The following is a 230,686-nucleotide window of genomic DNA, read 5'->3' on the forward strand; positions in this document are numbered from 1 at the left end:
CCATTATGTTTGAGGGACTCGAGCAATTGGATCTGGTTGCTATTGATGATGTGGATCATATCGCAGGTGATGCTGTTTGGGAGAGCGCGTTATTCGATCTCTACAATCGCGTCGGAGAGTTAGGCCAGGCTCGACTTTTGATGTCAGCCAAAGGAGCGCCCCGAACCTGTGGTTTTCAGCTGCCAGATCTCGGTTCCCGTTTAGACTGGGGCCTGGTAGCCAAACTTAGCTCTTTGGATGATGAGCAGAAAGTCGCCATGTTGATGCAGCGCGCGCAAAACCGTGGCATGAAGATGCCTGATGAAGTGGCTCGCTTTTTACTCAACCGAGTAGCTCGAGAGATGGGGGCGTTAACTGAGACATTGGATACGCTTGACCGTGCCTCGATGGTGGCGCAGCGAAAATTAACCGTGCCGTTTGTTAAGCAGGTATTATCACTCTAATTCTAGCTATCGTTCAGGAACCGTTTTTACTCTGCTAGGGGTAACGGTTTGCCATGATATCTTAAGCGTTCAATCCCTTGCTCTTTCTTATCTCTATTGGTTCTTAAATTTTTGTTTTCTTGAGGGCCAAGTAGCAGGTTGTCAGCCCATGAATCGCCCATACTCATCGGTATGGGGGTGATCAGACTCTCTACAACGCTATGCGGATCCAATTCAGACAGAATGTTCTCCAATACCCATGTCGCCCGTTCGGTAATCCAAGGTTCGGCGATGCGCCCGCGTTGTCCCCAATTGACGATGTAGTCACTGCTCGATGCTTCTTCATCGCTTGGATTATTGGTGATCGCCACATCCCGTTGTACTGATAAGCGATATTGCATCATCAACTCTTCAAATAGCATGGCCAGATCTTCCCGCTCAGAACTGTAATTATAAAAATCTACAGCGCCATCGGGTGGGAACATCAGGGCTACATCTTCGGGAAGTAATTCCTCTTGCTCAGGTGTTGGATCGATGCCCCTGAACGCCACTTGGGCAAGTTCGGTCATTGCGTTTGACTGCAGCGGTGATCGTTCTGTGAGTTGCTCTGATAACCAGTCCAGTTGATAGACAGCAGATAAGACGGAGTCTTGAGGAGCCAGTTGCCCGTGAGTTGCGGGCGGAAAGAAATCGTTAGCATGTGCCAACTCGTGATAGAGCAGGGCGCTAAAGCGGTTGGTGATATCGCTAAGCTCTCGTGTTGCTCTATTGTCTCGCGGCACTCTAGTGTAGGCGTATTCGTCGTTTTTGGTATAGCGCCACAGCATATCGAATTGCAGTGAACCGCCAAACCCGCTTCGGTAATCCGGTTGTTCGTTAATCAGATCTCGTTCTTGTGCTGTGCGCCAAAGGTTTTCTGGATCGAGATAGATAGCCCCTGTTGCCGCCCAATAGAAAGAGGGGCGGATATCATAACTAATGACGATGGCTGTCACGGCACTTAACAGATGATGAAAATCAGTATGAGGTTGTGCGCTTAGAAAATCCTCAAATGCCTTACCCATCCACTCATGGGAAACAACTACTCGCTGCATTATCTGATCGGTTGTTGGGTACGCTAAGCCGTTGGCTTGAGCCTCGGCAGCAAGAAGTGGCAAACGTGCCAATAAGCAACTCTGGGTTAAGCTGTTGTTGTACACACAGGTGCTCAGTGCATCACTATAACGACTGTCTAGATAGGGGAAGGTGTGTGCCAGTGGCTCATCAAAATAGGCATTACCTGAGGGGGCTACTGACGGTAATACTTGTACCCAAACTTCATCGGTATATGTTGCCCCGTTAGGGGCAGTGCCGTTGGCGACAAATGAAAGCAGGCTTGGCTCACTTACGATTGGTGCGGTCACAAATAGTAGCTCGTCTGCTGATTCCGTTAATGCTGTTGGACCGCTAGTTTGCAGCCAGGAGACTTCAGTGACGGTTTGACCACTCATTAAAGCCGCTCGCAGAGAGAATTCACTACCCGCAGCGACGTTTCTGTCCCGTCTGATCAGTAGTTGCTCTTCAGAGGTTTCGCTGCTGAGCTCGAGTTGTTGTTCTGTTAGTTCTCCATTTAGGTGATAACTTACTTGAAACCTATATGACGCAGGCGTGGTATCAAGTTCGACGCCAAGCAAACTCTGCCGTTCATCAAAAATAGGTACCCTTGGGCCATCTATTTGTTGCCAGTGAATATTGGTGATCCCTGTGCCGTTCAGGCTAAGAGCGATAGATGCTCCGCTGCCTAGGGGCAACGGCTGAAGAATCGTGACTTTAGCTTCTTCCGGTGAAGGAGAGACAAGCTCTACCGCTGCATCATTGCTTCCTCCGCCGCAGGCGACTAGCAGCAGGACACTTATTAAGGTGACAGAGAACTTTTTGGCGTCAGCGATCATTATTCATCTCACTTAGATCGTGCTTATTTGGGCTGCTTTAGCTTTTTTAAGCCAAGGCCTAACTCTCTTCCGCGGTGGCGTGCAAAGTAGACACAGCCAATAAAAGCACCCGTGCTGAGGATAATTTCAATCAGTGCCCACCAAGCCTCTCCAGGGTTGGAATAGATAGCCGTTAGACCATGGCCTAGGTAGCAAACGATGATGAAATTAGCCCAAGCGTACGTGTATGGCTTTCCGGTCAGTAACCCAGGTAAAGGCAGCAGCAGTGGTAAACAGCCAATAAAGAGAATGAACCCCACTGACATTTCAGGGTGAGGAGCTAGGACAAAATGCCAGAGCGGAACCCAGAGGACTAAGCCTAAATAGCAGGATAAGGCCAGTTGTTGAAAACGGCGGGTAGTTGTTTCAATTTTGCTCATGTATTTAGCTGCTCGGATTCACTTTAAAGGATAGAAAGGACATTTTCTGGCGGGCGTCCAAGGATCGCTTTGCCTTCGCTGACGACGATGGGTCGTTCGATTAACTTAGGATTTGCGACCATCGCTTCGAGCAATTGCTGTTCCTGTTCAACGTTGGCCAACGCTAATGTTGAATATATCTCTTCTTTGGTTCGCATCAAATCACGTGCCGATAAATCCAATTGAGCAAGTAGCTCCTGCAGTGCGGTCACCGAGGGCGGGTTTTTTAAATACAAGATGATGTTTGGAGATATCCCCTGCTGTTCGATCAATTTGAGCGTTTCGCGGGATTTTGAGCAGCGTGGATTGTGGTAAATAGTAACTGATTTCATAGTGACTCTTTTAACTAAATCAGCTGGCGGTTGGCCGCCAGCATACCTATTGATAAATGAAGTACGGTAGGTGTTAAAGGTTCTTCAACTGATTTTCTAATTCGCGGAATTGCCGGATCCGTTCTTCCACACGTGATTGTTCTATAACATTCCCTTCCAACAACGGGTGTGCCACATGCAGTTCTTTGATCGCTCTGGAAAATGCACCAACGAGAGCGAACTGTTCTGCTTTCGCTTGGTGCATCTGCGCTTGTTTACCTGCGCCTTGATAGGCTTGAATCATCATGCTGTAAACCAGCATGTTGTCCTTTGCTAAGGGCTGGAATTTCTCCAGTAAGCTCGCCGCGTCGGTAAATTTTTGTTGCTCTATATAGACAGATGCGAGATTAATATTGATGACATTACTGTCAGAGCGGAGCAAAAGTTGTTGCTGTAAGCGTTCCTCTGCGCCTTTGTAGTTTCGGGCTCTGACATCTAAATCTGTTAACGTGTCTATGTAGTAGAGGTTATTTGGGTCATTTTTATTGAGGCGTGTGAGCAGTTCTCTTGCTTTATCGGCATTTCCGGTGTCGGTGAGTGCCAGCGCATAGCCATACTCTGCTGCCTCCCTAATGTTGTAGGTTTGCTTTTGCAGTGCCCGCTGCATGGTGTTCAGTATGATTTGCGGTTTTTCTGGATTGAACCGCACTGTCACCCGCGCTTTCGCGAGTTCAAATTGCAAAGAGGCTTTCTTTGAAGCCTTGGGATATTGTTCTGCACGGTTTCTCGCATCGGATATCCGTGATTCAGGTAAAGGGTGAGTCAAGAGCATTTGTGGTGGCTTGCTGGAAAAACGATATTTTGCTGCCATCTTGCCAAAAAATTCCGGCATACCTCTAGGATCGAAACCGGAAGCCGCAAGATTTTTTATCCCTATGCGGTCAGCCTCTTCTTCGTTGGCGCGGGTGTAGTTGATGCTGGACTGCTGACTTGCTGCCATTGTCCCCGAGAGTCCTGCCATCCCTGCTTGCGGGTTCACTATGGCAAGCAGAATTGAGCCAGCTAACGCAGCCATGGTTGCAGGAGCGGCTTTAGCTTGAGCCTCCATCATTCTTGCAAGGTGACGTTGGGTGACGTGGGCAATTTCGTGGGCAAATACGGATGCTAATTCGCTCTCCTGGTCGGCGTATAGGAACAACCCGGTGTTAATGCCGATATGACCACCAAAGAAGGCAAATGCGTTAATCTCTGGATTGTTAACCAAGAAAAAGGTGTAGGGGAAATTGATTGAACTGGCGTTGGCGAGCAGACGATAGCCTAGTTGCTGTATATAGTCGGCAAGCAATGGATCGTTAACTAGTGGCTGTGTGCCACGCATTTGGCGCATATAAAAATCGCCAATAATAGCTTCTTTTTGCAGGGTTAAGGTGCCAACAGCAGCAGTGCCTATGTCGGGTAAATCATTGGCTCTGGCGGTTTGCCCTAGGCAAAAAATAGCTACCGCAACGGCCGAAGCCAATGCTATCTTGCGACGCAAAGGCGCAATTCCTTGCTTGAGTGTGTTGACGTATTTCAGAGTGACACCTATTAACACTTCTCGATATTATTGTAATTACAGTAACCTGTGAGTGGAAACAAGTCCATGCACAGGTAAAATTACCACTGTTTCTTCATCTAACTTGAGGCCAGACAGCTTTTTCGCTGAAATATCACTTTGCAACACGACTATTTTGAACTCGATCTGAAAGGACGGCGCTGTCCACAGACGCTAATTGCCAGTAAATTGGCCATGGGAAAGCTCAATATCGGTGATGTTTTGGTTATTCTGTTGGATGACTCCAGCTCTGCCAGTGACATTCTCGATTATGCCCACCGTAGGGGATTCTCTGTGAACACTATTGAACCTCAAAGGGGCTTGGCTTTGATGGCAATTGAAATAACTATTTCTCAGGAGAGCCGTTTTCATGTTTGAAATGCTCAACCGATGGTACCGTCGTAAGTTTTCTGATCCCGCCGCAGTGACATTGATGTTCATACTGCTTATGGGGTTTGCCATTATCTACTTTCTTGGCGGCCTACTGGCACCCATTTTAACAGCCATCGTTTTAGCTTACTTACTTGAATGGCCGGTTAGCCAGTTGACCAAAAGGAAATTACCTCGAGGGTTAGCTGCAACCATTGTGTTGTTGGCATTTTTGGGCCTCAGTTTATTGGCCATTCTTGTTGTTGTGCCAATTATCTGGCAACAAGCAAGCACACTTGTGACAGAGCTACCCACCATGATAGGAGAGGCGCAGGTTTATCTGTCTGGGTTACCTGAGCGCTACCCGGGTTTGATCCAAATGGAGCAGATCGATAATGTGGTAACAACACTCAGAACTCACCTTCTGGATATGGGGCAGGGCATTATCTCTATGTCTTTGAACTCACTCGTCTCATTAGTTGCGCTGTTGGTTTACGCCATTTTAGTGCCTCTATTGTTGTTCTTTTTCTTAAAAGATAAAGAGTTTCTGCTCAAAAGCATTGATCGTTTTTTACCTACCAATCGGGATCTGGCGTATAAAGTGGGTCATGAAATGAATGGCCAGATCATGAACTATATTCGCGGTAAGGTGATTGAGATATTGATTGTTGGTGGTGCCAGTTATATTACCTTCGTTGTCATGGGGCTTCGGTATCCTGCACTGTTGGGCTTACTAGTCGGATTGAGTGTGCTGATCCCATATATTGGTGCCACGGTGGTGACGATCCCAGTGGCGATGGTTGCACTTTTCCAGTGGGGCGTGAGCTCAGAGTTTTGGTATCTGATGTTGGCTTATTCGATTATTCAGATGCTTGATGGGAACGTACTGGTACCGGTTCTATTTTCTGAGGCGGTGAACTTACATCCTGTCGCTATTATCGTTGCGGTACTCTTTTTCGGTGGCATATGGGGGTTCTGGGGGGTGTTCTTTGCTATCCCGCTGGCGACCTTGGTCAAAGCTGTCGTCAATGTGTGGCCGAGCCATTATGTGGCTAAGGAACAGAAAGACGATTCGGCTGTATCCGCATAACGTGGTGCGCTTTAGGCGTGCTTGATGGGTTCTAAATCCATCAAGCAGCCATCATTAATTACTAACTGCAACTTAGCTTGCTGTCAGTGCAGCTAACACAACATCGTGATGTTCTTTGGTTTTAAACTTGTTGAACACTTGAGCAACGGTGCCATTCTCATCGATTAGAAAACTAATGCGATGAATACCATCATACTCTTTGCCCATAAATTTCTTTAGCCCCCAAACACCAAAGGCCTCTGCGACAGCGTGGTCTTCATCGCCAAGCAGTGTAAAGTTAAGCTCATCACGTTCAGTGAACTTCGCCAATCGTTTTGGCGCATCAGGGCTGATGCCTAGCACTACGGTATTGCGCGCTTCAAGCTCAGCCTTGCTATCGCGGAGGCCGCAGGCTTGAACTGTGCAACCTGGTGTCATCGCTTTTGGGTAGAAGTAGACCAGGACTTTGCTTTTGCCTTTGAACTGGCTTAGCGACACCATGTCGCCGTTTTGATCTGGTAACGTAAAATCCGGAGCCGTCTTGCCGACCTCTAATGTATTCACAGCTTTTCTCCCATTATTTCTCGATTATTTGAGGCAAATGTTCTGTACAGTCAAAACTTGTGTTTGGATCGCATCGCATCTGCTTGTCTTATCCCGCCTCGAAAAGTACCATAGTTCGCCTTGATTTCGAGGAGTTAACGCCGAATGTTTGCTGGAAGCATAGTCGCCTTAGTGACGCCAATGGATGCAGAGGGTGCGATAGATTATGTCGCACTGGAAAAGTTGGTTGAGTTCCACGTTGAATCGGGAACCAACGGTATCGTGGCTATGGGTACGACCGGAGAGAGTGCCACGCTTGGTTTTGAAGAGCACCTGCAAGTGGTTCGTAAAATTGTTGAGTTCGCGGCAGGAAGGATCCCTGTCATCGCTGGCACTGGAGCCAACGCTACAGCAGAAGCTATTTATTTGACCAGCCAGTTGGAAGATAGCGGTATTGCCGGTTGTTTAAGCGTCACACCTTATTACAACAAGCCGACTCAAGAAGGTTTATATCTCCACTTTAAGGCGATAGCCGAAAGTACCAAGCTTCCTCAGCTACTTTATAATGTGCCCGGTCGGACCGCTGTGGATCTGTTGCCGGAAACGGTGGCTCGGTTGTCAAAAATTGACAACATTGTTGGTATCAAAGAAGCAACAGGCGATCTGGACCGTTTTAAGCAGATTAAATCGTTAGTTGATGATGACTTTCTTTTGCTAAGCGGTGACGATGCTACTGGGCGCGAATTTCTGCTACTGGGCGGCGATGGTGTGATCTCTGTGACTAATAACGTTGCACCCAAGGCGATGGCCACTATGTGCCAACACGCCCGCGCAGGGGAAGCGGCCAAGGCGGCGGTATTAGACGAGCCGTTGTCATTGCTACATGACAAGTTATTTATCGAAGCAAATCCTATTCCTGTAAAGTGGGCTTTGTCTCGTATAGGACTCATACCTAATGCTTTTTTACGATTGCCTCTCACTGTTTTGAGTGAGCAAGCTCAACCCGAAGTTGAAAAAGCACTGCAAAAAGCAGGATTAATTTAATGAAGTTGAACGGTATGAAGTGGTTCCGTTTCTGTGTTGTCGCACTCTCATCGGTCTCAGTGCTCATCGGTTGCACATCAGCAGAAGATCGCCGTACCGCGAGTGGTAACTATGACTATCTTGATGTGATGCCATCTCGTGGTTTAGCGATACCTGAAGGTTTGAATGCGCCAGTTACTAATGAAGAGTATGCCATCGACGATTTAGAAAGTGCCAGCGCAGCCTATGGTCGTGAACTTGATATTCGGTCACCGGCTCAAGTTTTGCCCCTGGTAGAGGGGAGTAATGTAAAAAATAGTACTGGTAGTAAGATCTCTATCAATTTTTCTCTCGAAGAGAGCGGCGGCAACGTGCGGGATGAAGTTTGGCGTGTGCTTTGGGAGTATTTCTACGAGAAGGGTATACGTGCTCGGTTCTGGGACAAGCAAGGCGGTGTCCTAATTACCGACTGGTTTCATAGTGACATCAAACTAAGCGAAGACAATACGATAATAGATACCTTAACGTTCAGCGAAAAAGAGATACATATTCGCCAACGTTACCTGTTCTCGCTAGATGTTAATGAAAGGGAAGATAAGGGAACATTGACCGCATCGTTGTTGGGATACGAAGAGACATTGAACAACCGTAAGGTAGCTGACACCTTAAGTGATATTGATAAGCGTCGTTATACAGTGAACTTGCTAAATGGTGCTATCGGGCATTATGAGTTTAAGAAGCGGGTTGATGCTCATCAAAAGGAACAGCAAAAATTAAAACCGATAACCTTGTCTGTGGGTAAAGACGCTTCAGGTTTGCCGGCCTTCATTGCATCGGCGGGCTTTGAACGAACTTGGTCACGCTTGGCGTTAGTGATTACAGATCTTGGTTTTACGATTGAAGATCGTAATAAGTCGATCGGGACGTATTATGTTCGTTATCATGGATCTCAGAGTTTGTGGGAGTCCATTTGGGGAGACGGTATCGACATTGATATCCCCAAACAGCAATATCAGATATTATTAGGGGACTTGGGGAGCTCATCCTCAATCACTTTATTGTCTATAGAAAATAGACCTGTCGGTGAAGAGCGTCTGGCAGAAATATATGATGCACTGAAAGACGCGATGGAACGTGGCGTAATTAATCAATAGTTTTAAGCGGAGCAGAGATCCCGATGGAAAAGAAAGCAGAGTTGTACCGTGGTAAAGCGAAGTCTGTGTACACAACAGATGATGCAGATCGACTGATCTTGCAATTCCGCAACGATACATCCGCTTTTGATGGCGAGAAAATTGAACAGCTCGACCGTAAAGGCATGGTAAATAACAAATTTAACCATTTCATTATGACTAAGCTTGAAGAAGCTGGTATCGCTACGCAGATGGATCGTCTGATTGCGGATGATGAAGCGTTGGTTAAGAAGCTGGATATGATCCCGGTTGAGTGCGTTGTTCGTAACGTGGCTGCGGGTTCCATCTGTCGTCGTTTGGGAGTCAAGGAAGGAATGGATTTGTCACCACCAACCTTCGAATTTTTCCTTAAGAATGATCAGCTTCATGATCCAATGATCAACGAGTATCACATCCAAAGCTTTGGTTGGGCGACAGCCGAACAAGTGACTGCGATGAAGGAGCAAACCTTCAAAGTCAATGATGTATTGAAGAAGCTGTTTGACGATGCTGGCCTGATACTTGTTGATTACAAGCTTGAATTTGGCGTGTTCAATGGTGAAATCATTCTTGGTGACGAATTTACTCCTGATGGTTGCCGTTTATGGGATAAAGAAACCCGTGACAAGCTGGATAAAGATCGCTTCCGTCAAGGTTTAGGCGGTGTGGTTGAAGCTTATGAAGCCGTTGCTGCGCGCTTGGGTTTAAATCTCGACTAAAGTTAATACCGTTTCATATCCAAATAAAAAACCCGCTGTCAGCGGGTTTTTTATTATGTAGAAAGAGGGGATCATAGGCGTTTATGAGGTATCTCTTTTTCCCCTGGCTTAACGTCCTTCTTGATAACACCGATTTTCTTTCCATGTTTGAACTCATCAATACGCTTTTCCAGCTTAAATTTGGCGGTATGTTTTAACAGCATGATGTTACTGATAATGAAGCCTAAAATTGCCGCGATGAGTAGTATTAGTTTCCAAGTTTCCATATCAGTGTTCGTTCTTGGGCCAATGGGCTACGTTAGTGACATATTTTACCATTAACGCTTCGATCTGCGGCCCCAGGTGTGCTAATCCAATAACTTGGTTTCTCGTTAATGCATCCATCACTTTGGTGCTTGTTAATTGCGATAGGGCCTGTTCTGCTATCTCACCGTAGCTAATATGCCAAGGCTCTTCGGCGACACCGCCGCGATATTTATTGTAGGGCCAGAAAAAGCCAAACTTGCCAGCATGCTCTCGCAACCAAAGATAGGTCGAATGTTGCGGCCCACCAAGTGCGTACTCATCCGGCTCAAGCCGCAAAGGTTGTTCTCCCTGCTGCAGGCTACAAAAGATGTCTAGGTCTGTCCCCCAGTGATGGCGGCTTGTGCCAGGCAGTGCAGACCAATGAAGGATTGCAGCGATTTTTTCTGACTCACTCAAAGTGGTGATATCCAGAGGCTGGCTATCATGATTGAGCAACGGGCGAGTACCCAAGAACTTAGCTTGCCAGATAGCTTGCTGGCGTTCGAAACTGCGAAAACCGCTGGCGATCTGTAATGAAAAACCGTCATCAGCCGCCGCACTGAATAAGCTTTGTAGTGGTAGGCATACATCTTTATGAACCAGAGTCCCGCGCTGACCAAACAGGTGCAGGTGGGACTCAGATTCACCGGTTAGTTGCCGATCATGGAGTTCAGTCAACAAGTAGCTGCACCATGGTTTTATAATACATCTCAGTTAATAGCTCCAGATCAGCAACCTTGACGCATTCATTCACTTTATGGATCGTGGCGTTACAAGGACCTAATTCAATCACCTCAGCGCCAGTTGGGGCGATAAAGCGGCCATCTGATGTACCACCCGCTGTCGATAGCTCTGTTGGCGTATGCACTGTATCCAGAATCGCTTGCTGAACTGCGGTGACCAAATCCCCATGGTCGGTTAGAAATGGTTCGCCGTTATAGGTCCATTTAAGATCGTACTCAAGGCCATGGGCATCAAACAGCGCATGTACTCTTTCTGTTAATCCCTTGGATGTGTTTTCGGTACAGAAGCGAAAGTTAAATTGGACCTCTAGCTCACCAGGGATAACATTCGATGCGCCTGTTCCACCATTAATATTCGAAATTTGCAGACTGGTTGGGGGAAAGTAGTCGTTACCCTGATCCCAGCAGATCTGGCTAAGCTCGGTTAATGCCGGTGCGGCTTTATGAATGGGGTTATCAGCAAGGTGAGGGTAAGCCACGTGGCCTTGATGTCCATGCACTGTCAGATCGCCAGTCAGCGAGCCGCGGCGACCATTCTTCACAATATCACCGCATCGGTGGGTGCTTGACGGTTCGCCAACAATACACCAGTCGATCTTTTCGTTTCTGGCTTCCAGTGTGTCAATTACACGGGTTGTGCCATTAATAAAGGGGCCTTCCTCATCACTGGTAATCAGATAAGCGACAGATCCCTTATGGTTTGGATAAGCAGCAACAAAGCGCTCTGTCGCAATAACCATCGCCGCCAAGCTGCCTTTCATGTCGGCAGCGCCACGGCCATGAAGGTAGCCATCGATAACCGTGGGCTCAAATGGTGGTGTGTGCCACTTTTCTTCGGGGCCGCTGGGAACGACATCGGTATGTCCGGCAAAGCAGAAGAGTGGCGCTTGGGTACCACGGCGAGCCCATAAATTGGTGGTATCTTCAAATACCATGGTCTCAAGGGCAAAGCCAATATCGGCTAATCTCGCACCCATAAGTTCCTGGCAACCCGCGTCCTCAGGGGTAACAGAGCGACGGCTGATAAGTTCTTTTGCTAAATCCAGTACCTCTTCACTCATTACTAATCTACCTGCTGAAATAGTTGTTGATAGGCTGCGGGTTTGAAGCCTATCTGAATATGATCATTGAAGCTTAGCACCGGCCTTTTAATCAGGGTGGGGGTGGCTAACATTAGCGCGATAGCGTCTTCCGCATTATCGACCAACTTCTGCTGATCAGTTAGCTGGCGAAAGCTGGTGCTGCGTTTGTTCAGTAGTGATTCCCAACCTAGGTGATCGACCCATTTCTTCAAGGTCTTTTCATCTAAGCCGTCAGTGCGAAAGTCATGGAATTGGTATTCTTGCTGGTTTTGTTCAAGCCAACTGCGAGCCTTACGAACAGTATCGCAATTCTTAATGCCAAATAGGAGTGTCATAGATATGCCAAATAACGAGACGAAAAATGTTGCAGCAAGATTATCTAAGCTAGACAAAAAAGGCACTCATTGGAGTGCCTTTTTTTTGCTATTTGATGACGGTGATGATGACATCCTCGGCTTGAGTGACCTTACCGCTGTGTTTTGCTAACTGTTTTACTTCATCAACGTTGGATATGACGACGGGGGTGAGTGTTGACTTGGCTTTCTCTTCTAAAAAAGGTAGATCTAATTCGATTACCGGATCACCACATTTTACCTGTTGCCCCTCTTCCGCTACGCGACGGAAGCCTTCTCCCTTCAGCTCGACGGTGTCGATACCGAAATGGACAAAAAGCTCGATCCCTTCGGGCGATTCAATACTGAATGCATGATTGGTTTCAAATATCTTACCAATGACACCATCACACGGAGCCACTAATTTACTGCCGGTAGGTTTAACTGCAACGCCATCCCCGACAATTTTTTCCGCAAATACCACATCCGGCACTTCTTCTATATCGACAATTTCGCCCGTTATTGGGGCATAGATCTTCACCCCATCCAAAGGGTCGTTGTCATCGCTTACCAGCTTTTTTAACGTGCTGAATAAACCCATGTTTTATAGCTCCCGCATCAGGCTTGGTATCTAGTAGTAAACCGTCTTGAGTGTAACAGAGGGACTGACACTATATAAAGTGATCGTGACAATAATCAATCCCTAGTTGATCCAAATTATCACTCAATGGGTTTCAATTGCGAATATTCTTTCTGGACGTCGGCACCATCATAACTATAGTTAATTAAACCAAAGAGTTATCTGGTGTGTCATGTGAAACTCTATGCCAACAAAATATTAACCTTAATGTTACTTTGTTTACCCCTTAGTGCCTTTGCAAATGACATTGTCTACCCGAGGGCCGAGTCAACATTCGATGAAAGGGTCAACTATCCGTTAAGGTTACTGACGCTTGCGTTGCAGAAAAGTGGCTCTAGTCTGCAGCTGAAGCCCAGTGAGTTGCCTATGCAACAGGGCAGAGCGCTTAAGCAGCTTGCAAGAAATGATGAGTTGGATGTGGTGTGGTCGATGACTTCTGTTGAAAGGGAAGCCAGTTTGTTGCCGATACGAATTCCGATTTACAAAGGTTTGGTTGGTTGGCGATTACTTCTGATCCGTGAGCAAAAACAGCAACTGTTTTTTCATCTAACTGATAGTACTGTATTAAAAGAAGTGATTTTGGGGCAGGGCCATGATTGGCCTGATACGCAGATCCTTGCTGATAACGGGTTTAGGATCGTGCCATCGTCAACCTATGAAGGTCTATTTGAACAACTGTTGCGAGAGCGTATCGAAGCGTTTCCTCGGTCTGTCGCTGAAATATGGGCTGAACAGCAAACATACTCGGCTCAGGGGCTTGTCATCGAGCAGCGTTTTGCACTGCACTACCCGACTGCATTTTATTACTTTGTTAATCCCCATCGTACTGATTTGGCGGATATTATCACCAGAGGATTAGAAGCGGCGATTGCCGATGGCAGTTTTGATAAGCTGTTCAATCAAGAGCACGGCGATATCTTGCGAGCTGCCGATCTAAAGCGGCGCGATATATTAACCCTGACCAATACTATCTTACCGAAAGCAACACCGGTTAATCGCTCTGAGCTTTGGTACGCGCCACAGTAGTTATGGCGCAACACCACATTTTTCGCTCGTTGTCATTGCGACTCTTTAGGCTTCAGAGAAGCGTTTTCCAATAACTGTGCCGTGACATGCTCTGCAAAACCCGCCCCGGCTTCTTCGTACAGATTGAACACAGAGTTAACGCCAAGAGCTTTTAACTCCTCCGCTTCGTCCGGGAAGTGCACAATGGCGGCGACTTGACCGTTGAATTGCATGCGCTGGAACTGCTTTGCAGCAAATTGATTACCGTGGTGGCTTGGCATCGCCAAATACACTAACTCAATGCCCTCTGCAGATAGCTTCTCCCAGAAATCAGAGTCTGTGGCGTCGCCCTGAATGACATTGCGGCCGTGTGTGCGATGTTCTTCTACACGATCCATGTCTGTTTCAACGCCGAGTATAGAATTCCCGTAACAGTCGAGCATTTCGTCGTAAACACCGGTGCCAATACGGCCCATACCAAAAATAACGCAGCGTTCACCTGATAATTCGATGTTGCTGTCGTATTTCAGTAGCGCGCTTCGTTGATATTTATGTAGGTTGGCTCTATAGCGCCGATAGAGGCTCGCAGCGTGTAAATTGAGCGGCGAGGCGATAGCCATGCTGAGTGAGAGTGCGATGGCGATAATCACCAACCATTCGGGACTCAGCCAGCCATTGCTGACTCCGATTGCACCCACGATCAGGCCGAACTCGCTATAGTTAGCCAAGCTCAGCGAGCTCAGGGTGGCGGTACGGGCGCGCAGTCGGAACTTGGTTAACAGGCCAAAGTAGATGATAACTTTGACTATCAGTACCAGGCAAAGCAGCGCAGCGATGGCAACGCTTTCCCAGGTTGGGAGCGCTTGTAGGCCAATGTTAAGAAAGAAAGCCACCAGAAATAGCTCTTTGAAACTGAATAATGATTTAGCTAATTCGCCAGATTTGGGGTGGTTAGCAAGCAAAATACCAATAATCAATGCACCGAGATCAGGTTTCAATCCAACCAATTCAAACAGACCTGCGCCAAGCAGTAGCGCCATCATTAAGCCGTAAAGAATAAGCATTTCGCCATGGCCTGCGCGGTCGAGTAAGCGGTACATGAGAGGGCGAATGAAGGGTAAGCCCAGCAAGCATACCGCCCAAACACTGGGGATTTTTCCCGTGGAAAGGGTGAGGTAGACGACAGCGAAAATATCTTGCATTACCAAGATACCAATGGCCACACGGCCATACAGAGACTGCATCTCACCCTTATCTTCCAGTACTTTTACAGCAAATACGGTACTGGAAAAACTTAATGCAAATGAAAGTAGTATCGCTGATGACCAGTTGAGCGTTGCGAACAGGGAGATTTTTAGCGCTGCCAAAAGTATTAATGCAATGGTGAAGAAACCAATCGTAATGCCCATGTGGAGGGTGGCTGTGCCCCATACTTCGGGTTTCAACAAACTCTTGATATTAAGCTTGAGCCCAATAGTAAACAGCAAAAGGGTTACCCCAAGGTCGGCCACTTCTTGCATTGCAATTGAAGGTTCAAACCCTACTGCATGTAACAGAAAGCCACAGCCAAGGAACCCGATCATCGGCGGTAAGCCTATGCGGCTAACCAATAGGCCTAGGGTAAAAGCGGCGGCGATAACAATAGGATCCAAGGAGCCTCCTAATTTTTCTGAAAATAGTGGAGAGAATGCATAATGGGTTTAGAATACAGCACGTTGCAAACTTTACCTCAGTTACTTAGAGAAATATGCAGTTTCTTAATGTGCAATCACCCTGGTATCAGGCGGCGATCTATCAGGATTTAAGGCAGTTGTTGCCGATCTCAGCTTGGCAGACTTGGCCTGATACCGAGCAGATGACAGCGTTGTTGCCGAAACTGACCTGCAACAGTCACGGAAAATCGATACAGTTTGTTTGCCAGTCTACCTTGGATGCTTGCCCTGATGGTATCTACTACGAGCAGCGCATACTGGAGTCGGGCGCAGTACCTACTCGTCCCGCGCATTGGCACGATCTGTTTAATGCCTTGATATGGTGTCTGTTCCCAAAAGCAAAAAGTTTGATTAACCAACAACATTGCGATGACATCGCTAAATATGGACAAAAAAAACGCACGCCACGCCGTAACGCCTTAACCTTGTTTGATGAATGCGGTGTGATTATTGCTGTGGCTGATGATCACCTGAGCCAGGCTTTAAAACAACATGAATGGGATGCGTTGTTTTGGCAACAGCGAGATGCTTGGGGTAATACCATACGTCCTTTTGTTTTTGGTCACGCCAGCTATGAATCATACCTGCAGCCATTTATTGGCTTATGTGGCAAGGCGTTATGTTTGCCGGTCTCCGCGGACTTCTTTACGCTGCCGTTGCTAAAACAATATCAAGCGTTGGATCAGCAACTGTCATTGGCACTGAGCGCAGATCTGCTTGCTGACAACCAACCGTTGTCGCCTTTACCTCTGCTCGGGGTGCCGGGGTGGTGGCCGGCGAATGAATCGCGGGAGTTCTATCTCAATCAGGACTATTTTCGCCCTGCGCCTAAGAGAAGTTAGTGTAGTCATCGAGGTTTGCTGGCTATACTGACTGTCGAACTAACGCATCAGTTATGCAACTTGATGGCGTATTTATCGAAGTCGGTTGAGGGCAAATGATGTGTGAAGACTGGGGTTTTATTGTCATCTCTGCGCCGGAACACTTTCTAAGTAAATTGGATCCGGAGTCTGCTGATGGCTCGCCCTTGGTGGCTGAAATAGCTAGCCTAGCGGGCGTGACGCCTAATCTATTTAATGGCTTACACTTTCAATTTGAGCAATTAGGAAGAGCAAACGGTTTAGCTTGGTTTGTATTCGATTGCGCGCACTGGCCGGTGCTGCTTTCTAACTTGACTCTGCCCATCGCTGATATTCAGATTTATGCGCGGATCCAGGATGATGAAGGCCGTGAGCTTTTCTACGCGTTACCTGAAGAGGGTGAACGCTTGATTGTTATCTGGGATGGCGAGGAGATGTCGACTAATGCTTCAGTACAACCTGTTGCAGATGAAACATCTCTGTCTGCGTTGGCAAAATGGCAGTCACTAGTACCTGATAAGGTAAAATCTGCGGTGCCTGAATTTCTTGAGATTGAGTTATAGCCTCGATTTTTGTTCGATAGCTCTTCCATCACTTCCCATATTGCCGTTTTCCAAAAACAGCAGGAGCGCACCGTGGAAAATCTTGAAAAGATCCTCCGCTTTATTGTCGAAATAGAAAAGCTTAAAGATGTGCATCGAAAAACCCGCCCTGTTGGTTTGTCGCGCTATGAGAATTCAGCTGAACATAGCTGGCATGTTTGCTTGTCGGCTCTGATGCTTTATCAGCATGCTGATGAGCCGGTGGATATCAATCGCGTGATAAAAATGCTGTTGATCCATGATCTTGGTGAGATAGATGCGGGAGATACCATTATTTACGCCAGTGAGACACCAGAATTAAAAGCTGCTGAGGCAGAAGGAGTAAAGCGCGTATTAGGCTTGCTTCCTGAGGGGATGGATACAGAGTTCATTACGCTTTGGTATGAATTTGAGGCAGGCGAAACGGCCGATGCCAAGTTTGCAAAAGCCGTTGATCGGGTGCCGCCGTTATTGCATAACCTGCATGGCGATGGTCATAGTTGGCGCGCCCACGATGTCTCTAAGGCGCAGGTGTTCTCGATTAATGAGCGTATTGGTAAGGGCTGTTTGGCCTTGTGGGAATTGCTAAAAATCAAGCTTAATGTGGCGGTTACCAAAGGTTGGTTAAAGTAAGTTTGATTGGATTCCTCGATTAGAAGGTTTCACTTAGAGCGTCACTATTTTGGTACAGCATTCAGGATCGGGAGTGGTCTGATGATTAAATTAAGCAGGTTTGTCGGTAAAGTAAGTTGGTTACCTCTATTTTTGGTTGTTGCATGTTGCACCGGTTGTGCGCAGTTGGAACAGTGGACTAAACCGACGGTACAAGGGTTAGTAGTCGCACCAAGCTTTACCCCAGATCGCTTGGTCGTTGATGGCATTGATAGGGTGGTGGTTAAAAACCTTGCTAGTGATATAAAAGTTAACCCTGATGCATTAAGTCCAGAAGTGGTGGCGGTGTTGCGAGACAAGCGCAATGAGATAAAGATAAAACCGGGCAGCCGATATGTCGTGCATGTCACTCTACTATCTAATTCAGTGACCAAACGCACTGATGACCTCGACCCTGATATTTATAAATACGTCACGCGAACTGTTAAGGTTAACTACGTTATTACTGACAGCATGGATGCAGACGCTGAAGTTTGGAGCGGTATTATTGAAACGTCAGATGAAACGTCTGCCAGCTATAAGCGTGAGAAAAAACAGAAAAAATCAGACAAAGTGCTTGATGCTGTGATAGAGAGTATGACCAAGTCTGAAACTTATCCTTACCCTGAACCGCCCGTTTTTGACACCACTTTACGTTGGAACTTCGAAGGCTTTGCGCTGAATTTACCTTAGTGATGTGATTGTCGTTTTCTGGGGATGAACGCAGATAACGACAATACTAATTTTCTTCAAGTAATTGCTTTATCTGTATCTCTCTTGCCATCGGTGACCCGCTGAATCTGCCAAGCAGATGGTAAAGGCAGGGGATGATAAACAGTGTGATGACGGTTGCTAGGAGCATGCCACCGAAGATCACGACACCGATGGCAAAGCGGTTTTCCGAGCCAGCGCCGCTGGCAAATAACATAGGCAGAGCGCCGAGTAGCGTTGTCATTGCGGTCATGAGAATAGGCCGTAAGCGGTTCACTGCCGCCTGACAGGTCGCGGTGGTGATATCCAACCCTTTGTCGCGCAGTTGATTGGCAAATTCGACGATAAGAATGCCATTCTTTGTCGCCATCCCTATCAACATGAGTAAGCCGAGTTGGCTGTAGATATTGAAGCTCTCTCCGGCTAACAACAGTCCTACCAAGCCGCCAAGGATCCCTAACGGTACGGTAAGCATCACAACTGCCGGGCTAATAAAGCTTTCAAATTGAGCGGCGAGTACCAAATAGCAAACCAGCAAAGCGAGGCCAAACAACAGCGCGATCTCTCGCTGATTGTCGTAGTACTCTTTCGATTCGCCAGCGAAGTCAAAAGTATAGCCAGGTGGGAGCATGGGTTCGGCATGCTCAATAAGAAAGTCGAGGGCTTCACCTAAGGTGGCCTGTTCGGTCAGGTTAGCTTTGAGGTTGATAGATTTCTTCCGCTGATAATGAAACAGACCACGCGCTGAGGCCGTTTCTTGCGCTGAAACCAGGGTGTCTAAGGTGACCAATGCTCCGGCGTCACTGCGCAGGTAGACTTTGGCAAGATCCGCTGCTGATAGAAAGCGATCTTCATTGGCTTTGAGGTAGACGTCATATTCGTCACCGCGTTCTTCGAAGCGTGTTTGCGCTCGCCCGCCCAATAATACTTCCAAGGTGCTTGCAATATCGTCCACCGAGACGCCTAATTCTCGGGCTGCTGGGCGGTTAACCTGCAATACCAATTCTGGTGTGGTTGGGTTGTAGTCAAGCTGAGCGCCATGCATTAGCCCGCTTTCGTCGGCTAATTTCTCTAGTTGCTTGGCATAGCCGAGTAACTCGGTGTAGTCCTCGCCTTGCAGTACGAACTGCACTGGCTCCCCCATAGAGCCACCAAACCCGGGTTGATAGGGGTAAACTTTTACATCAGGGATGTCGTGTGTCGCCTCCCTGATCATTTCTACAACTTCAGCAGCAGACTCTGAACGCTCACTCCAGTCTTTTAACTGCAGGATAAAAAATCCCTGATGGTCCGCCCAAGTGCCGAAAGCTGGTGCTGAATAATTCAGTGAGCGAACCGGGCCATCGTCCCTTATCGGTATGAGTCGCTGCTCTATCGCTGCCATGCTGTCTAGCATGCGATCATAGCTGGTGGCTTCCATACCACCGACATAGATATTAACGACGCCACGATCCTCTTTCGGCGCGTAAGCTTTTTGTTGTAGTTGATAGCTGTAAACTAACAAGCCTAAGGCGATACCAATGACCAATAGTGCTGATTTTTGAAACGGCAAGATCTGCTCTAAGACTGCAGCATAGCTATGTTGCAGCTTATTCATCAAACTGTTCATAAACCGGTTTATAAAGCTTGGCGGAGGGGGCGGGCGGTTGAGTAGCTGGCCAGCCATCACAGGGGCAAGCGTCAGTGCGACGATGGAGGAAAATACCACCGCAGCAGAGAGTAATACGGCGAATTCACTAAATAGCCTTCCCATCTTGCCTTCCATAAACATGAGAGGCAGGAAAACCATCACCAGTACCAAAGTGGTCGCGATCACAGCAAAATTTAGCTCTTTGGTGCCTCTAAAAGCGGCGACTAGCGCTGGTACACCATTGGCGCGATGACGAGATATATTTTCCACCACCACAATGGCGTCATCGACAACCAAACCGATGGCAAGAACCAAGGCCATCAGGGTGATTAGATTGATACTGTAGCCGAGTAGATAAGCAACAGTGAACGCCGAAATCAGCGAGACGGGTACGGTGATCGCCGGGATCAATGTGGCGCCAATACGACCAATAAAAAGATATAACACCAGCAGCACGAGCACAGCGCAGATAACCAGGGTGGTATACACCTCGTTAATGGCATATCGAATAAATATGGTGCTATCGTAATCAACCGCTAAGCTCGCCCCTTGGGGCAGGAAGCGTTGTAAGTGCGGGAGTTGTTCTCGGATGGTTTGGGCAACGTCAAGGGGGTTGGCTTGCGACATTGGCACGATCCCTAAGCCAATACTGTCAATGCCATCGCTTTTGAACGTGGTGGTGTCTTTCTTCGCACCGATATAGATCTGGGCAATATCGCCCAAGTGTACGCTGTCGCCATCAATATTTAATAGCTGGATCTGTTTGAAGTCATCCGCTTGCTGATATTGTCGGGCAACGCGTACCACCATGTTGAGGCTGTCATTACGTATATAGCCAGCGGGCAGCTGAATATTTTCCTGATTGAGGGCGTTGATCACCTCTTTGGTTGTTAAACCACGGCCGGCCATCTCTAATGGATCCAGCTCAATGTACATCACGCGCTCGACCATGCCTGAGCTATTGACGGCGCTGACGCCGGGCATCAAGCTGAGCCTTTCTATCAGGATCCGTTCGGCAAAATCACTGAGCTCGACTCTGTCCTGCAACGTTCCGGTGAGATTCAACCACATGATAGGCGCATTGTTACCATCATCTTTGCGCACAACAGGTTCATCGACATCATCGGGCAGGCTATTTCTGGCACGGTTAACGGCGTCCCTGACATCACTCAGGGCCTCGAGCATATTGTGTCCCTGCTGGAAGGTGATCGTGATCCCCGACCAGCCATCCCATGATGATGACCAGATGTAGTCAACGCCGTCTATGCCACTGAGTTCATCTTCAATTGGGTTCGTGATCTGGGATTCTACGATGGAGGAAGCACTGCCACGATAGGCTGTGCCGATTGATATGACTGGGCTGTCAATGTCGGGCATCTCCCGCACGGCTAACAAGTTGAATGATACCGCCCCAAACAACATGAAGAGTAAGCTCAGTACGATGGCCGATACTGGCCGAAACATGGCGATATCAGAAAGCTTCATACACCCGCACGTGCTATGACGGTGACTTCCATTCCATCTCGGACTTTAACCAAACCTTGATGAACCACTTGCTCTCCAGCACTTAGGCCGCTAGTGACTTCAGCAAGATCGCCATCACGAATGCCGAGGGTAATCTCGACTTTTTCAACGTGGTCGTCAATCAGACGATAGGCATAACGCTTGTGGCCTTCGTAGGCGATTGATTGCACCGGCAGTACTACATTGGCTTGCTCCGTCAGCTTTAGCCTTCCGGTCACTAAGCTGCCAGGTGTTAATTTGCTGTCACGGTTGTCTATCGATAGTTGTAAATAGACATTAAGGCTTTCGCCACGAACGCGGCTATCGATGCTGGTGATCTCCGCTTCGACCAAGTCACTATTCAGGTGGGTTTGTTGTAGAGTCACTGTTTGTGCAGTAGATATTCGCCCCAAGTATTTTGAAGCGACAGGTACATTCAGACGCAGCACCGTGGCGTCATCTAACGTAGTGAGTCGTGTTTCTCTAGACACCAGCTGACCTGGGCTGAGGTCAACCAAGCCAACTTTGCCATTAAAGGGAGCGCGGATCGCTCGGTCTTCAAGTGCAGCCAGAGCGAGTTCTACTTCTGCCTGTTGTATCTGTACATCTGCATCTGTCTTATCAACGTCTGATTGAGTGACCGCGCCTTTCGGGAGGAGCCGATGAATGTTGCCCTGGTGGCGTATAGTGTCCTGCAGCTTGGCCTGCTCACGCTTGAGTACAGCCTGTTGATGTCGATCGTCTAGCTGTACCAGCAAGTCGCCCTGTTCGACTTGTTGTCCCGAACGAATTTTTATGTCGCTTATCCGGCCGTCTACCTCGGGAGTGATCTCCACCGCTTGTCTTGAAAAGACCGTGCCCTGCAGTGGCACGGTTTCAGCCAGTGCCTGCTCTGATAATGTGACTACCGTGATGGCGACAGGTTTGGTTTCGGCGACCGGTGGGTGAGCACTGGAGGTTCGCCAGCTCCAGCCGATAATTAGCACGATAACAACAGCTAACAATGACAACATCTTCATAAGCTAAGAAACTTCTCTGCAAAAAACTGAATGCTGACTAATTCTTGAGCAGCGACAATCGCGATTGTCGCAGGAATAGCTGTTACATGTCTTGAGACAAAAAGTTAAATCGTACGAGTTAATTGTTAATAAACTATGATTTTTAGTCTGTTACGCACAACGATTACTGGTATGGCCGTGCTAATTCATTGTCAGTTGATGGGATATGAAGATATAGAGGCATGATGACGGCGAACTGCCACCATTGATGTGGAACTTATTTTGTAGGCGTGATGTTGCAACGCCTTTGACTGCGATTAACTCTGTTGTTTTCAACCACAATAAGAGGTGTATTGCCAGATATACCACTATACTGGAAAGCAGGAAACAGCCTTGAATGACAAGACATTTTTGCGTTTTCATTAGCCTGTTGAATGACGGTGTTGCAGCCGGAGACTCCTTTGGCCCTTGGTGGCTGACCGATGATTTAAGGTGCTTGATGTAAATATGAAATTTCAAGGCAGATCAACATTCGCGCTGCACAATCGATATATCAGCACCATTGCTTTACTGCTGGTTATGGTTGTACTCGAATTTTGTGCGAGCAAGAGTGCAGCAGCTGCTGATATTGGATTAAGCAGCGACCCCACCGCGGAATTGGTTAATGGCGAGCTGCGCCCAGGCTCTCATGTGAAACTGTTTTTGCCGAATTTACCCTACCTTGCTATCTCTCACGCGGTGAATGCTGCGTTGCTGCGACCCGAAAATAATGAACGGGGATGGCAGTATGATCTCGCCATTAGCCATACCAATCATGATGATAAAGTATGGGATTTTGAGTTGCGCAAAGATGCTGTTTTTCATGATGGTCGAGCGTTTAACGCTGATTCAGTCATTGAGAACATGCGCTTTTTTAAGCAGGCGCCTTTTACCTTCTCAAAGTTGCATCTACTGTTTGAGCGGGCTGAGAAACTGGGCGAATATCGGGTCAGATTTCATCTCAAAGAGCCTTACGGCGCGTTTCTTCACGATGCAATCTGGCTACAGTTTTATACGCCTGAATACTTGGCGAAACATGGTTGGAACGGCAAGCCGACCTGTCCCAACTTAGCTGAGCCAGGACTTTTTGGTATGGGGCCTTATGTGCTGCACAAGGGCTATATCGAGGGAGACAGAAGCAGCCCTGAAGTGGTATTGAAAGCGAATCCTATTTACTGGGGAGAGGATAAAGCCAAGGTCGAAACCATCACTATTTATACCAACCTCACGTTAGCTCAAGCGCGGGAGCAGGTGTTGCAGGACGAAGCGGTTCTGGATCTGACCCCTGTCTCGTTTGCCGACCAGTTGGATACTGTGATGTCACCCTATGCAAAACTGGCGGTGTCGACATCGCTGAACAACTATGCCATGCATATCAATATGATCAATGGCGATCCAGCTCTGCTAGACCAACGGATCCGCTTTGCTATCAATCATGCCATTGATCAGGAGTATCTGCTGAATCTGTCGATGCTAGGGGAGGGCGTGATGTCGCCAACCATGGTGTCTCCAAACTTTTACAAAGTGGACGGTGCGATAGCATCTCTGGCCCCGTTTTTTGCCGAGTATCATCAACAAAATCAGACAGATATTGAGAGTTTAAAGCGGCTGGTCAGCGACTATCAGAAAGAGCAGGGGTTAGATCCCAATCAGCCTCTGCAATTGACGGTGGTGGCGCAAGAAAGCTTTCAGTTTTTGATTGGCGATATTCAGTATTTTCTCAGTCAGATCAATATTGCGCTGCAAGTTGAAGTGGTGTTTGCTGAAAAGATCGTTTTTGGACGCTTGTTCGATACATGGCAAGGCAAGAATAAGCCATGGGATCTGTTGTTGTGGGGAAACTATGATTGGTTTAAACACCCTTGGTCTGCATTTTTTGTTTATCGCCCCTTTAATGATTGGTCGACACTTCCACCTAACCCTTATTTAGATGCTTTGAGTGATCAGCTGCTGAAGTTTAATGTTGAATCCGATGAGTACCAGTCGTTGCTCGCAGAGGTGATCAGGCACGTTTACGAACAAAACTACATGGTCTTTTTACCCACACCTAACAACGTCTACGCGGTCAACAAAGAGGTTAAGTTCGACCCCGGTCGTTCGGCTTTTGTTTACCTTAGAGATCTTGAAGTGACAGATTGGCACTGGTCTATACGCGGCGACAAGCCTTATCCGAAACTGCGAATGGTGCCATTACAGATCAATCGGCAGAACTTTTAAACGAGTGCAAAATGGATGTGAATCAATCGGCGCAGCCGGAAGATAAAATTGCTAAAGAGCGCGTGTTACTTAGACGTGTCGTGCTTCTTTTGATTGCGGCGATGGCGATGCTTGTGATTGAAAGCGTTGTTAATTTGTCTAATCAGAGTCAGGTCGAACGCTCGATTGCAACGATGCAGGCAGCTGCCAACCGTATGGAACGATTGGCAAATCGATTGGCGATGCCACTTGCCGACCTCCGCATATTATCAATGCAGATGGTCACGGCACCCAATGCGCAGGCTATTGCTGACAATGGGCGCTTGATTGATGAAAAGGTGCAGGATCTAGATCAGCGCCTTGAAAAAGCGCGTTCCTATTTTGAAGGCAAGAACGCAGACGAGATAGATCAGGCTTTGTTGGAACAGCTTATTTATGGCTGGGATGCTTACAAGCAGGCATTGGCCGTTACTCGCAGCTATACCGAACAAGGTGTCAGGGTGGCGGCGTTTATTAGCGTGACGCAGCAGGAGCGTGAACATTACGCTGCTTTGCAATGGGCCTTAAAAGAGTTCACCCAAAGCCAATTGCGATTGAGCCAAGTGGTGTATCAATCTACCCAAGATAAATCGGCGCTCAGCTATTACACCATGTTGGGCTCTGCAGTACTCAAAGTGTTGGTTTTTGTCGCAATCCTGTTTTTTGTTTATCGCATGTTCCAGTCTTATATGCAGTCAGTGAAAAGCCACGAACAGGAACAGGTGGCATTGATTGCCAAGGCGGAGTCTGCCAATCAGGCGAAAAGCGATTTTCTTGCCAACATGTCCCACGAGATCCGTACGCCTATGAATGCCATCATCGGTATGAGTCACTTGGCACTGCAGACCGAATTGGATCCAAAACAGCGTAATTACATCGAGAAAGTAAATCGTAGCTCGGTGGCACTATTGGGGATCATCAACGACATACTCGATTTTTCTAAGATAGAGGCAGGCAAGTTAGATCTGGAAGTGATTGAGTTTTCGTTGGATAAAGTGATGGATGATCTGGCTGGCATCTTGTCAGTGAAGACTCAGGAAAAGGGACTGGAGCTGCATTACGATGTTGCTCCTGATGTGCCTGTAGAGTTAAAAGGTGACCCACTTCGTATCGGCCAGGTGCTGCTTAATATTGGTAATAACGCCGTTAAATTTTCTGATGCTGGCGGTGAAGTGGTCGTTTCTGTGCGGGTCGTTTCTGAGACCGATACGCGAGTGACGTTGCGTTTCAGTATTCGCGATGCGGGTATTGGTATGTCGCCAAGTCAGCAGGCGAAACTGTTTGAGTCGTTCAGCCAAGCAGATTCGTCCACGACTCGCACCTATGGCGGCACTGGTCTTGGGCTCGCCATCAGTAAACGTCTCACAGAGATGATGGGCGGGGAGATCTGGGCTGAAAGCGAAGAGGGACTAGGTAGTGAGTTCTTCTTTACCGTCGATGTCGAGAAAGTCGCTAACGCGGCGGCGCGTTTAAATTTACTGCAAGCGGTTGAGCGGCAAAAGACCCTAGTCGTGGACGACAACGCGACGTCAAGACAGATACTGACCAGTATTTTGCAAAGTTTAAAGTTTGAGGTGACCAGCTGTAGTTCGGGCTTTGAGGCGCTGGAGATCCTTGAACGCATCAGCGCGTCTAATCAGCAGCCGTATCAACTGGTACTCGTGGATTGGCTAATGGATGGCATGGACGGTGTAGATACTGTGCGCATGATCCTGAGCAATCAAAGTATTGTACCAACTCCTGCCATATTAATGATGACAGCCCATGGTCGGGAAGAGCTATTAGCCGCCAGTGCTGAGCTGCAAATTCAAGGAACGTTGTTCAAGCCGATCACCTCATCCACTTTGCTGGAAACCATCCAAAATGCCAGTGGTGGGGCGATTGTAACGCCGAGGCGTCAATCTGGTCACTGCGCGTCTGATCACCAACAAAATGTAGAAAAACTCAAAGGTGCTCAGCTACTGTTGGTTGAAGACAATGTTATTAATCAAGAGCTGGCTATCGAAATTCTAGAGACCCATGGTATTAACGTGACGCTGGCAGAAGATGGCAAGCAGGCGTTGCAAAAACTACGCAAACAGACATTTGATGGTGTGCTGATGGACTGTCAGATGCCTGTCATGGACGGATACACCGCAACAAAGAAAATTAGGCTGCAGCCGGAGTATCAAGATCTGCCCGTGATCGCGATGACAGCTAATGCGATGGCTGGAGATAAGGAAAAAGTACTGGATGCGGGGATGAATGATCATGTCGCCAAGCCGGTGGATATCGATGAACTGTTTAGCACGATGGCGAAATGGATCACTCCTCAGGTGCGTCCTCAGTATGACGGTTCAACTATGATGGGAGACAAAGAAGAAGGGCAAGAGGGCTACCTACAAGATTCCGATCAGCAACAGAGCGATGTGCAGTCTGAAGATGCAGCTGATGACGTGGAAAGTAATAGGCAGCTGGATCCTCAGCAGGGTCTGCGTTACGCGATGGGCAAGCCGTCTATGTACGTCAAGCTGCTAGGGCGTTTTATTGAGCTGTATGGTGATGACTTTACTGCGCAATATCGCGAATGCCTAGACTTGGAGCCGGAACGCGCGGCCGCGATAAGGTTAGCGCATTCATTGAAAGGTAATGCTGGCAACATTGGCGCTAGTCAATTGCGCATGTTGGCTGAAAAATTGGAGCATGAGACGACTGCTGGTGAGGCTACAGAGCAAAGCCTGGCTCAGGCGCAACAGGTGTTGTCGGTTGTGTTGACGGAGATAGAGCAATACCTTTTAGAGCATAAGCAAAGCGGTCTGCAAGGCGAACAGCCTGAAAACTGCGAACAAATACTCGAGCTGTTGCGCAAGGTGGAAGCAAAGGCGGAAGATTTTGATATTGAGGCCGGAGAGTATCTGCCTGAACTTGCACCTTTGCTCAAGTCGGCTGGTATGGACGCGCAGTTGAACCAATTGCGTAAAGGCATAGAAGAGTATGATTTTGATGTTGTCGCTGACGTGATTAGTGAGCTTCGTGGCCAGTTAGTAGGTGGCTGATGGGAAACTAGAGCATCATTGGCCTATTGGATTCTGCGTGCCATTAGCTGCGTTTGTCCTGTCATCTAACTAACCTACTATTTTGCCACGGCACATGATTATTAATTGCTGAGTTAAGTCACAGCGTTGCTTTGAACGGTTGGCTTCGTTGCGCTCGTTTCACATATAGTAAAACTATTCTCTATGTTCCCAGAAGGGATGGGTGGCTTGCTAATCAAGAAATGTTATGCGGTCTTGCTTTATCTGTTTTGTTTTGGCTGTTTTGCCGACGCGTTAACTTTGTCCGCTGACATGAAGCAAACTAGCTTGGTCGGTTATGCCGAGATCTTGGTTGAACCTCAACATGAGATCTTATTTGAGCAGATCATCACGTCCGACTTTGCATCCCGATTTCGACCATTTTCTCAAGCGGAAGTGAACCGAGGTATTACCCATCAAGCGGTATGGCTAAAATTTAGCATTCACAATCCCAGTTCTCGTGCGATCGAGTGGGTGCTGACGCCAGAAACTAGCTACATCGATAATATAGATATCTACTTTACCGCGGGATCTAGTTCGCAACAGGCAACCCCTAACTTTTCCTCACGTAATACCCGAGCTGGAGCTAGCTCCGATAGTTGGCAGCATAGGAGGCTTTCTGATTACTTAGCATTTTCTAGTCGAGATATCGCATATCGATTGCTCAATGCTAAGTTTGTCGCGCAACCAGGAGAATCCAGTAGCTTCTACGTGCGATTGAGCTCTAATACGTTAGAAACGATGAATGTGCAGCTGTTTGTTGAAGAAAAGGGCGCATTTAAAGACCGGACACTAACGGAATACTTTCTGTTCGGGATCTACTTTGGTCTGTTTACCGCTTTGGCATTGCTGACGGTCATTTTGTGGTCTTATACGCGCTCCTACTCCTATAAGTACTATATCTATTTTCTTAGCTATCTGGTGTTTAACATCGTTATGTGGACATCCTTAAATGGCTTTAGCTTTCAGTATTTTTGGCCAGATAGTCCGCAAGTTTTTAATCAGAGCTTCCATATTCTTTATCTCTGTGTCGCGATTTTTTCGTTTCTGTTTGGTCGCCAATTACTAAACACCAGATTGTTGCTACCGAGAGTAGATAAACTGCTTTTGGGACTGATTGCACTGTATGTGTTAGCCGTCATTTTGCGCCTGTTTGGTGTTTACGAACTGGTGCTATACATATCGTTCTTTAGCTTGTTATCGATGGCCTTTCAACCTGTGTTGGGCTGGCTTTGCTATCGCAAGGGGAACACCTATGTGTTGCTCTATATTGTCGCCTGGGTGCCGTATGGAATAAGTCTGATTTTGAGTTTGATCTCTGCGTCCAGTCAGTGGTCAGCTTTTGGTATGGGTTTGATCCATCTGACTCAAGCGGCCGTGTTATTTGAGTGTTTGATGTTGATTTTGGCGACGCTGGATAAGATGCGTTCAACATCAAGTAAGTTACAGCGTCAAGCTCAACTGTCCAAACTTGATCCGTTAACTAACTTGGGAAACCGTCGCCACCTCTCTGACCATATTGCTTACCTTGCTGATTTGGAGGAGAGAGAAGGTGAGTATTGGTTGCTACTTATCGACATTGATCACTTTAAGCAGGTTAATGATCGCTACGGTCACGCTACAGGTGACAAGGTACTGGTTGAGTTAGCCCAGATCCTGAAAAACGAGTGTCGATCGGTGGATGTTGCTATCCGCTGGGGCGGAGAGGAGTTTATTGTGCTGATTAATGTGGCGAGCCAAAAGATGGCTTATAACATTGCTGAACGTATCCGCCAGACGTTTATGAATAGTGTGAGCGAGTCAGGTAATCAGACCTTTCGCCATACGTTAAGTATCGGTATGGATGAATTGATATTTGATAGTCCTGACGCATTTTCGGTCGGCTTAGAGGGGGCTGATAAAGCGCTCTATCAGGCAAAAAATGCTGGCCGCAATCGCGTTGTGTCATTTGCCGATGGCGTTGCCAAGTAGCCTGTTCGTGCTTCGCTAGTCGGCTGTTCGCGACCGCTATTTGATGTATGGGATGACATTAAGCCCTGCGCCAGAAATTAACAAATTCAGGTTTTTCTGGCTAATACTCCGATCTATGGTTTAATCAAATAGGGATGAAAAAACACCTGTAGAGTGTTCGTCCTGCAAGAAATCACACTTGGATATTCTGTAAGACTGTTTGGCTGCGTTAAGGCCCTGTTGCGACCCTCGTGATTATATTATCGGCGAGGGCATTGCTGTGGCCAACAAAACATAGCCAGGGAGTAGAGCAGATGACAGTGCTGGATTGGTGGGTAATCGCCGGATACCTCACATTGATGATGTTGGGAGCGGTTTATTTAGGCTGGCGGCAAAAATCCCGAGCAGATTATTACTTGGGTGGCTATAACCTCCCTAGTTGGACGTTAGCGACCTCGATTATCGCAACTCAATGCTCCACCAATAGTCTGTTGGGAGCGCCCGCATTTGTTGGTTTCGTCGCCGGTGGCGGCCTGCTATGGCTGCAATATGAATTGGCCGTTCCTGTTGCTATGCTGATTCTTTGTTTTGCGTTTTTACCCCTGCGCCATGCTGGCGTGATCTCTATCTATCAGTTCCTTGAGCAACGTTTAGGACTCTCCAGTCGATTATTGGCTAGTGGCTGTTTTCTCGTTTTCCGAGGCGTTGCCACGGGAGTCACAGTTTATGGTGTCGCCTCTGTGATAGCGCTTATTTCGGGGATCTCTTTTGACCTTTCGGTCGTCATTCTTATGGGGATCACTATTGCCTATGATTTGATGGGCGGTATGCGCGCGGTTGTTCTCAGCGACGTCGTACAAATGTTCTTATTGCTTGGCGCTGTGGTATTAGCCTTGGTATTCCTTGCTGATCCGCTGATAGATCATTTTCAGTTGATCAGTGAGAGAACACCGGCCCTGATGAATGATTGGGGGCTCGCATCAGGTAATAATTATGGCTTTTGGCCGATGTTCTTTGGGGGGCTGTTTTTGTATATGGCTTATTATGGTTGTGATCAGAGTCAAGCACAGCGACTACTCTCCGCTGCTGATAGCCATCAAACGCAACGGGTGCTGGTGATGAACGGCTTGCTCCGCTTTCCCCTAGTACTTGCTTATTGCACTGTGGGTTTAGGTTTGGCCGCTTATGCCATTGAGCATGTTGATTTCGTTTCCTCTTTGCCAAAAACAAGTGATGGTTCACCTAATTTCAATATGGTGTTTCCCGCTTTTGTCTCCAGAGAATTTGCTCCAGGATTGGCGGGATTGGCCATTGTGGGCCTGTTTGCCGCCGCTATGTCCTCAATTGACTCGGCACTCAATAGTTTATCTGCCAGTACTGTAGAAGACTTTATCGCGCGTTTTAGAACGTGCAGTGAACGGCAGCTGTTTATCTATTCCAAGTTGTCTACGTTGGGTTGGGGGGTATTTGCTATCGCTTTCTCGTATCAAGTTGAGCGTATCGCGCCGACTATTCTGGAAGCGATAAATAAAGTTGGTTCAATGGCCAATGGCCCGTTGTTGGCGCTGTTTTCAATGGCGGTGTTTATGCCCTCCGTTGGACAACGTGCGGCCATTACGGGTTTTATCATGGGGCTGCTCACCAATGCAGTGGTCTGGAAGTTTTTGCCTGAGGTGTCATGGCTATGGTGGAATGTTGTGGGGTTCTTTGCGGCTTGGTTGACCGCTATGTTAGTTGTTTTCCTGAGCCGAACCCCGCTTACGTCAAACTCTCAAGGCTTGTCTGTACCTAAACGTATGGTTTATCAATTAGTCGCGATGGCGGCAGTGATTCTACTTTTTTGTGCTTTGGTGACATACTTGGCGGATACGTAAACAGAAAAAGGATGTTTCGATGAAACTGGTTGGTATGTTGGACTCACCATTCGTGCGGCGCGTTGCGATCTCGATGCAATGTCTGCAACTACCCTTTGAGCACCAAGCGCTGTCGGTATTTCGTGATATAGATGAATTTAAAAAACTGAGTCCAGTCGTTAAAGCACCTTCATTGCTGTGTGATGACGGCACCGTGCTACTTGATTCCAATCTCATACTCGATTACCTGGAAACCTTAGCCAGTCAAAATAACGCAGAAAACAGGTTATTGCTGCCGACGGATGTTGCGCAGCGGAGTCAGGCGTTGCACTGCATTGGATTAGCCATGATTGCTTGTGAGAAGAGCGTACAGATTTATTATGAGTGGAAGTTAAGGCCTGTGGAAAGCCAGTTCCAAGCATGGCTGGAGCGAATATCCGAGCAGCTTGAAACCGCTTATCGAGAGTTGGAGCTTTCATTGAGCCAATGGCCTGCTGCGACTAAACCAAGTGAATTAGATCAGGTGTTGATCAGCGCTGCTGTCGCATGGCGTTTTACCTGTGAGTATTTGCCCGAGCTGGTTCCGCAGTGGCAGTTGCCGATCTTGTCCGAGCTATCGCAGTGGGCAGAAAGCCGACCTGAATTTCAGCGAGCAGGCTTTGGTGAGGAGCCCTATCCAGTCATGCCAACGGGGGCTATTTAGTCAATGAATACACACGAAAAGATCAATTACTTAGAGTTTCCGGCGACAGATCTTAATGTAGTCAAAACCTTCTTTCATACGGTGTTTGGCTGGCAATTCATTGATTACGGACCTGATTACACCGCATTCAGTGGCGCTGGAATCGATGGTGGATTTTATCGTGCCGATATTTCTGCCAGATCGTCTAACGGTAGCGTGCTAGTGGTATTTTATAGTGAAAATCTGCACCACACGCAGGAAAAGATAACCACCGCGGGAGGTCAGTTGGTGAAGGATATATTCGAGTTCCCCGGCGGCCGTAGATTCCATTTTGCTGATCCTACGGGTAACGAGTATGCGGTTTGGTCTGACAAGTAAGTTGTTAGCGCGGCGGCAGGTGACCAGATTTCCAGTATAGCTTTGTTAACTCAGTGGTCAGGATCTCATCTCGTTCATGACTCGCAAAACGTAACCAGCTATGCACCGGTAGCTTGCGATCTCGGTGCTCAATGCTGCCGCTGATTAGGAGGAGTTCATGGCCGCCTTTCTCTGGGCAGATCGGGAGTTTTGTGCCCGCTTGGATCTCCAGCAATTGTACGCGCTCTTCACCGTGGTGATGGAGTAACAGGCTAACTATATTGTCATCGACTGCTTGCCAATGAGCCGTGCGGGTGTTGATCTGTGTTTGTATTTGATCTGCAGGCTGGAATTGACGCAGCTTTACTAGCAATAAGCAACCATCAATGCTGAATGGTACATGTGTCGTACCGTTCGGATTACGCAGATAGGTTCCTGCGCGATAATGACCATGTTCGTCATTAAAATCACCTTCCAGCACCATAATTTCTTCGCCGGCAGGATGTTGGTGGCGATTAAATTTACTGGCCGGAGCATAACGAACCAGACTGGTAGCTCGCGCCTGTTCGTCGCCGATCCTGTCGAGCATGGCACGATGCACGCCAGCCATAGGACTTTTACTCCACACCATATCATCGGCAGAGATGAAGACAGAGGTTTGAAAGTCGGCATTTATCTGCATGTTGGCATTGCCTCTACCGTCCGATGTTTGGTGGTGTACCAATAGCAGCATAGCAAATATCTCATCTGCTGAAGTGCTGTTGAGCTACAGCCAAGTTGTAGGCAGATATAAAAAAAGCTGCCGAAGCAGCTTTCTTTGTCAGTTCTACCGCAGTGATTTAGATAACGGCGGCAATGGCGCTACAGAGTGCGTCCATGTTGTTGCGGGTCATACCAGCGACACTGATGCGGCCTGAGCCAACGATATAGAGGCCGTGCTCATCTTTTAGTGTCGCGACCTGTTCTTTAGTCAAGCCAGAGAAGGAGAACATACCGTTCTGACGAGCGATAAAGCTGAAGTCGCGATCGACGCCTTTCTCTTTTAACGTAGCAACAAATAGATCTCGCATCTGCTGAATGCGGTCACGCATCTCCGCAACTTCTTTATCCCACTCGGCGTAGAGAGCGGCGTCGTTTAAGATAGTGGTAACGACGGCTGCACCGTGTGCGGGTGGATTTGAGTAGTTGGCGCGGATTAATGATTTTGCCTGACTGAACGCTGTTTCAGCGGTGTCGCTGCACTTCGCAACGAGGGTGAAAGCACCCACTCGTTCATTATAAAGGCCAAAGTTTTTTGAGAATGAGCTGGCAACCAGTAGCTCTTGGTTTGCTTCGGTGAAGATACGTAGACCTTTCGCATCTTCTTCAACGCCGCTACCAAAGCCCTGGTAGGCGAAATCAAACAGAGGTAACCAGCCTTTTTCTGCACTCAGTGCGGCCAGTTGTTGCCATTGCGCTTCTGTTGGATCAATCCCTGTTGGGTTATGGCAACAGCCGTGAAAGAGAACCAAATCCCCTGCAGCAGCGCCTTCCAGTGAGCTAAGCATGGCATCGAAGTCCATATCTTTGGCATCGGCGTTGTAGTAGTTGTACTGCACAATTTCTAAACCTGCAGCAGCAAAAACATTGTTATGGTTTGCCCAGGTCGGGTTGCTGACCCAAACTTTTTTGTTTTCAAATTGTGAAGCGTAGAACTCTGCTGCGATACGGAGCGCACCAGTACCGCCGGGCGCTTGTGCAGTACGCGCACGTTTATTGCTAACAATATTGGAAGCTTTACCAAACAGCAGCGCCTGCACTGCAGCGCCATAAGCCGCATTACCTTCAATGCTCAGATACGACTTGGTTTTCTCACTCTCTAGCAGAATAGCTTCGGCTTTTTTTACGGTCGCTAAAATAGGGGTTTGGCCCGCTTCATCTTTGTAGATGCCAACACCGAGGTTGATTTTGGTATCACGCGGATCAGCTTTGAATGCTTCTGTGAGGCCAAGAATGGGGTCAGCTGGAGCGGCTGAGATCTGCTCGAACATAAGTGGGTCCCTATACAATTTGTGATTAAAAAAATGGCGCAGCCGAAGCGCAATGGCGCTAAGCGTATATGATGCGTGAATAACAGACAAGCGCTGCGGCAGTTGAAGTTGCTAAGGGATTGATCTGGTTAAAAGGAAGAGCCTGGCAGGGTGAGAAATTCCAGTTCCTCTTGGCTGCTGTTTCGGCCTAAAGTCGCATTGCGGTGAGGGTAGCGTCCAAAACGCTCAATGATAGCTTTATGTTGCAGCTCTGAGTGTAAGTTGCGTTCTAAACCAGGCTGAGAAAACAGAACGACCGCTTTTTCATGCGCCGATATCGATTCACTGTGCATAAAGGGCATATAGATAAATGCCCGTTGATTGATCGGCAAGGTTTTATCTGCCCCGCAGTGAACAGCCTGTTCTGCGAGGGCAAGTGCTTGTGGATCCTGGGCAAAGGCTTGTGCCGTATTGCGCCAGATATTTCGCGAGAATTGATCTAACAAAATGATTTCCGCCAAGCGACCTTGTGGGTCGCTACGCCAATGATCAAGTTGCTTTTCGATCGCTAACTCGAGTAACGGCAAAAAACGTTGCTCAACGATGCGATCAAACGATTCGGACTTTTGCCACCATTGTATTGGTTCGCATTCGTTAAACCAAAAATCGGTGACAGCATTGAACTCATCGCGGGCCATAGGTTAGATCCCGTCAGGGCGTTCGTAACAGTATTTCACTGCGTCAGCGAGCAGTTGCAATGCGGTTTGTTCACAAGGAGCGAGTTGCGCATCTGTTTGCTTTAAAGGTGTGACTCGCTGACCCCAGCGGATCAGGGCTGATGCCCAGGTCAATCCGGCGCCAAATGCGGCTGTTAGTATTTTATCACCCGGTTTAATTCGTCCTTGCTCCAGCGCTTCGCAGAGAGCAATGGGCACTGTTGCAGCGGAGGTATTGCCGTAATTCTCTATGTTCACGAAAGCTTTTTCCTGCGGCACATCCATCTGCTGACACAGTGCTTCAATTATTCGTTTATTGGCTTGATGAGGGATGACAATATCAATATCGTCTTGGTTCCAACCTTCTCGTGCCATCACGGTTTGTGCCGCACCACACATCCCCTTAACTGCACGTTTAAATATCTCTCGACCAACGAAGTTGAAGTCAAAGTAGCCGTTATTTTGATCGAATCTATCCATGGCTGAGCCAAAGTTTGGGATTGCTAATATATCTCTGCCTTCGGCATCACAACCTAATTGAGATTGTTGTAATCCTAATGGTTCATCCGTCTCCCTAAGAACCACAGCACCTGCGCCGTCGCCAAATAACACTGCAGTGTCTCGTTGGCTCCAATCTAACAAGAATGACAGCCGTTCGGCACCGATGACCAGAGCGTGTTTGTAAGCACCGCCTTGGATCATGCGAGTCGCTACTTCTAAGCAGTAAACGAAACCGGTACAGGCAGCATTCACATCCATTGACGCAGCGTTAATCGCACCTAACTGGCGTTGTACCTTGGAGGCGATATTGGGCACTAAGGTATCAGGGCTGGCGGTCGCTATGATGATGAGGTCGATCTGATCCGCGGATATGTCGGCGGCAGCAATGGCTTGTCGTGCAGCTTGTTCGGCAAGATCGGAAGTGTGCACATGACTGATACGCCGGGCAGCAATGCCTGTTCTGCTTCGGATCCACTCATCAGAGGTTTCCATAAAGCTACTCAGATCATCATTAGTCAATTCCGCCGGAGGTAAGCACTTACCCCATCCAACAATTTCTGCGTATGTCATAGCATCTCGTTTGTCTGATCACATCTCACTCTATTCTTGCACATCCAGCAGGAACAATGCACGAGGGTGCGGTGATGCTCTGTGATCAACACCTCGTACCAGTTGTTGTTAGTGATAGCAAAGCGTCTATTTGTTGACTACTTTTAGAAGGAGTAAATTGTCTCTTGAGTGAGGGAAAGGCGATGGATTTAACAAATTGTCATGCATTTGATCCTAATATCTTGTTGGGTATTGTGAATGAGAAGCTCCGCTTAGAGTGCACTGATGTCGGGGACCTTAGCAGCTGTTATGACATGAACGCAGAGTCGGTGAGCAACCGATTGGCGGAAATAGGTTATCAGTATGACCCATTGACGAATCAGTTTAAGGCTCGTTAACTGATGACGGCCGATTTCTTCCATTAAAAAAAGGCGCTTCAAGCGCCTTTTTTGTTTTTCAATTGCGACTTAACAATTGAAGTTATGATAGACCGGCGTATAGATTTCGTAATCTACTTTGACACGCTTTAAACCGTATTTTTTGGCATGTTTGCTGGAGCCAATCTTCTCTACTTTGTCACTGCCGGTCCACTCCATGATGGGATCTCCGGCAGATTTTGCGTAAACGTAAAATGCTTTTTCTTTTGTGCTTGCGACGTAAGCGCTTTCGCCACCGTCTAATTGCCGCCATCCGCTTGTCACCCATTCCCCGTTTAGGTTTTTGTAGTTGATCGCAGCATAAACAGGAAAGCGGCACTCGTTCACGAGATGGACATTATGATACTTCTCATGTTGGAAGCTATGAACCATGGTTTGATCGTCTTCAATACCGTTTTTCCAGCCTATCAGACGTTCGCGCAGGTTATTGTCGAATGGGGTGGCAAAGTTATGACTCATGGTACCAACAGAAAACAGCCCCACAGCGTAGTACTTGTCATCGAAATCTTTGACGTAGGCAACGGCGCCACTCATGCCGGGGCTGGTATCACATTTATGTACTAGGGTATCGCCCATCGGGGAGTGGTCTTCATCCCATGAGCTTTGGCAGTGGGTTGTCCACTGTGTGTGTAGTGTTTTGTCGGAAGGGTAGCCGGTTAAATGGATGTAGGGGGCTAGGCTCTTTTGATCAACCGTTTTTAGCTCCATAAAACCAATACGCTTGGCGACTGGGCGGTCCAATTCCGCAATCGCGATGTCGAGATCTAATGCATCGGTGAGGAAAGAGTGAAATTCAGCATTAGATTGCGCGTTGTACTTAGCGAGTGCGACAGGCTTAAGCTTCTTGGCTTGGCGTATATAGCGCTTATCAACGTAGGCACGCTTAATCTGGTAGACACCAAAGGGGCCATGGGCACTACCATTTTTACCTGGAATAAAGTACGGGTTGCGCTTCCATTGCTTGTTTTCCTGCACATCAAAGAGACAGTGAGCAGCCGTGACTACATGGGTCTTGTCAATCAGTGTTGCAGTGCAGGTAGCTTTATCGGCCTGTATTAGGCCTATTGCGCGGTAAGGGTACACGTGGGTGCTGACAACGTGTGAACGTTCATCGCTCCCTATCACTTCAGCACCTAGTTGGGCGCTTGTCACTACTGTCAGCGCCAAAAGCGCACTGGTGAGTAACTTTTTCAACGTGTATACAACCTCTTGAAATGTTCCATAAATAGTAGCATCTGCTTAACCGGATACAACATCTTGTGTCCCAAGCTGTGATCTAGTCGAAGATTTGCTCATTTCGTTGGTATCTTAGCATGTTTAGGCGGAGCTTTTTTCCTGTTTTTTCTCGTGTAGAACTTTTTTAACGGCGCCTTTCGCTTGTCGAAAATCGTTTGCGTGGGTACAGCAACATCATTCAATGAATATAGGGCCAAGGTTATCAGGTTTTTTCAAATATGTCTGAATGAGCATAGCTTGTTAGTTATTTTTATTTATTATGTTTTTTATTAATTAATTGATTATAAATTGAACTTCTTTGTCATGCTGTGATTTATAGGTTTAAGTTAACTGTTTAATTTGTTTTTGTTGTAAATGTAAAATACTTTGTGATTGTTTCTTTTAAATATATATATACATTGTTCCGCTGCTCCTATTTTATTTGACCTTCTTCTCATAATTATTCTCTTCCTGTTTTTAAATGAACTTTCTATTTTAATGTTCACCACGAGCTATGAAGTGTTAGCCAGATTGGCTATTAATAAAACGAAAGGAAGTAATAATGAATAAAATAAATAGTAAGCTCGTGCCTTTAGCTTCAGCTGTTGCTATGGCAATTTTTTCTTCTCAAGTGGCTGCGGTTGAGTTCCATGGTTATGGTCGTGCAGGTCTTTCAACAACCACAAATGGTGGAGAGCAGGCCTGTTTTGGCAGTGGTGGCGGTGGCCACTGGGTAGGGCGTTTGGGGGATGAGTGCGACACTTATATGGAGATTGGCTTAGGGCAAGAGTTATATAATAGAGATGGTGTCACTTTTAAAATGGAAAGCATGATTTCCTATCGTCAATTTAATCAGGGCAATGATTATCAAAGTGTTGCTGGTGAAAAAGCAGGCGATTCTAATCCATGGAGTGGTGGTGATACTGCACTGCGTCAATTAAATGTACAAGCGAAAGGACTATTTGATTTTGCTCCTGAATCTACTTTGTGGGTCGGTAAAAGATTTTATCAGCGTAAAGATGTTCATATCATGGACCTCTATTATGTCAATAATTCTGGTTATGGTGTGGGCCTTGAGGGGATTGGACTTGGACCAGGTAAATTGTCAGTAGCTTTAACTCAAATGGATACAGAAGATGCCAGTCTTATTCTTGATGGTATTGAGATTGACGAGCCAACTAATGACCGTGCCAATGTTCAGCACAATAAATTAGATGTGCGTTATGCGGGTATTCCTCTCTGGCAAGGCGCTTCACTTGAGTTAATTGGTATCTATGGTTGGACAGACTTCACTGACGACCAGGAAGACGCTAATGATTATTTAGATAAGCAAGATGATGACGGCATGTTCTTCACGGCTGAAGTGAGTCATGCATTGATGGGCGGATTCAATAAGGTTGTATTCCAGTACTCCACGGATGCATTGGCTGAGTCAGGTTGGGGCAACCATGGTGGTGGTAACGTCTGGCATGATGGTTGGACCGAAGCATCTGAAAAAACATTCCGTATTCTGGATTGGGGTGTGGTGAAACTGCATCAAGATGTGGATTTAGGCTATGCCTTCCTCTACCAAAAAGCCGATCAGAATGGTATGTCAGCCAATGGGCGGGATGAAAAAGAGCGCGTCAGTGCGGTTCTTCGTCCGAGCTATAAGTGGAATAACTATACCAAGACAACCCTTGAACTGGGTTATGATCGCGTGAAACAGGGGCATTGGGCTGATGATGAACGTGGGCGTGATTTAGATGACGGTGTCGATCTGTACAAGGTCGTTGTTGCTCAGGAATTCACTGCGGGTCGTGGTTTCTTCGCGCGCCCAGCACTGCGTTTGTACGCAGGTTCGTTTTGGGGTGACCAAGCGAAAAATAACTATTTCTTAGATCGTGAACCAGATGATGGTCATACCGGTACGACTGACTATCAGGGAATTGATGGGGAAGTTCGTTTCGGTGCGCAGGTCGAAGCCTGGTGGTAAGCGAAACCTTCGTTGAGAAAACCCACACTCTGAGTGCCAATTAGAGTGTTTTGATTTTAGTCATATATATTATTTGCCAAGTGTTTTGGTGGCCCGGTGACTTTCACCGGGCTTTTTTATTGCTGAAATCGGTATCAAGCCCTGTTCTAGGGGCGCTGCGTTGAACTAATCTTACCACTGGCTTATCCAACTCTTTACTGAGGTATGACTCTGAACATGATTGGAGGCAGCTTGGCATTTGGGCATTTAACTCAATATTTTATGGCATTCATTGTCAGCTTGAGTCTGTTGCTTAGCAGTGCGGATCTGTTTGCTGCGGCAAAGGCGCGTCCGCCGATAACATCCTCTAAATATCCGGTTAAGCTGAAGCCTTTCTGGGCCAAGCCAATGTCACAGCGTATTTTACCCAGCACCAAGCCAGACTATAAGCCTTATGATCCTTATGCCTATGGCTCTAACGAGAGTAAACAAAGGGAGCCTTTGCTTGTGCCGCGGGGCGATGGCGCCAGAATAGGACAAGATTTAGATTTGAATCTGTTACGGCCAATAGAGATTCAGCCGAGAGTGTATCCCTGTGCGGATGGCTATGAATACAACCCCGCTTCGTTGCGCTGTCAGCCGACCCCATGATCTGATTACTGTTGAACGTGTAGCGGCATAAAAAAACCACCTTGTGGTGGTTTTTTTGGCTCGGATTGGTTATTCGGAGCTATTTATGGCGTTCCTGCAGTTTTGCCGATACATCAGCCAGGCATAACTCTTCCTGTTGCAGTAGCACTAACAGGTGATAAATCAGATCGGCGCTTTCGCTAATCAGCTCTTCTTTATCATGGACGGTGGCCGCTAAAGCTGTTTCTACACCTTCTTCGCCAACCTTCTGTGCGATACGTTTAGTGCCTTTAGCATACAGGCTGGCAGTGTAACTGGAGCCGGGATCGGCACCTTTGCGAGAAGCAATCACTTTTTCCAACTGGCCGATAAAGCTTAATGTCGGTTGCTGCTTTGGTGTCCAACAGGTTTCAGTACCTAGGTGACAGGTAGGGCCGTTCGGGCGTGCTAAGACGAGCAGAGTGTCATTGTCACAATCGGCAGAGATCTCTACCAGATCGAGAAAGTTGCCTGAGCTTTCACCCTTGGTCCACAAGCGCTGTTTGCTTCGCGAGAAGAATGTGACTTGCTGGCTATCGACAGTTTTCTGCAAGGCATCTTTATTCATGTAGCCAAGCATCAGAACTTTACCCGTGTCGATATCTTGAACCACGGCGGGCATTAAGCCATCTACTTTTTCCCAGGCCAGGGCATCAAACTGTTGTTGATCCAACATGGTTATTCCTTAATTTATATATCTTCGTTGCCTGACTACTCAGGGACGGATGACGATACCTTGATCTCGTAAATAGCCTTTTAGATCCTGAATATCAATGACCGCTTTGTGGAACACGCTGGCCGCGAGAGCACCATCAACGTCTGCTTGTTGAAAAACGTCGCTGAAGTGCTCGATAGCGCCGGCACCGCCGGAGGCAATTAACGGCACATCACAGGCCGCACGCACTTTGGCTAACTGAGCGATATCATAGCCCTGGCGTACACCATCTTGGTTCATGCAGTTAAGTACGATTTCACCTGCGCCGCGCTTCTGTACTTCTTGTACCCAATCGACGGTTTGCCAGCTGGTTTTCTGAGTACGGCTTTCGTCGCCTGTGAACTGATAGACCTCGTATTGACCACTCTCTTTGTTGAAGTAGCTATCAATACCAACCACAACGCACTGTTTACCGAAAGCGGCTTCCAGATCGCTGATCAGCGTTGGATCTGCCAGTGCCGGTGAGTTGACTGAGATTTTGTCTGCGCCGTTCAGTAAGATACGGCGTGCATCATCCACACTCTTGATGCCGCCGGCGACGCAAAACGGAATATCGATCACTTCGGCAACGCGTGTCACCCAGCTTTTATCAACGACCCGAGCGTCAGATGATGCGGTGATATCGTAAAATACCAGCTCGTCAGCGCCTGCTTCAGCATAACGCTGTGCTAAGGGCACAATATCACCGATGATTTCGTGGTTACGGAACTGAACGCCTTTGACTACTTTACCGTCACGAACATCTAGGCAGGGGATTATGCGTCTTGCCAGCATTGGAATGCCTCCTCTGCGGTGAATTTGCCTTCAAGCAGCGCACGGCCAACGATCACGCCGGCAACACCCGTGGGGCCAAGATCAGCAATATCACTCAATCCGCCGATGCCGCCAGAGCTCTGCCAGGCAATATCAGGGTATTTGGCTGTCATCTCTGTGTAGAGCGCGACATTTGAACCTTGCAAAGTGCCGTCACGGCTGATGTCTGTACAAAGTACATGCTTGAGCCCTGCGGCTTGATAGTGCTCAATCAGTTGTTCCAGAGTCATGGCTGAGCTTTCTTGCCAGCCTGAAATGGCGACATGTTTATTGCCTGCGTCATCGATGTTGATATCCAGTGCTAACACGATGTGTTCAGGGCCATACTTGCGCATCCATTCGGCGACTAGCGCTGGCTGTTTAACCGCCAGTGAGCCGATGACGACTCGCTGAGCGCCGATATCCAACAGTTGCTTGACGTCTTCTTCGGAACGGATCCCACCGCCTACCTGGATCTTGGCGTCCGTTTTTTCAATCAGTTCGGCAATCGTAGTGAGCTGACGAGCACTGGTGTCTTTGGCGCCATCAAGATCAACAAGATGTAACCACTCTGCGCCAGCGGCCTGATAAAGCTGAAACTGTTCTACAGGATTAAAACTGTAAGTGGTCTTTTGTGCGTAGTCGCCTTGATATAAGCGTACAACTTCGCCGTTGATGAGGTCTAATGCTGGGATGATCATCCGTTACATCTCCAAAAAGTTTTTGATCAATTGCGCGCCGGCTTTAGCTGAGCGTTCCGGGTGGAACTGCACGCCAAAGAAGTTATTGCGGCTAATCGAAGCTGAAAACGGCTGGCCATATTCGCTGCTCGCGGCGGTGTAGTCACCGACGGGAACGGCAAAGCTATGTACAAAGTAGAAATAGGTGCCGTTCGGAATATCTTTAAAAAGAGGGTGCCCCTTATTTGGCGTTATCGCATTCCAACCCATATGCGGCAGACGTAAGCCGTTACCGCCCTCTAGTGCCGCCACTTCGGTCGGTACTAAATCAAGGCAAGCCACATCCCCTTCCGCTGAGTGAGATGCCATTAATTGCATGCCTAAGCATATTCCAAGGACCGGCTGAGTAAGTTGCTGTACGAGCGCAACTAAGTCCCGTTGCTGGATATTTTTCATCGCTTCCGAAGCGCTTCCAACACCGGGCAGAAACACTTTGTCTGCATTTTTTATGGTGTCGTGATCTGCTGAAACTTCGACGGCATAGCCTAAACGCTGCACGGCAAATTTTACTGATGCGATATTGGCGCAGCCAGTATCAATAATAACGACTTTTTGCGCGGTATTAACTGTGGTCATTAAAGCACCCCTTTGCTGCTCGGTAACGCATCACCGCTGACAGTGATCGCCTGCCTGAGGGTGCGACCAAAGGCTTTGAATAACCCTTCGACTTGGTGGTGACAGTTACCGTCTCCCACTTTTAGGTGCAGTGTTGCCAACATGGTATCGCTGAGCGAACGGAAGAAGTGAGGCACCATCTCGGTCGCTAACTCTCCCACTTGCTCACGGCTGAAGTCGCCTTCAAAAACAAAGTAGGGACGACCTGAAAGATCCATGGTGCAGCTGGCTTCCAGCTCATCCATCGGCAGTACAAAACCAAAGCGGCCAATGCCACGTTTATCTCCCAGCGCTTGCTTTAGTGCTGCACCAAGCGCCAACGCACAATCTTCAACGCTGTGGTGGTCGTCAATATGCAGGTCACCATCACAACTGAGCTTCATCTGAAACCCGCCGTGCGTGGCTATCTGTTCCAACATATGGTCAAAGAAGCCAACGCCAGTGCCAAATTCATTGTCACCTTGCTTGTCGAGGTTCACTTCGACGCGGATATTGGTTTCGCGAGTTTTGCGTTCGACACACGCGGTGCGTGACTGGTTCAGTAACTGATCCACAATATGGGTCCAGTTCAATGTCTCTGGATGATAGCGTAGGCCATCAAGCCCCATGTTCTCTGCCAGCGCCATGTCGGTTTCTCGGTCGCCGATCACGTAACTGTTGGTGAAGTCTACGCGACCTTCTTTCAGATATGGTTTGACCAAGCCCAGTTTAGGTTTGCGGCAGCTGCAGTTGTCTTCATCGAAGTGAGGACAGATAAGTACGTCATCCCACTTTACGCCTTGGCTTTCGAACAGCTCCATCATCTTATTATGGGGCAGGTCGAAATCTGCTTGCGGATAGCTGTCAGTGCCTAAACCATCCTGATTAGTGACCATCACCAGCTTGTAGCCAGCGGCTTGCAGCTTTAATAGTGATGGGATCACCAGTGGTTCGAAAACCAGCTTTTCCAATGTGTCGACCTGGAAATCTGTTGGGGGTTCGACGATAAGGGTACCGTCGCGGTCAATAAACAGGATCTTTTCGGCGCTCATGCTGCCTCCTTCAAAAACACCCGTAACGCAGCAAGGGTACGTTCCATCTCTTGCTGACTGCCGATAGTGACACGGACACAGCCGTCGAGTTTCATCTGTTTGCTTTGATCGCGCAGGATTATTCCCGCATCCATCGCTGCTTTCATGCAGGCGCTCGGATCCTGAGTCTTAATCATCACAAAGTTACCCGCAGACGGCCAAGCATCAGCACCTAACGCCTTAAGGGCTTCAACAAAATGCTGTTTATAGCCATTTAGCTCTGCAACCTGCGATGCCATCCGTTCTAACCCTGCCGTAGAGAGTGCTTGTGCGGCCACTTGGGCAACGGGCTCTGGCACAGGGTAGGGGGCAATCACTTTACTGATTTGCTGAATGATATCTGCTGAAGCCAAGGTGAAACCGCAGCGCAACCCCGCTAAACCAAACGCTTTTGACAGGGTTCTTAAGATAACCAGATGAGGGTAATCGTTGAGCAGGTCCTGCATTGAGGTATCCGCAGCGAACTCGATATACGCTTCGTCGACCACCACCAAGGCTTTGTCTGCGAACAGATCCAGCAGGGCTAGCAAGCGGTCTCTTTCAAGCAAGTGACCGGTTGGGTTATTGGGTGAGCAAAGAAACACCAGTTTGACCCCATCCGCTTGTGCCTTGATGGCATCAACATCAGGCTGGAATACCTCATCGACGACCACTTTGACCACTTCAACTGCATTGGTTTCGGCGCTAATGGCGTACATGCCATAGGTTGGCGGACAGATAAGGACTTTGTCTTTGCCTGGATCGCAAAAGGTACGGATCAGTAATTCGATCCCTTCATCTGCGCCGCGAGTGCAGAGCACTTGGTCAGCGTTTAAGCCGGTATATTCAGCATAGCCATCTATTACTGCCGTGGGCTGGAACTCTGGATAGCGATTAAAGCGACTACAATCCAAATTGAATTCGCTGCTGTAAGGGTTTTCATTGGCATTGAGCCAAACATCGCCATTGCCACCAATGCGGCGAGCGCTTTCGTAAGGTACCAAGTCTTTTAAACTTGGGCGGATAAGCTTTTCACCCAGGCTCATGATAGGCCCTCCAAAAATTCAGTGCGGATGGTCACTGCGCGTTTGTGTGCATCTAACCCTTCAGCATCGGCAATTCGGGTGACACACGGAGCCAACTGACTCAGGCCATCGGCGGTGAGTTCTTGTACAGTAAAGCGCTTCGAGAAGTCGCTGAGGCTTAAGCTGGAGTAGGTGCGTACATAGCCGTACGTGGGTAATACGTGATTAGTACCACTGGCATAGTCACCGACAGACTCAGGGGACCAATCACCCAAGAACACGGAACCCGCGTGTTGAATATCATTGAGCAGCGCTCTCGGTTCACGGGTCTGGATAATCAGATGCTCAGGGCCGTATTGATTACTGATCGCCACCGCTTGGGTAAGATCGTGACAGATGATAATGACAGAGTTAGCGATGGCCTTCGCTGCTGTATCTTCACGACTGAGTTCGGCAAGTTGCTGCTGTACCGCTGCAGAAACCGCCGCGGCCATGGCGTCACACGGCGTGACTAGAACCACTTGGCTATCGGCACCATGTTCGGCTTGCGATAGCAGATCGGCTGCGACAAAGTCAGGGTTCGCTTCTTCGTCTGCGATCACCAACACTTCTGATGGACCCGCTGGCATGTCGATGGCTGCACCATCGTGGCTCTGACTCACCTGGCGTTTCGCTTCGGTGACATAGCTGTTGCCTGGACCAAAAATCTTATCAACCTTGGCGATGGATTCAGTGCCATAGGCAAGTGCTGCGATCGCTTGTGCACCACCCAAAGAGTAGACCTCGTCTACACCACAAAGCTTTGCTGCATAGAGTATTTCTGGCGCAATCGAAGGGGGTGAGACTAGAACTGTACGACGACAACCCGCGATTTTGGCGGGAATGGCCAACATCATTACCGTAGACACCAATGGTGCCGTGCCGCCGGGGATGTATAAGCCGACAGACTCTATTGGACGGGAGACCATTTCGCAGCGCACACCAGGTTGGGTTTCAACATCAAGGGCGGTTGGACGTTGCGCTTCGTGAAATGCATGAATATTGTCACAGGCCTGTTGGATCGCTTGTTTCAGCGATTCATCGACTTGCTCTGCCGCTGCGTTGATCTCTGCTGCACTGACTTTGATTGAATCCAGCTTTACGCCATCAAAATTTTCAGTCAGCTGTTTCAGCGCTTGGTCACCATGACGACGTACCTTGCTTAATACCTGTTCCACGGCATCGTGGATCTGGTCGCCAGCATTTATCGCTGGGCGCGATAATGCTTCGGTTTGATCTCTTGCTGATAGTTGATCCCAATACACTGTACGCATCAGGCTTACTCCATCATTTTCTCAATCGGGAGCACGAGGATTGAGCTACAACCCAAGGCTTTTAACTGTTCCATAGTTTCCCAGAACAGGTTTTCAGTACTGACAACGTGGATAGCAACGTTTTCGTCATCGTGAGCCAGCGGCATCACTGTTGGATGTTCTGCCGGCAGCAGTTCGGTAATGGTATCCAGCTTATCTTTTGGCGCGTGCAGCATGATGTACTTTGTCTCTTTGGCCTGCATGACGCCCTGCATACGGGTCAGGAGCTTATCCAGTAGCGCTTGCTTGTCATCACCAAAATCACCGCCGCGGCGTATTAGGCGAGCCTGTGAACGATAGATGACATCAGTTTCTACCAAGCCATTAGCTTCTAACGTGGCGCCTGTAGAGACTAAATCACAGATCGCATCTGCCAGTCCCGCGCGAGGAGCAACTTCGACCGAGCCGCTTAACAAGCAGACATCAAAATTGATCCCTTTCTCGTCAAAGTAACGACGTAGCAGTTCAGGGTAGGTGGTAGCGATGCGCAAGCCCGCGAGTGACTCCGGCCCTTGGTAATCGAACTCTTTGTCGACAGCAAGAGAGAGCCGACAGCCGCCGAAGGCCATTTTTTGCAGTGGTACATAATCACATTTTTCATTGGCGCGCTGTCGCATCAGCAACTCTTCTTCCAACACGTTCTCGCCAACGATGCCAAGATCACAGACGCCATCCATGATCAGTCCCGGAATGTCATCATCACGTACGCGTAACAAATCAATCGGTGCATTTTCAACATGAGCGATTAGGCTTTCCCCTTTCATGTTGATTTTCAGGCCGCAGGCCTTCAGCAGAGCTTTTGATTCGTCGCTTAGGCGACCCTTTTTTTGAATCGCGATGCGTAAGCGCGTGTTGTCAGTCATCTGTTTTTCCTTGTCCAAAATTAAAAAACCCTCGGTGCGATGCATTCCGAGGGTTGTATGTCTGGTGTGACCGCCGGAGGGCATCTATATAGCCTCCAGCGAACAATCTTCCTGAAAGGCTAGTGTTCGTGATGATGGTGATGATGGATCACTGCTTTCAGAAATAAAGTCATGGAAATATCCGTGTCTGTCATGATTGGTTAAAACCGCGCCTAAGCAGGCACTAATTTGATGTGCTCAAGCTAACCAAGGCTGCGTTGGATTTCAAGTGTTTTTTGTGATTAAAAGCAGAATAAAGTGCATAAAGATGCATTTTTAATGATTTTCAATGCGAAATTGATTCGGTGGAACGATTTCCTGGCTCGTAGTTTACAGCGATAGATCAAGAGTAACGCTATAAAAACTTAAGTTTTTCTCAAAATTGACGATAATTTAATCAATGAAGGCGTAGTGGAGGCGCTTGTAATGAGTCAGGATCTATTGATTCCTTTCATTCCCAATATTAACTACACACAACCGATGACCAAGAGTGGGTTGACGGTCAGTCGCGTTAGCAAGCGGCCAATATCGAATAGGGATGAAGAGTCGCGCACTGAATCTGAGCAGATGGAAAATCTTACCTATCTTGATGCTCTGAAAGAGAAGATGCGCGACGCCCACCAGAATAGAACGATTGCATATGAGTTTGGCGATATGGAAGAGGGTGAAGAGGTTGAGCCTAGCAAAAGCATGCTAGCTGAAGCTATCGAAAGGGTGTTAAGTGGTCAAATAGAACCGAAGGTAGCGCCTGCCAAAAGTAAAAAAATTCATTCAACATCCACACCTGAAATATCGCCGCGCAAGCATTTAGATGTTTTTGCCTGAATCTATGTAACCTACTGTAGTTATTGCTAATGATTGTGTAAAGTTTATCCGTAGACAAAGAATTACCAACCAATCTCATACTTTTACTGATTCAGTCTTTACAACTTTTTAACAACCAATAGGGTGTCAGGCATCATAACCTCAGTGATTGGACTTGAGTGATGCGCCTCTTTGTTTTCATTATCTTGATCCTCCCCTTTTTCAGTGTGCAAGCGGGCCTTGAAGATCTAAAACAGAGTATTTCCATATTTCATGAAGCCCGTGACAATTTTGAATATGTTACAGACCAAGAGAACGAAGTTCGTATTTACACCGATATTGAGAGTGGCTTCTCTGGCGATTGTGAAGATTTTGCTTACTCGTTAGCGATGAAAATTGGTGGCACCGTTTGGTTTACCTTCAATGAGAAGAAACAAGCTCATGCGGTGGTACTCTCCGAAAGCGGCTTCGTTTTTGATAATGAGAAAGAGTGGCCAATGCGACAAGACGTGTATCCAAATAAGCTGTTGTTCAAACTTAGATTTAGCCACTTTGATACGGTTCTTTTAGATGGCGAGTTGATTAAGTCTCAGAGCTGATTTGGCGATAAATCCACTTGGGGCGGCGGCCTATCTCACGTAGAATATCTCTATCTCCTCTTTAGAGTTCAGAACTTGCATCCTATTACCCGCTTTTTCCAGTCTGACAGCCCCCTTTCTAAGGCTATTGATGGTTTTTCACCGCGTGAGTCGCAACGTAAAATGGCCGAAGCGATCGGCAAAACCATTGATGCTAAAGGGCAGTTGATTATTGAAGCTGGGACTGGCACAGGTAAAACGTTTGCGTATTTGGTGCCTGCGATTGAATCGGAAAAGAAGGTGATTTTATCGACGGGTACCAAGGCGTTACAGGAGCAGCTGTTCCATCGTGATCTGCCTCTGATCCGTGATGCACTGGCAAAGCCCTTGGACATTGCGCTGCTAAAGGGACGCGCTAACTATTTGTGCAGTTATCGCTTGGAGCAGCACCTTTTTCAGCAGTCAGAAATTCGCGATCCAGTGCTTATTGATGAGTTGGTAAGGGTCAAACGCTGGAGTAACGAGACGGAAAATGGTGATATCGGTGAACTGGCTGACATTGCAGAAGACAGCCGAGCGCTACCTTATGTCACTAGCACCGTAGATAATTGCCTCGGCAAAGACTGTCCAGACTTTCAAAAGTGTTATCTCACTAAAGCGCGTAAAAAAGCCAAGGATGCGGATTTGGTGGTGGTTAATCATCATCTGTTCCTCGCTGATATGGTGCTTAAAGACGTTGGCTTTGGTGAACTGATCCCCGATGCCCAGCTTGTTGTTTTTGATGAAGCGCACCAGCTTCCTGACATCGCGGCCAGTTATTTCGGTGAAACCGTTTCTAGTCGCCAGATTGTTGAACTAGCTAAGGATCTACGGCGTGTCTATCTGACCGAATTAAAAGATATGAAGCAGTTAGGCAAGGCGGCTGACATGATGGAGAAAGCAGCTGCTGACCTCAGGCTGCAATTCGGTGTAGACCCAGAACGAGGCAATTGGCGCGTGAAGAGTCAAGATGCTGGCGTGGAGATGGGGGTTGAGCGGTTAATTGATGCTATCGGTTTTGGTTATGATGTGATGAAACTGGCAGTGGGTCGCAGTAAAGAACTGGATGTACTGTTTGAGCGAGGAGCCAGTTATAAGTCGGCACTGGCTAAGATCTGCAATGTGAATGAGCTGGGTTATAGCTATTGGTATGAAACCACCAAGCGTCATGTCTCCCTGCATATTACGCCGCTGAATGTGGCAGAGCGTTTCAGCCAACACATGGGTGCACTAAAAGCCAGTTGGGTATTTACTTCGGCAACGCTGCAGGTCGGAGATAGTTTTGAACATTTCAGCGAACAGTTAGGGCTTAAAGATGCCAGAACCTTGTTTTTGCCTAGTCCGTTTGATTATCCAACCCAATCCCTCCTTTATGTGCCGCGTAAGCTTGCTGAGCCTGGCCCTAAGCTACAGGCGAAGGATCTTTTGCTAGCAGCTTTACCGCAAATTCAAGCCAGTGGAGGCCGCTGTTTTTTTCTGTTCACCAGTTATCGCATGATGAACCAAATTGCTGATCTATTACCCGAACTGGTTGATTTTCCGGTGTTGGTGCAGGGGACAGCGCCTAAGCGTTTGTTGCTGGAAGAATTTGTCGCTGCTGGAAATGCCGTGTTGTTGGCAACAGCAAGTTTTTGGGAAGGGGTTGATGTCCGTGGCGACGCATTAAGCTGCGTCATTATTGATAAATTGCCGTTTGCCGCCCCTGATGAGCCTTTGCTGCAAGCACGTATAGAAGACTGCCGCCTCAGAGGTGGAGATCCTTTTATGGAAGTTCAACTTCCCCAGGCCGTGTTAACCTTGAAACAGGGCGCAGGTAGATTAATCCGTGATATTCATGATAAAGGGGTGCTGATGATCTGTGATGGTCGTTTGGTATCTCGACGTTACGGTCAGGTTTTCCTGGCGAGTTTACCACCGATGCCCCGCACTAGGTGCGAGGACAAAGCAAGCCAGTTTTTGCGTCAATTAGGCACCGAGGAAGGCGAGACTGAGAGTGAGTTGCAGGCATAGCTGTTACTCAACGCCTCTAGTTATGTGCATTAGTTAATACAAGTTTTAATTGTTTGGAAAAAGTATTCGTGAGTATGACAAGCCGTAAGATCCTAGCTTTAGATGCATGCACAGAAGTTTGCTCGGCAGCCATTTTGGATGGCGACCAGGTTATTGAACGTGAGTGCTTTGCGCCCCGTGAACATAGTCAACGTTTGTTGCCCATGGTGGATGAGCTATTAGCCGAGGCTGGTTACGGTATCCGTGACATGGATGCCATTGCATTTGGCCGTGGTCCAGGCAGCTTTACTGGCGTGCGTATCTGCGTTGGGTTTGCCCAAGGTTTAGCTTTGGGGGCTGACTTGCCAATGATTAGCGTGTCCACGTTAGAAGCGATGGCGTTACAGGCCAATCAGCAGCACCAAGTGAGCAAGGTGATTGCGGCGATTGATGCCCGTATGTCGGAAATTTATGTGGCAGCTTATGAGGTTGAACAGGGGAGCTGTCGGCCGGTATGGTCCGAAAAAGTGATTAAACCAGAGGTGTTGCTTCAACAAGACCCGCTGCATGGCCATTGGTGTGGTGTCGGTTCAGGGTGGCAAACTTATGGCTCATCTCTGGTTGAATTAGCTGAACAGGTTGATATCAGTGAACGGGTGTTGTTTCCAAACGCAGCCAGCATGGCGCGTTTGGCGCTGCCAAGGTTAGTTAACGGTGAGCTGCAGGATTGTGCAGAGGTTGAACCTATCTACCTTCGCAATGAAGTGACCTGGCAGAAACTGCCAGGGCGCTAGCAACTTCACGAGAGAAGCTTGAAACGTGCCCGAAAAGCTGTTTTATTTAGCCTGTGACCGTTAATTCAGTTGTGGAACGTGCAGATATCATCAATTAATCCATTTTTCGCTTATTCGGGACCGGCGGTACCGAAAACGGCGAGTGGAAATGAAACCAAGGCATCGGTGTCGTCTGCCGCTGCCGACGTAGCCCCTGTGGGCAGCACGCAAGGTGCTTCTGTCGCCGATCAACAACAGCTCGCGCTAAGCTTACTGCAGGCGCAGGCGACCAGTTATGACCAACCCAGTTCAAAAAATCTACGAGCAGTAGATGTGTACCAAGATATTGATTCAGCGCCTCAACGAGAGCAGTTGAGTAGTATGCTTGGTATCGACCTATACGCCTAATCAGGCAATAAAAAATAATAAATACAATACTCCGAGGGAAGCTTCATGATCACCAGATTCAATCGAGTTACAGTTGCGGCGTTGTTAACCTCAGTTAGTCTTGGCTTTTCGGCCAATGTTCTGGCTGATGAAACCACCCCCGCTGGCTATGAAAAGCTGCAAGAGATTGCCGATGACAGTCGTCGCAGTGAGAAAAACCGAGCTAGAAATCAATATCGTCACCCAGTAGAAACGCTCGCTTTTTTCGGTTTAAAGCCTGATATGACTGTCGTCGAACTATGGCCTGGCGGCGGCTGGTATACAGAAATACTGGCGCCGTACTTGAAAGACAAAGGTCAGTTAATTGCAGCAAGTTTTCAGATTGATGGTATTGATGAAGATAACCGTCGCCAAGCCTATCGCGCCAAAGTTGGAAAGGCATATAGAGAAAAGCTGGACACCAATGCTGAGTGGTGGGGAGGCGTGAAAGAAACGACTTTGGCACCACCGGCAACGCTAAGCATTGCGCCTGCGAACTCTGCTGACATGGTATTGACCTTCCGTAATCTCCACAATTGGGAGATGAATGGTGAGTTAGAGATGGTATTCAAAGCTGCATTTGACGCGCTAAAGCCGGGTGGCGTGTTTGGTGTGGTGGAGCATCGTTCTGCACCAGCGGAAGATGATAAAGCGCGAGCAAAATCTGGTTATGTCAGTCAGGAGCGAACCATTGCGGCGGCGCAGAAAGCCGGCTTTGTATTGGTTGATCAATCGGAAGTGAACGCTAACCCTGCAGATATCAAAGATTATCCAAAGGGAGTGTGGACGTTACCACCATCACTGGCCATGGGTGACGAAGACCGCGCCAAGTATGAGGCGATCGGTGAAAGTGATCGTATGACGCTGAAATTCGTCAAACAGCCATAAGGTGTCGTTGTTTGATTTATGAACATCAACTGAATGTAGAGGGTCGCCTTATCGCGGCCCTTTCTACATCTGCGTCGGTGCCGGACAATCCACTGCTTTGTCTACACGGTTGGTTAGACAACGCAGCGAGCTTTATTCCAATGATGCAGGCGGCCCCTTCATTGCCTTGGTTAGCAATAGATTGGCCCGGACATGGTGGTTCCGCACACCGTGAAGGACATTACCATTTAGTTGATTACGTCGATGATCTGTATGGGGTGCAGCGTCTGTTTGACAGCAAACTTTCGATAGTTGGCCATAGCTTAGGTGGTCTGGTGGCCTCTATTTATGCTGGCAGTTTTCCCGAAAAAGTGAGGCGCTTGGTGTCTATTGAAGCGGTTGGTCCTATGGCATGGCCTGCCGAGAGTGCCCCGCAGATCTTGCGTAAAGCGATGATTAGTCGGCGTAAACAAGCGGTAACGAAGCGTTGTTACCATTCGATTGTTGATGCTGTAGCGGCGCGGATGGCGGCGCAAGCCTGTTTGCCTAGAGAAGCCGCAGAGTTATTGGTTGAGCGAAATTTGATAAAGGACGGCGGGCGTTGGTATTGGCGCTCTGATCCCAAGCTTAGAACGCTATCACCATTGCGTATAACCTCCGAACAGGCGGAAGCATGGGTAAGAGCGATCCGCTGCCCTACATTGATCATTGAGGGGCAAAGTGGCTTTCAAGAGGTAAAATTGGCCATCCATGAGCGTTTAGGTTGGTTTGCCGATGCCCGGCATAAGCAACTTGTTGGAGGGCATCACCTACATATGGAAAGGGGAGGTGATACGGTAGAGCTAATCCGTGATTTTGTTTAAGCAGATGCCTTAAATTTGTACTAAAATGTGCCCTGGAGCAAATACTTTAAACGCGCGTTTTATATTCTGACTCGTTCGATGCATACTTGCTTGGATAAGGTGTTAGCCAGCGACCCTGCCTGTTTGTGCTAATACAGCTAAAATCATAATTAATGGTGTCTTAAACACCTGTAGAGAAGGAGAAGCCTGTGGAGAAGGTTTGGCTGAAACGTTACCCGAAAGGGGTTTCTGAATTTATCGATCCTGACCACTACTCATCCCTACTTGATATTTTTGAAGAGGCGTTTGGCTCGTTTGCTGATCAGCCTGCTTTTATCAATATGGGTGAAACGATGACTTATCGTCATCTCGAGGAACAATCGCGGGCTTTTGCCGCCTACCTGCAACAAGACTTGGGGCTGAAGAAAGGTGACCGTGTTGCGGTTATGATGCCCAACCTGTTGCAATACCCAATTGCTTTGTGTGGCATTCTTCGCGCTGGTTTAGTTGTCGTTAACGTTAATCCTCTCTACACGCCGCGCGAGCTTAAACATCAGCTGACCGATTCCGGTACCAAGGTCATCATTATTCTGTCTAACTTTGCGCATACATTAGAGCAGATTGTGGCTGAAACGCCGGTAGAGCATGTGATCCTTACCAAACTTGGTGATCAGCTCAGTGCACCCAAACGTACTTTAGTTAACTTTGTTGTTCGCTACGTAAAACGTATGGTGCCGAAATACAATTTGCCCGGTGCTTTGTCTTTGCGTCATGCGCTCGCGCGTGGCAAGTACATGCAGTACATCAAGCCTGAGCTGACTGGGGATGACCTAGCCTTTTTGCAATATACCGGTGGTACCACCGGGGTAGCAAAGGGCGCCATGCTGACCCACCGCAATATGGTGGCGAATTTAGAACAAGTGTCTGAGGTGATAGGTCCCTTGCTGGAGAAAGGCAAAGAATTTGTCGTGACGGCGTTGCCGCTTTACCACATCTTTGCGCTGACAGCGAACATGCTGACCTTTATGAAGCTGGGCGCGAAAAACCTGTTGATTACTAATCCCCGTGATATGCCTAACTTTGTTAAAGAGCTGGGAAAATATCCATTTACAGTGATCACCGGGGTAAATACTTTATTTAACGGCCTGCTGAATACCGAAGGTTTTTCCGACTTAGACTTCTCAAAAATGCGCCTCTCTTTGGGCGGTGGTATGGCAGTGCAACGTGCAGTCGCAGATAAATGGCAGCAAGAGACAGGTAAGCCACTGCTTGAAGGATATGGGCTGACCGAGTGCGCGCCTTTAGTTACGGTCTCGCCGTATGATTGCACCGGGTTTAGTGGCACGATTGGTTTGCCCGCACCTTCAACAGAAGTGCGAGTTGTTGATGACGAGGGTAAAGAGCAACCGATTGGTGCACCTGGAGAGCTACAGGTTAAAGGCCCGCAGGTGATGAAAGGCTACTGGCAGCGGCCTGAGGCTACCGCTGAAGTGATGCACGATGGCTGGTTTTGTACTGGGGATATAGCAACGGCTGATGATGAAGGTTTTTTCCGGATTGTTGATCGGAAGAAAGATATGATTCTGGTGAGTGGCTTTAACGTATTTCCAAATGAAATTGAAGATGTGGTGGCGCTGCATACGGATGTATTGGAGTGCGCCGCTATTGGTATTCCCCACGAGGTGAGTGGGGAGATAGTAAAACTGTTTATTGTGCGAAAAAATGAAGCATTGCGGCAGGAAGAGATACTTAAGCATTGCCGGAAGAATTTGACCGCCTACAAGATCCCAAAAATCATCGAATTTCGGGATGAACTGCCAAAGAGTAATGTGGGTAAGATTTTACGCAGAGAATTGCGTGACGAAGAGGTTAAATCCGCTTAATCGCTTTATCCCAAGGCGTTGCCCCGTTAACATTGGGGCATCGCCTATCTAATTAAGACCTTCCTTTGAATAACAATTTTGCTGCGACGGAATATGTCGAAACCGATGCCAGGCTGATAGAACTCTGTCGTAACTGGCAGAGATGCGACATGCTGGCGATTGATACCGAATTTGTTCGGGAGCGTACCCTATATCCGCGACTGGGGCTGATCCAAGTGTGTGATGGTGTGGGGGTGTACTTGATCGATCCTTTGCTGATTCGTGACCTCTCACCGTTTGCTGCATTGCTTGCAGACCAGAGCATAGTGAAAGTTCTGCATGCCTGTGGTGAAGATCTTGAAGTCTTTCGGTGCCATCTTGATGTCGTTCCTGCACCATTGTTTGATACTCAGATCGCGGCAACATTTACAGGCCTAGCCATTAACCCTGGCTACGGTAAGCTAGTTGAACTGCTACTGGGCAAAGTGCTGGCCAAAGAGCACGCGCGGACTAACTGGCTGCAGCGTCCATTGACCGATGCCCAGCAGGAATATGCTGCGCTGGATGTTGATTACCTCTACAAAATATACCCTTTGCTAGTTGATAAACTGTCGGAGCAGGGGTGGCAAGAAGCGTGCACAGAAGAGTGTGCTCGATTTGTCAGTGAGCGGTTAAAGGTGACTCCAGCAGCACTGCAATATCGTGATATCAAGAATAGCTGGCTATTGAATTCGGAAGAGCTGGCGATCCTGCAAGAGTTGGCTAATTGGCGAAACAGTGAAGCTGCGCGCAGGGATCTGCCACTTGGTTTCGTTTGTAAAGACGAAATGTTGATCTTGTTGGCTCAGCGTCAACCGCAATCGATGCATGACTTACGACAGCTCAGTGGTTTACCGCCGGCATTGGTGAAGCGGTATGCCGCAAAATTGCTTGAATTAGTTGAGCATGGTAAGTCTTGGCCCCAAACAAGCCGACCGGCGAAGCTTAAACGTCTCGTGGATTATGCTGGTTATAAGCCGGCGTTGAAGCAATTGAAAGATGTGGCGTTAGCTGCTGCAGAAAAGAGCCAGCTGCCGGTCGAATTAGTCGCGTCAAAGCGCCTTCTAAATGATTTTCTTAGTTATATATGGAAATGGGATGCTGAAGAGCGTGCAGCAAGAGGTGAGCCAGCAATCACTATCGGTTGGCGTCAGCCTCTATTTGCAGCTGTGTGTCAGGCGCTAATTGACAAAGTCTCAACCAGCGAATGATTTGTTATCAGTAAAAATAAAAAAACCACCACGATATAGCGGTGGTTTTTTATTATTCATATTTGTTTATGACTGACGCTTATCGTCCGGCAGCATCACATTGAGTTCCAATACCGATAGATCTGAGCCTTTTTGATCTAAGGAAACACTCACCTGATCGGGAGTGATTTCAACGTAACGTTTTATCACTTCAAGAATATCCCGCTCTAACTGAGGTAGGTAAGAGGGGCTATTTCGACGGCTGCGCTCATGGGCAACAATAATCTGTAGGCGCTCTTTAGCTAAAGAGGCCGTGTTCTTCTTGGTAGAACGAAAGTAGTCCAACAAAGACATGTCCGGTTATCCTCCGAATATACGTTTGAAAATTCCCTTTTTCTGCTCAGTAAGGAAGCGGTAGTCCACTTCATTGCCAAGCAATCTATCGACGGCGTCTTGATATGCCAGTCCTGCGTCACTCTCTTCATCGAGGATCACAGGCGCGCCTGAGTTTGATGCTTTTAGGACGGCTTGTGACTCAGGGATAACGCCTAACAGTGGCACTGCCAGAATGTCCTGAACGTCTTCTACGCTGAGCATATCGCCGCGCTCAACACGGGCGGGCGAGTAACGAGTTAGCAGCAAGTGCTCTTTAACCGGCTCATCACCAGACTCAGCACGGCGAGATTTGCTTGCTAAAATCCCCAGGATGCGGTCTGAATCGCGTACAGATGAGACTTCAGGATTGGTAACGACAACTGCTTCATCGGCGAAGTAGAGTGCCATTTGTGCGCCCATCTCAATACCTGCAGGGGAGTCACAGATGATGTAATCAAAGGTCTCTGCTAGTTCTTCAAGTACTTTACCAACACCTTCTTTGGTGAGGGCGTCTTTATCCCGAGTCTGGGATGCAGGCAGGATATAGAGGTTATCTACGCGTTTGTCTTTTATCAGTGACTGATTCAGATTCGATTCGTTATTGATCACATTAACGAAGTCATAGACGACGCGGCGTTCACAACCCATGATCAGATCTAAGTTTCGTAAACCTACATCGAAGTCGATAACGACAGTCTTACTGCCTTTTAGCGCCAAACCGGTTGCGATGGCCGCGCTGGTGGTGGTTTTACCCACACCACCTTTACCCGAAGTGACAACGATTATCCGTGCCATAATTTATGTTCCTGTCTGAATTCGTTATTAATTCAATGTGTCGATAGTCAATTTTTCATCTTGCAGATAGATAGCCGTGGCTTGCTGCCAGTGGCTTTCCTGCAAAGCATCGCTAAGCCAGTAATGCCCACAGATCGAAACCAGTTCGGCCTGCAAGTTCTGGCAAAATATTCTTGCATCGAGATCGCCTTTCGCACCTGCGATGGCACGCCCTCGTAGGGTGCCATAGACATGAATGTTGCCGTCGGCAATGACTTCCGCGCCGTTACTCACTTGTCCCATGACGATTAAATCGCAGTCTTTGGCATAAATCTGTTGCCCAGACCGCACCGGCTGTCTTACCACCATGGTCTCTTGGCGACCAGGCTCTGCTACCTTTTCAGTGGTTGGTGCTGCCGCTGTCGGTTTGGTTTCCTGCTTTGTTTGGCTTTTGGGGCGGGTTAATGAAGCGAACCCTGCCGCTTTGGCCGCCAGCTTTTGGCTGTCATCGGCGTTGGTGACGCCCACTGGCACCAGTCGAAGTTGCTCTAGGCATGATTTTAATGCCTCGAAGTCAATGCTCTGTTCAGCAAGCATTTCAAGATCAACAACGATAGGGGCTCGATCGAAAAAGTGAGGGACTTGAGCAATTTTTTGTTCAAGTTGCGCCGCGATGGCATCGATTTCGGTACTGCTAAGTTTCAGAACTGAAAGGGTAAATGCACTGCCTTTCAATTCGAGCGCGGTTTGCGACATAAGAAGACGATACCTGTCTTAGTAATATTTTGCTCGGTCTTAAATGACCCTGTACGGTCTGACGCCGCTAATCTACTGGGTTTTGTGTCCCAAGTTGGTGTGGTCATGGTATAGTCTGCGCCCCTTTTATGGCAAGTAAGTTTCAGCGAGATTTTTCAACTATGTGGTGTGCGATCTACAAGAGCAGCAAAAAAACAGGCAGTTACCTCTATATTGAACGTAAAGATGATTTCGAAAGAGTACCTGAAGCGCTCTTGGCACAGTTTTTAGCCCCTGAATTGGTGATGGTAATTAATTTAGATAAACGTGAACATTTGGGGTTTGCTGATATCAAACGTGTGAAAGCTGAATTGGTAGAGAATGGTTTTTACCTTCAATTACCACCTCCTGTGGATAATTTGTTGAAAGCGCACCGACTGGCTAAGGGCATAGAAGAATGATGAGTGTTTCTCGCAGCATTTCGCTGCTGTTTTTTGTTGTGATCTCATTGACCACGTTAAATGTGGCAGCTAACCAGGCTGCTCCTGAGGGGTTTGACGGTTTTATCGAACAGATGAAACAGCAGGCTGCCGATGAAGGGATCAAACCTGAGATCATCGCAGCGGCATTCGCCGATGTGACTTTTATGCGCCGAGCGGTCAAGCAAGATAAAGCACAGCCAGAATTTAAGAAGTCGACGCTCGATACTTATATGGCTAAGCGGGTGCCTGATTGGAAAGTAAAAAAGGCCCGTGAACTCTATAAAAAGCATCGCCGTGTGTTAGACAAAATTGGTTCTGAGTACGGCGTCCAACCCCGCTTTATTGTTGCTTTATGGGGTTCAGAATCAAATTTTGGCAGTTATCAGGGAAATTTCCCCGTTGTTTCAGCGCTCAGCACCATGGCGTTTGAAGGGCGTAGGGCAGAGTTCTTCCGAAAAGAGTTAATGAATGCGCTGATCATCCTCGATCAGGGGCATATCAGCATTGATAAGTTCAAAGGCTCATGGGCCGGAGCCATGGGGCAAACCCAGTTCATGCCGAGCTCTTTCCTTAGTTTCGCTGTGGATTACAATGGCGATGGCAAGAAAGATATTTGGGGCAGTGAGGAAGATGCATTTGCTTCTATCGCCAATTATTTGAGCCAAAGTGGTTGGGATGATTCGTTAACTTGGGGGCGTCAGGTCAAGGTGCCACAAACGATAGATACCGCAGTGGCGGGTATCAAAACCAAATATACGTTAGCGGAGTGGCAAGCTAAAGGTGTGAGACGTTATGACGGCAGCGACTTGCCGGTTAATCCAATTCAGGCGTCTTTGATCATTCCTGATGATACTGATGGTCGTGTATTTTTAGCGTATTCCAATTTTGATGTACTGATGCGCTGGAATCGCTCCTATTACTTTGCTTGTACCGTTGGCTATTTGTCTGATCGTATTCGTTATCCATCACTCTAAATAAGCCATCATTAGATACACTTATTATATGTTAAAACGCCTTGTTACTCGCTGGGTTGCCGCTGTCAGCGTCGTCTATCTTTCTATGGTTTGTGGAGTCGTATCCGCAGCTGAGCCGGTGAATGTTTGGGTCGATTTCGCTGTCAGTGATTTTGATGATACCGATGAAACACGCTGGCATTCGACAGAGTATGCGCTGTTGCGGATTTTGCTGCCGGAGTGGCGCAAGCAAACAGAGGTCGAGTTACTGCAAAGTAATACGGGCCGAGCAATAGCGCAGATTAGAGAGCAAAGGGCAGGCTGCGTTAGTAACCTTCTGTTAACCCCTAAACGTGCTGAAGAGCTCTATTTTAGTGAGCCGTTTTCGCTCTATTTTGGTCTGAAACTGTATTACTTGAGCAATAATGAAAAGGTTAAAGCTGAACTTGCTCATATTTCATCGAGCAGGGCTGTCAGCTTGGCTGATATATTAGGCGCAGACTCCGCTGGAAGGCTTGGCGTCGTGTCTGGCCGAGCTTATGGTGCAGAGATTGATGCGATCATTAAGCAGCCGGAGATGCGCTATAAACTCTATGTGCGAGGCGCTAATGATATGGCTGAAGGCTTGCTGGATATGTTGTCTCAAGGGCGGGTTGATTATGTGCTGGAGTATCCGGAAGTGGTCGATCACTACGTCGCGGAGCATGAGTTGGTGCTATCCAGTGTGAGTTTGAAAGAGAGCAATGAGATGACGACCGGGCACCTGGCCTGTGCTAAAACGGCGCAAGGGCAGAGAGCCATTGAGCAATTCAATCAGGTATTAGCTGATCTGGTCGTGCAACCTGCTTACTTAGATGCCCACCTGGCTGGATTACCTGAAAGTTTGCAGAAGGTATTTAGACAGCGTTTTAAGCAGACATTCCTGGAGTCATCAAATGGCCGTTAAGACACTATTTTGGCGTCACAAGACTCTAGCGCAGATGACAGAGCAAGAGTGGGAATCTCTTTGTGATGGTTGCGGAAAGTGTTGTTTGCATAAGGTGATTGACGATGACACGGATGAGCTCTATTTCACCGAGATAGCTTGTCGCCTTTTGGACAGTCACAGCTGTGCTTGCTCTAACTATGCCGATCGCTTCTCGCAAGTAGATGACTGTGTGAAAGTCACTTTGAATGATATTGAGTCTTTTCATTGGCTGCCTCCGACCTGTGCTTATCGTCGCTTGGCGGAAGGTCAAGATCTGCCTAGATGGCATCCATTGATTACCGGCACCTCTGAAACGATGCATCAATTAGGTCACTCGGTGCGAGGTAAAACGGTACTAGAAGAAGACGCCGGACCAACGCTAGCGGAGCATATTGTTTGGTGGCCGTTGGATGAAGAGGGTAACGGTAGCACCGTTGTGGAGGAAGATTAATCTAGGGTGGCTAAGCAGATAGCCACCCAGATTGATGCACGTGATTTCTATTACGCTTTCTTTAGCTTACTGATTCCCCAACAGGCGATCACAGCGAACAAAAGTCCAAGGTAGACAATAAAGCTGACCACAAGCCATTGTGGCATCGACCAGCCTAAGAATGACCAAGCTATTTCTCCGCAATCACCTGTCGCCTCAAAGAAGATTGGTAGCAATTTATGCAGTTGCAGCCACTCTGGAAAGTTCGGTTCAAAATCACAAGTATGGAAAGGGGACGGATAGAGCTGCAGTTGTACATGCTCCCATGCCAGTATTAATCCCCACCCGGCAGAGACTAACCAACCACAAAACCCGAGCAACCTAAGCCATAAGAGTTGTGGTGAGATAGCCGTGATAAGCCCAGTCAGCATGATCCCAAGCATAGCCACGCGTTCGTAAATACACATGATACACGGAGCTAAGTCCATGCCATATTGAAAGAACAGCGCACAGAGCTCAAGTGCTAATGCTGAGCCTCCTAGCAACAACCACGGCCAGCGTTGCGTTGGCCAATTGCCGATTTGTGTGATCACGTTGATTCCTTGATAACAGAGGTGAATGGAGCAAAGCGTCGATTTTACTCCGCTTACAGGCTTCGCCAAGTCATTGACATCAATATTTACAAAGAACTGGAGAAAACGCACAAAAAAGCCCAGCGGCGTTGCTGGGCTTTTAGCTTCTAGTATATGGCGCCAGCTAGTGAGCGGGTGCCGCAGCCGCAGCCGCTGGTTCTACGATATGATGGATCCAGCCTGTGTCATAAAGCAGTTGGGTGGCAGGCTCCAGTATAAAGAGCGTGGCTGCTAGGCTGACTGACAGCATGACGATGGTATAGGGGAGAGCCATCCATACCATACGACCATATGACAGGCGCAGTAAAGGTGCTAAAGCCGATGTTAATAAAAACAGGAATGCCGCCTGGCCATTTGGTGTGGCAACGCTTGGCAGGTTGGTGCCTGTATTGACGGCGACAGCGAGCAGATCGAATTGGTCGCGGCTGATGCTGCCATTATTCAACGCCGCATACATCTCTTCGATATAGACGGTGCCGACGAAGACGTTATCTGACACCATGGAAAGAATGCCGTTCGCCAAGAATACTCGCCATAATTGGCCGTGCCCCTCAAATGAAAGTACCCATTGGGTAACTGGCGCAAACAGGTCTTGCTCAATGATCACGGCAACAATCGCAAAGAATACCGATAGCAGCGCGGTAAATGGCAGCGCTTCTTCAAACGCCTTGCCCAACTGATGCTCTTCAATCACACCTGTGGCTGACGTTGCTAAAACGATCACGCTCAAACCAATCAGGCCAACGTCGGCGAGGTGTAATGCTAAGCCAACGATCAGCCAGAGAGCGATAATCCCTTGCACGATCAAGTTGGCAACGTCGCGCTTGGTGCGACGTTCGGTAGAGTACTTCTCAAAGTCGGACAAGATTGTGCGCACGGCGTCTGGCAATTTTGCGCCGTAGCCAAATACTTTGAATTTTTCTAATAGTAGGCAAGTCGCTAACCCAAACAGCAAGGTTGGAAATGAGATCGGTGCGACGCGGATGGCAAAGTTAACAAAATCCCAGCCCGCTCGGTCGCCGATAATCAGGTTTTGTGGTTCTCCGACCAAGGTACATACGCCTCCTAGTGCGGTACCAACCGCTGCATGCATCATCAAGCTGCGTAAGAAACTACGGAACTGCTCCAAGTCATCACGGGTCAGATCATGTAGATTCTCATCGGCAGTATGATCATGACTGTGGTGGAACTCTTTGCCTGAAGCCACCTTGTGATAAATGCTATAGAAACCCGTTGCGACGGCGATGACCACGGCGATTACGGTTAACGCATCAAGAAACGCTGATAAAAATGCAGCAGCAAAACAAAATGCCAGAGAGAGCATCGCTTTTGAGCGAATTTTAATGAGTAGTTTGGTGAAGAAAAAGAGCAGCAGCTCCTTCATAAAATAGATGCCAGCGACCATAAAGATCAGTAGCAAGAGCACTTCGATATTGGCTGAAATTTCGTGCATTACCATGTGCGGAGATGTCATGCCAAGGGCGACGGCTTCTAGCGCCAGCAATCCCCCCGGTTGCAGTGGGTAACATTTGAGAGCCATTGCCAGAGTAAAAATAAACTCGATAATGAGTAACCAGCCAGCAGTAAATGGGCTGATGTAAAAGACAATTGGATTGATAAGCAGAAACAGTAGAATGGTTATTTTAAACCAATCAGGGGCTTGACCCAGAAAGTTCCTTAAAAAGGCCTCTCCTAAAGTCTTGGTTTGTGGCATGGAGTGCTCCCAGGTACGCTAGATTTTTGTTGGCAAAAATGCCTTTATAAAATTTTCGGCTATTGTACCTATTTCTAACCGTTTTCCTACGCGGATATGCACCAAAACTGACACATTTCAGTGATTATTTATGTCGGTTAACGTGAATGTTTAGCAGCGAGTTTAGTCAAAGTGTGAGTAACTTTTCACTTTTATAGTGCTTATCTTGCTTGTTGCTGGAAAATAGCATCTGGTATGATGAGTTTCTTATACTGTTAACAGTTTTGCCCGCGACAGGACGCTAAATGATAATTAAAGCCCAGAGCCCAGCCGGATTTGCCGAAGAGTATATCGTCGATTCAATCTGGAACAATCGTTTCCCCCCCGGCTCGATACTGCCAGCGGAAAGAGAACTTTCTGAATTAATCGGCGTAACGAGAACGACGCTGCGTGAAGTATTGCAACGGCTGGCACGCGATGGTTGGTTAACTATTCAGCATGGCAAGCCGACTCGAGTGAATAACTTTTGGGAAACGTCGGGTCTGAATATCCTCGAAACCATTGCTCGATTGAATCAAGACGGGATCCCTGAGCTGGTTGATCATCTGTTATCAGCAAGAACTAACATCAGTAGTATCTATATTCGAGCTGCGCTGAAGAACAATTCGGATAAAGTGGTCGAAATAATCAAGGATGCGGGGAATATTCCCGATGATCCAGCCGCCTGCGCGGAGTTTGATTATCAGGTAAACCATGCGTTGGCGTTCGCCTCCAACAACCCTATCTATGTGTTGACCTTGAATGGTTTTAAAGGGCTTTATTCGCGGATCGGCGCTTACTACTTCTCATTGCCTGAATCACGCGAATTGCTAGCTAAGTTTTATGCTGAGATCCAAGGGTTAGCTGAGCAGGGCAAATATGATGAAGCGATCAGTTTAGTTCGTCGTTTTGGTTATGAAAGCGCGAAACTATGGCAGCGGCTGCGGGACGATGTTCCTAGTGATATCGTTGATATTGCGCGCTAATCACACTGAATAGCGGTCAAAAAGGGGCTAGTGATAGCCCTTTTTTGTTGGCTAAATGGCGTTGGCCGGATCGCTTTCTTCGCTAACCTGCTCCGGGCAGCGGCCAATGAGCTCAACGCTCTCATCAGCCTTTTCCATCTCTAGCTTTATCTCAAACCCCCACAGTCGGTGCAGATGTTTCAGTACTTCAGGGTAGCTTTTGTCTAAAGGGATTTGCTGGTGCGGCGTGTATCTCAACGTGAGTGAGCGGTCGCCTCTCAAATCAACGTCATAGACTTGAATGTTAGGCTCGCGTTGGCTGAGGTTATATTGTGCAGCGAGTAGCTCTCTGATCTGTTGGTAGCCGGCATCATTGTGTATCCAGCCAATCTCTAAGAAATTGTGCTTTTCGATATCAAGAAGCGAGAACAGCTTAAATTCCCTAATGAGACGAGGTGATAAAAACTGGGCAATGAAGCTTTCGTCTTTAAAGTTTTCCATGGCAAAGTGCACTGTTTTCAGCCAATCACTACCGGCAATGTCAGGAAACCAGCGACGGTCTTCTTCGTCTGGTGTTTCGCAGATACGGCGAAGATCGCGGAACATGGCAAAGCCCAATGCATATGGGTTAATGCCTGAGTAATAGGGGCTGTTGTAAGAGGGTTGCGCGACGACGTTGGTGTGGGAGTGTAAAAACTCGAACATAAATTTATCGGTTAGCTTGCCTTCGTCGTAAAGGTGATTAAGCAGGGTGTAATGCCAGAAACAAGCCCACCCTTCATTCATTACTTGGGTCTGTTTTTGTGGGTAAAAGTACTGCGATATTTTACGTACGATCCGGATCACTTCCCGCTGCCAGGATTCAAGTAACGGCGCATTCTTTTCGATAAAGTAGAGTAAATTTTCCTGCGGCTCAGATGGGAAGCGTTCCGGCTGTTCAATGACGTCGATAGCCTGCTTGGGCAGCGTTCGCCAAAGGTCGTTAACCTGTGATTGCAGATACTCTTCGCGCGCCTTTTGCCGTTTCTTCTCTTCTGCTAGAGAGGTTTCTGCCGGACGTTTGTAACGGTCAACGCCCTGATTCATTAAGGCATGGCAAGAGTCGATAATCGCTTCCACTTCGCTGGTGCCGTAGCGTTGCTCACAGTCGGCGATATAGTTTTTGGCGAAGACCAGATAGTCGATAATCGAGGAAGCATCAGTCCAGGTTTTGAACAGATAGTTATTTTTGAAAAAGCTGTTGTGGCCATAGCAGGCATGGGCCATCACTAGCGCCTGCATGGTCATGGTGTTCTCTTCCATTAGATAGGAAATACAAGGATTAGAATTGATCACAATCTCGTAAGCCAAGCCCATTTGGCCGCGTTTATATGTTTGTTCGGTCTGAATAAAGCGTTTGCCAAATGACCAGTGTGTGTAGCCGATTGGCATACCGACACTGGCATAAGCATCCATCATCTGTTCAGCAGTGATTACTTCGATCTGATTAGGGTAGGTATTTAATCCGTAGTGCTTTGCTACCCGATCAATTTCATCTTCATATTGTTGTAAGAGTTTAAACGTCCAATCAGGCCCATCACTGAGCGGCTTAGAGTGTTTTTTTCTTGGTGCCGCCATTGTCGCCTCCTATGCCGCTTGACGGCGAAATAGCTCTCTGAAAACAGGGTAGATATCTTCGACCGATTTGATACGTTGCATGGCGAAAGAGTCATAGGTCGCCACCAGTTTTTCATATTCGTGCCAAAGGGTTTGATGAGGTCGATGGGTGATCTCGATATAGGTGTAATAACGAAGTAAGGGTAAAAGGTTGTTACTCAAGATATCAGAGCATTGAGGGCTGTCGTCCGCCCAGTTGTCACCATCTGAGGCTTGCGCCGCATAGATGTTCCATTGATCAGGAGGATAACGATCCGCAATGATCTCCTGCATCAATTTGAGGGCACTGGAGACTATGGTGCCGCCGGTTTCCTGGCTATAGAAAAACTCATGTTCATCGACCTCTTTGGCTTGTGTGTGGTGACGGATATAGACGACGTCGATGTTTTCATAAGTTCGAGTAAGAAATAGGTAGAGCAAAATATAGAAACGCTTGGCCATCTCTTTGGTTGCTTGATCCATGGAACCACTGACGTCCATTAGACAAAACATCACCGCTTTAGACGTAGGCACAGGGCGTTTAACGAAATTATTAAATCGTAAGTCGAAGGTGTCGATGAAAGGCGTTGCAGCAATTTTCTTCTGTAGGCACTTTATCTGTTGCGCTACTTCTTTAAGTGCAGCTTTATCGACTGGCTCGCTGCCCTCTATGCGTTCAAGCTCTGCTTGTAGCGCCCGTAGTTCTCTCTTCTTGCCTGCATTCATCGCAATACGTCGGGCTAATGATTGGCGTAGTGAGCGAACTACATTGATATTGGTTGGTACACCGTCTGAGGTATAACCGGCGCGGTAGGTTTTGTATTCGGTTAACTTATCTAAAGTGTTCTTCTTTAAATTTGGCAGCTCCAAATCTTCAAATAGAAGGTCTAAGTATTCATCTTTGGAGATGCTGAAGACAAATTCGTCTTCACCTTCTCCACTATCGCTTGCTTCGCCTTCACCGCTGCCGCCACTGCCCCCTTGAGGGCGCTCTATTCGATCCCTCGGAACAAAGCGATCATTGCCCGGTAGGACTCTTTCTCTATTTCCCCCAGGGCCTTGGCCAAAAATGGGTTCGGATATATCTCGGGTCGGGATACTGACTTTTTCTCCCTTCTCGATATCTGTAACGCCACGTTTAGAAATAGCATCAGACATCGCTTTTTTGATCTGCTGTTTATAGCGTCGTAAAAAGCGCTGTCTGTTGACTGTACTCTTCTTCTTGCTGTTAAGCCGCCGGTCAATAAAATGCGCCATCGGTACCTCCGGGTAGCATTAAGACGACTTGCGTACCCTTAGGTACCATTCCGAAAGAAGATGGACCTGTTTCTGTGTATAGCCTTTCTCCATCATACGGGCGACAAAATCTTGGTGCTTTTTCTGGTCTTCCGCAGACGTTTTGGCATTAAACGAGATAACGGGTAACAGATCTTCAGTATTTGAGAACATTTTTTTCTCAATTACGGTGCGGAGCTTTTCGTAGCTAGTCCATGCCGGGTTTTTGCCGTTGTTATTGGCTTTTGCTCTCAGCACGAAGTTAACTATCTCGTTACGAAAGTCTTTCGGGTTACTTATCCCTGCCGGTTTTTCTATTTTTTCCAGCTCGGCGTTTAGCGCTGCGCGGTCAAATAGTTGTCCGGTTTCCGGATCTCGATAATCCTGATCTTGGATCCAAAAATCTGCGTAGGTGACGTAGCGGTCAAAAATGTTTTGGCCGTACTCGGAGTAGCTTTCCAGATAAGCGGTTTGGATCTCTTTGCCGATAAATTCGACATATTTCGGGATCAGGTAGCCCTTCAGGTGTTCAAGGTAAAGATCTGCCGATTCTTGAGGGAACTGTTCTCGTTCTATCTGCTGCTCTAAGACATAAAAAAGATGCACGGGATTAGCGGCAACCTCTCCGTGATCAAAATTAAATACCCGTGAGAGGATCTTGAAAGCAAACCGAGTCGACAGCCCGTTCATCCCTTCATCTACGCCAGCAAAATCGCGGTACTCCTGATATGACTTCGCTTTAGGATCTGTATCTTTGAGGCTTTCTCCATCGTATACGCGCATCTTTGAATAGATACTGGAGTTGTCAGGATCTTTGAGCCTTGAAAGTACGCTAAACCGCGACAGTATGTCGAGTGTACCTGGGGCACAGGGGGCGCCGCTCAGTTCTGAATGTTCAATCAGCTTGTTATAAATTTTAATCTCTTCGGAGACGCGCAGACAGTAAGGCACCTTGACGATATAAACTCGGTCAAGAAAAGCCTCGTTGTTCTTATTGTTGCGAAAACTTTGCCACTCAGATTCATTCGAGTGAGCGAGAATGATCCCTTTGAAGGGCAGGGCAGAGAGGCCCTCGGTTGGGTTGTAGTTGCCCTCTTGTGTCGCTGTGAGCAAGGGATGTAATACCTTGATCGGCGCCTTGAACATCTCGACAAATTCCATCAAGCCTTGGTTGGCACGGCAGAGTGCGCCGGAATAGCTGTAGGCGTCAGGGTCATTTTGTGAATAGTGCTCTAGTTGGCGAATGTCTACTTTGCCAACGAGGGAGCTGATATCTTGATTGTTTTCATCTCCGGGCTCTGTTTTGGCTACGGCGACTTGGTCTAGCACCGAGGGAAAACGCTTAATTACTTTAAATTGGCTGATGTCACCACCAAATTCTCTCAATCGTTTGGCGGCCCACGGAGACATAATGGTACCTAGGTAGCGGGCGGGTATTTTGTACTCTTTTTTAAGGATTGCAGCATCCTCTGCCGGATCAAACAGGCAAAATGGATGGTCGTTAACCGGGCTGCGTTCACCGTTGGCCGACAGTGAATAGATAGGGATTTTCTCCATTAGCTGCTTCAGTTTTTCTGCCAATGAAGATTTACCACCACCTACGGGGCCCAACAGGTATAGGATCTGCTTCTGCTCCTCCAGTCCTTGGGCGGCATGTTTGAGATAGGCAACAATCTGTTCTATTGCGTCTTCCATGCCGAAGAATTCAGCAAAAGCGGGGTAACGGGCGACCACACGGTTAGAAAACAGGCGAGACTCGACGGCGTGTTGTGATGTATCGATCATCTCGGGGGTGCCGATGGCCAGCAGCAGTCTTTCAGCGGCTGATGCGTAGGCGCTGCGATCTGATTTACACAGTTCAAGAAACTCTTGTATCGAGTACTCTTCTTCCTGAGCTGCCTCGTAGCGTTGCTGATAATGTTCGAAGATCCCCATCGGAAACTCCTCCATAGTAGGACGCGAGAAGACACGTGCAGTGTCAGGCTGTCACCTTATCTATATATACTAAGAGTAGTCGGTAGCGGATTTACTTGCGGTGAGAAGAAAAAAAGTTAGCTCTTTTTTTGTAAAGCAGATAACAAAACGCCCCGCTAAAGCGAGGCGTTTTGTGACTAAGCTAGAAAATGTGATTAAGCAAAGTTGCTTGTCACGAATTCCCAGTTTACCAGTGCCCAGAATGCTTTCATGTAGTCAGGGCGCAGGTTGCGGTAGTCGATGTAGTAAGCATGTTCCCACAGATCTACCGTCAGCAGAGGAGTTACACCCTCTTCAGTCAGCGGAGTTGCTGCATTAGAAGTGTTAACAATGTCCAGGCTGCCGTCAGCTTTCTTCACCAACCAAGTCCAGCTTGAACCAAAGTTGTTGATTGCGCTGTCAGTGAATTTTGCTTTGAAATCTTCGAAAGAACCGAACGCAGCAGTGATTGCTTCTGCTAATGCGCCAGTAGGTTCGCCGCCGCCATTTGGGCTCAGGCAGTGCCAGTAAAAAGTATGGTTCCAGATTTGCGCAGCGTTGTTAAAAACGCCGCCAGAAGAGGTTTTAACGACATCTTCTAGGCTCTTGCCTTCAAATTCAGTGCCTTCGACTAAACCGTTTAGTTTAACGACGTAGGTGTTGTGGTGTTTACCGTAATGATACTCAAGAGTCTCAGCTGAGATATGAGGTTCTAAAGCGTCTTTTGCGTACGGCAGGGCAGGAAGTTCAAATGCCATCTGTCCTTTTCTCCATGTCGACGAGCCTTTAATTAGGCTCTTAAGGGGTTGGGAATCTCCCAGCATTCTACTCGGTTATGGCAAAGTTTGAAGTAGCTAACGGAAAATTTATCTGAACGCAAAGAAAGGCCTTAGCAATTGTGGGCTGATATTTGCCTCGGTAAACCGTACAATAGGTCGATTAGCTTTGTTTATTGATAGAGAGTAACAATGGATACTGTAGAGCGTATTAAAAAGCAGATTTCTGAAAATCCGATCCTTCTTTACATGAAAGGTTCTCCGAAACTTCCTAGCTGTGGATTTTCATCGCAAGCTTCTCAGGTATTAATGAATTGTGGTGAGAAGTTCGCCTATGTTGATATTCTGCAAAACCCTGAGATCCGCGCGGAACTGCCTAAGTACGCCAACTGGCCAACGTTCCCCCAGCTATGGGTTGACGGTGAGCTTATTGGTGGCTGTGATATCGTCATTGAGATGTTTCAAAAGGGTGAGTTACAGCCGCTGATTAAAGAAACCGCGGATAAGTATCGCGAAGACGCGCCAGCTGCAGAGTAAATGCGCTTTTACTTGGAAAAAAACCGGCATGTTGCCGGTTTTTTTATACGGGTCTGTTGACCTTTCGTGTATGAATTTTGTTCGAATGAAACACGTTTTGAGCAAGAACTGAGCTAAGTAGCTTAGCTATCTAAGAAAGTAGTGAATGACGCAGTTCAGAACGTGTTTCAACGAACCTTTCGGGCAGCATTTGCTGGCGACTTATTGAGGGCTACTCAACTTCACCGCCTCTGCCTCGTCTAAATTGCTGCAAAAACACACAACAAAGGTCAACAGACTTTCGTGATTATTGGTTAACTTTTAAACCAATCCCATAAGCCAAGAGAGTGATTGGGAAGCAGATCTATCCCCAGTGCGGATTTTAAAAGGTAGAGCACCATAAATCCGAGTAATAACCCCCCCATCAGCAACACGGATAGCAGTCCGGCACTGAGCAGATTGTGAATATGCTGCTGCCCCGGACTAAGCTGCCTGCGGTTACGGCCAAACAGCATGACGTAGTAATAACGATGTTTCCAGCCGCGAAATGAACCGCGGATATCAACGGTGTGTTCACCCCAGCCTCGTGAGCCGACAGCCACTTTTAAGTGGATCAACTGCTCTTCAGTAAAACTGTCTTGTACTTTCTGCGGCACTCGCTCAAAAAGTCGCTGGATCACGGGGTCATTATGCAACGACCCTTGAAAAGCTTGTTTAGTCGTGCGTTGTTCGCTCATTAAAGCACCATGGCAGCTAACCAGCCGAAGCCAAGCAGTGGCAGGTTGTAGTGAATGAAAGTTGGAACGACGGTGTCCCAGATATGGTCATGTTGACCATCAACATTTAGGCCTGATGTGGGACCCAGGGTTGAGTCTGAAGCGGGAGAGCCTGCATCTCCGAGGGCGGCGGCAGTACCCACCAAGGCGATGGTTGCCGGTACTGAAAAGCCAAGTGAGATAGCTAGCGGCACATACAGTGTGGCTATGACAGGTATGGTTGAGAACGAGCTGCCAATACCCATGGTGATCAATAGGCCAATCACTAACATGGTGATGGCAGCTAAGGCCTTACTTTCACCCATCCAGCCGGAGACCACTGATACTAAGCTCTCAACATCGCCAGTGCCTTTCAAGACTGCGGCGTAGCCAGCGGCGCTGATCATAATGAAGCCTATCATCCCCATCATTTTCACTCCTTGGCTGAATAGCGCTTGAGTGTCGGTGAGTCTAATGCTTCGACCGATCCAAAGAATGATTAGCCCGGTGAGAGAGCCAATGACGATGGATTCAGTTAAGAGTTGTAATACCAAAGCGCCAGCGATTGCTGCTAACGGTACCCACACCTGGCGTGGTTGCTTGTCATGCTGCTCAGGTTCTACTGCTTTTATTGCCGCTTCATCATAGTGGCGCTTTTTCCGATAACTGAACATCGCTAGGCCTAGGCCGATAAACATGCCGCAGGCTGGGAGCAACATGGCTGGCGCAACGGCAGAAGCGTCAATCGCCAGGCCGTTAGTATTAAGGTTAGTCAGTAGGATCTCGTTAAGAAAGATACCGCCAAAGCCTACCGGCAGCAGCATGTATGGGGTGGTTAGACCGAAGGTGATAACGCACGCGACTAAGCGGCGGTCGAGCTTCAATTCGCTCATCAGGTGCAACAGGGGAGGAACAAGAATAGGAATAAAGGCGATATGCACAGGAATGATGTTCTGTGATGATACGGAAACCGCGAGTAGAGCAAACAAGAGTAGGTGCTTGGCCCATAGTTTCTGTTTTTCATGCTCACCACCACCGAGCTTGTTTATCACATGGTCAGCAAGGTAATCAGTAATGCCGCTATTGGAAAGCGCCGCTGCAAATGCCCCCAGCATGGCATAACTGAGTGCAATGCTAGCGCCATTGCCTAAGCCGCCATTAAATGCTGATAGGGTGTCAGACAATGATAAGCCGCCAATAAGTCCGCCTGCGAGGGCACTGACGATCAAGGCAATAACCACATTGACGCGAAACAGACTTAAGGTGAGGACAAGAAGCACTGACAGAACAACAGCATTCATTTTCTATTCCAGTAATTTACTCGATTGGCTATTCTCCTAAACAGCGCCATGGGATGCCAGTGGAATTTATTTTTCTTTTGGCTATGTTATGTTTCCAGCATGACCAGTTTTTAGGCAAACAGCAGTAATATCCGACTGAAATGCTTGGTTACTTTTCAGTGGAACCGTATAATCGAAAAACTGATCTGAACTGATTACAAAACCGTAGGTCGGATGACCTGACATCATATAAAAATGGAGAAGCGACATGAGTGTACTCGTAGGCCGCCCAGCCCCTGATTTTACCGCACCAGCAGTATTGGCAAATGGCGATATTGTTGACGCATTCAATTTGAAAGAGACGATTGCTGGTAAGCCAGCGGTTATTTTCTTTTATCCATTAGATTTTACCTTCGTTTGTCCTTCTGAGTTGTTGGCATTCGACCACCGTATGGCTGATTTCGAAAAGCGCGGTGTTGTAGTTATCGGTGTTTCTATCGATTCTCACTTCACTCATAACGCATGGCGTAACACGCCAGTAGATCAGGGCGGTATTGGCCCGGTTAAATATCCACTGGTTGCTGATATCACTCATTCAATCTGTCAGGCATATGACGTTGAGCACCCTGAAGCAGGTGTTGCTTTCCGTGGTTCATTCCTGATCGATAAGAATGGCGATGTTCGTCATCAGGTAGTTAACGATCTGCCGTTGGGCCGTAATGTTGATGAGATGCTGCGTATGATTGATGCACTGCAGTTCCATGAAGATCACGGTGAAGTTTGCCCTGCAGGTTGGACTGAAGGTGATAAAGGCATGGATGCAAGCCCTGAAGGTGTTGCAGCGTACCTATCTGAGAACGCAGATAAACTGTAAATCACTCCGGTGACAAAAAAGGCTGCCTTATGGCAGCCTTTTTTATTTAAGTTGTTACGCCTTAACGTCAATTACTCAGCGTCGCCCGTTTCTTCATCAACATCTACCACTGGCCACCCGCCCAGAGACTGCCAACGATTAATGATCGAGCAGAATAGTTCAGCTGTTCGTATCGTGTCATATTCGGCACTGTGTGCTTTGCTACTGTCAAAATCGATTTGCGCCGCTTTGCAGGCTTTTTGCAGCACGGTTTGACCATAAGCAATACCAGCCGCGGTTGCGGTATCAAAAGTGGCAAACGGGTGGAATGGGTTACGTTTGATATTACAACGTGCCACGGCCGCATTGAGAAAGGCGTTATCAAACGCTGCGTTGTGGGCAACCACGATTGAGCGGTGACATTCCGCCGCTTTTTGGCTTTTCCTAACTAGTTTGAAAATCTCTTTTAGCGCTTCACATTCCGCGACTGCATTGCGTTCAGGATCATTCGGATCGATGCCGGTAAAAGCTAAAGAGCTGGGATCCAGATTGGCACCAATAAATGGAGAAACATTAAAGTGGATCTTCTGGTCGGGTGTTAGAAAGCCGTCATCATCCATCTTTAGAGTGACGGCGGCTATCTCAAGCAAAGCGTCGGTTGCGGGGTTGAAGCCCCCAGTTTCGATATCGATAACGACGGGGAAGTAACCACGAAAACGTTGATGTAGCGAACGCTTAACTGTGTCTGACATACAGGCTGATAACCACTTTAGCTGAGAATGGAAAGCGCAACAGTATCGCAAACCCTGACGTTAACATCCAATCCAGATCTTGCTAAAGAAAGCGGCGTTGATGCCGATAACAGGTTAATATGGTGTTGTATACCAAGTTAATTGGGTGAGTTATGCGTTTAAACCTTAGCCTTATTGCGATAGCGCTAATAGTGAGTCAGCAGGCAAATGCTGGCGTGAGAACGTACGCCGCGGGCTTAGAAAATAGCCAATGGGCATTGGCGAGTGATTCGCGGCTTGAATGCCGTCTAGAGCACAAGGTGCCCCATTACGGTGAAGTGAGTTTTAGTAGTAAGGCGAATAAGCTCATCAATTTGAACTTCGATTTGGATATGCGCTTGCAACCGGCCAAGAAAACCCCTGTGGCTTTGCGTTCGGTACCGCCAAGTTGGAAACCTGGATTACCTACTGCGCGCATAGGCAAGACAACCCTTTATCGCCAGTTTGAAGGTCGAGTGGATCAACAAAGTGCTTGGGTTATGTTGCATGAGTTGGAGAAGGGGATGCAGCCCACGCTCTATTACAGCGATTGGAACCAACGCAACGATGAGGTTGCGGTTGGTCTCTCCGCTGTCAATTTCCGTCAGCAATACTATGACTTCCTTAGCTGTGTTGATAATTTGCTGCCATACAGCTTCGATGATATCTCCTATACGGTACTGAATTATCAGTCCAATAGTGACAAATTGAATAAAGAGTCGCAGCGTAAGCTGGAGATGATTGGTGAATACCTGAAGCTTGCACCAACGATCGAGTTAGTATTGGTTGATGCGTACAGCGATAGTTATGGTGGACGCTGGCACAATGAGCAGCTTTCTATTAAGCGGGCGCAATCGATCAAAGACTACCTTAAAGAGCAGGGGCTTGATGATAAGCGGATCCGTACAGAAGGGCATGGTGAGAAACGTCATATTGCAACCAACGAAACAACGATTGGTAGAAATACTAACCGACGGGTTGTGATCCGTATGAGTCGTTAAGACCGTTCATTTCCGCTCTACTACCGTAGATAAGCAAAAGCCCCGATATTTCGGGGCTTTTTCGTGTTGTATTGGGCGGACTATTACTGCTTGGTTTCCATTAGTGTGATGACTTTGCCATCACGCAGAATCGTTAGCACTAAGGGATCTTTTTTCTCCATGGCTTGCATCGTTTCACGCACGTTAAACAGTGACTCTTCGTCACGGATCTCAATGCCATTCACCGCCAGTAATACATCGCCCCCCAGCAGCAGGGTTCTGCCCATCACTTTGACTGGTAAGCGTCCTGGTCGCAGGCCGATCAGATCCGTTGGTGAGAAGGGCACGACCTGTTGCACTAAAGCGCCATAGCCCTGTGGAATATTCAGTACCCGCGCCAGTTCCGGAGTTAGCGGTAAAGCTGTTAGACCAGCATAGGGCAGGGTACCTTCGTCAATAATTGCCTGAACCGTTTGTGTAGCAACAGCAAAGCCTAAGCCTTCGAAGCCACCACTCTGACTCAAAATGCGGCTGACAATACCGATCACCTCACCTTGCATATTAAACATCGGGCCACCTGAGTTGCCTTTGTTTATTGCCGCGTCGGTCTGCAGGAATACCGGGGTGATATTACGAGATACCTTTTCTGGGCCTTCTCTTCTGCCGCTAACATAGCCGACAGATAGGCTGTGACTGACACCGTAAGGGGCACCGATCACCATGATCCGCTCACCGATCCTGAGGGTTTTTGAATCGCCTATTTTTACCGGTTTAATCCCCTCTGGTACTTTGTCGAGCTTGAGCATCGCGAGATCTGCTTTGTGTTCGATCCAAAGGATTTTGGCGAAACTTATATCACCATTCGTGAAAATGACTTTCACCTCTGTGGCTGTATCGACCACGTGGGCTGCTGTCAGCACCTTGCCTGAATCGGAAATCAGCACACCTGAGCCGAGACCGTTACTACTTGTTCTGTTGCCGGTCTTTTCCGTTTGAATGGCTTTCACATGCAGTTCAACCACACTGTCGTTGACCTTGGCGAAAATATTGGCGACATCGTCTTCACCAGCATTGCTGGCACAGGCGGTAAGTAACATCACAATCGCCATGATGAGCAGAGAGGGCAGCGTGGTGTTTTTTCGTTGTAAAGCGAGTTCCATTAGTTGCCCAACCCTTTTCCGGCGAACTTCTTGTTAATCAACTCGATCTTGTAACCATCGGGATCTTCAACAAATGCAATTTCGGTTGTTCCGCCTTTTACCGGACCTGGCTCTCGGGTGATATTTCCGCCAGCGGTACGGATCTTTTCACAGGCTCCATAAATATCATCCACTTCAATGGCGATATGGCCAAATGCTGAGCCTAAGTCATATTGGTCGGTGCCCCAGTTATAAGTTAGCTCTAAGACTGCACCGCTACGTTCATCACCGTAACCAACAAAGGCGAGGGTGTATTTGTACTCTTCATTGTCAGATTGTCTAATTAGATCCATCTCCAGTACGCCAGTATAGAAATCGATAGAGCGTTGAAGATCACCGACACGAAGCATGGTATGAAGAATGCGCATCTGAAACTCCTGATATCAGCCGTTTCCAAGACAATACAGTTTGGTAATGAAAACGAATTGTTAACTTTAGGTAGCTAAGGATACTCGATATTGTGTTATCTCCCTACCTGAGTCTCGTGTTTATTTCTTGGCTTAAAGTGTGCTGGAAATGCGGGGTGATGATACGGTTCCTAATTATGTGAAGTGAGATTTATCTATACCATTCATTTGGTTGAGGGAAAGTGGTCAGCTGACGAGTGGACTGGCGCTGGGTTATCGGTAATTTCGGGCGTGTAGAGTCATGTGCGTATGAGTTTAACTATCGGGTAGGCTGTAACATTTTGGCGGTGAATTACAAAATTTTAACGACTAATCTTCTCCAGAGGCAGTTGCTAGCAGGTGATTAGCCGTTAGCTCGGCACTTAGATCTCTGTTTTCTCCTTGTATTCACAGAGGTCTTCTATGATACAGCTGCCGCAGCGTGGTTTACGGGCGATACAGGTGTAACGGCCGTGGAGGATCAGCCAATGGTGAACATCAACCTTAAACTCTTTTGGTACGACCTTCAGCAGCTTATTTTCTACCTCAACAACATTTTTACCTTTGGCAAAACCGGTGCGGTTACTGACCCGGAAAATGTGAGTGTCTACGGCAATAGTGGGCCAACCAAATGCTGTGTTGAGGACAACGTTGGCAGTTTTTCGACCAACCCCCGGCAAGGCTTCCAGTGCATCGCGGTCTTCAGGTACCTCGCCATTATGCAGTGATAACAGCATCTGGCAGGCTTTAAAGACATTTTCCGCTTTAGAATTATATAAGCCGATGGTTTTGATATAGGCCTTCAGACCATCAACACCAAGATCCACAATAGCTTGTGGTGTATTGGCCACAGGAAACAGCTTGTCGGTGGCTTTATTGACACTGACATCTGTGGCTTGTGCTGATAGCGTGACGGCCACCAGTAACTCAAACGGTGTGGAGAAATTTAATTCTGTTGTCGGCTCCGGGTTATCGTCGCGGAGGCGCACTAAAATTTGCTGGCGTTTATCTTTATTCATGACTGTGTTTGATTCGCTGTGACTCTGGCGCGCTCAGCTTTCATCACCGGCGTTTTCTGTTTTAGGCGTTTTTCGACATGGGCGTCGATAAGGTTCTTCAACGCGATCAATAAGCCCATACCGAGAAATGCGCCAGGTGCCAGGATCGCGAGTAGAAAGTGGCTATCGACTTGGAACACTTCAATGCGCAACGCATGGGCCCAACTACCGAGCAGCATCTCCATGCCGTCAAATAGGGTACCTTGACCAAGGAGCTCCCTTAGACCACCGAGGACGACCAATACCAAGGTGAAACCCACGCCCATCATCAAACCATCCAGAGCTGCCATCGGTACACTGTTTTTTGAGGCGTAAGCCTCGGCTCGGCCAATGATCACGCAGTTGGTAACAATGAGCGGGATAAAGATACCAAGTGATTGGTAAAGTCCGTATGTGTAGGCATTCATTAGCAGTTGAATGCAGGTGACATAGGCGGCAATAATCATCACAAAAACTGGGATCCGTATTTCGCTCGGTACCCAGTTCCTGACGACGGCAACAGAGATATTGGAGCCAACTAACACCAGCAACGTAGCTAGACCTAAGCCCAATCCATTAGTAACAGAGGCGGTTACGGCGAGTAACGGACATAAACCAAGTAACTGCACTAAACCAGGGTTGTTCTTCCACAACCCTTGCCAGATAACCTCTTTGACTTCACTCATGATGGCTCTCCGCAACGGGTTGCTTGGGTAAACAGGCGTTCACGATTGAGCTGATAGTAGAGCAGTGTATTTCTCACTGCTTTGACTACAGCTCTTGGCGTGATGGTGGCGCCTGTAAACTGGTCGAACTCGCCGCCATCCTTCTTCACCTTCCAGGCTGGATCCGTTTCATCAACCAGTTTTTGTTGGTCAAAACTCATCACCCATTTACTTTTACGCAACTCGATCTTATCGCCAAGCCCCGGTGTCTCTTTATGGCTAAGCACCCTGACGCCGGCAACTGTACCGTCACTAAGAATACCCACAATGATATCGATAGCGCCGTTGTAGCCATCTGGCGCAGTCGTTTCGATAGCAATGCCGACGGGTTCTTCATTGAAGCGGGCAATAAATGCTCGTTGTGCTGTTTTTCGGCCGAGAAATTGGTGATTAGTGACTTCGATGCACTCTTTATACAGGTCGTTATTGTAGCTGCCTGCAGGAAACAGGTGTTCCAGAGTGGTTATTAGTTGTTGTTGTTCCTGACGTTCGATTTGAGGCGCCGTAAAATGATTGGTTGCGGCGACAAGCGCAGTGGTGACCAGCGCAAACAATGCCAAGATCAGTCCGTTCTTACCGATCGGTAGGAGGTTCATTGCTTGTTCTCCATGCCGTGGCCGTATGTACGTGGCTGGGTATAGTAGTCAATCAAAGGTACGCACATATTCGCTAATAATACGGCAAACGCGAAGCCATCTGGGTAGCCACCGTGTGTTCTGATCAGATAAACCAATACGCCAATTAGGCCGCCATATATCAGTCGCCCTTTGACTGTTGTGCTGGCCGATACAGGGTCGGTTGCTATAAAGAATGCACCGAGCATGGCTGCGCCACTGAACAGATGAAAAATGGGGCTGGCAGTGGTGTCTGGGCTGAGCAGAAAGCTGATAAATGCAGCGCTAAATAGGCCAGCGAGAACGCCTACGGGAATATGCCAACGGATAACGCTTTGCTTTAGTAATAGGCACCCGCCAGCTAAGTAGGCGAGGTTAACCCATTCCCAGCCAACTCCTGCAAGCATGCCTTGGGGCTGCCGAGCGAAGCTTTCGCTACTGGTAAATCCTTGTGTCAGGTCGGTTTTAAAACTGTCGAGGGGGGTTGCCGCGGTAACACCGTCGATGCCCGCTAGGATCTGAGCCAGACTATAACCTTCGCTACTGAAACCGGTAAAAATCAGCATCGCGGCATCAATGAAACCATAACCATGTTCGCCGAAACTGGTGACCGGATGCCAGGTCGTCATCTCTAATGGGAAAGAGATTAACAACATCACATAAGCGGCCATCGCCGGATTGAACAGGTTGTAGCCTAAGCCGCCATAAAGCTGCTTCACCATAATGATGGCAAAGGCCGTGCCGATAACAACGATCCACCAAGGCGCCAGTGGTGGAATGCTGATCCCGATCAGCAGCCCTGTGAGCATTGCGCTGTGATCTGTCAATGCCGGTGCGGCTGGTCGATGTCTGAGCTTTAGCACCAAGTATTCACTGACTAACGCTGTGCCTATGGCCAACAGCACTTGCCAGATCACCCCGGCGCCAAAAAACCAATACTGTGCAGCTATTCCCGGGATCGTCGCCAGCATGACCCACCGCATCAATGTTGCTGTACGCATCTGTATGCGTTGATGGGGAGAGGCTGCTATTTTGAATGACATGGCTTACTTGTCTCCCGGCGAATCATCGGTTGCTTGTTCACTGCTTGCTGCTTGCTGATTTTTTTGTGCCTCTTGGCGTGCCAGCGCCTTTGCTTTTGCTTTCGCTACAGCGGCGGCAATAGCTGCTTGTTTTGAATCAGGTTCATCTTGTTTTACATCGGAGTTGCTTGGCTCATCAGCTGTGTATTGTGCCTGTTTTTTTGCTTCAGCCTTGGCTTTCGCCCTAGCCACAGCAGCAGCGACGGCGGCTTTCTTTGCTGCTTTGGCGGCATCGCTATCTTCAATTGTTGCTGCGGTGGCCGTATTTTGTGTACTGTCGGCTTCAGCTATTTGCGCAGCATCGTTGCTTTTTTTAGCCTCCGCTTTTGCTTTTGCCCGCGCCACTGCGGCGGCTACTGCAGCTTTTTTAGCGTCCATAGCCTCGTTCGCGGTGCGAGCGTTGTCGACTACCTCATTATTGCTAGCTACTTCCTTGTTGTCTTGTGCCTCTTTTCTGGCTTCAGCTTTGGCTTTTGCTCTGGCGACAGCGGCTGCGACGGTGGTTTTGGTGTTATCCGCAGAATGGGCTGCATCTGTTGTTGCGCTGCTGTCTTTCTGACTACTCTGCGCTACCTTCTCGGCGCGACGTTGAGCCGCCTGCGCTTTTCGTTGCTCTCGGGCATCGATGGCTTGCTGATTATCAGGGACTAGATTGCCTTGTGCATCGACGCTTGCTTTGGCGTCTGCTACTTCCGTTGTTTGCTTTGACTTTACTCTGGCAAGTGCCGCGGCGACGGCGTCTTGTGCACCCTGACGTCCTGCGACGGCGGCTTGTCGTTTGGCGACCGCTTCTCGGTGTTTGGCTTCCCTTGCGAGTTTTTCCTGTTCCAGTCGTTCATTTCTTGCTTCGAAACGTATTCTGGCTTTCTCTGATTTCAGCGCATCCGCGTCATGTTGCCGTAGTTCTGACTTTGCCTTGCGATAATAGTGAACTAAAGGGATCTCGGAAGGGCAAACATAAGCGCAGGCACCACACTCAATGCAGTCAAATAGCTTATATTCCCGCGCTTTCTCCAATTCATGATGACTGCTGTACCAGAACAATTGTTGCGGTAGCAATGACGCTGGACATGCATCTGCGCATTGACCGCAGCGTATACATGGCATCTCCTTGCCAGCCAAGGGCAGCTCATTTTCACTGGGTGCCAGGATGCAGTTACTGATTTTTACTAAGGGGATGTTGGCATGGGGGAGCGTAAAGCCCATCATTGGGCCGCCCATGATTATCCGTCGTCCATGCTTTGATTGGTAATTGGCTTGCTCTAACAGGTGGCGTACCGGCGTACCGAAATGTGCCCAATAATTGCCCGGTTGGCCGACCGCGTCGCCAGTCACGGTGACGACGCGCTCAAGTAGTGGTTCACCATCATAAATGGCCCGTTTGATGGCAAACGTAGTGCCAACGTTGTGCATTACTACACCCGCGTCGTAAGGCAATCCATCCGATGGTACTTCTCTACCTGTAAGCAGTTGTACTAATTGTTTCTCACCACCAGAGGGATATTTGGTGGGGATAGCTCGCACTTCTACATTTAGCGTTGATGTCGCTTCTGTGATGGCGGTAATAGCTTGTTGCTTGTCATCTTCGATACCCACTAGTACCAGCTTGGGTCTGAGGATATGAACCAATAGCTCAATACCTAACGCGATCTCTCGTGCATGCTCTCTCATTAGCATGTCATCACAGCTGATGTAGGGCTCACATTCCGCGCCATTGATGATTAGAAACTCAATCTCTTCGGGTGCGCCGCTTAGCTTTCTTGCGGCGGGAAAGCCCGCGCCGCCTAAGCCTGCAATACCAGCATCCGCTATATGCTGTATTAGGCGCTTAGCCGGTTGTTGTAACGGGTTGTCGATAGGTGTCTTTGTTACCCATGCCTCATCCCCGTCGGGGCGCATGACCAATGTTGGCTCTGGCAAGGCGGAAGGGTGTGCACTGGGGTAATCGGTGATCGCCTCAACTTTTCCTGAGGTGGGTGCATGGATAGGCAATGCGCCTTGCTCACCCGTGGTGAGTTGCTGACCTTTTTTAACGCTATCGCCAACCGCAACCAAGAGGCGGCCGCCACGACCGATATGCTGCTTTAACGGCAGGTAAAGGTGATCTGGTAGGGGAAAACGCTTGATAGGATGAGCCGTCGATACCTCTTTGCGTATGGGGGGATGAATACCGCCGGGGAAGTCCCAGAGTTTGCCTTCTTTAACGAGCTCAAAGGTTGTCTCCATACTTACTCCACCACTCGTACAGGAATGGCTTTCAGATCCCATTTCCAATTAGTTGTTGTCTGTTTTATTGGTCGCATCTCAATGCAATCGACAGGGCAGGGTTCTACGCACAGATCGCAGCCTGTGCACTCATCGGCAATAATTGTGTGCATCTGTTTGGCTGCGCCGAGGATCGCGTCGACTGGACAGGCTTGAATACACTTAGTGCAGCCGATACATTCAGCTTCGCGAATGAAAGCAACTTTTTTAACCTCTTCTTCACCATGAGCAGCATCGAGGGGCTTTGCTTCCTTACCTGTCAGATCTGCCAGTTTTTGAATGGTGGCTTCACCGCCCGGTGGGCACTTATTAATATCATCACCGTTGGCGATCGCTTCAGCGTAAGGGCGACAGCCAGGGTAACCACATTGCCCGCACTGGGTTTGTGGCAATATGGCATCAATCTGCTCGACAATAGGGTCTTGTTCAACTTTGAAGCGCACTGCAGCGAGTCCGAGCAACGCACCAAATATCAAAGCGATAATCACTAAGGCGGTCACGGCTATTAGGATCCCAGTCATCGTCAGTCTCCTAAAACTTAACTAAGCCGCTGAAGCCCATAAAGGCTAACGCCATTAATCCTGCAGTGATCATGGCGATTGAAGCGCCCCGAAATGGCAGAGGAACATCGGCTGCTGCCAATCGTTCACGCATTGCAGCGAATAACACTAGCACCAGGGAAAAGCCTAATGCCGCCCCGAAGCCGTAAACAATGGATTCAATAAAGCCATGGTTTTCATTGATATTAAGTAATGCGACACCGAGCACTGCGCAGTTAGTGGTGATTAAAGGCAAAAAGATACCTAGTAATCGATACAGTAGCGGGCTGGTTTTACGTACAACCATTTCGGTGAACTGCACGACTACAGCGATCACCAGAATAAAGCTCATGGTGCGCAGATACTCTATAGACAACGGAACCAGTAAATACTGGTTGATGAGATAGCTGCAAGTTGATGCGAGGGTCAGAACGAAAGTCGTGGCCAATGACATGCCAATAGCGGTTTCAAGCTTATTGGAAACCCCCATAAAGGGACACAAGCCAAGAAATTTGACTAGGACGAAATTGTTGACCAGTACTGTGCCGACCAATAGCAGCAGGTATTCACTCATGCAGGCGGTGTTACCTTGGCATCTTAATGATTGAAAGTGGGCGTATTATCCGCTTTTGACACGCGCTTAACAACCGCCCCATCGTGGGGTTTTATATTGCTCGTTTTTCAACCTTTGGATGCTAATTTACGCTTTGCCTAAGGTGGCTTTTACTCTAGGATCCGCCAGTCAATTAAGTTTAGGCTATTTTCATGAATCACAGATTACCCTCGTTCGCGTTGATCCTGGCGATGCTGCTTTGGGGGAGCTCGTTTATTGCGTTGAAGTATGCCATTAATGAGATGCATCCTGTATGGGTGATCTTTGGCCGAATGCTGTTAGCAACGTTCTGTTTTGCTTTGGTATTTAAAGTTGTGATGAAGTTTCGTTATCAAGCCGGTGATTGGAAACGCCTCGCCATCATGTCGCTGTGTGAACCTTGCCTCTACTTTGTACTGGAGGGAGAAGCGATGCGCCATACCTCTGCCGGGCAAGCTGGCATGATCACCGCCTTATTACCGCTATTGGTGGCAGTGATGGCTTGGTTTAGTGTCGGTGAACGGGTTAATCGAAATATGATCATCGGCTTTGCTACTGCTATTGCCGGCGTGCTCTGGTTGACTCTGGCGGGAACAGCGGATGCCCATGCGCCCAATGCATTATGGGGCAACTTTCTTGAATTTCTGGCAATGATATGTGCTGCTATCTATAGCATTAACTTGAAGCACCTTAGCAGTCGCTATCCAGCGTTGACGTTAACGGCTTTTCAAGCCTTCTGTGGGGCGATATTTTTTGCGCCAATGCTATTTTGGGTGCCAATACCAGAGAGTGTAAGCGGTCAAGCGTTGTTGGCTATCGTATATTTAGGCGTGGTGGTGACTTTAGGTGCGTATTTGCTATACAACTACGCGATATCTAAAGTTAAAGTGACCGCCGCAGCAGGCTATGTCAACTTGATCCCCGTGTTTAGCTTGCTGTTTGCTTATTTGCTTTTAGGCGAACGTTTAAATGGCCAACAAATGGTCGCGGCAGGCGTTATTATTTTGGGTGTGGTGATCAGTCAATGGCGCATTAAGGAGAGCGCTGATGCCGTTGGAAAAATCATTGAAGATGAAAACAATACTGCGATTGTTGCTGTAAAAGGCTAAGCTAAATCAGAAAGATAGACTTGGTATACCTGACTGAGCGGTAATTACAAATATGAAAGTAGGCATCATAGGTACGTCTTGGGGTCGAGTGCATGTTGGCACCTTTAGAGAGGCTGGACATGAGATCGCTGCCATTATGGGCGTCAGCCCTGAAGGCACGGCACGTGTGGCCAGCGAAGAGGGGATCCCGGTTGCTGCCACTGATGTTAACCAGTTAGATCATTGTGACATTATCGTTGTTGCATCTCCTACCGCGACGCATTTGGGGTATCTCAAACACTTCTCTGACCGCCCCGTGTTGTGTGAAAAGCCGCTATCTGGTGCGCGGATTGAGCCTGGAGCGTTGGCTGGGCTAGGACGCTTTCCCACTTTTGTAAATTATCCTTTTAGTTTTCTACAGACGGCATCTGTGATCAATGAACAGCTCGCTGGTAACGGGCTTGGCCCGTTGTCTCGCGCCATATTATCGGTTGGCAGTCGCTTTCCTATGGAGAAAACCCCGGTGGGTTGGTTCCTCGATATCGTTGCTCATCCGCTCTCCTATTTGATCCATAGCCTTGGTCCATTCACGCTGCTTCACCATCATATTGGTGAGGGGATAAGCAATGTCAGCGTATTGTTGGAAAATGAAGGGTTGATGTTAGATGCCCAGCAATACCGATTGCCAGAGACTGGGATCCAGATACATCTCACTTTGGTGGGTGAGCAGAAGCGTTTAGAGTTAAGTGGTGGCTTTCGTCCGGGGGATAACTGGCGATTTAATCCGGTACTCGTCGATGGTCAAGCGGTAAATGATGGCGAATGGAATGAGAGAGATATCTGGTATAGCGCAAATTGTCGAGTGGTTGAGCAGTTTGTCGATGTGATCAGTGGTCGTTTGAAGCACGTTGACGCGTTAGCGAATGGCTTGTTTGATCTGCCGAAAGCGGCGCAATTGGAGCGTTCATTAGACGGATTACTGGCGCAAGAGTAGCTGAAACCTCGCTACTCTTGCTTTTATTATCTTGGTTGCTTTGTTCTATTCGGCGTTAGAGATCGGAACTGCGCGATGAATATATTGCCCCTGAATACCGTCTACAAACATCCCTTCAAGTACGTATTTCTGCTCTTGTGATTCAACGCCGCTTGCAATCACTTTGACACTAAGCCGATGGGCAATATCGATAATCAGGCGCAAGAAATACTGAATATTTCGATCATGTTCTATCTCGTCCATATAGCTCTTATCGATTTTTACATAGTCAGGTTTCAGATCTTTAAAGAACTTAAATGAGGTCATACCTAAGCCAAATTGTTTTACTGTGACCTTGGCACCCGTGCGGTGAATGACATCGATAAAACGGCGGCTTGATTTTAGATCTCTTTGCAGGCCTTGCTCAGTCACTTCAAAGGTTAACCTTTGTGCCAGCTTACCGTGTTTGCCCAACATCCTTTCAATCCAAACCAAAAACGAGGAGTCGTGAGCAGAGGTTACAGAGACATTGATACCGTAATATTCGTCACCACCACGCTTTTTGATCAACGCCAAGATGGCGGCAATAACGGCTTTATCTAGCTCGGTTGAAAGCTGTAATCGTTCTGCCATTGAGTATGCTGAGCGGTAGGGCAGTTCGTCGCCATTGGTATTGGTGAAACGCGGGGTAATCGCAGAGTATATTTTGCCTTGCTTCAACGGCTGAATAGCTTGCGAGATCAGGGTGAAATCGGTCTTCTTGGTTAGCTGCTCCAGATTCTCTCGCCAACCTTGCTCGCCTAAAACCTCAGTACCTACTAGGTCGCTTTGGAAATGCCAAGCGTTGGCTTCTTTACTTTGGGCTAGGCCGGTGGCGGTATCACAAAGTGCCAATAGGTCGCCTACTGACATACCTTGAGCAAAACCAGCCATGCCGATAAAAGCGGTGTTATCTAATTCGTATTGTCGTTGGATCTCATTTAACCGTCCTTGCAACTGTTTGCCTAACTCGTCGCACTCTTTATGGGAGAAGTGGTGAAGGACGATGGCAAAGTCAGAACTGTTGAGTCGGTAGATCTTTGAACCTCGAAAATGACTGGCAACAGATTTTACGGCGTCAACCAGAATACTGATGAACTGATCGCCTGCAGTATAGCCCTTGGCAGCGTTTATTTTTCCTAGCTCTGTTGTGCGCACTACGGCCATGACACCAAACTGTTTTCCGCTTTCGTCTGCCAGCATTTCAGGGATGTCGAGCATAAATTGGCTACGATTAGGTAAGCCGGTCAGGTGATCAACATAGGCCGTTTTCCGTACCTGTGTCAGTTCCTCTTCTGTTTGATGTAGTCGTTCTACAACCCCTTTTTGGATCGCTTGTAGTCCCTCTCCGATAGATCTGAACTCGCTTGCAATGCCGGAGCCCATCTGGAAATCTTTTTCTGCATGACTGAGTTTGTCGCACAGTTTCTGTAGCTCCTTGACCGAGCTGCGCAGTGGTTTGTGCAAACTGCCTCTAAGCCAAACAATACTGACCACTAACATAATTAGCCACGCCATGGTCTCAAAAGCGATATTGCGGATAAAGCTTAGCTGCAGGTGGCTGAAATCAGGCATGATCACGACCGCGTTGCTACCTGCATTGGCTTGCATTTTCGATGCACCTAAGCCTAGTGCTGAGGCGATACTTGCTAGCGGGAACTGAAAACTGGGTTGCTTCTCATAGGATGCAATGACATTGCCATTGACGTCGATAACCGACAGCGTCAAGTAGCCAGACAGTTGGCTCAGCTGGGTATTGCGCTTTGCTTGTGTGTGTTCTTGCGATGTTTCAAGCAGTAACCTGGCGTTGGAATAGAGCTGTTCCTTCTGGAACTCAATTTGATTGATCACAGAAAGGTATTGCCCTGCCCACATCACGATGAGTAGCAGGAGCAAAATAAAGACATTAACAAAGAGCGCTTTACTTTGAATTTTCATACTGCCTCTAACTGTCTATCCCTGTTAAATCAGATATATGCAAATCTATCTTAGAAATTAACTATAGAGGAAATAGTAGTCCAACCCTAGGGCTAGTCAGTAATCTTTACAATGGGTTAAGAATATTTTTCGGGAAGGATGAACCAGCTCAACAAATAGATGCTTTATCTGCTGGCTTAAACATAAAAAAGCCCAGCATAATTGCTGGGCTCTTTTATGTGGCTCCCCTGGTCCGATTTGAACGGACGACACATGGATTAACAGTCCACCGCTCTAACCAACTGAGCTACAGGGGAATAAACTTGCTATGTAATGTGGCTCCCCTGGTCCGATTTGAACGGACGACACATGGATTAACAGTCCACCGCTCTAACCAACTGAGCTACAGGGGAGTAGATGTCCTTCTAAGAAGGAACGGCGCGCATCTTAATGTCTGGGATCTTTGCTGTCAACACCCTTTCTACGGAAGCTGAATCGGTTGCTCACTCCTTGTGCAACCTAAGCAAATTTTAGGGCTGGTAAACTGATGTCAGCTTATCTAGTATGCTTTTGATAACAAAAAATTAACTTATAACAATATTTTCCAGGGAGGCTGCCGTGCAGGGGCTAAATGATTTTCTATTGATGTTAGATGGATTCCTCGGCTCCGCCGCTTGGTTTCCATTCGTGCTACTTGGCGTGGGGCTGTTTTTCACCGTCTACTTGAAGTTTCCTCAGATCCGTTATTTTGGTCACGCGTGGAAAGTGGTTCGTGGCAAGTACGACATAAAGAGTGCGATGGGTGATACCACTCACTTTCAAGCGCTAACTACTGCGCTTTCCGGCACTGTGGGTACCGGCAATATCGGCGGTGTTGCTTTGGCGATCCATATTGGTGGTCCTGCGGCATTGTTCTGGATGTGGGCGACCGCTTTTTTCGGTATGACGACTAAGTTTGTTGAGGTGACGTTGTCACATAAATACCGGGTAAAAACCGCCGATGGCACCATGGCGGGTGGGCCTATGTATTACATGGATCGCCGTTTGAATATGAAATGGCTGGCGGTTATTTTTGCTATCGCTACCGTGATTAGCTCATTTGGTACCGGAAACCTGCCGCAAATTAACAATATTGCCAGCAGCATGGAGTCCACTTTTGGGCTTGAACCTTTGTTGACTGGTGGCGTACTGACGGTATTGCTCGCTTTGGTTATCTTGGGTGGGATCCATCGTATCGCGAAAGTGACCTCGAGAATTGTGCCTTTGATGGCGTTTATCTACGTCATCGGTGCTCTAGCAGTTATCTTTTATAACTATCAAAATATTCTTCCCTCTTTGGTTTCGGTGTTCTCTGATGCATTCTCTGGTTCCGCTGCTGCGGGTGGCTTTTTAGGGGCATCGTTTGCTTATGCATTCAATAAAGGGGTTGGGCGAGGTCTGTTTTCTAATGAAGCGGGTCAAGGCTCTGCACCAATCGCTCACGCCGCAGCTAAAGCTGATGAGCCAGTATCGGAAGGGATTGTGTCTATTCTGGAACCTTTTATCGATACCATCATTGTTTGTACTTTGACTGGCTTGGTGATCTTGTCGTCCGGCGTGTGGACGGAAAAACATCAAAATAGCTTCCAAACAGCGGATATGCGCTATTTGAGTGGCCAATACACAGACACCGCGGAAGCAGATAGGGTCGCTTTATCCAGTTTCCTTATCGGTAGTAATGAGGCCAAGGTTGAGCCCTATACCGGCAGTGTTACGGTTAAGGATGGTGTTGCCATCGCCCCTGAATATACGCTGATCAATGCGCATTCGGTGGCCGAAGATGTCATCTATTTAGTTGGCGGCCATCCCTACAGTGGCGAGATGAAGATCGAGAAAGGCAAATTGGTTAACTCAGAGCTGGAAGTGACTGGGCGTTCCCTGTTGCACTCTGCGGCGTTAACGACCAAAGCGTTTACGAAAGGTTTTTTTGGAGATTATGGGAAGTACATTGTCTCTATCGGTTTGCTGCTATTTGCGTTCTCAACTGCTATAGCATGGTCATATTATGGTGATAGGGCGGTGACCTATCTGCTCGGCGTTAAGGCTGTGATGCCGTATCGGGTTTTCTATTGTGCCGGCTTCTTATGGGCCGCGGTTGCTGATACTACCGTTGTCTGGAATTTGGCTGCGGTGGCTATCGTACTGATGACGCTACCAAACCTGTTCGGCATCATGATCCTCTGCAGAGAGATGAAAACCACCGTCGCTGACTATTGGACTGATTTTTATCAGCAGCGAAGTGAGCGAAAAGATTAACTCGGATGAACTAAAAGGCCCCAAGATGGGGCCTTTTAGTTTTAATCGAACGCCAATTATTTCATAATGCCTCTCTTTCGTTTTTGGCTTAGTAAGAGGAAGGTGTGATGGCGATTGTTCCATGTCCCTGTTGTAACAAACGGATCTCAGATCGAGCAGACGTTTGTCAGCATTGCGGTTACGCATTTGGTGATATGGATGATGAGAAGCGGGCGAGTCAGCAGAGGGTTTTTGCTATTAAACGCCAGCAGCGGATCATGACACAGCAGTTCCTGGCATTATTGCTGTTTGTTGGAGGTTTTGCCGTCACCTTTTTTGATGGTGAGTTGCAAACTGATTGGCAACGTACAGCGGGTCAAACGATGTCAGCCGCAGGCTTTATTTGGTATATCGCACTGCGTATCTGGTTGATTTTTAGTAAGAAACAATAGGTCTTTATTAAATGGATATTATCGAGCTGGTGAACAAACTCGATTTTGAAAGCTACCAGCGGCTGAAAACCGCAGTAGAACTTGGTAAGTGGCCCGATGGCAATTCGCTTTCTGATGAGCAAAAAGAGAACGCGATGCAGTTGGTGATCGCCTATCAGGCGACCAAATTAGACCAAACACAACATATGAACGTGGCTAAAGACGGATCCTTGGTACATCTATCCAAGAACGATTTAAAGCAGCAGTTCAAGGGACAGACAGTAGAGCCTATCGCAAGGTTTAGACACGATGATATTTAAAAATTTATTCCGCCCCGCCTGGCAACATAAAGACCCAGCTAAACGTCAATCCGCCATTGCTGAACTCGACAGCAGTAATCAACCCCATCGCACCATTCTCCGTGAGCTTGCGTTCAACGATGGTCACCGTCAGGTTAGACGCCTGGCGCTGGAAAAACTAAATGAATTATCACTGTGGTGGTTAGCAGCCGGTGAGGAGCGTGACGATGGTCTGAAGAAGGCGGCGTTGCAACATGTGACAGATATCATCACTGCAGCCTCTCCTCTAGATACTGCCCAAGTCTCCGCTTTTGTCAGTGATTGTAAGGATCGTAAATACCTCGAAGCTGTTTGGCGGCAACTGCCTGCCGACAGCTTGCGTCAGTCGGCTCTAGAACGTATTAACAAAGCCCGTTGCTACATTGATGCGGCAGATTCCGATCCGTCAACGGAGATTGCGCTTTGGGCTGCTGCCAAGATTGATGATGAAAAGCAGATGCGCCGCTTGGCAAAAAAGGCTGGCAACATTGAAGTACAAGCGTTTTTTGTATCCAAACTTGAAGCGCTACAGCGCGCTAAAGAGCGTCCAGCAGAGTTAAATGAGCAAGCCCGGCTGCTGTTAGCGCAGCTGCAAGGGGTCACGGAAAAATTGACCGAGCCACAGGCGGTGGAGCAACGTTCATTAGGCGATAAAGCCAATGAGCTTGAGATCCGTTGGCAATCATTAGCCAAAGAGCTGGAGCCACTGGAACTGCTTGCGCCGTGGCAAGCCAAACATGAAGGCATTGCTAAACGCCTTTATGCCCGGTTAGAGGAGCTAATGGCAATATGGCAACAGGCGGAAGCGCAAGAAAAAGCGGCAAACGAAAAGTTAGAAAATGCCGCTATGTTGCGTGGGGGCTTCGAAGCCTTACAGGTAGATATCAAAGCGATCCATAAGTTGATCGAACAGCAGCAAGCGTTTGATATTAAGCCGCTTACCGAAGTGTTATCAGCTCTCAAACAACAGTTAGGCGCTGAAGCATTAAATGAATCAGATTGGATGGCACTATCCAAGCTTGCAGCGGACGTGACTGAACAGCTTGTCAAGCTAGAGGACTTGCCTGCCCAGCTGGCTAAGGCAGAAGCGCTAGTTGCCCCGTTGCAACAGATTGATGCTGACAGCGAGACTTTCCTGACTGATCTAGCTGAGTGGCGCGGACAATGGCGAGCGGTTTCAGACTTACCTTTACCTGACGGTTTACGTGCGCAGGTCAACGAGCTGACCACGCCACTGGAAAAAGCTAAGAAAGCCCTCTTTAGGATGCGCAAAGAAGCAGAAGAAACCGTAGACAAGCTTCTGGGTAAAGCTGAGCGCCATCAACAAGCAGGGCGTTTAAAAGTGGCAGTGCGAGAGTTTCATCGTCTGGCAAAGCCTTATGCATTGCTATCTGATAAGGCTAAGCGTCGCTTTGATAAACGTTATCAGAAGTTAGCGGCGGTAGAGCAGGAGTTGTTGGAGTGGCATCAATTGGTCGCGGCACCCAAAGCCGATGCGCTACTGGAAGAGATTAAGGCGCTTGCTGAATCTCCCGCCGAGGATCCAAAAGTGCAGGCCGATGCCGTTAAAGATGCCCGTCGTCGTTGGCAATTGCTGGAAGTGGATCGTAACGAAGCAAGTTGGACACCGCTTGCGGAGCAGTTTGATACGCTAAGTGAAAAAGCGTTTGAGATCTGTCGTCAATTTTATGGTGAGCAGCAGCAGGAGCGGGAGAAGCACCTGCAAGAGCGTGAAGAGGTGATCAAAGCGGTTCAGGCGTTGTATGAACAGCACAAAGAGGCCCCGCTGGCACTCAATGATCTTGAATCAAAGTATCGTCAGCTGTCCAATAAGTGGCGTCAGTGCGGCGAGATTGATTTTGCCAAGCGGAAAGCGGTGCAAAATCGGTTTGTAAAAGCGTCGCGTAAAGTTACCGATGTATTGAAGCAGCTGTATAGCGTGAATGAAGCACAGAAACAGCAGCTACTTAAACAGGCAGAAGCGCTCGATCTTTCCGATGCTACGGGTTCCTCCGAGCAGTTCGATGGCTTGATGAAAAAGTGGCGTGATGCCGGTTATGCTGGTGCGAATGAAAAGTCACTTTGGCAGCGTTTCCAGTATGTGGGGCAGCAGCTCCGCGAGCAGCGCAATGCCTCACGTACCGAGCAACGAGAGCAGTGGCAGAGTAATGCTGACGCTTATAAAGTCGTGCTTAGTGAATTTGCGGCAGCGATCGCAGCCGCTGAAGATGACGCGGCGTTACGTCAGAGTATTGCTCAGGCGCAGCAAGCTGCCGACGCTATTGGTGAGACCGCTCATCGAGACCGTCGCGAGTTGGAAGCTGAAATGGATGATCTGCGCAGACAAGCCATGGAAGCGATTGCGGCCAGACAAAAACAGCAGGAACAGCGAAACTATCAAGTATTGATTGAAGCGGTGACGGCGAATAGTGATGAACTATTGCAGTCATTGCCTGAACGTTGGCAAAAAACTGTCAAACAGTGGCAAGAGAAGGGCGCAGAAAAGCCGGCTGATGCAGAGATACGTGAACGCTTGACTATCGAAGCAGAGCTACTGGCAGGGCTCGATTCGCCCAATAATAGTGATGCGCTGCGCCAGCAACTGCGTTTGACCCTGTTACAAGCACGTATGAATGGCAGTGGTGATAGCGAGCGTTCGGTAGAGAACCTGTTTTGGCAGTGGTTAGAAGCGGGCGCTGTGACGAAAGCGGATGAAGATGCTTTGAAGCGTTTTGAGCGTGCTTTAACAGCTTAGACCCACTGATGCTTTGGTTTGCAGAAGCACCTTCGGGTGCTTCTTTTGTTTCTGGCGCTTTATCTACCGACGATAGCAAAAGAGGAGAGAGCAGTGTTCTGTCGTTGCAATTGGCTCGCAATATTATTAGTCATAATGACTATGACTTTATCCGGTTGTTCGCAGCCCAAGTTACAGCCGCTACCCTATGGTGCGCGTATTTTGGCGTTTGGTGATAGTCTGACAGCAGGCTATGGCGTTGAGCGTATTTATAGCTATCCGTCAGTATTGGCGGAGCTTAGTGGCCGTGACGTGATAAATGCCGGGGTCTCGGGAGAGCTGACTAAACAAGGTATCGAGCGTTTACCTTTCCTATTGGATCAGACGATGCCGGAGCTATTGCTCTTGATTGAAGGCGGGAATGATATTCTTCAGAATCGCCCAGCTAACGAGACAAAACAGAACTTGGCAAAGATGATCGAGATGGCACAGGGCAGAGGTATCCCAGTGGTATTAGTCGGCATACCGGAAAAAAGCTTGTTCTCCAGCTCTGCCGCTTTATATCGAGAATTAGCAGTAGAGTACGATCTGGTGTTTGACGGTAATTTAATGGCGGCACTTCAACGCTCACCAAGCTTGAAATCTGATTATGTGCATTTCAATCAACAAGGTTATCAGCAAATGGCTGAAGGGATTTTTGCTCTGCTAAAAGAGAATGGCGCCTTTTAATTAGTAAAGGCGCCAGGTAGCGCGTAGTTTTACGGCCAGAAAGGTGTGCTGCGTCGCTAAAGGCGTTAGTGCTTACTTAGTTCGCCTCTTAAGCTTATCTGCATTTTTTCTCTTATCTGCGCAGGGGAAAGTGCTTGATTGAGTAGGTAGTGCAGTTTCGCCAGCGTGGCTTCTGTGGTCATGTCATAGCCACTGATCACACCAACATCTCGTAATGCTTGTCCTGTGGCATAACCATCCATATTGACACTGCCTTTCAGGCACTGGGTGCAGTTCACCAAAATGATCCCTTGATCCGATGCCTGCTTGAGCAGCTCGAGCATCTGCTTATGTTGCGGCGCATTCCCTACGCCATAGCTGTGTAACAGCATGGCTTTGACCGGTTGGCGTAAGATATTGGCGATCACGTCTGCAGAGATCCCTGGATATAGGCTGACCATACCGATCGGTTGCGATGTGACGGATTGAACGCGCAGAGGCCTACCTGATGGTCGTTTCACTTCGCCACTGACTAATTGGATCTGGATCCCCGCTTCAAGTAGCGGGGGAAAGTTTGGCGAACCGAAGGCATTAAAGCCATCGGCGTGGACTTTAGTTGTGCGGTTGCCACGAAATAGCGTGTGATTAAAGCACAGAGATACCTCTGGAATTGGGTAGTTGGCTGCCAGAAAAAGGGCATCCAGCAAGTTTTCTCTGCCATCAGAGCGTAATTGAGCCAGCGGGATCTGTGAGCCCGTGACTACCACGGGTTTATCTAAGTCTTGCAACATAAATGACAATGCCGAGGCGGTATATGCCATGGTGTCTGTGCCATGCAGGACAACAAAACCATCATATTTGTCATAGTTACGAGCGATATCGTCAGCAATATTTTGCCAATCGGTCGGCGTCATGTCAGATGAGTCAATCAGCGGCTGATAGGCATGGATCTCAAAATCTGGCATCTCCTCACGGCGGAACTCAGGCATTTTCTGCAACACGTCTTGTAGGAAGCCGGGTTCGGGAATATAGCCATGGGCAGAGTGGCGCATACCGATAGTGCCGCCTGTATAGGCGATATAAATTTTACGTCTTTTCATATTGCTAGCATACGTGAAAAGGTCGTATCTGCCATTGGCAAATACGACCTTTTTAACGTTTTTCAGATGAGAAAAATTGTTAAGAGTTTAATAGATTTCGCAGCCCAGACAACGAGCATAGGCACCCATTGGATCATTTAGCTCATTCAGTACCGACAGGTCACTAAACATGCGCTTTAACTCGATCATGATCTGGCTCTGGGGTTGGAAACCACTGAACTCTTGACCCTGTTCGTTAGCCATGACCATGGCACTGCCATTAAGCAGTTGATTGACCAAATGTTCTCTGAAACTCATGGGGCGCTGAACCTCATCAACATCATAAGCACTGAGACCAGCTAAATCAGCTGCTGCAGACACTGCATCTTGCAGTGTGCCCAAATTGTCTACTAAGCCGAGTTCGTATGCTTGTTTACCGCTCCAAACGCGGCCTTGAGCGATCTTGTCGACCTGCTCAGGGGTCATTTCACGTTCTTCAGCAACTAGCCCGATAAACTGGTGGTAACCGTGCTCGATGGTGCGCTGAATGATTTCGCTGACGCCTGGATCTAACGGACGGGTAATGCCTAACCCGGCAATATCCGTTGTGCCTACGCCGTCTGTGTGCACGCCGATATGATCAAGGGCGCGATCTATCGTGGTGATCATGCCGAAGATGCCAATGGAGCCAGTGATGGTGGTCGGTGCCGCCCATATCTCATCTGCACTGACAGATATCCAGTAACCACCGGAGGCTGCATAGGTACTCATTGATGCGACCACAGGTTTACCTGCTCGCTTCAGCTCTTCAACTTCATTTCGGATCAGCTCTGAGGCGAAAGCACTGCCGCCAGGGCTGTCCACGCGCAGTACAACCGCTTTAATTGCATCATCTAGCCGCGCTTGGCGAAGCAAACGCGCAGTGCTATCACCGCCAATGGTGCCCGCTGGTTGGTCACCATTTAAGATGGTGCCTTTAGCAATGACGATGCCGACGCGGTCTTTATGCTCATGGGGAGCCTGGTGTGGGCGAATAACGGCTAGATATTCTTGTAACCATACTTGGTTGAAGCTTTTGTGCTCAGGATCTTGGCCAACCACCTCAATGATCGGTTGACGCAGTTCTTCACGAGTTTTTAAGCCATCAACCAGCCCCGTGTTCAGTGCCATCTGTGCGAAGTCACCATCCACAGCTTTCAAGTTGCTTAATAGCGACTGGATGGAGAAATTCAGCTTCTCTTCGTCAAGGCCTCGTTGTGTCGCAATGTCCTGCTTGTACGCCGTCCACAGGTCATTCATCCAGGCCATGTTGGCTTCTTTTGCGGCTGGCGACATATCATCACGAATATAAGGCTCTATCGCTGATTTAAAGGTACCAACGCGGAACACATGGGGTGTTACTTTTAGTTTTTCCAACAACGATTTGAAGTAGGTGCGATAGCGCCCGAAGCCTTCCAGCATCACCATGCCTTGGGGATTGAGATAGACCTCATCCGCATGGGCGGCTAGATAATATTGATGCTGTGCGTAGTAGTCACCGATAGAAAACACTGGCTTGCCGGAAGCTTTGAACGCCTCAATGGCGGCACCGATCGCTTGCAACTTGTTGAGGCCGGTGGGCGCCATGTCACGGGTTTCGATGACTAATGCTTTGATGCGTTGGTCATGTTGAGCGTTTTCGATGGCGAAGATTATATCTTTGAGTAGCGTTTCTTTTGGCTTCTCTTTACCGCCTAATAACTGTTTAGTGAAGGCTTCTGCGGGATCAACTGATACTTTTTGCTCAACCACATTGCCTTGAATACTCAGTATTAAGGCGGCTTTTTCGGGCATGCTAGGCCCTTTGTCAGCAAATAGGGTGGTGAGGAACACCAGCAGGAAGACCACAAACAACAAGTTGGTTAATACCGAACGGGTGGTGGTCAGCGCTTTGCCAATAAAGCTGAAAAACTTCTTTAGATATTTCATCAAATCTTCTAATCCGATTAGGGCACACTGAAATGTTAAATCCTTGTGGGCAAGTAACGTAACGGAATTTGTAAATAATTGTAATTACCAGATGTAGCAAATTAGAACTATGCCACTTGCCGACAACTGGTATGACCATTAAGCTGGGTACAACAAAAACAATAAATGAAAGATGGCCCTACACCATGACAAACAAAAGCTATCCCAACTTACTGACTCCCCTCGACTTGGGTTTTACCTCTCTACGTAATCGAGTGTTGATGGGTTCAATGCACACCGGCTTGGAAGAGGAGCGGGGTGGTTTTGATAAATTGGCGGCTTTTTATGCCGCCCGTGCCAAAGGTGGGGTTGGCTTAATTGTGACGGGGGGGATCTCACCAAATTTTCGGGGCCGCCTAGCTCCCCATAGTTCACAGCTTAGCTTTGGCTTTCAGGTGGCTAAACATCGAAAAGTTACAGATGCAGTGCACCAGCATGACGGCAAGATCTGCTTGCAGATCTTGCATGCTGGGCGTTATGCCTATCACCCATTTTCTGCTGCACCCAGCGCCATCAAGGCGCCAATCAACCCATTTAAGCCAAAAGCGATGACTGACGGTATGGTCAAACGCACGATCAAGCAGTTTGCTAAAACAGCGACACTGGCGCAGAAAGCGGGCTATGACGGCGTTGAGGTGATGGGATCGGAAGGTTATCTGATCAATCAGTTTGTTTGCCCGCGTACCAACAAACGTAACGACCAGTGGGGCGGTTCGCTGGAAAACCGTATGCGCTTTCCGTTGGAGATCATCAAAGCGATCCGTGCTCAGGTTGGTAAAGAATTTATTATTGTATTTCGGTTGTCGATGCTGGAATTGGTCGATCAAGGGGTGAGTATGAAAGAGCTGCCTACGATGGCTAGGTGGCTGGAGCAAGTTGGCGTTACCATCATTAACACAGGGATCGGGTGGCATGAAGCACGGGTACCAACCATCGCAACCAGTGTTCCCCGCGCTGCATTTAGTTGGGTTACGGCCAAACTGAAAGATGAAGTCTCGATACCTTTAGTTACAACTAATAGAATTAATGATCCGCAAGTGGCTGAGGATATTCTCACCCGAGGCGATGCCGATATGGTGTCGATGGCGAGGCCTATGTTGGCTGATGCTGACTTTGTGAACAAGGCGGCTGCCGGCCAAGCGGAAGCGATTAATACCTGTATCGCTTGTAATCAAGCCTGTCTCGACCATGTATTCAAAGGCAAGCGTGCCAGTTGTTTAGTTAATCCTCTGGCATGTTATGAAACAGAATTGGTCATTAAACCTGCGATACAAGCCAAACGCGTCGCCGTGATCGGTGCCGGCCCTGCGGGCTTGTCGGCGGCTTGTTATGCGGCGGAGCGTGGTCATCAAGTGACGTTGTTTGACAAAGATAACGATATTGGCGGGCAGTTCAATTATGCCAAGCAGATCCCCGGCAAAGAGGAGTTTTACGAAACCCTACGTTACTTCCGTCATCGTTTGATGACCGCGGGGGTTGAGCAATGCTTAGGGGAAGCGCAAACCTGTGAGTCACTGTTATCGCAACAATTCGACGAAATTATCATCGCTACGGGGATTACGCCACGAACGCCACCGATCCCAGGTATCGATCACGATAAGGTGTTGGGTTATCTCGATGTATTGCGAGAGCATCAACCAGTAGGGGAAAAGGTCGCGATTATTGGTGCTGGTGGCATTGGCTTTGATGTAGCGGAGTATCTGGTTGAAGGGCATCCATCGACGACCACCGATTTACCTCGCTGGTTAGATACCTGGGGTATCGATCCGGCATTGGCTACGCCTGGTGGTTTAAAAGAAAAGCCTGATGTACAGCAGGTAAGTGAAAGTAAACAAGATAAATCGCACCGTCAGATATATCTGCTGCAACGAAAAAGCAGTAAAGTAGGCGCCGGCCTGGGCAAAACGACTGGCTGGATCCACAGGGCAGCACTGAAGCAACATGGCGTTAAGATGATGGCAGCCGTGCAATATCTGAGAATTGATGACGATGGTTTACATATTGAAGTTGAAGGTCAGCGGCAACTGCTGAATGTTGATCATGTTATTCTCTGCGCGGGACAAGAATCAAAGCGCGATCTTTATGACCAGTTGTTACAGCAAGGTGCGTCAGTGCATTTGATTGGTGGTGCGAAACTGGCGTCAGAACTTGATGCTAAACGTGCTATTCGTGACGGCGCTGAAGTCGCTGCTGCCCTTTAAATCGAAAGACGCATAATTCAATAAGCGCTTTAATGAATACTGTGCCGCGTTAACTCCGCGGCCAATAGCTATGGAATAAGAGAAACGGTAATGCGAAGACAGTTGATAATGTTTGTTATGGCAATTCTGCTGTCTGCCTGCACCACAACTCGTTATGTGGCTGTGCCCGTATCAGAACCAGACGCAGAGTTAGGTAAACGCCAAGCCTGGCTGACTGGTATTGAAAGCGGTGACACTTTGGTTTTACACACCCATGAGGGGAAAAGCTATTTCTTTACCCTCGACAAGGTCTTGCACTCAGACGACTCCGTTGGCTTTATCCCCAAAGATCGACCCTCAATGGTGGAGATCCACCAAATGGAAGGGCGAAAAAAGATGGAGCCGGTTATTTCGGCTGATGATGCAACACCCGTCGGAGACACCGAGTTCCAACTTCCGTGGTGGTCTCCGAGCGTTATTGCTGGTGCTGCGGCATTGCTGTTGTTGTTATAGCTCCTTGTATCAAATTTGAACTGCTCAACTCTGAATACGCTCTTTTTTGACGATATCAGTTGGTCAGATGGTGTCAAAAGAGCATGGGAACGGATTTAGTTGGACGATAGATTAGACGTATACCGTTGATCTATCTTCTGATGGGATCTGTACACGTCAACATGACGCCAAAAAAAATCGATATGTTTCAGATCCTATTTATCTCTTTTCATTGCTGTACTCTTAGTTTGCTCTGCAAGTTGCAACCATAGCTGTATTAATTGAGCAGTATCTTACCGATCGATTTATTCAAAGCACATTTTCAAACCGTTGAAGTTTCTCGTCAGAGCGCCAAAGTGACCTCTCTACTGTTCGATGTGGTGTTTTAGTCGCCTATGCGCCGAGCTCCACATATGCGGGGCTCGGCTGTTCAGTAGATAGTCATAGATGTTGCGGTAGGCGCTTTTTCCTACGCACTCCGCAACACTTGAACTAAGCGATTACTCCACGTGACATGTCGGTTCGCTAAAGTCGCCATTGTGGCTACCTTGCAGACCAAATGAGGTGCTTTGGCCCGGATTGATATTGCCGTTATAGGACACATTGCTTACCTTGATTGATTGCGCTTCGGCTGAGAATTCGCCGTTCCAACCATTAGCTAAGGCGACAGCGGTGGGGAATTCAAGTACCACACGCCATGCCGTCACTTTGTCACCGCTGTTGTTGCTGACCTTAATGTTGTTGAGAACGAAGCCTGAATGCCAGACATCAACCGATCCCAGCTCACAAGACACTTCACCGCTTTCAACGGCAGCCACTTCAATCATGGTACGGTCGCTGACCTGCAATGACTGCTGTTGATCATCCAGTGCGGTGACTACCAGCTCATAGCTGCCGGCCGTCGCTGGTGCGTTGATCTGACCACGCATACCATCAAAGCGCATGGTTTCGCCGCCCAATACTGCCTCAAAACCAGCCGCATCATTTAAAGACACTTCTATGTTAATGGGGGCATTGACTTCAACTTGAGTACCATCGGTAGGGGATTTTAGGCCAATCTCAGGGTTCAAAGGTGCTTCTTGAACCGCGGTCAAAGACACGGAATCCATTTCAGATAGTTCAGTTCCAGCGTTATCAACAGCCACTAGCTTAATGGTGAAGTTACCTTCATCAGCAGGCGCTTTCACACTGACGCTGCCCGTGGCTGGGCCTGTTTTTACGAACTTACCATCGACATAAACGTTTACTTTCTCGGCTTTGGTCAAGTTGTAACCAATATTGACGTTGGCTCCAGCCATTACCTGACTACCCGCTTGCGGCGATAAGATGGTGACCGACGTGGTTTGGTTCTGGTAATACTCATTCAAGCTAAGGCCTGTTTTACTGCTGCCCAAAGCGATCTGGTGATCTAAACCAATGAATTTACCTTGTTCATTTTTCCATAAGCTAGGCTCAAACAGGGCGTACTTTTCTTCATCCCATGTTGTCCAATCATGGTCCAACAAACCACCGGTGTCGCCAGAGTTCGGGTTGATACACCAGAAAGTATGGTGCAGGCGGTTTTCAATGATCAGGTCACGCATTGCAACCATCCATGTTTCATTGTCTCCACCATCCATGAAGCCGCCCCATTCACCAATCAATAGCGGGGCAATGTTTTCTTCATGAATGAACATCCAGTTGTCTTTCCAGACATCTTTATAGAGTGAATCTTTATTAAATCCGGCATAGAACCAAGGCTGCTTGTGAACCAATGGGCCGTAGTCATGGGGGGAATACATAAACTGACTTTGGCGGTCGCCTAAATCAACTGGGTAATCTTTCACGCCGCGCAGGTTTCCGCCCCACCAAGTGCTGTGGTAGCTATCATCGTTACGGCTAGTCCATGTTTTACCATCCACAGGGAAAGACTCAATACCCTCACACATCACCAACATATTTGGGTTGATGTCGAGAATACGGTTTGCTGCCGTTTCGCAGGCATATTTCCAGTTATTTTCGTCGCTGGAGTTATCCCATTTGGCAAATTCGCTGTCTGCCCAAGGTTTGCCATGGGGCTCATTCTCTAGATCAAACGCAATAATGGTGTCATCATTTTTATAACGCTCAGTTACCCACTCCCATGTGGAGTAGAACACCTCTGACGTCATTTCACCCTTATACCAAAGCGGTGCAAAGTGACCCATGTTGTCGGCTTCGGCACTATGAACATCGAGTAAGATTTTTAAACCGACTTTTTTCGACGCAACGACCATGGCATCGAAAACATCCAGTGAGGTCGCATTGGCAAGATCTGGATTAGTGTGGCTATTTACTTGCGCTTTAGATGCCTGACCATTCTGCCATTCATAAAGCAACTCTGTAGAGATAGGTACTCGCAGGATGTTAATCCCACGATCGGCAATGCTTTGCAGCGTATTCTCTAGATTGACAGACCAAAGGCCGTGAAATACACGCTCAGTGGTATTGAAACCAAACCAGTTGGCACCTGTCATCCAAACTGTATTGCCGTACATGTCTTTAACTTGATTACCTTCTACGTGCAGCCAATCGTCGTTGTTTGTCGACTGTGCTGCGATAGCACCAACACTCAATGAGGTAAACAGTGCGGCCGAAGTAAGCTGAGACAATAAATTCCGTTTAAATTTCTTCATCATATTTCTTCATTTTTGTTTGATATTGGCTGCCCTTGCGAGCAGCCGTTCGGTGGACGATCTATCAAAAATTTACTTATCTAGCTGGCAATCAGGGGCAGTAAAATTACCGCCGTGCTCACCTTGCAAGCCAAAGCTGGTACTTTGTCCGGGTTGGATTTTGCTGTTGTAAGACATATGGCTAACGTGAAGCACGCGGCCATTACTTGTCATCTCCATCACACCATTCCAACCATTAACAAAGGCAACAGATTCGTTGAACAACAGTTTCACTTTCCAACCATCAATAGCTTCGTTGCCGTTATTGGTGATGCTGATGTTGTTTAAAACAAATCCGCTGTGCCACTGATCTACGGAACCAATCTGGCAGCTGATATCTCCCGGTTGTACCGGATCAATTGGATCGACAGGATCAACCGGATCTACGGGATCAGCTTCTTCAACCACGGTCAGTCTTACACTGTCTTGTGCGGCAAGTTCTTCACCTTGTTCATCAGTGCTTACCACAGTGATTTCAATTTGCGTTGCTTGATCTGGTATCTGTACTTTGATCGAACCATTACCCACACGGCTATCAATCAAAATGCCGTCTACGTAAAGGTTGGCGCCATGGGCATTCTTTAAATTAATGCGTACATCAATTGACTCACCGGCTTTCACTTCACCGCCATCCGCGGGTGATGTGATTGCTACGGCAGGGATGATTGGCGCAGCCACCTGTACTGTCACGTCAGCTGCAGAAGACACTGCGCCATCGTTATCAACCACAGTAAAGCTGAACTTATCGTCACCGAAGAAACCGTCGTCAGGCGTATATTGCGCGATATCACCGTCGATACTGACTACACCTTGCTGCGGCTGCATCGCCACTTGGTACTTAGCGATGGAACCATCACTATCGCTGCCTATCAGCATGGCCTGTACCGGTGTTTCATAAGCGGTGACTAGTTGTGCCCCTTTGGCTACTGGCGCACAGTTGATACCCGTGCTGTCACCACAAGAGGCACTCGGCTCTTCACCCCAAACTAAGGTGTCACCATCGTAGAGCGCGATCTTCGGTGCGTTCTTGGTGCCTGAACCGTAGTTATCCCACGAAGGGTCATTGCTGTTATCCCAATCAGAACGATTGGTATTGGTGGGTAGAGACAAACGGAACTGCACCTCTTTTTTCGAGGCTGATTGGCCACCCGGATAAACGTCGACACCTTCTAAACTAACTTCGGCGTAGTACAGGTTGTCAGCTTTATCTCCCCAGGCGTGTAAACCGGAGATCCCCGAACCTTGAGAATATGCTGTTGATACAGATACGTCATTCGCGGTGTAGCCAGCGTCATAAACTTCGGTTAAATCAACCCAGTAACGAAACTTCAAGTTACTGGTTGTTCTTGCCGGCCAAGCAGTGTGGTTGTGCACCTTTGTACTTAGCTCGATATAACGTGGACCTTCAGAGTTAACCTTGGCTTCAACAAATAATTCGGTATCACGGACTTCCGCTACTGGGAACTGAGATGCCGGAATCGGTGTGCCACCCTCATCTAGCCACAAGCGTGCTAGCGCAGAGGTAAAGCCCGCGTTGTAATCTGTCGCTACTTCATTCTTAACATAATCGCCACGATCATCGGTCCATGAATCATCCAAACCAGGACCACCCACCAGCGCACCAACCAAGAGGTGACGGTTTTCCACTGGCTGACTAGAGCTGTCATTCCACGTACCGTGGGCAGTACGATGATGTGGCTTAGTTGGATAGTAATTGCCGTAACCGATCTGGTAAGAGATATTCAGCGGGTTATCACCCAAGATGTAATCTAACTGACCCTTGGCAAAGTTATAGTAGATATCTGCTTTGTCTTTTTTCAGGTCGCGAGACTTTAAGTAATCTGAGTACACGAGTGCGGCAAAAGAAGTATTAGCGGTGTAGCGCGCCGCGCCCCAAGTATCGAGGAATGCCATACCGCCCGGTGTATAACGTACTTTGCTGCCTTTATAACCCACGGTCCAATAATCCAACCAGCGCTCAGCGTCAGCCTGATATTCAGACTCATCGGTGAGTGATGCCATCAGTACGTACGAACCGTACGCCTTATCATCCCAGGCTTGTCCCCACTTGTATGACTTAGTATTGGTTTGAGACTCTGTCCCTAGATGCTTATATTCGTCTTTTGCTTTGACTAGAAACTCGCTATCACCGGTGGCGCGATAAAGCCAAAGTGCGCCCCATACTAATTCGTCCTGATAGCCGCTCCAGGAATTATAAAAAGCTTTAGCATCAGTGATCGAATCAGAGTATTTACCGCGATATTTATCGGCGAAACTGTAAAGTTGTTTTGCGTGGGTCAGTAACGTCGCGGCATAAGTGGGATCAGTTTGTTTAAACACGATTGAGATAGCTGCTAACGCCGCAGCGGTTTCGCCTGCCAAGTCTGAGCCGGGGTTCTGAGCATCGACCTTGTAGGAAGGGCGTTGCATACGCATCACTTCCGCAGCCCCCCACCATGAGTGGTCAACTGAGCCTTTACCTACTTGGCCGTAAAGCACGTTAGGAGCAACATGGGCTTTCACAAAGTAGTCAGCAACAAAGCGTAAGTTGTTTTCAATATGTGTTAATTGGCCGGTTTGCTCGTAAGCATCCCGGTAATCAACGACACCCCATGCCAGCATGGTCGCTGTAGCTGCCATTGGAAAACCAAATTTAACGTGGTCTCCGGCATCATACCAACCGCCTGTTAGGTCAACATTGTTGTCGTGACCATCCTGCATTGCAGAATCACCGCGCCATTCATTTCTGTTCCACGATGGGATAGCACCTGATTGCTGTGCTTCATAGAAATAAATAGATTTTTGTAGTGCTTCACCATAATTATGGGCAACGGCCATGGGGATCTGGCTAAATGCCAGTGTTGCGAGAAATAATTTAGATAATTTCATATCAAAATTTCTTATCCTTGAATTTAAAGTAGCGCTATAAAACTGCATCACGCATCCATTACGCAAATAGCTACAAAAGAAAACACTAATTAAATCCATTTAAAAAATTGTAACAACTGCGTAACCTTTATAATAAACATATTTAACTTAAGACATCAAAAAAGTAATTAACTCAAATGTCTATATCTATTTGTTTAGTTATTGCGAATGTTTTTAATTTAGAGTGGAGTGCGCGCAGTTTTTTATTGGGTGAGCATCTGTTTAATTAGCATTGGGTTTATTAATTTATATGCGTTCATTTAAATAAGGTTTAATTAATTGCTAATAAGCGGCGCCGGTATAATTAAGGATTTATATCTGCGTTGTTATTTACATTGTTATTTACTTCGTTATCTAATTTATTATGCGTGTATTAAAACTTTGTATTTAACATTTCTTTGCTCCGTATCATTAATTGGATGATTTTGTGCAATGATCCGACAAACTCAAGAGGGAAAGACAGGTTGGCGACGATGCTATCCCCGGTATCCCAGAAAAACCTGGCTAGGCGAGACGAGCATTGCTGACACAGGGCTAGAGCTAAGTCATCAGCCGAATAAGATTTGCGAATGCGCTGATGCGGCCGGGTGTCTTTGTGCTTGCAGGCTCCATTAGATGGCTGCTAAAGCAATACCTAAATTATTAGTGGCGAAGTAACGGAAGGCTTTAACCATATTCCATCAACATGGCATTGTGTTGTGAATAAGTAGAACTTTGGCGGCGCTGTAGATGACTTCTAAAGTTGGGGGTGTTGATACCTTAACTGATAGTTTGATTGTCGTCGCTTATAGAAAAATAGTCACTGTTAAAAGTCTGTTCATGTTCAACTGCATAGCAAGTGCAAATGAACCAAATTATTACTATTGCCATACCAACAGTGAAGCTGATTATAAGGTGTTTATTACCGGTATATTTGAAGCGGATGCGGGCTTAGGCAGTGAGTTGTAAGCTAACTTTGGCCAGCTAATGGGTACTGATTCTAATGCCGATCTCGTATCAATGTTGATTTCTAATATTAATACTTAAATATCGTGGTGCACTAGTGACATTAAGTGAGTCGGCGCTTAGTCTTTTTTATCTGCTCTTGCCCGTTGCTCGGCCATCTCCAACCACAGTTTAATTAGCTGTGCGGCCTGTTTTGGATGATTGCGAATATACTTTCTTATCTCCCGTACCGTGTCTTGTTCACTTTGTTTTAGTACGCCTAAGCGGCGAAGTTTATTTTCCGCTTCTGTGGGCTTTTTTATTGTGTTTGCTACGGAACCTGAACCACTACGTTTTCGCACGATTTTGCCGCTGGCCGGTGCTTTTTTTGATTTCTTTAGCCAGTTAAACATCAGGCAGCAGCGCTTCTTTTTGACGAGGAGAGGTGACTTAAATTTAGTTAACTGGTTTAGGGGCGTCCAGTTATGCTGGGCATGGTATTGAAGCCACTGCAACATGCAGGATCAAAAAAGGCTCCGCGAGGAGCCTTTTACGTTTGCCTTAACCGAATCGATTATGATTGACGACGCAGTACTAGACCACCAAAGCAAGCCAAAAGCATAAATGCAAAAGTAGCTGGCGTGGGTACTTCAACTGTTGGCGGGTTGAATAGGAACTGATGAAACTCCCGTCCGCCGGTATAGGACTTAGCTGCAACGCTACCGTCGAATACTGCGCCGCCACTCACATCCGCGCCAATAGCAAGGACTGAGCCGGACATAGCGATACTATTAAAATTGACTGAATCGGCTTCGTAGAAGTTCCAAAGGATGTTTTCTGCACCAAATTCGTAGGGGCGGAAGCCATCAACCAGATTAACGCCTCCTTCTACTAGAATATCTGCGCCAGAAACGTTGATAATGACGGTCTCAGCTAAGCCGTAGTCTAGTGATAGACTGGAGTTCTGGGCGAAGATATCTGCAGCGCTGACATCAAATACTGCCAGAGCGTCCGTACCATCGTATTCGAATGTTTTTGTTACGCTGTTGAAACTGGCATTTTCGCTTAATCCAGCATAGAACGAAGACTCTGAATTTAGCTCACTCACAATGCTGTCAATATTGAAGCTAGCATCATAATTAACAGTGCCACCGCCGTTCATATTGATATTGCCAACGTTCAGGTTGCCAGCATGACGCACATCACCGCGCTCTATGGTCAGATTTGTTGCCGTGATGTCTCCAACGACAGACAGGGCATCACCATCTTCGGTAATACGTGAGCCGAAGACTGCGCCGAAACCTTCGGCATTTAGATTACCGCCGACTAGCGTACGTCCTTCAACGTCACCGCCCTCGAAGTTGTAATCCTGCTGCAAAATAAGGTTGTACGTGCTCATTGGGCTAGCGCTAGCTACACCACAAACAACAAGAGAGCTGGAAAGACAAAAAGTCTTGAAAATAGCTTTGAAAGATTGAGAATTCATGCGCAAGTCCTTAGGCACATTCGATAGACTCGTACATGTTACCAAACTGTTATTCTGTGATACATAACTTTATTTTTTATGTTGTTTACTCACTATTCGTGACGTAACGCTTGTTTTGTAAAGTTATCTGACAGTTTCTGAGGCTGTATCGTGCTGAAAAAATAAAAGCCCTGTTAAATCAACAGGGCTTTCGCATTCAGTTCAAATCTTAACTAAACAGGTTGGGGGCTAACCAGCGGTCCGCAGTCTCTTTGTCCCAGCCTTTTCTCTGCATATAGTCATCCGCTTGATCTTGTTGGATCTGAGCCACAGCAAAATATTTGCTCTCAGGATGCGATATATACCAGCCTGATACGGCTGCGCCAGGCCACATGGCGAAGTTTTCTGTCAGTTTAATACCCGTGGCGTTTTCTGCGTCCAGTAGCTTCCACAGTGTCGCTTTCTCTGTGTGTTCGGGATTTGCCGGGTAACCGGGAGCAGGGCGAATACCTTGGTATTTCTCGCGGATCAAGTCGTCATTGCTAAGGACTTCATCCGGGGCGTAGCCCCAATAGACCTTGCGTACTTGCTGGTGGAGATATTCAGCAAAGGCTTCCGCCAGACGATCTGCGACGGCTTTGACCATGATCGCTTTATAGTCGTCATGCTGAGCTTCATAGAACTTGGCCAGCTCATCCTCACCGATACCAGCGGTGACTGCGAAGCCGCCGATATAGTCGGCTTTACCACTGGATTTCGGTGCTACAAAGTCAGAAACACAATAGTTGAACTGTCCTGAGCGCTTCTGTCCTTGCTGGCGCAAGTTATACAGGGTATGCACGACCTCAGTCCGTTCGTCGTTGCTGTAGACCTGAATGTCGTCACCGTCACTGTTCGCTGGGAACAGGCCCAGTACACCAGCGGCTTTAAGTGAGCCATCAGCGATCACTTGATCGATCAGCGCGTTGGCATCATCGAAGATCCGCTTGGCTTCCTGTCCCTGTTCATCTTCAGTAAAGATGCTCGGGTATTTGCCCTTCATCTGCCAGGTCATAAAGAACGGCGTCCAGTCGATATAGTCACGTAGTAGGCTGAGATCGACCTGTTCGAGAACCGTTACTCCCAATTGCTTGGGTACGGGCGGTGTGTAGTTTTCCCAGTCTGTGGTGAATTGGTTCGCACGTGCTGCCGCCAATGACACCGACTTGGTTTGACCCTGTTTGCGAGCATGTTGCAGGCGAACGGTGTCGTACTCTTCAGCCAGGCGTTGGCTAAAGGCTGGTTTATGCTCGGCACTTAATAACTGACTGGCTACACCAACGGCGCGCGATGCATTGGAGACATAGACGACAGGTTCATCGTAGTTTTGTTCTATTTTTACCGCGGTGTGAGCTTTAGAAGTTGTGGCACCACCGATCATCAGCGGTAGGTCAAAGCCCTGACGTTGCATCTCTTTTGCCATATGCACCATCTCATCGAGTGAGGGGGTGATCAGGCCGGAAAGACCAATAATATCGACGTTTTCATCTTTTGCTACTTGCAAGATTTTATCTGCAGGTACCATGACGCCAAGATCGATCACTTCGTAGTTGTTACACTGCAGTACCACGCCGACAATGTTTTTGCCGATGTCGTGAACATCGCCTTTTACGGTCGCCATTAAGATCTTGCCGTTGGTCTGGCCTTCATCTTTTTCTGCTTCGATATAGGGTTCTAGGTAGGCAACCGCACGTTTCATCACACGGGCGGATTTTACCACCTGTGGCAGGAACATCTTACCTTCACCAAACAGATCACCGACTACATTCATGCCATCCATCAATGGCCCTTCAATCACGTGCAGTGGACGTTCGGCTTGTTGGCGTGCCTCTTCTGTATCTTCTTCGATAAAGTCGGTTATACCTTTAACCAGCGCATGTTCAAGACGCTTGGCAACCTCCCAACCGCGCCACTCTGCAGCGACATCATCTTCTTTGGCGGCGCCGCTGTCACGATACTCATCGGCGATAGCTAATAGGTTTTCAGTACCATCAGGTGTGCGGTTCAGAACCACATCTTCTACGGCATCCCTCAGCTTTGGCGGGATCTCTTCGTAGATCTCCAACTGACCAGCGTTCACGATACCCATGTCCATACCATTTTTAATGGCGTGATACAGGAATACCGCGTGGATCGCTTCTCGTACCGGGTTGTTACCACGGAATGAGAACGAGACATTAGATACACCACCAGAGATCATCGCATGGGGTAGGTGTTGCTTGATGTCTGCAGTGGCTTCGATAAAGTCCACGGCGTAGTTGTTATGTTCATCAATACCGGTAGCGACGGCGAAGATATTGGGGTCGAAGATAATATCTTCTGGCGGGAAGCCAACTTTGTTAACCAGCACATTATAGGCGCGCTGACAGATCTCGAACTTGCGTTCGCGGGTATCCGCTTGACCCACCTCATCGAACGCCATCACGATCACTGCGGCGCCATATTTGCGCAGCAATACCGCTTGTTCGATGAACTTTTCTTCACCTTCCTTCATGGAGATGGAGTTAACAACGCCTTTGCCTTGGATGCATTTCAGGCCTGCTTCCAGCACTTCCCATTTTGAAGAGTCGATCATCACAGGTACGCGGGCGATATCGGGCTCGGCAGCGATTAACTTCAGAAAGCGCTCCATACACGCTTCAGCGTCGAGCATCCCTTCATCCATATTGATATCGATGATCTGAGCGCCGTTCTCCACTTGCTGCTTGGCCACATCGAGGGCGGTTTCATACTGCTCCTCTTTGATCAGGCGTTTAAACATGGCTGAGCCGGTAACGTTGGTGCGCTCACCGACATTTACAAACAGCGTGTCTTTATCTATTACCAACGGTTCTAGACCGGACAGCCGGCAGGCGATGTCCAGTTCGGGCAGTGGACGAGGCTCTACGCCAGCAACGGCGTCTGCCATGGCTCGGATATGTTCTGGCGTGGTGCCACAGCAGCCACCGACCAGGTTAACTAAGCCAGATTCTGCCCACTCTTTGATATGTTCGGCCATCTCTGCTGGGTCAAGATCATACTCACCGAAGGCATTTGGCAAACCAGCGTTGGGATGCACAGAGACAAAGGTCTCGGAGATCTGCGACAGATCACGCACGTATTGGCGCAGCTCTTTGGGGCCTAAGGCGCAGTTCAAGCCAAATGAGATCGGCTTAGCGTGGCGCAGAGAATGATAAAAGGCTTCAGTGGTTTGGCCTGACAAAGTACGGCCAGAGGCATCGGTGATGGTGCCGGAGATCATGATCGGCAATTCGTAACCGATCTGCTCAAACACCGTTTGTACGGCAAAAATCGCGGCTTTGGCGTTTAATGTATCGAACACCGTTTCGATTAAGATCAGGTCCGAACCACCATCAATCAAAGCGTTTGTCGCTTCAATATAAGCCTCAACGAGCTCATCAAAGCTGGTATTGCGGAAACCGGGGTCATTCACATCCGGTGAGATAGACGCGGTACGGTTAGTTGGGCCTAAAACACCAGCAACATAGCGAGGAATACCTGTTTCCGCGGCGACATCGTCTGCCGCTTGGCGTGCCAAGCGGGCGCTCTCGCGATTGATCTCCACCACCAGAGATTCCATGTCGTAGTCGGCCATGGCGATACTGGTAGCATTAAAACTGTTGGTTTCGAGGATATCGGCACCGGCCTCTAGGTATTGCCGATGGATGTTGTAGATGAGTTCGGGCTGGGTCAGTACCAGCAGATCGTTATTGCCTTTGACATCCGATGGCCAGTCAGCGAAACGTGTACCACGATAGTCAGCTTCTTCCAGCTTTTGATTCTGGATCATGGTGCCCATACCGCCGTCAATAACGGCAATACGTTGCTTGAGTGTGGTTTCCAGTGCCTGAATACGTTCTATTCTGTTCAAACTTCTGCTTCCTATAACGATTCGGCGTGGGCTTGGCTTAATGCAACCAAAGACGCTTCGTTTAGATTAAACGGGGTGAGCTGATAAACATGGTAGTTGAGCCAGTTGGTAAATAGCAGATTACCATGGCTGCGCCAGCGCACCTTGTATGGCTGGTTTGGATCGTTATCAGCGTAATAATTTTCCGGGACCTGCGGGTCTATCCCGGCATCAAGATCGCGGCGGTATTCATCATCAATGGTATTGGCATCATATTCTGGATGGCCAGTAACAAAAAACTGTCGGCCATCTTTCGAACCTAGCAGGTATAAACCGGCTTTTTCGGAGTCAACCAACACCTCCAGCTCAGGATGCTCATCAATCGCTTTTACTCTGACTTCGGCGTAGCGGCTGTGGGGCGCATAGAAAAATTCATCAAAGCCACGTAACAACGGGTGGTCTTTAGCCGCTTCACGCACCTGATGTTCATAAACACCAGATAATTTCTCCTCGCGCAGATGGCGTTGTAAACCATAGAAGTGGCTTAGTGCTGCGTGGGCTGCCCAGCAGAGGAAAATGGTGCTGACAACATGGCTTTTTGACCAATCCATGATGGTTTGCATCCGCTCCCAATAATGCACCTCTTCAAACGCTATCTGACCTAACGGTGCGCCAGTAATAATAAAGCCGTCGTAGCAGTTATCTTTAATCTCTTCAAAGCTGCGGTAGAAGGCATCCAAGTGCTCTTTTGGCGTGTTCTTCGACGGGCGATCATCGATGCGCAATAGTTCGACATCTATCTGCAGCGCGCTGTTTGAAAGTAAACGTAGCAGCTGAGTTTCGGTTTCGATCTTCTTCGGCATGAGATTAAGGATCAACACACGCAGTGGACGAATGTCCTGATGCTCCGCACGAGAGGCGGGCATGATGAAAATATTCTCCTGTTTGAGAATATTGGCTGCGGGGAGCTCGTCTGGAATTCGGATCGGCATGAGCTTTAACCTGTACGTCTAGCAACTGTTCAGTGACTAAAAAGGGCGTAAACCGCCCTAAATTAGAACGAGTCTAACTGAATCGGTTTTAGACGTCTAGAAGTCTTACCATCCATGCTGCTACAAATTGTTGAAATATTATCTTGGGTTTGCCTGTCTATCCTTAGTAGATAGCAAATTCAAATAGTTGAGGAAACCGAGCCATGGGCGTCAAGCAGCTTTATACACCAGTAGATAATGTCTGGAAGGGGATTTCACAAATTGATGGCCTTGCGCCCCTGTTACTCCGTCTCTATCTCGCGCCCGTGATGATCCAAGCAGGGTGGAATAAAATACAGGGCTTTGACGGCGTTGTTGAGTGGTTTGGGAACAGCGAATGGGGCTTGGGTTTGCCGTTTCCTTTATTGCTGGCCAGTCTGGCTATAGCTGCAGAGTTTATAGGTGGCATTTTGTTGATCCCCGGCATTTTGGTGCGCTGGGTGTCTATCCCTCTGATGGTGACCATGCTAGTGGCGGCGTTTAGCGTACATTGGCCTAATGGTTGGCTGGCGATCGCTGATCCCAACAGTTGGTTGGCAAGTGAACAGGTGGCGGAATCCGCGCAGAAATTGGCCATCGCGAAAGAGATTCTGCAGGAACATGGCAATTACGAGTGGTTAAGTTCGAGTGGCAGCTTTGTTGTGCTTAACAACGGTATCGAGTTTGCCATTACCTATTTTGTGATGTTGCTGTCTTTGTTCTTTACCGGCGGCGGTCGCTATACCAGTGTCGATTATTGGGTACATCGTTCGGTGATGAAATCGCAGAACTAATGGTTCGTATAGACAGGGGACAGCGGGTTACCGTCGGGTTGCTCGCTGTTTGAATAGAGGTCTCCATTGTTAGTGATAGCTAATGTTCACCTGCTGTTTGTCATGGAAAATGCACAGATTTGTTAACATTATGTAAGTATTTGCAGCGAAGTGTGGGGTATCTCGTATTAATCAGCTCAACACATTGAAAACCCTATTGCTCTCTCTAGTCTCGTTGAAAGCGATCTGGTACCTTGACCCCCTAGTTTAATGATTGGTGAATTGCCATGGATGTAATTAATCTTCTTCTTAACCGCTGTTCTCATCCGAAACTTAAAGCACCTGCACCCACAGGGCAGACTTTAGAGAACATTTTTCAGGCGGCATTGCGCGTTCCTGATCATGGTCGCTTAAAGCCGTGGCGCTTCGTTATCGTAGAGGGTGATGGTTTAGCGCGCTTAGGCCAGTTATTTGCTGATATTGCTACTGCAGCCGGCGCGCCCGAAGACAAAATCGCACGCGCGAAACAGATGCCTCTGCGTGCGCCGATGATTATTGTCGGTATTGCGTCACCAACACCCCATGCCAATGTGCCCCGTTCAGAGCAAGTCTTGTCTGCCGGTTGTGCAATGATGGCGATGCAACAAGCGGCGTTTGCGCAAGACTTTGGCGCCATGTGGCGCTCCGGTGAACTCTCTCATCACCCTGATGTGGCAAAGGCATTTTCTTTGGGCACCGATGAAGAGATTGTTGGTTTCCTTTACTTAGGCACGGTAGCGCAAGAGGCTCCGGCTGCGCCTTTATTGCATAGCGACGATTTCTTCACCTATTACTGATAGTGTTCGCTGCTTAGCTTCTTTCGTAGCAAAGCGTGACATAAAAAAGGCAGCCATTGGGCTGCCTTTTTTATTTTGCTTTATCTGCTGAACAGCGGGTTATTGCTCCGCTTTTGCCTGCCAAGCTTGCGCTTGCTGATCATCCCTTGGGAAGTCAAATTCGCTAATGGCCTGTGGCGGAATAGGTAGCAAGTCACCGCGGTAAACCATAGCGATAATCGCAGCTAACTCTGGTTTTAGCGTGGTCGCTACATCGGCACTTTCATAATCTGTGCTGGCCACTTTAATCAGTTGCTGTTCGGTGTGCGCTAACTGTTGCATGATAATACTGCATCCTGCTGTATCCATAATGCACAACATGGTTTGCTCGTTCAGACTGGCCAAATAGGACAGGCAAGCTGGCAGGTAATTATCAATGTCGCAGCCATTTTGAAAATCTTGCAGCGCTCTTTGCTCTTCAGGGGAGTTTAACGCCGCTTTATAGGTGCTCATTAACTGTTCGCGGATCGCTGGATCCTGACTATCACCCACTTGCTCCATCATTGTTTGGAATTTGGCAAAGGCGCGCCAATGGGCCATGGTTGCCAAAAGCTGTTCCGCCTGAGGATCGGTTTGTGCGTAGGGACGCAGTGTCGCAGTGATCAAGTTAATCCGTTGCTCGTTGTGCCCCCGATCTACCAGTTCAGCGTAAGCCGCGCCATGGTCTAGATAACCGGTAAGCAGCAGCAACTCATCATCGTACTCTTTCAGATGTTGATATTTAATCTCGCCTGCAGCAGGTGAGGCGATCAGTTGCCAATTGGGCATGGGGAGTTCGACTGCATTTTCAGCCATCAAGGGTAAGGCCGTGATGAAGCCGAGTGATGCAACGACGATACGAAACTGGGTAATAAAAGACATTGAGACTCTCATCGGGAAAATCAGGTTCGCTCAGTGTACCATCGACTATCAATTGGTATAACTGTCTGATTAGTCACATGGCGGAACATTTTTTTTCCATGTTGGCTTGCTACTATTTTGCTCGAGAGCCGTTTAACGAGTGGCGTCTTGGCCAATCAGCTTTTATCTTGCAGTAATGCGCGACTAAGCGCGGAACAGTTGCTGTTAATCACTGACAGGGGAAGATAATGATTAAAATAATTGGGTTACTTCTGGTGTTTTGTTGGACTTCGCTGGCCCAGGCCGCGCCATTAACATTGGAAGACCTAAGCAAAGTTCAACGGGTGGTTGAACAGGCGGCATCACCGGCGGGGAAAGAGATCGCTTATGTGCTGCAGGTACCGCGAACCGTCTATAAAGATGATGATGGCAAACCCTATTACCACCTTTATATGACCGATGAAGCGGGCGTAAAGCGTCCCTTTATTACCGGCAAAGTGGTGGTCAAACGGCTGAAATGGTCAGCGGATGGTAAAACCCTCTATTTTCTGGCCAAACGCGGCGAGCAAAAATTTGTTTCCCTCTGGTCTATCCCTGTCGACGGTGGCGAGGCCCAGCCGCTGTATGAGCACAGCCGCAATATCAGTGAGTATGATATTTCACCTGACGGGCAGACGATCCTGTTTGTCGGGCGAGAGAAGAAACCGGGCAGTGATAAAAAGCTGAAAACCAAAGGCTTTAAGGCGCAGGTCTATGAGGAAGAACGCGAATTAGCGCGCTTGTGGAAGCTGGACCTGAACCAGGAAAAGCTCGAAGCGAGCATGATTGAGCGTCAGGACAATGTGCTGTTTGCCAAGTTCAGCCCTGATGGTAGCCGTTGGTTACTCAAAGTGTCACCCAATTCATCGATCGACGATATCTACATGAAGAGCACCCTTAAGATCACTGATGATCAGGGCAAGCTGTTAGCGGCTATTGTGCACGAAGGCAAAATGGGTACGGCTGAGTGGTCTCCATCTGGCGAGCACCTGTTGTTTATTGGCTCTGAAAGCATTCATGATCCCGCCGATGGTCGTTTGTATCTCGCTGATGTGAAAGGCGGCAAGCCAGTAGAGTTGTTGCCTGACTATATGGGGCATGTCAAAGCAATTGGCTGGCTCACCGATAAGCAGGCGCTCTATGTTGGTCATGAAGGGGTGGAATCGACTCTGGGCATGGTCAATATCGATAGCCAACGTCAAAGTACGCTTATTCCTACTGGGAAAGCGATATTCCACCGTTTTTCTGTCAATGGTGATGGCCAGATCGCGCTGATTGGTGACACACCGGTTCATCCCAATGAGCTTTACCTGAAAGCCGATGTCGCTTCTGATGTGGCACGATTGACCCAGAGCAATCCGTGGCTGGAAGAGGCGGAACTGGCCGAGCAAAAAGCCTTTACCTATAACGCTCGTGATGGTTTGCCATTGGGCGGTGTGCTGGTGTTGCCGCTGAACTATCAGGAAGGTGAACGCTACCCATTGATCATGTTTGTTCACGGCGGCCCTGAAGCACATATCTCTAATGGCTGGGTGAACCGATATTCGAATCCTGCACAGGTCGCCGCAGCCAAAGGGTATGTCAGTTTCTTCCCTAACTATCGTGGCAGCACGGGCAAAGGGGTGAAATTCTCCATGCTTGGGCAGAACGATTACGCCGGTAAAGAGTTTGATGATCTGGTTGATGCCAAGAAAGCGTTGGTTGCAGCAGGCTTAGTCGACAACGATAAAGCGGGCATTACCGGTGGCAGTTATGGCGGCTATGCCTCGGCATGGGGTGCTACGGCACAATCTGAACATTTTGCTGCCAGCGTGATGTTTGTTGGTGTGTCGGATCTGATCTCCAAGTTTGGTACCACAGATATTCCAAACGAGATGTATCTGGTACATGCCCGCAGCTGGCCGTGGGAACATTGGCAAGACATGCTGGAGCGTAGCCCGGTATATCACGCGCAAAAACACCGTACACCGCTACTTATCATGCATGGTAAAGACGACCCTCGTGTCCATCCATCGCAGTCATTAGAGCTGTATCGGTATTTGAAAACCCTCAATAAAGCGCCTGTGCGGCTTGTCTGGTATCCGGGCGAAGGCCACGGCAATCGTAAAGCGGCTGCACAGTATGATTACAGCCTGCGCTTAATGCGTTGGATGGATTTCTATCTGCAAGGCGAGGGCGACGGTAAAGCGATCCCACCTCATGAGCTGCCCCATGCTGAAAGCCTAGATCAGGAGAATAGTAAGTGAGCCTAATGGCTAGCTTAAAGGCCGCCGCGAGCCTTGTGCTCGCGGCGATGCTGACCGGTTGCTGTTTAATCTCTGCATTTCCCGGTGGAGCAGGCGCCTGTGCGCGTGATGATTGGCAAGATCTCGTGGAAGATGGTCATTATGAGGAGGCGTTTTCCCAGCTTGATAGAGGCGCTATCGTGCATACCAACCTCTATAGCAACATGTTGGCCTACGACATTTTGAACGTGGTGGTGCATCGCGATGCGGTGAAACAGGATGAGCTGTTGTGCTCTCCCGTGCTAGCTAAGTATCCCAATTCGTTTTCCTGGACGATGCAGAGCTGTAAGTTACTACAAAGCTATCTGGCTAACGGCACGTTGGATCAGGAAATATTGCCAGTGTTAGAGCGCAGTTTTTCCAGAGACGATCAGTACGATTGGTGGTTGCCCGTATTAAAAAGCTTAGGTTGATGCCACTGGCATTGCTGTAAAAAAGGACAGATAAGATGCAGATCTGGGTGGACGCCGATGCGTGTCCCAAAGTGATTAAAGAGATCCTTTATCGTGCGGCAGAGCGGGTAGAGCTGCCGCTGATATTGGTGAGTAATCAATACCTGCCAACGCCGCCGTCGCGTTTTATTCGCTCAGTGCAGGTAGAAAGTGGTTTTGATGTGGCAGACAACTACATTGTTGCGCAGCTGGATGAAGGGGACTTGGTGATCACCGCAGACATCCCGCTAGCGGCCGAAGTGATTGAAGCCAAGGCTCATGCCATTAATCCCCGCGGCGAGCGCTACACCGTCAACAATATTCGTCAACGTCTGAATATGCGTGATTTCATGGATCAGATCCGCAGCAGTGGCGTACACACGGGTGGGCCACCGCCGATGAACCAGGCGGATCGACAACAGTTTGCTAACGCCTTAGACAGCCTACTGCGCCAGATCATGCCAAAGCAATAGTGCGAGTCAGTGCACCTACAAAATCGATAAAACAGTAATTACAAGGGAATACCGATGCCGTTTGTTCAGCCTTTGGCGCAAGATGCCAATCCCGAAGTGAAAGCCCTCGCCGAGTTTTTTAATGAAACACTGGGTTTTTGTCCCAACAGCGTACTGACCATGCAGCATCGGCCTGCCATTGCCAAAGCTTTCATTCAGCTGAACATGGCGGTGATGGAAAACCAAGGCCGCGTTACCAGTGCGCTCAAACGGCTTATCGCGTATGTCTCCAGTCATGCCACGGGTTGTCGTTATTGTCAGGCGCATACTATTCGTGCCGCAGAGCGTTATGGCGCAGACGATGCGCAGTTGCAACATATTTGGGAATACCGAACTCACCCCGCATTTAACGAGGCGGAACGCGCCGCGCTCGACTTAACCATCGCGGCATCAGCGGTACCTAATGCCGTTGATGAGGCCATTCAACAGCGTATGCACGAACACTGGGACGAAGGTGAGATCGTCGAGATCATGGGCGTTATTGCGCTGTTTGGTTATCTCAATCGTTGGAATGACAGTATGGCGACTACGCTGGAAGAGGGCGCAGTCATGTCCGGTGAACAACTGCTGGCGACCGACGGTTGGAGCAAAGGGAAGCATATTTGATGGCTACACCTGCGACAGGTAGTGCGGTGACGGTTCCAGCCACCTTGCTGTTTGAACAAGGCACCATGTTATCGACCTTGGCGCGTATCGCCTTCCGTGCCATGCGCCCCGATAGCTGGCCGGCGGAAAACCCGCCGCAGTGGCCGGTCGTCGAACGTATTTTGCCGCCCCCGAGTCAGCGTCTGGTTAACCATTACTGCCGCTGGTGTGGTGCCGATCCAGCCCGCTATGCTGACGACCTGCCGCCCCATCTGTTTACCCAATTTGCGCTGCCAGTGACGGCGGAACAGCTCAAACTGAGCCGTTACCCGTTGCATAAAGTGATCAATCGCGGTTGCAGTGTAAAAGTGTTTCACCAGATCCCTCGCCATGTCGCCATTATCGTCCGCTCCGAAGTGATAGAGGTGAACGATGATGGTCAGCGTGCCAGTTTAAGGTTTCGCTTGACCATTGGCAGTATGGAGCAGCCGAAAGCGGTGGAAGCGGAAATAGAAACGCTGTTTTTGTTAACTAAGCCCGACAAAAAGAAAAAGTCCTCTGTCACCGATAGTACGGCGGCGCCTAACTATCGCAGTGCCGGGCAGTGGCGTGCTGCCAGTAATGACGGCTGGCAATTCGGCCTGCTGACCGGTGATCTTAATCCTATCCACTGGTTAACCCCGCTGGCTGAGAAATCGCCGTTTAAAGGCAAAGTGCTCCATGGCTTCGGCAGCTTCGTGCGCAGTTACGAACAGCTGCAAAACCATCACCAGCAAGCTATCCGTGAAATGTCGGTGCGGTTTAATCGACCGGTACCGCTACCCAGCGACGCGCTGACTGTTGAATATATTGCAGCGCCAAGCGCAGCAGAGTGCCAGTTTCGGTTAACGGATAAAGAGGGAACAGCGCTGCTGAGCGGGCATTATTGTTTGCTTTAACGTTAGAGTTTTTATCGCCAGAGCTTAGCGCTTATTGAACAATGGAATGGTCTCTTGAAATCAGTTTTTAGGCGGTAGGTGATCAGATTAAGGTTGATGGTGAATGAAACTAAGGTATATATCTCGCGATTTTTCCTTGAGTCTATTCGTTTAAATCTGCCAGATTTTTAATGTACTCAATAGTAGTTTTTGCTTATCTACCCGATGAGAAGTTGCTGTCGTTGACAGGTATTCTGAGTTCAATATAGAGTTGCGCGATATAGGTAAAAAACCAAGGAAACCAATGAATAAACTATTTGCTTGCGCTGCCATTTCTGTGGCTTTGGTGGCCCTTTCAGGGTGTGTGAATACGACTGGTAGCGCGTATGTGCCCTCAACAAATAATGTGATTCGATTACAAAACTTATTAGGTGAAAATGGTCAAGAAATACGCCTCGATAAGTTTACAGAAAGCGATGCCATAGGCGAGCTGGTTTGCAGGCTTGGTGCGCCTATTGAGCCGACACCTGGTAAAACGAATGCGCAGTATATATTTGATGCATTGCAAACAGAGCTGTTTATGGCGAATGTTTATGACGCTAAAAGCGCTGTTAAGGTTTCAGGGGAATTGTCAGCAATTGGCTTCTCATCTGTTTCCCCTGCTACATGGAATATCAGTTTGAAAATGCGTTCTAACATGTCAGAAGGTTATGTAGTGCATACTCGTTATTCTTTTCAAACAAGCTATGACGGTAAAGAAGCCTGTCAGAATGTCGCGGATGCGTTTTCTCCAGCTGTTCAGCAGCTAATTAATGATGTGATTAGTCATCCTGGTTTTCCTGCTCTAGTTGGTCAAAATCAGGGTGATCAAAGTGCGGTACTGACGAAGAGTTAGTTTAAGGCGCTTGGTGGAAGCCAAAAAATCAGCCAACAAAAAGGGCGCCAATCGGCGCCCTTCGTTTTTTATTATTTTTAATGCTTAGTATTCAGCGTTACGCGGTGAGCGTGGGAAGGCGATCACGTCACGTACGTTACCCATGCCGGTGACATAAGCGACCAAGCGCTCAAAGCCTAAACCGAAGCCAGCGTGAGGTACGGTGCCGTAGCGGCGTAGATCGCGATACCAGCTGTAATCGGCGGGATCTTGGTCTTCCATCTCAGCGATACGGGCGTCGAGTACGTCAAGGCGCTCTTCACGCTGCGCGCCACCGATGATCTCACCGATACCCGGTGCCAATACGTCCATCGCCGCAACGGTCTTGCCGTCGTCATTTAGGCGCATGTAGAAGGCTTTAATATCTTTCGGGTAGTTCTTAACGATCACTGGTGCATCGAAGTGTTCTTCGGCCAGATAGCGTTCGTGCTCTGATGACATATCGATACCCCAAGAGACTGGGTATTCGAACTTCTTACCGCACTTCTCCAGGATCTCGATGGCGTCGGTGTAATCGATCTGTACGAAATCAGCGTCAGCCAACTTCTGTAAACGCTCAATCGTGCCTTTGCTGATGCGTTGGTCAAAGAAGGCTAAGTCGTCAGCGCGTTCAGCCAATACTGCTTTGAAGACGTACTTGAGCATATCTTCTGCCAGCTTGGCGGCGTCATCTAAGTCGGCAAAAGCCACTTCCGGTTCTACCATCCAGAATTCAGCTAAGTGACGGCTGGTGTTTGAGTTCTCTGCGCGGAACGTTGGGCCAAAGGTGTATACCTTAGACATGGCACAGGCGTAGGTTTCTGCGTTGAGCTGACCCGATACGGTCAAAAAGGCCTCTTTGCCGAAGAAGTCTTTGTCGTAATCAACCGTGCCTTTGTCAGTACGTGGCAGATTTTCCATGTCCAGCGTAGATACGCGGAACATCTCACCGGCACCTTCACAGTCAGAAGCGGTAATGATTGGTGTGGCGATCCAGTTGTAACCCTGCTCATGGAAAAAGCGATGGATCGCTTGTGATAAACAGCTACGTACACGGGTGACAGCACCCATCACGTTAGTGCGCGGACGCAGATGCGCATGCTCGCGCAGGTATTCGATGGTGTGGCGTTTGGCTGCCATCGGATAGGTGTCTGGATCTTCAACCCAGCCCATCACCTCAACGGCGGTGGCATTGAGCTCAAAATCCTGCCCCTTGGCGGGTGACTCAACCACTTCCCCGGTAATGGCAACACTGCAGCCGGTAGTGAGCTTGAGTACTTCGTTCTCGTAATTGTCCAAATTATTGGGCACGACCGCCTGCAAGGTATCGAAGCATGAGCCATCATGCAGTGCGATAAATGAGATACCGGCTTTGGAGTCACGGCGGGTGCGTACCCAACCTTTAACTACGACTTCCGAGCCTACGGAAAATTTGCCTTTGAGGACTTCAACGAGTGACGCGTGCGCCATTGAACAGGTACTCCAGATTAGTCAGCTTTAGTCTGCAATTATTTGCGAACGCTCTATGTTACCCAGCCGTGATCACAACACAAGCTTAATTAGCGTTGATCTGTTGATCAGGAATGGTTTTATCTGGCTGATGTGGCGCTAAATGGCATCACGGATCGGCTTGCCCCTACGTTCTCAGCGGCGTAACTTGGCTTTATTCGAGACCAAATGAAGAACCCTTATGGCTGCGACAGCGTGTTTATCCCGCGAACTACGACTCTGTATTCTGGATGCCGATCACCTCTATCCGCAACTGCTTCCCAGCTATCACAGCTATGGTGCGATGTTTAATGGGCTACTCAGTGGCGCGGCGGCGTCACTGGAGATAGCTGTGCAGATCAGTATTTTTGATGTGCGCAGCGAACAGTTCCCCAAATCTTTGGATGACTATGATGGTTTTCTGATTACCGGTAGCAAAGCCGATGCGTTCGCTGATGATGCTTGGATTGTGCGGTTAAGGGCGTTCGCGTCGCAGTTGGTCAGTGAGAAGCGGCCAACAGTGGGGATCTGTTTTGGCCATCAACTGCTGGCCTTGGTGATCGGTGGCCAGGTGGGGCGTGCAGACAAAGGCTGGGGAGTCGGGTTGATGACGTATCAATGCGCTGCCGCCGAGGCTTGGCCACAACCGTTACAACAAGGACTTGCCCGCTTAGCCACGCCACAATTGCAGTTGCTGGCTAGTCATCGCGATCAGGTTAAATACTTGCCTGCAGATGCGATCCCACTGGCGGGTAATGAGTTTTGTCCAATCGCCGCCTTTAGCGTGGGGGAGCACCTGTTATGCTTTCAGGGCCATCCGGAGTTCAGCGCCGACTATCTGCTGGCCTTAATGACGCTGCGCCGAGAGATGGTGGGTGAAGTCAATTTTTGTAAGGCGGTTGCCGCGCAGCATCAAGCACATCAGGGCGAGCTAGTCGGTCAATGGTTGCTGGCATTTTTGGCGGCTTCTTGGTCAAAATAGGCAGTGTTAGTGCCTTGGTTAGCAAAAAAATTTTAACTTTGCCGGATAGGTCATCGTATCTAAGGTCTAACACCATGTAAGATACCGCGATTTTAAAATTTAGGTGTTCGTAGTTTTTGTGCAGCAGAACCACAAAATGACCGAAGAAAGAAGAAAAGGCCCAGACATTTGGGCACGTATGGTGGGATGGGTGTCACTGGCCGGGTGGCTCACCTTCATTGGCGTATTGGTGTTAGTGCAATACGCCAAGCCAGAGATGAATAGCGGCCTGGTACGTTACCATCAGATCGATATACGCACTGAATGGTTGCCACGCCTCAGCGATCTGATCTTTATGCTGCTGTGGGCGTGTTGCGGGCTTAGCATTATCTCTATGCTGTTTAATAAACGGCGGATGCGCCGGAAGACCGATACCAACCTATTTAACCTTATCTTATTGGGTTTGCTCTCCATCGTTGGCGTGTTACTGATGTTTCCTGTGGTGGTTAACGGCAACTAACGGTGATCTTATCGTCGCGCAAAGCTGTTTAACGGGTGTGAACTTCATGGTCAGTCACTGATCTTATTCTGGCTCAATCAGGATTGCATGGTGTGGAAAAGTCTGCCGCAAAAGTACTGTTAATCTACGATGGTGAATGCCCCGTTTGTCGACGCTACGCGCAAGCAGTTCGAGTGTCGCAACAATTTGGCGGCCTGGAAACTCTCTCCGCCCGTGAACCCGACCCCCGTGTTGGCGAGATAATCGCGCAGGGCTATGATCTTGATGAAGGCATGGTGGTGCAGTTGGAAGGCGTTAATTACCACGGTGCCGATGCGCTTAACGTGATGGCGATGATCAGCACGCAAAAAGGCTGGTTTAACCGCTTCAACTTCTTTCTATTTAAATCCCCTAAACTCGCCAAGCTTTGCTACCCCATGATGCGCACAGGACGCAACCTGCTGTTGCGATTGTTAGGAGTGAAGAAGCTCGCTGATAGCTAAGCTAGTTATTAGTGCCAGTGATTGATATCGAACAAATGCTACTTCTTCGGTGTTGGTGATTAGACGCCTGCCGTCGGCATCATCAAACGGTTCATTGTCGTTGATCCTATATGAAGTGATTGAACTAGGGGTTCTCAAGTGATTTAATCAGCAACACATACAAATAAATGGATTTATTTATGTCTACTCAATTACCTACCCACCTACAGCAGATCCAAGCATATGCGACAAAAGCAGGACTATTTTCCTATGCTCCGTGGATGAAAACGGCCTATCAAGAGTTAGGTCAGAGCGAAGTCGCCGGACCAAAAGCAAACCCAAAGATCATTCAGTATTTTTCTGCAGCAAAATTTTGGGGAACTGATGATTCAGGCGGTAAAAATGCTTGGTGTGCTTCATTCGTTGCTTGGGTAATGCAAAAGCACGGGTATACGCCAGTGAAGAACGCATTTAGAGCCAAGTCTTGGAAGGATTTTGGTAAAACGATTAACGCACCAGTGCAAGGTGCGATCGCAATAAAAAGTAGAGCTGGAGGCGGGCATGTCGGTTTTGTTGTCGGGCAAAGCGCTACCGGCAACAACCTTTTCATTTTAGGTGGAAACCAAGGCAATAAAGTGAGTATCGCGAGATATCCCGCTAGCGTTTGGGAGACATTCGTTGTCCCAGCAACGTTTGATGAATCTTCAGGTCTGCTGCCCATCTATACGTCCCCTGCAGTAGCTGCAAGCACAGAGGCATAAGCAAAATGAAACATCGGTTGACGGCAAAAATATTCATCGTTGGTTTATTGTCATTAAGTCATTTGGCATGTGCAAATCAGGAGGAAAATCAACGAGATTTTTTAACCGAATCTATTTTGCTGACGCCGTTCAGCGCAGTTGTGTCACATAAAAATGTGACCCGACTGGCTTCAAACCCTAACGAGGGGGATCTATACATATTTAATGTAGAGGTTATTGAGCCTATCTCGGGGGAAGCCCATAAAGAGCTCAGCTATCGAATGTTCGTAGAGTCAGGTGAAGACGTTATCCTTAATGAAGCGCCAGTCATAATTAGTCTTTGTGAAAGTAATGGTGATTATTATTGGCCAGGCGTTGGTGCCGAGTTTCCCGCGACTACAGCGCTAGTCAAAGCCGCGCATCAGGCGGCCAAAGCCAAATTGAAGCCTGATGGCATTGATAATAGTGAAAGCCACTGTGATTAGGTATTAATGGCGTGTAGGAGGTTTTTTGACTCCGTTAGGATCTCGTTAGCAATGGGCCAGGGTTATTGGTTTACTGCGGCGTTATAGCTCCTCAAGGGCGAAACTATGCTTCTACTATTTCTAACTTTCTCCATGAGTTCTGTGCTGACAGCGATTGCTTTCGAGGCGCTTCTGCACTTCCAAAGTGGTAAGACAAGTCGCTGCGTTGTCAGGGGGTTCCGAGCGGCTACCTGGTGGATAACGATTTCGGTATTGGCTATGCCACTTATTGTGAGACGGTTCTACCTTGAAGAGGTGGAGGTAGAATTATTTAAGGGCATTTATATCTTATACGTAGTGGTTATTTTAGTTTACCTCTTTGGCAGGTATTTCAGAAAGCAGACTTACGTACCGCCTGAGGAGTAAATATAGGGTCAGGGTGATTGATTGTTAACCGCGATGAAAACTGGTTTATTTACGAGCTAGGGCAAGGACTCATTGCCATCAACTTTTACAGAAATGCCTCTGATGCGAATTTGGTGACGGACGGATGAACATGTGATTTTTCATCTGTCTATAAGGACAAAAAATGAAATGGATTGTATGTTGGGTTGGGATTTGCTTTAGTCTTATTGGGCTATTAAACATGATTTTTTATACCCACATAGAACCACTTTTTGGGATCCCTGAATCAATCGGCGTTTTGGTCGTCGGTTTACTTTTTGTCTATATCGGACGTGAATACCTCCCTGCATGGCTGTGCTATCTATTCTCTGGTGACGATAGCGGTAGCGAGTGATCGTATATAGTAGGGCTTCGCAGAGACATCCGTTTAACAGTGATGAAAAAGACACTCCATGTGGTGTTCCAAAAAACACTTTAATCGGGTGCCATACTCCTCATTCAGTTTTAGTAAAGCGGCTTCTTATTCAGCCATTTTGTGAGTAACATTACGCCCCTCATCTTGGATGCCCAATGTCAAAGGAAGACGGAATGATGCTAGAAGGGTACGTACCAGTTGCGCTCGCCACTATTTTGGTAATCGTTGCTGGTACTTATGATTACTCACTGCGAGATAAACCTATTTCGGTTGGCTCGCTCAAGCATGAGTTTGGCAGCTATTCTGGCTTCATTATCATGTGTTGTCCGCTTGCGGCGTTTTCTGACTTAGAAGCATTCTGGTCACTGTTGTTACTACTACTGATCCCCCAAAGTCTCGCTGCTGGCGTAATTGTTTGGCTTGGCAGGCACAGCGAAGCCAAATATGGCGGCCTTGGTGGCGCTATCTCTACTATCCTCAGCAGCTATATTTTGCCGTTGCTCGGTTACTATATTTTTGCCGTTGCTCGGTTACTATATTTTTGTCGATGAGAATGGTGATTCGCAGGGGGCTTCAGAGCTCAGCTCTGATATTCTATTGCCGAAAACCGATACCGTAGCTCCTGTTGAGATCGTGCAACAAGTATGGGGTAGTTGGCCATATGTTGTTTATGCCGTGATTTGCTTAGGTTGGCTGCTTAGTCCCGTGATAAGAAAACATGATAAAGCGGGGGCATTTAGTTTGTTTGTTTTCTTGGCAACGGTTGTACTTTTCAATCTTCTGCCATTTTTCACCCCTCATTTTTGGGTGGCGTTAGTTGTTGGAGCGTTCGTTGCGTTCATATTGATAGTCATTCGCTGGCAGCAAGAAGATGAACCTTCTACTGGTGGGATATATAGCGTTATGTTTGGACTATATTTTGGCGGATTCATTGTCGCGTCAACTGTTCGGGGCATACTTTGATTAGCGCAAAGGGTCTGGAGCACTGATTTTGAATAGCAATGAAAAAAGGCTGTCCTATGACTAGGTTAGAGGCTCATTTTTCACAGCCAGCCTAGCTGGAAAAGAAGCAGTTTAAGCGACGAGCGATGGCTACCCCACGGGATTGAAGGCGTTATGCCATGGCTAAATGATGGACGTTATGAATCACTATATTTCAGAAAACCTAGTTAAGATTCTCGACTTATTGTCGGGATGCTGGTCGATAAAACATTACCAATTAGTTCATCATGGCTGGGTATGCACAATCCAAAACTTGGATAACTGGCCAAAAGAAGCGCCTCTTCTCTTTTTTCTACATTCTGAACAAGGGTGTGTGAGAGTTTGCGAAAGCAATCAAGTGGATAGTAAGGTGTTTGCTGACAATCTTAGGGAGCCCGCAGAGATAGCGATGGTGATTAATCAGCATGTTTTATAACAAGCTACTGCAGATGGCGTCAGCTCGTTTTTGTACAAATAACGACGTCACATGCGCGGTAGCGCAAAGCGTTAAACAGGTAAGTGATGCTCTATAAGCCAACAATGTGGACGAACCAAAGAAAGCTGGTGTTTTTCTGCTGTTTGGCGTTGTTGCCCGTGGCTATCGCTGGTTTTTACTTGGCGCTGGATAGAACGTTTACCAGTTTCCTGTTGACGCTTTCAATCGCTGGTCTGCTGTTTAGTCTTGCTAGTGCTGACGCCGTCAGTATCCGTTTTAGCGATGGCATGGTTACGGTAGCTCGCAGCGGTATGGTCATGAATAACATCGAACTATCTTCAATTGTGCGTGTTGCCAAAGAGCAAAGAGGCCACATCAATGGTGTGTCTGTTGAGTGCACTGGTGACGTTATCCACTTTGTCCCGCTTTCTATGTTTAATGACGTTGAGCAAGATGAAATAGTTCAACGGCTAAGCAACGTATAGCCATCAAACTTGGTTGTGACGTTTTTGCTGCCATACCTTCACTCCCCACCACCATCCTAGGCCAATGAACAGTAGCGCGATACCTATCCAGGGCGGAATACTGGTTAGGGTTTGTTCGGTAAATTTTTCAACAATGCGGCCAATTTTAGCCAGCCGCTGATGGTTGTATGCGATAACGGCGGTGACGGTGGCAATGACCAAAGTGAAAGGCAACCACGCTGGCAAAAAGCGGGGCAAGCGTTGACGCGTCACCAGCCAGACAAACAAGCGATAGGCCAACAGTGCGACGACAATCCCGCCAATCATATCGGCCACCAGATGCTGTTTCACTAACACGGTTGAGGCGATGATCAAACAGGGGATCGGCAATATTTGCCAGAACCAGTTTTTGTGGTGACGGGCAAATATCAGAAATGCGAACAGGTTTAATGAGACATGCAGGCTGGGGAAGTTGTTAAAGAGGGTGTCGTTCTCCTGCTGGAAGCGGGTCAGTGTTGAGAAGCCATCCGTGCCCATGGCGATGCTCTTGTCCATGGCGACGGGGAACAGTTTAAATATTAGAAAACTGAAGGTGAGAATAAGAAAGAAACAGCAGGTTCCCCAATAAAATTCCTGTTTTCGTTTTAGGGTAAAACAGGGTGAAAAAACAAACAGATACCCGAGCATATAAAAGATGATAAAGACGGGCAGTTGTGGCAACCAAGCATCCAATGCGGTGGCTGCATCATAAATGGTGGTGTCTGCTCCGTGCCGTTTAGCCCAGGAATAGCCCATCTCGAAATAGATAAACATCAGCACCGCAACCACGCAACGCAACCAAAAACGGGGGGATTCATCACCAAGCAGTTTGGCGCTCAGAGTTACGGGCAAAGCATCTACCTTGGGCTGCGAATGATAGGGGGCGTTGTTGTCCATGCTACAAATACTGAGTCTCTTGAACTGATAGGTAAAACTAATTGATGGTCACGCTATGGGATTTTGCCCATGGTTTCAATTTGTTGTTGCACAGTTTTGCTATTTATCCGTTGACCCTTGCGTTACTCCAAGGTCTATAATTAGCCTTGTTATCATCATGGTGCCACCTACTTATGTCACTGCTACGCCTCTACAGCACGGCAAAATTGTCTGCGTACTTTGCGCTTGGCAGCTTGTTGTTTTGCATTTTGCTGGTGTGTAGTCATTTGGGTAGCATGGCGTTGCCAACCTCCGCGTTGGCGGCGCACACGTCACACGCCTCTATCAACGCTGGCCCTCAGCATCATTCCGAGCCGCTCGCCTTCGTAGGTGAGCATGCTGGACACAGTATGTCCGACACGGCGCAGAGCCATGCTGAACACGATTGTTGTGGTCAGAACGAAGCTGATCATAGTTTGGTTAAGTGGGTCACCAGCGTTCTGTTACTGCTGGCTGTGGCGGGGTTAGTGTGGGCAATGACGCGGTTGTTTAAGCGATTGTCTCCGTCGCTCTCACTATTTTCTCAATACCTCAAGCCTGACCCTCCTGGCGGGTATCCACCGCTCTATCTGCAGGTTCAACGCCTGCGTAATTAACTCTTTCACTCTAAATTCGGTCTATCAGCAGATAGCCCACCGCCTATTGCGATGTTTTTTGGAGTGAGTGATGAATATTAAGATCCTGTTAGCCATTTTTGGTTTTGTGTTAGTCGGTGCGGCTGCCACTGCCTATCTGTATGTCCCGCATACGTTCGATAGACTGTTTTCCCTCGATAGCCCTAGCCATGTAGAGCCGACATTGCCGGGTCTCGACGGTGACCATACGGGCCACGCCCAGATGCAGCATGATGGCCCTCTGGACCCTATTGCGATTGCGCCCTTGGGGAGTGCTAGCCCCGCGATTAAATATGTGTGTCCGATGCATCCACAGATTGTGCAGGATGAACAGGGGCACTGTCCGATCTGTGGTATGTCGCTGGAACCCGTGGAAGTGGGGGCGGCCGCTCAAGAGGTTTCGGTGAATGTGGCTGGTGGTATGCAGCAGGCGCTGGGGCTGCGGACAGAAGCTGTGACCGCCGATGATACCTTATGGCGCTATGTGCGGGCACTCGGCTCCGTAGAGTATGACCAGGATGCGATCCACCATATTCACCCGCGCATGACCGGCTGGGTGGAGTCGGTCAGTGTGGTCAGCGAAGGGGACTATGTTAAAAAAGGTCAGAAGCTGTTTGATATCTATTCGCCGGAACTGGTGAATGCGCAAGATGACTACCTGCTAGCGCGTAACGTGCTGAGCGAAAAAGGTCGAAATGGCGCCGACCTGTTGCGACGGGCTAGATTACGTCTTGAACTATTGGGGATCTCGGATAAGACGATTAAACAGTTAGAGAAGCGCGGCAAGAGTTTTTATCGTGTGCCGTTTTATGCGCCATACGAGGGGATGGTGAGCAAGCTCGAACTGCGTGAGGGGATGTTTGTAGAACCCGGCAGTACACTGATGGAGCTGGTGGATCTGTCACGGGTATGGGTGTTGGCAGATGTGTTCGAGAATGAGCAGAGCTGGCTGGAAGTGGGGCGGCCAGCGGAGGTCACGGCATCGGCACAAGGCTTATTCGATATTGAAGGGCATATTGATTACATCTATCCAGAATTAGACGCCACCACCCGCGCGATGCGGGTGCGCGTGGTGTTGGATAATCCTGAGCAGAAGTTGCGGCCGGGCACATTAGTCGATGTTGAGCTATTTGGTGGGCCGAAACGCCAGTTGTTAACCGTGCCAACCGAAGCGTTGATCATGACTGGGCGAGAGAATCGCGTGGTGGTGCAGCGAGATGACAATAGCTTTGCTTCGGTGACGGTAAAACTCGGCATGATCAGTCAGGGACGGGCCGAGGTTCTGGAGGGGCTTCAAGCAGGAGATCGTGTTGTTGTTTCCGGGCAATTCCTACTTGACTCCGAAGCCAGTATTCAGGGCAGTCTGCAGCGTTTGAGCGGCAGCAATGCTGGGCAAACAGCGGCCGACCCCCATGCTGGCCATGGTCACTAGGGGGCGCGAAGATGCTAGATAAAATCATTAGCGCATCGCTGCGCCAACGTACCATGGTATTGGTGGTGACAATCATTGTGGCGCTGTTTGGTTACCAATCGATGCGCACCACGCCGTTGGATGCACTGCCTGACCTGTCTGATGTGCAGGTGATCATTAAAACTTCCTATCCTGGGCAACCGCCAGAATTGGTTGAAGATCAAATCACCTATCCGCTTTCCTCCGCCATGTTGGCTGTGCCGGGAGCGCGAACGGTGCGTGGTTTTTCTATGTTTGGCGATTCCTATGTCTATGTGATTTTTGAAGATGGCACAGATATCTACTGGGCTCGAAGCCGTGTGCTGGAGTATCTCTCACAGATGCAGGGGCGCTTGCCTGCGGGGATTACACCGCAGTTAGGGCCGGATGCCTCTGGTGTTGGGTGGGTATACCAATATGCGCTGGTCGATCGCAGTGGCAGTCACGACTTGGCGCAGTTGCGGTCGTTACAGGATTGGTACCTGAAACTAGAACTGCAAAGCGTGGCTGGGGTGTCGGAGGTAGCGACCATTGGCGGGATGGAGCGAGCCTATCAGATCGTGGTCGATCCTCATAAGCTGGCGCTTTATCAATTGGATCTGCAATCGGTAAATGCTGCGCTGCAAAGTGCGAATGCGTCGGTGGGTGGCTCGGTGCTGGAGATGGCGGAAGCTGAATACATGGTGCGTTCTGACGGCTATCGGCAAACCCTTGATGACTTTGCCGAGATCCCTTTGGGGATCCTGTCCGACACCGGCAGTCCTGTGCTGATGAAAGATGTCGCTGATATTCGTATTGGCCCAGCAGCGCGGCGTGGTATCGCTGAGTTGGATGGCAAAGGCGAAGTGGTTGGCGGCATTGTGGTGATGCGTTATGGCGAAAATGCGCTGGATACCATTGCACGGGTAAAAGCGAAACTGGCGGAGCTGGCACCGGGTTTACCCCCTGGTGTGGAGGTAGTGGATACCTATGATCGGTCGCAGTTGATCCTTGATTCGGTGGATAACCTGAAAAGCAAAGTGTTCGAAGAGATGCTGGTGGTGGCCTTGGTATGCCTGCTGTTCCTGTTGCATGCTCGTTCGACGTTGGTGGCGGTGATCACCTTGCCGCTGTCGATACTTATCAGTTTCATCATCATGGGTTGGATGGGGGTAAATGCCAATATCATGAGCCTAGGGGGCATCGCCATCGCCATCGGTGCTGTGGTTGATGCTGCCATTGTGATGGTGGAAAACGCCCACAAACACCTGGAGCATTACCACACTAAGCATGGCAAGCCGCCTTCAGGTGAAGCCCACTGGCAATTGATCAGAGAGGCGTCTGTCGAAGTGGGACCCGCGCTGTTTTTCAGCCTGCTGATCATTACCCTCAGTTTTATTCCGGTGTTTGCATTGGAAGCGCAAGAGGGACGCTTGTTTCATCCCTTGGCGTTTACTAAAACCTTTGCTATGGCGGCCTCTGCTGTCTTGGCGATCACCCTGATCCCGGTTCTTATGGGTTATTTCGTTCGTGGCAAGATCCCGCCAGAGAGCAAGAATCCACTGAGTCGCCTGTTGATTGCTGGTTATCGACCCTTGCTTAAGGCGGTGCTGCGGTGCCCAAAAATCACCCTGTTTTTGGCGCTGCTGGCGCTTGCCAGCGCTTGGTATCCGCTCAATAAAATGGGGTCGGAATTTATGCCGGAGTTGGCTGAGGGCGATCTCTTGTATATGCCAACAACATTGCCATCGCTGAGTGCTGGGAAAGCGGCTGAGTTGCTGCAACAAACAGATAGGTTGATTAAAACCGTGCCTGAAGTGGCCAGAGTATTTGGCAAAGTGGGGCGGGCAGATACCGCCACCGATCCGGCACCGTTAACCATGTTGGAAACCACCATCATGCTTAAACCTCGCGACGAATGGCGTGAAGGAATCACTATCGAAGGGGTGATTGAGCAATTACAGCAAACAGTGAAGGTACCGGGGATCACCAATGCCTGGGTACAGCCAATTAAAACCCGTATCGATATGTTGTCGACGGGCGTTAGAACGCCGGTAGGGATCAAGATTTCCGGCGACAATGTGGCACAACTGGAGGAGATCGGTGAGCAAGTGGAAGCTTTGTTAGCAGCCATGCCCGGTACCCTGTCGGCATTTGCCCAGCGCAGCGGTGGTGGCCGCTATATCGATATTGAACCGGATCTGCATGCCGCAGCTCGTTACGGCATGACCCTGGCCGATATTCAGGATGTGGTAAAGATGGCGATCGGCGGTATGACGGTGGCTGAGTCGGTACAAGGGCAAGAGCGTTATCCGATTAATATCCGCTATCCACGCGCGCTTAGAGACAATATCGAAAACGTGCGGCGTTTGCCGGTGATGACCAAAACTGGGAAATATGTGCCGTTGATGAATCTGGCTGATATCTCTCTCAGCGATGGCCCGCCCATGCTTACCAGTGAGAATGGCCGCCTGATCAGTTGGGTTTTTGTTGATATTCAAGATATGTCGATCGGGGATTACATAAAGCACGCCCGAGAGCGACTTAATGAGCAGTTACTCCTACCCGCGCGATACAGCATTAGTTTCGCTGGTCAATATGAGTATATGCAGCGTGTTGAAGCGAGAATGACGCTGGTGATCCCGATGGCGTTGGCGGTGATTTTTCTGCTCCTGATGATGACGTTTAATTCGATGACTCAAGCGTCGGTGATCATGTTGAGCTTGCCTTTTGCGCTGGTGGGCAGTGCTTGGTTTTTGCACTACCTGGACTACAACTTGTCGGTGGCTGTTGCCGTGGGAATGATCGCTTTGGCAGGGGTGGCGGCGGAGTTTGGCGTTGTGATGCAGGTTTACTTGAACAACAGCATCAAAGCTCATCGTCAGCGAGGGGCGTTCAACTGTAAGCAAGATTTGGTAAACGCTTTGATGGAAGGCGCGGTGATGAGGATCAGGCCGAAGGCGATGACGGTGGCTACTATCTTTTTTGGCTTGTTGCCGATTATGTGGGGCGCTGGGGCAGGGAATGACGTAATGCAGAAGATCGCAGCGCCAATGATTGGCGGCATGATCACTGCGCCGCTGTTGTCACTTTTTGTTATTCCGGCTGTCTATTTGCTGTTATATGAAGGCAAGTTACCGAGAATGAAATGACCTTGGCGGTGCTGGTTTAGAAAGAGCCCAGATGAGTTGGGCTCTTTTATTGTCGTTGTTATGAGATACAAGCTGTAACTATGATGTTGCTGTGGGGGAACGGTTAATTTGCCGTCCGCACGCAGCCTTTTCCTGCGCTTTTTGCCGCATACACGCCTTGGTCAGCCAGTTTTATTAGCGCTTCGTAGCTGTCAGTTTTTGTTGTTCGTGATGCCACGCCAACACTGATGCTGCCATGCCAAGGTGAACTGCCTGTAGAAACTCGCAACTCAGACACAGTTTGACAGACGATTTCGGCGATATTCATTCCGCCCTGATGATCTGTATTAGGGCAGATAACGAAGAACTCATCACCACCGAGACGGCACACCAGGTCATCATTGCGAAATGATTGTTTCAGTGTGGTAGCCAGAGCTTTTAAAACCTTGTCACCAGCATCGTGGCCACAGGTGTCATTGATCGCTTTAAAGTGGTCAGCATCAATCATGATGCATACCAACGGAGTATCATGTTCTATGGCATGCTGCCAGCTTTGCGCGAGAAAGCCCATGGCGTGACGACGGTTAGGCAAGCCAGTCAAGGTATCTGTTAACGATAGCTCTTCTAGGTGCCGGTTGGCCTGATGGAGCTCTTCTGTTCGTTGCGCCACTTTCTCTTCCAGCGAGTCATTTAGCTGTTTTAACTCTCGGTTTCGCAACGATACCTGCTCAAATAGGCCGTCGAGTGCTTTTAGCAGCGGCGCGGTTTCACTATTTTTTTCTCTTTTAAGTTGCTCATAAGCTTGCTGGGGCGCTAAGCCCCCCTCTATGGCTTTCATCTGTCTGGCCATAAATTGGTCTTCGCCAAGTATGTGGTAGGCCAGCCAATGAATGAGAAACTGCAGCAGGCGCTCTGCTTCTTGGATGTTGTCTTGAGTGACTTCGGTGTAAATAGCGTTGACTTCGTTGAGAAACTGGCCATGAACCAAGTGATGGTGGGCTATGTATTCAGGAATAAGCTTTGCTTCCTGCATCAGCGACTCTTCAGATTGAAAGTGCTCAATGGCGTAGCTAGAAAGTTGATTGTATAGCTTGTCAACATCCTCAATATCGATGACATCATCAGTTAACAAATTGCCAAACTGGTTGATTGTTTCGACCAACTGGTAATGCTGCGTGTCTACTTCAGGAACGTGAGTGACAAAATGCTGGTCCCAGTGAAACGATTTCATCTTTAACTATCTCGTTTTCATTTCAATGCTGAAAAAGTTGAACTATTTCTTCAGCATATCTTTTAGGTTGGCGAATGGGTTGTGGGTCGCGCTTTTTTCTTGCAGATCTTCGCCGGCTTGCACGCGGGTACCGTAGGTGTCGGCTTCGGTGTACTTCTCGTGTTCATGATCGTGGCAGAACAAGCACAACAGCTCCCAATTTGAGCCATCGCTGGGGTTATTGGTGTGGTCGTGATCGACATGATGCACGGTCAATTCACGCAGGTTAGAGTATTGAAATTCACGTGCGCAGCGGCCACAGACCCACGGGAACAGCTTTAACGCTTTATCTCGGTAGCCTTGCTCTTGCTGAGCATAGTTTTTAGGGATGATTGCCACGATATTCTTCTCCGACCACGTTTTTGCTGAGTATACCTGTGTTGGGCGGGTATCGGATCAGCAGGCAAGCTGACCAGTTCACATTTCTAAGATTGGTTTTGCTGCTTGTGCGACAAAGGTGATGGCCGTGTTACTGAGTGCTACTTTGTGGCTGTTGCGGAAAGCTAAGCTTGCGCACTTGCTCTAGCTCGATGGTGACTCTCGCGATATCCCCGTGTTGCAAAAACTCGGCAAGTAGCGGAATCGCTAATACTTCAAAGTTATGCTTGGTATCCCGGTCAAAATACTGTGAAATCCCAGACGCACTTTTTAATAGCTCGGCGCCAGCCTGAATGAAGCGATCGTCACTGTGAATGCTGTTGCTATTGGGTGACAAGTAGCCTAGCTCGCCATTAAGTTTTGACTGTACTTCTGGCCTTGCCATGTAACGAATAAATGCCTCTGCATTCTGTCGTTGGTCAGTGTTCGCTGCGATCATAAATACTTCCATCGGCGCTTCTTCTGCTCTAGCGATGCTGGCTATCTTGGGGAAGGGCATAAAACCAATATTATCAATGATATGTTGCGGCCACTTTGGCGCGACAAAGTTACCTATGAGCGTAAATGCGGCCTGTTGATGATAGAGGAGGGGAACGACTTCGTCCCAGTCGAAATCACTCGTAGCAGGGTTATATAGATCGGCATCAATCAGTTGCTTCCAGTACTCAAAGACGGCAATAACTCGCTTATCCCGAAATGAGATCTTGCCGTTTAGTAGCTGTTGGTGAAAGGCCAAGCCATTCACTCGCAAATTGATATAGTCAAACCAAGCCGCCGCAGGCCACTGATGCTTGGTTCCGATAGCTAAAGGGGTGATACCGTCGCGCTTAATGCGGGCGCAGGTTTCGATGAACTGCTCCCAGGTTTCAGGGGGAGGGCCATAGCGTTCTAGCAACGACTTATTGTAATAGATCCCCCAGTGATAGTAGGAAATCGGCAACGCATAAACTTCGCCTTTGTCCTCCACGGCGTGTTTTACCTTGCTGAATTGGCTATCTAAACCCTCTGCGTTCCACAACTCGGTTAATGGATGAAGCACACCTTGGCGACTGAAGAAATAAAGCCTTTCGGATGCTTGCCAGTGGAGTATGTCTGGTGTGTCTTTCCCGGCGAACAGCCATTGAGTGAGCATGTATTTGTATGCCACGTCTTTTTTTAACACGGCCTTGACTGCTATTCCTGTTTCTTTGCTAAAGTCAGCAAATACTGTTTCATAAGCTGACCGCTGATTTGGTGTCAGTAGCACTGACACCGTCAAGGGATCTGCAATGGCAACACTCACGGTCAGTGATAGAAGAAGTAAGGTAAGTTTACGCATGTCGCTCCATTGTGCCCGCTCTCCCTGTTCTGTTTAGGTTATGACTTCTCACACATTGCAGGAATATCTGCATGTTTTAGCCAGTTTGATGGAACCTGTATTGCCATTATAGTTGCGCGAGCATACGGCGTACTCGGTGCCTCAGTTACATTCATAAGTTCGCAGCTAAGGGTCATCTTTTTCCCTGACACGTTTTCAACTTTGGCGACTAATTTGATCGCTTCGTCTATCGGTGTTGGCGCTAAATACTGAATGTTGAGCTCTCCGGTAACGTACCAGATCGGTTGTCCTTGGCCTATTTCTCTGCCAGCTAATGCATAAGCGTGAGCCATCGCTGTGCAGATGCAATGGCAGTCAATGAGGGTGGCAATGATGCCGCCATTAACAAAGCCTGTTGGGCCAGCACATTGATGTGGTTGGGGGAGGTAAACGCATTCGCTGCTGCCATCGTCACGCCAATAGCTTTTTAGCTTTAGCCCTTCGCTGTTTTGCGGACCGCAACCAAAACAGTGATTGTGCGGGATAAGATCCTGAAATGCTGGCTTCATCGAAAAACCACTTACTGAGTAATATCAGTTCAGCGTAGCAGGAGAATCCTGCCTCGTTGTTTTCACCAATAATAAAGAGTGTGAGGGACGTTGTTAGTTGCACGCCAAAGGAGTCTGCCTTACGATCCCTTTGGCTAACAAGCACTCAGTTAACGGCGGCCTTCGATCCGGAGAGCATTGGGCACAAAGGTGCGGTCATCTAAGGTGACAGAAAAATCGCAAACCTGTTCCTGTCTGTTACTTGTGTTAAAAACCTGCCTTGTATCTGGCATTCTCTGCAAACAGGGTATGGTCATCAACATGCACATCCACCAGCAATATTTCGTTGGGGGTAATAAATATTCCAAAGGTCTTACAGAGTTTGAGGCTATTTGTGTCGCGATAGATGGGCGATACGACCATGCGTTGTTGCTTTATTCGCTGCAGGGCGATCAGCGTAGGGAAGTAGGGGCGATGACTCCAGTTATAGCCAATACACTCGTTGCAGGTTTCAATACCTGATGCTGTGACTTCAAAATTTGCTGAGCGTTGAGTCCCCCCTGAATCACAAAGGTAGTAGCGCGCTACGCCCAGTGCGCGAAGGCGTTCGGCATCGATAGTGGTAGGGCGATTTGCCATCACACTACTGCGCAGGCGATAGACAGCATCTTTCACTTCAATGTTATGCATCATCGTATCCGACAGTCGGATCGTTTTGCGGGAAAGATATGTTTTACGCAGCGTCGACATCTGTTCGTGGCAGCTCTGCTTGGCTAGCAAACCCGGCGCGGCAGGTTGAAATAACCAGCCTTGCATATAGTGAGCACCACATTCTAAGCCAAAATGGAACTCATCCTCGGTTTCTACCCCTTCGCAAACGATGCGACTGCCAGCGCGTTGAGCCAGTGTGGTGACAGAGAGAGCAACGTCGGCATGGGCACCGCCTTTAGCGGCCTGTTTGAATAACTGCATATCTAATTTAATGATGTCAGGTTGCAGTTCGATGATGCGATCAACCTGTGATGCCCCAGCGCCAAAATCATCGATAGCGATCTTCATTCCTGCCTGATGGTAGGATTTTACCAACCGTTTTAACGCTTCAATATCTCCCCCTTGCTCTGTTATTTCAATAATCACACGGGATGGGTCAATACCTAGCTTTTCGACCATGGCGACGGTCATACTGGTGTGCTGGCTAGACAGATGTTGCAACCATTCGGGAGAGATATTGAGGGTGATAAATCCGGCGTCTGACTGCTGCGCAAACAGGGTTAACGCTTGTTGCCGAAGATAGCGGTCGATCGTTAGTTTATTGGGGAAGCTTACCGTTGGATCGCTAAATAGCGGCCCGGCACTGATCATCTTGCCATCTCTGTTTTTAGTGCGCGCTAATGCTTCGTAGCCCGCTATTTCACCGCTGGCGACATGGACAAAAGGTTGGTACCAAGGAAAAAAGTGCTCCGGATGGAGCTGATGCCATGGGTCAGCTTGATAAGCCGACGGGCTTAGGGAGTAATTAACGGCTGTGTTTGGCATAACGGCGGCTCCTGCTGATTTTTGCATCAACCATTCCTTGGTGAATTAGTGAAGTACAGGCAAGCCAATGCATAACGTATGCCACATGCCTTTAATATATACTTTGCAGTTATCATCAGATCCAGATCGATGTCCGCAGGAAAAGTGTGACAATAAGTCGATTAATAATTATCCAGAACTGAACCAGAATGAGCCAGTTGCACCACGCTCGCTCAGAAGGCTTCACTGATATATCCCTATTGGGATAGTGGTTTTTTTACCGATTTGAACACAAGAGGAGTTGTGCATGCCCCATCTAAGGTTTCGTGGCGTGAGTGAGCAAGCTATTCAGAATATGAGTCAAGCTTTGGTCGATGATCTTTCGCAGCTACTTGGCAGTGGCCGTGACCATTTCACATTGGAGTGCGTGTCGTCGAGTTTTATATTTGATGGTGACAAGGTTTCTCCTGAGCCAATGGTGGAGGTGCTTTGGTTTCCTCGACCACAGACGGTACAGGATCAGTTTGCCCATCTAGTTACGCAAGCGCTACGTGATCAGGGGGAAACGCAAGATATCGCGGTGTTTTTTCAAGTGCTATCAGCCGAAGCTTACTATGATAATGGCGAACATTATTGAGCTGTCTTAATCGCCGTTCTAGCTAAGAGAAAGGGTAAGACCAAACGCCGCTGCACCAGCGGCGTTTTATTTGCCTTATGTTTTATTTGCCTTACGTAGGGCGGTTTACTAATGGCTCAGCGCAGAATCATGGGATGACTTGACTGGCTTAGTTTGAGTCGTCTGTTTGTGCTCTTTGCAGCAACCCGCTAAATGCAGCCATTCATCGCCATCAGCTAAAATCACAAACTGTTCACCACGTAGGGTTTTGATCTCTGCGGCAACGGTGACCTGTTTTTGAAAAATCGCCAAATAGATAGCCAACGGGATCCCCATGACGGTGAGAGCCAATACCAAGCTCATCATTATTTGTCGGTGAGTGCGGCGCTCATCTCTGCTGATGAGGCTCAGATGGCAAATGTCTTCAGGAATACGAATACGACGGTGGCATAAAAATCCATCACTCACCTCGATGGCAGTGGATTCTTTTGGCATGTTTCGGTTCGACATGTGACTCGCCAGACCGGTAAAGTCACCAGATACAATGTTCATAGGCGTCCCAGCCCTGTTTTTTTTCTACCCCCAGTATGGTTCATCAGCCAAGTAGCGGCTAATAAAAAGTGTAAAAAACTGATGCTTTTTTAATCTAACGCATTAACAGTTTTTTATGGTGCGGTCTATCCCATCATTAGTCGCTGGCCGCTATCTCATACAGCTTGTAAATCGCACCTTACAACACAGCGTCCTGCTATCCGGCCCTGGTTACATGACACCTCGCGCTGATACCTTACATTTACGTAAAGGTAAACTTTTGCTGTTAAGTGAGTGGCGCACTCACCAAGCAACCGTGGAGGTGGAATGACCGAGGCAGGATATACAACGGCCGCGCGCACCAGTGAATTTGCGTTTGTCGCTCAAGAATCGTTAGCGATACCTATGTTCAGTGTGCTGGCGCAAGATGGTACTGCCTGTTGTGGGGCGGATCTCTCCGTGGTGGAGCAGACGGTGGCATTAAGGATCTATCAAGCCATGTTGTTCACCCGTGTATTAGATGAGCGCATGGTGGCGGCTCAGCGGCAGGGACGGATCAGTTTCTATCTCACGTCTACAGGTGAGGAAGCCGCTAGCGTTGCCAGCGCCGCCGCGTTATCTGATCAGGACATGTTGATGGCGCAGTATCGTGAGCAGGGGGCGTTGGCTTTGCGTGGGTTCAGCAGTGAGCAGTTCATGAATCAACTGTTCAGCAACGAATTGGATCTTGGGAAGGGGCGGCAGATGCCTGTGCATTATGGCTGCAAAGCGTTGCACTACATGACGGTATCATCGCCGCTGGCCACGCAGATCCCGCAAGCGGTTGGCTACGCGTATGGCCAAAAGCTGGCTGCTGGTGAACATGTCACTCTTTGCTACTTCGGTGAGGGAGCTGCTTCTGAGGGCGACTTTCATGCGGCGCTAAATTTTGCTGCCGTATTGCGAGCGCCAGTGATCTTCTTTTGTCGTAATAATGGCTATGCCATCTCGACGCCAGCGGAAGAACAATACGCCGGTGACGGCATCGCCGCTCGAGGTGTCGGTTATGGCCTGCAGACTATACGTGTTGATGGTAATGATGCCTTAGCGGTTTATCTTGCAACGCAAAAAGCCCGTGCCTACGCCATAGAACATTGCGCTCCGGTGTTAATCGAGGCGATGAGTTATCGCCTGGGCGCTCACTCCACTTCTGACGACCCGTCTGGGTATCGCTCGAAAGATGAAGAACAAAAGTGGCGTGAGTATGACCCGCTAGTTCGTCTGCGTGCCTGGCTATACCGCCAGCAATGGTGGAGCGAAGCAGAGGATAAGGCGTTAGATGAATCTCTGCGCGCTGAAATGTTAGCGGCGATGAAAGTGGCGGAGAAGATCCCAAAACCGAAACTGCGGGAACTAGTGACGGATGTTTACGATACCCCCAGTGTCGAATTGCGACGTCAGCAAGAGGATCTTGAGCAGCACCTGAAGCGTTATCCAGAGCATTATCCAAGAACAGCAGGGAGAGCATAACGATGCAGATGAACCTGCTGCAAGCAGTTAATAACGCCTTGGATCTGGCGATGGCGAGTCAGTCGAAAATGATCTGTTTTGGCGAGGATGTGGGCCACTTCGGTGGGGTATTTCGTGCCACCAGTGGTTTACAGGAGAAATATGGCCGGGAGCGTTGCTTTAACACGCCGCTGTGCGAGCAGGGGATCATTGGCTTTGCTAATGGTTTGGCGGCGCAAGGCAGCGTGGCTGTCGCCGAGATCCAGTTCGGCGATTACATTTTCCCTGCTTTTGATCAGATAGTGAATGAGTCGGCGAAGTTCCGCTATCGTTCCGGCAACGAGTTTAATGTTGGTGGCCTAACGATCCGTACCCCTTATGGTGGTGGTATTGCCGGTGGTTTGTATCACTCGCAATCACCGGAAGCCTATTTTACCCACACGCCGGGGTTGAAAGTGGTGGTGCCGCGAAACCCTTATCAGGCGAAAGGCCTGCTGCTGGCAGCGATCCGAGATCCCAACCCAGTGTTGTTTTTAGAGCCGAAACGGATCTATCGGGCATCGGTGGGGGAAGTGCCGGAAGGCGATTATGAGCTGCCGTTAGGTAAAGCCGAGTTGGTGCGGGAGGGCTCCGATGTGACCTTGCTGGCTTGGGGCGCGCAGATGGAAGCAATAGAAAAAGCCGCAGAATTGGCGCAAGCCGAAGGTATTAGTTGCGAAATTATCGACCTGCGCAGCTTGCAGCCGTGGGACGCAGATACTGTTTGCGACTCCGTCATAAAAACGGGTCGCTTGGTGGTGAATCATGAGGCTCCGCGGACCTCAGGTTTTGGCGCTGAGATTGTGGCGACCGTGCAGGAGCGCTGTTTTCTGCATCTGGAGTCGCCGATCACCCGTGTCACCGGTTTGGATACGCCTTTTCCTCTGGTTCATGAAGCTGAATATATGCCAGACCATTTAAAAACCTTTGAAGCGATTAAGCAGGCTGTCCGCTTCTAAATCTGACAACCAATAACAATAAGAATGAATGGATTTAAGGATTGAGGAAAGACGATGTTTAAAGAGTTTATGTTACCGGATCTGGGGGAAGGGATCGTTGAGTGTGAGCTGGTGGAATGGCTGGTGAAAGAGGGCGATTTGGTGGTCGAAGATCAGCCCATAGCCGATGTCATGACCGACAAGGCGCTGGTGCAGATCCCTGCGGTGCACCCCGGCAGCATCAGTAAGCTGTATTACAAAGTGGGTGAACTGGCTCGTGTTGGTGCCCCGCTATTTGCCATCGAAATAGAGCAAGCCGTTGTTGCTGATTCGGTTGCCAATGCAGTTGAAGCGATAGCGACCGAAGTGGCTGAAAAGGTAGTTGAGACACCAGAGGCAGGCGCGCTGATTGAGGTTTCTGATACTCAGAGCGGTAAAGCGGTTGCCAGCCCAGCGGTGAGGAGAATGGCAAGAGAGTTAGGGGTTAATATTGCAGAGGTGCCAGGCTCCGGAGAGAAAGGACGGGTATATAAAGAGGATCTGTTTGCATTTAGTGGTAACAGTTCAGTTTCGGCACTGCCGGGGCAAGTGGCGCGGGTCACTGGCCAAGGCGAGAGCAGCCACAAAGAGCCTCTGCGTGGGGTGCAGGCAGCGATGGCTAAGCAGATGAGTTTATCGGTCACCACCATTGCCCATTTCACTATGAGTGATCAGATTGATTTGACCGAACTCACTGCGATGAAGCGAGCGTTGGCGGCGGAGATTGAGCAGCCCAAGCTAACCCTGATGCCATTTATGATAAAGGCGTTGTCGGTGGCGCTGGCGGAATTCCCTATCCTAAATAGTCACTTACATGAAGAGCCGCAAGAAATAGAGTTCTTTCACCACCACCATATAGGGGTGGCCGTGGATACGCCGCAGGGCCTATTGGTGCCTGTGCTGCGTCATGTAGAAGACTCTTCCGTATTGTCTTTGGCTCATCAATTAAGTGAATTATTGGCCGATGCCAGAGCGGGTAAGCTATCGCGCGCTCAGCTCAGTGGCAGTACCTTTACGGTGTCGAATGTTGGTGCCATCGGAGGTACGACGGCAACACCTATCATCAATTATCCGGAGTCTGCGATCCTCGCTGTGGGACGCATTCAACGCCTGCCGAGGTTTGATGCCAATGATAAGGTGGTGGCGCGGCAGATCGCTGATATCAGTTGGTCAGCAGATCACCGGATTATCGATGGTGCAACCATGGCCAAGTTCAGTAACCGTTTCATTCAGTTACTACAGCAGCCCAGTAATTTGTTGATTAACTTGAGGTAATCTAAGCTGGAAAAGGGATCCCCTGCAGCAGTGAGCGGCGATGGCTGAATTCGCCCTTAAACATTTTTATATCGCTGAAGAGCAGTCTATCTATCTGCTCAGTCAAAATGATGCCCGTAAGCTCAAGCAGTGGGTGCAGCTGTGTATGCGGCAACTGGAGCAGCTTGGCTATCAGCAGATAAGCTTGATCGGTAAAGGTGCTTACGGCTTTGTTTTTGCTGGCACGAGCCGTGATGGCGCGCAGAAAGTGTTTAAATTCTCGCGTATCACCTTACCGGAAAGCGTGCAGGCTAGATTGGAAGATGAAGCCTACATGCAGCAGCAGGTCGTGCATCCTCAGGTGCCTCGCATGTTGGCGTTTGAGCGTGTCGGTAAGCAATCGATATTGATGATGCAGCGTGCGCCTGGTGAAGATTTGGAAAAGGTCTCGCTGCAGTTAGGACCTTTGCCAGCACGCTGGGTGCTGCAGATCGCTGCACAGCTGGTACAGATCTTAAACGCACTACGGCAGCTCCCCCGAACTCAGGTGCACGGTGATATCAAGCCCTCTAATATTGTGTTTGATCGTGATTCTGAAGCCATTAGCCTGATTGACTGGGGCTCATCGGTATTCGCCCAGTTAGAGTCTGATGGGCAGCAGGCGGTGACAGATGTGAAATCATTGATGTCTGGCGATGTTAATCATAGCAATGCTCGGTTGGGTGACGTTTATTTTATTGGCGCGGAGCAGCTCAACGGTGCGCTCTCCAGCCCACGTTTTGATGAACAGGGCGTGGCTTCGACCTTATATGCGCTGGCGTCGGGGCAGTCTTGTCGCTTTGGCCATCGTGCTATACCTGCGTCATCTTTAGGTTTACCGCAAGAGTTTGCCCGTACGCTCGATAACTTATTAGCCGATGACGAGGTACTTAAGCGTCAAGCGGGTGATTACCTTCTGCAGCATATGGAGCGTATGCGGCGCCACTATTTTGCTTCAGATACGTGGCTGATTGAGCCTCCATTAGTACCGGTATGGCTGCGTGAAAGCGATGAGGCCATCGACACTGTCGTATACAGCTCCCGTCGTTCGTTCTTGATGGCGGACGGTGATAATCGTGAATTGATGTACATGGATGATGTCCAGCTAGAGAAGTACTATAAAAACTACTTGGTTGGGATGGGAGAGATTGAAAAAGCTTTTATCGCAGCGGTTTCTCGGCTGGGACAATACCCGGTAGTGGGCGGGCTGGCTCTGCATTGGAATGAGGAGGGCGTCGCGATTGATGCCAGTTTGAACCTATATGATGAGAGCTATCAGCGGGCGTTCCATGCAGCCGTCAATACCATGGTTAAGTTAGCGCGGGCATTGTGTCATCAAGGCACGTTTAAAAGCTGTATGTTTAACGCCAGAAATACACTGCATATTGATCGCAATCACCCCAGCCACCCATTTGTGCCATTGCCAGGAACCAGCTTAGCTTTTGAGATCCAACCGGCCCCCCCAGTGAATGAACGCAATCGCCACTCCTATTTTGAGGATGGCCGCGATCCTGATGAACAGTTAACCCTGCCGGACGCCATTATTGAAGCGGTTGAGCAGCTTAATCAGATCCATCACACCGGCTGCATCATTTTTGAAAGCTTGGATACACATTTACGAATACATAGCTATTACATGCTACTTGAGCCGGAGAAAGCGGACGACTTTACTGACTTATTAGCAGCCATCATAGACGCAGTGCCTTTGATTAAAGGCACCGGTACTGCGGGTTATATGAAGTTGCCCTATAAAAACACCCGGCAGTTTGAGCGTCAGGAACAGCAAGCAGAGCGATTTTATCCAAAAGACCCTAAGCGAACGAAGTAGCGCGATTATTAGCCGACGGTACCTGTAATACATTGAACTTTGCCTTGGTACTGTTTTTTATAATGATTGATTAGCTCGATACATGCTTCTTTCATTACGCTGGATGACACACCATATATAACAAATCTGGCACTGCGTTCGTGTTCATTCCCTGGCTCCATACTTAGGTAAGTGGCAGAAAATTGTTCGTTATTGAACAGTTTGTTGTATTTTTCTGGAATTTGCTTTTTACATTTCATGGCCACTTCAACTGAGCCCGCTTCACCAGAGAGGATATCTCTCCAGATACCGCCGCTTCTCTCTTGGCATTCTTGTAGTGAGTGCATCAAACCGAATCCGACAAGGTTGGTACTTTCAAAGGGAAAGGAGATCCTTAACTCTACGTAGTAGGGGTCTGATACTTGGTTTTGCTGAACTTCTAATTTTTGATATCCAAAAAATCCTGCGCCAATCAGCGCGATGAGGATGAGGAGCTGTTTCATGTTTCGTTCCTTGTTTTGGCTCATTCCTGCCTAGTTCCATTTTGGTGTGCGAGCGAAATGGTACCAAATATGGTACTTATTTATAAGCGATGGGTGAAAGATGAAGATCAAACCTCTATGATGCCGCCCAAGTTTAGCTAAGCGGTTATCAGGTTCGTTTTGAGTAAACAGGCCATCAGAAAGAAGCATGCAATTCACCGATTGCATGACTATCGGAAGTCGTTAAGTTCGCGGCCTTTTCGCAGTCGAGGTTGCAGTGTGGTGCGTTGTGACTATTGTCGCCTCGCCGCCGATTTCTGCACCTGTGCTTCGCTGCCCGATACTGATTCTGATGCCAGTTTTGTGCTGTTGATGTACGACGATGAAGTGCTTAAACCGAGTAACACCGCCCGTTTGATCGCTGATCTTGTGCCTGACACTCACGCATTTTTGTGGCGCCGCACTGAAGTTGATCCGGCATTGATTGCTTTGCTGCAGCAACCGCAATGGCAACCGTTTGTCGTCTTTCCTGGCCATTATGCTGAACCTGAACGGCCAGTGCATGAACTGTTGCCGAGCTTGGCGAAGGGGAAGCGCCCGCTGTTTATTATGTTGGATGGTAGTTGGCGCGAAGCATGCAAAATGTTTCGTAAAAGCCCCTATCTGGATGGCTATCCATTGCTATCGTTCAGTCCCGAGCAAGCCTCCGGTTACCAGATCAGAAAAGCGGCGCACAGTAACCAGCTGGCGACCGCCGAAGTGGCTGCCAGAGTGCTTGCGGCGGCCGGTGAGCCCCATAATGCTCAGCTGATGCAGCTCTGGTTCGAGCTGTTCAGTTACCGTTATCAACAAGCTGTACATCAAATAAATCAGGGTAGGGAAGACGCACTTGAGCGCTTAGATGAATACATAAATAGTACGGAAAGCCTATAGTGTTTAGTGGCTTACGGTGTACTGCTATGATAATGCCATGATGCCTTATTAAATAAATCTACGTTGGGAAATTAGCCATGCAATCTGCTCACGCTGTCCATATCCTTGTCAAAACCCAAAAAGAAGCTGCCGATCTTAAGCAACAACTTGCCAAAGGGGGCGACTTTGCCAAGCTGGCGAAGAAGCACTCACTCTGTCCATCGGGCAAAAAGGGAGGCGATTTGGGCGAATTCCGCCGCGGTGAGATGGTCAAGGCATTTGATGATGTGGTGTTTAAGCGCGCTATTTTGGAAGTTCATGGTCCAATCAAAACCCCTTTTGGTTATCACTTGATCAAGACGCTCTACCGCTCGGGTCGTTAGTTTTCTTCTAAATAGGGCGTGACCAGCGCCCTGTTTTTCACCAATGCAACAAGCTATTTCTCGTTAGACTGTGCAAACTAAGCAATATATCAAGCACCTAGCATAAGCAACTAGGCTCAATATAGAGAAGCGTTGTATGACGGTTAGAAGCATTCTCTGGCGCGCGACAGCGTTGCTTTCCTTACTCTTGCTGCTCAATGGCTGTGAGCCATCAGATTCCCCTGAAAAAGCCGGTGCCTCGGCAGATCTGGCGATGGATGGTGATGATCTTTTACCCCTCAGTGAAGTTAAGCCGATTGATATCGCCGAGCTGGCCGATAATGCATTCAAGGAACTCTGGCCGCAGCTAACCGATGCACGTAGTGGTGATTTGGATGAACTGCTAACCCGTGGCGAAATCCGCATTTTGACCACGTTTTCGCTGGGTCAGTACTATATCGATAAAGGTACCCAGCGCGGTCTGACGTTTGAATCTATCCGTGAGATGGAAGCTTTTTTCAAAAAGAAGCTGGGCAAGAAAAAGACCCAACTACTTAAATTTACCATTATCCCGGTACGTCGTGATCAGTTGATCCCGTTCTTGATGGAGGGTTATGGCGACATCGCTTTTGCCAATCTGACCATTACCGAGCACAGGGAACAGGTCGTCGATTTTTCTCTGCCGTTCTCTTCCCGTGTCAGAGAGATGTTTGTCACACATAGCGGTGAACCGCCGTTAACTTCCCTTGATGAGCTGTCAGGTCGGGAGATCCATGTCCGTTTTAGTTCCAGTTACTACGAAAGTCTGGTGGCGTTAAACCGTGATTTTGAGCAGCGCCGAATGCCCTTAATCCGTATTGTTCCGGTTGACCCCCGGCTGGAAGATGAAGATGTATTGGAGTTGGTTAACGACGGCATTCTGCCTGCAACGGTGGCCGACGAGCATAAACTCGATCTGTGGCGTCGGGTATTTAAAGGCCTGCAGGTACATGACGATATCCCGGTACGTGAGGGGGGGAAAGTGGCACTCGCATTCAGACAAGATAGTCCGAAGCTGAAAGCGGTGTTGGATGAGTTTGCCCATAGCCATCGGGTCGGGACACTGATCGCTAATACTTTGTTGAAGCGCTATTTCGGTAATACTAACTGGGTAAAAACCGCAGAAGAGCGAGATCCTTTTCGCGGGATCCACGGGCTAACAAAGTATTTTAAGACCTACGGTGAGCAATACGAGATCGACTGGTTGCTATTGGCTGCTTTCGCCTATCAAGAGAGCCATTTCAATACCAAGGCGCGCAGTGGGGCTGGTGCCGTCGGGGTGATGCAGATCTTGCCTAGAACCGCCAAAGCGATTGGCTTTCCTGACATCAGCGGTACTCAAAACAACATCCATGCCGGCACCAAGTACCTTGCTAGATTAAGAGATCACTACTTCGATGATGAAAACATTGAGCCATTTGAGAAACTACTGTTTACAATGGCGGGATATAACGCAGGGCCAACACGTATTAATCGCTTGCGCCGAGAGGCTGAGCAGCGCGGCTTAAATCCGAATCGCTGGTTTAACAACGTTGAGCTGGTGGTAGCTGCCAAAGTGGGCAGAGAGCCGGTCCGCTATGTCGGTAATATCTATCGTTATTACGTGGCCTATAAACGTTCGGTATATGATCTGAATGCACGTATGCAAGCGATCCAGGCCGTGCAGGAATAGTTAAATTTTCTTTATTGAGTAAAACATGAGTGATGAATTAGGCCGTTATAACCGCCTTAAAGTGATTAAACGCGTTGATTTTGGCGTGTACTTAGAAACCCGCACCTTGGGCGAAGTTTTGCTGCCTGCGAAATATCTGGAGCGAGATATAAAAGTAGGTGATCAGGTCAATGTCTTTATCTACCTCGACTCCGAAGATGCACCTGTGGCAACTACCGAGAAGCCCAAAGCTCAGGTGGATGAATTTGCTTTTTTGAAAGTTGTAGACGCCGGTCGTCATGGTGCGTTTTTGGATTGGGGGCTGCAAAAAGATCTGTTGGTGCCTTTCTCTGAACAGCGCGAAACCATGGAAGTGGGCAAGAGCTATCTGGTGCGGATCTTTATCGACGATATTACCCACCGTATTGCCGCCAGTAGCAAGGTTGATCGTTTCCTCGACCGCTGGCCAGCCCAATATGAACATGGTCAGGAAGTCACATTGACCATCGCCAATCAAACGGAATTAGGCTACAAAGCGATTGTGAATCATAACCACTGGGGCGTGATTTACGCCAATGAGGTGTTTCGCCGCTTGCATTATGGCAGCACGATTAAGGGCTTTGTCCGCAAAGTTCGAGAAGATGGCAAGATTGACTTGATGCTACAAAAGTCGAGTCAGTCGCAGGTGAGTGGCCTTGAAGGCGACGTATTGGAACGGTTAAAGAACGCGGGTGGTTATCTGGCCGCCAGTGACAAGAGTTCGCCGGAGACCATTAAACGTATGTTTGGTGTCAGCAAGCGGGTGTTTAAGCAAACCATCGGCTCTCTCTATAAGCAGAAAAAAATCACGATAGAAGAGCAGGGCATACGCTTGGTCGAGTGATCGACCAAGCAATACCAGCCTATCGCTTTATTTCCCCAGCCAAGTCGTTCATGCCGGAGTCTCCATGGCACTAAAAGCCACGATCTACAAAGCCAACCTAGAGGTGGCGGATATGGGTCGTCACCATTACCAAAACTACCCACTCACCATAGCGCAGCATCCGTCAGAAACCGCCCGAAGAACCATGGTGCGATTGCTGGCGTTTGCGCTGAATGCCAGTGACGAACTGCAGTTTACCCGTGGTCTTTGCGTGGACGATGAGCCTGAACTGTGGCTAAAAAGCCTTTCGGATGAGATCGAGTTGTGGATTGAACTGGGGCTGCCTGACGAAAAGCGGCTGAAAAAGGCCTGCCGCCGCGCTAAGAAAGTGATTCTGTATGCCTACGGCAGTGCTTTTTCGGTGTGGTGGCCAGAAAACAAAAACAAGCTGGGGATGCTGAAAAACCTCGAAGTACATTACCTACCTGAAGAGGCCAGTCAGGCGCTGGGCGAACTGCTGCAACGTAGCATGCAATTACAGTGCAGCATTGATGATGGCCAAGTGTGGATGAGCACCAATGAAAACAGCGCCATGATTGAGCCGGAGCAGCATCAGTAGGCTGAACTTGCTGCTACTAAATTAGCTGAAAATTGTTCTTTTTTTTTGCCGTTGTTTCAATTAGTGATCGTGCAACAATCTCTCACTTTCGCTATCAACAAGGAAGTTAATAAGGCGTAGTCGGTATGGCGACTCCTCATATTGTTTATAGTGATCAACTAGATATCTCACTCGGTGGATTAGAGAAGCTGCATCCGTTTGACGGACGCAAGTTTTCCAAAGCTTGGGAGCAGATCACTAGTATATTAGGGGAGAAATTGGATGGCTTCTCTCACTTGGTGACGTCACCGGTTACCGACACATCCTTAGGTACTTTCCATACGGATTTCTATCTATCTTTGGTTGCTGACAAGCGTTATATCGCACAAGTGGTGGAGATCCCTATTGTCAGGTGGTTGCCATCCAGTTGGGTGATGGACGGGATCGTAAAACCAATGCGATATGCCACTCAGGCGACTATTTTGGCGACGGAGTTAGCTTTAGATAATGGTTTTGCCGTTTCTCTCGCTGGTGGCTTTCATCACGCGTCCAAGAGCAAAGGAGAAGGCTTCTGTGCTTTTTCGGATATACCGGTCGCGGTCAATTTAATGACTAAGCAAAGCTTGCTCCATGCTGAAAGCCGAATTGCAATAGTTGATCTCGACGCTCATCAAGGTAATGGCTTTGAACGTGCTTTTTATGAGGATGAGCGTGTTCGATTTTTTGATATGTATAACAGTGATATCTATCCAAGAGATAGATATGCAGAGGGTCGAATCGACTATCCAGTAAAACTCGCCTCCAAGACCGCGGATGCGGAATATCTGTCTCAGCTCAAAGAGCACTTAGCAATATTTATTGAACGCTTCGGACCTTTTGATCTGATCTATTACAACGCTGGTACCGACATTTTGGCTGGCGATAAATTAGGTCAATTGTCGGTATCGTTTGACGGTATTCTTGAGCGTGACGCTTTTGTTCTCGATATTTGCCAAAAGGCGTCAAAGTCTACAGTGATGGTGACCAGTGGCGGTTATAGTGCGGACAGCTATAAGCTAATCGCTCAATCGGTAATTAATCAGTTTGAGTTGTAGTGCTTCGGGCATTTTCAGCTTAAGTGGTTGTGATTTGCTAACTGGGCAAAACTTCGGGGGTTTTGCTTATAAGTTATCGGGGGTATGCTCCTGATAACTCTTCCGCTGATAGTTAATCTGATGAAACTCGTGTTATCTTTTCTTCTGCTTACCACAATATCTTTTTCGGCTTTGGCCGAGGTTGACTTGGTTCAGGTTGTGAAATCTGAGCGAAAAATGTATCTGTTTGATGGCTCTCGGCTCATCAGGGAGTTTGATGTGGCTCTCGGAGCCAACCCAAAAGGGCACAAACAACAAGAGGGTGATGAACGCACTCCCGAAGGTCGCTACCAGTTGGATTACATCAAAGAAGACTCCTCTTTTTATCGCGCCATGCATGTTAGCTACCCAAATGAGCTGGATAAACAGACGGCCAAGGAGAGGGGCGTGTCACCGGGCGGTTTGATCATGGTTCATGGCCAGCGGAATCGACTCGGCTGGTTATCTTTGCTGTCGCAACGTTTTAATTGGACCAATGGCTGCATTGCGATAACGAATGATGAAATGGATGAATTTCTAACGCTGGTACCCGTCGGTACAGTCATTGATATTTCATGGGAGCGCCTTCCTTGATAGTGTTTTCTTATCGGGAAATAGGGTGGCTTTAGTTTCAAATAACAGGCGTTGAATAAGTTCTACGACTTCAAGGGTGGTGCGTAATATGGTTTTAAAGACGGATCCCAAGGTCAATGAGGGAGTTAAGGATTTTAGCGTTGAATTAGTGAAAATCTTGTTTAGCCGCAACCGTTCCATAACTGAAAAGTATCACATGGTTCTTTTGCATATCGCCGAGAATAAGGTTTGGGCCTGCTATCTGGTGGCGCTAATATGCGTGCTGCTACTGTTAATCAGCTCTTTATTTTGAAAGCTACGAAAGCTGATTTAGGCGTTAAAAGGAGCGTTGGCAAACATCTCGTCGATCAGCTCAGCCATCGGAATACTGCTATCGTTCGCCCGCACATAGGTGCGTAATCCCATCAACTGGATCTGAATATAGCGCGCCAACTGTTCGGGATCTGCAGACTCACTGATCTCATTGTGTGCCTTCGCCGCTTTTATCACTTCTGCGAACTCGGCTTCTACATCACGCAGTAAACGCTTTGCTTCTGCCAGCAGATCTGCGTTGGCATCAGTCAGTTCGGCGATGGTTTTTGCTAGCATACACATGCCACTGGGTGCGACTTGCTGGCTTTCAATCACGGCTATTTTAATGAACGCTTTCAGCGCGTTAATAGGTGAGGGGGCGGATTTACATGCTTGCAGTTGCTGCAAGCTCATCGCAGCGTAATGCTGTAGCGCTTCTTTAAACAACCCTTCTTTGCTGCCGAAGCAGGCATAAATACTGCCAGGGCGCATATCAATGACATCCTGCAGATTACGCATTGATGTTGCGTGGAAGCCTTTTTCCCAATAAAGGTTGGTGGCTTTTTCTACCACGGCTGCTCTGTCGTATTTAATGGTTTTTGCCATAGCGTCTAGTCTTTAATTAGAACATACGTTCAATTTTATCTTGAACGACCGTTCAAAGCTAGCTATAGTGACCTCCAATAAGTCAACGTCACCCCCCGAATTGGAGCAGCAATATGAGTCATTTTAAGATTCACGATATCGAGTCAGCGCCAGAAGCCAGTAAGCCTTTGTTGGATAAATCACTTAAAGCGTTTGGTATGGTGCCTAACCTCCATGGTGTATTGGCCGAAGCGCCAGGCCTGTTACAGGCATATCAGCAACTGCATGAGCTGTTTGCGAATTCGTCGTTTGATGCTGAAGAGCTGACGGTAGTCTGGCAAACCATCAATGTAGAGCACGGGTGTACCTACTGTGTGCCTGCGCACACCGGGATTGCACATGGGATGAAAGTCGACCCTGCATTGACGGAAGCACTGCGTAACCGTGATGCGATGCCAACGGCGAAACTACAGGTGTTACATGATACGACACTGAGTGTGGTGCGTAACCGTGGCCATCTATCTGAAGAAGAGATGACAGCGTTTTTTGCTGCAGGCTATGGTCAACGTCAACTGCTTGAAATTGTATTGGGCTTATCGCAGAAGGTGATTAGCAATTACACCAATCATTTGGCAAAAACTCCCGTTGATAAAGTGTTTGAAAAATTTGCTTGGTAGCGTGCCGGCACAGGAAGGCTGCTGGATAGCCTTCCTGTGACGACTCAGCTTTACCGAGACAAGTCTTAGTTTCTCTCTGGCTAAAAATCTGTTTGCCATATTTCATCATAATTGTTCCGCACATTGCCTTTTTGTTACCCCGGCTCTGCCTTTTTGACGGCGTTAAATAAGCATCGAAAGCACTTACACAACTGATGCAAATTTATGGAGCCATTATCATGAAAAACACTACTTTGATCGCCGCTGCCCTGACTGCTGCTTTAACTTCTGCAACAGCCATGGCACAAGACGCTGAACCACAGTACACCGAAGCTAAACAAGCGGGCACTATATTTACCACCACAGTGACGGGTCTTGCCGCTGGCGGTCCTATTGGTGCGTTTGCGGGCCTGTTGGCGGGTGCCTGGGTTAACTACAACATCGAAGAGGCCGATAATGCCGTGGTGTTGAGTAATGATCTAGAAACCGCACAAGCGCAGTTAAGCCAAACAGAATCTCTCCTCGCACAGCAGCGTCAGCAGTTGGTTGCGTTACAAGCTAACTTGGCACAAAGCGAAACACTGACAGCACAATACGCGCAGCAGATGCTTGATCAGTTACAACTGACGATGCTGTTTAAGACCAATAAAAGTGATTTGACTGACTCCGCTAAGAATCGCTTGTCGCTGCTAGCGCAATACCTGACTCGTAACCCTGAGATGCAGATCCGACTTGATGGCTATGCCGATCCCCGTGGTAATGCAGACTATAACTTGCAGCTTTCTCAAGCACGTATTGATGCTGTTGCTCAACAACTGTATGACGCAGGTGTAGCGCCAGAACGCATCACCAGTCAAAGTCACGGTGCGACACTGTCATCGGCAACCAAAGGCGACTATGACGCTTATGCTTTAGAGCGCATGGTAAGCATTGAGTTGACCAAGGGTGACAATGTTAGCGTGGCAAAAATGAACTACCGCAAGTAGCCCCCAGTTCCCCCCGCAGTCGCCTTTCTGGTGGAGCAGGCAGCCAATCTTTTTTGGTTGCCGGTGGCCAACAGCCTCCCAACTGTTGGCCACTTTTGCGGAAGCAACACTGCTTCCGCTTTTTTATTTCATCGGCAAGAACAACGCGTTTTTAACACGGTTAACGTTAAGGGATGGATCCATGTTTATTGCACATCTACCGGCCGGATATCTGTTGGCCAAGTTTTTTATCAGCAAAGCAGAAGTGAAACGCCGACTTGATAGCACTGTGTGTTCCAACAGTGGTGAACGCGCTGATAAGCTGCTGAGTTACTCGTCTTGGCGCCGATTGTTTTTCGCGGCAGCATTAATTGGCGCTATCGCTCCAGACCTTGATCTTGTTTGGTTCTATTTAGTCGATAATGGCAGTGTGCATCACCATGCTTATTGGACACATTACCCTTTGTTTTGGGGCGCTGCCTTGTGCCTTTGTGGTTTGTGGTGTCGATACTCTTCTACACCATTTGCAAGGGTGCTTGGCATTTTTGCCCTTTGCGGATTTATGCACTTAATATTGGACAGCGTGGCGGGGGATATCCGCTGGTTGGCGCCGATGAGTGATATGGGTTTTTCTCTGGTAACTATTCCTGCTAATTATCGCGTTTGGTGGTTTAATTTTTTGTTTCATTGGACGTTTTTGTTAGAGGTTGCCATTACAGCTATCGCGTTGGGCTGTTTTTTATTGTCCAGATTGAGCGCCTTTCAGGCGGCAGCTGAACGGCACCAGCAACGCGCTCATCGCAACGCTCTGGTTCCTTTGCCTACTGAGCAGGGGGGGGATCGCTAATGCGATTTAGGGTGAATTCATTGGTCATCAACAAGCTGCTGTTTGTGTCGTTTCTCTGTTTCATCTGCTGGATCATCTATTTGGCGAATACTGGCGGCCATAGCCTGTTTTTCACTCTGGTTCGAAGCTTCCCATACGGAGATAAAGTGGGGCATTTTGGCTTGTTTGGTATGCTTACTTTGCTGGCGAATATGGCAACAAAAAACGCGATGTTTACCCTTGCCAACATGCGATGCCTTTGGGCATCTGCTGTCATCGTTGTTTTAGTGACCTTGGAGGAGTTAAGCCAACACTTTTTATCTCATCGAAACCTGGATCTTTATGATTGGCTGGCGGATATGGCGGGGATCAGCTGTTTCTCGTTGTTGAATCTCTATGTGGCAAATAAGTTTCGCTGTGGAAAAGATGTCAACTCGACAAAGTTGAATAGGGAGTAGTCTTAAAATCGGAGAATCTTTAGTACAAAAAGGCCGTTAAAACCTATAGTTATTCGTACCTTTTCTGAAATCAAAGAATAGCGCCCGGTAGGCGATTATTATCGCCGCCCCTGATGGCCTTTTGCTGAGGACCTCCATTATTAACAGCATTTCGCAGACATGGCACACCTGGTGGGCTAATGAGCGCTTTAATTACAGCCTGCGCACACTGATCTCCTTGCTTGGGGTCGTCATCCCTTGTTGGTATTTTCAGGCGATGGATGCGGTGACGCCCATGGTGCTTGGGGTGATCGCTGCCGCGTTGTCGGAAACCGAAGATAGCTTTGGAGGCAAGTTACGTCAGACCACCATGATGCTGTTCTGCTTTGCTCTGGCGTCGTTTTCTATCGAGTACTTATTTGATCGGCCCTGGTTGTTCGCAGCAGGGCTCTGCATCTCCAGTTTTGGTTTTATTATGTTGGGGGCGATTGGTGGGCGCTATGCCAGTATCGGTTTTGCGTCACTGTTGCTGGCGGTCTATACCATGCTGGGAGCGCACCTTACGCAGGATCTGCTTAGCCAACCAGTATTGTTATTGTTGGCCGCAGGTTGGCACCGAGGACTGTCTTTAATTTGGCATGCGTTATGGCCTAACCAATCGGTGCAGCAGGGGTTGGCACGTGTCTATCGTAAGCTGAGAGTGTACTTGCAGTTGAAAGCTCGGCTGTTTGAACCTGTCAGCGGTTTCTCTTCCCATCAACGACGGTTGGATTTAGCGCGCTTTAATAGTGAGCTGGTGACCGAGCTTAACCAGACCAAGGATAACTTGCTTAATCGGGTGAGGCAGGGGAGATCAGGGCAAGCAGCTTACCGTTTTCTCAAACTCTATTTTGTTGCTCAAGATATTCATGAACGGGCGGCGTCTTCTCATTATCGCTACGATGAACTTGGTGAGACGTTTCGGCATTCCGATATTTTGTTTCGCTTTCAACTGTTAATAAATCGCCAAGCAGGTGCGTGCCGTAAGTTGGCGAAGGCGATCCTGAATCGTAAGCGTTACGAACATGATGTTGAAGTGACACAAGCACTCGATGATGCCAAGCAATCACTTAATTACCTGCGCAGTCAGATGAACCCAGAATGGCGCGTTCAGCTGGCATCATTAAAGTTCTTATTAAGAAACCTGTCGACGATTGAACATCAGTTAGCCAACTCGAACAACCCTGATGTTGAGACTGATAACGATATTAGCCTCAAGGATTATGAAGCACACACTCTCGGTGAGATGTGGCGTCGGTTGTGGGGCGCGATGACGCCAAAAGCGCAGGTGTTTCGTCATGCGGTACGCTTGTCGCTGGCGCTCACACTGGGCTATGGCATAGTTCAGGGGTTAGGTTTAGAGCGCGGTTACTGGATCTTGCTAACCGTGCTGTTTGTTTGCCACCCGAACTTCAGTGCCACCCGTAAGCGGGTGAGTGAGCGAATGGCCGGCACCGTGGCTGGCTTGCTGATCGGTGTCCCCTTGCTTTACTTGTTTCCTGGACAAGAGGGGCAGCTGGTATTGATGTTGATATTTGGTGTTGCTTTCTTTGCGACTCGAACCCTGCATTATGGTGTGGCGACCACCTGTATAACCCTGTTGGTATTACTCTGTTTCAGCCAGTTGGGAGAGGGCTTTGCGGTCATATTGCCGCGTCTGGGAGACACTTTGGTGGGCTGTCTGATCGCAGCGTTGGCGGTTCGCTATATTCTGCCTGATTGGCAGTCGAGGCACCTGCTTGGAAAAATGGCAGCGGCAGTGGATGCCAACCGTGGTTATCTTAGTCAGGTGATCGCGCAATATCGGATCGGCAAACGGGACAACCTTGCTTATCGTAGCGCCCGCCGTGCAGCGCATAACCGTGATTCCGAGTTGTCGGCAGCTATTAGCAGTATGTTGAAAGAGCCGGGACGTTTCCGTAAAGCGGAGAACGAGAGCTTTCGCATGTTGGTACTAAATCATGCCTTGCTCGGCTATATTTCGGCGTTGGGCGCGCACCGTAATCGTTTGGGTGATCACCAAGTACATCTGCTGGTAAATCAGGCTCATGATTCTATTTATGACCGTCTCGAGATTGTCAGCCAGATTTTAAGTCATACGGTCCAACTGCCTATCCAAGAGGTGGAAAGTGGTCTGGAGCTTAGATTAGGACGGTTACGAGATAGTGGCGATGATGTCACCAGCATGGTGTTACAGCAGTTATTTATGATCCATCGAATGCTGGATGAGATGACCCAGCTGGCGATGGAGATTGCAGGGTGTGATCAGCGTACCCCAACGGTAGATACGGCTGAGGTTAACGTTTCTTAAACTGACTGATTTTTTTACATGTCAGTCATGGTTATGTTTTATTGTTAAGTTTAAAAATTTGATTTATATCAATTTTTTATTTTTGGTCTGTTTTTTGCCTTTAACTAACACGGTTATTGTTTGGCTCAATGTTAGCCAAAAGCGTTGTTTTGATAGGCAAAGGAAAGGACTGAAATATGAATATGCTGAAAAGATATGCAAAAGCAGGATTGGCCGCGGCTGCCATTTTTTTCTCAGGCTCTAGCGTTGCTAGTGTGATCACGCCAGACGCGGGTTGGTACGGCTTCTGTTTCGGTGATGTGGGCAGTTCAGCCTATGAAGGCTGTCAAAATCAGGGTGTTGGTACTGTTGGTAACATCATTGAATTGACGCTAACTGATGCAGCTTGGTTGAAAGTGACTGATGGCTTCAATATCGGCGATATGTTCGATGTTTATGTTGATTCCGCTTTAGCATTCACTACATCATTGCCTGGTCAAGGCTCCGAGCTTGTTGATCCTGATGCTCTGTTTGCCAGTGGCTATTACAGTGCAGGTAGTATGCTTTTGGAAGCCGGTAGTTATGCTATTGAGATCTTCGCGGCGGCATCACCTTTTGGCGGCGGCGGTGCCTATGTTGAAGTTGAGTCAGCTGTTGCTGTGCCAGCGCCAGCGACCCTTGCTATTCTTGGTTTAGCCCTTGGCGGTCTTGGTTTTGCGAGACGCAGCAAGTCATAGTTAGTTCTTGCAAAAAAAAAGCCCTGCGCATTCGCAGGGCTTTTTTTGTCTATTTCTTTTGGCGCGGCAATTCGATGATCCTTAGCGCTGACTGTCGTTTTAATCTGTGCTGGAGGCGACAGACTGGTTACGTCCCTTAGCTTTGGCGATATACATCGCTTTGTCGGCATTGCTTAACAGACTTTCCAGTGATTCTTTCCCATCAAAATCCGCATAACCTAAGGATGCGGTAATGGTTTCATTTAATAGTTCGATATGAATAGACTCGATAGCGTGCCTGACCCTTTCTACTAATCCTTGAGCTTGCCGCTTATCGACTTTCGGCAAAAGGATAATAAACTCTTCTCCTCCATAGCGAGCGACATGATCAACAACTCGGGCGCTGGCAATCAGTTGACTGGCTATGGCTTTAAGGACTTTGTCGCCCATGCTATGACCATATTTGTCATTGATGGCTTTGAAGTGATCGACGTCGAGCAGTACGACAGTGAATGTTTCATGGTAGCGTACAGCACGCTCCCATTCCTGCTGAAGTAACTCCAGAATATGCCGGCGATTGGCAATGCCAGTTAATTCATCTGTGCGTGCTGCCAGAGCTTGCAGCTTTCTTGCTCGACGGTTAATGACGAGCTGCCAGGTTAAAATAGTAGCGATAATAAGCAGGGCGAGGATAAGTAATCTGAACTGCTCTCTATGGGCGGCTGCTTGCTCCAACTTCGCTTCTTTAACTTCATTTTGAGCTTGAAGCAGTTGGTTCTGTTGAACTTGGATCTGTGCGTTAAATTTGGCTTCCATGGCGGCGACTTCACGGTTCAGATCTTTATCAAAAATCATTTCGTTTAGTTCGAAACGCTTTTTCAAATGTAAGTAGGCGTCGCGGTAGGCTTGCTCGTTGTAGGCTAGTTCAGCCAGTAATTCATAACTGACCTCTTGTCCTGATAGGGTATTGTTCCGTGTATAGATCTCTGCGGCTTGTTGGGCGAAAGGGATCGCCTCTTTTGTTCTCTCCATGCCGTGAAGGTATTGCGCTTTATTTAATAAGGACTTTGCGATCCCTTCTGTATCGTCATATTCAAGAAACACCTCATGTGCTGACGTCGCGGCTTGCAGGGCGGCTTCAAAGTCCCCTTGCTTAGATTCAATTTTGGCGATCTGCATATCTGCGTAAGCGACGCCGAGCTTGTCATCTCCTTTAACTGACAAGGCACGAGCTTTGTTGGCGAATGTCAGCGCTTGCTCTAAGCGATCCATGTTGACGAGGGTGTTGGCAATATTATAAACGGCGATGGACTGCCCAATGATGTCACCTTGCTGGCTCAGTTCTTCATCAACCAGATGGTAGTATTGCAGCGCTCGATCGTATTGCTTCATATAGCCATAGGTGTTACCCATGGCGTTCATCAGTTGCAGGCGAAAGTGCTTATCGTCTTCGCCACTTTGTTCAAACAGCTCAAAGGCGCGGGCGACATCTTCAATACTTTTTGCGTATTTCCCCTGATAACTGAAAAGTTGCCCTCGGGAGGAGTAAACCCACGCACTTTGCAGCTTTAAATCGTGTTGTTCGGCAATCGATATGAGTTTGTTGTAGATAGATAGCGCCTGCTCGATCTTTCCTCGTCTTTCTAATGATCGTGCGTAGCAGCTTTCGATCTGTACGTGATAGCTTTCGTTACCAGGCTTTTGGATATCCAGTTCAGCGCTTTGGTAGATAGCTGTCACACGGTCGTAATTACTCATTACCATGAAGGCAATGCACTGTTTGGCCAGCACTTGTAGACGAGTTTCGTCATCTAAAGGCCGTGCCAGATAGGCGTCAGCTTGTTGTATCGCTAATTGCGGATCGGTTTCGACAAGCAGTTTCAGCTGCTCAATATCTGGTTTTGCATCCGTTGCGTAGGTCGCACTGCTGACCACGGCAATCAGTAGCGTTAGCATGGTGAGCAGGTATCGAAGCATGGGTGAACCTAATGTTGGCCTACATGATGCAAATAGATTTGGGTTGTACGGAAACGTCGCGGGAGATCAAACTTTATCCATTGCGTTCCGCTTATCGTCCACTATTTTCATGCTGTATTTTACACTTTCTGTGCTGATTGTCTGTTCCGCAGAGAACAGACAATCAGATAAGTCGCGCATTAACTTTCGGCTATGCCAATGCTTCAGTGTAGGTCAGTGGGGCAAAGAGATAGTAAATCTGACGCCGCTGTTATCAGACAAGTTCTCCGCATTTGCTTTACCCTGATGATGTTCCACTATCAGCCGAACAATATGTAAGCCTAAACCTAAGTGAGTGCTGTCGTCTGCGGCTTTTTTGTCTCGCATGCTCACCATATTGTCGAATAACTGATGTTGCATCTTTTTGGGTAGCAGAGGCCCTTTGTTCTCGACGCAGATAAGAATTGATTTTTCAGTGCGTTGAAGCGTAATGAGTATCTCACTCTCTATCGGTGCAAAGCCGACCGCATTGTCGACGATCTTATCCATCATCTGGACGATAAGCTCGGGGGATATCAGTGCCACTAAGGGGGGGGTATCTGTTTGCAGATTGATCTTATGGTTCTGATAAATATCGTTATATGCTGCTGTTAACTCTGTGAACATGATCGCCAGATCTAATTTTTCCATCTCAGCGTCACCGTGGCTAATGCTTTCTTCTAAACGGCTGGCTTCACTCATTGCCGTTAATAAGTGGCTAAGCCGGTTAGCGCCCTGTTTAGCGCGCAGTTGGTACATCTGACGATCGCTTTCATCTGTGCTCTTTGTCGCCCGTTCATCGGCTTGCAGTGTCAGGTTGTCCAACGAGGAGTGCACTACCGCCAATGGTGTTCTTAACTCATGGGAAAGTTTTCTCGATAAGGTTTGTAAATAGTCAGTGTATTGCTGGACGCGCTCTAACAGTTCGCCATAACTGCGGCTGAGATCACCGATCTCATCGTTGGCACGACTGATCTGGAAGCCCCGCGTTTTCGAGTCGCCGTTGAATTGACCATTGCTGTCGAAAACCTGCTGGGTGGCTTGATTGAGCTTTCTAATTCGCCAGCTGAGCCAACTGGCATAGCCAAACAGGCCGCTGGCACCGATGAGCAGCGCTAGACTGCTAGCTAAGAAGAGCCGCCCGAACGCTCGATCTGTCAGCGATAGATAGCTTTCGCTGCTTTGCTCTAATACCAGGACGCCCGCGGTCACTCCTTTTGGTGAGGGGATTGGCAGCGCGACGCTCAGCAGACTGCGATCTTGTTGGCTGGACTGTTGATACCAGCCTTTGGTTATATGGCCATCTTGGGCTTGAGAGAGATCACTGGTTTGCCATTGGCCAAATAGGGATGATTCGTTCTTTGGTGGCATTGGAGGGCGTTGTAGTATGGCTCGATACAGTGCCCGCAGTGCGCCGTGGCTTGGCGCAGAACCACTCGCCTGATAGCCACTGAGATCGATTTCTCCAGCTGTCGCCCGTTGCCATCCTTGGTTATCAACAACACGCATCTCTAATCCTGCGTGGGTAAATAGCTCTAATGCCTGGGTTAGTCTAATGTTTGTGGTGATCAGTCGTGGCGGGAGTGACTGAGCGCTGAACTCATAATGACTTAGATGCTGTTGCGCTGATGCTAATGGTGATGCATTTACCAAATAGAGCCCTAATCTGCCGTTGACGAGTGATAGCGGCATAGATAGCTCGATATTGTAACCTTTGCTGGTATCTAACCAATATCCGGCAATCTCTCTTTGGTAGCGAGTGCGGTTGCCTTGTTGGTAGCGCGCAATCATCTCGCCGGGAGCGCTGGCTGCGAGCAGATAGTCACGGCCATGACCGTTGCGGATCACCAGGTGATCACCGTTATTTGCTGTACCGCGGGTAGGATCAAAATACAGCCGTTGACGATCTTCAACTTCTAACAGCATATAAAGACGATCTTTGCGGGTAAATAGTCTCAGATTGGCGGCAAAATCATCATGTTGCAGGCGTCTGACGGGCATGCTCTGCCATTCGTCAGGGTAGCCATCCATGATGATCCGCCAAGGTCGTTCAGGTGCAAACAGGGAAGGATGGTCAGTTTGTTTCTTAACGGGATCAGCGTCGCTCTCTAAAACTGTGCTTTCGTGTTGATAGGTTGGCGTATCTAATTGCCAGTCTTGTTGCGCTAATAGTGCCACCACGGCCTGACCTGTGGCTTCTAATGCCTGCAGCTGGCCGGCTCTCAATGCGGACTCGGTCTCTTTCACGTATTGGCAGCCTGCCCACGGGAGGGCCAACATAAACAGACTGGCCACCAGCAATTGGCGTTTTAACTTCATGACGCCGTGCGCCAGCGGTAGCCCATGCCATATGCGGTTTCTATGGCATCAAAGGAGGGGTCAATCTGCTGGAATTTCTTGCGGATCCGTTTGATATGGGAGGTGATGGTATTGTTATCGAGTACCACATTAGCGGCATCCATTAGCTGCTGACGATTGCGAACATGGCCGGGATGCTTTGCCAATGCATGGGTGATCCAGAACTCGGTCAGCGTCAGGTCGATCATTTGGGTTTGCCACAATACGGTCATCCGTTCGCTGTCGATATTTAGATCGCCACGAACTAATTGAGCGTCGGGTTGAGTCGGCTTCTGTAAGGCATCGATGCGGCGAAACAGGGCAACGATACGAGCGAGCATATGCGGCAAGCTGATATCTTTGGTCAGGTAGTCATCAGCACCTAAACGCAGGCCGGAGATCACGTCCAGCTCGCTGTCGCGGGCAGTGAGAAAGACAATGGGGAGTGCGGGTGCCAAGCTGCGCAGATCACGGCAAAGATCAAAGCCGCCTTCCACCTCTTCTCCTAGTCCCACATCGATGATCGCGAGATCTGGTAGACGTTGACGAAAGGCGTCTAATGCTGACAGTCGGTCGCTATATATTTTGACTTGATAGCCCATGCGTTCCAGCGCATCCCGATAGTTTTCTGCTATCGCAATTTCATCTTCTACGATAGCGATTTGGCGACCCATGCAACGACTCCCATGCTTGTTGATTGGCTCTATTAAACCAGAATTCCGTGTGAACCCAAGAGGTTGCCACAATTCGTCATAATGTTTCACTAGTTTGCCACCAGAACTGCCGGGAACTGCCCCTTATTACTGCCTAAATAGCATCAGGATCAAATTACGGAGTACGCAGATGCTGAGGTCAAACCTTCCCCCCCATCAGGTCATTCTTGATCGGCCATTGCCTTTAAAACGGCGCCACCCTCAAGTCAGTGGTCAGTTGTTCCATCGCGAGGTGGTTTCTACACCTTACAAGACAGCGAAGCGAGTTCTGGGATTTGTTGTCCTTGCGGGGGCCGCCGTGGTGTTGCTGTTGACGCTTGGCCGCGCCGAAGCAGCATCGATGGCAGGGCGCACGTCGACACCTGTTGGGCAGTCGGCGATATCAATTGAAGGAGATATGGATGGCCAAGCCGGGGCCTCGGCAGGCAGTGGCGATAGCTTGCCCGTAGTGTCAGCGCCCCGTTTGAATGAAGATGATATCAAGGCACCGCAGCTGATGTTGCAGCAACCGGGAAGATTTACCCAAGCGGTGATGTTGAGTTCGGAACTGGATCTGGATGTCAGCGGCATGATAGTCAAGGCGACGTTAAAGCAGCGCTTTAAAAATACCACTGACGATTGGCTGGAGGGGATCTATCTATTGCCCTTGCCTGAGAACTCTGCAGTGAACCGGATGACTATGCAGGTAGGGGATCGCATTATTGAAGGTGAGATAAAAGAGAAGCAGCAAGCTAAACAACTCTTTGAGCAGGCGCGTAAAAGTGGCAAACGCGCCAGTTTATTGGTGCAAAGGCGACCTAATATGTTTAGCAACAAGGTGACGAACATTGCCCCGGGTGAAGAGGTGGTTGTCACTATCAGCTTTTTGCAGCAGCTCGATTATCGTGATGGTGAGTTTCAGTTGCGTTTTCCTATGACCATTACCCCCCGATACTCCCCTGGGGTGCCTTTGGCTGATATCCCGGCGGAGGAGACCAACGCCAGTGTAGATCTGAGTGGTGATTTTAGTTGGGCGTTGCCGACGACGCAGGTGCCTGATGCTGTGCAGATATCTCCTTATATGTTTTCCCGCCAAGAACAGCAGGAGAAGCTGCTTAATCCGATCCAGATCCGAGCAAATATTGATCCCGGCATGCCGCTTGCTGCTTTGACTAGTGATTCCCACCAGTTAATAGTCAGTGAGCGCGAGGGGCAATATCGTGTGGGTCTGACATCGCCACAAGTCAGCATGGATCGTGACTTCTTACTGCGTTGGCAACCAAAACTCGGCAGTGAGCCGAAAGCAGCCTTGTTTACCCAAGAGGTGGATGGTGATAGCTACGGGCTATTGATGTTGATGCCTCCCGCTAATGTGAAGTCTGCCGACGGCCAAGGAGGCCCTCAGAGTGGGCAGGCGATGGCGAAAGAGATGATTTTTGTTATCGATACTTCCGGTTCCATGGCGGGTGAGCCGATCAGGCAAGCGAAACAGAGCTTAATGACAGCACTGACCTGGTTGCGGCCACAGGACAGCTTTAACCTTATCCAATTTAACTCCAGTACCAGTATGCTGTTCCCACAAGCGATGCCAGCGAATGATGCGGCATTGCAACATGCTCGTCAGTATGTGCAGCGCTTGGATGCTGGTGGTGGTACCGAGATGATGTCTGCGCTGCAAGCCGCATTGAATAATCAAAGTCAGGGAGATGAACAGGGTAGGAATGCCGTTCGTCAGGTGGTGTTTATTACTGACGGCTCAGTAGGCAATGAGCAGGCACTGTTCCAACATATTCACCAAAACCTTAGTCATAGCCGGTTATTTACCGTAGGTATTGGTGCCGCGCCCAATAGTTTTTTTATGCGTAAGGCCGCCGAATTCGGTCGTGGCAGTTACACCTATATCAGTAATGTTCAGCAGGTACAGGGACCAATGTCATCGCTGTTCAAACGTTTATCCTCACCGGTTGCCGACGGTATTCAACTGCAGTGGCAACAGGGTATTGATGCCGATGTTTATCCTCGCCGTATTCCAACTCTCTATCTGAACGAGCCGTTACTTATCAGTTTCAAAGCGAACAAGTTAGATGGGCAACTAGTAATTTCTGGTCATACCGCGAAAGCCCCTTGGCGCAGAGAGTTAAATTTGGCACGCAAGGGCGGCAGCGACGGTGTATCGACCCTATGGGCGCGTTCCAAAATAGAAGCTTTGATGGATGAGAAAGTCGCAGGAGCAGACAAAGATGAGATACGCGAGCAGGTGCTATCTGTCGCGCTCACTCATCAATTAGTGTCCTCCTATACCAGCTTTATTGCTGTTGAGAAAACGCCCGTAAGGCCCATGGATCAGCTGTTGACTAAGGCGCCTGTTCCAAATGTACAACCACAGGGGCAGGCAGCGCAGAGTTTTGCCGTGCCTAAAACCGCCACCGGCGCCGATTTTAAATTGTGGATTGGTCTACTGGTTTTTCTCTGTTCACTATTTGTGTTGATGCGTTTGAACCAGCAGCAGGAGCGCTCAGATAACCTGGAGGCTATCTGATGAGCATATTGACTAAGAGCTTTAAACTCGGGGTGTGTTGCATCGCATTGGCTGGGCTACTGATGGTCAGCGATGCTGTTTGGATCAAAGCTAAGGCGCAGTTAGCTCAGTGGCTTATCGCCAGTGCGTGGGATGAACCAGAGGCTAAATCTGATGATGATATTTCAAAACGTCCCTGGCCATGGGCTGATACTTGGCCTATGGCCAGATTACAGATCCCACAACTGGGTATCGAGCAGTTTGTGATGGCGGGACTGGATGGCGAATCTCTGGCATTCGGGCCGGGAATGGCCGTGAACACTCAGCTTGAACAGGGGATGATGATTGCTGGACATAAAGATACCCACTTTGATTACTTGCAACGCTTGCGTCCCGGAGATCGTGTGCGGGTTCAGTTACATGGAGAGCGTTTGCTGGAATTTGAGGTGAGTGGGGTGGGGGTATTAGATCTTGGGCAGGGAAATAATCAATTGGTCGTGGCACCTTCTGAGCTAGCTTTGGTGACCTGCTATCCATTTGGTGTCCAGGTAAGTGATCCGCAATTACGCTATCTGGTGACAGCTAGAAGGTTAGAGTATGTAGAGCCGCTGGCGGTGGCAGGAGTGTTAGATAGCCTGGATCGCAGCTTTGTTAACGACTCGCGCGAAGATCATCCGTTGCATCAGTGGTTGCAAAGTAGAGCCGTTAAAATGTAGCTCACTTGCGGGTGGGCACTTCAATGGTAAATTGAGTGCCCCCTTGCTTTCTGCTGCTGACGGTGATGACGCCATGGAGTCGCAAACTCACCAAATTGTACACCAGATAGAGGCCTAAGCCAGTGTGGCCAGTACTGCGCTGCGTGGTATAGAAGGGTTCAAAGACTCTGGGGAGCGCCGCTTTATCCATGCCTAAGCCAAAGTCCTGATACTTAATCACCAGATTCTTGTCTGTATGACTAACAGATATGTTCACCTTTCCATGCTTATGGCCCGGATAGGCGTGATGTGCACTGTTATATAACAGGTGGATCAGTGCCGAGGATAACGCGTCTACATCGCACTCTAATATCAGTGCTTTGTCGCATTGAACATCGAGTTCCAGCTCCAGTTCTAAATCATCCTTGATCCGGAAATAACTCGATTGAATGACCTCCCAAATGGTCAGTGATTGCCAGCGACTATCCTCTTTTTCAAACGAGTTGGATTTAAAAATATCCACCAGGCTGGAAGCTCGCTCTAAGCTGCGTAAAATGCTTTCTGCAGCGTCATGTGCGCGAGTGAGCGATTGATTTAGGCGCTTTTTCGATAATTGTGCTTGTAGCAGTTGGTTGGTGAGTGATTGCGTCTCTTCCACTAACATAGAGGCCATGGTGATACCTGCCCCTAACGGTGTATTTAGTTCATGACCAATACCAGCGACCAGACGGCCTAAACTCGCTACCTTTTCTGCTTTATCTAATTTCAGGTGGGCATTTTTTAGTGCTTCGAGTGAGCACTCCAGCTCATGTTGTCGCTCAATCGATTCGAATAGCATCTTTTGCCGATTGATCGCCTGGGATAACTGGATCCCTAGGGCTTCGCCGAACTCGCAAACCAAAACATTCACTTCGGCAACCAGATAGCCAAACACCATGTGTTCAAAAGCAAGTGGGTGAACTAACCAGATGGTGTCGTTGCGACTGGGTGTTCGCCATCTTTGGCCGATATGCTCGGGGAGAAGTTGATCAGTGACGATAGATTTTTGATGCTCAGCCAGCGGGATGACTTCGCCATCAACCACTTGGTGCTGCAGCTTGGCTTCACTGCTATCATCGTCATCAAATAAACAGAGATAGAGCTGGTGAATACCTGCTGAGTCTAGGTTTTGTGCTGCTTGGTCAAAAAGCAGTTTCAGATTGGTATGTTGATATAGTTGCTGATCGAAGGTGAGGCGCTGCGCATGCATGTCCCTGACCAAGATCTGCGCCCGCCGCTGCTTGAGGTATATGGATTCTTTAACTTTGTGGTGCGCGATTTTGGCACCGCAGCTTTCGCGAACAATTGCTTTGCTAGGAATATCTTTGGTGTCGTCTAACTGCTTGCCCGATATCTTCGCTAGCAAGCCTTTGGCGGCCGCTTGACCCATGGCGTAGGCCGGATAGCTGACCGTGGTCAGAGCAGGCTCCATCGCTTCAGCGTATTCGAAATTGTCAAAACCTGTCACCGCCATATCCGTAGGGACGGCTAATCCGCAATCTGTCAGCCCCTCAATGAAACCGTGCGCGCTCAGGTCATTGGCACACACCATCACTTCAGGTAGCGGTTTTCCGCTCTCCACTAGTCCCTTAGCGATGGTTCTTCCGGTACTGCGAACGAAATCACCTTGCAGGATCCACTCGGGATTAAAGGGCACATTGTGCTTTTCCAGCGTATCGCAGAAAGCGTTAAAACGAGCGTTTGCTTCTTCATTGGCCACGGGGCCACGGAGAAAGCCCAATTTGTTGTAGCCTTGTTTGCTAATTAAATGTTTGACCACATCACATATCCCTTCCCGGTTGTCAGCTAACACGGATGGGACGCTGTCGAGTGCGCTGCCTATATTGATGACAGGAAGGTGTTTAAACTGGCCGACTAACTGCTCCGTGGCGTCATTTCCGGCTGAGTAGCCAATGCCACCACCATAGAAAATCACACCATCAGTGGTATGGTCGGGCAAAAATTCGTAGATCCAATTACGAATATTGTTTGCGTCGTTAGGTCCAGGGAGATAACCACCGACAACGGTCAACAGTTCGTAGCCATGAGAGCATAGGTAGTCTCTGGCACCGGCAAGCAGTTCCTGTTCTACTTTGAATACCATGGTTGGAAGAACCATGGTGATAGTTTTGTTTAATTCAGCCAAGTCGCAATTCTCGCATCACAGAGTCAACACTCCGTTTCGACTTTTTGCTACGTTATCTCTTAACAACAATGTAGTTGTTACCCCTGAAATTACGAGCTAGCCATCAGCAGAACCGGTGAGACCGGCTGGATGATATCGAGCGGTTATAAGTGGCTTATGCCGTTATTTTGCTGAGTTAACGTTACCAAATGCACTTTAACTTACCAGTGGTTCTCTGGTAGTTAGTGAGCTTGTTAACACAAAGCTTCATTTTAACGGCGACAGATGTGATTACTCACCCGTTTTTATCTGATCCAATAACCGTGCTTTGGCGTAAAAGTGAATATGGCAACAAATTGTTGACCACGTTGAGCTGAGTAACTTGTAGGGGCGAAGGGACAATGAAGCAAATAGAAAAAATCCCGGTAGGGGTCAGTGCTTGTGTCGTTGGGCAAAAAGTACGCTTCGACGGCGGTCATAAACAGTCTGGTTTTGTAGTCCGAGATCTTGACCCCTATTTCGATTATCGTCCAGCTTGCCCTGAGATGGCAGCGGGGATGGGAACGCCTAGACAGACGGTGCGTTTAGTCGAGGATGGCGATTGGCTCAAGGTTCGCGGCAGTCGGGATCGCAGTTTTGATGTGACAGATGCGCTGCACAATGCTTCAGAAAAATTGTCCGAAGGACTGGCTGATTTGCGTGGTTACATCTTCTGTGCCAAATCACCTAGCTGCGGCATGGAGCGGGTGAAAGTGTATCACCCGAATGGGCACACCTTGCGTCATGATGGTGTGGGAGTTTTTGCTGAGAAGATATTAAAGAAATACCCGTATCTACCCTGTGAAGAGACTGGACGGCTGAACGATGTGTTAATCCGGGAAAGTTTTTTGACGCGGGTTTTTACCTTAGATTTGTGGAAGCGAAATGTCGAAGCCAACTTGACTAAAAAGTCGTTGCTCGACTTCCACGCTAAGCACAAGCTGATGCTGATGGCGCATTCGCCAGAACATTATCGAGCCATTGGCCCGCTGCTGGCTGATTTGAGCAGTGCCAATCTGGAGCAGGTGGCGTACAACTATATTGTGCAGCTGATGCAGGGCTTGGCTGTGCCGGCAAGTCGGAAAAAACACACCAATGTATTGATGCATATTCAGGGCTATTTCAAACGGGCTTTGGAAGTGGGTGACAAGGCAGAACTGACACAGATGATACATAGGTATCGAGAGGGGTTATTGCCGCTGAGTACACCCCGAGAGCTACTAAAACACTATTTACGCAAGCATCGCGATGATTATCTTCAGGGGCAGCGTTACTTTCAACCCTATCCAGAGCATTTGACTGTGAGGACTGTATTCTAGTTTACCGCTTTCTTACTAAACCCTTTGTGTTAGACAAATCCCTATTTTGCAGGCCTATGGCCTGCTTTTTTTTATATTCTGAGTTGGCTGTTTTTGCCATCTCATTCATGCCACTATAGCGCGGTAATAATTATTAAAGGTTCGACTATTTAGAGCATTAGGAGTGTTAAGTGGAAAAGTTTGAGAATGTAGCCGTCACCGTTAAAGCCAATGTTTACTTCAATGGTCAAGTGACCAGCAGAGCTGTCACATTTGCCGATGGTTCGACCAAAACTTTGGGTATTATGCAGCCAGGTGAATATGAGTTTGGTACGGCCGAAGCGGAACTGATGGAAATCACTGCCGGTAAGCTTCAGGTACTACTTCCTAATGAAACTGAATGGCGTGCAGTGGTTGGCGGTGAATCATTTAATGTGCCTGCCAATGTGAAGTTTAAGGTTAAAGTGGAAGAGTTGGCTGATTACGTCTGTTCCTACTTGGCCGATTAAACAGCGCTTATTTGTTGTATCCATAAACCCGACAAAGTCCTTTTTGTCGGGTTTTTTATTTTGCACATAGGGGGATGGACGTGCAGCTTGATAACCGAACGACACTGCTATTCGATTGGGGTGATACCCTGATGGAAGATACCCCTGGCGTGCCCGGCAAAATGTGTGAGTGGCCGCAAGTAAAGGCGATGCCTGGGGCTGAAAAAATGCTGCAGACACTGTCGCAGTCTTTCCAGATCTGTATCGCCACCGGTGCTGAACAATCAACCGAGGCGGATATTCGCAAAGCCTTTCGAAGGGTGGATCTAGACCAATATATTGATCACTACTTTTGTCGTCAGAACACCAGCTTGAGTAAGCCTGATCCTGCGTTTTACCAATTTATTCTGAATGAACTTGGACTGGCGGCTAGTGATGTGGTGATGATTGGCGATCATTGGGATAAAGATATATTGCCAGCAGCTGGTTTGGGGATGGCGGCTGTCTGGATAAACGTGCAAGGGCAAGCCGTTGATAGGACTGAGCTGGCAGGGGAGCGAGATCGGCTAATGATTAATGTTAAGCAATGCCAAAGCCTGAATGAACTCGCTCAATTATTAGCTATCTAGAAAAATAGAAAACGCGACAATGGCCGCGTTTTACTTAACGAGTGATAGAGCAAGATAAAGGTTAAGGAAGCACTTTCTTAAACGGTTTTACGATAACGTTCTGGTACACCCCTGCATCGATATAGGGGTCGGCATCTGCCCAGGTTTGTGCATCGGCAAGGGAAGGGAATTCGGCGATCACTGTTGAGCCAGTAAAGCCAGCTTCACCCGGATCTTCACTATCGATGGCAGGCATCGGCCCAGCCACCAACAAGCGCCCTTGCTCTTTTAATGCTTGCAAGCGGGCGAGGTGGGCTGCACGCGCTTGCTGGCGTAAAGGCAGACTGTTATCAACATCCTGTGAAAAAATCACGTACCACATTATTCATTTCCTTCATTTTGTTCTACGGGTTGTTCTTTGGGCAGGTGCTTAAATAGGTAGATCCCAGTGACGAGTGTGGCACACAAGGTTAAACCGAGTAGGCCGAAAACTTTAAAGTTCACCCAAACTTCTTGCGACATATAAAACGCCACGTAGATATTGGCTAGGCCGCAACCGAGGAAGAAGAACGCCCAACCTAGGTTTATCTTTCCCCATACCGCATCAGGCAAGACTAACTCTTTCCCCAGCATCTGCTTAATCAGTGGCTTTTTAAACGGATATTGGCTGATTAACAGAGCGGCAAAGAACAGTACATTGACCACGGTGACTTTCCACTTTATGAAGACATCGTCGTGGAGAATAAGCGTGAGCCCGCCAAATACGGTTACCAGCACAAAAGTGATCAGATGCATCTTCTCGACTTTACGATGGCGAAACCAGCCATAAGCCAACTGCAGGCCGGTGGTAATGATCAATGATCCTGTCGCCCAGTAGATATCCTTGAGCTTATAAAAAGCAAAAAAGACGATCAGTGGGAGGAAGTCGATAAATTGTTTCATGCAAATAGGGCCTTTGCTGGCTCAGCAGCGTTATTCAGTTCAATGCAAAAATGGCGTTTGATGACCATGTAGTCTGGCGCTAACGGCGCATGGTGGCAATGTTTAGCAAAACTAAGCGTAACCGTTTGTGTGTAACGGTTACGCTTCACTGCTGGATCCAATCGAACTATTTAACGGTTGCAGCTTTCATTGCCGAGATAAAGCTCGTCATTTCGGCGAGCAGTCGATCGGTATCATCGACGTTATTTTCAATTACTTTCACCACAGCTGATCCGGAAATTGCACCAGCAGCACCTGCAGCGATAGCTTCTTGGACTTGAGCGGGCTCACTGATACCGAAGCCTAGCAGTGCAGGAGGCGCATTAAAGCGGTTGAGTGACTCTAGCAGTGCTGCCACTGGCATCTCTGCTTTGGTTTCTGCGCCAGTGACACCGGCACGTGACAGTAGGTAGGTGTAGCCTTTACCGTAACGGGCGACATTGGCCAAGGTGTCGTCGTCAGCATTGGGGGGAGCAATAAAGATTGCGTCGATACCAAATTTTTCCGCCGCTTCACGGAACGGGACGCTCTCGTGGCTAGGTACATCTGCAATGAGTACTGAGTCAACGCCTGCTTCGGCGCAGCGCTGATAAAATTGCTCGATGCCATTGGTATACACGAGGTTGGCATAGACCAATAATCCGATAGGTACCTGCGGGTACTTTTCACGAATAATGGCCAACATCTCAAAACAGACCAATGGATTAACGCCGCTAGCGAGTGCGCGCACCGTGGCTCCCTGGATCGTTGGGCCATCGGCAATCGGATCAGAGAAGGGGATCCCCAATTCTAAGGCGTCAGCGCCGGCAGCGATCAAGGTGTCGATAATCGACAAGCTTGTTTCACGATCGGGATCACCTATGGTGACGAAAGGAACGAATGCGCCTTGGTTTTTAGCTGCCAGTTGCTCAAACAGCTGTTGATATCGATTGCTCATGAGATATCTCCTTTTTTCGCCAGAATGTCAGCGACGGTGAAGATATCCTTGTCGCCACGGCCTGATAGGTTCACGATCAGTAGTTGCTCTTTCTCTGGGTTTTCTTTCGCCATTTTTAATGCGTACGCCAGTGCATGGGCTGATTCCAATGCCGGAATAATCCCTTCGTGACGGGCTAATAGCTGAAACGCTTCAAGAGCCTCGTCATCAGATGCCCAAACGTAGGTGCCACGTCCCGTCGCTTTCAAGTGAGCGTGCTGCGGGCCAACAGAGGGGAAATCAAGTCCGGCTGAGATGGAGTAAGACTCCTCTACTTGGCCGAACTGGTCTTGCATCAGAATGGAACGCATACCGAAGAATATCCCCGGCTTACCATGCTCCAGCGGTGCACCGTGTTCTTCGGTGTCGATACCTTTGCCTGCTGGTTCAACGCCTATCAATGCCACCTCTTTCTCATCGATAAAGTCGGCAAACATGCCGATGGCATTGGATCCGCCGCCAACACAGGCGATTACTGCATCTGGCAGGCGCCCCTCTTTTTCTTGAATTTGGCGCTTTGCCTCTTCGCCGATCATACGCTGAAACTCACGTACAACAGTGGGGAAGGGGTGAGGCCCTGCCGCAGTGCCGAGTAGGTAGTGGGCAGTCTTATAGCTGCCTGCCCAGTCGCGTAGCGCTTCGTTACAAGCATCCTTGAGGGTGGATGCGCCTGATGTCACAGGGATCACTTCTGCGCCCATCAGCTTCATACGAAACACATTGGGCTCCTGCCGTTCAATGTCTTTGGCACCCATATAGATACGGCATTTAAGGCCCATGAGGGCGCAGGCTAGAGCGGTTGCAACGCCGTGTTGTCCGGCACCTGTTTCGGCTATGATCTCATGTTTGCCCATATGCTTGGCGAGCAGTGCTTGTCCCAACACCTGATTGGTTTTATGGGCGCCGCCGTGCAACAGATCTTCCCGCTTCAGGTAGAGGGTAGTTTTGGTACCTGCAGTCAGGTTGCGGCACTTGGTCAAAGGCGTTGGACGGCCTGCGTAGTCTTTTAATAGATCTGAAAACTCTTTTTGAAACGCAGGATCTTTTTGTGATGCAATAAATTCCTGCTCAAACTGCTTCAGTGCAGGCACTAGCAATTCTGGGACAAACATGCCGCCAAAATCACCAAAATAGGGGTTTAATTCGCTCATCTTCTATCCTAATAATCTCTTAATACTTGTCTTAACTGGGCGAGTTTGACAGCACTTTTTTCACCTGGAGCGGTTTCTACGCCGGAGTTGAAATCCAGTCCAAAGGTGCCAATTGCCAGTGCTTTTTCAGCGTTTTCTGGAGCGAGTCCGCCAGCTAGAAAAAGCTCACTAACGTTGTCATAACCATTTAAAAGCTCCCAGTTGAAGCGTCGCCCGACACCACCAAAGCTCTCTTTGTGGTAGGTGTCGACCAAGTGACGGTCGACCGGCCAACTGCCGAAATCCGGTAACGCTTCGGCAATGCGATGCGCTTTCCAGATTTCACAGCCCTCCGGCAGTAGTGGTCGTAATAGCTCAACAATTGATGAATCTTCATCGCCATGGAGTTGTACGGCGCTGAGTGGTAATTCGTTGGCCAATGCAGCCATCTTTTCTGGTGATTCATTGACAAACACGCCGACAAATTTGAGACCATCGACGGTCGTTATTTCTGCAGCTTGTTGCTCACTGACGGCTCTTGGTGAACCTGAGAAAAATATCAACCCGCCGTAGGTCGCGCCGTTTTCTTTCACCAACTCGGCTTGGGTTTTATGAGTCAGGCCACACACTTTATGGTGACCAAAAATCAGGTTGCGACAGGCCATATCAACGTCTGGTTGTGACATCAGTGAACTGCCCACAAGAAAGCCATCAACATAGGTCGCTAGCTCACGCACTTCACTGTTCTGGTAGATACCTGATTCGGAGATAACAATTCGGTCATCGGGTACCTGAGGAGCAAAGAACTTGGTTTTATCGAGTGAGATGCTCAAATCGCGCAGGTTTCGATTGTTTATACCGATCACCTTACTGCCGAGAGCGATGGCGCGGTTCATCTCCTCTTGATTTGATACTTCGGTCAGAACATCAACCTGCAGAGAATCAGCGACCTGATGAAGTGACTTATACTCTTCATCATCCAGTACCGATAGCATCAGCAAAACAGCGTCAGAGCCATGTAAGCGGCCAAGGTAGATTTGGTAGGGATCGACGATAAAGTCTTTATGCAGCACGGGCTGAGTGACTTGATCGCGCACCTGTTTTAAATAGGCCAATTTACCTTGGAAATATTTCTCATCGGTCAACACAGAGATAGCAGCAGCATATTTGGTGTAAACAGAGGCGATGTAATCGAGCTCAAATTCTGGACGGATTAGTCCTTTTGAAGGCGATGCTTTTTTGCACTCAAGAATAAAGCCTGCGTTTGGCTCAGATAGTGCGTCATAAAAAGAACGATCTGAGGGGATCAGTTGATCGATAAATGTGTCTAGCGGGCGCTGTAGTTTAAGCTCGACTAGCAGCTCGCGCTTATCTTTGACGATGCGATCAAGCACGGTCTCGGTCATTACTGATCTCCATTTTGTTCATTGCTGACGGTCGCCAGCCCTTCGGCAATAGCGAGTGGCTTAGCACTGTCCATCGCTTCAATTGCCAGCAGTGCACCTTGTTTAAGGCTGCTGGCCAGTCCGCTGACGTAGAGCAGGGCACCGACATTGGCGGCCACGGCACTGCGTTGCGCTTCTGTGCCTTGGCCAGCGAGGATGGCGCGGGTAATGACGGCATTTTGTTCTGGCTCGCCGCCTTTCAGGGCATCCAACGGATGTTGTTTCAGGCCAAAATCTTCCGCCGTTACACTGTATTCTTTGATGCCGTCGCTGGTGACTTCTGCCACATCGGTTGGACCATGCAGCGCGATTTCATCAAGGCCACTGCCATGGACAACCAGAGCATGTTTAACCCCTAAATATTGCAACGCTTCTGCGATCGGCTTGACGAGCGCCGGACTATAAACGCCGAGTACCATATATTCAGGCTGTGCCGGATTGATCAGAGGCCCAAGGACATTAAATAGAGTGCGGGTGGCCAGTGCTTTGCGGACAGGCATCGCATGTCGAATACCACCATGGTATTGCGGCGCAAAAATAAAGCAGCAGCCGACATTATCGAGGCACTTTCTTGCTATGTCAGGGCTCATTGTAAGGTTGACCCCTAATCGCTCCAGTAGATCGGCAGATCCCGACTTGGATGATACCGAGCGATTACCGTGTTTGCAGACTTTCAGGCCGCAGGCCGCAGCGACAAACACGCTGGTGGTTGAAATGTTGATGGTGTGATGACCGTCGCCGCCAGTGCCAACGATGTCAGCAACAGGGTAGTCAGGCTTCGGAAAGCTTGCCGCTGCTGTACGGAGAGCATCCGCAGCACCGGCTATCTCTTGCGGCGTTTCACCTTTGATCTTCAATGCGGTCAGTAGCGACGAGATAACCACTGGGTCCATTTCGCCACGAATGATTTCGCTAAACAGTGCAGCGGTTTGCTCGCGGCTCAGATCCTGTTGTTGATAGAGAGATTCCAGCATGATGTTCTCCTTATACCTGTGCCGTTGCCCAAGTCAGGCTTTGAGCTAATAGTCGTGCACCGTCTGTGGTGAGGATCGATTCGGGATGAAATTGAAAACCTAACACCTTGCATTTGGCATCCATCACCGCCATTGGCAGAGACTGGTAATCAGCAATAACCTGCAGGTTTTCTACTCGCGTCGCTGCTAGTGAGTGATAACGTGCCACCGGCAGAGGTTGCTGCAAGCCGTTAAACATCGCTTCTCCGATATGGCTGATCGCCGACGATTTACCGTGCAAAATATCTCCTGCAGAGCCTACTTCACCGCCATAAAACTGGACGATCGCTTGATGGCCGAGGCAGATCCCCAAAATAGGGAACTGGCCTTGGCAAAGGCCGATAAGTTCGAGCATACATCCCGCAGATGAAGGATTGCCCGGTCCAGGAGAGAGCACCAAGATGATCTGCTCACCCTTGTCTGCATGTTGCTGCATCTTTTGGTGGATAAGCGTCGCCGCTAAATTATTGCGGTAGATGACCACTGGATGATCTAATGCGCGAAATTGGTCCACCAAGTTGTAGGTAAATGAGTCGAAGTTATCCAGCAGAAAGATTGTGGCTTTCTTTTCCGTTGCAGGGCTTAGGTTATTCATGTGCCGCTCCTTCCGCTTGCTTGGCTGCCTGATTTAGCTGCTTGTTGGCGCTGACAATTGCGGAAATTACCGCTTGTGCTTTATTGCGAGTTTCGTCTGCTTCCGCTTGCGGTTGAGAGTCAAACACCACGCCCGCACCGGCTTGAATGGTGGCTTTACCATTTTTGACAAATGCACTGCGAATGACGATGCAGGTGTTCATGTCGCCGACGCCATTAATGTATCCGACTGCGCCGCCGTAACTGCCACGGCGTTTTCCTTCAGTATCTCGGATAAGTTGGGCTGCTCTGATTTTTGGTGCGCCAACCAGGGTGCCCATGTTCATGCAGGCCTGATAAGCGTGTAGCGCATCCATATCTTCCCGAAGCTCACCAACCACGCGGCTGACTAGATGCATGACGTGACTGTAACGATCGACTTTAAGTAGTTCGGCGACATGGCGGCTGGCGGGCTTGGCAATACGGGCAATATCGTTACGTGCCAGATCGACCAGCATAATGTGTTCAGCCAGCTCTTTTTTGTCGAGGCGGAGCTCCAATTCCATGCGGCTGTCGAGATCGGCATCGATGGAGCCGTCTGGATTGAAGCCGCGGCGACGAGTACCGGCGATAGGATAGACCTCGACTTGACGATCTTGTTGCTCATATTTGAGCGCGCTCTCTGGTGAGGCACCGAACAACACAAACTCTTCGTCGTTAACATAGAACATATACGGGCTGGGGTTGCTTGCTTTTAGCTCGCGATAGGCAAATAGGCTGTCTGGGCAAGCGATATGAAAGCTGCGTGATGGTACCACCTGGAAGATATCACCGCAGTGAATGTTGTCTTTAAGCGTTTCTACCTGCTGGCAGAACTGTTCGTCACTGGTGTCTGTGGTGACGTCAATGGCGGCGCTTTCTGCCACCTTGCTACTGAGTTGGCTGGGGTTAAACTTGGTTAGCTGCTCTTTTAACGACTCAATGCGGCGGGTTTTCAGATAAAACTGTTCACTGGCGCCGTCACCACCAAATACGCAACCTGTGATCTCGCTTTGTTGGGTTTGGTGGTCGATAACAATCAGTGTTTCAGAGAGATAGAACAGGTAATCCGGGCAGTTGTTTTCACCGTCAGCGACATCAGGTAAGGGTTCGAAGCTGGCTATCAGATCATAAGCAAATGTACCGGCCAGGAAGATCGCATCATCGTTACTATTGCGCGTTTTGAGATGATTAACTGCCGCGCGAAGTGCTTCTAAAGGTGACAGGGCTTTTAAACGTTCCTCTTCGTCAAGGATCTCTCCGACTTCAGGGAAGTTCAGCACGGCACCATTATCTGTTTCAATGACGGCGACACTGTCAGGTAGCGCACTTAAAATTGTCGACAGTGCGTTGCGACCGTTGTCGCTTAATAGAGTCAAGGTAACTTGGCGTCCACTGCAACTGATTTTAAGGGCGGCGTCTAATAGCAGCAGGGACTTTAGATCCGCTTTACTATCTATTTCTGCTGATTCCAGCAGGACAGTGTTCTTTAATTCACCGTGATGGGTAAGTAATTCATATAAGGCCAATGGATCCGCGACGTAAGGCGCGGTGGTGGTGAGCGCTTCAACCTCACCTGATGCTAGATGGCTCATGCTTTTTCCCTGCTGACTCTCTGTTTTTGGCTATCAATTTACGATGTTTGCGTGACCGATTATCGTAAAATGACCCCACACTATACTGCGCAAAAATGACGCTGCAATCTCTACCTGTCTGGACGGGCCATTGATTCATGGTTGTTCCCGAACGGCAGACATAAAAAAACCCGCTCAATTGGCGGGTTTTAATGTTTCTGAAGACAATACAAAGCCGAAACACTACCCGCTATGGGAAGTGCCACCACCACACGTTGCTGATGTTAAGGCTTAAAATCATTAGGTATTACTCCTGAAACAGTGCGCTCAAGCATGCAATGTGAAATCAGCAGTGTCAACCCCCTATCAGGGTATGAGACAATATCGCTATAAAAATCACACTTTCAGCTACGTGAGCCTGTCTTTGATACACGATTTTCATTGCCACAGCACCGCCTCCGACGGCAGTTTGTCTCCGGCGCAGCTTGCCCATCGAGCGGTTGCCCATCGAGTGAGCCAAATTGCGTTAACGGATCATGATTCTGTTGCGGGGCTAGATGAGATGCAGCGCGAGATCGAATCTCAAGGTTTAGCACTGACGCTCACCAGTGGGGTGGAGATCAGTTGTGCTTGGGAAGGGATGGAGATCCATATTGTTGGCTTGAACTTTGATGTTAATCATCCAGCCATCAAGACCCTGTTGGCTGAGCAGAAAGAGCGCCGGTTAAAGCGGGCGCAAGGGATCGCAGACAAGCTTGCTCGTTGTGGCATCGATGACGCCTATGACAAGGCGGCGACGCTGGCGCAAGGTGGCTCTATCACGCGGGCTCATTTTGCCAAGGCGATGGTTAACGATGGCGTGGTGAAGTCGATGGATACGGCGTTTAAGAAATATCTGCGCAAAGGTAAACGCGCTTACGTCAATCCTGGATGGTGCTCCATCGAGGAAGCGATTTCCGCATTACATCAAGCTGGCGGGGTGGCGGTGGTGGCACATCCAACCAAGTATCGCATGTCGTGGAAATGGATCCGTCAGCTATTAACTTGTTTTGCTGAGTGGGGCGGCGATGCCGTTGAAGTGGCCATGACACAACAAACACCTAACGAAAAGCGCAATCTTGCTGATTTAGCGATAGAATTTGGGTTGTCAGCTTCTCAGGGATCAGATTTTCACCATCCTGGGAGCTGGGTTGAGTTAGGGAAAAACCTCTGGTTACCGGATGGCGTTAGTGGTGTCTGGGAACGTTGGACAACGCCGCGAGGCGAATAGGAAATATAAATATGAGTCAGTTCTTTTATATCCACCCTGATAATCCGCAGAGTCGGTTGGTCAATCAGGCTGTGGCGATCATTAAGCAGGGCGGTGTTATTGCCTATCCGACCGATTCAGGTTACGCCCTGGGATGCCACATCGGTGATAAGGCGGCGATGGAGCGGATCTGCCGGATCCGTAATATTGATAAAGCCCACAACTTCACCTTGATATGTCGTGATCTGTCAGAGTTGTCGTTGTATGCGCGAGTGGATAACTCCGCCTATCGCCTACTAAAAAATAACACGCCGGGGGCTTACACCTTTATTCTGAAAGGGACTAAAGAGGTACCTAAGCGCTTACTCAATGCAAAGCGAAAAACTATCGGTTTGCGGGTGCCGGACCACATCATCACCCAGGCTTTGTTGGCGGCGCTGGATGAGCCGATTATGTCGACCTCGTTGATCTTACCTGGAAACGATATGGCTGAATCTGATCCAGAGGAGATCCGTGATCGTTTGGAAAATCAGCTGGATCTGGTCATTCATGGTGGATACTTAGGCGAAATGCCGACGACTGTGGTTGATCTCTCTGAAGATACTGTCGAGCTATTGCGTGAAGGAGCGGGTGATCCCACACCGTTTCGCTAATGGCTGAATCGACAACCACCATTCACGAACCTGCGGTACCTGTGCAGCAGACTTTACCACTCGCCAAAGTGCGTGGCGAAGTGATGTCAGAGGCACCGCTCGATCTCTATATACCTCCTGAGGCGCTAGAGGTATTTCTCGATGCGTTTGAGGGACCGTTAGATCTGCTGCTCTATCTTATTAAGCGCAAGAAGCTTGATATTCTAGATTTGAATTTAACAGAGATCACCGCGCAATATATTGAATATATAGAATTAATGCAGGATATGAAGCTGGAGTTGGCAGCCGACTATCTAGTGATGGCAGCGTTTTTGACCGAGGTGAAGTCACGCTTGTTGTTACCTGTTCGCGCCAGTGATGAAGAGGATGAGGAAGATCCTCGGGCGGCGTTGATCCGCCGCTTGCAGGAGTATGAGCGTTTTAAGGTTGCGGCACAGGAATTAGATACCTTGCCTAGAGATGAACGGGATTATTATCAGGCAGCGGCAGAGGCGCATGAGTTAGCTCAGCCGATGAAGATTGAGCCTCAGGTGTCGATGGCTGAGCTGTTCGTGGCATTTACCGACGTGATGAAGCGTGCCAGTGCATTTGAGCACCATCAGGTACAGCGCGAGGCTTTAAGTACCCGAGAACGGATGAGCATGATTTTGGAAAAAGTGAGTCGCCAGCATTTTACGCCGTTTGATCAGCTGTTTGAGATCGAAGAGGGCCGTGCAGGTGTCGTTGTCACTTTTCTAGCCATTCTGGAGCTGGTAAAAGAATCGATGTTGGATCTGGTGCAAAATGCTGCTTTTCAACCTATCCATGTAAGAGCTGCAGGGGGCGTTGATAGTGCGGAAGATTAATGACGAACAGCTGAAACAGTTGATTGAAGCAGCGCTGTTCGTGGCTGATAAGCCTTTAACAGCAAAAGCGCTGCTTGAAGGTGTGTTGTGTGAATTTACCGTGTCAGGTAAACGGGTAAAAGCAGTGATTGACGCGCTGGTGCTGGACTATGCGCCACGGGGGATCAATTTAGTTGAGGTCGCCAGTGGCTGGCGCTTCCAGTCTGCAGAAGTTATTAGCCCCTGGTTAGGACACCTATGGCCGGAAAAAACACCACGGTACTCGCGGGCGCTAATGGAAACCCTTGCGCTGATTGCTTATCGCCAGCCAATCACACGCTCCGAGATTGAAGCGGTGCGTGGTGTGACGGTCAGCAGCAACATCATACGGACATTGTCGGAACGGCAATGGATTAAAGTGGTAGGACACAAAGAAGTACCGGGGCGCCCGGCGCTTTATGCTACCAGCAGGCAGTTTTTAGACTATTTTGGGTTGAAATCACTTGAACAGTTGCCAGCCCTTGAGGAGAATCCGCTCTCCGACGAGCCGGTTGATGCGCAAATGCTCGAGCAGGTTGAAAAAACGTCGAATCCACAAGAGGTATTAGAGGCATGAGTGAGAAATTGCAGAAAGTCCTGGCGCGGGCCGGTTTGGGGTCTCGTCGTGAGGTAGAGCAGTGGATCGCTGCAGGCCGAGTGAGTGTTGACGGCGATGTCGTTGAGCTAGGCACTCGTGTAGAAGAGGATGCCAAGATACGTGTGGACGGCAAACTGATCAGAACCACACCGGCAGAAGAAACCACGTGTCGTGTGATCATGTACCACAAACCGGAAGGTGAGGTGTGTACCCGCAATGATCCGGAATCACGCCGCACTGTGTTTGATAACTTGCCAAAGATTGGGGCTGGTCGCTGGATCGCTGTTGGCCGTTTGGATCTGAATACCAGTGGATTGATGTTGTTCACCAATGATGGGGAACTGGCTAATCGCTTAATGCATCCGAGCTTTAAAGTGGAGCGTGAGTACGCTTCTCGCGTGTTTGGTGATGTGTCTGACGATAAACTAAAGGCGTTGCGCAAAGGCGTGATGCTGGAAGATGGCAAGGCCAAATTTGATAAGATCCAAGTGAAGGGTGGCGAAGGCATTAACCAGTGGTTTTATGTCACCTTAAGCGAGGGGAGAAATCGAGAGGTGCGCCGTCTTTGGGAAAGTCAGGAACTTAAAGTGAGTCGCCTGATCCGTGTTCGTTACGGTGCATTGACCTTGCCAAGAGAGTTACCACAAAGTACCTGGCGCGAGTTGTCGTTAGAAGAGGTGAACTATCTGCGGGAAGAGGTGCAATTGCCGAAAGAAGATCGCAGTAAGCCCTCAGTGAAATCAAGGATTGGTGAACAGGAGCGTCTGCGTCGGGTGCGTCGCAGTGTCTCTAAACATCGTTCACAAGCGCATCGCCGAGTACGCCGTCGCTAACCCGCTGTTGAACGGGAAGAATCAAAAAAAAGGCGCTATCTAAGCGCCTTTTTTGTGATTTATTATCAGGTTATTTGGGTTGAGCATCAACGGATTGGCCACGAATATCTTGGCTATCGGGGCCCATCAAATAGAGATAAGTCGGCATGATCTCTGCTGGTGTTTTGAGTTTGCTGGCATCTTCCCCCGGATAAGCGGTTGAGCGCATACTTGTGCGGGTTGCACCGGGGTTGATTGCGTTAACGCGAACGTTGGTGTTGCTCAATTCATCAGCCAAAATCTGCATCATCCCTTCAGTGGCAAACTTGGATACTGCATAACTACCCCAATAGGCGCGTCCCTTTTTGCCCACCCCAGAGCTAGTGAATATCAGTGCTGCGTCATCGGCCTTTCTTAATAAGGGTAGCAGTGGTTTGGTCATCATCATCTGGGCAGTCACATTCACCTTCATCACGGTTTCCCAGCTGGCTAGGTCGATCTGCTCAAATGGACTGAGAACCCCTAACATACCTGCGTTGAGCAAGACGCCATCCAAGCGGCCAAACTGCTCTTCTATAGTGCTCGCCATATCGATGTAGTGCTGTTCTGTCGCGCCCTGCATGTCGAGGGGGACGATAGCCGGCTCCGGGCCATTGGCGGCAACGATAAGATCATAGGTTTGTTCTAATTTGCTGACTGTCTTTCCTAGCAGGATCACGACAGCACCATGGCTGGCGTAGGTGAGGGCAGCTTGGCGACCAATACCATCGCCAGCGCCTGTTACTAGAATAACGCGGTCTTTGAGTAGGTCATTTGCTGCTTGATAATCCAACATCTTTGTTTTCCGTTTTGTCTGCTTCGGGTCGGCAAGGGGCGCATTTTACCTTCCCCTGTGTGCTATCGCGACCTTTTTACGAAATTGGGATCTCAGTAACATTAAACAGGTGTTTGATGTAGCGATATTGTAACTCTTACGTTACCTTACAAACTGGTAGGAGCAGATCGCCCCAAGTGCTGATCTGTCGAAACCAAGCTCAGTATACCGAGCCATAACTATAAGAAAGGACCTTGGGGAAAAGCATGAGAAAACTAATAATAACCCTGGCCGTTGCATCCGCGTTGGCTGTAACCGGTTGCGACGATGAGTCACTGGATGATGCGCGCAACGATGCGGCGGGCACTCCAGTCATTAATGCTTCAAAAATATCTTATGATCCTGCGAATGGTGTTTTGCCGGTACCAAACGATCTGCTTTATACCGACACCACTGACGGTACATTAAACATTCCTGTTACCGATCCATCTGATTTGAGTAACCCGCAGGTTGCTATTAATGCCTTGGACGGTTGGAGTACAAACCAGCCGTTTGTCATCAATGTGATCACTGATGGCGATGTGACCTTAGACCCTGCCTCGGCTGCCGCGCCTGGTGTGGTGAGAATATACGAAACTGTGTTTGGCGGCCCGTTAGCGCCTCCTGAGTGTGCGGAAGTACCGACAGGTGCAGCTTGTATGGTGATAGCAGAGCTTGCATTTGGTACTGATTTTATTACCTCATCGTCAGGTAACCAGCTACTTATTATGCCGCTCGCACCGCTGAAGGCGAAAACCGGTTACTTGATTACCACGACTTCTCTGCTGATGGACTCAGAGTCCCGTCCTGTGCAAGCCTCGTCGACTTATACCCTGGTAAAACAGGATATTAATACTTTACCGTTAGGCACGCCTTCGCAGTTACTGCTGCAAGGAGCGGTCAATAGCTATGAAAATGCGATCGCAGCGTTTGGTGTTGATACCAGTGTAATCACATACAGCGGCGCTATGACGACGCAATCAATTGAGGATGTTTCAGCGTTAAATCGTCTAACTATGGCCGCTGACCCTGCGACTACCCCGGTTTTGATGCCTCCAGCGATGACAGGGCTTACGGTTGCTGATGCTCTTTATGAATTGGGTATCAGAGATACCAACACCTTGGCGGTCGCCTCAACTGCATTGCTGGCGAATTCGACTCTCACTAATGTGCCGTATTACCTTGAATTTCCAAATTTCGGTAATTGTGACCTGACTGAACTGGCGACAACATCACAGTGTGATGCGATTAACTCTCATTGGTTGGCCGCCGGTGATAGCCCCGTTACTATTCTAGGGGCTGTTCAGTCTGGCGCACTGCCGCCAGAAGCTGTTCTCGCCAGTTGCCCCGATGCCGACTTGTCTAATGCTGCCTCTTTAGTAGGTTGCGAGATAAAAGACGCTGAGGGTAACCCAATTGGTTTGGATCCTGAACGTAACCTCACCAAGTACAACCCGTTGGCAGCCCCTACCGAGATGCAAACGCTGGATGTGTTAGTGACCTTACCTGATACCTCTGATGCTGCTAACGGTGTACGAGCAGCATTGGGTTTACCTGCAATTACTGCGGCGCCAGCGGCCGGTTGGCCTGTTGTGGTGTTTAGCCATGGTATTGGTGGTGCGAAAGAACAGAACTTAGCGCTTGCAGGTAGTTTTGCCCTACAGGGATTGGCAATGGTATCCATAGATGCACCATTGCACGGCTCCCGTGGTTGGGATGCGGATATGAACGGGGTGTTCGAGATTAGTGCCAGCTCAGGAATGATCGCGTTTGACCCTGTGAAGTATGCTAACGCGAATGTCTTGTTATACGTAAAGTTAGATAACCTGCTGACGACCCGTGATAATTTCCGCCAAAATATAAATGACCATTTGGCGCTGCGTATGGGCTTTAATTCATTAGCTCAAGTGGCCCCTGGGGTGTTTGATCCGACAAGAGTTTCGATCAGTGGTGTCTCACTGGGAGGTATCAACACTGTATCAACTGCTGCTGTCGGTGGACTGCCGCTGATTGATCCAACGACAGGCAGCGAGTTACCATCTTACTACGCCTTTAGCACTGTCATGCCAAATGTTCCCGCACAGGGCTTGGCTGGTGTGTTTGCCTACTCAGAAACCTTTGGCCCAGTGGCTAAAGCGGCGTTTGTGGAAAGCGATAGCTTTAAACAGGTGCTGTCTGATGCAACAGGCTTGAGTCTCGAAGAGTTGGCGGCACTAGAGGCCAGTGATCCAGATGCTTATCAAGCGCTAGTTGATCAGGTGTATCCTACGTTTATTGCTCAATTTGTTTTCGCTGCTCAGACGGTGGTCGATTCTTCTGACCCGGTGGGCTACGCGCCAATTTTGGCGGGGCAGGGTGTGCCTGTGTATTTGGCGGAAGTGGTTGGTGACACTGTATTGCCAAATGACAATTCCGCATTCGGTTTGCCGTTGTCCGGTACCGAGCCTTTGATCCGCGTATTGGGTTTGCCAGGTGTTGATGCGACAGTGACAGGAGCACCTGCAACAGGCGCGGTACGTTTTATCGATTCTGCCCACGGTAGCGTGGCTGATCCGACAGTGAATCCGGCAGCGACCGTTGAAATGCAGACTCAGCTAGCTGTCTATGCTGCCAGTGGTGGCGCGATGATCTTAGTATCAGATCCATCAGTTGTGCAGCCTGTGATGTAGTTTGTAATTTTTTACAATTGCAAAGGCCCGGCATTAGCCGGGCCTTTTTCTATTTGGTATCTTAGGCACAAATAAGCGATATTGAAGCACGATCCAATTCTCTGAGTTCAAATGTTTAGTTAAGGAAGTCGATGGAATTTTTATATGAGTATGGTCTTTTTCTGGCCAAGGCTGTGACGCTGGTTATAGCCATTGTTTTAACCGTTGTTGGAGTGGTTGCCGCAGCGGCGTCAGCGAAAGGTAAGGATAAGAAAGGTCACTTGGAAGTGACTGATTTGAGCAAGCAGATAAGTGAGCAGCTGACTCACCTGCAAGAGAAAGTACTCTCTAAGCCAGCCCAGAAACTGTTGGAGAAAACCCACAAGGCTGAAGCCAAGGCGCAGCAAAAAGCGGTTAAAAAAGCCGAAAAAGAGGGTAAAGAAGATACCCATAAGCGCGTTTTTGTTATCGATTTTAAAGGCAGTATGGACGCACGTGAGGTCGATTCATTACGTGAAGAGGTGAGTGCGGTCCTATCCATTGCCAATAAAGATACTGATGAGTTGTTGGTACGCTTGGAAAGTCCAGGCGGCATGGTGCATGGCTATGGTTTGGCGGCGTCACAACTGGCACGGGTTCGCACTGCCGGTTTACCTATGACAGTCGCTGTCGACAAGGTCGCGGCCAGCGGTGGCTATATGATGGCGTGTGTGGCTGATAAAATTCTTGCCGCTCCGTTTTCGATTATTGGCTCTATCGGTGTTGTTGCGCAAATGCCTAACTTCAATAAGCTATTGAAGAAAAATGAGATTGAGTTTGAGCAACACACTGCTGGTGAGTTTAAACGAACGCTGACTATGTTCGGTGAAAATGATGACCACGCCCGTGAGAAGTTCAAGCAGGATTTAGAGGAGATCCACGAACGCTTTAAATCATTCATTGCTCAGTTTCGTCCTGCGTTGGATTTAGAGCAAGTTGCTACGGGTGAGCATTGGCTTGGCGGGCAAGCGCTAGAGCTCGGACTGGTGGATGAGATCGGTACGTCTGACGATTACCTGTTAAACGCAGTTAACACGGCCGATAATCATGTGTTTAAAGTACAATACGCAACGAAGAAGAAGCTGTCAGAGAAGTTAGCCAAAGGTGTTGCCCATGGTGTCGATGGTGTTTTGGCGCGATTTTATGATCGTCTAAATGCAGGCAAATTTAGCTAATAGCTTTTGTTTAGAAAGAAGAAAGGCTGCCTTCGCAGGGCAGCCTTTTCGTTTTAACAACCAAGAAACAAGGTTAGCGTTCTAAATGCACCTCTTCTTCTGCCAAACCTGCTTCCGCAGCATGGTAGCGTTCTAAATCCATTTGCTTTTCTGACTTTCCTACGACGCATGTAACCATACAGTCGCCAGTTACGTTGACTGCGGTGCGGGTCATGTCTAATAGCCTGTCGACACCAATGATTAATGCGATCCCTTCAACCGGCAGCCCTACCTGTTGTAACACCATCGCCAGCATAATCAAACCGACGCCGGGAACGCCCGCGGTACCAACAGAGGCCAGGGTGGCAGTTAATATCACCATGAGGTAGTCACCAAGCGTCAGATCCATACTAAACACCTGGGCAATGAATACTGTGGCCACCCCTTGCATGATCGCTGTGCCATCCATATTGATGGTAGCCCCCAGAGGTACAGTGAAGGATGCCACCTTATTCTTGACGCCTAGCTTACGAGTGACAGTCTCCAGTGTTACTGGAATTGTCGCGTTGCTAGAGCTGGTGGAGAAAGCGAAGAGCACGGCATCACGCATCTTTATTAGAAAAGTCACCGGACTAAGCCCTGAAAGTGCTTTTAGAAGAACAGGGTAGGTAATTAGGGCATGAATAAGCAGCGTACCGAACACCACGAGAAAATATTTCATTAAATTGGCTATCGTTGAGAAATCTTGCACGATAAATAGTTTAGCCATTAAGGCGTAAACGCCATACGGGGCTAAATTCATAAGAATGCTGACCAATTTCATAATGACCGCATTTAAATCTTCGAAAACATTAGCCAAACGTTGGCCGGCTGGGCCAGCAATCGCCATTGAAATGCCAAAAAGCAGTGCAAACACAATTATTTGCAACATATTTCCTTCGGCCATCGACTTAATTGGATTTGAAGGGAATAGATTTATAAACACTTCACTTAAGGTTGGTGCTGCTTTTGCGTCAAAGGTCGCACCGCTGGTGAGGTTTACGCCTTCGCCCGGTGAGATAAGCAAAGCGATACCAATCGCGAGGCTGATAGCGATAGCGGTTGTGACCAGATAAAGGCTAATGGACTTGAAGCCTAGACGCCCCAATGTCGAAGCATCACTTAGGGAACAAGTGCCGCATACTAGAGAGACAAAAACGAGAGGGACAACCAACATTTTTAAACTGGCAACAAAGATCTTGCCAATTACATCGAATAGACCATTGGTGAAATAATGGTCAACAAAAGTGCTTTCGGGAAAAATATTGCGTAATAAAACGCCAGTTAATATTCCCAAAAACATACCAATAAGAATTTTCGTGGTCAGGCTATATTTCACGGTTTGATTAAGCATAAATATCTATGAGTCTGGTTTTGATCACAAAAATTAGACTAACAGCTACTTAATGCCGATTAAACCACGTTTTCTGTTAATCACATGTTGCTCACATGTTTGCCTAGCCCTAACATAGGCGAAATTGAGATTGTTGTATTTTGCAGTATGTCTATCCAAAAAGAGATGGATAGCTTCTAGGGAGACAAAGATGAGAACGATGGCCCGCAAGAGCTGGTGGATATTGCTAGGCTCGCTATTCCTAGCCGCATGTGGTGGCGGTGATTCGCTTGATGGGAACGCAGACCCTGATAACCCAGTTAATCCAGTGGATCCAGTTATTACTACAGAACTGAGTTTTTGGGATTGCCCAGATCCAAATGCCAATTCTATTGAGGGGTGTACTGCAACTGACTCGTTGAGCATTGGAAACCCTGTTGTGGTTTTTGTTCAAATTTCAAATGATGGTGACGATGCTACTGTTGATCGACAGTTAGTCACCGTAGCTACTGATAAAGGGGTGTTGAGTCCCACTGATGGCAAGGTGCTTACCGATGAGTCAGGAGAAGCGTATGTCCGTATTCTTGCCGGAGCAGATGAAGGTTTGGCTACTGTTACTGCCGACTACGAGGCCGTGCAAGCATCTGACTTTTTGGAAATAGGAAGCGCGCTAGTTGAGCTTTTGGTTACCACGTCTTTGGGAGACGATGAAGAGTTAGCTGACGGGGCTACTATTGCAGTAACTGCTAATGTTACGTCTGATGGTTTACCGTTTACAGGCTCTGTCGTTGTGAACTTCTCATCTTCGTGTGTGCTGCAAGGAACTGCAACTATTGATGCAGAGGTTACAGCTATCAACGGTGTCGCGACATCAACATACCGCTCGGTCGGCTGTGTCGCACAAGATGTGATTGCTGCTGATGTTACTGTTGGGGCAAATACTGCTACGGATACCGTATCTATTAATATCGCTGAAGCGTCTCCAGCTGGTCTTGTATACCTGAGTGCAGAGCCTGATTATATTAATCTCCAAGGGGCAGGGGGGAATACCGTCTCTGAAGTTACTTTTGTGGTTACTGACGAAACGGGTAGTCCTTTGCAGGGGGTTGATGTCGAATTTTTGTTATTCACTTCGGCCGGTGGTACCAATATCCCTCCAGAAAAATCATCTGCACGTTCAGATATTGATGGTAAAGTTCGCACTTCCGTCGTTTCCGGTACAATTCCTGGCTCTGCAAGAGTCCAAGCGTCATTGACAACGGAAACTGGAACTGTTTTCACAACGGTTTCAAGCTTTTTAAGTGTCGGCACTGGCTTTCCAACTAGCGATAGTTTTTCGCTGAGTTTCTCGCGGTTGAATCCAGATTCATGGAAGAATGATGGCATTTTAGTTGATGTAACAATTAATGCTGCAGACCATTTTGGTAACCCTGTACCTGACGGATTCCCTATCTCATTTGTTACTGAAGGAGGCGCGATAGAGTCCCGTTGTGTCACAGAGAACGGGGCTTGCACTGTTATTTGGAGAAGTCAGGATTTTCGCCCTGATGATGGGCGTGTAACTGTCCTTGCTTTTGCTCAAGGCGAGGAAAGTTTCACCGATATGAATGGTGATGGCTTATTTAGCGGTCAAGGGGAGTTTTTCATCGACCGTAACGTGAACGGAGTTTATGACGCCGGGGTCGATAAAATCCCTGATTTGGCAGAGGCATATATTGATGCTAATGAGGATGAGTCTCGTGGGCCAACAGAAGAGTTCATCGATTTTAATAATGATAATCTGTATACCACGGCAAACGGTCAATTTGATGGCTTACTTTGCGATGGCATTGATTGTACCTCTGGCTTTGTCGATGTCGTTGCATCTGGCGTTATTCAGATGGCAAATCGGGGGGATATAGCGCTATATATATGTGGTGATGAGCTTTGCACCTATTCTGGACGTGTAGCAACAGGTTCTGGCGGCACGGTGAAAATGTGTATGTTTGAACAATTCAATACGATAGAGGGAGGGTTGATGAGAACGCCATTGGCTTATGAGGCTATCGTTGACTATGCAGCTAGAGCTCCTGTTCAAATTATAGGTTTGAGCGCTGGCGTTCAAGGGAATTCTAATCAAGTTGTTTCCGCGGCTGGAGCGGTTATCGTTCCTGAGCGCGATATAGATGAGTTGGGCTGTCCTCGAACATCTATCTTCCAGTTTAATTATGATCTTGCTGGTGGAGAAGCTATTACAGGTGCTGTAGACGCTACTGTGACTTATCAAGCTGACGGCTCGGGTGTTGGCGCGGGGGTTCCTTTTATGATTCCTGTAACAGGGACAAATTAAGATTGATTTGCTGTTACTCTGTATAAACCGTGTTCGTTAGCTAGTCAAAAACGCCTGTCGCCCCGACCGCTACAGGCGTTTTTTCATTATTAGTGGCAGAGTATTGGGTGTAAGAAAGATTTACTCAGGTGTATTATTCGTGAACCAGTGCCAAGTCCCTGTCCGCGTACACTAGTGTTACTGAAGCACCTTATTTATATATGAATGTATAGCGAAACCCTATCGTCAAAATTCTTGAAAATGACAACCGTGAGTATGAAGTAAGTTATAGGTCCAGATAAGCTTGTTCATTAGGTAGTGAAATACTTCGAGGAAGGCCTTTCTGACTTATCTTTAATTCGCTCATTTACCGTCTATAAGCCAATGTTGAGGCGTTGTTTTGTTGGTTCAGAGGTCTTTTAATACTTGAACCTAACATAGTTTCTGACGTGCTGTCCTTAAGTTACAGTTACGACTGAAACTGATAGATAGAACCTAGGTTCAAGGTGTTAGTCAATGCGTCCAGGGCTTCCCGGCTCTCGGTCAATAGAGCTGGATCAGCCAAGTCTGCAAAGCTCAGTTGATCACGATAATGCTTATCTGCCCAATCATTAAGCTGTGCGAACAGCGTGTCACTCATCAAGCACTGCTGGTTTACTGCGGCTAATTCTTGTTCGCTTAAAGCAACTCTGAGCCTTAAACAAGCCGGTCCGCCACCATTTTGCATACTTTGTTTCACGTCGAAGTAATGGATCTGCTTAATCGGTGTGCCACGAGTAACCAACTCGCTTAAGTAAGCGTGCACAGCTGGATGTTCTTTACATTCGGTAGGGGCAATAATTGCCATGTCACCGTTAGCTTGGGTGATGATCTGAGTATTGAATAGATAGCTTTTGATGGCTTCTTGTACGGAAACTTCCCTCGTTTTCACTTCTATCAAATAAAGCGATGAGTCACCGAACTTTCTTTCTATCTCTTCGATAACGAGGCTTGAATTGGCAAACGCTTGTTCATGGTAAAACAACACGTTACCGTTACCAACGGCAATCACATCATTATGGAATACACCCTGATCAATGACGTCGGGGTTTTGTTGAATGAAAAGTGCATTGCTTTCATTCAAACCATGTAAGCGCGCCACTGCCTGACACGCTTCCAAGGTATGGCGTGCTGGAAATTTACTCGGTGCTGGTTGGCTAAGATCTGTGGCATGCTTACCAAATACAAATAATTCTATTCCTGCTGTTCCATAATCACTACACAATCGTGTATGGTTTGCCGCACCCTCGTCACCAAATAGATCGTTGTCTGGTAGGTGTTGGTGGTGGGCAAAGTGCTGCTCAGAGTCGAAGATGCGTTGTAAAATACGCCCTGTTGTCGTCGGCTCTAGTGAGCGGTGGAACTTGTTCGCTAAGTTGGCAGGCGTAAAATGTACGCGTTTATCTGCTGTGTCTGCACTGGGTGAGACGGTGGCTGCATTAGCTGTCCACATGCTGGAGGCAGAGCTGCATGCCATCAGTAATGCTGGCGCTTGTTTCGCGGCTTGTTGGATCACCTGAGCATCACTGCCTGAAAAACCTAAGCGACGAAGGGTATAGACGTCAGGACGCTCCTGAGGCGCAAGAACGCCTTGTGTCATACCCATATCATGCAAGGCTTTCATTTTGCTTAGACCTTGCTTGACCGCGGCTCTGGGGTTAGAAACTGCTGCGGCATTGTTGAGTGAAGCGACGTTGCCAACGGAAAGCCCCGCATAGTTGTGGGTTGGCCCAACAAGGCCATCAAAATTAGCTTCTACGTATTTCATTAAGGCTCCGGAGTTATGGGGCTGTGTTTTTATTGTTTTATTGAACTACCGCCCGATTATAGTGAAAACATCGCGGTAAACCTATGGTGACCCGATCGACAATATGACCTATTTGTGTCGATTGATGTTGACAGAAATGCATCTGACGGGTTAACCCTCTATATATAGAAGTCCAATGGTGGACGATTGATGACAGGAAAGTATGTCTAAATCACTGGTAATTGTAGAGTCTCCAGCCAAGGCGAAGACTATTAATAAGTATCTGGGAAACGAATTTGTCGTTAAGTCCAGTGTCGGTCATGTACGCGATTTGCCCACAGGCAGCAAAGGGCGCGCGCCCGCGGAAAGGCAGTCAACAAAAGGTTTGTCTGCGGAAGAGAAGGCGGAGTTAAAGAAAAAGAAAGATTATAAAGCCTTAGTGACGCGGATGGGTATCGACCCGAAAAAATCCTGGGAGGCGCACTATGAAGTGCTGCCGGGTAAAGAGAAGGTCGTCAACGAGTTACGCAAGATCGCCAACTCTGCCGACACTATCTATCTGGCGACGGATTTGGATAGAGAAGGGGAAGCGATTGCTTGGCATTTGCAGCAGATTATTGGTGGCGAGCCTGAGCGATATCGCCGTGTCGTGTTTAATGAGATCACCAAGAATGCGATCCAAGAGGCTTTCTCAAAACCTGGTGAGTTAAATGTTGATCGTGTTAACGCCCAGCAAACCAGGCGTTTTCTTGACCGCGTTGTTGGTTTTATGGTGTCGCCGTTGCTGTGGAAGAAGATTTCACGGGGACTATCCGCTGGGCGAGTGCAATCTGTTGCCGTACGTTTGGTGGTCGAGCGTGAGCGCGAAATTAAAGCTTTCGTTCCAGATGAATACTGGAATATTCATGCCAATACATTGACGAAAGCCGGAGCACAGCTTCAGCTTGAAGCGGCCAAATATAATGGCAGTAAATTAGTTTTAGCCGATAAAAAGGCCACTGACGCCGCATTGGCTGCGTTGAAGCCCGCTGATTTTGTCGTTTCGGAACGAGAAGATAAGCCGACAACCAGCCGTCCGTCAGCGCCGTTTATCACCTCGACTCTGCAGCAGGCGGCTAGCACGCGTTTGGGCTTTGGTGTGAAAAAGACCATGACTATGGCGCAGCGTCTTTACGAAGCCGGTTACATCACCTACATGCGAACGGACTCGACCAATTTGAGTCAAGAAGCGGTGGCTGCGGCGAGGGAGTTTATTTCCGAACAGTACGGTGAGAGTTACTTACCGGGCAAAGCGCTGGCGTATGGTAGTAAAGAAGGGGCTCAGGAAGCGCACGAAGCGATACGGCCTTCTGAAGTCACTCGCGTTGCCGATAGCCTTGGTGATATGGAACGTGATGCCGTTCGCCTGTATGAGTTGATTTGGCGTCAGTTTGTTGCGTGTCAAATGGTACCTGCGAAGTATGACGCTTCCACTATCCGTGTTACTGCAGCGGGCTACGAGCTTACCGCAAAGGGACGTACGCTGCGTTTTGATGGTTGGACTCGAGTTCAGCCACCAGCTGGTAAGAAAGAGGATGTGGTACTGCCCAGCGTTGCTGTTGGAGATATGTTGGCGTTGCAGTCTTTGGATCCGAGCCAACACTTTACTAAGCCTCCGGCGCGCTTCAGCGAAGCATCTTTAGTAAAAGAGCTGGAAAAAAGAGGGATCGGTAGGCCGTCAACCTATGCATCGATTATCTCGACGATCCAAGATCGTGGCTATGTACGTGTTGATAAGCGCCGTTTCTATGCCGAGAAGATGGGCGAGATCGTTAATGACCGGCTGGTTGAGAATTTCTCTGATCTGCTTAATTTCAGCTTTACGGCTGAGATGGAGGATAGGCTGGATGAGATCGCTTCAGGCCAACAAGGCTGGAAGGAAGTACTGGATCAGTTTTATGCTGAATTTAAAGAACAATTAGATAAAGCCGAGTTGCCCCCGGAAGAGGGCGGGATGCGCCGTAACGAGATGGTGCTGACGGAGATTGAGTGCCCAACATGTTCTCGGAAGATGGGTATCAGAACAGCATCCACGGGAGTGTTTCTAGGCTGTGAAGGTTATAACCTGCCGCCAAAAGAGCGTTGTACTACGACGTTGAATTTGGTGCCCGGTGATGAGGCGGTTGCCATAGACGCCGATGATGAAGCGGAAGCGCAAGCGCTCGTTGCCAGAAGGCGTTGTGGCAAATGTGGCACGTCGATGGATAGTTATTTGCTTGATGAGCAGCGAAAGTTACACATTTGCGGCAGTGCGCCAACCTGCGATGGTTTTGATGTTGAAATAGGCCAGTTTAAGATTAAGGGCTACGATGGTCCGGTCTTAGAGTGTGATAAGTGCGGATCCGAAATGCAGCTGAAGTCTGGCCGATTTGGTAAGTACTTTGGTTGTACTAACAGTGAATGTAAGAACACTCGTAAGTTGCTTAAATCAGGAGAAGCGGCGCCACCGAAAGAAGACCCTGTGCAACTGCCTGAGCTCAAATGCGAAAAGTCTGATGCACATTTTGTACTTAGAGATGGGGCTGCAGGAATATTTTTAGCTGCCAGCACATTCCCTAAATCCCGCGAGACTAGAGCGCCATTTGTTGATGAGCTACGTCGTTTCCGTAGCCGTATTTCGCCGAAGTTCCATTATTTGGCTGATGCGCCGGCAACCGATGATAAAGGGAATCGTTCGTTGGTACGCTTTAGCCGTAAGACGAAGACTCAGTATGTTACCAGTGAAGTAAACGGTAAACAGACGGGTTGGATGGCTGTGTACGAAGATGGTAAATGGCGTGAGCAAACCAAAGCGCCTGCAGCCAGAAAGAAGAAATCTTCGTAAGGGGACGAGGGGCTTCGGATGCCCCCGTTCGCATCTCTAGATATTTAGATAATAAAAAAGCGGGCTGATTAAGCCCGCTTTTTTATGTTCATTTCTTAGCTTTGCCGGAGGGTTACCACTTTTTCTTCGGCTGGAATAACACGTCGAGATCGTCTTTCTCTTGTTCTTGACGTTTTGATATTTGCTGGTCACTCTCTTTCTTAACCGAGTTAGCAATATCTTCAGATAGTCTGTCGACCTCAAGGATCTTCTCCCTGATATATTCATCGGGGTTTGTCTGGTTATGCAGCAGCCTTTCAGCCTTATCCAGAAGCTCGCGTGCGGAGCCAAATTGGCGGAGTGCTCGAGCAGCAAGCGCTCTCTTAAGTGCATTTTCGACACTTATTTTTAGTTGGATACGGTCGAGGAACTTTTCCTCTTTGGTGAAGGTTGAAGGATCTATACGCCCTTTGTTGTGCTCTGAACGCAACACCAAACGTAACTTTTTGATCCCCTGAACAAACTGAACAGCGACTTTCTCGCTGTCTGGGTAGTTAAATGAAGCTTCATCAGGCTCAGTAAATTCTTTATTTATCTGCGCTATTAATGACTCTAACGCACGCATCCGCTTGTTTATTTCAATACTTTCAGAAGAGACCTCTAGTAAAGCGTTTAACGCCTCAATATTGCGTTTGTAAAGCATCAAAGTGACATTTTTGGTCATAGGCAGCTTAGATGCGTAGCTGAGCAACTCTTCCGTTTCGTCGATAATTGCTTTTTGTCGGGCTAATTCGGCACGTCTCTCAGCTTCTACTTTCTCTTTGTGCTGCTGAATCACGTTAACGCCGATCACCAGCAACAGCAGGATACCTATCAAAACTATAACGATGGTAAAGGTCATGATTAAGCCCGATTTAATTGTATGGGTACTAGCCCGGTTACTTTAACGAAATTCAAGGGATTAGGGTAGCCTCAAGGTGAAAACACTGCCGTCCGAATCGCTTTTATTCTTTAATTCTATGTTACCACACAGATCGCCCCGTTTATGTGCGGCAGCAATCAGTCGTGCGAAGAAGAGGCCTAACCCCGTTCGCCCAGTTTGAATATTGAAATTGTCTTGAATAGGCTGGTTTAAGGTTAGCATCTCATCTGGATAACCTCCTCCATTATCAACGATTTGCATCACAAGGTAGCCATTTTCTTCCTGTGCTTTGATTTCAATTCTGTTCTTTGTGTAGCGCATCGCGTTGACGAGGACGTCATTGAGCAAGGATCCAATCAGATCCTGATCGAGATACCAGGCGAGATCTGACTCGATATCAAGTTCCACATCAATTTTGCGGGAGCTGATATAGAGTTGATTTCTGGATATTAGCTCTTCGACCAGATCTTCAATAAAAAACTCTTCGATATGCAGAGGTAACTGTTGTTGATCAGCGCGGTACAAGGCGAGCAGGTGGAGCAGATCACCGTTAAGTCGGGACGCTTCATAATGCAAGTTGGCAAGCTCAGGCCCATATTTGGGGTTTTCCTCAGTGATCTGCATCGCTAAAGTATCTAAGGATTGGATGAGCATGCACAGGCTGTTCTTCATGTCATGAACACTGGTCGCTAGCACTGATGCAAAATCAATGCTCGGTTTGTTTGCTGTGGTACTCATTCGCTCTCTCTTAAATTGGCGTAGCGTTGGATAAGCTGCTGCACTTTACCTGCTCTAGCATCGCTATCGGGCAGCCTTCTGCTTAAAGCTAAACAGCTTTTGCAGGTCAGTTTTTCGTTTCTTGTAAGTGTGGCTGTTTCTGCATGTTTCAGCAGTGCTTGCGCTAAATTAATCGCAATAGTAATGCTATTGGGGTGCTGTTGATGAGCGGTGTTGAAAAACCGAATAGCTTCTTTGAAGTTACCTTTTTTATACTCCTTCAATGCTAAGACATTGTCGGTGCACTTTTCTTCCGTTGAGTTTGCCACGATGTTTATTTGCGTCGCTATTGCTTCCTGCATTTCGGTTTCTTTTAGTTGTTCGCACACATCACTGATCTGCGTGAGAAAGGAAGTTTCTTGGATGCAGTTGAGTGATGGTAATAGCTCTTTCTTTAACCGCTGAAAGCTCTCTTTAGCCGCAGCATACTTCTCTTCGAGAAGCGCGGCTTGGGTGCGGGCAAGCGCGATGGACCAGAGCATAAGCATTGATGAGGGGTATAGCTTCTGGTCTTCTTTGAGCGCAGTCTGGAGTTCGGCTGCTACTTTCTTTTTGTTTAAGCCACTGCTTGTTTGGATTTTTTTGAGTAACACCTGTTGTCGTTGGATAAAGTCATCAGGGGTTTTCAATGCGGATGTTTTAGCCAATTTTGTGAGCAACCTGAAGTAACGTAACTCTCCATCAAGGTCACTGTTCTTTTGTGCAAGTCTGATAGCGTTACGCAACCGGCACAGGCTTCTGGGGCTGAGGTGGATAGCCTGCTGCAGTGCGGCTTGTGCGTCGCTCAGATCGCCACTCATCTCTAATGCTCGCGCTTTCAAATCCCAAGCTTGCACTGCGAGTGGGTTAGCTTCTAAAAGTGGATCTAGAGAGGTTAGGGCTTCTTCTGCTTTATTTTCTGCTAAGTCACATTCGACCAAGCCAAGCTGTGCCCAAAGCAGTGGCCGAGTCTCTACAGCAGCATTAAAAATATGTCGGGCTTCAGTCCATTTCTGCTGAGCAACATAGATCTCTGTGAGATATCTAAGGCTGGTGGCTCTGGCTTTTGGCTCTGTTTGAATCAAGCGATTTGCTAGTTGTTCAGCGAGGGGGTAGTTCTTCTCATCTAATGCTTTGAGTAGCGGCGAGAGTAGCTGTTTTTTTGCTAGTAGCCTATCGATACGTGTATGTAAGGTCGTTTTGGTAAATGGTTTTGTAAGGTAATCGTCTGGACGACACTCTAGTGCCCCCATCACCATATGCAGTGAATTCTCGGCCGATGCCATCAGATAAAGCGTATCTCGCCGTAATATCCCTAACTGGCTAAGTTCTTCCAACAGTTGCTGACCATCTTTGCCATCGCCTAGGTTGAAATCAGATATCACGACGTCGTGACGATGCTCACTGTAGAGCTCAAAGGCGTCTTCAGCGTTACTGGCTAAGTCAATCTGCTTAGCACCAAACTCTTCCAGCATCTTCTTGACGGTCATGCGGAACTCAGAAAAGTCATCGATGACCAAGAATCGTCTTTTCGAATAACGTTGGAAGTGTGCTGTCATTGAGTTGGCGTTTGCCAACGGCGGTACTCCCTTGAATGTTTAGCTAAAGGATTGGTCAAACTGACGTGATCGTAAAGTCAAATGAGCAGTATTTGAGGGAGAGATAACGGTTTTTTATTAAATTTCACTGTCATAGCGGCGTTTATGACATAGAATTTTAAATCATGATGGCAACAACCATGTTTGGCGGGCAATGAAACTACAGCAATTGCGTTATATCGTAGAAGTGGTTAACCACAACCTGAACGTTTCAGCGACGGCAGAGAGTTTATATACCTCTCAGCCAGGCATTAGCAAACAGGTACGAATGCTCGAGGATGAGTTGGGTATTCAAATTTTTGGCCGCAGTGGCAAGCACCTCACTCACGTGACACCTGCTGGGCAAGAGGTGATGAACATTGCCACCAGCATATTATCGAAAGTTGAAAGTATCAAAGCGGTCGCCCAAGAGCACACTCAACCGGATCAGGGGGTGCTTAATATCGCCACCACCCATACTCAGGCTCGATATGCCTTACCTAAGGTGATCAAAGGCTTTATGGATCGTTACCCTAAAGTGTCGTTGCACATGCATCAGGGAACGCCAAGCCAAATTAGCGAGGCCGCAGCCAAAGGGGAGGCGGATTTTGCTATTGCGACGGAAGCGTTGCACTTATATCACGATCTTGTGATGTTGCCTTGCTACCATTGGACGCGAAGTTTGGTCGTACGACCTGATCACCCTTTAGCGCAGTGCAAAGAGTTAACCATAGACGAACTCGCTAAGTATCCGTTAGTGACGTACGTGTTTGGATTTACCGGACGCTCTGAATTAGACACGGCCTTCAATCAGGCAGGGATCTCCCCTCGGATCGTATTTACCGCAACAGATGCGGACGTAATTAAAACGTACGTACGGTTAGGGCTTGGGGTCGGCGTTATTGCGACCATGGCGGTTGATGAAAATGATGATAAAGACTTAGTCGCTTTGGATGCCAGCCATTTATTTGAGCGCAGCACTACTATGATTGGGTTTAGAAAGGGGACTTTCCTGCGTACCTATATGTACGACTTTATCGAGCGCTTTGCACCGCATCTAACCCGAGATGTTGTTGAACACGCGATGTTGATGCGAAATGTTGAAGAGGTTGAACGGCTATTCTCCAATTCAGAATTACCTGTTCTTTAAAAGGGGCGCTCCGTTAGGTCGGTGCATTTAGTTGCTTGATTAGGTCCACTAGTATGTGGGCCGTCATCCCCCAAATCAGTCCGTTTGACGAGTAGCTGCCGAATATCTCTAGTTGCTCATTGTTTATTGCGACTGTCTCCCCATGGAAAGCGTGTGGTTGAAGAATTTCCGATGCTGGTAAGGAAAATAGTTCCGCAACTTCAATTGGATCGGGTGAAAATTGGTCGTGACTCAGCATGCCTAGAAAGGGTTGAACGAAAAATCCAGTGCGGGTAATACGCGACGGTAAGACACCCAGAACCTTGATAGTCGATGCTGATATTCCTAACTCCTCTTCTGTTTCACGTAACGCCGTCGCCATTAAATCTGTATCACCGAGCTCCCGTTTGCCGCCGGGAAAGCAAATTTGATTTGGATGATGAGGTATATCATCGGGCCGTCGGGTAAATACGATCTGCAATTGGCCATCAACCAATTGTAAAGGAACGAGAACCGCCGCTTCGATTTCACCGTTGTAGCTCTGTGAGGGCGGCGGCGGATGGAGTAAAAAACGGTTGAGTAGTGCTTCGAGTTTCATCTATGTGTCGTCAGCCTGAGAGGGAGACTTTGTCTCGCTAAGAATGGGTAGGATCTTAGCCAGCTTATCTAGAGTTTCTTGATACTCCTCATCACAATGAGAGTCTGCGACTAAGCCCCCGCCACCCCAACAGTAGATCGTCTGTTTTTCACCGATGAGTGTACGAATAGCGATATTGGTATCCATACGTCCGCATGCACTTAAATAGCCAATGGCACCGCAGTATGCACTGCGCCGATGAGGCTCAAGCTGTTCAATTATCTCCATGGCGCGCACTTTGGGGGCGCCGGTAATTGAGCCTCCAGGGAAGGCGCCTTTGAGCAGATCGTAACAGTCAGCGTGATCAGCAAGTTCAGCTTCTATGGTACTAACAAGGTGGTGTACGGCAGGGAAACTTTCGACAGCAAAAAGGCTCGGCACGCGAACACTGCCGACGGTGGCCACCTTACTTAAGTCATTACGTAATAGGTCAACGATCATCAGGTTTTCTGCCTGATCTTTTTCCGCAGTTAGTAGGTCCTTCACTGCTGCTTCATCTTCTGCGTCGCACAACTTACGGCGACGAGTACCCTTAATGGGCTTCGTTTGAATACGGCCATTGTCGAGTAGCAGCAGGCGTTCAGGTGATAAACTGATTATCACTGTGTCAGGTAGTTTAATGTACGCTGAAAAGGGGGCGTTATTTGCTCTGTGTAATTTTTTAAATGCTTGCCATTCACTGCCTTGATAGTGCGCGTGCAGGCGCTGGGCGAGGTTGATTTGATAGCAATCCCCGCTGCGGAGAAATGACTGCACCTGATGGAATTTCTCAGCATATGACTCGGGCGTCATATTAGAGTGCCAGTCGCTGATCAATGAAAATGGTTGCAGTTCAGCGGCTGCCTGGTTCGAAGATAAGTAAAGCTCTTTTGCTTCCTCGAGACCCGCTGCCGACCATGCAAACGCTGTTACTTTGCCGCTTTTTTTGTGGCGAATCAGCCCTTTGTCATATAAGCCCAAAGCAAGATCCGGCAGCGAAATATCATCGATTGCGGTGTTCGGGAGCTTTTCGATGTAGCGACCCAAGTCGTAACTAAAGTAGCCTAGCCAACCGCCACAAAATGGCAGCTCACAGGATGGTAGCTCGGGCATAAATTCCTGTTGTAAGCAGCGCATCGCTTCAAATGGCTCTGCCGGACACGGGATATTGGCGCCTGTATTACTGGTTGCCTGACTACTGCCATTCTTGGCGATGAGTACGAGTCTGGGTGAGAACACGGCGATGTCGTATTGGGCATCTGTGTGGGATGAAGTGCCAGAATCAAGCAGCATCGACCATGGACGCTCAGCAATTGTTGAGAATACTTGCAGTAAACTATCGGCTTCGCCGGTAAAGTGATGAAGATGCAACAAATTATTCACTCTGGATCTGTTAAAACGTGCGCTAAACGGGGTAGTTTGGTGTCGCTACCGAGAGTATCATATCTTCAGAACCCCGTTATATTTGGCTGGATAATACCCTTGTCTAGCCGTGTAAAGAATCGATAGCCATAAAAATATAAAAGCGGCAATGTTGGAATGTGACCGCCAAACCTGCGAGGTAGCATACAAATGACTCTGATCCGGCAACAAGATTTTATCCAAAGTATCGAAGATTCCCTGCAGTTTATCTCCTATTACCATCCTCTAGATTTTGTGCAGGCAATGGAGAAGGCCTATCACGCTGAACAGAGTCAGGCGGCGAAAGATGCTATTGCGCAGATATTAATAAATTCCAGAATGGCAGCTGAAGGGCATCGGCCTATTTGTCAGGATACCGGTATCGTCACTTGTTTTGTCAAAATTGGCATGAAGGTGCAATTTGAAGGTGACATGACGGTTCAGGAGCTGGTTGATGAAGGTGTACGCCGTGCTTATAGCAACCCTGACAATCCGTTGCGTGCTTCTATTGTTAGTAACCCCGTCGGCAAACGTACAAACACCAAAGACAATACACCGGCCGTTGTGCATGTCGAAATGGTTAAGGGTGACAAAGTTGAAATCATGATCGCGGCCAAAGGTGGCGGTTCAGAAAACAAGTCGAAGTTTGTCATGCTCAACCCAAATGATTCAATCGCTGACTGGGTGATTAAGACGTTACCGAGTATGGGAGCCGGCTGGTGTCCCCCTGGCATGTTGGGCCTAGGTATTGGCGGTACTGCAGAAAAAGCAGCTGTGTTAGCGAAAGAGTCACTGATGGATCCGGTGGATATTCATGAGCTCCAAGCGCGAGGCGCAGAAAACGAAGAAGAAGCGTTACGTCTGGAGATCTTCGAAAAAGCGAATAAGTTAGGCATCGGAGCGCAGGGGCTTGGCGGGGTTACCACCGTCTTAGATGTGAAGATTAAGACTGCACCGACTCATGCCGCAAGCTTACCTGTGGCGATGATCCCGAACTGCGCTGCCACTCGTCACGCCCATTTCACCCTCGATGGCACAGGCCCTGCCCACTTAACACCGCCAGCGCTTAGCGATTGGCCTGATATTACCTGGGAGGTGGGTGATGAAGTGCGCCGAGTGGATGTTGACACTGTGACGGCTGAAGATGTGCAGAGTTGGCGTACGGGTGAGACTGTGTTGCTGTCCGGTAAGATCCTGACAGGGCGTGATGCAGCCCATAAACGACTCAAGGATATGCTCGATCGTGGAGAGTCATTGCCGGATGGGGTGGATTTCAATAACCGCTTTATCTATTACGTGGGGCCGGTCGATGCGGTGGGCTCTGAGGTTGTTGGGCCAGCAGGTCCGACGACGGCAACACGAATGGACAAATACACGGATCTCATGTTGGGTGAAACGGGCTTACTAGGCATGATCGGTAAAGCAGAGCGTGGCCCCGCAACGGTAGAGTCAATTAAACAACATAAAGCGGTTTATTTAATGGCCGTGGGTGGCGCGGCCTATTTAGTCGCAAAAGCGATTAAGAAATCTCGCGTTGTTGCTTTTGAAGAGTTGGGTATGGAAGCTATCTATGAGTTTGAGGTGGAAGATATGCCAGTGACAGTGGCTGTTGATTCCACTGGGACTTCCGCTCATGTAACAGGCCCTGCAGAGTGGAAAGTTAAACTCCAGGATGTTTAATCATCAGCGGGCGTTGGTTTTTGAACCTATTGTTCGCAAACGCGGCAACCGCTGCGTTTTGTGGCTTTTTATTGCACTTTTGTAAGCGTTAATAGTCGTATTTAATCAAAGGATTGACTAGTCTGAAGCATAGTCAATTCTTTGTTCTGTCATGTGTTGAACCACGGTAGGTAATTATATGGTGTTCCTAAGTTGGAAACGTGTTGCTGCAATGTTCATAAGTATTTGCAGCGTGCTCTTTGGCACTGTTCACGCTGAAGAAACGGTTTCTGCTCACGCAGATGTTGTTCATCCGATTAAAGTCTTTAGATTAACTTCACCAGGGGAAAGAAGTCTGCGGGTTTTTCAAGGGCAAACGGAAGCCAGTCAACGAACCTCTTTAGCATTCCGAGTCCCAGGTCAACTGATTGAATTCCCCGCTTTGGCTGGTCAATCGGTTAAAAAGGGTGAACTGCTAGCGCGTTTAGATCCCATCGAATATAAATTAACTAAAGATAAGGCTGAAGCTAACTATCAACTTGCTTTGGTGGAGTTTAAACGTACGGAACGTTTAGTTAAGGATCAGCTGGTCAGTCAGCAGATGCATGATCAAAACAGAACGTTGTTAGCCCGGACAAAGGCAGCGCTTGAGCAAGCCCAAGCAAATGTAGGGTATACCAGTTTGCGTGCGCCTTTTGATGGGGTTGTTTCCCGTACCGCGGCGGAAAATTGGGACTATGTGATAGCTAAGCAACAAGTCCTCAATATTCAAGCGGATGGGATGACCGACGTGAAGATCCAAGTTCCACAAAATGTCGTGACTCAGTTATCGCGGGAATTTGTTTTAGATCTGAAAGCTCTCGTCCGTTTTGTTGCACAGCCCCAATACAGCTATTTTGCTGCGGTTACTGAGGTTGATACAGAAGCGGATGCTAGCACTTTAAGTTATGAGGTGACTTTATCTTTACCGACGCCAACTGATTTTAATGTTTCTACTGGTATGACAGCTGAGGTTGAAATTGATATGTCACCTCTAGATCCACATGAATCTGAATACTATGTCTTACCGGTCACCGCGGTTGTGGGTGAAGGGGATAATCTTAAAGTGTGGCGTATAGCACCTGAGACAATGACTGTTTCCGCTGTTGACGTCGAGGTCATCGGCCAGTCCGCCGCGGGTTTGAAGGTTAAAGGCCCGTTAACGAGCGGAGATATATTGGCTTTGACCGGTACCCGTTTATTATCCGATGGTATGCGTGTTCAGGAATGGGTTCGCGAACGCGGGCTGTAAAGGAATGAGGATTAAAGTAATGAAATACATGACTTTTCAGCCGAGAGTTTTAGCGCATACCGTTTGCGCGCTATTGGCCACAGGTTTAATGGCCTGTACGCCTGCAGAGCAGGCGGTGAAAGCGCCGCAAAATGTTGAAGTGGTGCGTGTAAGTTCAGATATCGCCAGAACAAAGAGGGATTTTCCGGCGGTGATACAGGCGAATAACTTGAGTCACTTGTCATTTCGAGTTGAAGGTGAACTAAAGACCTTGCCCGTGACGTCTGGTATGAACGTCAAAAAAGGCGATCTGCTGGCGACATTGGATGCTGCAGATTATGAGCGCCAGGTCACCGACACTAAAGAAACGTACAAGTTAGCCAAGCTTAATTTTGAGCGGGCCCAGAAATTGATTAAAACGGGGGCCATTTCAGCGTCGGAAAGTGACAAGCTGGAAGCGGAATATCTGATTGCTAAGGCGAATCATGAATTAGCCAAAATTCATCTTGGCTTTACCCAGTTGCGGGCGCCGAAAGACGGCATTATTGGCAGAGTCATTGCCGATAACTTTGAGAATGTCAGAGTAGGAGAGGCGATCTTAACGCTACATGATGCAGAAACCTTGGAAGTGCAGGTCAACGTATCTGAGCAGCTATTGGCTCTGGCAAAACCGGATCGAGAGAGCCGGAAGGCGGCGTTTCAGGTGAGATTTGAGAGCTTACCTGGCAAGGTCTATACCGCAACCTCGTATGAGTTTGAAACAGAAAAAGATCCTCAGACTAAATCCTATTTAGCGAAGCTCTTAATGGATAACCCCGTTGATGTGCCAATTTTTCCAGGCATGAGTGCCGTGGTCACTGTCGACATGAGTGATATCGAACGGGATTCATTTCAGGGGATCAACCTACCTAGTTCAGCGGTTGTATTTCGCCCTGATAGTGACATCGATGGCAGAAATACATTTGTGTGGAAGTTGTCCGACGATGAGAAATCAGTGTCTATGCATGCGGTTGAAACACGTAAGTTAGGAAGGACAGGAATTGAGTTGAAGAGTGGGGTCAAACCTGGGGACGTTATTGTGACATACGGACAGCAGCAGTTGTTTGAAGGCGCGCCGGTTAAAGTTGTTGCAGAGAAGGAGATCAAGGGATGACCATTGCTGAATATTCAATAAAAAATAAAGTAATCAGTTGGTTATTAACACTGATCTTTGCGTTAGGTGGATTTGGTGCCTATTTGGGTTTGGGTCAGCTTGAAGACCCCGAATACACAATTAAGGATGCGGTTATTGTCACCTCTTATCCTGGTGCTTCACCACAACAGGTAGAGGAAGAGGTTACTTATAAGTTAGAGATGGCTATCCAGCAGCTCTCTTATGTTAAGGAGATAACCTCGATTTCAACGGCTGGCTTATCGCAAATCACTGTAACGATGAAGAATAAGTATGGCAAAGAGGCATTGCCACAGATTTGGGATGAGCTGCGCCGAAAGGTTGGCGATGCCGCCCCGCAGTTACCACCGGGAGCCAGTGAGCCTTTAGTTAATGATGACTTCGGTGATGTTTATGGTGTGATGATTGCGTTTACCGGTGAAGGTTATAGCTATAAAGAGCTTAATGACTACGTTGATTTTGTGAAGCGAGAGGTCGAGGTCATTAATGGTGTCGGTAAAGTTAATTTAGCCGGTGTGCAAGACGAAGAGGTATTTGTTGAGATCTCTTACACCAAATTGTCTGCACTTGGGATCGCGCCAGATACAATTTTTGATCTGCTAAGTACTCAAAATATTGTCGCACCAGCGGGATCGGTGAGTCATGAAGATGAGTACATCCGTATCTATTCTACCGGTGAGTTTACTAACGTCACAGAACTGGAGAATTTGATTATTGCTGGAGCCGGGTCGGACAAGTTAGTTTATTTGCGCGATGTCGCTCGGGTGTACCGAGGCTATGAAGAGATCCCTACCAACATATACAACTTTCAGGGGCAACAAGCGATCAGCATGGGGATCTCATTTGCTTCAGGTGTCAACGTTGTTGATATCGGTAAAGCAGTGCGTGATCGTATGGCTGATCTGGAGTACACCAAGCCTCTTGGCATGGAATTGACCTACATCTATGACCAGCCAAGCAGTGTGGCCGTGTCTGTTAAAGGCTTTATCCTTAATTTGGTCGCTGCAGTTGTGATTGTAGTGGTGGTGCTGCTGTTCTTTATGGGCGTAAAGAGTGGCGTGCTTATCGGCTTGATCCTCGCGTTGACGGTTTTTGGCAGTTTTATTTTTATGAAGCAGATGGCCATTGATCTGCAACGTATCTCATTGGGCGCTCTGATTATTGCCCTGGGGATGCTAGTGGATAATGCTATTGTGGTGGTTGAAGGCATATTGATCGGTGTGCAGAAAGGGCGCACCAAGCTGCAGGCGGCTGTCGATATCGTTGAACAGACCAAGTGGCCATTACTAGGTGCTACTGTTATCGCGATTACCGCTTTTGCTCCTATTGGTCTGTCTGATGACTCTACCGGTGAATTTGCCGGCAGTTTGTTCTGGGTATTGATGATTTCACTCATGATGTCCTGGTTCACGGCGATTACCTTGACGCCATTTTTTGCCAATATGTTCTTTAAAGAAGCCGAACCGCAAGCTGAAGGTGAGGAGAGTAAGCCGCAAGAAGACCCTTACAAAGGCGCTGTGTTCGTCCTCTATAAAAAGGCGCTGGACGCCTGTATGCGCTTTAAGTGGTTCACTCTGGGGTTGATGGTTGCCCTGTTGGCTTTGTCTATTGTTGGTTTTGGTCACGTTCGGCAGGCTTTCTTCCCTCCTGCAACAACGCCTATTTTTCTTGTCGATGTCTGGCTACCTCAAGGCAGTGATATTCGTTACACGCACGATGTTGTGAGTGAAATGGAAGGCTGGATCATGGAGCAGCCAGAGGTAAAACAAGTCACCTCCACGACAGGCCAAGGTGCCCAGCGTTTCATGCTGACCTATGAGCCAGAGAAAAGTTACTCGGCATATGCTCAGATATTGATCAACACCAATAGCTCAGAAGAGATGCATCCAATGATGTCTCGTTTGCGCGATGAGTTTGCCGTTACCTATCCTCAGGCATTGATTAAGCTAAGAAACTTGGAGATCGGGCCCTCGCCGGCCGGTAAAATTGAAGCTCGTTTTACAGGCGCAGATCCTGCGGTACTACGAGAGTTAGGAGAGCAGGCGAAGCAGATTTTACGCAATGATCCTGTGGCCACTAATATTCGCGACGACTGGCGTCAACGCTCAAAACTTATTCGTCCTGCGTTCGATGAGTCGTTAGCGCGCCGCGCGGGAGTTAGCCGTAGCGACCTGGATAACACGCTTAATATGAGTTTCTCAGGTCGAAATGTGGGCTTGTATCGTGATGGTACGGATATGTTGCCCATTGTCGTGCGTTTGCCTGATGAAGAGCGGGTCGACATTACCAGTTATGAGTCACTGCAGATTTGGAGTCCTACGCTGCAGCAGTACATTCCAATCCAGCAGGTGGCTCCTCAGTATCAACTGACGTGGGAAGACTCGATCATTCAGCGTCGTGATCGTAAGCGTACATTAACTGTGATTGCCGATCATGATCTGTTAGGTGAAGAGACGGCGGCTCAGGTATTTGAGCGGGTTAAGGGGCCCATTGAAGCGATAGAGTTACCACGTGGATACTACCTGGAGTGGGGTGGCGAATATGAAGCATCAGGTGACGCATCATCGGCACTGTTCGGTTCGCTGCCGATGGGCTTCTTGAGTATGTTCCTGATCACCGTCTTCTTGTTTAATTCCTTCAAGAAACCTCTGGTGATCTGGTGCTGCGTGCCGTTGGCGATGATCGGTATTACCTTTGGCTTGCTGGTGTTGGACGCGGCATTTGGTTTTATGGCTCTGCTTGGTGCGCTAAGTTTGGTGGGCATGCTATTGAAGAACGGTATTGTACTGCTTGATCAAATTAACCTGGAGTTGGAGAGTGGTACCGAACCATACGAAGCGATCTTTATGTCGGGTGTCAGCCGTGTACGCCCTGTGGCCATGGCTGCTATTACGACGATATTAGGTATGCTGCCTTTACTTGGCGATGCATTCTTCGTTGATATGGCGGTGACCATTATGTTTGGTTTAGGTTTTGCTACGGTGCTGACGCTGTTGGTTGTGCCTGTCATCTTTATGGTCTTCCATGGCATTAAATATCGTCCGTTGAGCGAACTGTGATCAGTTAATTGTGTGACGTTAGGAAGCCCGGCTAAAGCCGGGCTTTTTTATTGGCATTTTGCCCACTGTTTGCTTGGATATAAGCTGATATGGGGTTGTTCGAAAGGTGAGCTGTGAAACGTTTAATGCTAATCCGGCATGGAAAGTCTTCGTGGACTCTCGACGCTATCGGTGATCTGCTGCGGCCGTTAAATAGCCGTGGCTATAGTAACCTTGATGTGATGGTGGGGCGAAATATCTTGAGAGATAACACCCCTGATCATATCTGTTGCAGCCATGCTGTGAGAGCTTATTCAACAGCACTTGGGCTTTGTCACGGCTTGTCTATTACTATCGACAAGCTCAGTATATGCCCCTGGATATACACCGCTGCAGCCGATGAATTTTTGTCACGAATGCAGTCTTATTGGGGAGATAATGAGCTGATATGGCTAATAGGTCATTATCCCACCTTGGAAAGTTTAGTCACACAGCTGGTTCCTAATTGCAGTGTGAAGATGCCGACCTTATGCTGTGTACTGCTTGAATACGATGAAACAAGCAGCGTTTGGCATTTGCTTGATGCGGATTGTCCGAAAAGCAATTTTGTGTTGTCCCAAGTCTCTGAATGATCGGAGCTGTTTTAGAAGAGGAATGATGGATCAATTACGTATCGCGATGATCAGTACTGGCGATGAAGTATTGCAAGGGGATATTGTTGATACTAACGCCGCTTGGCTTAGTCAGTTATTGAATGACCATGGTTTGCAGATGAGTTGGCGATTAACCGTGGCCGATGATCTGGAAGCGCTGCAGCAGGCCTTTCTCTATGCTAGCCAACATGCCGAGGTAGTGATAGTCAATGGTGGTCTTGGACCAACAACGGATGATCTTAGTGCCGAAGCCGCGAGCCTTGCTTTGAATGAGCCCTTGGTTGAATTTGTTGACTGGACCCGCGTGATGGAGTCCCGTTATGCTCAGCGGGGACGGGTAATGCCAGAAAGTAATCGTAAGCAGGCGATGCTGCCTGGTTGTGCCCAGTTAATTGACAACCCGGTTGGTAGCGCTTGTGGCTTTCGCTTTCCTTTAGGTAGTGCTGAGTTATTTTTTACGCCGGGAGTGCCATCTGAGTTCAAGTATATGGTTGAGCATTTTATTCTGCCTGTACTACAAGATATTGCCAGGTCAGAGGCGCCAACTATTGAGCGCTGGCTGACTTTTGGTTTAAGTGAATCTAAGCTCAGTGACGCTCTAAATCCTATCAAGTTGCCTGCCGGCGCAGTGCTTGGTTACCGATCGGCGATGCCATCGATAGAAGTGAAGTTGAAATACACGGCGGGTTTACCGCAACCAGATATTGCGTCGGCCAAGCAACAGATTACGGATCTGCTTGGGGAAAATCTGTTTTGCCATCATAACCAGGGATTCGCCGCAGAGATCCAGCGTTTGATGTTGCGCCATGGTAAAACCTTATCTCTCGCGGAGTCGTGTACCGGCGGTATGATCGCTGCGCAATTGGTAGAGCAAAGCGGTAGCTCTGCTTATTTTTTACGGGGCTATGTGACCTATTCGAATAGCGCTAAATCTGAAGACCTAGGCATACCTGAAGCCCTTATTGAGCAGCATGGTGCGGTGTCACTTGAAGTGGCAGAAGCGATGGCTAAGGGAGCGAGAAAACAAGCACGTACCGACTTTGCAGTTGCCGTCACAGGTATTGCCGGCCCCGATGGCGGTAGTGAACAAAAGCCTGTTGGGACCGTTGGTTTCTCCTTAGCAACCTCTCAAGGCTGTTACAGCCAAATGTTGCGTTTACCGAATCGTGGTCGCACTTTGATCAGAGAAATCGCAGCGGCGATGGCGTTAGATATGTTACGTCGGTTTCTTAACGGCGAAACGGTATTAGGTGACTATGAGTTTATTCAGCGGGTAGAGGAGAGGAGACCCGGCTAACGCATTATGAGAGACACGACTTAGTAAAAAAACGGCCCGCAAGGGCCGTTCCTGTTTATATGGTGTAGATGTCGTTACCAACCACACTGACGACCAATGTTTTGCTGATCAAGCCAGGTTTTTAGGGGAGCGAAATAGTCTAGGATCGCTGTTGCGTCCATCTGCTTACTGCCAGTGACGATCTCCAAGGCCTCAGGCCAAGGTTTGCTTGCGCCCATGGCTAACATCGCATTGAGTTTTTCGCCGACCTCTTTGTTGCCGTATATCGTGCAGCGGTGAATCGGTCCGTCATTACCCGCCATTTCACATAAGGAACGATGAAATTGGAACTGCAGGATATGTGCGAGGAAATATCGCGCGTATGGCGTATTGCCGGGAACATGATATTTGGCACCAGGATCGAATGCATTCTCATCTCGCGAGATAGGCGCCTTTACGCCCTGATACTCTTCACGTAACTGCCACCATGCTTGGTTATACTGTTGTGGCGATACTTCACCTGAAAAGACCTGCCAACGCCACTTATCAACCAGCAAACCGAATGGGAGAAATGCCACTTTATCCATCGCCATCTTCATCAGCAGGCCAAGATCTTTATCCGCGCTGGGTATCTCTTCCGCGGTGAGTAAGCCAGTTTGACGCAGATACTCTGGGGTAACGCTTAACGCAATAGTGTCCCCAATGGCTTCGTGGAAGCCATCGTTCGCACTGTTTTGGAATAGCGTTGATTGATCTTTGTATGCACGTTGGTAGAAGTTGTGCCCCAACTCATGGTGAATAACCGCATATTCTTCACCTGTTTTCTGGATACACATTTTAATGCGAATATCCTCTTGGTCGTCCAGATCCCAGGCAGACGCATGGCAAACTACATCACGATCAGCAGGCTGGGTGAATAGCGAACGTTGCCAGAACGTATCAGGCAGCGGCTCAAAACCTAGAGAAGTAAAAAAGCGCTCGGCCCCTTCAACCATTTTTAACTCATCGTAGCCGTGGACAGCGAGCTGCGTGGTGAGGTCGAAGCCTGGATCGGCATCTTCAGGTGCTGCGATATTGTAGATGTTGCCCCAGGTTTGCGCCCACATATTACCCAGTAAGTGGGCTGGGATAGGTTGATCGGGGGATACTAAGTCTGTGCCATAGGTTTCACCTAGTTTCGCTCGAACATGACAGTGTAGTGCTTCGTATAGCGGTTTAACTTGTCCCCATAGACGATCCATCTCTACTGAAAAGTCTGTCGGTGACATATCGTAGTTACTGCGCCACATCGTCCCTAAGTCGTTAAAACCTAACGCCTTGGCACCTTCATTAGCCAAGGAAACCTGGCGCTCATATAAAGGCTTCATTGGAGGTGATACGTCGCGCCAGCCTTGCCACAGAGCAAGTAGTTCGTCGGCATCACGTGAGCTAGCCATGATGTTGCTCATTTCAGGTAAAGTCAGGCAGTTGTCTGCGCTGAGACAATATTTTCCTTTGCCATACATGCCATTGAGATCCGCAGCCAGTTTCGCTAACTCGGCATTTTTGTCTGCATCAGCCGGGGCGGGGAGTACGATGGAAAATTTTAATATATCGAGTTTGCGCCGGGTTGAGGCTGCTAGGTCAATGCCATCAAATTTAGCTGCCTCATGGGCCAGCCGCACTTGTGCCGCGGTATAACGGCTATTTGCGTCAGCAGCTAATGAAGCGGTGTCTTCAGTAATAAAGTTTTGGTAGATCCATTCAGCTCGATATAGCTCTTTGCGTAATGTCGCCAATTCATCTTCGGCATTGATAAGGAAGGATGAAGCAAGTGAAGCGGGATCGATCTCTATCTGCTTAGGCTCGACTGCTTGCTCTCCGCATGCTGCCAGTGCACTGGCCAGTGTGATCGCGAGTAAACCCCGGCGAAATTTCTCTGGGTTTGACATGTTTAGTCCTATTTTTATTTTATCTAAGGTCCCTGGAGTGGACGCAGACATGTTAGAGAAGGCAAGCAGATAAAAAAAGACCCAGCAGTAAGCGACAGAACAGTTTGCTGGGCCCAGGGAGAGATATTGTGCGTAAAAAGTAGTTTACGTAAAACATTGGATGCCTTTCAGCGCCTTTAGTTCCGGAAAGTAGCAAATATTCTCAGTGCGTTTATATGCGTGATAAGTGCATGGAAAACCGGTTGTTATTACTGATTTATCTTGGTGAGCAAAGTTCTGGTCAGATCAGTCGCTTGACACGCGCACGGCTTAAACATACATTTGAAACAACTGTTTGAATTCGGGGTTGGTATTAGTGCGGCTTGATACGAAAACAAGAATTTTAGATGAAGCAGAACTGCTGTTTGCAGAGCGCGGCTTCTCCGATACGTCGTTAAGACTGATCACCACGCGAGCTGAAGTCAATTTGGCCTCAGTTAATTATCATTTTGGCTCAAAAAAGGCGCTGATCCGTGCTGTTTTGGAGCGTTATCTCCAAACATTTATGCCCGCTCTTGATGAAGCGCTTAGCAACTTGCTTAAACAGCAACGGCGCCCTGAAATGACCGAGGTGTTTGAGGCGTTTGTTGAGCCCTTGCTGCTATTAAATGGTATTAGGGAGAAGGGCACAACGTTGTTTATGCAGTTGCTAGGTAGAGGCTATAGCGACACGCAGGGGCACTTGCGTTGGTATTTGATTGCTAATCACGGCGCAGTGATTGAAAGGATCAGTGAAGCGGTGCGCGCCGCGTATCCGGAGTTGTCTGCCAGTGATCTGTTTTGGCGTCTGCATTTCACCCTTGGTACGGTTATTTTTACGATGGCGTCGCAACAAGCTTTGAGCGAAATATCAGATGCTGATTTTAATCAGTCTGTTGATATCGAAGATGTCATTCGACGGGTTATACCCTATATCGCAGCTGGGGTGAGTGCTCCTATTCCAACGAATCTTCGTAATGAAGATAACCACGTTACTTTTTTGAAGGTCTGAAGTCATGTCAATTCTACTACTCATCATTATCGCCATTGCTGTGGTGCTTGGCGTGCCCGATTTTCGTAAGCAATTAGTTACTCGGCCTGTTTTCCGGGTTTTTAAACGTATCTTGCCACCCATGTCTACCACCGAGCGTGAAGCGATGGAGGCCGGTGATGTTTGGTGGGATGCAGAGCTGTTTAAAGGTAAGCCTGATTGGCGACAGCTGCACAATTACCCGAAGCCTTCGTTAAATGACGAAGAGCGCGCGTTTTTGGACAACCAAGTTGAGACTTTGCTGGCGATGCTCGATGACTACAGCATTGTTCATGAGCAAAAAGATCTGCCACAAGATGTTTGGGATTATCTTAAGAAAGAGGGCTTTTTTGCACTGATCATTCCCAAGTCATTCGGTGGTCGAGAATTCTCTGCGATAGCCAATTCTACTATTGTTTCAAAGATTGCATCACGTAGCTTGAGTGCCGCGGTGACAGTGATGGTGCCGAACTCGTTAGGCCCTGGTGAGTTATTGATGCACTACGGCACACAGCAACAGAAAGAGCGCTGGTTGCCAACCTTGGCTGATGGCCGTGACGTGCCATGCTTTGCGTTAACCGGTCCAGAAGCTGGTTCTGATGCGGGTTCTATTCCTGATTTAGGTATCGTTTGTAAGGGTGAGTTTGAAGGTAAAGAAACCTTAGGAATTATGCTCAACTGGAATAAGCGATACATCACGTTGGCACCGGTGGCGACGGTATTAGGTTTGGCATTTAAGTTAAGAGATCCCGATGGTCTAATGGGCGATCAGGAAGATCTTGGTATCACTTGTGCTTTGATCCCAACAGATCATCCCGGTGTTGAAACTGGACGCCGCCATAATCCGTTAGCATTGGCCTTTATGAATGGTCCTACAACGGGTAAAGATGTGTTTATTCCCCTTGATTGGATCATCGGTGGGCCAGATTACGCAGGCCGGGGTTGGCGTATGTTGGTTGAGTGCCTATCCGCTGGGCGTGGTATCTCTTTGCCTGCCTTGAGCGCCGCTTCAGGCCATCTGGCTGCGAAAATGACCAGTGCTTACGCTTATGTTCGCCGCCAATTTGGGATGTCGATCGGTCGCTTTGAAGGTATCCAAGAGCCGTTGGCGCGTATTGGCGCGTTTGCTTATAGTCTCGAAGCACATCGCCGAATGACTGCGGGGGCGATTGATTTGAACATTAGTCCGTCGGTTATTACCGCTATCTCTAAGTATCATATGACGGAGATGGCGCGAAAAGTGGTAGATGACGCCATGGATATCCATGCGGGTAAGGGCATACAGATGGGGCCTTTGAACTACCTCGGTAATGCCTATATGGGGATCCCGATTTCGATTACGGTTGAAGGGGCGAATATTCTGACCCGGAATCTGATGATCTTTGGTCAGGGGGCGACGCGTTGCCATCCTTATGTCTTCGCTGAAATGGAGGCCGCAGCTAACCCTGATGAAGGGGAAGGGTTAAATCAGTTTGATGGTTTGCTGGTAAAACACGTTGCTTACGCAGCGGGTAATTTCACACGGGCAGTGTGGCAAGGCATAACCGGGGCGCGTTTCAATGCTTCACCGGTGGCCGGAGAGACCAGCCGCTACTATCGTGATCTGACCCGCATGAGTACCGGCTTGGCTGTGGTGTCCGACATGGCGATGTTGGTACTCGGCGGTGAGCTTAAACGTCGGGAGATGATATCTGCTAGGTTGGGCGATATTCTTAGCCATCTGTACATGGCATCAGCGACATTGAAACGGTTCGAAGAAGATGGGCATCAGGTCAGTGATCTGCCGTTCGTGCATTACTGTTTGCAGCACCATCTGCATGCGATCGGTGTTGCATTTGATGGTTTCTTCGCTAATTTTAGTAACCCGATATTATCGACCATCTTGAAGCGCATTATTTTCCCTTGGGGGATCCGTTACAAGGCGCCGAAGGATAAAGTGGCTACGCAGATATGTAGCTCAATGCTCAAGCCTGGCGTGTTAAGAGAGCGCTTATCCCACCTTTGCTATGTCGGTGCCGGTGAGGACGACGCAACGGGCGTAATGGAACGTGCCTTTGTCGCTATGTTTGAATCTCAGTCTTTGGAAAAGCGTCTTGGTAATGCGCAGCGCGCTGGACGTCTACCTAAGCGGATACCATTTGCTGAATTAATCGAGCATGCGTTTGCCGCCAAACTGATTGATGACAAGGAAGCGGCACAGTTACGGGAAGCGGAAGCACTGCGTTACCATGCTATTCAGGTTGATAGCTTCAATGAGATGGGCGCTACGCAATCTCCAGCTGTTCCATTTAATGCAGACGCCGCTTAGCGCTTGCGGTTGTTCAATAGATAAAAAGAAGGCCGGTCTGAGACCGGCCTTCTTTTTGTTGAAAAGTTAAACCGAACTAAGCGGTCAAAATCTTCATTGTATTGGTGCTTCCCGATGTATTGGCGATATCACCTTTGGTCATAATGACCAGATCTCCAGGCTCGAGTAGACCGCGCTCTAGCAGTGTATCGAGTGCTCCACGTACCAAGGTATTTTCATCATGCTGTGCCATATCAAATGCTACCGGCTTAACACCACGGTAGAGCGCCATCACGTTGAGTGCAGCTGAGTGGCGGCTCATGCCATAAATAGGCAAATTAGAGGTAATACGGGACATAATGAGTGGTGTACGGCCGCTGTCTGTCAGAGCGACAATGGCTTTGACGCCTTCCATATGATTCGCAGCGTACATAGCAGACATCGCCGCGGTTTCTTGAGAATTTGTAAAAATCTCATTGATACGGTGACGACTAACGTTTACTCGAGGATGTTTTTCGGCGCCGATACAGACGTTAGACATCGCTGTGACTGTCTCTTCCGGGAACTTACCGGCGGCCGTTTCGGCAGAAAGCATTACGGCGTCTGTGCCATCAAGAACGGCATTGGCGACGTCCATCACTTCTGCACGGGTTGGCATCGGGTTTTCAATCATCGATTCCATCATCTGCGTTGCGGTGATCACCGTGCGGTCGAGTGCACGAGCTCTGGATATCATCCGCTTTTGGCAGCCCACCAGTTCAGGATCACCGATTTCAACACCGAGATCACCACGGGCAACCATGACACAGTCTGAGGCAAGAATAACGTCATCTAGCGCTTCTTCTGTGGCAACCACTTCTGCTCGCTCTACTTTTGCCACCATATGCGCTTTTAAACCGGCCGCTTCGGCCAGTTCTCGAGCGTAGTTCATATCTGCACCTGAACGCGGGAAGGATACCGCGAGGTAATCAACACCGATCTTCGCTGCAGTGACGATATCGGCCTTATCTTTATCGGTAAGAGCGGCAGCAGATAATCCACCCCCTTTCTTGTTGATACCCTTATTGTTGGATAGAGGACCGGCTACTGTGACGACAGTGTGTACTTTGTTTCCTTCGACGAGCGTGACTTCCAGCTGGACGCGGCCATCATCTAATAGCAGCAGATCGCCCGCGGTAACATCTTGAGGTAGTTCTTTGTAATCGAGTCCTACAGCCTCTTTGTTACCTTCACCCTTAGGCAGATCACTGTCTAAGGTAAATTTGTCGCCGATAGTTAAATGGATCTTACCCTCTTTGAAGGTTGAAACACGGATCTTCGGGCCTTGCAAATCACCTAGTATTGCCACATAGCGGCCGAGTTTTTTGGCTATCGCACGGACGTCATCGGCACGTTTGATATGATCTTCAGGACTACCGTGAGAGAAATTCATTCGAACAACATTGGCGCCTGCACGGATAATTTTTTCCAGGTTGCCGTCACGGTCTGTTGCTGGACCAAGTGTCGTTACGATTTTTGTTCGTCTAAGCATTGAAGGCTCCGAGATAACTGGTCAAGAGTACGTGGTGAATAATGGGGCAAAACACCATGAGATGATTTGCCCTTAGCCGTTAGCACAGTATAGATGTAAAGAAATTACAATTTTGTGCTGGGTGGAGTTGTTTATGAAAGATAGTAGGTTAATCGTATTCAGCTTTGTTAAAGCGAGATTGTTTCAGGCTCTCTTTCACTTTACGTAGATTGTCTCTGAATCGAGGGCCGCGGCGCAAAGTAAAGCCTGTTGCTAATACGTCAACTAAACAGAGTTGCGCCAATCTGGATGCCATTGGCATATAGATGTCAGTATCTTCCGGTACATCCATGGCAAGGATCAGGTTGGCTTCTTGTGCTAAAGGGGAGTCTTTGCTTGTAATGGCGATAACTGTGGCACCGCTTTCTCTGGCCAGCTGGGCTAACTCAACCAGGCTCTTCGTGCGCCCAGTGTGTGAAATCAGCACAATAACATCACCTTCGGCACTGTTAATGCAGCTCATACGTTGCATCAGTACATCTTCGAAGAAGACCACAGGAACGTTAAAGCGGAAAAATTTATTGGTTGCATCATGTGCAACACTGGCTGACGCGCCCAAACCAAAAAACGATATCTTGTTGGCTTGGGTTAAGATATCCACTGCGCGGTTAATCTGCGTTGCATCTAAGCTATTGCGAGCCGTATCTAGGCTGGCCATGGCAGTTTCGAAAATTTTTGAGGTGTAGGCGTCAGGCCCATCGCTCTCTTCAACGTGACGGTTAACGTATGGGGTGCCGTTGGCCAAACTTTGCGCCAGATGGAGCTTAAAGTCGGGGAAGCCTTTTGTGTCCAAGCGTCGGCAGAAACGATTGACTGTTGGCTCGCTGACATCAGCCAGTTTCGCCAGTGCTGCGATGCTGGAATGGATAGCGGTTTGTGGGGCCGCCAAAATAACTTCTGCTACTTTGCGTTCTGATTTGCTAAAGCCGTTTAAATTTTTGGAGATTTTTTCAAGGGTGTTCATACGTTATCAGCCATGTTGGGCCTATCGGCGTCGCTCATTAATTAATGTTTAGAATGAGAGCGACAAGCTTTAAAGTTTTTTTCTTACAAAAATGAAACTCTCTGTAACTCGCTCACTATAGGAATTTATAGGCATTTGGCGCTACTGCTAGGCACGTGTTGTTTGATCACTGTCAAACAACTTTGACTGTTTGGGGTAAATTTACGACAACTAAATTTTCATTTTGCTCGTAAAAAGCAGGAATCTCACAGTGAATTTAATCTAAAATACGCCGTCGAAACTAAGAATAAGAAATAATCGAGGAGCATCAATGACCTTAGCCCAACCCGATCAGCCTGTAGACTTGGTGCTGTTCGGTGCCCGTGGAGATCTGGTTCGCCGCAAATTGCTGCCGGCGTTGTACCAGTTAGAAAAGGCCAATGCTATTGCGACAGATACCCGTATTGTGGGCGTGACACGTGGCGATTATAGTCGTGAACAATACGTGGAGCTGGTTCATGATGCGCTGTCAGAGTTTATGAAAGAATCGATAGACGATGAGGTGTGGTCGCGTTTTCGTGTCCGTTTACATTATCTTAAGATCGATCTGACTAACCTCGCTGATTATGACCAGTTTAAAGCGTTTCTCGATCATGAAAAACGCGTAATGGTGAACTATTTTGCGGTGCCGCCGTCTGTGTTTGGAGAGATATCGAAAGGCCTGCATACGTCTGGATCCATCGGTGCTTCTACACGTGTCGTGGTAGAAAAGCCGATAGGTCATGACCTCGAGTCATCAAAAGAGATAAACGATGCGGTGGCGGCCTATTTTGATGAATCGCAGATATATCGTATTGATCACTATCTAGGTAAGGAAACCGTTCTTAACTTACTGTCGCTGCGCTTTGCCAACTCATTGCTGACGACCAATTGGGATCACAATACCATTGACCATGTGCAGATCACGGTAGCAGAAGAGGTCGGGATTGAAGGGCGCTGGGGCTATTTTGATCAAGCTGGTCAAATGCGGGACATGATCCAAAATCACCTCCTGCAAGTGCTATCTTTAATTGCGATGGAGCCGCCTGCAGATCTTGATGCAGAGAGTATCAGAACAGAAAAGCTGAAGGTGTTAAAAGCGCTCCGCCCGATCACCGCGAGAGATGTGGACGAGAAAACCGTCAGAGGCCAATATGGTCGCGGCTTTTTGCGCGGAAAACCTGTGCCTGGATACCTGGAAGAGGCTGGCGCAAATGCGGATTCAGCGACGGAGACATTTGTTGCGGTTAGAGCTGACATCGATAACTGGCGCTGGGCAGGTGTTCCTTTCTATCTGCGTACCGGTAAGCGTATGCCAGGTAAGCTCAGTGAGATCGTGATCCAATTTAAAGAATTACCGCATCATATTTTTAGTAACTATGACCATGTACCAGCGAATAAGCTCACCATCCGTTTACAACCGGATGAAGGTGTTGAGTTGAAGATGATGAACAAAGTGCCGGGTTTGGATGCGCGAATGAAGTTGCAACAAACGACACTTGATCTCTCTTTTTCTGAAACCTTTAAAGACGAGCGTATCGCTGACGCTTATGAACGTTTATTGCTGGAAGCGATGATGGGGAATCAAACCCTATTCGTTTGTCGGCAGGAAGTTGAGGAAGCGTGGAAGTGGGTGGATGGTATTATCGATGCATGGCAGTTGAGTAGTGATGCTCCCAGGAGTTATCAGGCGGGCTCGTGGGGGCCTTGTACTGCCATTGGGCTGATGACTAAGGATGGTCGAGCCTGGAACGAATAAATGAAGCGACCGACCTGTTTGTTGATGCAGGTCGGTCTTTTTTTCGCTTAGATCCGTTTTGATCTGGGCTTCAAAATTTTTGACCTGATATAGCTACAGGTTTTTACATTAGATCAGAGGAAAACTGCAACATGGCAGAGCAATACTTGGGCCTGATCGCCGACGTCGGCGGAACGAATATTCGATTGCAATTGGTTGATCTGGCGACGGGTACACGTAGCGAATTACGCAAATACCTATGTGCTAATTACCCCACCATTGTTGATGCCATTCAGCAATATCTAACGGATGCTGGTCAACCGCCAGTGACCCATGCTTGCATTGCTATCGCATGCCCAACGAATAACGATTGGATAGCGATGACCAACCATAGCTGGGCGTTTTCGGTGAAAGAAACACAAGCGACTCTGGGATGGCATGCACTGCATCTGATCAATGATTACACGGCCATCTCTATGTCGTTGCCACATTTGACTGACGAACAAAAAGTTCAGGTGGGTGGTGTTGAGGCCAAGTCAGGCGCACCCATTGCGGTATTCGGACCAGGCACCGGCTTGGGGGTTGCGCATTTGGTACAGCATGACAACTTCTGGATGAGTTTGCCGGGCGAGGGCGGTCATGTAGATTTTGCCCCTATTGATGAGGTAGATGCGCACATATTGGCATTTTTAAGTAAAAAATATGAGCACGTCTCAGTTGAGCAGCTATTGTCCGGTCCAGGCATTGTGCAGATGTATCAGGCTATCGCTGATATGAAAGGTGAGGCTGCTGTGTTCACTGATGCTGCAGAAATCAGTCAAGCCGGTATCGATGGTAGCTGTGCTGTCGCTCAATTAACTATGGAGCAGTTCTGCCGTGTTATGGGTAGTTTTGGTGGCAACTTGGCTCTCAACTTAGGTGCTTTTGGTGGTGTATTTATTGCTGGTGGTATTGTGCCGCGATTCATCGAGTTTTTGAAAGCCAGTGAGTATCGTCAGCGCTTTGAAGCGAAAGGGCGTTTCCGAGAGTTTAATGCTGGGATCCCGACGTTCGTCGTGACGGAAGAGCAGCCTGGCTTAGTTGGTGCCGCGGCCTATCTAATGCAAACGGTATAATTCTCTCTGAAACAGTTTGGGCTTGACTGAACCTCCGGTTAAGCCCACTCATCCAAGTTTAGTTTTTCTCTCGGCTTAGTTCATTTCCTCCTTCGTTTAGCCGTCCGGCCTCATCAAGTCAAAGTTATAGGCATCGCGTGTAAGAAACGTTGATGCTGAAGATCGCCAATGCTTGATTAACAGGCAATAAAAAACCGCGCCGTAGCGCGGTTTTTAGTCTGGAAGGGATGCTTACTTAGTGATGTGAGCAGCCAGGTCCAGAACCTTGTTTGAATAACCGATTTCGTTGTCGTACCAAGATACAACTTTTACGAACTTGTCGGTCAGAGCAACACCAGCTTTCGCATCGAATACTGAAGTCTGTACTTCACCGATGAAGTCTTGAGATACAACCTGATCTTCTGTGTAACCCAGAACACCTTTCAGAGCACCTTCAGAAGCTTCTTTCATCGCAGCACAGATCTGCTCGTAAGTTGCAGCTTCTTTCAGGTTAACAGTCAGGTCAACAACTGAAACGTTAGCAGTTGGGACGCGGAATGCCATACCAGTCAACTTGCCGTTCAGTTCTGGAAGAACAACGCCTACAGCTTTAGCTGCACCAGTTGAAGATGGGATGATGTTCTGAGAAGCACCACGACCACCGCGCCAGTCTTTCGCAGAAGGACCGTCAACAGTTTTCTGAGTAGCAGTAGTAGCGTGAACAGTAGTCATCAGACCGCTTTCAATGCCCCACTTGTCGTTCAGTACTTTAGCAACAGGTGCCAAGCAGTTAGTAGTACAAGAAGCGTTAGAAACGATGTCTTGGCCAGCGTAAGATTCGTGGTTAACACCCATTACGAACATTGGCGTAGCATCTTTAGAAGGACCAGTCAGAACAACTTTCTTGGCGCCAGCTGTGATGTGCTTACGAGCTGTTTCGTCAGTCAGGAAGATACCAGTTGCTTCAGCAACAACATCAACACCGATATCACCCCAAGCCAGAGCTTCAGGATCACGCTCAGCAGTAACACGAACAGTCTTACCGTTAACGATAAGGTTGCCACCTTCTACTTCTACGGTACCGTTGAAACGACCGTGAGTTGAGTCGTACTTCAGCATGTAAGCCATGTAGTCAACATCGATTAAGTCGTTGATGCCAACAACTTCGATGTCATTGCGCTCACAAGCAGCACGAAATACGAAACGACCGATACGTCCAAACCCATTAATACCGACTTTGATAGTCATAGAAATATTCCTAAACAGTTCAGGGGATAAAATTTGGTAGTAAAATTACAAAAAGCAGTCCCATCGTCAAGTAAATCAGCGTTTTTTGTTGCGCTGAGTCAAGTTTGACAATGAAATATAATTACACCTTTAAGTTGTAGCGATTAATATAGCGACCTAACTATAGACTATTGATCTGTGTTGGCTAGGTTCGACAAAACAAAAATCTCCTTGGTTTTTACGTTGGCACATAAGGCCAAGCCGATTTAGACTTACCCGTATATTTTTAACCGGCCGTTCGGTTCGACAATCAACAAAAAGGTTTGTTCGATGAATCAGGAACTTATTGAAAAGCTCTCGTTACTCAGAGGGGTTGAATCCAATTACGTGGATGCTTGGGGTAACCCCGCCACCGTTGATGCAAGCAGTAAAGCAGCGCTTTTATCTGCGATGGGGTATGCGACGGAGGATGACGCTAAGTTAGAGCAACAGTATCAAGCGAACCTCGCGTCGGTTTGGCAGAACATGCTGCCAAAGGTATTGGTTGTACGTAAGTCGGAAAGCTATCCGCTTGAATTACATCTGCCTATTGATGATTTGAAAGTGCCAGTGAACTGGACCTTAGAACTCGAAGATGGTGAAAAGCTTAAAGGTACCTTCACACCGCTTGATGGTCAGCTGGTTGGCTCAGAAACGATTGAAGGCGTTGAATACAAGGCGCTTAAGGTATTTTTGAAATTAGATGCCCCAATCGGTTATCACACCTTAGTTTTACGTAATGCAAAACGTAAAAAGCTGGCTGATACACGTTTCATTATTGCGCCACAGGCTTCTTTCATTCCTAATGAAATTGCATCTGGCAAGAAGGTCTGGGGCCCTAGCGTCCAGATGTATTGCCTGCGTAGTCAGCGCAACTGGGGTATTGGTGATTTCACCGATTTAACCTATTTGGTAGAGAATGTCGCCAAGGGCGGCGGTGATTTTGTCGGCTTGAACCCTATTCACGCGCTCTATCCAAACAATCCAGAAAGTGCGAGCCCCTATAGCCCATCTTCTCGTCGTTGGCTCAACGTGGTTTATATCGACGTCGAAGCAACACCTGAATATAACGCCAGCTCAGAAGCTCAGGCATTGGTTAATAGCAATGACTTCCAGTGGCGTCTAGGCGAATTACGCGGCAAAGATTGGGTTGATTACACTGGCGTCACTCAGTTAAAGCTTAAAGCCCTCCGTTTGGTCTTCAATACTTTCAAAGAAACAGTGCTGGGCAGCGGTAATGAACGTGAGCAGGCGTTCCAAGCCTTTGTCGCAGAGGGTGGCGAAAACCTGAGAGAGCAGGCGTTATACGATGCTCTGCAGGAGTATTTCTACGCCGACGGTATCAATGCATGGGGATGGCCGAGTTGGCCTGAAGAGTTCAACGAGTACCATAAGCCCGCCGTTGCTAAGTGGGCTAAAGCGAACCCTGATGAATTGAATTTCTACCTCTATTTACAGTTCTTGGCTGATGAACAGCTTGCGGCTGTTGATGAAAAGGCCAAAGGCCTTGGTATGGCGATGGGCTTGTATCGCGATTTGGCTGTTGGTGTCAGTGAAGGTAGTACTGAGATTTGGGCAAACCGTGATCTATATATCGCTGGTGCCGCGGTTGGCGCTCCACCCGATGTACTGGGTCCTTTAGGTCAAAACTGGGGTCTACCACCGATGGATCCTGGTAAGCTGATCGAGCAACAATATCAGCCTATGATCGATCTGTTCCGCTCTAATATGCGCTCATGTGGTGCGCTCCGAATCGACCACGTGATGGCTTTATTGCGCTTGTGGATGATCCCAGCCGGTAAAGACGCGAAGGGTGGGGCATATGTTTACTACAACATTCAAGATCTGCTCGGCATCTTGGCATTAGAAAGCCACCGCAATCATTGCGCTATTATTGGTGAAGATTTGGGTACTGTGCCTGATGGTATCAGTGAGACCCTGCAAGAAAATGGTGTGCATTCATATCGAGTGTTCTTCTTCGAGCAAGCTGAAGATGGCGGATTTATCTCGCCTAATCACTATCCTGTGCAGGCGATGGCTACGTTAACGACACACGATATGCCGACACTGATTGGTTTCTGGCATTGCGATGATCTGAAGTTAGGTAAAGAGTTGGGTCTTTACCCAGACGATAATGTACTGCAGACACTTTACAACGATCGTCATGAAAGTAAGCAGAAGATCTTGGATAGCCTGAAAGGACATCAGTCGCTGCCAGACTACATCTCTAACGATGTGAACTGGGTCGGTATGACCAGAGACCTGAACTATGGAATGCAAGTTCATATGGCGAAGGGAAGTTCTTCACTTCTCAGTTTACAGTTAGAAGACTGGTTAGAGATGGATAAGCCGGTTAACGTACCTGGAACAAGTACTGAGTATCCAAATTGGCGTCGTAAGCTCAGCAAAGATCTAGACAAGTTGTTTGCAGAGCATGATGTACAAGAGCTCATGAGCAAGCTGTCAGATGCGCGCCGTGGAGCCAGCAACTAAGGAAATTTAATCGCTTGCGATTACAACAGATAGCACCCCAGGAATATCCTCTGGATCTGGGGTTGCCATGGGACCAGCCCCTTGAGGGCTGGCCCGAACATCTCCTTGTCGAGATGGCCAGAGGTATTTCTCGTAACGTCGTTCGATTTATTCGCTGTAGAGAGCGTATCTACGCAGTAAAAGAGATAAACGAGAAGTTAGCGAAGCATGAATTTCAATTTCTTCGTGACCTGCAGGAGATGGATGCCCCTTCCGTCAAGCCTGTTGCGTTAGTGACTGAGCGCAGCGGTAAACCGAATTACGCTCTCGTCGTCACCCACTATTTAGATTTTTCTCAACCCTATCGCATCATGATGGCAGAGCAGCCATGGCATATCAGCTATGATGTGTTAATAGATGCAATGGCAGAGCTGTTTGTTTGGCTTCATCTTCAAGGTGTCTTTTGGGGGGATTGCTCCCTTTCTAATACTCTTTTTCGCCGAGATGCGGGCCGTCTCGCGGCTTATTTTGTTGATGCAGAAACAGCCGTTTCCTATGACCGGATTTCTGACGGTCAGAGAGAGCTGGATTTGATGATTGCCCAAACCAATGTTGCTGGCGAGTTGATGGATCTTGAAGCTGGCTTTGGTTTGCCTGGCGGTGTTGATCCGATCAAAGTGACAGAAGACATTTTGTCGAAATATCATAAGCTTTGGTCAGAAGTTAACCAACAAATTGAGTTTGGTGCCGAAGAACAGTACCAAGTCGAGCGTCGAATACAGAGATTGCATGATCTTGGTTACGATGTTGAAGAAATAGAGTTTGTTACCAGCGGTGAAAACGATAGGCTAAGATTACTGACAAAAGTCGTTGAACCTGGACACCATATTCGCAGACTGGAATCGTTAGTCGGAATTAAAGTTCAGGCAAATCAGGCAAGGCGCTTGCTGCATGAAATTACCCGTTTTATGCATCAATATAATCACCGGCGTGAAGAGCGCGGTAAAGATAAAGTGTCTGAAATGGTGGCGGCACATATCTGGTATGAAGAAGAGTACCTCTACATTTTGGATATGTTTCCCGACGAATATCGATCGCGAGATGACGATGCTGAGCTATATCATCAGTTACTCGAGCATCGTTGGTATGAATCAGAAAACCGTAAGCAGGACATAGGTATGAGAGAGGCTGTGCGCTCTTTTATTGCAAATGTTCTGGAAAAGACCTAGGAAAGTACGCCCAATAAGAGGAACAGGTTTACAGATGCTTATTCAACAGTTACAGCAGGCTCGCTGCGTTAACCCTTTTGAAGAACTTGGTTTGAAGCCTGATCCTGATGGAAAGGGCATGTTACTGAGAGTGTGGCTACCTAATGCCGTCAAAGTTGTTGCCAAGGAACTCTCGACCGATAAGTCGCTGGGTGAAATGACAGTCGTACATGAAGATGGGCTTTTTGAATTGGCGATGCCACGTCGGAAAAAGTTCTTCTTTTACAAACTCGATGTCACCACTGACAGTGGCGAATACACTAATGTTTACCCTTACCAATTTCAGGAAGTGGCTTATGCCGAGATTGGCGAAGCTTATTCGACGCCTGAAGCCCATTATAATCGCATGGGTGCCCACCCCATGGATGTTGATGTCGGTGGTGGAAAAAGTGTTCACGGCGTGCGTTTTGCCGTGTATGCACCAAACGCATCCAGTGTCTCTTTGATTGGTGAATTCAATTATTGGGACGGGCGCTGTCACCCTATGCAGCAGACAACGAACGGATGCTGGGTGCTGTTTGTGCCGGAGATTGATGCTGGCTACAAATATAAGTACGAGATTAAAGATCCGTTAGGCAATCGTCTGCCCCATAAAGCTGATCCTGTTGGCTTCTATGCGGAGCAATACCCATCGCACTCTTCTGTTGTTTATGATCATGATGCTTACCAATGGAATGACCAACAGTGGATAGAGGACAACCTGGATGATAAGCGTTTTCGTCCATTGTCTATCTATGAAGTACACCTAGGTTCATGGCGGCAGAAAGTTGAAGCTGATGGTCGCGCTCGTTCGTTAACCTATCGTGAGCTTGCTGAGTATTTGATCCCGTATGTGAAAGATATGGGCTTTACCCATATTGAAGTGCTTCCTGTTTCTGAGCATCCATTCTCTGGTTCCTGGGGGTATCAACCAGTCGGGCTATTCGCCCCGACATCGCGTTTTGGTACACCTGATGATTTTAAGTATCTTGTTGATCAGTGCCACCAGAATGGTATTGGCGTGATCGTTGACTGGGTGCCTGCACACTTCCCTGAAGATAGCCATGGTTTGGCTCGTTTCGATGGGACGCATCTTTATGAATATGCGGATCCACGCAAGGGTTGGCATCCAGATTGGAATTCATGCATTTATGATTTTGGTCGTGATCATGTTCGCCAGTTTTTGATCTCTAATGCGCTTTTCTGGCTGGAAAAATTCCATGTTGATGGCCTGCGTGTCGACGCCGTCGCATCGATGCTTTATCTGGATTATTCCCGTAACGCCGGCGAATGGATCCCCAATGTTGATGGTGGCAACCATAACTACGAAGCGATTAGCTTGCTGAAGTGGTTCAACGAAGAAGTTTATAAGAAGTATCCTCATGCCATGACATTGGCTGAAG

At 48.4% G+C, this 230,686-nt stretch carries 203 protein-coding genes, 2 tRNA genes and 1 other annotated feature (2 of these 206 only partly in view); of the genes, 112 read left to right on the forward strand and 93 right to left on the reverse strand.

Annotated features, from left to right (window positions below; translation table 11 throughout):
* Window positions 1-443, forward strand: partial view of a DnaA inactivator Hda gene (gene hda / locus DU002_RS07835; RefSeq protein ID WP_114337821.1) — the 3' portion only. The gene continues 259 nt to the left of window position 1, outside the view; the window shows 443 of its 702 coding nt (coding positions 260-702); its start codon lies beyond the left edge, outside the window; it ends in the stop codon at window positions 441-443.
* 26 nt (window positions 444-469) lie between these two features.
* Here hda and DU002_RS07840 read toward each other — a convergent pair whose 3' ends face one another.
* From DU002_RS07840 to bepA, 4 genes are all read right to left on the reverse strand, one after another.
* The gene (locus DU002_RS07840; RefSeq protein WP_114337822.1) at window positions 470-2,353 is read right to left on the reverse strand and encodes a hypothetical protein; all 1,884 of its coding nucleotides are present in this window, start codon (window positions 2,351-2,353) and stop codon (window positions 470-472) included.
* A gap of 23 nt (window positions 2,354-2,376) precedes the next feature.
* Window positions 2,377-2,772: a DUF2069 domain-containing protein gene (locus DU002_RS07845; RefSeq protein WP_114337823.1), complete on the reverse strand. Its 396-nt coding sequence runs from the start codon at window positions 2,770-2,772 to the stop codon at window positions 2,377-2,379.
* 23 nt (window positions 2,773-2,795) lie between these two features.
* Window positions 2,796-3,143: an arsenate reductase (glutaredoxin) gene (gene arsC, locus DU002_RS07850; protein ID WP_114337824.1), complete on the reverse strand. Its 348-nt coding sequence runs from the start codon at window positions 3,141-3,143 to the stop codon at window positions 2,796-2,798.
* Between the two features lie 73 nt (window positions 3,144-3,216).
* A complete protein-coding gene (bepA, locus tag DU002_RS07855; RefSeq protein ID WP_233496448.1) occupies window positions 3,217-4,659 on the reverse strand; it encodes a beta-barrel assembly-enhancing protease in 1,443 nt (480 codons plus the stop codon).
* 177 nt (window positions 4,660-4,836) lie between these two features.
* On the opposite strand from bepA, the gene DU002_RS07860 reads away from it, so the two are divergent.
* Both DU002_RS07860 and DU002_RS07865 read left to right on the forward strand, forming a co-directional pair.
* Complete coding sequence (locus DU002_RS07860) at window positions 4,837-5,094, forward strand: sulfurtransferase TusA family protein (RefSeq protein WP_158538001.1); 258 nt, start codon at window positions 4,837-4,839, stop codon at window positions 5,092-5,094.
* Window positions 5,087-6,175: an AI-2E family transporter gene (locus DU002_RS07865; protein ID WP_114337826.1), complete on the forward strand. Its 1,089-nt coding sequence runs from the start codon at window positions 5,087-5,089 to the stop codon at window positions 6,173-6,175. Before DU002_RS07860 ends, DU002_RS07865 begins: the two co-directional genes overlap by 8 nt.
* Before the next feature lie 72 nt (window positions 6,176-6,247).
* On the opposite strand, the gene bcp is transcribed toward DU002_RS07865, so the two are convergent.
* Window positions 6,248-6,718, reverse strand: coding sequence for a thioredoxin-dependent thiol peroxidase (bcp, locus tag DU002_RS07870; protein ID WP_114337827.1), 471 nt, complete (start codon window positions 6,716-6,718; stop codon window positions 6,248-6,250).
* Between the two features lie 144 nt (window positions 6,719-6,862).
* Between bcp and dapA the strand changes: the two genes are divergently transcribed.
* The 3 genes from dapA to purC are packed head-to-tail and all read left to right on the forward strand — an operon-like array spanning window position 6,863 to window position 9,611.
* The gene (dapA, locus tag DU002_RS07875) at window positions 6,863-7,741 is read left to right on the forward strand and encodes a 4-hydroxy-tetrahydrodipicolinate synthase (RefSeq protein ID WP_114337828.1); all 879 of its coding nucleotides are present in this window, start codon (window positions 6,863-6,865) and stop codon (window positions 7,739-7,741) included.
* Complete coding sequence (gene bamC / locus DU002_RS07880) at window positions 7,741-8,874, forward strand: outer membrane protein assembly factor BamC (RefSeq protein ID WP_114337829.1); 1,134 nt, start codon at window positions 7,741-7,743, stop codon at window positions 8,872-8,874. The genes dapA and bamC overlap by 1 nt, the downstream gene beginning before the upstream one ends.
* 23 nt (window positions 8,875-8,897) lie before the next feature.
* A complete protein-coding gene (purC, locus tag DU002_RS07885) occupies window positions 8,898-9,611 on the forward strand; it encodes a phosphoribosylaminoimidazolesuccinocarboxamide synthase (RefSeq protein WP_114337830.1) in 714 nt (237 codons plus the stop codon).
* A gap of 71 nt (window positions 9,612-9,682) precedes the next feature.
* Here the strand turns inward: purC and DU002_RS07890 are convergent, their stop codons facing one another.
* From DU002_RS07890 to crr, 5 genes are all read right to left on the reverse strand, one after another.
* On the reverse strand, window positions 9,683-9,877 hold the full coding sequence (locus DU002_RS07890; protein ID WP_114337831.1) for a DUF2897 family protein: 195 nt from the start codon (window positions 9,875-9,877) through the stop codon (window positions 9,683-9,685).
* A 1-nt stretch (window position 9,878) separates the two neighbouring features.
* Window positions 9,879-10,577: a M15 family metallopeptidase gene (locus DU002_RS07895; protein WP_233496449.1), complete on the reverse strand. Its 699-nt coding sequence runs from the start codon at window positions 10,575-10,577 to the stop codon at window positions 9,879-9,881.
* Window positions 10,567-11,700: a succinyl-diaminopimelate desuccinylase gene (dapE, locus tag DU002_RS07900; RefSeq protein WP_114337832.1), complete on the reverse strand. Its 1,134-nt coding sequence runs from the start codon at window positions 11,698-11,700 to the stop codon at window positions 10,567-10,569. Before dapE ends, DU002_RS07895 begins: the two co-directional genes overlap by 11 nt.
* A gap of 2 nt (window positions 11,701-11,702) precedes the next feature.
* Entirely contained in the window at window positions 11,703-12,056 is a 354-nt protein-coding gene (locus tag DU002_RS07905) for an ArsC family reductase (protein WP_114338073.1), read from the reverse strand.
* A gap of 88 nt (window positions 12,057-12,144) precedes the next feature.
* The gene (gene crr / locus DU002_RS07910; RefSeq protein ID WP_114337833.1) at window positions 12,145-12,654 is read right to left on the reverse strand and encodes a PTS glucose transporter subunit IIA; all 510 of its coding nucleotides are present in this window, start codon (window positions 12,652-12,654) and stop codon (window positions 12,145-12,147) included.
* A gap of 405 nt (window positions 12,655-13,059) precedes the next feature.
* Here crr and DU002_RS07915 point away from each other — a divergent pair, with 405 nt between their 5' ends.
* Window positions 13,060-13,719 (forward strand): type 2 periplasmic-binding domain-containing protein, encoded by a 660-nt coding sequence (locus DU002_RS07915; RefSeq protein WP_147271806.1) that lies wholly within the window; start codon window positions 13,060-13,062, stop codon window positions 13,717-13,719.
* A 32-nt stretch (window positions 13,720-13,751) separates the two neighbouring features.
* Here the strand turns inward: DU002_RS07915 and DU002_RS07920 are convergent, their stop codons facing one another.
* Window positions 13,752-15,350 carry a cation:proton antiporter family protein gene (locus DU002_RS07920; protein ID WP_233496450.1) on the reverse strand — a complete coding sequence of 533 codons (1,599 nt, stop codon included), beginning with the start codon at window positions 15,348-15,350 and terminating at the stop codon, window positions 13,752-13,754.
* A gap of 95 nt (window positions 15,351-15,445) precedes the next feature.
* On the opposite strand from DU002_RS07920, the gene DU002_RS07925 reads away from it, so the two are divergent.
* From DU002_RS07925 to DU002_RS07940, 4 genes are all read left to right on the forward strand, one after another.
* On the forward strand, window positions 15,446-16,252 hold the full coding sequence (locus DU002_RS07925; RefSeq protein WP_114337835.1) for a DUF3025 domain-containing protein: 807 nt from the start codon (window positions 15,446-15,448) through the stop codon (window positions 16,250-16,252).
* Window positions 16,253-16,347: 95 nt separating this feature from the next.
* Complete coding sequence (locus DU002_RS07930) at window positions 16,348-16,833, forward strand: hypothetical protein (RefSeq protein ID WP_147271808.1); 486 nt, start codon at window positions 16,348-16,350, stop codon at window positions 16,831-16,833.
* Between the two features lie 72 nt (window positions 16,834-16,905).
* Window positions 16,906-17,484 (forward strand): HD domain-containing protein, encoded by a 579-nt coding sequence (locus DU002_RS07935; protein WP_114337837.1) that lies wholly within the window; start codon window positions 16,906-16,908, stop codon window positions 17,482-17,484.
* Between the two features lie 81 nt (window positions 17,485-17,565).
* Window positions 17,566-18,195, forward strand: coding sequence for a hypothetical protein (locus DU002_RS07940; RefSeq protein ID WP_114337838.1), 630 nt, complete (start codon window positions 17,566-17,568; stop codon window positions 18,193-18,195).
* 46 nt (window positions 18,196-18,241) lie between these two features.
* On the opposite strand, the gene DU002_RS07945 is transcribed toward DU002_RS07940, so the two are convergent.
* Entirely contained in the window at window positions 18,242-21,328 is a 3,087-nt protein-coding gene (locus tag DU002_RS07945) for an efflux RND transporter permease subunit (protein ID WP_114337839.1), read from the reverse strand.
* The gene (locus tag DU002_RS07950) at window positions 21,325-22,365 is read right to left on the reverse strand and encodes an efflux RND transporter periplasmic adaptor subunit (protein ID WP_114337840.1); all 1,041 of its coding nucleotides are present in this window, start codon (window positions 22,363-22,365) and stop codon (window positions 21,325-21,327) included. The genes DU002_RS07945 and DU002_RS07950 overlap by 4 nt, the downstream gene beginning before the upstream one ends.
* Window positions 22,366-22,851: 486 nt before the next feature.
* Between DU002_RS07950 and DU002_RS07955 the strand changes: the two genes are divergently transcribed.
* The 6 genes from DU002_RS07955 to DU002_RS07980 all read left to right on the forward strand — a co-directional run bounded on the left by DU002_RS07955 (window position 22,852) and on the right by DU002_RS07980 (window position 32,534).
* Complete coding sequence (locus DU002_RS07955; protein ID WP_114337841.1) at window positions 22,852-24,600, forward strand: ABC transporter substrate-binding protein; 1,749 nt, start codon at window positions 22,852-22,854, stop codon at window positions 24,598-24,600.
* Between the two features lie 11 nt (window positions 24,601-24,611).
* Window positions 24,612-27,653, forward strand: a complete 3,042-nt coding sequence (locus DU002_RS07960) for a response regulator (protein ID WP_114337842.1) — start codon at window positions 24,612-24,614, stop codon at window positions 27,651-27,653.
* Between the two features lie 207 nt (window positions 27,654-27,860).
* Complete coding sequence (locus tag DU002_RS07965; protein ID WP_158538002.1) at window positions 27,861-29,642, forward strand: sensor domain-containing diguanylate cyclase; 1,782 nt, start codon at window positions 27,861-27,863, stop codon at window positions 29,640-29,642.
* Window positions 29,643-29,935: 293 nt separating this feature from the next.
* Window positions 29,936-31,495, forward strand: a complete 1,560-nt coding sequence (locus DU002_RS07970; RefSeq protein WP_114337844.1) for a sodium:solute symporter family transporter — start codon at window positions 29,936-29,938, stop codon at window positions 31,493-31,495.
* A 19-nt stretch (window positions 31,496-31,514) separates the two neighbouring features.
* Entirely contained in the window at window positions 31,515-32,177 is a 663-nt protein-coding gene (locus DU002_RS07975) for a glutathione S-transferase family protein (protein WP_114337845.1), read from the forward strand.
* A gap of 3 nt (window positions 32,178-32,180) precedes the next feature.
* Complete coding sequence (locus DU002_RS07980; RefSeq protein WP_114337846.1) at window positions 32,181-32,534, forward strand: VOC family protein; 354 nt, start codon at window positions 32,181-32,183, stop codon at window positions 32,532-32,534.
* A gap of 4 nt (window positions 32,535-32,538) precedes the next feature.
* On the opposite strand, the gene DU002_RS07985 is transcribed toward DU002_RS07980, so the two are convergent.
* The 4 genes from DU002_RS07985 to DU002_RS08000 all read right to left on the reverse strand — a co-directional run bounded on the left by DU002_RS07985 (window position 32,539) and on the right by DU002_RS08000 (window position 36,309).
* A complete protein-coding gene (locus DU002_RS07985) occupies window positions 32,539-33,246 on the reverse strand; it encodes a cupin domain-containing protein (RefSeq protein WP_114337847.1) in 708 nt (235 codons plus the stop codon).
* 106 nt (window positions 33,247-33,352) lie between these two features.
* On the reverse strand, window positions 33,353-34,543 hold the full coding sequence (locus tag DU002_RS07990) for an amino acid aminotransferase (protein WP_114337848.1): 1,191 nt from the start codon (window positions 34,541-34,543) through the stop codon (window positions 33,353-33,355).
* Between the two features lie 128 nt (window positions 34,544-34,671).
* On the reverse strand, window positions 34,672-35,220 hold the full coding sequence (locus tag DU002_RS07995) for a DUF924 family protein (protein WP_114337849.1): 549 nt from the start codon (window positions 35,218-35,220) through the stop codon (window positions 34,672-34,674).
* Window positions 35,221-35,223: 3 nt separating this feature from the next.
* Window positions 35,224-36,309 carry a ketoacyl-ACP synthase III gene (locus DU002_RS08000; RefSeq protein ID WP_114337850.1) on the reverse strand — a complete coding sequence of 362 codons (1,086 nt, stop codon included), beginning with the start codon at window positions 36,307-36,309 and terminating at the stop codon, window positions 35,224-35,226.
* 182 nt (window positions 36,310-36,491) lie between these two features.
* On the opposite strand from DU002_RS08000, the gene DU002_RS08005 reads away from it, so the two are divergent.
* Complete coding sequence (locus DU002_RS08005) at window positions 36,492-36,686, forward strand: DUF4250 domain-containing protein (RefSeq protein ID WP_114337851.1); 195 nt, start codon at window positions 36,492-36,494, stop codon at window positions 36,684-36,686.
* A 69-nt stretch (window positions 36,687-36,755) separates the two neighbouring features.
* On the opposite strand, the gene DU002_RS08010 is transcribed toward DU002_RS08005, so the two are convergent.
* Window positions 36,756-37,919 (reverse strand): trypsin-like serine protease, encoded by a 1,164-nt coding sequence (locus DU002_RS08010; RefSeq protein ID WP_114337852.1) that lies wholly within the window; start codon window positions 37,917-37,919, stop codon window positions 36,756-36,758.
* A 583-nt stretch (window positions 37,920-38,502) separates the two neighbouring features.
* Here DU002_RS08010 and lamB point away from each other — a divergent pair.
* Both lamB and DU002_RS08020 read left to right on the forward strand, forming a co-directional pair.
* Window positions 38,503-39,915 (forward strand): maltoporin LamB, encoded by a 1,413-nt coding sequence (lamB, locus tag DU002_RS08015; RefSeq protein ID WP_114337853.1) that lies wholly within the window; start codon window positions 38,503-38,505, stop codon window positions 39,913-39,915.
* A 231-nt stretch (window positions 39,916-40,146) separates the two neighbouring features.
* Complete coding sequence (locus DU002_RS08020) at window positions 40,147-40,545, forward strand: hypothetical protein (RefSeq protein WP_147271810.1); 399 nt, start codon at window positions 40,147-40,149, stop codon at window positions 40,543-40,545.
* A gap of 79 nt (window positions 40,546-40,624) precedes the next feature.
* Here the strand turns inward: DU002_RS08020 and hisIE are convergent, their stop codons facing one another.
* Genes hisIE through hisG form a run of 8 tightly spaced genes read right to left on the reverse strand, consistent with a single transcriptional unit; the run spans window position 40,625 to window position 47,714 of the window.
* Complete coding sequence (gene hisIE / locus DU002_RS08025; RefSeq protein ID WP_114337855.1) at window positions 40,625-41,239, reverse strand: bifunctional phosphoribosyl-AMP cyclohydrolase/phosphoribosyl-ATP diphosphatase HisIE; 615 nt, start codon at window positions 41,237-41,239, stop codon at window positions 40,625-40,627.
* Window positions 41,240-41,278: 39 nt separating this feature from the next.
* Complete coding sequence (hisF, locus tag DU002_RS08030) at window positions 41,279-42,052, reverse strand: imidazole glycerol phosphate synthase subunit HisF (protein ID WP_114337856.1); 774 nt, start codon at window positions 42,050-42,052, stop codon at window positions 41,279-41,281.
* The gene (hisA, locus tag DU002_RS08035; protein ID WP_114337857.1) at window positions 42,034-42,771 is read right to left on the reverse strand and encodes a 1-(5-phosphoribosyl)-5-[(5-phosphoribosylamino)methylideneamino]imidazole-4-carboxamide isomerase; all 738 of its coding nucleotides are present in this window, start codon (window positions 42,769-42,771) and stop codon (window positions 42,034-42,036) included. Before hisA ends, hisF begins: the two co-directional genes overlap by 19 nt.
* 3 nt (window positions 42,772-42,774) lie before the next feature.
* Window positions 42,775-43,386, reverse strand: coding sequence for an imidazole glycerol phosphate synthase subunit HisH (gene hisH, locus DU002_RS08040; RefSeq protein ID WP_114337858.1), 612 nt, complete (start codon window positions 43,384-43,386; stop codon window positions 42,775-42,777).
* Window positions 43,386-44,456, reverse strand: a complete 1,071-nt coding sequence (gene hisB / locus DU002_RS08045; RefSeq protein WP_114337859.1) for a bifunctional histidinol-phosphatase/imidazoleglycerol-phosphate dehydratase HisB — start codon at window positions 44,454-44,456, stop codon at window positions 43,386-43,388. The genes hisH and hisB overlap by 1 nt, the downstream gene beginning before the upstream one ends.
* Window positions 44,453-45,520: a histidinol-phosphate transaminase gene (gene hisC / locus DU002_RS08050; RefSeq protein WP_114337860.1), complete on the reverse strand. Its 1,068-nt coding sequence runs from the start codon at window positions 45,518-45,520 to the stop codon at window positions 44,453-44,455. The genes hisB and hisC overlap by 4 nt, the downstream gene beginning before the upstream one ends.
* Window positions 45,517-46,812 carry a histidinol dehydrogenase gene (gene hisD, locus DU002_RS08055; protein WP_114337861.1) on the reverse strand — a complete coding sequence of 432 codons (1,296 nt, stop codon included), beginning with the start codon at window positions 46,810-46,812 and terminating at the stop codon, window positions 45,517-45,519. The genes hisC and hisD overlap by 4 nt, the downstream gene beginning before the upstream one ends.
* 5 nt (window positions 46,813-46,817) lie before the next feature.
* Window positions 46,818-47,714, reverse strand: coding sequence for an ATP phosphoribosyltransferase (hisG, locus tag DU002_RS08060; RefSeq protein WP_114337862.1), 897 nt, complete (start codon window positions 47,712-47,714; stop codon window positions 46,818-46,820).
* Window positions 47,715-48,179: 465 nt separating this feature from the next.
* Here hisG and DU002_RS08065 point away from each other — a divergent pair, with 465 nt between their 5' ends.
* The 9 genes from DU002_RS08065 (at window position 48,180) to rnd (ending at window position 57,183) form a co-directional block, all read left to right on the forward strand.
* Entirely contained in the window at window positions 48,180-48,578 is a 399-nt protein-coding gene (locus DU002_RS08065) for a hypothetical protein (RefSeq protein WP_114337863.1), read from the forward strand.
* 161 nt (window positions 48,579-48,739) lie between these two features.
* Window positions 48,740-49,156: a hypothetical protein gene (locus DU002_RS08070; protein WP_114337864.1), complete on the forward strand. Its 417-nt coding sequence runs from the start codon at window positions 48,740-48,742 to the stop codon at window positions 49,154-49,156.
* A 75-nt stretch (window positions 49,157-49,231) separates the two neighbouring features.
* On the forward strand, window positions 49,232-51,184 hold the full coding sequence (locus tag DU002_RS08075) for an ATP-dependent DNA helicase (protein WP_267896994.1): 1,953 nt from the start codon (window positions 49,232-49,234) through the stop codon (window positions 51,182-51,184).
* A 74-nt stretch (window positions 51,185-51,258) separates the two neighbouring features.
* Window positions 51,259-51,957 carry a tRNA (adenosine(37)-N6)-threonylcarbamoyltransferase complex dimerization subunit type 1 TsaB gene (gene tsaB / locus DU002_RS08080; protein WP_114337865.1) on the forward strand — a complete coding sequence of 233 codons (699 nt, stop codon included), beginning with the start codon at window positions 51,259-51,261 and terminating at the stop codon, window positions 51,955-51,957.
* A 78-nt stretch (window positions 51,958-52,035) separates the two neighbouring features.
* Complete coding sequence (locus tag DU002_RS08085) at window positions 52,036-52,344, forward strand: hypothetical protein (protein ID WP_147271811.1); 309 nt, start codon at window positions 52,036-52,038, stop codon at window positions 52,342-52,344.
* 45 nt (window positions 52,345-52,389) lie between these two features.
* Entirely contained in the window at window positions 52,390-53,250 is an 861-nt protein-coding gene (locus tag DU002_RS08090) for a class I SAM-dependent methyltransferase (protein ID WP_114337867.1), read from the forward strand.
* An 11-nt stretch (window positions 53,251-53,261) separates the two neighbouring features.
* Entirely contained in the window at window positions 53,262-54,092 is an 831-nt protein-coding gene (locus DU002_RS08095; protein ID WP_158538003.1) for an alpha/beta fold hydrolase, read from the forward strand.
* A gap of 188 nt (window positions 54,093-54,280) precedes the next feature.
* Window positions 54,281-55,954: a long-chain-fatty-acid--CoA ligase FadD gene (gene fadD / locus DU002_RS08100; protein WP_114337869.1), complete on the forward strand. Its 1,674-nt coding sequence runs from the start codon at window positions 54,281-54,283 to the stop codon at window positions 55,952-55,954.
* A gap of 65 nt (window positions 55,955-56,019) precedes the next feature.
* The gene (gene rnd / locus DU002_RS08105; RefSeq protein WP_114337870.1) at window positions 56,020-57,183 is read left to right on the forward strand and encodes a ribonuclease D; all 1,164 of its coding nucleotides are present in this window, start codon (window positions 56,020-56,022) and stop codon (window positions 57,181-57,183) included.
* Window positions 57,184-57,249: 66 nt separating this feature from the next.
* Here the strand turns inward: rnd and minE are convergent, their stop codons facing one another.
* The 3 genes from minE to minC are packed head-to-tail and all read right to left on the reverse strand — an operon-like array spanning window position 57,250 to window position 59,067.
* The gene (gene minE / locus DU002_RS08110; protein WP_114337871.1) at window positions 57,250-57,516 is read right to left on the reverse strand and encodes a cell division topological specificity factor MinE; all 267 of its coding nucleotides are present in this window, start codon (window positions 57,514-57,516) and stop codon (window positions 57,250-57,252) included.
* A gap of 6 nt (window positions 57,517-57,522) precedes the next feature.
* Window positions 57,523-58,332 (reverse strand): septum site-determining protein MinD, encoded by an 810-nt coding sequence (gene minD, locus DU002_RS08115; RefSeq protein WP_114337872.1) that lies wholly within the window; start codon window positions 58,330-58,332, stop codon window positions 57,523-57,525.
* A 27-nt stretch (window positions 58,333-58,359) separates the two neighbouring features.
* Window positions 58,360-59,067, reverse strand: coding sequence for a septum site-determining protein MinC (minC, locus tag DU002_RS08120; RefSeq protein ID WP_114337873.1), 708 nt, complete (start codon window positions 59,065-59,067; stop codon window positions 58,360-58,362).
* A 161-nt stretch (window positions 59,068-59,228) separates the two neighbouring features.
* Here minC and DU002_RS08125 point away from each other — a divergent pair, with 161 nt between their 5' ends.
* From DU002_RS08125 to DU002_RS08140, 4 genes are read left to right on the forward strand one after another with little or no spacing between them, the layout of a single operon-like run.
* On the forward strand, window positions 59,229-59,507 hold the full coding sequence (locus DU002_RS08125; protein WP_114338075.1) for a YcgL domain-containing protein: 279 nt from the start codon (window positions 59,229-59,231) through the stop codon (window positions 59,505-59,507).
* The gene (locus DU002_RS08130) at window positions 59,504-60,502 is read left to right on the forward strand and encodes a lytic murein transglycosylase (protein ID WP_114337874.1); all 999 of its coding nucleotides are present in this window, start codon (window positions 59,504-59,506) and stop codon (window positions 60,500-60,502) included. The genes DU002_RS08125 and DU002_RS08130 overlap by 4 nt, the downstream gene beginning before the upstream one ends.
* Before the next feature lie 28 nt (window positions 60,503-60,530).
* Entirely contained in the window at window positions 60,531-61,427 is an 897-nt protein-coding gene (locus DU002_RS08135; protein WP_114337875.1) for a transporter substrate-binding domain-containing protein, read from the forward strand.
* Window positions 61,417-61,899, forward strand: a complete 483-nt coding sequence (locus tag DU002_RS08140; RefSeq protein ID WP_114337876.1) for a YcgN family cysteine cluster protein — start codon at window positions 61,417-61,419, stop codon at window positions 61,897-61,899. The genes DU002_RS08135 and DU002_RS08140 overlap by 11 nt, the downstream gene beginning before the upstream one ends.
* 50 nt (window positions 61,900-61,949) lie before the next feature.
* Here the strand turns inward: DU002_RS08140 and dsbB are convergent, their stop codons facing one another.
* On the reverse strand, window positions 61,950-62,471 hold the full coding sequence (dsbB, locus tag DU002_RS08145) for a disulfide bond formation protein DsbB (RefSeq protein ID WP_114337877.1): 522 nt from the start codon (window positions 62,469-62,471) through the stop codon (window positions 61,950-61,952).
* A 163-nt stretch (window positions 62,472-62,634) separates the two neighbouring features.
* Window positions 62,635-64,224 (reverse strand): sodium/proton antiporter NhaB, encoded by a 1,590-nt coding sequence (gene nhaB, locus DU002_RS08150; protein WP_114337878.1) that lies wholly within the window; start codon window positions 64,222-64,224, stop codon window positions 62,635-62,637.
* A 284-nt stretch (window positions 64,225-64,508) separates the two neighbouring features.
* Here nhaB and fadR point away from each other — a divergent pair, with 284 nt between their 5' ends.
* Window positions 64,509-65,228: a fatty acid metabolism transcriptional regulator FadR gene (fadR, locus tag DU002_RS08155; RefSeq protein ID WP_114337879.1), complete on the forward strand. Its 720-nt coding sequence runs from the start codon at window positions 64,509-64,511 to the stop codon at window positions 65,226-65,228.
* Between the two features lie 51 nt (window positions 65,229-65,279).
* Here the strand turns inward: fadR and DU002_RS08160 are convergent, their stop codons facing one another.
* The 4 genes from DU002_RS08160 to sodB form a co-directional block, all read right to left on the reverse strand.
* On the reverse strand, window positions 65,280-66,824 hold the full coding sequence (locus DU002_RS08160; RefSeq protein WP_114337880.1) for a SpoVR family protein: 1,545 nt from the start codon (window positions 66,822-66,824) through the stop codon (window positions 65,280-65,282).
* Window positions 66,825-66,833: 9 nt separating this feature from the next.
* Window positions 66,834-68,099 carry a YeaH/YhbH family protein gene (locus DU002_RS08165; RefSeq protein ID WP_114337881.1) on the reverse strand — a complete coding sequence of 422 codons (1,266 nt, stop codon included), beginning with the start codon at window positions 68,097-68,099 and terminating at the stop codon, window positions 66,834-66,836.
* A gap of 18 nt (window positions 68,100-68,117) precedes the next feature.
* Window positions 68,118-70,052 carry a PrkA family serine protein kinase gene (locus DU002_RS08170; protein ID WP_114337882.1) on the reverse strand — a complete coding sequence of 645 codons (1,935 nt, stop codon included), beginning with the start codon at window positions 70,050-70,052 and terminating at the stop codon, window positions 68,118-68,120.
* Window positions 70,053-70,246: 194 nt separating this feature from the next.
* Window positions 70,247-70,828, reverse strand: a complete 582-nt coding sequence (gene sodB, locus DU002_RS08175) for a superoxide dismutase [Fe] (RefSeq protein WP_114337883.1) — start codon at window positions 70,826-70,828, stop codon at window positions 70,247-70,249.
* A 210-nt stretch (window positions 70,829-71,038) separates the two neighbouring features.
* Here sodB and DU002_RS08180 point away from each other — a divergent pair, with 210 nt between their 5' ends.
* The gene (locus DU002_RS08180) at window positions 71,039-71,383 is read left to right on the forward strand and encodes a Grx4 family monothiol glutaredoxin (protein ID WP_114337884.1); all 345 of its coding nucleotides are present in this window, start codon (window positions 71,039-71,041) and stop codon (window positions 71,381-71,383) included.
* A gap of 293 nt (window positions 71,384-71,676) precedes the next feature.
* On the opposite strand, the gene DU002_RS08185 is transcribed toward DU002_RS08180, so the two are convergent.
* Window positions 71,677-72,099, reverse strand: a complete 423-nt coding sequence (locus DU002_RS08185; protein WP_114337885.1) for a 3-phosphoshikimate 1-carboxyvinyltransferase — start codon at window positions 72,097-72,099, stop codon at window positions 71,677-71,679.
* Window positions 72,099-73,418 (reverse strand): Na+/H+ antiporter family protein, encoded by a 1,320-nt coding sequence (locus DU002_RS08190; protein ID WP_114337886.1) that lies wholly within the window; start codon window positions 73,416-73,418, stop codon window positions 72,099-72,101. Before DU002_RS08190 ends, DU002_RS08185 begins: the two co-directional genes overlap by 1 nt.
* 247 nt (window positions 73,419-73,665) lie before the next feature.
* Here DU002_RS08190 and DU002_RS08195 point away from each other — a divergent pair, with 247 nt between their 5' ends.
* On the forward strand, window positions 73,666-74,271 hold the full coding sequence (locus DU002_RS08195; protein WP_114337887.1) for a peroxiredoxin: 606 nt from the start codon (window positions 73,666-73,668) through the stop codon (window positions 74,269-74,271).
* A 71-nt stretch (window positions 74,272-74,342) separates the two neighbouring features.
* On the opposite strand, the gene rnt is transcribed toward DU002_RS08195, so the two are convergent.
* Window positions 74,343-75,002 carry a ribonuclease T gene (rnt, locus tag DU002_RS08200; protein ID WP_114337888.1) on the reverse strand — a complete coding sequence of 220 codons (660 nt, stop codon included), beginning with the start codon at window positions 75,000-75,002 and terminating at the stop codon, window positions 74,343-74,345.
* Between the two features lie 152 nt (window positions 75,003-75,154).
* Between rnt and DU002_RS08205 the strand changes: the two genes are divergently transcribed.
* Window positions 75,155-76,021: a flagellar protein MotY gene (locus DU002_RS08205; RefSeq protein ID WP_114337889.1), complete on the forward strand. Its 867-nt coding sequence runs from the start codon at window positions 75,155-75,157 to the stop codon at window positions 76,019-76,021.
* Between the two features lie 83 nt (window positions 76,022-76,104).
* On the opposite strand, the gene DU002_RS08210 is transcribed toward DU002_RS08205, so the two are convergent.
* The 9 genes from DU002_RS08210 to rsxA all read right to left on the reverse strand — a co-directional run bounded on the left by DU002_RS08210 (window position 76,105) and on the right by rsxA (window position 84,421).
* Complete coding sequence (locus DU002_RS08210) at window positions 76,105-77,160, reverse strand: S1C family serine protease (protein ID WP_114337890.1); 1,056 nt, start codon at window positions 77,158-77,160, stop codon at window positions 76,105-76,107.
* The gene (gloA, locus tag DU002_RS08215) at window positions 77,160-77,567 is read right to left on the reverse strand and encodes a lactoylglutathione lyase (RefSeq protein ID WP_114337891.1); all 408 of its coding nucleotides are present in this window, start codon (window positions 77,565-77,567) and stop codon (window positions 77,160-77,162) included. Before gloA ends, DU002_RS08210 begins: the two co-directional genes overlap by 1 nt.
* Window positions 77,568-77,968: 401 nt before the next feature.
* Window positions 77,969-78,604, reverse strand: a complete 636-nt coding sequence (nth, locus tag DU002_RS08220) for an endonuclease III (RefSeq protein ID WP_114337892.1) — start codon at window positions 78,602-78,604, stop codon at window positions 77,969-77,971.
* Complete coding sequence (locus tag DU002_RS08225; RefSeq protein WP_114337893.1) at window positions 78,601-79,308, reverse strand: electron transport complex subunit E; 708 nt, start codon at window positions 79,306-79,308, stop codon at window positions 78,601-78,603. Before DU002_RS08225 ends, nth begins: the two co-directional genes overlap by 4 nt.
* The gene (gene rsxG, locus DU002_RS08230) at window positions 79,305-79,943 is read right to left on the reverse strand and encodes an electron transport complex subunit RsxG (protein ID WP_114337894.1); all 639 of its coding nucleotides are present in this window, start codon (window positions 79,941-79,943) and stop codon (window positions 79,305-79,307) included. Before rsxG ends, DU002_RS08225 begins: the two co-directional genes overlap by 4 nt.
* Complete coding sequence (gene rsxD / locus DU002_RS08235; RefSeq protein ID WP_114337895.1) at window positions 79,940-81,004, reverse strand: electron transport complex subunit RsxD; 1,065 nt, start codon at window positions 81,002-81,004, stop codon at window positions 79,940-79,942. The genes rsxG and rsxD overlap by 4 nt, the downstream gene beginning before the upstream one ends.
* Window positions 81,005-81,007: 3 nt before the next feature.
* Window positions 81,008-83,269, reverse strand: a complete 2,262-nt coding sequence (gene rsxC, locus DU002_RS08240; protein ID WP_114337896.1) for an electron transport complex subunit RsxC — start codon at window positions 83,267-83,269, stop codon at window positions 81,008-81,010.
* A gap of 2 nt (window positions 83,270-83,271) precedes the next feature.
* Window positions 83,272-83,829, reverse strand: coding sequence for an electron transport complex subunit RsxB (gene rsxB / locus DU002_RS08245; RefSeq protein ID WP_114337897.1), 558 nt, complete (start codon window positions 83,827-83,829; stop codon window positions 83,272-83,274).
* 10 nt (window positions 83,830-83,839) lie between these two features.
* Window positions 83,840-84,421, reverse strand: coding sequence for an electron transport complex subunit RsxA (gene rsxA / locus DU002_RS08250; RefSeq protein ID WP_114337898.1), 582 nt, complete (start codon window positions 84,419-84,421; stop codon window positions 83,840-83,842).
* 191 nt (window positions 84,422-84,612) lie between these two features.
* Between rsxA and DU002_RS08255 the strand changes: the two genes are divergently transcribed.
* A complete protein-coding gene (locus DU002_RS08255) occupies window positions 84,613-85,548 on the forward strand; it encodes a DMT family transporter (protein WP_114337899.1) in 936 nt (311 codons plus the stop codon).
* Window positions 85,549-85,600: 52 nt separating this feature from the next.
* A complete protein-coding gene (locus DU002_RS08260) occupies window positions 85,601-86,521 on the forward strand; it encodes a Gfo/Idh/MocA family oxidoreductase (RefSeq protein ID WP_114337900.1) in 921 nt (306 codons plus the stop codon).
* A gap of 45 nt (window positions 86,522-86,566) precedes the next feature.
* Here DU002_RS08260 and DU002_RS08265 read toward each other — a convergent pair whose 3' ends face one another.
* The 3 genes from DU002_RS08265 to DU002_RS08275 form a co-directional block, all read right to left on the reverse strand.
* Window positions 86,567-88,477, reverse strand: coding sequence for an EAL domain-containing protein (locus DU002_RS08265; protein WP_114337901.1), 1,911 nt, complete (start codon window positions 88,475-88,477; stop codon window positions 86,567-86,569).
* A gap of 219 nt (window positions 88,478-88,696) precedes the next feature.
* Window positions 88,697-88,773: transfer RNA gene (locus DU002_RS08270), tRNA-Asn, on the reverse strand.
* A 19-nt stretch (window positions 88,774-88,792) separates the two neighbouring features.
* Window positions 88,793-88,869: transfer RNA gene (locus DU002_RS08275), tRNA-Asn, on the reverse strand.
* A 205-nt stretch (window positions 88,870-89,074) separates the two neighbouring features.
* On the opposite strand from DU002_RS08275, the gene DU002_RS08280 reads away from it, so the two are divergent.
* The 5 genes from DU002_RS08280 to DU002_RS08300 all read left to right on the forward strand — a co-directional run bounded on the left by DU002_RS08280 (window position 89,075) and on the right by DU002_RS08300 (window position 94,962).
* Window positions 89,075-90,751, forward strand: coding sequence for an alanine/glycine:cation symporter family protein (locus tag DU002_RS08280; protein ID WP_114337902.1), 1,677 nt, complete (start codon window positions 89,075-89,077; stop codon window positions 90,749-90,751).
* 107 nt (window positions 90,752-90,858) lie between these two features.
* The gene (locus tag DU002_RS08285) at window positions 90,859-91,182 is read left to right on the forward strand and encodes a hypothetical protein (RefSeq protein ID WP_114337903.1); all 324 of its coding nucleotides are present in this window, start codon (window positions 90,859-90,861) and stop codon (window positions 91,180-91,182) included.
* Between the two features lie 11 nt (window positions 91,183-91,193).
* Window positions 91,194-91,481, forward strand: a complete 288-nt coding sequence (locus DU002_RS08290) for a YeaC family protein (protein WP_114337904.1) — start codon at window positions 91,194-91,196, stop codon at window positions 91,479-91,481.
* On the forward strand, window positions 91,471-94,254 hold the full coding sequence (locus DU002_RS08295) for a DUF349 domain-containing protein (RefSeq protein ID WP_114337905.1): 2,784 nt from the start codon (window positions 91,471-91,473) through the stop codon (window positions 94,252-94,254). Before DU002_RS08290 ends, DU002_RS08295 begins: the two co-directional genes overlap by 11 nt.
* A gap of 135 nt (window positions 94,255-94,389) precedes the next feature.
* Window positions 94,390-94,962, forward strand: a complete 573-nt coding sequence (locus tag DU002_RS08300; protein ID WP_114337906.1) for a GDSL-type esterase/lipase family protein — start codon at window positions 94,390-94,392, stop codon at window positions 94,960-94,962.
* A 65-nt stretch (window positions 94,963-95,027) separates the two neighbouring features.
* Here DU002_RS08300 and ansA read toward each other — a convergent pair whose 3' ends face one another.
* Together ansA and sppA are read right to left on the reverse strand one after the other, a co-directional pair.
* Window positions 95,028-96,041 carry an asparaginase gene (gene ansA / locus DU002_RS08305; protein ID WP_114337907.1) on the reverse strand — a complete coding sequence of 338 codons (1,014 nt, stop codon included), beginning with the start codon at window positions 96,039-96,041 and terminating at the stop codon, window positions 95,028-95,030.
* An 87-nt stretch (window positions 96,042-96,128) separates the two neighbouring features.
* Window positions 96,129-97,988, reverse strand: a complete 1,860-nt coding sequence (gene sppA, locus DU002_RS08310) for a signal peptide peptidase SppA (RefSeq protein ID WP_114337908.1) — start codon at window positions 97,986-97,988, stop codon at window positions 96,129-96,131.
* A 185-nt stretch (window positions 97,989-98,173) separates the two neighbouring features.
* Between sppA and DU002_RS08315 the strand changes: the two genes are divergently transcribed.
* Window positions 98,174-100,228 carry an FAD-dependent oxidoreductase gene (locus DU002_RS08315; RefSeq protein ID WP_199405199.1) on the forward strand — a complete coding sequence of 685 codons (2,055 nt, stop codon included), beginning with the start codon at window positions 98,174-98,176 and terminating at the stop codon, window positions 100,226-100,228.
* Window positions 100,229-100,318: 90 nt separating this feature from the next.
* A complete protein-coding gene (locus DU002_RS08320; protein ID WP_147271813.1) occupies window positions 100,319-100,720 on the forward strand; it encodes a hypothetical protein in 402 nt (133 codons plus the stop codon).
* 479 nt (window positions 100,721-101,199) lie between these two features.
* Here the strand turns inward: DU002_RS08320 and DU002_RS08325 are convergent, their stop codons facing one another.
* The gene (locus tag DU002_RS08325) at window positions 101,200-103,356 is read right to left on the reverse strand and encodes a cellulase family glycosylhydrolase (protein ID WP_233496451.1); all 2,157 of its coding nucleotides are present in this window, start codon (window positions 103,354-103,356) and stop codon (window positions 101,200-101,202) included.
* Between the two features lie 69 nt (window positions 103,357-103,425).
* Window positions 103,426-106,281: a glycoside hydrolase family 9 protein gene (locus tag DU002_RS08330; RefSeq protein WP_114337911.1), complete on the reverse strand. Its 2,856-nt coding sequence runs from the start codon at window positions 106,279-106,281 to the stop codon at window positions 103,426-103,428.
* Window positions 106,282-107,049: 768 nt separating this feature from the next.
* Between DU002_RS08330 and DU002_RS08335 the strand changes: the two genes are divergently transcribed.
* A complete protein-coding gene (locus DU002_RS08335; RefSeq protein ID WP_114337912.1) occupies window positions 107,050-107,268 on the forward strand; it encodes a hypothetical protein in 219 nt (72 codons plus the stop codon).
* A 116-nt stretch (window positions 107,269-107,384) separates the two neighbouring features.
* Here the strand turns inward: DU002_RS08335 and DU002_RS08340 are convergent, their stop codons facing one another.
* The 4 genes from DU002_RS08340 to metA form a co-directional block, all read right to left on the reverse strand.
* The gene (locus DU002_RS08340) at window positions 107,385-107,657 is read right to left on the reverse strand and encodes a hypothetical protein (protein ID WP_130565916.1); all 273 of its coding nucleotides are present in this window, start codon (window positions 107,655-107,657) and stop codon (window positions 107,385-107,387) included.
* A 161-nt stretch (window positions 107,658-107,818) separates the two neighbouring features.
* On the reverse strand, window positions 107,819-108,643 hold the full coding sequence (locus DU002_RS08345; protein WP_158538004.1) for a choice-of-anchor A family protein: 825 nt from the start codon (window positions 108,641-108,643) through the stop codon (window positions 107,819-107,821).
* Window positions 108,644-108,938: 295 nt separating this feature from the next.
* Window positions 108,939-112,619: a methionine synthase gene (gene metH, locus DU002_RS08350; protein WP_199405200.1), complete on the reverse strand. Its 3,681-nt coding sequence runs from the start codon at window positions 112,617-112,619 to the stop codon at window positions 108,939-108,941.
* A gap of 11 nt (window positions 112,620-112,630) precedes the next feature.
* Entirely contained in the window at window positions 112,631-113,590 is a 960-nt protein-coding gene (metA, locus tag DU002_RS08355; protein ID WP_114337915.1) for a homoserine O-acetyltransferase MetA, read from the reverse strand.
* Between the two features lie 203 nt (window positions 113,591-113,793).
* Between metA and DU002_RS08360 the strand changes: the two genes are divergently transcribed.
* Both DU002_RS08360 and DU002_RS08365 read left to right on the forward strand, forming a co-directional pair.
* Window positions 113,794-114,402, forward strand: coding sequence for an HvfX family Cu-binding RiPP maturation protein (locus tag DU002_RS08360; RefSeq protein WP_114337916.1), 609 nt, complete (start codon window positions 113,794-113,796; stop codon window positions 114,400-114,402).
* A gap of 266 nt (window positions 114,403-114,668) precedes the next feature.
* Window positions 114,669-115,217, forward strand: coding sequence for an NAD(P)H nitroreductase (locus DU002_RS08365; RefSeq protein ID WP_114337917.1), 549 nt, complete (start codon window positions 114,669-114,671; stop codon window positions 115,215-115,217).
* Window positions 115,218-115,316: 99 nt separating this feature from the next.
* Here the strand turns inward: DU002_RS08365 and DU002_RS08370 are convergent, their stop codons facing one another.
* Window positions 115,317-116,117 carry a hypothetical protein gene (locus DU002_RS08370; RefSeq protein WP_114337918.1) on the reverse strand — a complete coding sequence of 267 codons (801 nt, stop codon included), beginning with the start codon at window positions 116,115-116,117 and terminating at the stop codon, window positions 115,317-115,319.
* A 227-nt stretch (window positions 116,118-116,344) separates the two neighbouring features.
* On the opposite strand from DU002_RS08370, the gene DU002_RS08375 reads away from it, so the two are divergent.
* The 6 genes from DU002_RS08375 (at window position 116,345) to DU002_RS08400 (ending at window position 121,760) form a co-directional block, all read left to right on the forward strand.
* Window positions 116,345-118,381, forward strand: a complete 2,037-nt coding sequence (locus tag DU002_RS08375; RefSeq protein ID WP_114337919.1) for a S9 family peptidase — start codon at window positions 116,345-116,347, stop codon at window positions 118,379-118,381.
* A 5-nt stretch (window positions 118,382-118,386) separates the two neighbouring features.
* Entirely contained in the window at window positions 118,387-118,833 is a 447-nt protein-coding gene (locus DU002_RS08380; protein WP_147271814.1) for a hypothetical protein, read from the forward strand.
* A 35-nt stretch (window positions 118,834-118,868) separates the two neighbouring features.
* Window positions 118,869-119,324 carry a YaiI/YqxD family protein gene (locus DU002_RS08385; protein ID WP_114337921.1) on the forward strand — a complete coding sequence of 152 codons (456 nt, stop codon included), beginning with the start codon at window positions 118,869-118,871 and terminating at the stop codon, window positions 119,322-119,324.
* Window positions 119,325-119,378: 54 nt separating this feature from the next.
* Window positions 119,379-119,969: a carboxymuconolactone decarboxylase family protein gene (locus DU002_RS08390; protein WP_114337922.1), complete on the forward strand. Its 591-nt coding sequence runs from the start codon at window positions 119,379-119,381 to the stop codon at window positions 119,967-119,969.
* Window positions 119,969-120,886, forward strand: coding sequence for a MaoC/PaaZ C-terminal domain-containing protein (locus DU002_RS08395; RefSeq protein ID WP_114337923.1), 918 nt, complete (start codon window positions 119,969-119,971; stop codon window positions 120,884-120,886). Before DU002_RS08390 ends, DU002_RS08395 begins: the two co-directional genes overlap by 1 nt.
* Window positions 120,887-121,169: 283 nt before the next feature.
* Window positions 121,170-121,760, forward strand: a complete 591-nt coding sequence (locus DU002_RS08400) for a hypothetical protein (protein WP_114337924.1) — start codon at window positions 121,170-121,172, stop codon at window positions 121,758-121,760.
* Between the two features lie 84 nt (window positions 121,761-121,844).
* Here DU002_RS08400 and asnS read toward each other — a convergent pair whose 3' ends face one another.
* Window positions 121,845-123,248 (reverse strand): asparagine--tRNA ligase, encoded by a 1,404-nt coding sequence (asnS, locus tag DU002_RS08405; RefSeq protein WP_114337925.1) that lies wholly within the window; start codon window positions 123,246-123,248, stop codon window positions 121,845-121,847.
* Between the two features lie 220 nt (window positions 123,249-123,468).
* Between asnS and DU002_RS08410 the strand changes: the two genes are divergently transcribed.
* The 8 genes from DU002_RS08410 (at window position 123,469) to DU002_RS08455 (ending at window position 129,134) form a co-directional block, all read left to right on the forward strand.
* Entirely contained in the window at window positions 123,469-124,248 is a 780-nt protein-coding gene (locus DU002_RS08410; protein WP_114337926.1) for a glutamine amidotransferase-related protein, read from the forward strand.
* A 136-nt stretch (window positions 124,249-124,384) separates the two neighbouring features.
* Window positions 124,385-124,747: a hypothetical protein gene (locus DU002_RS08415; protein ID WP_114337927.1), complete on the forward strand. Its 363-nt coding sequence runs from the start codon at window positions 124,385-124,387 to the stop codon at window positions 124,745-124,747.
* A gap of 92 nt (window positions 124,748-124,839) precedes the next feature.
* Complete coding sequence (locus tag DU002_RS08420; protein WP_114337928.1) at window positions 124,840-125,229, forward strand: DCC1-like thiol-disulfide oxidoreductase family protein; 390 nt, start codon at window positions 124,840-124,842, stop codon at window positions 125,227-125,229.
* A gap of 167 nt (window positions 125,230-125,396) precedes the next feature.
* Window positions 125,397-125,969 (forward strand): TIGR02594 family protein, encoded by a 573-nt coding sequence (locus DU002_RS08425; RefSeq protein WP_199405201.1) that lies wholly within the window; start codon window positions 125,397-125,399, stop codon window positions 125,967-125,969.
* Between the two features lie 5 nt (window positions 125,970-125,974).
* On the forward strand, window positions 125,975-126,433 hold the full coding sequence (locus tag DU002_RS08430) for a hypothetical protein (protein WP_114337929.1): 459 nt from the start codon (window positions 125,975-125,977) through the stop codon (window positions 126,431-126,433).
* A 972-nt stretch (window positions 126,434-127,405) separates the two neighbouring features.
* The gene (locus DU002_RS08440) at window positions 127,406-127,783 is read left to right on the forward strand and encodes a hypothetical protein (RefSeq protein WP_114337931.1); all 378 of its coding nucleotides are present in this window, start codon (window positions 127,406-127,408) and stop codon (window positions 127,781-127,783) included.
* Window positions 127,749-128,195, forward strand: coding sequence for a hypothetical protein (locus DU002_RS08445; RefSeq protein ID WP_114337932.1), 447 nt, complete (start codon window positions 127,749-127,751; stop codon window positions 128,193-128,195). The genes DU002_RS08440 and DU002_RS08445 overlap by 35 nt, the downstream gene beginning before the upstream one ends.
* A 558-nt stretch (window positions 128,196-128,753) precedes the next feature.
* Window positions 128,754-129,134, forward strand: a complete 381-nt coding sequence (locus tag DU002_RS08455) for a hypothetical protein (protein ID WP_147271816.1) — start codon at window positions 128,754-128,756, stop codon at window positions 129,132-129,134.
* Between the two features lie 3 nt (window positions 129,135-129,137).
* Here the strand turns inward: DU002_RS08455 and DU002_RS08460 are convergent, their stop codons facing one another.
* A complete protein-coding gene (locus DU002_RS08460) occupies window positions 129,138-130,004 on the reverse strand; it encodes a phosphatase PAP2 family protein (RefSeq protein ID WP_158538005.1) in 867 nt (288 codons plus the stop codon).
* A 218-nt stretch (window positions 130,005-130,222) separates the two neighbouring features.
* Here DU002_RS08460 and DU002_RS08465 point away from each other — a divergent pair, with 218 nt between their 5' ends.
* From DU002_RS08465 to DU002_RS08475, 3 genes are all read left to right on the forward strand, one after another.
* Window positions 130,223-130,684: a hypothetical protein gene (locus tag DU002_RS08465; protein ID WP_114337936.1), complete on the forward strand. Its 462-nt coding sequence runs from the start codon at window positions 130,223-130,225 to the stop codon at window positions 130,682-130,684.
* Window positions 130,685-130,754: 70 nt separating this feature from the next.
* Entirely contained in the window at window positions 130,755-132,134 is a 1,380-nt protein-coding gene (locus DU002_RS08470) for an efflux RND transporter periplasmic adaptor subunit (protein ID WP_114337937.1), read from the forward strand.
* Between the two features lie 11 nt (window positions 132,135-132,145).
* Complete coding sequence (locus DU002_RS08475; protein ID WP_114337938.1) at window positions 132,146-135,283, forward strand: efflux RND transporter permease subunit; 3,138 nt, start codon at window positions 132,146-132,148, stop codon at window positions 135,281-135,283.
* A 103-nt stretch (window positions 135,284-135,386) separates the two neighbouring features.
* Here the strand turns inward: DU002_RS08475 and DU002_RS08480 are convergent, their stop codons facing one another.
* From DU002_RS08480 to DU002_RS08500, 5 genes are all read right to left on the reverse strand, one after another.
* Window positions 135,387-136,493, reverse strand: a complete 1,107-nt coding sequence (locus tag DU002_RS08480; protein WP_114337939.1) for a GGDEF domain-containing protein — start codon at window positions 136,491-136,493, stop codon at window positions 135,387-135,389.
* Window positions 136,494-136,535: 42 nt separating this feature from the next.
* Entirely contained in the window at window positions 136,536-136,871 is a 336-nt protein-coding gene (locus DU002_RS08485) for a YajD family HNH nuclease (RefSeq protein ID WP_114337940.1), read from the reverse strand.
* 130 nt (window positions 136,872-137,001) lie between these two features.
* The gene (locus DU002_RS08490) at window positions 137,002-138,228 is read right to left on the reverse strand and encodes an ABC transporter substrate-binding protein (RefSeq protein ID WP_114337941.1); all 1,227 of its coding nucleotides are present in this window, start codon (window positions 138,226-138,228) and stop codon (window positions 137,002-137,004) included.
* Between the two features lie 38 nt (window positions 138,229-138,266).
* The gene (locus DU002_RS08495; RefSeq protein ID WP_114337942.1) at window positions 138,267-138,776 is read right to left on the reverse strand and encodes a PaaI family thioesterase; all 510 of its coding nucleotides are present in this window, start codon (window positions 138,774-138,776) and stop codon (window positions 138,267-138,269) included.
* 246 nt (window positions 138,777-139,022) lie between these two features.
* Complete coding sequence (locus tag DU002_RS08500) at window positions 139,023-140,318, reverse strand: EAL domain-containing protein (protein WP_114337943.1); 1,296 nt, start codon at window positions 140,316-140,318, stop codon at window positions 139,023-139,025.
* 259 nt (window positions 140,319-140,577) lie between these two features.
* Here DU002_RS08500 and DU002_RS08505 point away from each other — a divergent pair, with 259 nt between their 5' ends.
* Entirely contained in the window at window positions 140,578-140,907 is a 330-nt protein-coding gene (locus DU002_RS08505) for a DUF1904 domain-containing protein (protein ID WP_114337944.1), read from the forward strand.
* A 108-nt stretch (window positions 140,908-141,015) separates the two neighbouring features.
* Here the strand turns inward: DU002_RS08505 and DU002_RS08510 are convergent, their stop codons facing one another.
* Window positions 141,016-141,438: a hypothetical protein gene (locus tag DU002_RS08510; protein WP_114337945.1), complete on the reverse strand. Its 423-nt coding sequence runs from the start codon at window positions 141,436-141,438 to the stop codon at window positions 141,016-141,018.
* Window positions 141,439-141,744: 306 nt separating this feature from the next.
* On the opposite strand from DU002_RS08510, the gene DU002_RS08520 reads away from it, so the two are divergent.
* The 4 genes from DU002_RS08520 to DU002_RS08535 are packed head-to-tail and all read left to right on the forward strand — an operon-like array spanning window position 141,745 to window position 147,042.
* Window positions 141,745-142,926 (forward strand): thiamine pyrophosphate-dependent dehydrogenase E1 component subunit alpha, encoded by a 1,182-nt coding sequence (locus DU002_RS08520; RefSeq protein ID WP_114337947.1) that lies wholly within the window; start codon window positions 141,745-141,747, stop codon window positions 142,924-142,926.
* Window positions 142,927-142,928: 2 nt separating this feature from the next.
* On the forward strand, window positions 142,929-143,903 hold the full coding sequence (locus tag DU002_RS08525; protein ID WP_114337948.1) for a transketolase C-terminal domain-containing protein: 975 nt from the start codon (window positions 142,929-142,931) through the stop codon (window positions 143,901-143,903).
* Window positions 143,904-143,957: 54 nt separating this feature from the next.
* Entirely contained in the window at window positions 143,958-145,196 is a 1,239-nt protein-coding gene (locus DU002_RS08530; RefSeq protein ID WP_114337949.1) for a 2-oxo acid dehydrogenase subunit E2, read from the forward strand.
* Between the two features lie 40 nt (window positions 145,197-145,236).
* Window positions 145,237-147,042 carry a protein kinase domain-containing protein gene (locus DU002_RS08535; RefSeq protein ID WP_114337950.1) on the forward strand — a complete coding sequence of 602 codons (1,806 nt, stop codon included), beginning with the start codon at window positions 145,237-145,239 and terminating at the stop codon, window positions 147,040-147,042.
* An 8-nt stretch (window positions 147,043-147,050) separates the two neighbouring features.
* Here the strand turns inward: DU002_RS08535 and DU002_RS08540 are convergent, their stop codons facing one another.
* The gene (locus DU002_RS08540; RefSeq protein WP_114337951.1) at window positions 147,051-147,524 is read right to left on the reverse strand and encodes a hypothetical protein; all 474 of its coding nucleotides are present in this window, start codon (window positions 147,522-147,524) and stop codon (window positions 147,051-147,053) included.
* Between the two features lie 159 nt (window positions 147,525-147,683).
* Here DU002_RS08540 and DU002_RS08545 point away from each other — a divergent pair, with 159 nt between their 5' ends.
* The 7 genes from DU002_RS08545 to DU002_RS08575 all read left to right on the forward strand — a co-directional run bounded on the left by DU002_RS08545 (window position 147,684) and on the right by DU002_RS08575 (window position 153,633).
* Complete coding sequence (locus DU002_RS08545) at window positions 147,684-148,436, forward strand: tRNA-uridine aminocarboxypropyltransferase (RefSeq protein ID WP_233496452.1); 753 nt, start codon at window positions 147,684-147,686, stop codon at window positions 148,434-148,436.
* Between the two features lie 77 nt (window positions 148,437-148,513).
* Window positions 148,514-148,798 carry a peptidylprolyl isomerase PpiC gene (gene ppiC / locus DU002_RS08550; RefSeq protein ID WP_114337952.1) on the forward strand — a complete coding sequence of 95 codons (285 nt, stop codon included), beginning with the start codon at window positions 148,514-148,516 and terminating at the stop codon, window positions 148,796-148,798.
* Window positions 148,799-148,934: 136 nt separating this feature from the next.
* On the forward strand, window positions 148,935-150,488 hold the full coding sequence (locus DU002_RS08555; RefSeq protein WP_114337953.1) for an MltF family protein: 1,554 nt from the start codon (window positions 148,935-148,937) through the stop codon (window positions 150,486-150,488).
* A 25-nt stretch (window positions 150,489-150,513) separates the two neighbouring features.
* Window positions 150,514-151,350: a CvfB family protein gene (locus DU002_RS08560; RefSeq protein ID WP_114337954.1), complete on the forward strand. Its 837-nt coding sequence runs from the start codon at window positions 150,514-150,516 to the stop codon at window positions 151,348-151,350.
* Window positions 151,351-151,414: 64 nt separating this feature from the next.
* On the forward strand, window positions 151,415-151,948 hold the full coding sequence (locus DU002_RS08565; RefSeq protein WP_114337955.1) for a YaeQ family protein: 534 nt from the start codon (window positions 151,415-151,417) through the stop codon (window positions 151,946-151,948).
* 125 nt (window positions 151,949-152,073) lie between these two features.
* Window positions 152,074-153,021: a histone deacetylase family protein gene (locus tag DU002_RS08570; RefSeq protein ID WP_114337956.1), complete on the forward strand. Its 948-nt coding sequence runs from the start codon at window positions 152,074-152,076 to the stop codon at window positions 153,019-153,021.
* Between the two features lie 120 nt (window positions 153,022-153,141).
* A complete protein-coding gene (locus tag DU002_RS08575; protein WP_114337957.1) occupies window positions 153,142-153,633 on the forward strand; it encodes a L,D-transpeptidase family protein in 492 nt (163 codons plus the stop codon).
* Between the two features lie 309 nt (window positions 153,634-153,942).
* Here the strand turns inward: DU002_RS08575 and DU002_RS08585 are convergent, their stop codons facing one another.
* Window positions 153,943-154,530 carry a TetR/AcrR family transcriptional regulator gene (locus DU002_RS08585; protein WP_114337959.1) on the reverse strand — a complete coding sequence of 196 codons (588 nt, stop codon included), beginning with the start codon at window positions 154,528-154,530 and terminating at the stop codon, window positions 153,943-153,945.
* Window positions 154,531-154,643: 113 nt separating this feature from the next.
* Between DU002_RS08585 and DU002_RS08590 the strand changes: the two genes are divergently transcribed.
* The 6 genes from DU002_RS08590 (at window position 154,644) to DU002_RS08615 (ending at window position 160,459) form a co-directional block, all read left to right on the forward strand.
* Entirely contained in the window at window positions 154,644-155,186 is a 543-nt protein-coding gene (locus DU002_RS08590) for a carboxymuconolactone decarboxylase family protein (protein ID WP_114337960.1), read from the forward strand.
* A gap of 218 nt (window positions 155,187-155,404) precedes the next feature.
* A complete protein-coding gene (locus DU002_RS08595; RefSeq protein WP_158538006.1) occupies window positions 155,405-156,151 on the forward strand; it encodes an OmpA family protein in 747 nt (248 codons plus the stop codon).
* 181 nt (window positions 156,152-156,332) lie between these two features.
* Entirely contained in the window at window positions 156,333-156,977 is a 645-nt protein-coding gene (locus tag DU002_RS08600; protein ID WP_114337962.1) for a metal-dependent hydrolase, read from the forward strand.
* Window positions 156,977-157,414: a VanZ family protein gene (locus DU002_RS08605; protein WP_114337963.1), complete on the forward strand. Its 438-nt coding sequence runs from the start codon at window positions 156,977-156,979 to the stop codon at window positions 157,412-157,414. The genes DU002_RS08600 and DU002_RS08605 overlap by 1 nt, the downstream gene beginning before the upstream one ends.
* A gap of 121 nt (window positions 157,415-157,535) precedes the next feature.
* Window positions 157,536-159,743, forward strand: a complete 2,208-nt coding sequence (gene yccS / locus DU002_RS08610; RefSeq protein WP_199405202.1) for a YccS family putative transporter — start codon at window positions 157,536-157,538, stop codon at window positions 159,741-159,743.
* Between the two features lie 176 nt (window positions 159,744-159,919).
* Window positions 159,920-160,459, forward strand: a complete 540-nt coding sequence (locus DU002_RS08615; protein ID WP_114337964.1) for a PEP-CTERM sorting domain-containing protein — start codon at window positions 159,920-159,922, stop codon at window positions 160,457-160,459.
* A 99-nt stretch (window positions 160,460-160,558) separates the two neighbouring features.
* Here DU002_RS08615 and DU002_RS08620 read toward each other — a convergent pair whose 3' ends face one another.
* The 3 genes from DU002_RS08620 to pdsR all read right to left on the reverse strand — a co-directional run bounded on the left by DU002_RS08620 (window position 160,559) and on the right by pdsR (window position 165,444).
* Window positions 160,559-162,415: a GGDEF domain-containing protein gene (locus DU002_RS08620; RefSeq protein WP_114337965.1), complete on the reverse strand. Its 1,857-nt coding sequence runs from the start codon at window positions 162,413-162,415 to the stop codon at window positions 160,559-160,561.
* A gap of 213 nt (window positions 162,416-162,628) precedes the next feature.
* Window positions 162,629-164,752 carry an ATP-binding protein gene (locus DU002_RS08625; RefSeq protein ID WP_114337966.1) on the reverse strand — a complete coding sequence of 708 codons (2,124 nt, stop codon included), beginning with the start codon at window positions 164,750-164,752 and terminating at the stop codon, window positions 162,629-162,631.
* A complete protein-coding gene (gene pdsR, locus DU002_RS08630) occupies window positions 164,749-165,444 on the reverse strand; it encodes a proteobacterial dedicated sortase system response regulator (protein WP_114337967.1) in 696 nt (231 codons plus the stop codon). Before pdsR ends, DU002_RS08625 begins: the two co-directional genes overlap by 4 nt.
* 169 nt (window positions 165,445-165,613) lie before the next feature.
* Between pdsR and DU002_RS08635 the strand changes: the two genes are divergently transcribed.
* Both DU002_RS08635 and DU002_RS08640 read left to right on the forward strand, forming a co-directional pair.
* Entirely contained in the window at window positions 165,614-168,001 is a 2,388-nt protein-coding gene (locus DU002_RS08635; protein ID WP_114337968.1) for a marine proteobacterial sortase target protein, read from the forward strand.
* Window positions 168,001-168,696, forward strand: coding sequence for a class GN sortase (locus DU002_RS08640; RefSeq protein WP_114337969.1), 696 nt, complete (start codon window positions 168,001-168,003; stop codon window positions 168,694-168,696). The genes DU002_RS08635 and DU002_RS08640 overlap by 1 nt, the downstream gene beginning before the upstream one ends.
* A gap of 1 nt (window position 168,697) precedes the next feature.
* Here the strand turns inward: DU002_RS08640 and DU002_RS08645 are convergent, their stop codons facing one another.
* Window positions 168,698-170,860, reverse strand: coding sequence for a substrate-binding domain-containing protein (locus DU002_RS08645; protein ID WP_114337970.1), 2,163 nt, complete (start codon window positions 170,858-170,860; stop codon window positions 168,698-168,700).
* Between the two features lie 380 nt (window positions 170,861-171,240).
* Here DU002_RS08645 and DU002_RS08650 point away from each other — a divergent pair, with 380 nt between their 5' ends.
* The 3 genes from DU002_RS08650 (at window position 171,241) to DU002_RS08660 (ending at window position 173,293) form a co-directional block, all read left to right on the forward strand.
* Window positions 171,241-172,197: a YbgA family protein gene (locus tag DU002_RS08650; protein WP_114337971.1), complete on the forward strand. Its 957-nt coding sequence runs from the start codon at window positions 171,241-171,243 to the stop codon at window positions 172,195-172,197.
* Between the two features lie 170 nt (window positions 172,198-172,367).
* Entirely contained in the window at window positions 172,368-172,685 is a 318-nt protein-coding gene (gene ppnP / locus DU002_RS08655) for a pyrimidine/purine nucleoside phosphorylase (RefSeq protein WP_114337972.1), read from the forward strand.
* Window positions 172,686-172,765: 80 nt separating this feature from the next.
* Window positions 172,766-173,293, forward strand: a complete 528-nt coding sequence (locus tag DU002_RS08660; RefSeq protein WP_158538007.1) for an HAD family hydrolase — start codon at window positions 172,766-172,768, stop codon at window positions 173,291-173,293.
* A gap of 61 nt (window positions 173,294-173,354) precedes the next feature.
* Here DU002_RS08660 and DU002_RS08665 read toward each other — a convergent pair whose 3' ends face one another.
* From DU002_RS08665 to DU002_RS08700, 8 genes are all read right to left on the reverse strand, one after another.
* Window positions 173,355-173,654 carry a YciI family protein gene (locus DU002_RS08665; RefSeq protein WP_114337974.1) on the reverse strand — a complete coding sequence of 100 codons (300 nt, stop codon included), beginning with the start codon at window positions 173,652-173,654 and terminating at the stop codon, window positions 173,355-173,357.
* Window positions 173,654-174,214: a septation protein A gene (locus tag DU002_RS08670; protein ID WP_114337975.1), complete on the reverse strand. Its 561-nt coding sequence runs from the start codon at window positions 174,212-174,214 to the stop codon at window positions 173,654-173,656. The genes DU002_RS08665 and DU002_RS08670 overlap by 1 nt, the downstream gene beginning before the upstream one ends.
* A gap of 166 nt (window positions 174,215-174,380) precedes the next feature.
* Entirely contained in the window at window positions 174,381-175,190 is an 810-nt protein-coding gene (gene trpA / locus DU002_RS08675; protein ID WP_114337976.1) for a tryptophan synthase subunit alpha, read from the reverse strand.
* Window positions 175,187-176,380, reverse strand: a complete 1,194-nt coding sequence (trpB, locus tag DU002_RS08680; protein ID WP_114337977.1) for a tryptophan synthase subunit beta — start codon at window positions 176,378-176,380, stop codon at window positions 175,187-175,189. The genes trpA and trpB overlap by 4 nt, the downstream gene beginning before the upstream one ends.
* An 8-nt stretch (window positions 176,381-176,388) precedes the next feature.
* Window positions 176,389-177,765, reverse strand: coding sequence for a bifunctional indole-3-glycerol-phosphate synthase TrpC/phosphoribosylanthranilate isomerase TrpF (gene trpCF, locus DU002_RS08685; protein ID WP_114337978.1), 1,377 nt, complete (start codon window positions 177,763-177,765; stop codon window positions 176,389-176,391).
* On the reverse strand, window positions 177,765-178,778 hold the full coding sequence (trpD, locus tag DU002_RS08690) for an anthranilate phosphoribosyltransferase (protein WP_114337979.1): 1,014 nt from the start codon (window positions 178,776-178,778) through the stop codon (window positions 177,765-177,767). Before trpD ends, trpCF begins: the two co-directional genes overlap by 1 nt.
* Before the next feature lie 10 nt (window positions 178,779-178,788).
* On the reverse strand, window positions 178,789-179,412 hold the full coding sequence (locus DU002_RS08695) for an aminodeoxychorismate/anthranilate synthase component II (RefSeq protein ID WP_114337980.1): 624 nt from the start codon (window positions 179,410-179,412) through the stop codon (window positions 178,789-178,791).
* Window positions 179,405-181,024: an anthranilate synthase component 1 gene (locus DU002_RS08700; protein ID WP_114337981.1), complete on the reverse strand. Its 1,620-nt coding sequence runs from the start codon at window positions 181,022-181,024 to the stop codon at window positions 179,405-179,407. The genes DU002_RS08695 and DU002_RS08700 overlap by 8 nt, the downstream gene beginning before the upstream one ends.
* Window positions 181,025-181,184: 160 nt before the next feature.
* Window positions 181,185-181,280, reverse strand: a sequence feature (Trp leader region).
* 63 nt (window positions 181,281-181,343) lie between these two features.
* Here DU002_RS08700 and rnm point away from each other — a divergent pair.
* From rnm to rluB, 5 genes are read left to right on the forward strand one after another with little or no spacing between them, the layout of a single operon-like run.
* Window positions 181,344-182,273: an RNase RNM gene (gene rnm / locus DU002_RS08705; protein ID WP_233496453.1), complete on the forward strand. Its 930-nt coding sequence runs from the start codon at window positions 181,344-181,346 to the stop codon at window positions 182,271-182,273.
* Window positions 182,274-182,284: 11 nt separating this feature from the next.
* Complete coding sequence (locus DU002_RS08710; RefSeq protein ID WP_114337982.1) at window positions 182,285-182,905, forward strand: L-threonylcarbamoyladenylate synthase; 621 nt, start codon at window positions 182,285-182,287, stop codon at window positions 182,903-182,905.
* Window positions 182,905-183,750, forward strand: coding sequence for a segregation and condensation protein A (locus tag DU002_RS08715; protein ID WP_114337983.1), 846 nt, complete (start codon window positions 182,905-182,907; stop codon window positions 183,748-183,750). Before DU002_RS08710 ends, DU002_RS08715 begins: the two co-directional genes overlap by 1 nt.
* Window positions 183,737-184,345, forward strand: coding sequence for an SMC-Scp complex subunit ScpB (gene scpB, locus DU002_RS08720; protein ID WP_114337984.1), 609 nt, complete (start codon window positions 183,737-183,739; stop codon window positions 184,343-184,345). Before DU002_RS08715 ends, scpB begins: the two co-directional genes overlap by 14 nt.
* A complete protein-coding gene (gene rluB / locus DU002_RS08725) occupies window positions 184,342-185,199 on the forward strand; it encodes a 23S rRNA pseudouridine(2605) synthase RluB (RefSeq protein ID WP_114337985.1) in 858 nt (285 codons plus the stop codon). Before scpB ends, rluB begins: the two co-directional genes overlap by 4 nt.
* 70 nt (window positions 185,200-185,269) lie before the next feature.
* Here rluB and DU002_RS08730 read toward each other — a convergent pair whose 3' ends face one another.
* Complete coding sequence (locus tag DU002_RS08730; RefSeq protein ID WP_199405203.1) at window positions 185,270-186,013, reverse strand: YciK family oxidoreductase; 744 nt, start codon at window positions 186,011-186,013, stop codon at window positions 185,270-185,272.
* Between the two features lie 245 nt (window positions 186,014-186,258).
* On the opposite strand from DU002_RS08730, the gene DU002_RS08735 reads away from it, so the two are divergent.
* Both DU002_RS08735 and sohB read left to right on the forward strand, forming a co-directional pair.
* Window positions 186,259-188,700, forward strand: coding sequence for a VolA/Pla-1 family phospholipase (locus tag DU002_RS08735; protein ID WP_114337986.1), 2,442 nt, complete (start codon window positions 186,259-186,261; stop codon window positions 188,698-188,700).
* Between the two features lie 131 nt (window positions 188,701-188,831).
* A complete protein-coding gene (gene sohB, locus DU002_RS08740) occupies window positions 188,832-189,893 on the forward strand; it encodes a protease SohB (RefSeq protein WP_114337987.1) in 1,062 nt (353 codons plus the stop codon).
* A 73-nt stretch (window positions 189,894-189,966) separates the two neighbouring features.
* Here sohB and DU002_RS08745 read toward each other — a convergent pair whose 3' ends face one another.
* Window positions 189,967-191,265: a dicarboxylate/amino acid:cation symporter gene (locus tag DU002_RS08745; protein WP_114337988.1), complete on the reverse strand. Its 1,299-nt coding sequence runs from the start codon at window positions 191,263-191,265 to the stop codon at window positions 189,967-189,969.
* Window positions 191,266-191,455: 190 nt separating this feature from the next.
* Here DU002_RS08745 and DU002_RS08750 point away from each other — a divergent pair, with 190 nt between their 5' ends.
* Entirely contained in the window at window positions 191,456-193,573 is a 2,118-nt protein-coding gene (locus tag DU002_RS08750; RefSeq protein WP_114337989.1) for an Ig-like domain-containing protein, read from the forward strand.
* A 448-nt stretch (window positions 193,574-194,021) separates the two neighbouring features.
* Here the strand turns inward: DU002_RS08750 and astB are convergent, their stop codons facing one another.
* Window positions 194,022-195,359 carry an N-succinylarginine dihydrolase gene (astB, locus tag DU002_RS08755; RefSeq protein WP_114337990.1) on the reverse strand — a complete coding sequence of 446 codons (1,338 nt, stop codon included), beginning with the start codon at window positions 195,357-195,359 and terminating at the stop codon, window positions 194,022-194,024.
* Window positions 195,360-195,561: 202 nt separating this feature from the next.
* On the opposite strand from astB, the gene topA reads away from it, so the two are divergent.
* Window positions 195,562-198,201, forward strand: a complete 2,640-nt coding sequence (gene topA / locus DU002_RS08760) for a type I DNA topoisomerase (protein WP_114337991.1) — start codon at window positions 195,562-195,564, stop codon at window positions 198,199-198,201.
* A 112-nt stretch (window positions 198,202-198,313) separates the two neighbouring features.
* On the opposite strand, the gene DU002_RS08765 is transcribed toward topA, so the two are convergent.
* Genes DU002_RS08765 through DU002_RS08775 form a run of 3 tightly spaced genes read right to left on the reverse strand, consistent with a single transcriptional unit; the run spans window position 198,314 to window position 201,435 of the window.
* Window positions 198,314-199,081: a DNA repair protein gene (locus DU002_RS08765; RefSeq protein ID WP_114337992.1), complete on the reverse strand. Its 768-nt coding sequence runs from the start codon at window positions 199,079-199,081 to the stop codon at window positions 198,314-198,316.
* A 60-nt stretch (window positions 199,082-199,141) separates the two neighbouring features.
* Complete coding sequence (locus DU002_RS08770; protein ID WP_114337993.1) at window positions 199,142-199,840, reverse strand: sensor histidine kinase; 699 nt, start codon at window positions 199,838-199,840, stop codon at window positions 199,142-199,144.
* Window positions 199,837-201,435, reverse strand: coding sequence for a tetratricopeptide repeat-containing response regulator (locus DU002_RS08775; protein ID WP_147271818.1), 1,599 nt, complete (start codon window positions 201,433-201,435; stop codon window positions 199,837-199,839). The genes DU002_RS08770 and DU002_RS08775 overlap by 4 nt, the downstream gene beginning before the upstream one ends.
* A gap of 175 nt (window positions 201,436-201,610) precedes the next feature.
* Between DU002_RS08775 and cysB the strand changes: the two genes are divergently transcribed.
* Window positions 201,611-202,585, forward strand: coding sequence for an HTH-type transcriptional regulator CysB (gene cysB / locus DU002_RS08780; RefSeq protein ID WP_114337995.1), 975 nt, complete (start codon window positions 201,611-201,613; stop codon window positions 202,583-202,585).
* 13 nt (window positions 202,586-202,598) lie between these two features.
* On the opposite strand, the gene DU002_RS08785 is transcribed toward cysB, so the two are convergent.
* Together DU002_RS08785 and pabB are read right to left on the reverse strand one after the other, a co-directional pair.
* Entirely contained in the window at window positions 202,599-203,162 is a 564-nt protein-coding gene (locus DU002_RS08785) for an NUDIX hydrolase (protein WP_114337996.1), read from the reverse strand.
* Window positions 203,163-204,563, reverse strand: a complete 1,401-nt coding sequence (gene pabB, locus DU002_RS08790) for an aminodeoxychorismate synthase component I (RefSeq protein ID WP_114337997.1) — start codon at window positions 204,561-204,563, stop codon at window positions 203,163-203,165.
* Between the two features lie 189 nt (window positions 204,564-204,752).
* Between pabB and DU002_RS08795 the strand changes: the two genes are divergently transcribed.
* The 6 genes from DU002_RS08795 to DU002_RS08820 all read left to right on the forward strand — a co-directional run bounded on the left by DU002_RS08795 (window position 204,753) and on the right by DU002_RS08820 (window position 213,669).
* A complete protein-coding gene (locus DU002_RS08795) occupies window positions 204,753-206,261 on the forward strand; it encodes a fumarate hydratase (protein ID WP_114337998.1) in 1,509 nt (502 codons plus the stop codon).
* 211 nt (window positions 206,262-206,472) lie between these two features.
* Entirely contained in the window at window positions 206,473-207,531 is a 1,059-nt protein-coding gene (locus tag DU002_RS08800) for an efflux RND transporter periplasmic adaptor subunit (protein ID WP_158538008.1), read from the forward strand.
* A 19-nt stretch (window positions 207,532-207,550) separates the two neighbouring features.
* The gene (locus DU002_RS08805; RefSeq protein WP_158538009.1) at window positions 207,551-208,663 is read left to right on the forward strand and encodes an efflux RND transporter periplasmic adaptor subunit; all 1,113 of its coding nucleotides are present in this window, start codon (window positions 207,551-207,553) and stop codon (window positions 208,661-208,663) included.
* Window positions 208,660-211,740 (forward strand): efflux RND transporter permease subunit, encoded by a 3,081-nt coding sequence (locus DU002_RS08810; RefSeq protein WP_114338001.1) that lies wholly within the window; start codon window positions 208,660-208,662, stop codon window positions 211,738-211,740. The genes DU002_RS08805 and DU002_RS08810 overlap by 4 nt, the downstream gene beginning before the upstream one ends.
* Window positions 211,741-211,853: 113 nt before the next feature.
* Window positions 211,854-212,351, forward strand: a complete 498-nt coding sequence (locus DU002_RS08815; protein WP_147271819.1) for a SixA phosphatase family protein — start codon at window positions 211,854-211,856, stop codon at window positions 212,349-212,351.
* A gap of 22 nt (window positions 212,352-212,373) precedes the next feature.
* Window positions 212,374-213,669, forward strand: coding sequence for a CinA family nicotinamide mononucleotide deamidase-related protein (locus DU002_RS08820; protein WP_233496454.1), 1,296 nt, complete (start codon window positions 212,374-212,376; stop codon window positions 213,667-213,669).
* A gap of 74 nt (window positions 213,670-213,743) precedes the next feature.
* On the opposite strand, the gene DU002_RS08825 is transcribed toward DU002_RS08820, so the two are convergent.
* Window positions 213,744-215,579 (reverse strand): M2 family metallopeptidase, encoded by a 1,836-nt coding sequence (locus DU002_RS08825; RefSeq protein ID WP_114338004.1) that lies wholly within the window; start codon window positions 215,577-215,579, stop codon window positions 213,744-213,746.
* Window positions 215,580-215,934: 355 nt separating this feature from the next.
* On the opposite strand from DU002_RS08825, the gene DU002_RS08830 reads away from it, so the two are divergent.
* Both DU002_RS08830 and DU002_RS08835 read left to right on the forward strand, forming a co-directional pair.
* Window positions 215,935-216,609 (forward strand): TetR/AcrR family transcriptional regulator, encoded by a 675-nt coding sequence (locus DU002_RS08830; protein ID WP_114338083.1) that lies wholly within the window; start codon window positions 215,935-215,937, stop codon window positions 216,607-216,609.
* A gap of 4 nt (window positions 216,610-216,613) precedes the next feature.
* Window positions 216,614-218,935 (forward strand): acyl-CoA dehydrogenase, encoded by a 2,322-nt coding sequence (locus DU002_RS08835; RefSeq protein ID WP_114338005.1) that lies wholly within the window; start codon window positions 216,614-216,616, stop codon window positions 218,933-218,935.
* A 76-nt stretch (window positions 218,936-219,011) separates the two neighbouring features.
* Here DU002_RS08835 and pyk read toward each other — a convergent pair whose 3' ends face one another.
* Both pyk and DU002_RS08845 read right to left on the reverse strand, forming a co-directional pair.
* Window positions 219,012-220,445, reverse strand: coding sequence for a pyruvate kinase (gene pyk, locus DU002_RS08840; RefSeq protein WP_114338006.1), 1,434 nt, complete (start codon window positions 220,443-220,445; stop codon window positions 219,012-219,014).
* A 148-nt stretch (window positions 220,446-220,593) separates the two neighbouring features.
* Complete coding sequence (locus tag DU002_RS08845; protein ID WP_114338007.1) at window positions 220,594-221,448, reverse strand: MurR/RpiR family transcriptional regulator; 855 nt, start codon at window positions 221,446-221,448, stop codon at window positions 220,594-220,596.
* A 310-nt stretch (window positions 221,449-221,758) separates the two neighbouring features.
* Between DU002_RS08845 and zwf the strand changes: the two genes are divergently transcribed.
* The gene (zwf, locus tag DU002_RS08850) at window positions 221,759-223,225 is read left to right on the forward strand and encodes a glucose-6-phosphate dehydrogenase (RefSeq protein WP_114338008.1); all 1,467 of its coding nucleotides are present in this window, start codon (window positions 221,759-221,761) and stop codon (window positions 223,223-223,225) included.
* A gap of 131 nt (window positions 223,226-223,356) precedes the next feature.
* Window positions 223,357-224,319 carry a glucokinase gene (locus DU002_RS08855; protein ID WP_114338009.1) on the forward strand — a complete coding sequence of 321 codons (963 nt, stop codon included), beginning with the start codon at window positions 223,357-223,359 and terminating at the stop codon, window positions 224,317-224,319.
* A 231-nt stretch (window positions 224,320-224,550) separates the two neighbouring features.
* Here the strand turns inward: DU002_RS08855 and gap are convergent, their stop codons facing one another.
* Window positions 224,551-225,546, reverse strand: a complete 996-nt coding sequence (gap, locus tag DU002_RS08860; protein WP_114338010.1) for a type I glyceraldehyde-3-phosphate dehydrogenase — start codon at window positions 225,544-225,546, stop codon at window positions 224,551-224,553.
* A gap of 309 nt (window positions 225,547-225,855) precedes the next feature.
* On the opposite strand from gap, the gene malQ reads away from it, so the two are divergent.
* The 3 genes in view from malQ to glgB are tightly spaced (at most 34 nt apart) and all read left to right on the forward strand, a layout consistent with a single transcriptional unit that may run on beyond the window.
* Entirely contained in the window at window positions 225,856-228,057 is a 2,202-nt protein-coding gene (malQ, locus tag DU002_RS08865; protein WP_114338011.1) for a 4-alpha-glucanotransferase, read from the forward strand.
* A gap of 14 nt (window positions 228,058-228,071) precedes the next feature.
* Entirely contained in the window at window positions 228,072-229,265 is a 1,194-nt protein-coding gene (locus DU002_RS08870; RefSeq protein ID WP_114338012.1) for a DUF4032 domain-containing protein, read from the forward strand.
* 34 nt (window positions 229,266-229,299) lie between these two features.
* Window positions 229,300-230,686, forward strand: the 5' portion of a protein-coding gene (glgB, locus tag DU002_RS08875) for a 1,4-alpha-glucan branching protein GlgB (protein WP_114338013.1). It continues 806 nt past the right edge of the window; only the first 1,387 of its 2,193 coding nucleotides appear in the window; the start codon lies at window positions 229,300-229,302; its stop codon lies beyond the right edge, outside the window.

This window comes from Corallincola holothuriorum, assembly GCF_003336225.1.
Taxonomy (GTDB): domain Bacteria; phylum Pseudomonadota; class Gammaproteobacteria; order Enterobacterales; family Neiellaceae; genus Corallincola; species Corallincola holothuriorum.

Coding starts and splice junctions, on each gene's coding strand:
- DU002_RS08530 (WP_114337949.1), top strand. CDS start 143,958: ATGTTTAAAGAGTTTATGTTACCGGATCTGGGGGAAGGGATCGTTGAG.
- DU002_RS08845 (WP_114338007.1), bottom strand. CDS start 221,448: ATGAACACCCTTGAAAAAATCTCCAAAAATTTAAACGGCTTTAGCAAA.
- DU002_RS08710 (WP_114337982.1), top strand. CDS start 182,285: ATGAGTCAGTTCTTTTATATCCACCCTGATAATCCGCAGAGTCGGTTG.
- DU002_RS08465 (WP_114337936.1), top strand. CDS start 130,223: ATGTCACTGCTACGCCTCTACAGCACGGCAAAATTGTCTGCGTACTTT.
- DU002_RS08475 (WP_114337938.1), top strand. CDS start 132,146: ATGCTAGATAAAATCATTAGCGCATCGCTGCGCCAACGTACCATGGTA.
- dapE (WP_114337832.1), bottom strand. CDS start 11,700: ATGAGTGAAGAGGTACTGGATTTAGCAAAAGAACTTATCAGCCGTCGC.
- lamB (WP_114337853.1), top strand. CDS start 38,503: ATGAATAAAATAAATAGTAAGCTCGTGCCTTTAGCTTCAGCTGTTGCT.
- DU002_RS08505 (WP_114337944.1), top strand. CDS start 140,578: ATGCCCCATCTAAGGTTTCGTGGCGTGAGTGAGCAAGCTATTCAGAAT.
- DU002_RS08330 (WP_114337911.1), bottom strand. CDS start 106,281: ATGAAATTATCTAAATTATTTCTCGCAACACTGGCATTTAGCCAGATC.
- DU002_RS08205 (WP_114337889.1), top strand. CDS start 75,155: ATGCGTTTAAACCTTAGCCTTATTGCGATAGCGCTAATAGTGAGTCAG.
- gap (WP_114338010.1), bottom strand. CDS start 225,546: ATGACTATCAAAGTCGGTATTAATGGGTTTGGACGTATCGGTCGTTTC.
- DU002_RS08195 (WP_114337887.1), top strand. CDS start 73,666: ATGAGTGTACTCGTAGGCCGCCCAGCCCCTGATTTTACCGCACCAGCA.
- sohB (WP_114337987.1), top strand. CDS start 188,832: ATGGAATTTTTATATGAGTATGGTCTTTTTCTGGCCAAGGCTGTGACG.
- DU002_RS08395 (WP_114337923.1), top strand. CDS start 119,969: ATGGCTACACCTGCGACAGGTAGTGCGGTGACGGTTCCAGCCACCTTG.
- DU002_RS07980 (WP_114337846.1), top strand. CDS start 32,181: ATGAATACACACGAAAAGATCAATTACTTAGAGTTTCCGGCGACAGAT.
- DU002_RS08855 (WP_114338009.1), top strand. CDS start 223,357: ATGGCAGAGCAATACTTGGGCCTGATCGCCGACGTCGGCGGAACGAAT.
- DU002_RS07970 (WP_114337844.1), top strand. CDS start 29,936: ATGACAGTGCTGGATTGGTGGGTAATCGCCGGATACCTCACATTGATG.
- DU002_RS08260 (WP_114337900.1), top strand. CDS start 85,601: ATGAAAGTAGGCATCATAGGTACGTCTTGGGGTCGAGTGCATGTTGGC.
- DU002_RS08410 (WP_114337926.1), top strand. CDS start 123,469: ATGGCTGCGACAGCGTGTTTATCCCGCGAACTACGACTCTGTATTCTG.
- DU002_RS08615 (WP_114337964.1), top strand. CDS start 159,920: ATGAATATGCTGAAAAGATATGCAAAAGCAGGATTGGCCGCGGCTGCC.
- DU002_RS08300 (WP_114337906.1), top strand. CDS start 94,390: ATGACTATGACTTTATCCGGTTGTTCGCAGCCCAAGTTACAGCCGCTA.
- rsxB (WP_114337897.1), bottom strand. CDS start 83,829: ATGACTGGGATCCTAATAGCCGTGACCGCCTTAGTGATTATCGCTTTG.
- DU002_RS08625 (WP_114337966.1), bottom strand. CDS start 164,752: ATGAAGTTAAAACGCCAATTGCTGGTGGCCAGTCTGTTTATGTTGGCC.
- DU002_RS07925 (WP_114337835.1), top strand. CDS start 15,446: ATGCAGTTTCTTAATGTGCAATCACCCTGGTATCAGGCGGCGATCTAT.
- trpA (WP_114337976.1), bottom strand. CDS start 175,190: ATGAGCAATCGATATCAACAGCTGTTTGAGCAACTGGCAGCTAAAAAC.
- DU002_RS08520 (WP_114337947.1), top strand. CDS start 141,745: ATGACCGAGGCAGGATATACAACGGCCGCGCGCACCAGTGAATTTGCG.
- arsC (WP_114337824.1), bottom strand. CDS start 3,143: ATGAAATCAGTTACTATTTACCACAATCCACGCTGCTCAAAATCCCGC.
- DU002_RS07890 (WP_114337831.1), bottom strand. CDS start 9,877: ATGGAAACTTGGAAACTAATACTACTCATCGCGGCAATTTTAGGCTTC.
- DU002_RS08695 (WP_114337980.1), bottom strand. CDS start 179,412: ATGAATAACCTAAGCCCTGCAACGGAAAAGAAAGCCACAATCTTTCTG.
- minD (WP_114337872.1), bottom strand. CDS start 58,332: ATGGCACGGATAATCGTTGTCACTTCGGGTAAAGGTGGTGTGGGTAAA.
- DU002_RS08735 (WP_114337986.1), top strand. CDS start 186,259: ATGAGAAAACTAATAATAACCCTGGCCGTTGCATCCGCGTTGGCTGTA.
- zwf (WP_114338008.1), top strand. CDS start 221,759: ATGACCTTAGCCCAACCCGATCAGCCTGTAGACTTGGTGCTGTTCGGT.
- purC (WP_114337830.1), top strand. CDS start 8,898: ATGGAAAAGAAAGCAGAGTTGTACCGTGGTAAAGCGAAGTCTGTGTAC.
- hisB (WP_114337859.1), bottom strand. CDS start 44,456: ATGAGCGCCGAAAAGATCCTGTTTATTGACCGCGACGGTACCCTTATC.
- DU002_RS07905 (WP_114338073.1), bottom strand. CDS start 12,056: ATGACACTCCTATTTGGCATTAAGAATTGCGATACTGTTCGTAAGGCT.
- hisA (WP_114337857.1), bottom strand. CDS start 42,771: ATGATCATCCCAGCATTAGACCTCATCAACGGCGAAGTTGTACGCTTA.
- DU002_RS08565 (WP_114337955.1), top strand. CDS start 151,415: ATGGCACTAAAAGCCACGATCTACAAAGCCAACCTAGAGGTGGCGGAT.
- DU002_RS08425 (WP_199405201.1), top strand. CDS start 125,397: ATGGATTTATTTATGTCTACTCAATTACCTACCCACCTACAGCAGATC.
- DU002_RS08500 (WP_114337943.1), bottom strand. CDS start 140,318: ATGCAAAAATCAGCAGGAGCCGCCGTTATGCCAAACACAGCCGTTAAT.
- trpB (WP_114337977.1), bottom strand. CDS start 176,380: ATGAGCGAATTAAACCCCTATTTTGGTGATTTTGGCGGCATGTTTGTC.
- DU002_RS08700 (WP_114337981.1), bottom strand. CDS start 181,024: ATGAGCCATCTAGCATCAGGTGAGGTTGAAGCGCTCACCACCACCGCG.
- DU002_RS08290 (WP_114337904.1), top strand. CDS start 91,194: ATGGATATTATCGAGCTGGTGAACAAACTCGATTTTGAAAGCTACCAG.
- DU002_RS08165 (WP_114337881.1), bottom strand. CDS start 68,099: ATGGCGCATTTTATTGACCGGCGGCTTAACAGCAAGAAGAAGAGTACA.
- metA (WP_114337915.1), bottom strand. CDS start 113,590: ATGCCGATCCGAATTCCAGACGAGCTCCCCGCAGCCAATATTCTCAAA.
- DU002_RS07930 (WP_147271808.1), top strand. CDS start 16,348: ATGATGTGTGAAGACTGGGGTTTTATTGTCATCTCTGCGCCGGAACAC.
- DU002_RS08470 (WP_114337937.1), top strand. CDS start 130,755: ATGAATATTAAGATCCTGTTAGCCATTTTTGGTTTTGTGTTAGTCGGT.
- sodB (WP_114337883.1), bottom strand. CDS start 70,828: ATGGCATTTGAACTTCCTGCCCTGCCGTACGCAAAAGACGCTTTAGAA.
- DU002_RS07845 (WP_114337823.1), bottom strand. CDS start 2,772: ATGAGCAAAATTGAAACAACTACCCGCCGTTTTCAACAACTGGCCTTA.
- pyk (WP_114338006.1), bottom strand. CDS start 220,445: ATGCTTAGACGAACAAAAATCGTAACGACACTTGGTCCAGCAACAGAC.
- hisF (WP_114337856.1), bottom strand. CDS start 42,052: ATGCTGGCAAGACGCATAATCCCCTGCCTAGATGTTCGTGACGGTAAA.
- DU002_RS08340 (WP_130565916.1), bottom strand. CDS start 107,657: ATGTTTAACTGGCTAAAGAAATCAAAAAAAGCACCGGCCAGCGGCAAA.
- DU002_RS08400 (WP_114337924.1), top strand. CDS start 121,170: ATGAATAAACTATTTGCTTGCGCTGCCATTTCTGTGGCTTTGGTGGCC.
- DU002_RS08800 (WP_158538008.1), top strand. CDS start 206,473: ATGTTCATAAGTATTTGCAGCGTGCTCTTTGGCACTGTTCACGCTGAA.
- DU002_RS08765 (WP_114337992.1), bottom strand. CDS start 199,081: ATGACCTTTACCATCGTTATAGTTTTGATAGGTATCCTGCTGTTGCTG.
- DU002_RS07960 (WP_114337842.1), top strand. CDS start 24,612: ATGGATGTGAATCAATCGGCGCAGCCGGAAGATAAAATTGCTAAAGAG.
- DU002_RS08365 (WP_114337917.1), top strand. CDS start 114,669: ATGGATGTAATTAATCTTCTTCTTAACCGCTGTTCTCATCCGAAACTT.
- DU002_RS08370 (WP_114337918.1), bottom strand. CDS start 116,117: ATGTCTTTTATTACCCAGTTTCGTATCGTCGTTGCATCACTCGGCTTC.
- cysB (WP_114337995.1), top strand. CDS start 201,611: ATGAAACTACAGCAATTGCGTTATATCGTAGAAGTGGTTAACCACAAC.
- DU002_RS08585 (WP_114337959.1), bottom strand. CDS start 154,530: ATGGCAAAAACCATTAAATACGACAGAGCAGCCGTGGTAGAAAAAGCC.
- DU002_RS08480 (WP_114337939.1), bottom strand. CDS start 136,493: ATGAAATCGTTTCACTGGGACCAGCATTTTGTCACTCACGTTCCTGAA.
- nhaB (WP_114337878.1), bottom strand. CDS start 64,224: ATGCCACAAACCAAGACTTTAGGAGAGGCCTTTTTAAGGAACTTTCTG.
- DU002_RS07955 (WP_114337841.1), top strand. CDS start 22,852: ATGAAATTTCAAGGCAGATCAACATTCGCGCTGCACAATCGATATATC.
- DU002_RS08640 (WP_114337969.1), top strand. CDS start 168,001: ATGAGCATATTGACTAAGAGCTTTAAACTCGGGGTGTGTTGCATCGCA.
- DU002_RS08255 (WP_114337899.1), top strand. CDS start 84,613: ATGAATCACAGATTACCCTCGTTCGCGTTGATCCTGGCGATGCTGCTT.
- DU002_RS08595 (WP_158538006.1), top strand. CDS start 155,405: ATGAAAAACACTACTTTGATCGCCGCTGCCCTGACTGCTGCTTTAACT.
- DU002_RS08635 (WP_114337968.1), top strand. CDS start 165,614: ATGCTGAGGTCAAACCTTCCCCCCCATCAGGTCATTCTTGATCGGCCA.
- DU002_RS08730 (WP_199405203.1), bottom strand. CDS start 186,013: ATGTTGGATTATCAAGCAGCAAATGACCTACTCAAAGACCGCGTTATT.
- DU002_RS08555 (WP_114337953.1), top strand. CDS start 148,935: ATGACGGTTAGAAGCATTCTCTGGCGCGCGACAGCGTTGCTTTCCTTA.
- fadR (WP_114337879.1), top strand. CDS start 64,509: ATGATAATTAAAGCCCAGAGCCCAGCCGGATTTGCCGAAGAGTATATC.
- pdsR (WP_114337967.1), bottom strand. CDS start 165,444: ATGGGTCGCCAAATCGCTATCGTAGAAGATGAAATTGCGATAGCAGAA.
- dapA (WP_114337828.1), top strand. CDS start 6,863: ATGTTTGCTGGAAGCATAGTCGCCTTAGTGACGCCAATGGATGCAGAG.
- DU002_RS08005 (WP_114337851.1), top strand. CDS start 36,492: ATGGATTTAACAAATTGTCATGCATTTGATCCTAATATCTTGTTGGGT.
- DU002_RS08065 (WP_114337863.1), top strand. CDS start 48,180: ATGAGTCAGGATCTATTGATTCCTTTCATTCCCAATATTAACTACACA.
- DU002_RS08295 (WP_114337905.1), top strand. CDS start 91,471: ATGATATTTAAAAATTTATTCCGCCCCGCCTGGCAACATAAAGACCCA.
- DU002_RS08335 (WP_114337912.1), top strand. CDS start 107,050: ATGACTTCTAAAGTTGGGGGTGTTGATACCTTAACTGATAGTTTGATT.
- DU002_RS08000 (WP_114337850.1), bottom strand. CDS start 36,309: ATGACATACGCAGAAATTGTTGGATGGGGTAAGTGCTTACCTCCGGCG.
- gloA (WP_114337891.1), bottom strand. CDS start 77,567: ATGCGCATTCTTCATACCATGCTTCGTGTCGGTGATCTTCAACGCTCT.
- DU002_RS08320 (WP_147271813.1), top strand. CDS start 100,319: ATGCGAAGACAGTTGATAATGTTTGTTATGGCAATTCTGCTGTCTGCC.
- DU002_RS08430 (WP_114337929.1), top strand. CDS start 125,975: ATGAAACATCGGTTGACGGCAAAAATATTCATCGTTGGTTTATTGTCA.
- DU002_RS08185 (WP_114337885.1), bottom strand. CDS start 72,099: ATGAGCGAACAACGCACGACTAAACAAGCTTTTCAAGGGTCGTTGCAT.
- DU002_RS08600 (WP_114337962.1), top strand. CDS start 156,333: ATGTTTATTGCACATCTACCGGCCGGATATCTGTTGGCCAAGTTTTTT.
- DU002_RS08390 (WP_114337922.1), top strand. CDS start 119,379: ATGCCGTTTGTTCAGCCTTTGGCGCAAGATGCCAATCCCGAAGTGAAA.
- rsxA (WP_114337898.1), bottom strand. CDS start 84,421: ATGAGTGAATACCTGCTGCTATTGGTCGGCACAGTACTGGTCAACAAT.
- DU002_RS08190 (WP_114337886.1), bottom strand. CDS start 73,418: ATGAATGCTGTTGTTCTGTCAGTGCTTCTTGTCCTCACCTTAAGTCTG.
- nth (WP_114337892.1), bottom strand. CDS start 78,604: ATGAATAAAGATAAACGCCAGCAAATTTTAGTGCGCCTCCGCGACGAT.
- DU002_RS08525 (WP_114337948.1), top strand. CDS start 142,929: ATGCAGATGAACCTGCTGCAAGCAGTTAATAACGCCTTGGATCTGGCG.
- DU002_RS08360 (WP_114337916.1), top strand. CDS start 113,794: ATGGGCGTCAAGCAGCTTTATACACCAGTAGATAATGTCTGGAAGGGG.
- DU002_RS08490 (WP_114337941.1), bottom strand. CDS start 138,228: ATGCGTAAACTTACCTTACTTCTTCTATCACTGACCGTGAGTGTTGCC.
- DU002_RS08130 (WP_114337874.1), top strand. CDS start 59,504: ATGATGAGTGTTTCTCGCAGCATTTCGCTGCTGTTTTTTGTTGTGATC.
- DU002_RS08715 (WP_114337983.1), top strand. CDS start 182,905: ATGGCTGAATCGACAACCACCATTCACGAACCTGCGGTACCTGTGCAG.
- DU002_RS08265 (WP_114337901.1), bottom strand. CDS start 88,477: ATGAAAATTCAAAGTAAAGCGCTCTTTGTTAATGTCTTTATTTTGCTC.
- rluB (WP_114337985.1), top strand. CDS start 184,342: ATGAGTGAGAAATTGCAGAAAGTCCTGGCGCGGGCCGGTTTGGGGTCT.
- DU002_RS08835 (WP_114338005.1), top strand. CDS start 216,614: ATGTCAATTCTACTACTCATCATTATCGCCATTGCTGTGGTGCTTGGC.
- DU002_RS08665 (WP_114337974.1), bottom strand. CDS start 173,654: ATGTGGTACGTGATTTTTTCACAGGATGTTGATAACAGTCTGCCTTTA.
- rnt (WP_114337888.1), bottom strand. CDS start 75,002: ATGTCAGACACAGTTAAGCGTTCGCTACATCAACGTTTTCGTGGTTAC.
- hisH (WP_114337858.1), bottom strand. CDS start 43,386: ATGACCACAGTTAATACCGCGCAAAAAGTCGTTATTATTGATACTGGC.
- DU002_RS08375 (WP_114337919.1), top strand. CDS start 116,345: ATGATTAAAATAATTGGGTTACTTCTGGTGTTTTGTTGGACTTCGCTG.
- DU002_RS07840 (WP_114337822.1), bottom strand. CDS start 2,353: ATGATCGCTGACGCCAAAAAGTTCTCTGTCACCTTAATAAGTGTCCTG.
- DU002_RS08620 (WP_114337965.1), bottom strand. CDS start 162,415: ATGCTTCGATACCTGCTCACCATGCTAACGCTACTGATTGCCGTGGTC.
- DU002_RS08575 (WP_114337957.1), top strand. CDS start 153,142: ATGAAACTCGTGTTATCTTTTCTTCTGCTTACCACAATATCTTTTTCG.
- ansA (WP_114337907.1), bottom strand. CDS start 96,041: ATGAAAAGACGTAAAATTTATATCGCCTATACAGGCGGCACTATCGGT.
- DU002_RS08535 (WP_114337950.1), top strand. CDS start 145,237: ATGGCTGAATTCGCCCTTAAACATTTTTATATCGCTGAAGAGCAGTCT.
- DU002_RS08605 (WP_114337963.1), top strand. CDS start 156,977: ATGCGATTTAGGGTGAATTCATTGGTCATCAACAAGCTGCTGTTTGTG.
- DU002_RS08090 (WP_114337867.1), top strand. CDS start 52,390: ATGATCACCAGATTCAATCGAGTTACAGTTGCGGCGTTGTTAACCTCA.
- DU002_RS08070 (WP_114337864.1), top strand. CDS start 48,740: ATGCGCCTCTTTGTTTTCATTATCTTGATCCTCCCCTTTTTCAGTGTG.
- DU002_RS08825 (WP_114338004.1), bottom strand. CDS start 215,579: ATGTCAAACCCAGAGAAATTTCGCCGGGGTTTACTCGCGATCACACTG.
- DU002_RS08770 (WP_114337993.1), bottom strand. CDS start 199,840: ATGAGTACCACAGCAAACAAACCGAGCATTGATTTTGCATCAGTGCTA.
- DU002_RS08210 (WP_114337890.1), bottom strand. CDS start 77,160: ATGGAACTCGCTTTACAACGAAAAAACACCACGCTGCCCTCTCTGCTC.
- DU002_RS08125 (WP_114338075.1), top strand. CDS start 59,229: ATGTGGTGTGCGATCTACAAGAGCAGCAAAAAAACAGGCAGTTACCTC.
- crr (WP_114337833.1), bottom strand. CDS start 12,654: ATGGGTTTATTCAGCACGTTAAAAAAGCTGGTAAGCGATGACAACGAC.
- DU002_RS07945 (WP_114337839.1), bottom strand. CDS start 21,328: ATGAAGCTTTCTGATATCGCCATGTTTCGGCCAGTATCGGCCATCGTA.
- rsxG (WP_114337894.1), bottom strand. CDS start 79,943: ATGAACCTCCTACCGATCGGTAAGAACGGACTGATCTTGGCATTGTTT.
- DU002_RS08225 (WP_114337893.1), bottom strand. CDS start 79,308: ATGAGTGAAGTCAAAGAGGTTATCTGGCAAGGGTTGTGGAAGAACAAC.
- hisG (WP_114337862.1), bottom strand. CDS start 47,714: ATGACTGACAACACGCGCTTACGCATCGCGATTCAAAAAAAGGGTCGC.
- topA (WP_114337991.1), top strand. CDS start 195,562: ATGTCTAAATCACTGGTAATTGTAGAGTCTCCAGCCAAGGCGAAGACT.
- DU002_RS08315 (WP_199405199.1), top strand. CDS start 98,174: ATGACAAACAAAAGCTATCCCAACTTACTGACTCCCCTCGACTTGGGT.
- DU002_RS08385 (WP_114337921.1), top strand. CDS start 118,869: ATGCAGATCTGGGTGGACGCCGATGCGTGTCCCAAAGTGATTAAAGAG.
- DU002_RS08510 (WP_114337945.1), bottom strand. CDS start 141,438: ATGAACATTGTATCTGGTGACTTTACCGGTCTGGCGAGTCACATGTCG.
- DU002_RS08140 (WP_114337876.1), top strand. CDS start 61,417: ATGGCCGTTAAGACACTATTTTGGCGTCACAAGACTCTAGCGCAGATG.
- hisD (WP_114337861.1), bottom strand. CDS start 46,812: ATGCGTACAGTGTATTGGGATCAACTATCAGCAAGAGATCAAACCGAA.
- minC (WP_114337873.1), bottom strand. CDS start 59,067: ATGTCGCAAACCGCGCTCGAATTGAAAGGCAGTGCATTTACCCTTTCA.
- DU002_RS08820 (WP_233496454.1), top strand. CDS start 212,374: ATGATGGATCAATTACGTATCGCGATGATCAGTACTGGCGATGAAGTA.
- DU002_RS08180 (WP_114337884.1), top strand. CDS start 71,039: ATGGATACTGTAGAGCGTATTAAAAAGCAGATTTCTGAAAATCCGATC.
- DU002_RS08345 (WP_158538004.1), bottom strand. CDS start 108,643: ATGAGCACGTACAACCTTATTTTGCAGCAGGATTACAACTTCGAGGGC.
- DU002_RS08590 (WP_114337960.1), top strand. CDS start 154,644: ATGAGTCATTTTAAGATTCACGATATCGAGTCAGCGCCAGAAGCCAGT.
- DU002_RS08380 (WP_147271814.1), top strand. CDS start 118,387: ATGGCTAGCTTAAAGGCCGCCGCGAGCCTTGTGCTCGCGGCGATGCTG.
- trpD (WP_114337979.1), bottom strand. CDS start 178,778: ATGCTGGAATCTCTCTATCAACAACAGGATCTGAGCCGCGAGCAAACC.
- DU002_RS07865 (WP_114337826.1), top strand. CDS start 5,087: ATGTTTGAAATGCTCAACCGATGGTACCGTCGTAAGTTTTCTGATCCC.
- DU002_RS08170 (WP_114337882.1), bottom strand. CDS start 70,052: ATGGGGATCTTCGAACATTATCAGCAACGCTACGAGGCAGCTCAGGAA.
- DU002_RS08415 (WP_114337927.1), top strand. CDS start 124,385: ATGACCGAAGAAAGAAGAAAAGGCCCAGACATTTGGGCACGTATGGTG.
- bamC (WP_114337829.1), top strand. CDS start 7,741: ATGAAGTTGAACGGTATGAAGTGGTTCCGTTTCTGTGTTGTCGCACTC.
- hisIE (WP_114337855.1), bottom strand. CDS start 41,239: ATGTTGGATCAACAACAGTTTGATGCCCTGGCCTGGGAAAAAGTAGAT.
- DU002_RS07995 (WP_114337849.1), bottom strand. CDS start 35,220: ATGGCCCGCGATGAGTTCAATGCTGTCACCGATTTTTGGTTTAACGAA.
- DU002_RS08495 (WP_114337942.1), bottom strand. CDS start 138,776: ATGAAGCCAGCATTTCAGGATCTTATCCCGCACAATCACTGTTTTGGT.
- DU002_RS07940 (WP_114337838.1), top strand. CDS start 17,566: ATGATTAAATTAAGCAGGTTTGTCGGTAAAGTAAGTTGGTTACCTCTA.
- DU002_RS08795 (WP_114337998.1), top strand. CDS start 204,753: ATGACTCTGATCCGGCAACAAGATTTTATCCAAAGTATCGAAGATTCC.
- DU002_RS08810 (WP_114338001.1), top strand. CDS start 208,660: ATGACCATTGCTGAATATTCAATAAAAAATAAAGTAATCAGTTGGTTA.
- DU002_RS08805 (WP_158538009.1), top strand. CDS start 207,551: ATGAAATACATGACTTTTCAGCCGAGAGTTTTAGCGCATACCGTTTGC.
- tsaB (WP_114337865.1), top strand. CDS start 51,259: ATGACAAGCCGTAAGATCCTAGCTTTAGATGCATGCACAGAAGTTTGC.
- DU002_RS07975 (WP_114337845.1), top strand. CDS start 31,515: ATGAAACTGGTTGGTATGTTGGACTCACCATTCGTGCGGCGCGTTGCG.
- DU002_RS07985 (WP_114337847.1), bottom strand. CDS start 33,246: ATGCTGCTATTGGTACACCACCAAACATCGGACGGTAGAGGCAATGCC.
- DU002_RS08160 (WP_114337880.1), bottom strand. CDS start 66,824: ATGGCGGCACCAAGAAAAAAACACTCTAAGCCGCTCAGTGATGGGCCT.
- DU002_RS07990 (WP_114337848.1), bottom strand. CDS start 34,543: ATGTTCGAGCAGATCTCAGCCGCTCCAGCTGACCCCATTCTTGGCCTC.
- DU002_RS08440 (WP_114337931.1), top strand. CDS start 127,406: ATGATGCTAGAAGGGTACGTACCAGTTGCGCTCGCCACTATTTTGGTA.
- sppA (WP_114337908.1), bottom strand. CDS start 97,988: ATGAAATATCTAAAGAAGTTTTTCAGCTTTATTGGCAAAGCGCTGACC.
- DU002_RS08560 (WP_114337954.1), top strand. CDS start 150,514: ATGAGTGATGAATTAGGCCGTTATAACCGCCTTAAAGTGATTAAACGC.
- DU002_RS08650 (WP_114337971.1), top strand. CDS start 171,241: ATGAAGCAAATAGAAAAAATCCCGGTAGGGGTCAGTGCTTGTGTCGTT.
- asnS (WP_114337925.1), bottom strand. CDS start 123,248: ATGGCGCACGCGTCACTCGTTGAAGTCCTCAAAGGCAAATTTTCCGTA.
- rsxD (WP_114337895.1), bottom strand. CDS start 81,004: ATGTCATTCAAAATAGCAGCCTCTCCCCATCAACGCATACAGATGCGT.
- DU002_RS08285 (WP_114337903.1), top strand. CDS start 90,859: ATGGCGATTGTTCCATGTCCCTGTTGTAACAAACGGATCTCAGATCGA.
- hisC (WP_114337860.1), bottom strand. CDS start 45,520: ATGAGCCTGGGTGAAAAGCTTATCCGCCCAAGTTTAAAAGACTTGGTA.
- DU002_RS08570 (WP_114337956.1), top strand. CDS start 152,074: ATGGCGACTCCTCATATTGTTTATAGTGATCAACTAGATATCTCACTC.
- astB (WP_114337990.1), bottom strand. CDS start 195,359: ATGAAATACGTAGAAGCTAATTTTGATGGCCTTGTTGGGCCAACCCAC.
- DU002_RS08455 (WP_147271816.1), top strand. CDS start 128,754: ATGTGGACGAACCAAAGAAAGCTGGTGTTTTTCTGCTGTTTGGCGTTG.
- trpCF (WP_114337978.1), bottom strand. CDS start 177,765: ATGACCGAGACCGTGCTTGATCGCATCGTCAAAGATAAGCGCGAGCTG.
- DU002_RS07950 (WP_114337840.1), bottom strand. CDS start 22,365: ATGAAGATGTTGTCATTGTTAGCTGTTGTTATCGTGCTAATTATCGGC.
- DU002_RS08785 (WP_114337996.1), bottom strand. CDS start 203,162: ATGAAACTCGAAGCACTACTCAACCGTTTTTTACTCCATCCGCCGCCG.
- DU002_RS07915 (WP_147271806.1), top strand. CDS start 13,060: ATGCAACAGGGCAGAGCGCTTAAGCAGCTTGCAAGAAATGATGAGTTG.
- DU002_RS08745 (WP_114337988.1), bottom strand. CDS start 191,265: ATGCTTAATCAAACCGTGAAATATAGCCTGACCACGAAAATTCTTATT.
- DU002_RS08325 (WP_233496451.1), bottom strand. CDS start 103,356: ATGATGAAGAAATTTAAACGGAATTTATTGTCTCAGCTTACTTCGGCC.
- DU002_RS08540 (WP_114337951.1), bottom strand. CDS start 147,524: ATGAAACAGCTCCTCATCCTCATCGCGCTGATTGGCGCAGGATTTTTT.
- DU002_RS08670 (WP_114337975.1), bottom strand. CDS start 174,214: ATGAAACAATTTATCGACTTCCTCCCACTGATCGTCTTTTTTGCTTTT.
- malQ (WP_114338011.1), top strand. CDS start 225,856: ATGAATCAGGAACTTATTGAAAAGCTCTCGTTACTCAGAGGGGTTGAA.
- ppiC (WP_114337952.1), top strand. CDS start 148,514: ATGCAATCTGCTCACGCTGTCCATATCCTTGTCAAAACCCAAAAAGAA.
- DU002_RS08750 (WP_114337989.1), top strand. CDS start 191,456: ATGAGAACGATGGCCCGCAAGAGCTGGTGGATATTGCTAGGCTCGCTA.
- minE (WP_114337871.1), bottom strand. CDS start 57,516: ATGTCTTTGTTGGACTACTTTCGTTCTACCAAGAAGAACACGGCCTCT.
- rsxC (WP_114337896.1), bottom strand. CDS start 83,269: ATGGAGACAACCTTTGAGCTCGTTAAAGAAGGCAAACTCTGGGACTTC.
- DU002_RS08135 (WP_114337875.1), top strand. CDS start 60,531: ATGTTAAAACGCCTTGTTACTCGCTGGGTTGCCGCTGTCAGCGTCGTC.